Source organism: Nonomuraea sp. B10E15 (assembly GCF_039871615.1).
Taxonomy (GTDB): Bacteria; Actinomycetota; Actinomycetes; order Streptosporangiales; family Streptosporangiaceae; genus Nonomuraea.
In genome coordinates this window covers 55,119-282,860 of the sequence record NZ_JBDPMB010000010.1, presented here as the reverse complement: position 1 = coordinate 282,860, position 227,742 = coordinate 55,119, and the positions used below count along the sequence as shown (strand labels likewise).

Genomic DNA, 227,742 nt, shown 5'->3' with positions numbered 1-227,742 from the left:
CCCGGATGAGTGCCCCCGAAGGAATCCGCGACCTGCCCAACGGAAGCCGGCTGGCGAACATGGCCGACCAGGTGAGCGGCGACCCGGAGTCGATCCGCGGCATCGCCAGGCGCTGGCGCTCGGCCGCCGGCAAGGTGCTCGGCAACACGGGCTCGCTCGGGGCCGCCGTGGCCACGGTCGACCTGGCCTGGGAGGGCGGCTCGGCGGACGCGTTCGTGACCTACATGCGCGACTACGGCAAGGCGGGGCAGGACCTGAACGACGCGCTGGTCGACTGCGCGTCGTCGCTGGACAACGCCGCCAACGTGCTGGAGTCGTCCAAGCGCAGGGTGAACGGCATCTGCGACCGGCTGCTGACGCGCGCGAACACGTACCGGGACAACCACCCGGACGCCGAGCAGGCGGACCTCGACCGGGAGATCGGCGCGATGGTCACCGAGGCGATCGAGGACGCGCGCACGCCGGTGCGCGAGGCCAAGGAGGCGGTCACCGGGGCCAAGGACGACATCGCCAGGTATCTGGGCGACCGCACGAACACGTTCGCGAAGATCAAGGCGGCAGGGGAGCAGGAGTTCACGCCCGGGCCGGGACACGAACTCGACTGGCAGCGCACCGAGAGCTACACGGCGCAGAGCGCCAACGGCGGGCCCGGCGGCAGCCCCATGACACCCGGCGGGTACGGCCCCAGCGGCCTGCCTCCCGCGGGCGGCGGCCCGGCTCCGACGGGCCGGGTCAAGGAGTGGATCGAGCAGGCCATCGCGATCCTGCGCGAGCACGGCTATCCGGTCGACAAGATGAACCCCAACGACATCTATATGATCATCCAGCACGAGTCGGGCGGCAACCCGAACGCGATCAACCTGTGGGACTCCAACGCCGCCGCAGGCATCCCGTCGAAGGGCCTGATGCAGACCATCGACCCGACCTTCGACTCCCACTCGCTGCCCGGGCACAAGGACATCTACAACCCGGTGGACAACATCATCGCGGGCGTGCGCTACGCGATCGAGCAGTACGGCTCGGTGTCCGCGGTCCCGGGGGTCGTCGGGGTGAAGACCGGCGACGGCTACCGCGGCTACTGAGATCCGGCCGCCCGCGCGTGCGGCCGGCCGGATCACCAGCCGCTAGCCGCAGTTGGCCCAGTCCGCGCTGGTGCTTCCCTGGGAGGTGCTACCGGAGTAGCGCACGCACTTGCCCTTGGCGGAGAGCTTGACCGGGCCCGCGTAATACTCGAAGTTGCCCGAGTCGGTCTTGCTGCTGCCGCCCTTCACCTCCAGCGTGGCGCTGACCTTCGTGGCCTTGCCGACGTCGGCGCCGGACTTGAGGGTGACCACGCAGTTCTGCCCGGCGCTGTTGCTCCACAGCTGGTACGTCGTGCCGCCCTCGAACGAGCTGCTGCGCTGCACCACGAACCCGCTGCCGCACACCTGGGTGGCGCTGTAGGGGTTCTTCTTGGGCGCCGGCTTGGCGCTCGACTTCGTGGGCTTCGGCTGCTCCGGAGCCTTGGTGGTCGGGGCCTTCGTCGGGGTCGGCTCCGGTTCCCGCGTGGGTTCCTTGGTGGGTTCCTTGGTGGGTTCCTTGGTGGGTTCCTTGGTCGGCGTCGGCTTCTTCGTCGGGGTCTGGCTGGGGGTCGGCGTGGGCGTGCGGCTCGGCTCGACGGTCCTGGTCACGGTCGCCGTCGGCTTGGGCGTCTTCTTGGGCGTGGTGGCCGTCGGCGCGGCGGTCGTCGGGGCGGCGGTCGTCGTGACCGTGGGGATGGGCACCGGCTGCGTGGTGACCTGCGGCGGCGTCGGCACGCTGGTGAGCACGGGCACCTCCGGCGACGCCGTCGTGGCATCGGTCGGGAGGGTCATCGGGCCCACCCCGTTCTCGTCAGGGCTCGGCGTCGCGGTGGCCCAGGGCGCGGTCACCTCGGCCTGCGGCTGGGTGGGCACGACGCCCACGGACCCCGCGGACCTCGACACCTCGCCCGGCGCCGCCTCGTCGCTCGCCGCGGCGATCGGGGAGAACGACACGTTGTTGGAGTAGTGGCTCGCGCCCCACAGGCCGAGACCCGAGAGCAGCACGACGGCGGTCACGCTGGCCACCAGGCCGATGGGGAACGGCCTGCGCTGCTGGTTGCCTGCCTGCCGGGGCACGGTGGGCGGCTGCCAGGTCTGCTGCGCGTCCTGCGCCGGGGGCTGCTGGCCGGGGGGCGGGCCCCACGCGGGCGGCGCGGGCGGCGGCACCTGGCCCTGCGGGGAGCCGTGCTCCATGTGGCCGGGCTGCGCGGGACCCTGCAGCGGGGCGGGGCCCATCGGTCCCTGCTGCATCGCGCCCGGCGGTACGGGGCCGTGCTGGACCGGGCCCATGCCGGGAGGCGGCACCGGGCCGAGGTTCATCGGTGGCGGCGGAGGCGTGGGGCCGCCCATGGGGCCTCGCACGCCCTCGATCGACAGCTGGATGGGCTGGATCGCGGGCGGCTCCTGGGCCGGCGGGCTGCCAACGGGCGCGGGCGGCGGCACCGGGACACCGTCGATCGGCGGCGCGGGCATGGGCGCGTTGGCGTCCCCGAGCAGGCGCAGCATGGCGGTGGACGTGGTCGGCCTGGCCCCGGGGTCCTTGGTCAGCGCGGCGAGCACCACCTGCCGCAGCGGCTCGGGCAGGTCGCCGACCTCGGGGGCGCCGTTCAGCACGGCCTGGGCATCGTGGCCGAACGGCGCGGCGCCGGTCGCGGCGAACACCACGGTCGCGGCCCAGGCGAACACGTCGGCGTACGGGCCGTACTGCAGCCCGTTGATCTGCTCGGGCGCGCGGTAGCCGATCTCGCCGGCGGGGTCGCCGATCTCGATGTCGGTGACGCGCAGCGCCTCGCCGGTGAGGATCACGTTGGACGGGGTGAGGCCGCGGTGCGCGAACCCGGCGAGGTGGACGGCGGTCAGCGCGGTCAGCATGCCCACCGCGACCCGTTCCAGCGCGTCGCCGGTCAGCGGGCCGTCCTCGGCGACGGTGTCGGCCAGCGAGCGGCCCTCGACGTGCGCACGGACGACGTACAGCCGGCCCTCGTGGACACCCGCGTCGATGGTGCGGGCGATGTTCGAGTTGGAGACCCGCGTGACCCGTTTGAGCCTGGCGACGAAGTCGGGATCGGCGGCCGGGTCGACGGCCAGCGTCTTGACGGCCACCTGGTCGGAGTCGTCCGACTCCCGTCCCAGGTGGACGACGCCGCGGGGGCCCGTGCCGACCTGCCCCACGATCTCGTGGGAGCCGATGCGCTCAGGCTGAGGCGAGTCCTTCTCCGCCATGACCGTCCTTCCGGGAATGCGTCATGAACGAGGGACATTTAACCAAATAGGCACCAGCAGCATCAGTAGTTTCGGTCACACCCTGACAACAGTGGTCAATCCACACCGGCCCGCGACCCCGGCCGCCAGCCGCGCCGGCGTCCCATGGGCACCAGCACGTAGAAGGCGATCACGACGCCCGACAACATCAGGCCGCCGGCGGCCACGGCCGTCGCCACCTCCATGGCCCGCTGGTCGGGCGGCACGGCCTTGCTCACCACCGAGGCCGGCAGCGGCGACGGCACCGGCGGCGCGACCGCCACCTCCTCCGACGGCAGCACCATGGTCACCGCCAGCAGCGGGTTGACCATGCCGACGCCGGTGCCCTTGCCCGCGGCGCCGTCCGCGGTCAGCATGACCCGCCGCCGGACCCGGAGCTGGTCGAGGTGAGGATGGCGGGCGCGGACGAGCGCGGCGACCCCCGTCACGTACGGCGCCGCGTAGCTCGTGCCGTCCAGCTTGCTCTGGTAGCCACCGCCCGTCCACGTCGAGCTGACGTCCTGGCCGGGGCCGAGCACGTCGACCGCGTTGGGGTTGGAGAACTCCGACCGCCCGCCGTTCTGCGTGGCCGAGCCCACCGCCAGCACGCCGTCGTAGGCGGCCGGATAGGAGGGAGCGGGCGTGCCGTCGTCCTTCCTGGTGTTGCCCGCGGCGGCGACGATCACGACGTCCTTGCCGAGCGCGTAGTCGACGGCCGCCTTCAACTCGGGCGCGTCCTGCGTCTCGATGGAGATGTTGATGACGTCGGCGTTCTCGTCGGCGGCCGTCGTGATGGCCTTGACCAGCGTGGCGAGTTCACCGTTCGTCTCGTCGGACTGCTTGAACGACAGCAGCCGCACCCCGGGGGCCACGCCGTAGAAGGGGACGTCGGGCCGGGGCTGGCCGGCGATGATGCCCGCGACCGCCGTGCCGTGGCCGACGCAGTCGCGGTGGTCGGCCTTGGCGCTGGTCAGGTCGGCCTTGCCCGCCAGGCGGATCTGCGGGTGGCGCTCGTCGACGCCGCTGTCGATGACGGCCACGGTGACGCCCTGGCCCATGGTCAGCGGCCACACCCGTTTGACGTCGAGGCGCCGCTGGGCCCAGCTCTCCGCGATGGCGGGGCTGGCCTTCGGCGGGGCGCACTTCTCCGGCGCCTGGGCGAGCGCCGGCACCGCCGACAGGTGCAGGGCGAGCACGCTCGCCACCAGGGCGCGACCAATCATGGGCAAAAAGCGTAGCCTGCCCGTTTCAGGGGCCTATGCGAACCGGCATAGCGGTACGGAAGTTTTTTTCAGGGGCCGGCACCCATCACGCCAAGGGCCCCCTGAAATCCGGGCGCTCGACGGAAGAAGCCCCGGCACCCTCGCCAGGGCCCCTGCCGGTGATCATTTCGTGGCGGATTCGATGTTCTGGCGGTAGGTGCCGATGACCCGCGAAGCCTCCTGAAGCTCCTCGGTCATGCGCTGGAACGCCGTGCGGTAGTTCTGCCACGCCTGCTGGAAACGCTGGGCGCCCGGCCCCGTCCACGCGGTGCCGACCTTGGCGGCCTCGCGGTCGAGCGCGGTCATCGTGGTGCGGACCGCCTCGGACTGCTGGGTGAACTGGGTGGACATCTGCTGCATTTCCGCGGGGTCGCCGCCGAGCATGCTCTGACTCATGCACACCTCCTGGGGGAACCTGTGAAAGCGCCCTCAGGCTAAGGTGGCCCATCTCCCGTCGCCCCTGTTATGCCGAGCGGCTATGGTCTAGCGGAGGATCGTTCATCTTCATCGGAAGCGGAGACTTCCATGCGCGAGATCGTGGTCACCGGTGGCGGCACCGGCATCGGATACGCCGTCGCGGCGGCGTTCGTCTCGCTCGGTGACCGCGTCACGATCACCGGGCGCCGCGAGGGCGTGCTCAAGGAGGCCGCGGAGCGCCTGGGCGCCTCCTGCGTGCCCTTCGACGCCACCGACCCCGCCGCCGTGAACGAAGCCCTCGCCGACCTGCCCGCGCACGTCGACGTGCTGGTCAACAACGCCGGCGGCAACACCAACCTCGACCGGGGCCAGCCGGGCGAGCCGGCGGAGGTCGCGCAGGCCTGGTGGGCCAACCTCAACGCCAACCTCATGTCCGCCGTGCTCGTCACCACCGCGCTCGCGCCGCGCATCGCCGGAGACGGCCGGGTCGTCTCGATCGGCTCCATCGCCGCACGCGGCACCGGCTCGGGCTCGTACGGCGCCGCGAAGGCCGCCCTGGAGTCCTGGACCGCCGACCTGGCCGCCGAGCTCGGCCCCAGAGGCATCACCGCGAACGTCGTCTCGCCCGGTCTCGTCGTGGACACCGAGTTCTTCCGCGGCCGGCTGACCGAAGACGGCATCAGGGCCCGCGTGGAGAACACGCGTAACGGCCGCCCTGGAAATCCGGCCGATGTGGCCGATACCGTTCTCTTCCTGGCGTCAGCGGGTGCCAGGCACGTGACGGGGCAAGTGATTCACGTGAACGGCGGCGCATACCTGGGCCGCTGAGCCGCAACTCGGGCAGCAGGAAGGACTTACGTCGGTGCGGAAGGTTCTGATCACCAACCGCGGCGAGATCGCCGTACGCGTGGCCCGTGCGTGCAAGGACGCCGGGATCGGCAGCGTGGCGGTATACGCCGACCAGGACCTCGACGCCCTGCACGTCAGGGTGGCGGACGAGGCGTACGCGCTGGGCGGGCAGTCGCCGGCGGAAACCTACCTCGACTTCGCCAAGCTGCTCGACGTCGCGCGGCGCTCGGGAGCGGACGCCGTGCATCCCGGCTACGGTTTCCTGGCCGAGAACGCCGCCTTCGCGCAGGCCGTCATCGACGCGGGGCTGATCTGGATCGGCCCGCCGCCGGCCGCGATCGCCGCGCTCGGCGACAAGGTGCAGGCCAGGCACATCGCCCAGAAGGTCGGCGCGCCGCTGGTCGCGGGCACGAAGGACCCGGTCTCCGGGGCCGCCGAGGTGGTGGCGTTCGCCGAGGAGCACGGGCTGCCGATCGCGATCAAGGCCGCGTACGGCGGCGGCGGGCGCGGCATCAAGGTGGCGCGCCGGCTGGAGGAGGTCGCCGAGCTGTACGAGTCGGCGGTGCGCGAGGCGGTCGCGGCGTTCGGCCGCGGCGAGTGCTTCGTCGAGCGCTATCTCGACCGGCCCCGCCACGTCGAGACGCAGTGCCTGGCCGACCGGCAGGGCAACGTGGTCGTGGTCAGCACCCGCGACTGCTCGCTCCAGCGCCGCCACCAGAAGCTGGTGGAGGAGGCGCCGGCGCCCTTCCTGTCGGAGGAGCAGCTCGACGTCCTCTATTCAAGCTCCAAGGCCATCCTGAAAGAGGCCGGCTACGTCGGGGCGGGCACGTGCGAGTTCCTCGTCGGCCAGGACGGCACGATCTCCTTCCTCGAGGTCAACACGCGCCTGCAGGTCGAGCACCCGGTCACCGAGGAGGTCTCCGGCATCGACCTGGTGCGCGAGATGTTCAGGATCGCCGACGGCGAGCCGCTCGGCTACGACGACCCGGTGCTGCGCGGGCACTCGATCGAGTTCCGGATCAACGCCGAGGACGCGGGGCGCAACTTCCTGCCCGCGCCCGGCACGCTGACCGTCATGCGCCCGCCGTCGGGGCCGGGTGTCCGGCTCGACGCCGGCTACGAAGCGGGGATGACGGTCCCGCAGACGTTCGACTCGCTGGTGGCCAAGCTGATCGTGACCGGGCGCACGCGCCAGGAGGCGCTGGAGCGGTCGCGGCGTGCGCTGGCCGACTTCGCGATCGAGGGCATGCCGACCGTGCTGCCGTTCCACGAGGCCGTCGTCAGCGACCCGGCCTTCGCCTCCTCCCCGTTCACCGTGCACACCCGCTGGATCGAGACCGAGTGGGACAACACGATCGCCCCGTACTCGGGTGAGATCGCCTCCGGCGAGGCTCCCGAGCGCGAGTCGGTGACCGTCGAGGTCGGTGGCAAGCGCCTCGAGGTGGTGCTGCCCGCGGGCCTGGGCGTGGCCTCCGCCGCGACCTCCACCGGCGCGAGCAAGGCGCCGAGGCGCGGCGGCGGGGGCGCCAAGAAGGCGGCGGCGGGCGGCGATGCGCTCGTCAGCCCCATGCAGGGCACCATCGTCAAGATCGTGGCCGGTGACGGCGCCGTCGTCGCCGAGGGCGACACGGTCGTGGTGCTGGAGGCCATGAAGATGGAGCAGCCGCTCAGCGCGCACAAGGCGGGGACGATCACCGGGCTCTCCGCGGACGTGGGGCAGACGGTCACCTCGGGCGCCACCATCTGCGTGATCAAGGATTCGTGACGGGCTGCTGCCCCGCGTCCTCACTCGTGGGGCAGCAGAACGGCATCTGCCGTCCAGGATCTTCGCCCGCGTTGTGCACCCGCGCACTCTTGGACGGGTAACGTTCGAGTGAGGAACTTTGCCGACCGCCCGTTCGTCCTCATGGGCGAAGGAGGCTTGCTGCCAATGACCCATTCGCTGCGCCGAGCAGGGGCCGCGATCGCGGCTCTGATCGCCGGTCTAATCGTCGTTCTTGCGCTGTCCCCTGCCGCTCACGCGGCGGCCGATCCCCCTGACGCACAGTCAGTCGTGTCCTTCTGGAAGGACAAGCAGGACCCGCTTTACGTCGAGTCGGGCTCGCCCCTGACCTCTGACCAGCAGAGTGAGATCCGTGACGCGCTGAAGGGGGCCGACACCAAGATCTACGCTGTGGCGCTCCCCGACGGCACGGTCGACGACTCCTCCATCAAGACCTACATGACCCAGCTCAACTCCGCGCTGACCGCGGCGGGCCGGCCGAGGGCCACCTTCGCGGTGCTCGACGGCATGACGCTGTTCGCCGCCTCCAGCGCCCTGCGCCAGCCTGGCCTGGCGGGCGAGCTGGCCAACCGCGCGGTCAGCTCCAACGAGGGCAACGTCGTCGACGGCATGAAGGACTTCGCCAACCGCGTCGACCTGGCCGCGCAGGGCAAGCGCTCCGCGCTCGACTCCGGCAGCCAGGCCAACCCCGGCGCCGGCGGCACCGCCGCGCTGATCGCCCTGGGCACGCTCGTGGTCGTCGGTGGCGGTGGCTACTTCCTCTACTCCAGCAACAAGAGGAAGAAGAAGGCCATCCAGGACGCGAAGGACCTCGCCGCGGTCAAGCAGACCGTCGACGAGGACGTCACCAAGCTGGGCGAGGAGATCACCGCTCTCGACACCGACGTGACGCTGTCCGGCGAGAGCGGCAAGCACATCGACGAGTGGCAGACGGCGCTCGACTCCTACGAGAAGGCCAAGACCCAGCTCGCCGCCGTGGAGCGCGCCGACCAGGTCCGCGAGGTCACCCAGACCCTCGAGGACGGCCGCTACGCGCTGGCCGTGGTGAAGGCCAAGGTCAACAACGACCCCGTGCCCGAGCGGCGCGCGCCCTGCTTCTTCAACCCGCAACACGGCCCGTCGGCCCGTGACGTGCGCTGGGCCCCGCCCGGCGGCGCGGTGCGCGACGTGCCCGCCTGCAAGATGGACGCCGAGGCCGTGGAGCGCGGCTTCGACCCGCAGATGCGCGAGGTCATGGTCGACGGCCAGCGCCGCCCCTACTACGACGCGGGCCCGGCCTACCAGCCGTACGCCTACGGCTACTACGGCGGCTTCGGCGACATCATGACCGGCATGTTCATCGGCACCATGATGGGCAGCATGCTCAGCGGCGGCTTCGGCTTCGGCGGCTTCGGCGGTGGCTACGACAGCGCCGGCGGTGACCTCGGCGGCGACTTCGGTGGCGGCGACGCCGGCGGCGGCTGGGGCGACTTCGGTGGCGGCGGCGACTTCGGCGGCGGAGATTTCGGCGGCGGCGACTGGTGACGCCACACCACCGACAGTTCTAGTTCGGCAGGAGGAGCGCTCCCCCGCGAGGCCCGGCACACGGGCTCCCGCGGGGGAGCGCTCCGCTTTTCCCGCAGAACCCGCGACCGCCCGACACCCGGCGCGGACGCTCCGCTCCGCGGCCGCCGGGCACCCGGACGCCGGCGGTGACCCCGGCGCATGGGCGCGGAGGCCGTGGGCAGGCGTGCGGGCGGCGGCGTGAAGAGTGGTCCCGTCGGGCAGCATGAGGGGCATGCTCATCGTCATGGGCGGCCTGCCCGCGACCGGGAAGACGACGCTCGCCCGCCTCCTGGCCCGTCGCATGGGCGCGGTTCACCTGCGTATCGACACGATCGAGCAGGCGATCGTGCGCTCGGGCCTGGCCCGCCCGCCGCTCGGGCCCGTCGGCTACTTCGTCGGCTACGCCCTGGCCGAGGAGCATCTCGGCCAGGGGCTGACCGTGATCGCGGAGTCGGTCAACCCGCTCCTCGTCACCCGTGACGCCTGGCGCGCGGTCGGGGTCGCGGCGGGCGTACCGGTCGCCGAGGTGGAGGTGGTCTGCTCCGACCACGCCGAGCACCGCGACCGCGTGATCTCCCGCGCGGTCGACATCTCCGACCTGCGGCTGCCCGAGTGGCAGGAGGTGGTGGAGCGCGAGTACGAGCCGTGGCACCGGGAGCGCATCGTTCTCGACACGGCCGGCCAGACGCCGGAGGAGTCCCTCACCACCCTCGTCCACCGCCTCGACCAGGACGGCCCGTGACGCACCCCGCGGGACCCGGCGCGACGTTCGGTTAGGCTCCCGGCCATGAGCGATCACGTGCGCCTGCTCTGCATGCGCCACGCGGAGTCGGAGAACGTGACCGCCCGAGCCGCCGGCGCACTCCCCCACGCCCGCCTGACGCCGAGGGGACACGAGCAGGCGGCGGAGGCGGCGCGACGGCTGGCCGGCGAGGGCATCACGCACGTGTACACCAGCACCGCGGTCCGCGCCCGGCAGACCGCCGGGATCATCGGGCACGCGCTCGGCCTCGACGGCGTCGTGCCCCTGGAGGGCCTGACCGAGATGCACGCCGGCCGGCTGGAGGGCTCCGCCGACCCGGCGGTCCGCGTGCGCATGCTCGAGACGCTGCGTTCGTGGATCGTGGACGGCGACCTGGACGCGGCGGCGGGCGACGGCGAGGACGGGCACGCGGTCACGGCGCGGACCGTCGCCGCCCTCACGTCGATCGCCGCGGGCCACCCCGGCGGGACGGTGGCCGTGGTGGGCCATGTCGCGAGCCTGACGGCCGGGCTCAACGCCCTGTGCGGGCTGGGCGCGCGGGTGTGGGGGGCGCCGCTGCCGCACGCGGCGCCGTTCCTCGTGGAGTGGGACGGGCGGTCATGGCGGTGCGAGGCATGGCCGGGTTGACCCCGCAAGCAGAAGGGCAGGGCGACATCTGGCCGGGCTGAGCCCGCGAGCAGAACTGAAGCCGCATGCAGAATGTCCGGTGTGATCTATCTTGTCCGGGGCCCGCGCGTGGCCCTCCGTTTCATCGGCCTGCAGGACTTCGATGAGCTGGCCGTGCTGCACCAGGAGAGCGCGGACATGCTCGCCCCGTGGATGCCCGGCCGCCCGGTCACCGCGTCGTACGCGTCCTTCGAGTCCTACGTCGCCCGCTTCGACCAGCCGGCGTACGAGGGGTTCCTGATCTGCCTGCGCGACACGGGCGCGATCGTCGGCCGCGTCAACATCAACAACATCGTCCGGGGCACCCACCAGTCCGGGATGATCGGCTACTCCGCCTACGCGTCCACGACCGGCCGCGGTTACATGACGGAGGGTCTGGGCCTGCTCGTCGGGTACGCGTTCGGCGAGATGGAGTTGCACCGGCTGGAGGCGAACATCCAGCCGTCGAACGCGCCCTCCCTGCGGCTGATCAGGCGTCTGGGGTTCGAGCGCGAGGGGTTCTCGCCGAAGTTCCAGTTCATCGACGGGGCGTGGAGGGACCACGAGCGCTGGGCCATCACCGCGGAGACGGCGGGTCAGGACCGCAGCAGCTCGTACGCCACGTAGGCGGCGATCCCGTACGCGAGATGCGGGACGACGTCCGAGATCCAGGACGACGCCGGCCATTCGCGCGGGTCGGTGACGCCCAGCACCGTCATCGGCACGTTGGAGCCGGCCATGGCGAGTGCCGTGAGCGCGCCCACTCCGGCCGTCCAGGAGGGCCGGCGCCGCGACGAGAGCAGCCCGTAGCAGAGGGCCGCCCCCGCGCCGGTCACGTAGCCGGTGAGCGCGCCGAGCGCCTCCTTGCGGTGCTCGGCGCGCTCGTCCTGCCCGAGGTCGACGTCCGCGAGACCGGCCAGCCGTTCGACGGTCTGCTGCGGCGTGGTGCTGGCGGCTCGCGCCCTGATCGCCATGTCGAGGTAGGTGGCGACGTTGAGCGCGCTGGTCCCGGCGGCGCCCGCGACCAGGCTCTTCACGATGGTGTGCATGAACGGGGTGCTACCCCTGGCTCAGCCCTTGATGGCCCCCACGATGACGCCCTTGGTGAAGTGGCGCTGCACCAGCGGGTAGATGATCAGGGCGGGCACCACGGCGATCACCACGATGGCCATCTTGATCGCCAGTGTCGGCGGGGCGTCGCCCGTCACTCCCGCCGTGGCGCTGGGCAGCGGGTTGGAGTCGACGACGTACTGCCGCAGGATGAGCGCGAGCGGCCACTTGCGGGTGTCGTCGATGTAGAGCATCGCGTTGAACCAGGCGTTCCAGTAGCCGACCGCGTAGAACATCGCGACGACCGCCGTGACCGCCCTGGACATGGGCAGGACGATCCGCCACAGGATGCGGAACTCGCCCGCCCCGTCGATGCGCGCGCTGTCGAGGATCTCGCCGGGGATGTTCATGAAGAACGAGCGGAGCACGACCACGTTGAACGCCGAGACGGCCGTCGGCAGGATCAGCGACCAGTAGCTGTCCTTCAGCCCGAGCCCGCTCACCATCAGGTAGACGGGGATGATGCCGGGGAAGAACACGAACATCAGCAGCACGCTGAACAGCAACGGCCGGTGCAGGAACGAGCCGGGCCGCGAGAGCGAGTACGCCCCCAGCACGCTCACCCCGGTGCTGATCAGCGTGCCGGCGACGGTCACGCCGGTGCTGACGAGCACGGCCCTGCTGACCACGGTGTCGGAGAAGATCTGCCGGTACGCCTCGAACGTGATGCCGTCGGGCACCAGCACGAGCCCGCCGACCCGGTTGACGGTGGCCGACGAGCTGAGGCTGGTCAGCACGATCGTGTAGAGCGGGCCGAGCACGGCCAGGACGATCAGGGTCACCAGCGTGCCCTTGCCGAGCCGGGCGGCCGGTGAGGGCCGCTCCTCCCAGGGCGCCAGCCTGGCGGGCGCGCCCCTGCGGCGTCTGGACGTCAGCACTGTCATGATCGTGAATACACTCCTCGCTCGCCGAGCGCGTGCGCCACCCGGTTGGCCGCCAGGATGAGCAGCAGGCCCACCAGGCCCTTGAACAGCCCGGCCGCGGCGCCGTACCCGAGGTCGCCGGTGCGCAGGCCCGACCAGTAGACGAACGTGTCGAACACTTCGGACGCCTCGCTGCCGACGGCGCTGCGCTGCAGCATGAACTGCTCGAATCCGACGTTGAGCGCGTCGCCCAGCCGCAGGATGAGCAGCAGCACGATGACCGGCCGCAGTCCTGGCAGGGTGATGTGCCACATGCGCCGCCACCGGCGGGCGCCGTCCACGGCGGCGGCCTCGTACAGGTTGGGATCGATGGTGCTGAGCGCGGCCAGGAAGATGATCGCGCCCCAGCCGGCGTCCTTCCAGATCGTCTGCGAGGTGATGAGCAGGATGAACGTGTCGGAGTCGGTCATCCAGTCGACGGCCTCGCGCCCGTTGTCCCGCAGGATCTGCGCCAGCAGCCCGGCGCCGCCGAACATCTGCTGGAAGATGGCGACGACCAGCACCCAGGAGAAGAAGTACGGCATGTAGACCACGCCCTGCACGAACGCCCTCAGCCGGGCCGAGACGATGCTGTTGAGCAGCAGCGCCAGCATGATCGGCACGGGGAAGTAGAAGACGAGCTGGAAGGCGGTGATCGACAGGGTGTTCAGGATGGCACGCAGGAACTGCGGGTCCTGGAAGAGCAGCGCGAAGTTGGTGAAGCCGATGATCGGGCTGCCGGTGATGCCGCCGGTGTAGGGGTTGTAGTCCTGGAACGCGATGACGTTGCCGAGCGCGGGGATCCACCAGAAGGCCAGGACGACCAGCAACATCGGCAGGTTCATCACCAGCAGCGGCCAGTCCCTGCGCGCCTTGGCCCGCCAGGACAGCGGGTGCGGCGGTGCGGCGTGCCCCGGTCGCCGGGCGCCGCGCCGGACGGGCCGCTTGGCCGTCATGGCCCCCATGGGAGGTCCTTAGCGCCCATGAATGTCACAGCCTGCCGTTCTCGCGGGCGACCTTCATGTAGAACTCGCGCGCCTCGTTGCCACCCTGGTCCTGCCACTCCTTGACGATCTTGGGCCATTCGGAGAGCGGCCGCTTGCCGCGGAAGACCTCGTTCATCTTGTCCTCGGTGGGCGTCGCCAGGCCCGCCATCTTGGACGGGGTCTCCACCCGGATCCCCACGAACGGGTCGTTGTCGAGGATCGCGGCGGCCTTCGTCTGCCAGTCGTGCTGGGCCTGGACCAGGCCGTCGTACTGGCTCATGGAGTTGGCCGGCGGGCGGCCCGACAGGAACATGTACGTGGGCGCGATCTCCTTGCGCCCGAGCGCGGTCTGCTTGACCTTGCCGTCCTCGACGTCGTAGTGCTCGCCCTCGACGCCGTTGTTGACCAGCTCGTACTCCTGCGTGCCGAACGGCCCCGAGCACCAGTTGGCCAGCGCGAGCAGCTCGCGGGTGCGGGCGTCGCCGAGGCCCTTCCTGATGAAGCAGAACATGCCGGCCGGCTCGTTGCGCCACATGATCGCCTTGCCGCCGGGCTTGGCCGGGTAGGGGTCGACGGCCTGCATGTCGAACGTGGGGTTGTCGGGCAGGAACCGGCCGAGGCTCTCGTGCCAGGCGCCTGGCCCGTCGCGATAGATGATCATCTGCCCGCTGCCGAAGATGCCTTTGTTGTCGGCGTCCTTGTTCGCGACGATGTCGGGGTGCACGTAGCCGGCCTCGAAGAGCTTGACCATGAACTCGACCGACGCGGCGAACTCGGCGGTCTCGTACTTGTACTCGAGCGTGCCGTCGCTCTTCTTGCGCCACTCGCGCGGCGCGCCGAAGGCCCGCTGCATCTCCTGCTCCATGCCGCCGCCGAACGCCCAGCGCTTCTTCTTGGCGTCGGTGATGGCCTTGCCGAGCGTGACCAGGTCGTCGCCGCTCCTGGGCTGCTCCAGGCCCAGCTCCTCCAGGATGTCCTGGCGCACGAAGGCGGCGAACGGGAAGGGCTCGTTCTGCCAGGGGATGCCCTGCAGCACGCCGCCGAAGACGCCGTACTGCCAGGCCGCGGTGTCGTAGTTGGCCAGCAGCGGGAACTCCCTGGCCTTGTCGCCGGCCAGGTAGGGGGACAGGTCGGCGAAGAGCTTGTTGGCCGCTTCCGTGAACCGCGCGATCGTGATGATCTCCCAGCCGGGGATCTGGATCATCTCCGGCACGTCGCCGCTGGCCAGCAGGGTGCTGACCTTCTGCCCGTAGGTGTTGCCGTCGGAGATGTTGAAGCGCACGGTCCCGCCGAGGCGTTCGTTGACGGCGTCGTAGTAGGAGTTGTCGCCCAGGCCGGGCGGCACCGTGCCCCAGAGCGGCGTCATCGCGGTCACCTCCTTGCCGCTGGTCAGCGGCTTGGCGGTGACGGCCTGGACCATGGTGGCGGGGCGGGTCAGGAAGCCGGGCGCGACGAACTCGCTGCCGGGCAGGTCGGGCTTGAGCCCGGGGATCTCGAACGGCACGCGGGTCGGCACCAGGCTCTTGAGCTTGTCGGCCGCCACGGCGGTGCCTTTGGAGGTCGCTTTCTTCTCGGCGCAGCCCGCTACCAGAACACTCGCTCCGACCAGGCCGAGAAACCCGCGGCGCGTTGTGGTGGTTGGCATGGCTCGCTCCCTTCTCCGAGTGAGGGATGGGCCTCAGAATTAGTTGGTATTTCAGCCAAACAAATTAGTAGACTGTCAGCATAGGCCACAAGGATCGGGACGGTCACAGGTTGGCACTGATGGGAAACGTGCTACGCGGCGGCGCCTCCCGCGAGCGGGTTCCTCGTTAGGGAAGGGAGCCCGCGATGCGGCATGCTGGGGTCATCTGGGAACGGGGCTGATATTGATCACTTCTACGACCGGCCCGCAGCCGGCCGACTTCGCCGACGTGCGCGCCACCAACCTCGCGGTCGTGCTGCGTTTCGTCCGCGAGCACGCGCCGTGCTCGCGGGCCGACATCGCGGCCTCCACCGGGTTGAACAAGGCGACGGTGTCGAGCCTCGTCGCCGACCTCATCGACCGGCGGCTCGTACGCGAGACGGGCCTGACGGAGAACCGGGTCGGCAGGCCGGCCACGATGCTCGTGCTCGACGGCTCCCCGTACGCCGCCATCGGCGTCGAGATCAACGTCGACCACGTGTCGGCCGTGGCCACCGGCCTGGCGGGCGAGCGGCTGCTGACATGGCGGCGCGGGTTCGCCGGAGGCGGCTCGGTCATCCAGGGCATGGCCGGCGTCGGAGCGATCATCAGGCGCGTGGTCGGCCGCATGGTCAAGGAGGAACGCCAGGTGCTGGGCCTGGCCGTGGCCGTGCCGGGCCTGGTCGACGTGCAGGGCACCGTCCGCATCGCGCCCAACCTGGGCTGGCGTGACGCCGACATCGGCGGCGACCTGGCCAAGGTGCTGCGCGACCCCGGCTTTCCCATCCAGGTCGACAACGACGCCAACCTCGCGGCGCTGGCCGAGCAGCGCTTCGGCGCGCATGCCGGAGCCTCCGACCTGGTCTGTCTCACCGGCGAGATCGGCGTGGGGGCGGGCATCATCCTCGACGGGCGGCTGCGCAGGGGGCGCCTCGGCTACAGCGGCGAGATCGGCCACGTGCAACTCGATCCCGACGGTCCCGCGTGCCCCTGCGGGCGGCGCGGTTGCCTGGAGGTCATGGCGGGCATCGGCGCCGTGCTGCGCAAGGACGTGTCTCCCGCCGAGGTGCAGATGGAGATCGAGGAGGCGGTGCGGCTCGCCCGCGCCGGCGACCCCGGCACCCTGGCCACGCTCGACGCGGTGGGCAGGAACCTCGGCAAGGGCGTGTCCATCCTGGCGAACCTCCTCAACCCCGAGGTGGTGGTTCTGGGAGGTTACTACGTGCCGCTGGCGCCCTGGCTGCTGCCGGCGGTGCACGGCGAGATGGGCGAGCGCGTCATCGCGGTCGAGGGCGGCGGATGCCAGGTCGTGGCCTCGACGCTGGGTCACGACGCGGCGGCGCTCGGGGGCGCGGCGCGGGTGCTCGACTCCATCGATTCGGGAAAATTGCCCGGAGGATTGTCGCGAATCCCTTGACCTTGGTCACAGGGACGTGCACCCTTCAGTCAACCCACCGAAATGTCCGCGTAACTTCGCCAGGCCGGTCGTCGAAGCGCTTCGACACTCTCCGAGGGATGACCATGCACCAACCCTTCCGCGACCCAGCGCTCCCCCTCTCCGCCCGGATCGACGACCTGATACGCAGGCTCACCCTCGAGGAGAAGACGGGCCTGCTCCACCAGTACCAGGCCCCGGTCGAACGGCTGGGCGTCGGGGCGTTCCGCACCGGCACCGAGGCGCTGCACGGCCTGGCCTGGCTCGGCCCGGCCACCGTGTTCCCCCAGGCCGTCGGGCTGGCCTCGACCTGGGACATCGACCTCGTCCGCAGGGTGGGCGAGGCGGTCGGCGACGAGGTGCTGGCCTTCCACCACAAGGATCCGGCCGGCGCGGGGCTCAACGTGTGGGCCCCCGTGGTCAACCCGCTGCGCGACCCCCGGTGGGGGCGGAACGAGGAGGGCTACTCCGAGGACCCGTGGCTGACCGGCGTCACGGCCACGGCGTTCGCGCTCGGGCTGCGTGGGAGCGCTCCCGAAACGCTGAAGACCGCCCCCACCCTCAAGCACTTCCTCGCCTACAACAACGAGACCGACCGCTGCACCACCTCCAGCAGCCTGCCGCCCCGGGTGCTGCGCGAGTACGAGCTGCCCGCCTTCAGGCCCGCCATCGAGCAGGGCGCCGCGGTGGCCGTCATGCCGTCGTACAACCTGGTCAACGGGCGTCCCGCGCATCTCAGCCCGCTGATCGGGCAGGTGCTGCGCGCCTGGGCGCCCGGCGACCTGCTGGTGGTCAGCGACGCGTACGCGCCGGGCAACCTCACCGCGCTGCAGGGCTACCACGACACGCCGCCCGAGGCGTACGCACACGCCATCAAGGCCGGGATCGACAGCTTCACCCAGGACGACGACCGCGCGGAAGCCACGCTCGGGCACCTGCGCGAGGCGCTGCGGCTCGGCCTGCTCACGGAGGAGGACGTCGACGGCGCCGCACGCCACGCGCTGTCCATCCGGTTCCGGCTCGGCGAGTTCGACCCCGCGACGCCGTACGACGGCATCACCGACAACGTGGTCAACTGCCCCGGGCACCAGGCGCTGGCCAGGGAGGCGGCGCGGCGCTCGTTCGTGCTGCTGCGCAACGACGGCCTGCTCCCGCTGGACGGGACCGGCACGGTCGCGGTGATCGGCCAGCTCGGCGACGCGCTCATGGAGGACTGGTACAGCGGCACCCTGCCCTACGCCGTCACTGCGCGCGCCGGGCTGGCCGAGCGCTGCCGGACGGTGTTCTGCGAGGCCGTGGACCGGGTGACGCTGACCGCCGAGGCCGGGCCCGTGGCCGCCGACCCCGCCGGCGGGCCGCTCAGCGTGGGCGGCGCGGCGACGGTGGCGCCGACGGGGGTGCCGAGGGAGGTGGACGCGGGCCGGTTCGACCTGTTCGACTGGGGTGGCGGAGCCTACGCGCTGCGGGCCGTGGCGACCGGGCGGTTCGTGTCGGTGGACGGCCAGACGCTGGTCAACGACCAGCCGGGGCCGAACGGGTGGGAGGTGCGCCAGACGTTCCGCATGGAGGAGCGCCCGCGCGGCACCCTCGCCCTGCGCCACATCTCGACCGGCTGCTACGTCGGCGCGGGAGCCGACGGCGTGCTGCGCCTGGTCGACGACGCCGACCAGGCCGTCTGGCTGGCCATGGACGTCGTCAGGAGCGGCGCGGAGGAGGCCGCGAGGCTCGCCGCGGGCGCGGACGTCGCCGTCGTCGTGGTCGGCGACCATCCCCTCGTCAACGGCAGGGAGACCGAGGACCGCATGACGCTGGCGCTCGCCCCCGCCCAGGACGCCGTGGTGCGGGCCGTGCGCGCGGCGAACCCCCGCACCGTCATGGTCATCACCAGCGGCTACCCGCTCACCTGGACCGACGGGGACGTGCCCGCCGTGGTGTGGTCGGCCCACGGCGGCCAGGAGTACGGACACGCCCTGGCCGACGTGCTCTTCGGCGACGCCGACCCGGAGGGCCGCCTCACCCAGACGTGGTACCGCTCGGAGCAGGAGCTGCCCGACCTGCTCGACTACGACATCATCGCCTCCGACGCCACCTACCAGTATTTCCGCGGGGTGCCGCTGCACCCGTTCGGCCACGGCCTCAGCTACACCACGTTCGGCTACGCCGACCTGCGCGTGCGCCTCGACGGTGACGTGCTGCGCGCCGAGGTCACGGTCACCAACACGGGCACGCGGCCCGGCGTCGAGGTCGTGCAGTTCTACACCCACCAGCAGCGCTCCCGCGTCAAGCAGCCGCTGCGCCGCCTGCGCGGCTTCGAGAAGGCGCACCTCGCGCCCGGCGAGAGCCGTACGGTCGGCCTGGCGCTGCCCGTCTCCGAGCTGGCCTTCTGGGACGTGACCAGGAGCAGGTTCGTCGTGGAGCACGCGCCGCACCGGCTCATGGTCGGCCGCAGCGCCACCGACCTGCGCCTGAGCGCCCCCTTCGAGGTCGAGGGCGAGACCATCCCGCCCCAGTCGGGGCCGCTGCGCGCGGCCTGCCACGACGAGTACGACGCGATCACGTTCGTGGACGAGACGAAGGAGGACGGCGACGCCGTGCGGTCCGACGCGGAGGGCGCCTGGATCCTGTTCCGGCAGGTCGATCTGACCGACAGCGTGTCCTGCGTGGCGACGGCGGGCAGCGCGGAAGGCGGCATGATCACCATCCGCCGCGACGACCCGCTCTACGGCTCCGCCCTGGCCACGCTTCCCGTGCCGCGGACCGGCCGCTACACCTACCACGCCGTCACGGCTCCCCTTGCGGACGCGGACGGCGTGCACGATCTTTATGTCGTGTTCGAGAACGACGGGGTGCGGCTGTCCCGGCTCGACTTCGGAGCCGGGGCTTGAGCGGGCGCGCGGTCACGATCTCCGAGGTCGCCAAGCACGCGGGCGTGGCCGTCAGCACGGTCTCCTACGTGCTCAGCGGCAAGCGGACGATCTCGGCCGACACCAGGCGGCGGGTGCTCGACAGCATCAACGCCCTCGGCTACCACCCGAACGCCGGCGCCCGCGCCCTGGCCAGCAGGCGCTCCAACGTGATCGCGCTGGTGCTGCCGCTGCGGGCCGGCATGCACGTGCCCGTCCTCATGCGCTTCGCCAGCGCGGTCGTCACCGCCGCCCGCCGCTTCGACCACGACGTGCTGCTGCTGACCGCCGACGAGGGCACGGCCGGCATCCGGCGGGTGGCGGCCAGCGCGCTGGTGGACGCGCTCGTCCTCATGGACGTCGAGCTGGACGACCGCCGGGTGCCGCTGCTGCGCGAGCTGGCCGAGCCGAGCGTGCTCATCGGTTTTCCCGCCGAACCCGCCGGGCTGACGTGCGTGGACCTCGACTTCGCCGCGGCCGGGGCGCGCTGCGTCGAGCACCTGGCCGAGCGCGGCCACGACGAGATCGCCCTGCTGGGGGCGCCGTCCGTGGTCTACGAGCGGGGCACCGGCTTCGCCCGGCGCACCCGGGAGGGGTTCGTGGAGGCGGTGGACGCCCACGGGCTCAAGGGGGTGGCGCTGGCCTGCGAGGAGACGTTCGACGAGGTGTACGAGACCGTCCGCGACCTGCTCCTCGACCAGCCCGGTCTGTCGGGGCTGGTCGTGCACAACGAGGCCGCGGTCGGGCACGTGCTCGCCGCGCTGCGCCAGCTGGACCGGCGGGTGCCGCACGACGTGGCCGTGGTGGCGATCTGCCCCGACGACGTGGCCGAGCGCGCCAGCCCGCCGCTGACCTCGGTGCTGATCCCGGCGGAGGAGGTGGGCAGAGAGGCCGTCCGCCTGGTCATGGACAAGCTGGAGGGCCGCGCGGTGCCCGACTCCACCCTGCTCACCCCGCTACTCGCCGTCCGCGCCAGCACCTGAGCCCGCGTCCTGTCAGCGGCGGTGGGCGATGACGCCTACGGGGAGCGCGTCGGGGTCCACGGCGCGGATGACCGGCTCGGCCGCGTACGGCCCCGGCGTTCCGAAGAGCTCGATCAGCTGCAGGTCGGCCGCCATCTTCCCGGCCAGTTCTGCGGCGGCCGCGGTGTCCGGCACCCCGACCACGGTGGTGCTGCCGCCGCCGTCCTTGGCGAACACGACCCGGTCGGCCTCGGGGTCCGCCCCTTCGTGCACGATGATGAACGCCTCGGACAACGCCTCTCCGGCCTCGTACCTGGCCTTGAAGGACGCCACGCCGGCCAGCGACTCGAACCCGTAGTAGATCGCCCCCACCGGCACCCTCCCGCCGGAGGCTCTGACGGCCTCCGCGTGCCAGAGGGCGCCGAAGCCGCCGCAGAGCTCGACCTGGTCCACTCCCTCCGCCACCAGACCGGTCACCAGCTCCGCCATCTGGGCGGGGTCCCCGACAGCGCGTACGCGGGTGCGTCCGCTCGCGTTCCGGATCACCAGCACGTCGGTTTCCGGGTCGGCGCCGGTCTCCTCGTAAATGACCACTGTGTCCTTCGGCATGGCACTGCTCCCTTTCTTTCGGTCCCTCCACTCTGCTACCTCAACCAAAGTTCAGGTCAACCCCCGCCGACAACTTGATCCGCCACACCGGGTAACCTGGCTCGCGAACGGTCGGCACCCGGACGGGGAGGTTGATGAATATGGCCCGCCACGGCCTTCGTCAGCATGCCCTTGACCGGGTCGCGCGAGCGTAGCGCCCGCGGCCCGGTCGTCCCACCGACGACCAGGAGTGTCGCGTGTCTTCCAACACCATTCTGACCACTGACCGGCTCGTGCTGCGCCCATGGGCCACCGGCGAGATCGCCGCCGTCCTCGGCGGCGAGCGGCTCGAGCACTGGGCGGACGACTTCCCCGCCGAGGGCGACCGCGTGATCGCCGGCATCCTCGACGGACAACCCGAACTGCTCGGCGACCACGGCCATCGCGTGATCGTCGAACGCGAGAGCGGCCGGGTGGTCGGCTCCATCGGCCTGTTCTGGCCGCCCGCCGAAGGCGCCATCGAGATCGGGTACGGCGTCGTGCCCTCCCGGCGCGGCCGCGGTTACGCGCCGGAGGCCACCCGGGCCCTCGTCACGCACGCGCTGACCGCGCCGGAGGTGCACGCCGTCCACGCCACCGCCGAGCTGTCCAACCCCGCCTCCATCCGCGTGCTGGAGAAGGCGGGGCTGCGGCGGTGGAGCGCCGACGCCGAGACCGTGCGCTACCGCACCGCCTGACGACCGGCCCCACCGGCTCTCCCGCTCGGGACGGCGACCGGGCGACGTCCTAGCATCGGGTGCGTGGAGGTTCCCGGCGCGGAGGAGCGGCGCCCGGCGCCCGTGGCCGTGTTCGAGGAGCAGCGGCCGCGGCTGTTCGCGCTGGCCTACCGCCTGCTCGGCTCGGCCGCCGAGGCCGAGGACATGGTCCAGGAGGCGTACATGCGCTGGAGCCAGGCCGGGCCGGTCGAGGTGCCGGCGGCCTGGCTGACCAGGGTGGTCACCAACCTGTGCCTGAGCCAGCTCACCTCGGCTCGGCGGCGGCGGGAGAGCTACGCGGGGCCCTGGCTGCCCGAGCCGGTGCTGACCGGCGACGGGGCCCTCGGTCCGCTGGAGACCGTCGAGCAGCGCGAGTCGGTGTCGCTGGGCGTGCTCATCCTGCTGGAGCGGCTGACGCCGGTGGAGCGGGCGGTGTTCGTGCTGAGGGAGGCGTTCGGGTACGCCCACGCCGAGGTCGCCGGCATCCTCGGCATCACCGAGGAGCACTCCCGCCAGCTGCACCGCCGGGCCAGGGCGCACGTCGGCGAGCCGCGCAAACGGTTCGAGAGCGACCGCGAGCACCATCGCCGGATCGTGCGGGGGTTCCTGCGGGCGACGCTCGGCGGCGACGTGGCGGCGCTGGAGCAGCTGCTCGCCGACGACGTGGTGGCCTGGGCCGACGGCGGCGGCACCGCGACCGCCGCCCGCCGCCCTGTGTACGGGCGGGCGAGGGTGCTGCGTTACCTGCGCGGGCTCGCCGACCGGCCGGAGGCGGCCGGGATCGCGTGGGACATCGTGGACGTCAACGCCGAGCCCGCCGTGGTCGTGCGTGACGCCGGCGGCGGCCTGCTCGCGGTCTTCGCCGTGGAGGTCGCGGACGGGCGGGTCTCCGCGGTCAGGACCATCGTGAGCCCGGCCAAGCTCGCCTTCGCCGCCACGCAGCTCATGTGAGCACCGTCACAGGCCAGCGGTGTCACGAACGGCCCGGCTCGCCGGTTCAGGTGGGGACTCGATCGGAGGAACCATGACGAACCACATCGTGGTGCTGGGAGCCGGATACGCCGGGCTGGGGGCGGCCAAGCGCGCCGCCCGCCGCCTGCGCTCGACGGGCGTACGGGTGACGCTGGTCAACGCGGCCGACCGGTTCGTCGAGCGGGTGCGGCTGCACCAGCTCGCGGCCGGGCAGCGGCTGCCCGACCTGCCGCTGGCCGGCCTGCTCGACGGCACCGGCGTCGAGCTGGTGGTGGCCCAGGTGACGGGCCTCGACCTTCGGGCGCGGACGGTCCAGCTGGACGGGTCGCCGTACACGCTGAGCTACGACGTGCTGGTCTACGCCCTCGGCAGCGCCGCCGACCTGGACACCGTGCCAGGGGTGCGCGAGCACGCGTGCCCGATCGCGACGGAGGGCGACGCCGTACGGCTGCGGGCACGGCTGGCAGGGCCGGGAGCGGTGACCGTGGTGGGTGGCGGGCTCACCGGGATCGAGACGGCGGCGGAGCTCGCCGAGACCCGCCCGGAGCTGCGGGTCGAGCTGCTCTGCGCCGGCCCCGTCGCGCCGGGCCTGTCCGTACGGGCCCGCCGCCACGTCCATCGGGCCTTCGCCCGCCTGGGCGTCGCGGTCCGCGAGCACGAACCCGTCGCCAAGGTCGGCCCCGACGGCGTCCTGCTGGAGAGCGGCGACGAGGTGCCCGCAAGGACGGTGGTGTGGGCGGGCGGGTTCCGCGTCTCCCCGCTGGCCGCCGCGTCGGGGCTGCGCACCGACGGGGAGGGCCGCATGGTCGTCGACCGGTCGCTGCGCTCGGTGTCGCATCCCGAGGTGTTCGGCGTCGGCGACGCTGCGGCGCCGCCCGGCGAGCGGTCGCGGATGTCGTGCCAGACCGGGCTGCCCATGGGCCTGTGCACGGGCGACGCCGTGGCCGGCCTGGTGGCCGGGCGGGAGCCGGGGCCGGCCAGGTTCCGCCACGTCTGGCGCAACGTCAGCCTGGGCCGCCGCGACGGCGTCACCCAGGTGACCCGCGCCGACGACAGCCCGCTGGACGTCGTGCTCACCGGCCGTGCCTCCGCCGCGTTCAAGGAGAGCATCATCCGCGGCACCGTCTCGGCCATGCGCCATCCCGGCCCCTGGCTCTGACGGCCCGGACGGCCGGCGAGGCGCCCGCCCCTCCGCGGGGAGCGGGCGCCTCGCGGGTCACGCCGGCGTGCAGGTGAGGGTGGCGGGTGGGGTGTGGGTGGCGCCGGAGCTGCCGTTGAAGCCGAACGACGCGGTCCCGTTCGGGGAGAGGTTGCCGTTGTAGCCGGCGTTCCCGACGCTCACGCCGGCGCCCGTCTGGGTGACGGTGCCGTTCCAGAGCTGGGTGATCTTCTCGTCACCCGCCCACGTCCAGGTGACCGTCCAGCCGTTGATCGCGGACGCGCCGGTGTTCTTGACCGCCACCTCCGCCTGGAAGCCGCCCGGCCACTGGTTGCCCGCCTTGTACGTGGCCGTGCAGCCCCCGCTCGCCGTGGGCGTGACGGTCGGCGTCACCGTGGGCGTGACCGTGGGCGTGACGGTCGGGGTGACGGTGACGGGCGGGCCCGTGCGGTCGCCGTAGATGATGCCGCGGCCGTTGGTCCCGAGGTAGACGCGGCCGTAGACGCGCGGGTCGCCGGTGAGGGCCTCGCCCATGTTGCCCCACTGGTGCTCGTCGTCGTTGATCCTGAGCCAGCTCGCTCCGGCGTCGTCCGAGCGGTACAGGCCGGTGACGCCGTCGAGGGTGGCCACGGCGAAGACCGCCATGTACGTCCCGCCGGGCGCGGCCTTGCCGAAGCCGACGTTCACCGACCTGGTGATGCCGGGCACCTTGGAGAAGGACGCCCCGCCGTCCGTGGAGTGCCACAGGCCGCCGTCGCCGGCCAGCCACAGGTCGCCCTGGCGGCCGGGCACCGCCTTGAACTTGCCGCCGGCCGGCAGGCCGGTCGCGGCGGTGGCGGCGAACGTGGCGCCGCCGTCGGTGCTGCGGTAGAGGCGGCCGCCGCTCAGGCCGTAGAACGTCATCGGGTCGACCCGGTCGGACTCGACGACGGCGTCCGTGGGCAGGCCTGAGGCGGACTGCCAGGAGTTGCCGTAGCCGACCGAGTAGACCGGCGCCACGCCCTTGGGCGCCCAGACGAAGCGGGAGCCGTCGGCCGCCGCAGCGACCGTGCCGCCCTCGTTGACGCCGCCCGGCTCGGTGCCCTGGAACCAGTTGGCGCCGCCGTCCGTGGAGAAGGCCACGTGGCTGTCGTTCGGCCGGTCGGCGTCGGTGAAGTTGCCGGCCCGCACCATGACCGACGGGTTCCGCTCGGCGTAGTCGAGGCTGGTGGTGGAGGTGAACGTCGGCGAGGTGAACATCATCGGCGGCACGGCGTCGAGGTCGGTGTGGCGGAAGCCGGCGATGTCGCCGAGACCGCTGATCAGGGGCGCGCCGCTCGGCGGGCTGATGAGGTCGAGGACGGCCGTCTCCTCCAGGCCCCTGGCCACGGGTTCGATGGTGAACTGCCCGCCGGTGTCCCAGCGGGTGAGGTTCTCGGTGCCGTAGATGGTGGCGCCGGTGCCGTACATCATCCTGTCGGAGTCGAACGGGTCGATCTCCAGCGACTCGGTCATCCAGCCGAGCTTCGGCGCGGTCTCGGGGGGCTGCGGGTTACCGCCGAACGTCAGCCACGGGTTCTCCGAGATGTCCATCGTGTAGCGGAAGGTGCGGTTCGGGTACGACGACCAGTCCCACACGCGCGTCCAGGTGGCGCCGGAGTCCGTGGACCGGAAGAAGATCACGTCCGGCCACCAGGAGATCTGGGTGGCCACCATGATCGTGGACGGGTTCTGCCGGTCGATGGTGAGCCCGCTGTAGCCGAAGTAGTCGTCCTCGCTGGAGGACGGGATGGGGCTGATCTGCGTCCAGGCGCCCGTCTCGGTGGCGTACCGCCACACGTCGCCCTTGGCCCCGTCGTACGGCCCGCCGGTGTCGCTCGTGGCGATGTACAGGTAGCCGTTCTCCGTGTCGAGCACGCCCTTGTGCGGCAGGTAGCCGGTGGGCTGGCCGGCCACGCGCTGCCAGGTGGCGCCCGCGTCCGTGGTGCGGTAGACGCTGTTGTCCTTGTCGGCGACGCCGACGTAGATGGTCCTGGTGGCGCTGCCCTCGGCTGACGAGCGCGGGTCGTAGGTCACCCAGAGCACGCCGGGCTCGTGGCTGAGGTAGCCGTTGGGGTCGTTCGGATCCTGGGCGTAGTTGCCGGGGTTGGGGAAGCTCGTCACCTCCGACCAGGTCGCGCCGTGGTCGGTGCTGCGCCACAACCCGTTGCCGTTGGGGGCGCCGAAGTAGAGCACGCTGTTGTCGTTGGGGTCGACGGACAGCGCCTCGCCCATGCCGCGGCCGGGCATGTTGCCGCCGAGCTTGAACGGCAGCGGCGTGACCTGCCAGCTGTCGCCCCTGTCGGCCGAGCGCAGGATGGCTCCGTTGTTGGGATCCCAGCTGTTGGTGTACATGCCGACGGCGGCGTACACGCGGTCGGTGTCGACGGGGTCGGTGGCCAGGCTGATCACGCCGTTGTAGCCCCACTTGTCCCAGCCCACCCAGTCGAGCAAGGGGGTCCACGACCTGGTGGACTGGTTCCAGCGGTAGGCCCCGCCGATGTCGGTGCGGGCGTAGATGAGGTTCCGCTCCGACGGGTTGAAGATGATGCCGGGGACGAAGCCGCCGCCGTCGATCCTGACGTTCTTGTACGCGTACGGATCGGAGGCGACGGCCGACACCGGTGACATCCGCACGACCGCCGCCACGAGCAGGACGGCGGCGGTCGCGAGCATGACGAACAGTCTTCTTCGCATGCGCGGCTCTTCCTTTCCGGGCACGCCGGCAGGCGCCCCGAGGGCTTCAGATGACCCGCCATGCACGAGCAGAGTGCAGGACCCTGACCGTCGCCGCGCCTTCGCGCATGAGCTCACCAGAAGGCTCACACACGCCCGAGCCGATGGTCAATAGTTTGGATAGACAACGAATTAAAGCCGCCCGGCACCCCTGGTCACCGGCTGTACGCCGCCCGCCCGCGGCCGAGCGGCGAGCCTGCGCAGAACCGCCGGGCGCTGCGCGGCCCAGAGCGCGATCCCGATGTAGAGCACCTGCTCCGGGATCCGCTGCCACAACGGCGAGGCCTGCCCGCCGGCGAACGGCACGTCGGCGAGGGCCGCGTGGATGTTGGCCGGCAGCATGGCCACGAAGAGCAGCGCCAGGCAGACCCCCGCGGCCTCGCGGGTGCCGGCCAGCACGAGGCCGGCGGCCCCGGCCAGCTCCAGCACGCCGGTCAGGTAGACCATCAGCGCGGGGAACGGCACGAACGGCGGCACCATGGCCAGCAGGTCGGCGTGGTTCGGCATGACGGTCACTCCGGCCGGCACGAAGTGCGCGCTGGCGGTCATGACCAGCATGACGGCCAGGCCGTGGGCCGCACTGACCCGCCACGTGGCGAAGCGCCGCACCCCCAGTGCTCCCAGCAGCCGGAACGCCGGCGTGGCGACCAGCAACACGATCACAGTCATATGCGTCCTCCTTTGGATAGCACCACTATCCCATAGAATGGATAATAGCGCTATCCAACAAGGCGGTCGCCTACCCGGTGAACGCGAAGTCGCTGATCCGCAGGTCGCCCCTGAACACGAGATAGAGGTCGCCCTTGCCCGCCCTGAGCGAGGCACTCGCCGTACCCCACTGGTAGATCCCGCCCGTGGCGGGCACCTGCGCGGTCGCGAGCAGCCGGCCCTTCGGCGAACCCGACCGCACCTCGACGGCCCCGCCGCTCACCGACGCGACCCCCGCGGTGAACCGGGACCCGTACGCCGCGCGGGTGAAGGAGATCCAGCCGCCCTCCGAACCCGCCACGGCCTCACCGGCCGCCCTCGTCTCGTCCGCGAACGTCACGCCCCGGTAGTCGTCGAAGTCCATCGCCCGCGTGGTCCTCGCCAGGTCGCGCACGGGAATGGTCTCGCCCCGCACGCGCAGGGTCGCGCGCCCGCGGATCCGGTCGGACGCGGAGCCGACGAGCACGTCATGGGTGGCCTCCTCCACGGCCCACCTGGAGCGGGTGTGGTCCCAGACGGCCAGGTCCGACCGCTTCAGCGTGAAGGTCACCGTACGCGACTCCCCCGGGTCCAGCGTGACCCGCTGGAAGCCGCGCAACTGCTTGACCGGCTGCGCGAAGCGGGAGCGGCGCTGGTGGGTGTAGAGCTGGACCACCTCGTCGCCCCTGACGTCCCCGGTGTTGGTGACCGTGACGCTCACCTGGTCGCCGCGCACCTTGAGGCCCCGGTAACCGAACGACGTGTAGCTCAGCCCGTGCCCGAAGGCGTAGAGCGGCCTGTCCTTGCCGTAGAGGTACGTCATGCCGGTCTTGATCAGGTCATAGTCCAGGATGTCCGGCAGGTCGTCCGACGCCGGCCAGGTCTGGGTGAGCCGGCCGGCCGGGTTGACGTCGCCGAACAGCACGTCGGCGACGGCATGGCCGGTCTCCGAACCCGCGTGCGTGGTCCACAGCAGGGTCGGCGCGTCCACGATGACGGGATAGCTGGTCTCCAGCACGACGACCGTCCTCGGGTTGGCCTCGCTCACGGCCTCGATCAGCCGCCGCTGCCCCTCGCCGAGCCGCAGGCCGTCGCGGTCGCGGAACTCGCGCCCCGCCACGAACGGGTGGCTGCCGACCACCACCACCGCCACCTCGGCCTCCGCCGCCCGCGCGGCGGCCTCGGCGACGCCGTCGGAGACGACCTCCTTGCCGAACTTCGCCGCCTGCTCCTTGGGAGCCAGGCCGAGCGTGCCGTCGGCGGCGACGCTCACGTACGGGTCGGGCAGCGCGTACCAGCTCTCGACTGCCTCGAAGCCGGCGTACCTGATCAGGTAGGCGCCGTCGGGCTGCCGCTCCAGCGCGAACTGCTGGGAGACGTACCAGCCGTCGGGGTCGGCGTCGTCGGTGTCGAGGGAGCGCCAGTCGCCGCCGAGCAGCCTGCCGTTGCCCGCGTTGCGCAGCGTGGACACGCCATCCGTCCAGTCGGTCAGGTCCCACTGCGAGGCGGCCGTGGGCGCGGTGTCGGCGAGCGCCGCGTTGTCGTCGGGGCCCGTGCCGGTGGCGGTGACGTATCGGCCGGATGCGAGGTGCTTGAGCGCGACGCGCTCCAGACCCTGGCTGGTCGTGACGTCCCCGACCCGCTCCTTGATCCCGTCGAGCGGCGTCACCTGGTAGGGCGCCTGCCCGGAGTACCAGTCCCTGTACACCCGCCCGGCCAGCGGCCCCACCACGGCCGCCGACTTCGGGGCCGCCAGCGGCAACACGCCGGAGTTCCGCAGCAGCACCGCGGCCCTGCCCGCGGTCTCGCGGTTGAGCTCGCGGTGGGCGGCGCTGTCGATCACCTCCTCGGTGATCTTCTTGTACGGCCCGCCGTCCGGGTCGAAGTGCCCCAGCCGGGTCCGGATCGACAGGACGTTCCGCACCGCCCTGTCCACGTCGGCCTCGGTGACGAGGCCCTGGTCGAGCGCCGCCGTGAGGTGCTGGGCCAGCGGCCCGCCGTCGCCGCCGTCGATCGTGTAGCTGTCGATCCCGGCCTTGAGCACCGCGGCGAACGCCTCGGGCTTGGTGTCGTAGTAGTGCTCCAGGTCCGTGAGCGCGTGCGGCCCCCAGGCGTCGCTCACGTTGTAGAGCGTCCTGTCCGTCCACGACCTGACCACCGCGGTCAGGTCGGGGTTGACGTGGTTGGGCCGCCCGTTGACCAGGTTGTACGACGCCATCACGCCGGTCGCGGCGTCGGCCGAGACGGCGGCCCTGAACGCCGGCTCGTAGTACTCGTGCTTGAGCTTCGGCGTCAGGTTGGAGGAGGTGAGGCTCCGGTCGGTCTCGTTGTTGTAGGCCAGGTAGTGCTTCAGCACGGGCGCGGTCTTCAGGTAGAAGGGGTCGTCGCCCTGCAGGCCCTTGCCGTAGGCGGTGGAGATGGCGCCGGTCAGCAGCGGGTCCTCGGAATAGCCCTCCTCGTTCCGGCCGGAGCGCGGGTCGCGCAGCAGGTCGACCACGGGCGCCCAGACCTGCAGACCCCACAGCACCGGATCGGCGGCGTTGTGGCCGCGTACCTCGTCACCGACCGCCGAGCCGACCCTTCTGACCAGCTCCGGATCCCAGGTGCTGGCCAGCCCGACCGCCTGCGGGAAGACCGTCCCGGCGGCGAACTTCTGGTTCCAGCCGTCGTCGCGGTGGTTGGACCAGGCGACGCCGTGCAGCGCCTCCGTGCCGTTCTTGTGATAGCCGATGCCGAGCCGCGGGATCGCCGGCTGCGACTGGTGCAGCAGGCCGAGCTTCTCCCGCAGCGTGAGCCGGCCGAGCAGGTCCTCGACCCGCTGCTCCAGCGGCAGGCCGGGATCCTGGAACGGATGGCCGGCCGCCTGGGCGGGCGGAACGGCGAGCATCGAGGCCGCCACGGCGAGGGCGGCCACTAACGGGATTCGCATGGGGGGTCTCCGTCACTTGATGGCGCCGACCGTCACACCTCGGGTCAGCGTGCGCTGGAAGATCAGGAAGAAGGCGATCGCCGGGACGACGCCGAGCAGGGCCGAGGCGCTGGACATCGTCGCGTCCATGTAGCGCTCGCCCTGCAGGACACCCAGCGCGACGGGCACCGTCTGGGTGTCGTTCGAGATCAGCAGGATCAGCGGCAGGAAGAACTCGTTCCAGGTCCAGATGAAGAAGAAGATCAGCAGCACGCTGAGCGTGGGCCGGCTGATCGGCACCACGATCCGCACCAGCGCCCGCAGCCGGCCGGCGCCGTCGATCGCCGCCGCCTCCAGGATCTCCTTCGGGAACCGGCCCAGCACCGCGCTCAGCAGGTAGGTGCCGAACGCCGCCTGGATCGCCGTCATGACGATGATGACCGACAGCCGGGTGTCGTACAGGCCCGCCGCCTTGGCCAGGTAATAGAGCGGGTAGGCCAGCGACTCCTGCGGCAGCGTGTTGGCCACCAGGAAGAGCACGAGGATCCACAGCCGGCCCCGCACCCTGCCGATGCCCAGCGCGTACGCGTTGAGCACCGACAGCACGACGGCCAGCACCGACACCGACGCGCTGATGACGAGGCTGTTCCAGAGCTTGGTGCCGAACTCCACCCGGTTCCAGAAGTCCACGATGCCCTGGAGGTAGAGCCCGTCGGGCAGGCTCAGCGGCCCCTGCGAGCTGTACTCCGCCGGCGACTTGACCGCGTTCACCGCCACGATGACGAACGGGAAGATCATCACCACGGCCAGCACGACGAGCGCGAACAACACCGCCCAGCGCCCCGGGCCCCTCACGGCTCACGCTCCTGCACGCGCAGGAAGAGGAACGTCACCACGACGATGATCAGGGCCAGCACCGTGGCGATCGCGGAGCCGTACCCGACGTTGCTCTTCTGGAAGAAGTTCAGGTACGAGAAGTACGACGGGACCATGGTGGCGTTGCCGGGCCCGCCGCGGGTCAGCACGAAGATCGGCCCGAACACCTTGAGCGCGGCGATCGTGCACGTCAGCAGCACCACGAAGATCTCCGGCCGGATCTGCGGGACCGTGACGTGCCAGAACCTGCGCCACCACGAGGCCCCGTCGATCTCGGCCGCCTCGTGGTAGGACGGGTCCACGCGCTGCAACCCGGCCATGAAGATCACCACCGGATAGCCGAGCTGGAACCAGACCATGACCGCCATGACGGTGGCCAGGGCCAGGTCGGGATCGCCGAGCCAGTCGAGCTCCAGCCCGAAGATCTGGTTGACCGCGCCGTACGACGGGTGCAACATCCAGCCCCACACCACGCCGGCGATGGCCACCGGCAGCACCTGCGGCAGGTAGTACGTCGCCCGCAGCGCCGAGGCCGTCCGCGTGCCGAAACGCCGGCCGATGTAGTCGAACAGCGCGGCCGCCAGCACGAGGCCGATCGCGGTCGGGACGACGGCCATCGCCACGATCAGCCCCACGTTGTGCTGGAACGACTCCCAGAACCGCTCGTCGCCGAGCAGCCTGGTGTAGTTGTCGAGGCCGATCCACCGCGGCGTGCCCACCCCCGACCAGCGGGTGAAGCTCGCGCCCACGTTCATCAGGAACGGCACGACGATGACGGCGAGGAACAGCAGCAGGCTGGGGACCAGGTAGAGCCAGTATCCCCTCGTGCGCTCCCTCATCTAGAAACCAAGGTCGGCGAGGTTGTCCTCGTACGGCCCGGCGATCTCGTCCAGCACCTCGGAGGTGGTCTTGCTGCCGGTGATGAGGTTCTGGACGCCGGCCACCAGCACGTCGTAGTAGCCGGGCGCGGGCCAGTCGGGGTAGAAGGCCAGGCCGTCGGCGGCGGTCAGCTTGTTGAAGGACTCGATGAGCTCCTTGCTCTTCTCGTCGGTGATGGCGGCCGGGTCCGCGGCCACGGGCACGCCGCCGGAGTTGCCGAGCAGGTTCTGGATCTCCTTGCTCATGGTGATGTCGATGAAGTCGTAGGCCAGGTCCTTGTTCTCCGACTTCTCCGGCACGACCCACAGGTTTCCGCTCGAACCGGGCGACATGGTGGCGCCGGGGAAGAGGAAGTGGCCCCACGCGAAGTCCTTGATCTCCGAGGCGAGGCGGCCGTACCACCAGCTGCCGCTGATCATGATGGGGAACTCGCCGTTCATGAACGCCACGCCCATGTCCTCGGCCTTGAGCCCGGAGGAGTTCTTGGCGATGTAGCCCTTCTTCACCCAGTCGGCGAACGTGTCGGCGCCGTAGGTGAACTCGGGCCCGTGGAAGTCGACCTTGCCCTGGTACGACTGGAACGCCGCCAGCCACGGCTTCTGCGCCTTGGTGAGCGCGAGCTGGTAGAGGATCTGCTGGGCCGGGTATTCGGCGCCGGCGTTCGCGACGGGCGTCACGCCTGCCTTGACGAACGTGTCGAGCGCGGCCGTGAACTCCTCGAACGTCGCCGGTACGTCGACCTTGTGCTTGGCGAAGAGGTCCTTGTTGTAATAGACCATCACGAACTCGCCGTAGTTGGGGATGCCGTACCACTGGCCGGAGCCCATCACGCCGCGGTCGTCGTACATCGCGGTGGTCCGCAGCCCACCGGTCAGCAGCTTGTCCCAGCCGCGTTCGGTGGTCTCCTCCGTCAGGTCGGCGAGCAGGCCCTGCTTGGACAGCAGGCCCGCGGTGGCGTTGCCCTTGTTGTACTCCATGAGGTCGGGCGCCTCGTCGGAGTTGAGCACCATGCTCGCCGTCTTCTGGATCTGCTCGAAGCTCTTCTCCTCGAACTCGACGGTCACGTTCGGGTGGGACGCCTCGAACTTCCTGATCGCCTCGGCCCACGCCTTGCCCATGGCGCTCTCGGCCGACTCGTAGTGCCACAGTCTCAGCACGCGTGGCTGGCCGCTGTCCGCGGGCGACGGGCTGCCGGAGCCCGAGCCGCAGGCCGACAGCGCGAGCACCACGGCGGCCAGCGCCGCGGCGCCTCTCAACTTGACCATGATCCCTCCAGGGGGGTGTCACACGATGACGGTTCGCGCGGGGGCTCCGGGCACCGGGACGATCTCGACGCCGGTGACCCGCTTCGGGCCGGTGACGGAGACGCGCAGCTCGTCGCCGTCCCTGGTGGCGACGGCGACCGTCACGCCGTCGGTGTCGTGGATCTCGGCGGTCCCGTCGACGCCCCCGAAGGCGAGAAGGGTGATCTCCGCCGGCACGCCGATCGTCTCCTGCGGCTCGGCAACCGGGATGAGCGCTCCGTGGCGGGCGAACAGGGGGATCTGGTCCAGCGGCTTGTGCACCCGGACGTGGCCGGGGCCCTCCAGCACGTCGCCCGTCCAGTAGTCGACCCACGTGCCGCGCGGCAGGTAGACCTGCCGGACGCCATCGGGCGCGGTCATGGGGGCGACCAGGAGGTCACGGCCGAACAGGTATTCCAGGTCGGCCTGCCAGGCCACCGGATCGTCCGGATGGTCCACGCACAACGCCCGCATCATCGGCGCCCCCGTGCGCGCGGCCTCGACGGCCGCCGAATAGAGGTAGGGCATCAGCCGGTAGCGCAGCCTCAGCGCCGCCACCGCCTCCTCCTCGACGTCGGGGAACTCCCAGGGCTCGCGGGTGGTGGTGCCGTGCAGGCGCAGCAGCGGGGAGAGCGCGCCGAACTGGGTCCAGCGCACGTACAGGTCGTCGGACGGGCGGCCGGTGAAGCCGCCGGCGTCGTGGCTCCAGAACGGCACGCCCGACAGGCCGTGCGCGAGCCCGCCCCTGATCGTGCTGCCCATGGCGGCGTAGCTGGTGTAGGTGTCGCCGCTCCACTGGGCGCTGTGGCGCTGCCCCCCGAGGTACGACGAGCGCGCCCACACCAGGTCGTGGCCGTGGACCTCGCGGGTGACGGCGGCGACCGCGTCGTTGAAGAGCAGGGTGTAGACGTTGTGCAGGTCGGTGCCGGTCATCCCGTTGGCGGCGACCGCGTCGCTGGGCACGCCCTCGGCGAAGTCGGTCTTGAATGCCGCGACACCCTGGCGCAGCAGCCCGCGCAGCAGGCCGGTGAACCACTCGACGGCCGCGGGGCTGGTGAAGTCGACGATGCCGCAGGGCGGGAAGGAGCCGTGCCAGCAGTCGGCGACGTAGGCCTCGCCCTCCCGATTCTTCAGGAAATATCCGGCCGCAGCGGCTTCCTCGAAGGCAGGGCTCAGATGGGAGACGTACGGGTTCATCCACAGACAGACCTTGAACCCCATCCCGTCCAGCTCGGCCAGCATCCCCTCCGGGTCGGGGAAGTTCACCGGATCCCACCGCAGGTCCGACCAGTGCCCGTCGGCCTGCCAGTACGTGTCCAGGTGCAGCACGTCGCACGGGATGCCGCGCTCCCTGATCGTGCGCCCCCTGGCCAGCACGCGCTCCTGGCTGTCCACGCGGAACCCGGAGGAGATCCAGGTGCCGAACGCCCATTTCGGCGGCAGCGCCGGCCGGCAGGTCAGCCGGTCGTAACGGTCCAGCACGTCGGCGGGCCCCGGCCCGGCGATCACGTAGTAGTCCATCACGTCGTCGGGCACCAGGATCTGCACGACGCTGTGCGTCGACTGGCACACGTCGAACTCCACGGGCGCCCCGCTGTCGACGAGCACGGCGTACCCCCTGCTCGACAGGTAGAGGGGGACGTTCTTGTACGCCCGCTGCGACTCGGCGCCGAAGGCGTCGAAGTTCCACATGACCGGCCGCTGGCCGCGCTTGTCCAGCCGGGTGAACGACTCGCCGAACCCGGCGAACACCTCGTCGGGCGCGGCGGCGAAGCTCTCGTGGTAGGCCACGGGGGTGCCGCCGGTCGAGGAGCGGCCGAACGGCAGCGTACGGAGCCTGCCGCTGATGTCGATGTGCCCGCGGTCCTGCTCGGCCAGCGTGGCGCCGGAGGCGTCGGTGAAGCGCAGGTGCCACGGCGCGAGGCTGATCTCCGCGCGCAGGGAGCCCGCGTCGATCACGATGGGCTCGTCCGGCTCCACCTCGGCCCTGGCCTCCGGATACCTGCCGGGCCTCACCAGGGAGATCGCCCTCTCCGAGCGGGGCCTGGCGGTCGCGTCCTCCGACAGCCGCACCCGGATGACGCCCTCCCCTGCCACGCCCACCTGGACGACCAGGGTCTCCTCCGCCGAGGTGACCGCCTTCAGCATCACCTCGGCGCCGTCGGCCGCGACCAGCTCGGCGGCGGTCAGCGCCGACAGCCCGCCCTCGCCTCGCGTGCGGACCGGCAGCTCGGGCGGGTCCGCCACGAAGTACTCGTGGGCGACCAGCGGGGGGCGGTAGGGCATGGAGGCTCCTTCGAACGGCTGCGCCAACTCGTGAGTTAGTTTGCTGTCCATACCAACAAACGTCAACGGTCAGCGGCCCTGGCACCCCGTGCGCGCGGGGGCGCCTCCATGCCGGAGAGCTTGATCGACCGGGCGCGGATCGCAGGGCCGAACGCAGGGCCGATCTCAGGGCCGGTCAGCCGCGCAGGAACTCCAGCAGGTCGCCGTTGAAGCGCTCCTTCTGGCCCGGGACGAGAGCGATGCCGTGGGAGCCGCCTTCGTAGACCTTGTACGAGCAGTTCTTGATGATCTGTGAGGACTTGTCGCCGGCCGCCGCGATCGGCACGATCTGGTCGTCGTCTCCGTGGACGATCAGGGTCGGGATGTCGAACTTCTTGAGGTCCTCGGTGAAGTCGGTGGCGGAGAACGCGTCCACGCAGCGCACCCCCGCCTGGATGTTCTCGGCCATGCCCATCAGCCAGAAGGCGTCCTTGTTGCCCTGCGTCACCTTGTTGCCCGGGCGGTTGGCGCTGAAGAAGGCCTCCGCGCTGTCACGCCAGAACTGCGAGCGCTCGGCGAGGATGCCGGCCTTGAGATCGTCGAACACCTCCTGCGGCGTCCCCTCGGGGTTGGCGTCCGTCTTGAGCATCAGCGGCGGGATCGCCGACAGCAGCACCGCCTTGCGCAGGCGGGACGTCCCGTGCCTGCCGACGTAACGGGCCAGCTCGCCGCCGCCCATCGAGTGGGCCACCAGCGTGATGTCGTTGAGGTCGAGCGCGGTGATGAGGTCGTTCAGGTCGTCGGCGAAGGTGTCGAAGTCGTAGCCGTCCCACGGCTGGCTGGAGCGGCCGTGGCCGCGCCGGTCGTGCGCGATCGCCCGGAAGCCGTTGTCGGCCACCAGCTTCATCTGGTCGTGCCAGGCGTCGGCGTTGAGCGGCCACCCGTGACAGAAGACGACCGGCGGGCCGCTGCCCCAGTCGTAGAAGAAGATCTGCGTGCCGTCGCGCGTGGCTACGTAAGGCATGGTGCTCCCCCGTCGATGGTCGGGTCGATGGAATGCGGGTGCGCGTGCACCCCGCACACGGGAGCACCTCACCCGCGAACGAGCCATACCGCAGTTCGCCGTCGGGTAAGGCCAAGCCCGAACCAACGGGTCTTTGCCGGAGAAAAGCCGCCTAGATGGCGACGCCCGGCTGCATGAGGCGGCGGGCGGCCTCGGTGATGGAGCCCGACATCGAGGGGTAGACCGCGAACGTGTGCGCGAGCTGGTCGACGGTGAGCCGCTGCTGCACGGCCACCGACACGGCCAGGATCAGCTCGGACGCACCCGGCGCCACCACCACGCCGCCCAGCACGATCGCGGTGTGCGGGCGGCAGAACACCTTGACGAACCCGTCGTTGAAGCCCTGCATCTTGGCCCGCGCGTTGGTCGCGAGCGGCAGCTTCACCACGTTGGCCTCGACCTCGCCGGCCTCGATCGCGCGCTGCGCGACCCCGACCGCCGCGATCTCCGGATCGGTGAAGATGTTGGAGGCCACGGTCGACAACCGCAACGGCTGCACGGCCTCGCCGAGCGCGTGCCAGACCGCGATGCGCCCCTGCATGGCGGCGACCGAGGCCAGCATGAGCACGCCCGTGCAGTCGCCGGCCGCGTAGACGCCCGGCGCGGACGTGCGGGAAACCTTGTCGACCTTGACGAAACCGCCCTCGTCGAGCTGGACCCCGGCCTCCTCCAGCCCGATGCCCGAGGTGTTGGGCACCATGCCGACGGTCATCAGCGCGTGCGAGCCCTCGGCCGTGCGGCCGTCCTCCAGCGTCACCACCACGCCGTCGTGGGTGCGCTTGACGGAGGCGGCGCGCGAGCGGCCCATGACGTTCATGCCGCGCCTCCGGTAGACCTCCTCCAGCACCTCGGCGCCGTCGGCGTCCTCGTTGGGCATCATCCGGTCGCGGCTGGAGACCAGCGTGACCTCCGCCCCGAGCGAGCGGTAGGCGCCGGCGAACTCGGCGCCCGTCACGCCGGAGCCGATCACGATCAGGTGCTCGGGCAGCTCCTCCAGGTCGTAGAGCTGGCGCCAGGTGAGAATGCGCTCGCCGTCGGGCTCGGCGCCCGGCAGCACGCGCGGGGTCGCCCCGGTGGCCACGAGCACGACGTCGGCCCTGATCGTACGGTCGCCCGCGCGCACCACCTGCGGGTCGACCAGCCGCCCGCGCGCCTTGATGATCTCGACGCCCTCGGCCTCCACCCGCGTGGCGATGTCGGCGGACTGCGCCTGGGCCAGCTCCTTGACGCGCTGGTTGACCAGCGGCAGGTCGACGCCGACCGCGCCCGCGTCACCGTCGGGGCCGCCGGAGAACGACACCCCCAGCGAAGGGGCGTCGAGCAGGGCCTGCTTGCGGACCGAGGTCGCGATCAGCGTCTTGGACGGCACGCAGTCGGTCAGCACGCACGCTCCGCCAGGACCGTCCTGCTCGACCAGGGTGACCTGCGCGTCTAGCTGTGCGGCCACGAGTGCTGCTTCGTAGCCGCCTGGTCCGCCACCGATGATCGCGATCCTCGTCACGCATCCCATTGTCCCGTACGCGGTGGGGCCGGCGGCAACCGGGCCACGCCACCTGATCCGGATGGATCGACTCCGGCGGGTGGCGTGGCAGGATGGCGCGGTAGCTGGATGACGAAGCAGCACCCGGCGAGAGGGGTGGATCGTGGCGTGGCTTTCGAATCCTTCGGGCAAGTCCAATGACCTCAGGCTCTATGCCGCCTACGGCACCAACATGGACCCGGAGCAGATGGCCATGCGTGCCCCCCACTCCCCCATCTGGGGGGTCGGCTGGCTGCCCGGCTGGCGCCTGACGTTCGGCGGGATGGACCTCGCCTGGGAGGGCGCCGTCGCCACGATCGTCGAAGACCCCGACGAGCACGTGTTCGTCGTGCTCTACGACGTGCCCGAGTGGGAGGAGACCTCCCTCGACCAGTGGGAGGGCGCGGTCCGCGGGCGCTACCACAAGGTGCGGCTGCGGGTGCAGACCCTCGATGGCGAGGTCGTGGCCTGGGTCTACGTGCTCGACGGCTACGAGGGCGGCCTGCCCTCGGCCCGCTACCTCGGCAGCCTGGCCGAGGCGGCCGAGCGGGCGGGCGCCCCCGACGACTACGTCAAGGAGCTGCGGGAGCGCCCCTGCACCTCGGTCGGCGGTTAGCGCAGCGGCTGGTCCTTGGTCTCCGGCAACACGAAGATGTAGACCAGCGTCGAGATCAGCGCCAGTCCCGACATGTACCACGGGAAGAGGCCGGGGTTGCCCATCTCCTGCATCGCGGTGCCGATCAGCGGGGCGGTGCCGCCGAAGAGCGCCACGGTCAGCGAATAGGGGAAGCCCGCGCCGGCCGCCCGCACCCTGGTCGGGAAGAGCTCCGAGTTCACCGCCGCCGAGATCGAGGTGAAGCCTCCCAGGAAGACCATGCCGATGAGCTGCACGGTCAGCAGGCTGCCGTACGCGTCGGTCAGCAGGCCCAGCAGCGGCACGGGCAGCAGGACGAACCCGAGCCCGAAGGCGATCAGCATCGGCCTGCGCCCGATCCGGTCCGACAGCATGCCGAGCAGCGGCTGCAGGACCATGAAGAAGACCAGCGAGATCGTGCCGATCTGGAGCGAGTCGGCCTTGTCGAAGTCCACGGTGATCTGCGCGTACGTCGGCAGGAACGTGGTCCACGTGTAGTAGGCGACGGTGCCGGCGATCGTGATGCCCACGATGGTGGCGGCCGACCTCGGGTGGAGCCTGAGGAACTCGAACATCTTCTGCCGTTCGGCCCTGCCCTGCCGGACCTCCTCCGCCACGGCCGAGGTCTCGTCGGCGCCCTTGCGGATCCACAGGCCCACGAGGCTGAGCACGGCGCCCACGAAGAACGGGATGCGCCAGCCCCACGCGTCCATGTCGGCCTGGATGAGCATGGTGGCCAGCACCGCCGCGAGCCCCGACGCCAGCAGCTGGCCGATGGTGGTGCTGACGTACTGGAAGCTGGAGAACAGGCCGCGGCGGCCGGGCGGGGCCGACTCCACGAGGAACGTGGTCGCGGCGGCGAACTCGCCGCCCACCGACAGGCCCTGGATGAGCCTGGCCACGACGAGGATGATCGGCGCCAGCACGCCCACGGCCTCATAGGTGGGGGTCAGGCCGACGAGCAGCGAGCCCACGCCCATCAGCACGATCGTGCCCGTCATCGCGAGCTTGCGGCCGTACCTGTCGGCGAACGCGCCGACCAGCAGGCCGCCCAGCGGGCGCATGAAGAACCCGACGGCGAACACCGCGAACGAGCTCAGCAGCGGGACCAGGCTGTTGCCCGCGCTCTCGGGGAAGATCTGGCTGGAGAAGTAGATCGCGAGGAAGCTGTAGGCGTACCAGTCGTACCACTCGACGACGTTGCCGATGCTGGCCGCCGTGAGCTGGCGGACACGGCTCTTGGGGATGCCGAGTGGTGACTGCGTGGTGGGGGAGGTCGCCACGGATGGCTCCTTTGCTGAACAGTGCGGTGATGGCCTACTGTGCATGGGACGACCGAAACAGTCAATTACCTGGGAATTTATTTACATACCCGACATTGAGATGGTTGTAGGTGGATGTTCTCGACCGGCGACTGGTCGCCGCGTTGCAAGTCAGCCCTCGCGCCTCGTGGGGCGAGCTCGGCCGGGCCGTGGGCGAGCACGAACGCACCGTCGCCCGGCGGCTCCAGCGGCTCATCACCGAAGGGATCGTGCGGGTCACGGCCATCTACGACGACCTGCGCACCGGGCACGGCCGCCCCGTCCACCTGCACGTCCAGGTGCGTCCCGGCACCGCGGGCAAGGTCGCGCAGGCGCTGGCCGACCGGCCTGACACGCGCTCGGTCTACTCGCTGACCGGCGCCGCCGACCTCGGCAGCGAGCTCGTCTCCCCGTCCCGCGAGGACCTGCACCACATCGTCTCCGCGCAGATCAGCGAGATCGACGGCGTCGTGCAGACGCAGACCCAGGTCGTCCTCCACACGTTCAGGACCGTCGCGGAATGGCACGCGCCCTACCTCACCGAGCAGGAGGTGGCCGAGCTCCGGCCCCCGCCGCCGCCGGAGTGCCTGCCCGACGAGGACGGCCTGTCGCCGCTGGAGGAGGAGATCGCCCAGCTGCTCGCCCACGACGGCAGGATCGCCTTCACCGCGGTCGCCGAGCGGCTCGACATCTCCGTGCCGACCGCGCGCCGGCGCGTCACCTCGCTGCTCGAACGGCGGCTGCTGCTGCCCCGCGCGGAGGTCGAACCCGCGCTGCTCGGCCTGGAGGTCGAGGCCATGCTCTGGTTGAAGGTCCGCCCGCACGGGCTCGACCTGGTGGGCCGGCAGCTGGCCGCGCACCGGAACGTCCGTTACTGCGCCGCCACCACGGGCACCCACTCCCTCATCGTGCAGGTGGTGGCGGCCCACGAGGCCGACCTCTACCGTTTCCTGACCGGCGTCGTCGGCCGGCACGACGAGATCACCGACATCGACCTCACCCTCATCACCCGCGCGCACAAGCGCGGCCACCTGCTCAAGTCCGGACTGCTCACGCTGGATCACCGTTGGGAGAAAACGCCATGACACCTGCCGAGAAGGAAGTCGCCGACCTCTGCGCGGAGCTGATCCGCGTCGACAGCAGCAACTACGGGGACGGCAGCGGGCCCGGCGAGCGCGCCGCGGCCGAGGTCGTCATGGCCAGGCTGGCCGAGGTCGGGATCGAGTCCACGTACGTCGAGAGCGAGCCGGGCCGCGGCAACGTCGTCACCCGCGTCGAGGGCGAGGACCCGGCCCTGCCCGCCCTGCTCGTGCACGGGCACCTGGACGTCGTGCCCGCCAACGCCGCCGACTGGACGGTCGACCCGTTCGCCGGCGAGGTGCGCGACGGCTACATCTGGGGCCGCGGCGCGGTGGACATGAAGGACATGGACGCGATGATGCTGGCGGTGCTGCGCCAGATGAAGCGCGAAGGGCGCAGGCCGCGCCGCGACATCGTCTTCGCCTGGCTGGCCGACGAGGAGGCCGGCGGCGTGTACGGCGCCAAATACCTCACGGCCAACCACCCCGAGCTCTTCGAAGGGGTCACCGAGTCGATCAGCGAGGTCGGCGGCTACTCCCTGGAGGTCGACCCGTCGTTGCGGCTCTACCTCATCGAGACCGCCCAGAAGGGCCTGGCCTGGATGAAGCTGACCGCCGACGGCACCGCGGGCCACGGCTCCATGCTCAACGACGACAACGCCGTCACCGAGGTCGCCAGGGCGGTCGCCAGGATCGGCGAACACGACTGGCCGCTCACCTACACGCCCACGGTCCGCCGGTTCCTCACCGAGGTCGCCTCCGCCTACGGCATCCCGTTCGACGAGAACGACCCGCAGCCGATCCTGGACAGGATCGGGCCGCTGGTGCGCTTCGTCGGGGCGACGCTGAGGCACACCACCAACCCCACCCAGCTCGGCGCCGGCTACAAGTCGAACGTGATCCCCGGCCAGGCCACGGCCGTGGTCGACGGGCGCTTCCTGCCGGGGTTCGAGGAGGAGTTCTTCAAGACCGTCGACTCGCTGCTCGGGCCCAAGGTGCGGCGCGACTTCGTGCACCACGACATCGCGCTGGAGACCTCGTTCGACGGCGCGCTGGTCGAGTCGATGATCGCGGCGCTGAAGGCCGAGGACCCGGCGGCGCGGGCGATCCCGTACTGCATGTCGGGCGGCACCGACAACAAGACCTTCTTCGCCGACCTGGGCGTGCGCGGCTTCGGTTTCGTGCCGCTGCGGCTGCCGGCGGACATGGACTTCGCGGCGATGTTCCACGGCGTGGACGAGCGGGTGCCGGTGGACGCGCTGCACTTCGGCGTGCGGGTTCTGGACCGGTTCCTCCTAAACTACTGAAACGTGAGTGAAGACCCGTACACCCTGGCCTCCGAGGCCGCCACGGCGCTGCGTGCCGCCACCGGCCTCGACACCTTCGACGTGGCGCTCGTCATGGGGTCGGGGTGGGTGCCCGCCGCCGACGCGATCGGCGAGACGGTGAGCGAGATCCCGTTCACCGGCCTGCCGGGGTTCCGCGCCCCCGCCGTGGCGGGCCACGGCGGCAGGATCCGCGTGGTCCGCACCTCCGCGGGGCGGCACGCGCTGGTGTTCCTCGGGCGTACGCACCTCTACGAAGGGCTCGGGGTCGACGCCGTGGTGCACGGCGTGCGTACGGCGGCCGCGGCCGGGGTCCGCACGCTCGTCCTGACCAACGCGGCCGGCGGCCTGCGTCCGGAGACGCAGAACGTCGGCGATCCCGTACTGATCAGCGACCACATCAACCTGACCGGGTCCAACGCGATCACCGGCACCACGTTCCTCGACCTCACCGAGGTCTACTCCCGCCGCCTGCGCGAGCTGGCCCGCGAGATCGACCCGACGCTGGCCGAAGGCGTCTACATCGCCTTCCGCGGGCCCACGTACGAGACGCCCGCCGAGATCCGCATGTGCCGCACGCTGGGCGGCGACATGATCGGCATGTCCACCGTGCTGGAGGCCGTCGCCGCCCGCGAGGCCGGGCTTGAGGTGCTCGGCGTCTCCCTGGTCACCAACCCGGGGGCGGGCCTGTCCGACGAGCCGCTCGACCACGAGGAGGTCCTGGAGGTCGGCCGGGCCACGGCGGCCCGCATGGGCGTGCTGCTGGCCAAGGTGGTGGACCGGCTTTGAGCGTTCTGCGGCAGGCGCGCGAGTGGCTGTCCCAGGATCCCGACCCCGACACCCGCGCCGAGCTCTCCCGCTTGCTCGAGGGGGAAGACCTGGCCGCGCTCGAAGAGCGCTTCGGCGCCAGGCTCGAGTTCGGCACGGCGGGCCTGCGCGGCGAGCTCGGCGCCGGCCCCAACCGGATGAACCGCGTCACCGTCATGCGCGCCGCCGCCGGCCTGGCCGCGGTGCTCGGGCCCGGCAAGCACGTGGTGATCGGCTACGACGCGCGGCACAAGTCCGACGTGTTCGCCCGCGACACGGCCGCCGTGCTGACGGGCGCCGGGGTGCACGCCTCGCTCCTGCCCGGCCCGCTGCCCACGCCCGTGCTGGCCTTCGCCGTACGCCGCCTCGGCGCGGACGCGGGCGTGGCGGTCACCGCCAGCCACAACCCGCCGCGTGACAGCGGCTACAAGGTCTACTGGGACGACGGCTCCCAGATCGCCCCGCCGGTCGACCGTGAGATCTCGGCTGCCATCGACGCCGTCGGCCGCGTCGACCGGCTGCTGATCGACGGCCCCGGCACGCTGACGGAGCTCGGCGAGGGCATCGTCGACGACTACGTCGCCGCCGTGACGTCGCTCCCGCTGGGCGACGCCCGCGACCTGAAGGTGGCCTACACGCCGCTGCACGGGGTGGGCGCCGCCACGCTGACGGGCGCGTTCCTGGCCGCCGGGTTCCCGTCGCCGCTGGCGGTCGAGGAGCAGCGCGAACCCGATCCCCGCTTCCCGACGGTGCCCTTCCCCAACCCGGAGGAGCCGGGCGCGATGGATCTGGCCGTGGCGCTGGCCGCCAGGGCCGGCGCGGACCTGGTCATCGCCAACGACCCCGACGCCGACCGGTGCTCGGTGGGGGTGCCGCTGCCCGGCGGCGGCTGCCGCATGCTGACCGGCGACGAGGTCGGTGGCCTGCTGGCCGAGCACGTCATCGCGCACACCTCCGGCGACCGGATGGTGGCCACCACCATCGTCTCCTCGACGTTGCTCGGCAAGATCGCGCAGGCGCACGGCGTGCGCTACGGCGAGACGCTGACCGGATTCAAATGGATCATCAAGGCGGGGCCGGGGCTGGTCTTCGGCTACGAGGAGGCCATCGGCTACAGCGTCGGCACCGACGCCGGCCTCCCGGTCCGTGACAAGGACGGCATCGGTGCGGCGCTGGTGGTGGCGGGCATCGCGGCGGACGCGAAACGTGCCGGGCGTACGCTGCTGGACCTGCTCGACGACCAGGCCCGGCGGTACGGGCTGCACGCCACGGAGCAACTCTCCATCCGGGTGTCCGACCTGTCGCTGATCGCCGGCGCCATGTCACGGCTGCGCGCGGCCCCGCCCGCGACGCTCGGCGGGCGGGCGGTGTTGCGGGCCGACGACCTGGCCGGCGGCGACGGAGGCCTGCCGCCGACCGACGGGCTGCGCTACGCGCTGGAGGGGGACGCCCGCGTGGTGGTGCGCCCCTCGGGCACGGAGCCCAAGCTCAAGTGCTATCTGGAGGCGGTCGTGCCGGTGGCGGGCGAGGTCACCGAGGCACGGGCCGTGGCGGCCCGTGAGCTCGACCTCCTGCGGAGAGAACTCGCCGCCCTGCTCGACCTCTCGTAGCGGTCGTTACTCTGCGTTATTCCAGAGAGACGTACGGTGATATTCGGGAGGCCCGCGCGCGGCCCGACACGCCCACGTCATAAATTTTACTCAAGCCGCCCGTAACCCCTGCCGATCAGCCGGTTCGCCAGAGAGAACTTGTCTTTCCGCCGTACTTATGAATGCGTTTCCGCCGCGCTGGCCAAATGCATCGAGTTGCGACCGGAAGGCGATTCTGTAAAGGCCGGGGATTTCTAGCCGCCACCGATGGTTCGCCACACCGAAGCTAAAGATCGTCCTCCGAACCGCGGGCCAGAAAGTCACCTCATACCGCCCCATAACATGCCATCCAACCCGAAGCCATCAAGTATTCTCAGTTCACGCGCAAACCCTCCCCACACGCCACACATTCCGGGCAAAGCACCCCTCGGCCGGACTGTGGAAGCAAGGACATCAGCCCTTCCCACCTGTACAATTACAACGATGACCTTGAGTCCGATCGCGTGGACGCAAGGCCGAGAAGGGGCAGGGGAAGGCACGTCGAGGCGAGCGTTCCCTGTCCCCTCCTCTGATTCCGGATGATTGTCCGCTGACTCCAGGTGGGCGCCGGAAAACCGTTGGTAGAAGAGGTCTCCCGGGCAAACGGGAGACCTCTTCACTTTTCTCAGCCACACGCCGCCACGAAAGCACGAATCGCATTCCCGGCACGGTCACCTAGCGTGAGCGCGAGTCGTCATGCCATGCTTGCCGCACTACGAGGAGCTCCCGCTCTCCTGTTTGCCCAGGAGACGAGAAACACGAGCCCCCCCATAGACCGGCGCCGAAAAGCGGCCTCATTCCGTGCCGCGATTCGACGCACCCACCTGGAGTCGAACCGAACACCGATGTTCCCGGACAAGAGGAGATCACCGATGGCGACATCGCCCGCACGTACCGGCAGGAGCCGCCGCCCGCAGGCCCCCGCACCCGTTCAGCCGTCCGGCAGGCCCGTGTCCTGGGTGATCGCGTTCATGAGCGCGCTGGTCACCTACCCGATCTTCGTCGACATGCTGCTTCCCCAGGGCTACAGCCTGTGGGCGGCCGTGGCCGTCGCGTCCGCGGCCTGCCTGGGCGCGGGCCGGGCCACGCGGATGATGGCGTTCGGCCCGGCCCGCCAGGGCGCGGCCGGCGCCGTGCTCACCCCTTCGTTCCTCGCGCGGGTGGCGACGTTGGTCATCCGGGCCGCCGTCACACCGCGCCCCCAGGACAACGACCCTCCAGACGGAGCGCCGTAGCCCGTTTCCTGACGTTGGTGGTCTCATCGTGGGACCACCAGGGCGACCTCAGAGAAGGAAGCAACCAAACATGGTTGTCCCAGCTATGGTTGAACCATCGCTGGATGCTTCGTCCCTGGAGGCTTCGCTATGGACCACTTCATCGGGCGCAAGCGGGAACTCGACGCTCTCGGCCGCTACTTCAACCGGGTGGGCACCGGAGATCGGCCAGGCCGAGCCATCCTCATGCGAGGGAGGCGTCGGGTGGGGAAGTCGCGCCTCGCGGAGGAGTTCATCCGCCGGAGCGGCGTGCCCAGCCTCTTCTTCACGGCGGCCCAGCAACCGCTGGCTGACCAGTTCGAGAACTTCATCGCAAGCGCGGGCGCCTCAGACCTGCCTGAGGCGTCGCTCTTCGAGCAGGTCACGCCCACTTCCTGGGACCGCCTGCTCGTGCTGCTGGCACAGGCCGTCCCCCAGGACGCGCCGAGCATCGTCGTCATCGACGAGCTCCCCTACATGATCCATCAAGACCCTCATCTCGAAGGGAAGCTGCAGTACGTCTTCGACCGCCATCTCTCGCGCCGCCCGATGCTCCTCATCCTCATCGGTTCCGACATGTCCATCATGGAAGCGATCAACCAGTACGACCGCCCGTTCTACATGCGGGCATCGGAAATGGTGGTCAATCCGCTCACCGTCGCCGACGTGGCGGACAAGCTCGACCTGCCCGCCACGGAGGCCGTCGACGCACACCTGATCACCGGTGGCATGCCCATGATCCTCGACGAATGGCCGGCCGGGGCCACGGCTCGTGACTTTCTGCGCACCGTCGTCCCGGACCCGACCTCGGCTCTGACCGTGAGCGGCGTGCGAGCCATGGCGGCGGAGTTCCCACCCGAAGCACAGCCGAGAACCCTGCTGAGGGCCATCGGATCCGGACAACGCACCTACTCGTCGCTCTCCAAGGCCTCCGGAGGAGTGCCCGGCTCGTCGGTCCAGCGCGGTCTGCGGATCCTGCAGGAGAAGCGCATGGTCACGGCGGAGGTTCCGCTTTCCGTGCGCCCGTCGAAAGAACGCCGCTACCACATCGCGGACACGCACCTGCGTTTCTGGCTGTCCTTCATCGAACCCGGCCTGCCGCAGATCGATCGTGCCCGCGGCGACCTCGTGCTGAAACAGATAGAACGTTCATGGACGGCCTGGCGCGGAGTCGCCGTCGAGCCCTTGATCCGCGAGTCGCTTCGCCGTATGGACGGTCTGCCCGACGCGACGGGAGCGATCGGAGGCTTCTGGACCAGGACCAACGATCCGGAGATCGACATCGTCGGCGCCGACCGGGAGCCGGTCGCGAAGCAGATCACGATGGTCGGGTCCGTCAAATGGCTGGAGAACCGCCCGTTCGATCATCATGACCTGAGCGAGCTCATCGTGCACCGGTCCAAGATGCCAGGAGCCGACTCCTCCACGCCGCTCTACACCGTCTCCCGCAGCGGCTGCGAGGTCGAGGGCGTCACGCACATCACCCCTGAGCACCTGGTCGACGCCTGGCGATGAGCACGGATGGTCTCAGCGATGAGACCAACACGAAATCAGGTCCGCTGGAGACCGGGGTTGAGACCAACAGCGCGTGTTGGTCTCAACCATGAGACCTACTCAGGCGATGCGGAACTGCAGGTCGGTGTCCCAGTTGTGCATGTCGGGCTCGACCCTGGGATCGGTCTGGAAGAGCTCCAGCCGGCAGCCCCAGTGCTCCGTCCCGTCCTTCTCCGCCAGGTCCCAGGCCAGCCCCTGCTCCTCGCCCCACTTCAGCAGCGCCTCGATGACGCCGAAGAGCTGGTCGGGGTGGCCGTGGTGGGACGTGACGGCGTAGCGGCCGGCGGGCAGGGTGGCGGCGAAGATGTCGCCCTCGCCCTCCACCGGCCCGGCCACCGGGACGCCCGCCTGCACCACCAACCGGTCCTGCGGCATGTTGATGGCGTCGTACCTGAGGAAGGGCGCTCCGGCGGGGGCGTGGCCGCGTTGGGCGAGCCAGCCGATGATCTCACCGATCCGGTCGGCGACGAGGCCGAAGGTGGTCATGGTGATGGTCCCGCGCACCCCGACGTACGGCCGCTCGGAGAATTCGACGATCTGTGGCATGTTCTTGTTCCTCCTTCATCAACCTGTACGGAGCGGCGCCGCGAAACTCATCGGCAGGCCGAAGAAGGGGAACAGACCGGGATCGAGGTAGGTGGTCTCGCCCGCGATGCGGCCACCGGCGACGTCGAGGACGACCAGGGCGAACGGCTCGCCGTTCAGGTACTGGCCGAAGGCCGGTGAGCCGTTCGCCCTGACCGGCAGCAGGCGGGAGCCCTCGCACGGGGCCCGGCCGCTCGCGGCGGCCGCGGTCAGGACCGTGTGGATGTGCTCGCGCCCGCGCAACCACCACGCGAACGGCGGCATCGACGACGTCGCGTCCTCGTGCAGCAGCGACACCAGCGCGGCCACGTCGTACCGTTCGAACGCCGACACGTAGCGGGCGAGCAGGCCCTCGTCCACCGTCGCGTCGGCCTCCTCGGCCGGGGGGAGCTTGGCGCGGGCGCGCTGGAGCGCGCTGTTGACCGACGGGACGGTGGTGGACAGCAGGGCGGCCGTCTCGGCGGCCGACCACCTGAGGACGTCGCGGAGGATGAGCACGGCGCGCTGCCGTGGCGGCAGGTGCTGGAGTGCCGCCACGAACGCCAGCCGGATCGTCTCCCGCGTGACGGCGAGCTCGGCCGGGTCGAGCACCCGGACGTCCGGGACGGGCTGGATCCAGCGGCTCTCCGGGAGCGGCGCGCCCAGGGCGTCGCCTGGGGTGGCGGCGGGCCCCAGGTCCATGGCGCGGGCGCGGCGCTGCGGGCCCCTGAGCATGTCGAAGCAGACGTTCGTGGCCAGGTGGAACAGCCACGCGCGCAGCCCGCCCCGAGCGGCGTCGTACGTCCGCCAGGCTCTGACGAACGTCTCCTGCACCGCGTCCTCGGCTTCGAAGCCCGAGCCGAGCATGCGGTAGCAGTAGCCGGTCAGCGCCACCCGGTGGTGTTCGAGCTCCTCCTCGACGGCTGTCATCCGGCCGGAACCACCGCGATCTGGAGCTCGGTCACCCATTCGTCCAGGTTATCCGGGCAGTGCAGGGAGACCTCCCTGGCCAGGGCGAGCGAACGGTAGCCGTGCTCCTCGATCCAGTGGGCCAGGGTCTGGAACGTCTTCCCCACCTCCTCCATCGACCCGTGGTGGATGATCGTGGCCGCCGTCTCGATGGCGGGCAGGTCGGTCACCTGGAGGTCGTGGTCGCCGGGCGCCACGGACACCGGCAGGCAGGCGTGGACCATGATCGAGCCGTCGTCCTCCTCCTCGTAGTAGGCGACCCCCGGGCCCACGACCTTGACCGCGGCCTCCTCCACGCGGCGGCAGAGCTCGGCGAAGAGAAGCTGGATGACCGGGCCGATGTCCTCTCCTTCGTAGCTGGCCGCTCTGGCGCTGAGCTCGGCGACCCTGACCGGGGCGACGCGCTTCAGCACGACCTCCGCACTCTCCATGTGGCCCTCCGTTTCGATCGTCCGCAGGCGTGCCTCGACGCTGCGCAACCTCGCCAGGTCGGCGCTGATCCGGGCTTCGAGCTGGGCGCGGCGCATACGTACCATGCCGTGCAGCTCCTCCGTGCTGACCTTCTCGTCGAGGATGGCCCTGACCTGCTCCAGCGTGAAGCCGAGGTCCTTGATCGCGACGATGCGGTTGAGCCGGGACAGTTGCGCGGCCTGGTAGGAGCGGTAGCCGTTGACCTGGTCCACGTGCGCGGGGCGCAGCAGCCCGATCGCGTCGTAGTGCCGCAACATGCGTACGGACACCAGCCCCAGCCTGGCGAACTCTCCGATGGTGAACATGACGTCTCCGGTCTAGGGCCTCACACGGTGTCAGAGTCAACTATGGAGATTTTTCGGGAGTTGGGGTAGTTTGCGAGGCGACCGAACGTTCGGTAGGAGCCATGATCGTCAACCTCACGGACCCTGACACCGATGCGCACGAGCGGATCAGGACGGCCGCGGTGCTGCTGTTCGCCCGGCAGGGCTACGCCGCGACGAGCATCAGGGACCTCGGCCGGGCCGTCAACATGACCAACGCCGGGATCTATCACCACGTGGCGAGCAAGGAGGCCCTGCTCGCCGACCTCATGCGCGTCGCCCAGCAGGGCCTGAACGACGCCACGGAAGGCATGCTGGCCACGGCCGGCGGCCCGGCCGATCGGCTGGCCCTGCTGATCGGCTCGCTCACCGCCGTCCACGCCCTCAACCCCCTGACCACCCGCGTCATGGACGGCGAGCTGCGCTCCCTGACGCCGGGCTCGGCCGCCCACGACGAGATCATCGCCCTGCGCGACGCGTACGAGGCCCACTGGAAGCGCACGCTGGCCGACGGCGTCGCCGGGGGCGCCTTCCGCGTCGCCGACCAGAAGCTGACCCGCCTCGCCCTGATGTCGATGTGCACCGGCACCAGCGAGTGGTACCGCCCCGACGGGGACTCCACGCTGGAGCAGGTGTGCGCCGAGTTCGTCACGATCGGCCTGGCCGCCGTACGCGCCCCCGTCCAGGTCACGACAAGTCCTGACTTCTCCCTGCTGCCCGACTTTCCGTGGGAGCCGCCGGATGCACACAACGATCCCCGACCTGATGAGGCACGCCGCTAGAACGTACGGCACGCGCGAGTTCCTCCGCTTCCCCGACACCTCGCTGACCTTCGACGCCGCGGACGCCCGGTCGGACCGCCTGGCCGCCGCCCTGACCGACCAGGGCGTGCGCCGGGGCGACCGGGTGGCGATCATGCTGGACAATGTGCCCGAATGGCCGCTGAGCTGGCTCGCGGTCCTGAAGGCCGGGGCGATCGCCGTCCCGGTGAACGTGCGCTACCAGGCGGCCGACCTGGCTCACGTCCTCGACGACTCGGGCGCGGTGCTGACACTGACCACGGACGGCCTGGCCGCGATCAACCCGGGTCCGTGCCACGACCCGCGGACCCTGATCCGGCAGGCGGGCGACCGGAGCCCGCAGGTCCCCGTCGAAGCCGACGATGTTGCCAATTTCCAGTACACGTCGGGCACCACGGGCTTCCCCAAAGCCTGCATGCTCACCCACGACTACTGGCTCAGGACCGCCCAGATCGTCGCCGACCAGGCACGCCTCCGCGACGACGACGTCATGATCATCGCCCAGGCGTACTCGTACATGGACCCCCAATGGGTCACCGTGCTCTGCCTCGCCGGCGGCATCCCCCTCGTGGTGCTCCCCCGCTTCTCCGCCTCCGGCTTCTGGAACTCGGCCAGGGAGCACGGCGCGACGCTCACGTACGTGCTCGGCACCATGCCCCTGCTGCTGCACAAGCAGCCGCCCCACCCGCGTGACCGCGACAACCGCGTGCGGCTCGTGCTCTGCTCGGGCATCCCGCCCGAGCTGCACCGCACGTTCGAGCAGCGCTGGGGCGCGCCATGGCGCGAGCTCTACGGCTCCACGGAGAGCGGCCCCGACCTGGTGGCAGCCGTCGACGCGGACGACACGGTCGGCACCGGCGCCATGGGCGTCGCGCCCCCGGGCAAGGAGGTCGAGCTCGACGGCAACGGCGAGATCCTGGTCAGGGGCGTGCCCATGATGAAGGGCTACTGGAACCACCCCGACGCGACCGCGCACGCCTTCAGAGGCGGCTGGTACCACACGGGCGACCTGGGCGTCCGCGACGGCCACGGCTACCTCCACCACGCCGGGCGGCTGAAGGACATGGTGCGCAGGGGCGGCGAGAACATCTCCTGCGCCGAGGTCGAACGCGTGCTCGCCCAGCACCCGGCGGTCCTGCAGGCGGCCCTGGTGCCCGTCCCCGACGACCTGTGGGGCGAGCTGCCCAAGGCGTTCCTCCAGCTGCGCCCCGGTCACGCCGCCGACGCGCGTACCGCCATGGACGTCATCGAGCACGCCAGAGGCCGGCTGGCCCGCTTCAAGATCCCGGCTTACGTGGAGTTCGTCGAGTCGTTCACGCTCACCCCGTCGGCCCGTATCGAGAAACGCCACCTGCTCCATCCCGAACGCGACCAGCGCGCCGCTCCCGCCATCCCCGTCGGCAAGGAGAGACCATGATCGAAGTGACCGAACGCGACGAGGTGGCGCTGATCACCCTCGCCCGACCCGCCAAGCTCAACGCCCTCACCACCGGCATGCGCGGGGACCTCGCGGCGGCCGTACGCGACCACGGCGACGGCAAGGGCGCCAGGGGCATCGTGGTCACCGGCACGGGCCGGGCGTTCTCCGCCGGGGAGGACATCCACCAGGCCGCCGGCCGTTCGCTGGTCGACGAGGTGGCGTCGTTCCACGACATGACCAGGGCCGTGCTGGAGACGCGCGTGCCGGTCGTGGCGGCGGTCAACGGCCTGGCCGTCGGCGGGGCCGCCGAGTGGACGCTCTGCTTCGACACGCGCATCGGCACCCCGTCGGCCGAGTATTTCCTCCCCGAGAACCACATCGGCCTGTCGATCTCGAACGCCGCGAGCTACCTGCTTCCCCGCCTGGCGGGCGCGCGGGCGCTGCGGCTGGTGCTCGACTCGACCCGCATGAGCGCGCAGGACGCCCTGGCCGCGGGCCTGCTGGACGAGATCGTCGCCCCGGAGGCGCTGCTCGACGCGGCGATCGCCCGGGTGCACCACTGGACCGCGCCCGGCACGGCCACCGCCGTGCACCTCGGGCTGCTGCGGCCGCCGGCACACGAGGTCGAGCGGGCCTTCGAGGCGGAGACGGAGGCGGCCAGGCTCGTGGAGGAGGCGGGCATCGCCCAGGCGGGCATGACGAGGTTCATCGACCGCAGGCGCCGGCCTGGCCAGGACTCTCCCGGCTGAGGAACGGCCACGGAGCTCCTGACGGGCCGGCGGCCATCGCGGTGGTGGTCAGGCGACGACGATCGCGGCGACCACCAGGGCGATCGCGGCCGCCAGCACGGCGATGGAGTCGTAGGACCAGGTGACCCGGGGCGGCGCCGCCTGCTCGTCGCGGCGCCTGGCCGCCTCGGCGCGCTCGCGGATCTGGTCGCCCACCCAGTCGGCGTGGGTCTTGCCCGCGAACGCCTCGACCGCCGCCTGCTCCGACCTGGAGAGCGTCGGCTCGGTCGTGAAACGCCCGCGTTGCCGCCTGGGGGCGCCGCGCCGCTGCGCCTTGGCCCGCTCTCTGGCGCTGCTCATCGGCGTCCACAACCGCAGCACCCGCTCGTCGCCGTGGTGGACATTGATGGAGTGGGAGACCGTGACGTCGTCGATGGAGGCCCACGACAGGAACGTCGTGCGGAACGGGTTGCGCCCCACCAGGCCCTCCTGCGTGAACACGGTGGCGGGCCTGAGCGCGATCGAGTAGACCAGCGCCGTCAGCGCCCCCAGCACGGCCAGCGCCACCAGCGACGACTTGCCGGTGTAGTGGGCGATGAGGTCCCACACGTTGAACGCGACGAAGGCCAGCCACACCCACGCCAGCGCGAACGCGGTCTTGGAACGGTAGGACTCTTTCACGACTGCCACTTGATCTGCGCGAACCCGGGCTTGATCACGCCGTTGATCAACGCCAGCCGCTCGTCGAACGGGATGAACGCCGACTTCATCGCGTTGACCGTGAACCACTGCAGGTCGTCCCAGCCGTAGCCGAACGCCTCGACCAGCTTGTGGAACTCCCGTGACACGCTCGTCGAGCTCATCAGCCGGTTGTCGGTGTTGACCGTGACCCGGAAGTGCAGCCGCCGCAGCAGCCCGATGGGGTGCTCGGCGATCGACGCGGCGGCGCCGGTCTGCAGGTTGGAGGTCGGGCACATCTCCAGCGGGATGCGCTTGTCGCGCACGTAGGCGGCAAGGCGCCCCAGCTTGGCGGGCTCGTCGCCGGCCACGGTGATGTCGTCGATGATGCGCACGCCGTGGCCGAGCCGGTCGGCGCCGCACCACTGGATGGCCTGCCAGATCGACGGCAGCCCGAACGCCTCGCCCGCGTGGATGGTGAAGTGGGCGTTCTCCCGCTGCAGGTATTCGAACGCGTCGAGGTGCCGCGTGGGCGGGTAGCCCGCCTCGGCGCCCGCGATGTCGAAGCCGACGACGCCCACGTCGCGGTAGCGCACGGAGAGCTCGGCGATCTCCCTGGAGCGTGCCTGGTGCCGCATGGCCGTCAGCAGCGTGCCGACGTGGATGTCACGCCCTTCCGACCCCTGCCTGAACCCCTCGAGCACGGCCTCGACCACCTGGTCGAGGCTCAGCCCTCTGGAGGTGTGCTGCTCCGGCGCGAAGCGCACTTCGGCGTAGACCACCCCGTCGGCGGCCAGGTCTTGAGCGCACTCGGAGGCGACGCGCACCAGGGACTCGCGCGTCTGCATGACCCCGACCGTGTGGTCGAACGTCTCGAGGTAGCGCTCGAGCGAGCCCGAGTCGGATGCCTCCTCGAACCACTGGCGCAGGTAGTCGGGGTCGTGGGTGGGCAGCCGGCCGTAGTCGGTCTCCCGGGCCAGCTCGACGATCGTCTCGGCGCGGAGCCCGCCGTCGAGGTGATCGTGCAGCAACACCTTGGGAGCCCGCCGGATCTGGTCAAGCGTGGGGCTCATCTCGCCATGATATGAGCACCGCCCGGTTTTCCGGGTTACGGCTCAGTCGCGACCGGCCGACTCCGGGCTGAACGCGGGCAGGCACACGGCGATGTACTCGGCCCCTTCGGGACCGGCGCTGTATCTGACCTTCTCCCCCGGCGAGGTCACCACCGACTGCCCCGCCTCGACCTCGGTCGTGCCCTCCGCGTGCTCCACGATCACCGTGCCGCGCAGGACCACGGTGTACTCGGTGAACGACGGCGTCTGGGCGGGCTCCTCCCAGCCGGCCGGCGCGACCATGCGGGCGATGGAGATCGTCTCGTCGCCGCTGCCGACCCGGCCCACGTGCTCGTCAATGATCTTGCCACCGGGCACCGGAATGCGCGCGGCCCCCTCGATCTTCCTCACCACCCCAGGCTACTGAACGCGAACCCGTGACGTCAGGTGGCGCAAGCCTGGGGTGGCAGGAGACTGTCGGTGGTTGGTGACAGGATCACCGGCATGGTTTCCGTACGTACGACTCCGCCGCGGCCCGTCGAGGTGACCGCGATCTTTCCTGAGCTGGCTCCGCTGGCGCGTCCTGCGATCCGGCTGCACCCTCGTCCCGGGTCGCCTTCGGCGGGGGAAAGCTCGGTCGGGGGACCGTTGCTGTGGCCAGTTGAGGAGCCGTGGCCACACTGCGAAAGCGCGCACCCGGACAGTGGGTTCCGCCGGTCTCCGGCAGACGTACGGCTGGAGAGGCGCAGGCTGGCCCGGCTACACCTTGATCCCCACGGTCCCGAGTTCACGACCGAGGAGGAGGCGATCAAAGAACAGAATGCCGCGAGGCTCGCGAAGCGGCTCGACGCCGGCCCTCCCTGGCCCGCGGAGTGCCCGGTCCCCATGGTGCCCGTGGCTCAGCTTCATCTGCGCGACATACCCCTGTTACGGCCGCCCGGAGAGGCCGATCTGCTCCAGGTCCTCTGGTGTCCCTACGACCATGATCCGGACTGGAAACCCGCGACCGCAGTGTTCTGGCGGTCCGCCGCCTCGGTCGTCGATGTCCTCGCCACGCCGCCGGAACCGTATGAGGCGAACAGCTCAGGCTATGTGCCGGAGCCCTGTCTGCTGGCACCGGACGCGATCATCGAATACCCCAACAGCCTTGAGCTGAGCCCGGAGATGAGGCTGGCGGTGGGCGACTGGAGCAGGTGGCAGACGGCCGACGTGGGCGTGGGCGTGGACAGTGCGTACGCGGACTTTCCGGAGGAGTTCTATGACGGCAATCTGGCTGGCGCTCCCGGATGGAAGGTCGGGGGCTGGCCGCCATGGGGCCGCACCGACCCCTACTATCGACACTGCACTGTCTGCGACGCTCAGATGACCCCGCTGCTGACCATCGCCTCCTACGAATGGGACGATGGGCAGCGCGGCTGGGCACCGTACGAAGACCAAACCGCCTACGCTGCCGGTCACATCCCCGGCCAGGACCAGGCGCAGCCGACGAAGGTCGAAGTGGGCAGCACGGACAATATGCAGCTCTACGTCTGCCCGGCCTCTCCCGAGCATCCACACACCGACCTGATCCAGTGAACGGCCTGGCCTGTCACACACCCGCCCGTGCGACCTCCCCGAAGAAGGCACACTCCCGCTCCGGCTGGGCGAACTGCTCGTCATCACGCGTCCAAGCTCAGTAACCGGTGCTCAGGGGCAAGGGCTCAGTGGGCCACGTCGATGACCAGCCGGCTGGGCGCGTCCTGTTCCTGGATCTGGAAGGCGGCCCGCCGCTTGAGCACCAGACCGATGCCGACGCGGCCCTCGAAGTCGCCGGTCCTGACGACGTCGGCGAGGTTGCGCAGTTTGGCGTGGTAGATCGGGCCGCCCTCCCACGTGGGCGTGCCGTCCTCGTCGTGGGCCTGGGAGGGGAAGAGCGTGACGAGGAGGTACGCGCCGCCGCGGATGTCGATCGGCCGGCCGGAGCCGTCCTCCACGAACTCGTCCACCCATCGCACGTTGTAGCCGGGTATCTCGCCGTCGAGGTCGATGACCACGCGGTCGTACGTCCTGTGCCCGGCGTACCGCACGCCCGTCACGATGGCGGGCTCGATGCCGTCGCGCCGGACGTCCACCTCGGCGGTGCTCGTCGGGACGTTGCGGCCGGGAGTGTCGCGGGCCGTGGCGGATGACCTGGTCGGTCCGGGCGATCCGGGCAGGGCGGCCTGCTGGGCCGGGCCGCAGGCGGTGAGCGCGGCGAGACAGGTCAGCGTGGCCAGGGCGCGCGAGCGCGACGACCGGCGGCCGGGCGGGGATGGCGAGCGCATGCCCGGTAGATGCCCCGCCCCGCCTCGCCGCAAGCCGCGTTTCCGCAGATCGCGCCGCTCCTTCGGGCCGGCAGCCGGGCGAAACACGCAAACGGTCCCGCATCGCGCGGGGCCCATGGCCGGACGAAACGTGCGAACGGCATCGTGAAAGGGCCCAGGCCGGGCCGTCCAGTGCATGGCGCCCGCCGTACCGGCCCGGACACGTCCGGGACGGAGCCGGGCGAGCCAAGCGTCCTGGAAGAACGTATGCAATTGCATTCACCGAGGTGGTACCCTCCGCGACATGGACGAGGAGTTCGTGGTCGGCACCTGGCACTACGTCCTGGCCAAGCACGCCAAGGCCATGTGCGCCCTGGAGCGCGAGCTGGGCGACCGGCACGGCCTGGGGCCCAGCGAGTTCGAGGTGCTCGACCGGATCGTCCACCACGACAGGAAGCTGCGCATCCAGGAGCTCTGCGACGAGGTCCACCTGAGCCAGAGCGCCCTGTCACGGGTGGTGGCGCGGCTGGAGAAGGGCGAGCTGGTCTCGCGCGGCGTGTGCGACGCCGACCGGCGGGGCGTCTACGTGTCCATCACCGACGCGGGACGGGCCCGGCACGCCGAGGCCCTCCCCACGCAGCGCGCCGTCCTGCTCCAGGTCTTCGCCGGCGCCCCCGCCCCGAGCGGGGTCGTGGTCACGGGGCGGTGACGCGTTCGATGATCAGTGGCGGCCGTGCCACGTCCGCGGGGCCCACCGCGTAGCCGCCGTCCAGCGCCTCCAGCGCCCGCTCGAAGCGGGCCGTCTCGTCGGCGTGGAGGGTCAGCAGCGGCTGCCCCTCGCGCACCGGGTCACCGGGCTTGGCGTGCAGCGTGATGCCCGCCCCCGCGGAGACCGGGTCCTCCTTGCGCGCCCGGCCCGCGCCGAGCCGCCAGGCGGCCAGCCCGACGGCGTACGCGTCGAGCCGCGTCAGCACGCCCGACGCCGGCGCCCGCACCGTGGTGGTCTCGGCCGCCCTGGGCAGCGGGGCTCCGGGGTCACCGCCCTGGGCGGCGATCATGCGGCGCCAGGAGTCCATCGCCGAGCCGTCGGCCAGCGCCTTCGCCGGGTCCTTGCCGGACACCCCGGCGGCGGCCAGCATCTCCCGCGCCAGGCGTACGGTCAGCTCCACCACGTCGGCGGGCCCTCCGCCGGCCAGGACCTCGACGGCCTCCTCGACCTCCAGGGCGTTGCCCACGGCCCGCCCGAGCGGCCGGTCCATGGCCGTCAGCAGCGCGACCGTGCGCACGCCCGCGTCCGTGCCGAGCGCGACCATGGTCTCGGCCAGTTCTCTCGCCGTCTCCGGGGTCTTCATGAACGCCCCCGAGCCGACCTTCACGTCGAGGACGAGCGAGCCGGTGCCCTCGGCGATCTTCTTCGACATGATCGAGGAGGCGATCAGCGGGATGGACTCCACGGTGCCGGTGACGTCGCGCAGGGCGTACAGCTTCTTGTCGGCGGGCGCGAGGCCCGAACCGGCGGCGCAGACGACCGCCCCGACCTCGCGCAGGACGTGCAGCATCTCGTCGTTGGAGAGCGAGGCGCGCCAGCCGGGGATCGCCTCGAGCTTGTCGAGCGTGCCGCCGGTGTGGCCGAGGCCGCGGCCAGACAGCTGCGGCACGTACGCCCCGCACGCCGCCACGAGCGGCGCCAGCGGCAGCGTGATCTTGTCGCCGACCCCGCCGGTCGAGTGTTTGTCGGCGGTGGGGCGGTCGAGCGCGGACCAGTCCATACGCTCGCCCGAACGGATCATCGCCTGGGTCCAGGCGGCGATCTCGCGCCGGTCCATTCCGTTCAGCAGGATCGCCATGGCCAGCGCGGACATCTGCTCGTCGGCCACGCCGCCGCGCGTGTAGGCGTCGATCACCCAGTCGATCTGGGCGGTGGTCAGCTCGCCGCCGTCGCGCTTGGCGCGGATGACCTCGATCGCGTCCATCACGAGCTCCGGCTGAGGTCCTGCGGGCCGAACGCGTACGGCAGGATCTCGCGCATCGGCTTCGGCCCGTCGACGGTCTCGACCAGCAGGTCGTCGCCGCCGAACTCGTAGAGGAGCTGGCGGCAGCGCCCGCACGGCATCAGCAGCTCGCCGTGGCCGTCGACGCAGGTGAAAGCCACCAGCCGGCCACCGCCCGACTGGTGCAGCGCCGACACCAGGCCGCACTCGGCGCACAGGCCGACGCCGTAGGAGGCGTTCTCGACGTTGCAGCCGGTGACCACCCGGCCGTCGTCGACCAGCGCCGCGGCCCCCACGGGGAACTTGGAGTAGGGCGCGTACGCGTTGCGCATGGCCTCGGCGGCCCTCGCGCGCAGGCTCTCCCAGTCGATGCTCAATGTTGATCCCCCCTGCGGTAGCTCACGCCGTCGGCCTTGGGCATGCGCAGCCGCTGCGAGGCGACCAGCAGCACGATCAGCGTGAGCACGTGCGGCGTGATGTAGACGAACTCGTTCGGCAGCTTGTCGACGGTCAGCCAGAGCCAGAACAGCACGACCATACCCGCGGCGGCGGCGGCCATCATGGTGTACTCCTTCGCGCCGCTGGTCACCATCTCGGCCGGTTCGCCCGACGCCAGCCGGCGGCGGACCTGCTGCCCGAGATAGATGAGCAGCAACACGGCGCCGAACAGGAAGAACGAGGTGACCGCCCCCGAGCTGCGCAGCTGCAGGCCGTCGGCGTAGCCGAACAGCGCGGCGCCGCCGGCGAGCCCGCCGGGACGCCAGTTGCCGAAGATCATGGCGGCCAGGCCGATGAAGCCGCGGCCCTGCGTCTGCCCCTCCACGTATTTCGTGGAGACGAAGACGAGGAACACGCCGCCGAGCCCGGCGAACGCGCCGGAGATGACGACGGCGACGTACTTGATCAGGTAGACGTTCACGCCGAGCGACTCGGCCGCCCACGGGTTCTCGCCCGCCGAGCGCAGCCGCAGGCCGAAGGCCGTGCGCCAGAGCACGAAGAACGTCAGCGGCAGCAGGAGGACGGCCAGGACCGCCAGCACGTTGACGTCGTGGGTGAGCCCGCGCAGGATGCCGGCGAGGTCGGACAGCAGGAACCAGTGGGTGCTCTCCAGCTTCCCGAGCAGGTCGGGCCCGTCCGACAGCACCGGCAGGCTGACCCGCGGCGGCAGGGTGATCGCGGGCGAGGTGGTGATGCCCGCGCCCGCGTCCGCCGCCTGGGTGCCCTCCTTGTAGAGCACCTCCGACAGGAAGCGGGTGACGCCGGGGCCGAGCAGGTTGATCGCGACGCCGCTGATGATGTGGTCGACGCCGAACGTCACGGTGGCGATCGCGTGCAGCAGCCCGCCGAGCGCGCCGCCGAGCAGGCCCGCGACCAGCGCGGCCACGGCGCCCCACTGGTATCCGGCCCAGCCGGCGAACCAGGTGCCGAGCACCATCATGCCCTCGAGGCCGATGTTGACCACGCCCGCTCGCTCGGCCCACAACCCGCCCAGGCCGGCCAGTCCGATCGGCACCGCGAACAGCAGCGCGGATGCGAACGTGCCGGACGAGGTGATGTCGGTGTGGCCCGACACGACCCGGACCAGCGACAGCAGCAGGAGGAGCACGGCGACGCCGAGGAGCGCCACGTGGTATTTCCCGACCCTGGTCATGCTCCCACCTCAACCGGAGAGTTCCCGCCGAGCTGCCGGGCGGCCCGGCGTTCTTCGAGTCTGAGCGCGAGGCGGTTGGTCACCTCGTTGGCCACGACGACCAGCAGCACGATCACGCCTTGCATGATCGTGATGACGGACGGCGGCACGTCCGCGATCTGCAGCGCGCCCTGTGCCCGGTCGAGGAACGCGAACAGCAGCGCGGCGATCGCGATGCCCACGGGCTTGTTCCTGCCGAGCAGCGCCACCGCGATGCCGAGGAAGCCGAGCCCGGGGGTGAAGTTGGAGTTGAAGGCGCCCCGGTCGCCGAGGATCTCGGGCAGGCCGATGAGCCCGGCGATCGCGCCGGACATCACCATCGCGGCGATCACCATCGTCTTGGGGTTGACGCCGGAGGCGAGCGCCGCCGGGCCGTTGAGCCCGCTGGCCTTGACGTCGAAGCCGAACCGGGTGCGCTCCAGCACCACCCAGACCACCAGGCCGAGCACGACCGCCACGAGGAGGAATCCCCACACGCCGCCGCCCCGGGTGGGCGGGAGCATGCCGAACCAGTCGAAGAAGAAGTTCAGGTTGGGGAACATGGCCGACTCGGGGAGGTCCGGCGTCGTCGTGGTGAGCTCGCCCTCGGCCCGCTGCCCCGTGAACGGGCCGCGTACGAGGTAGGAGGTCAGGCTGAGCGCGATGTAGTTCAGCATGATCGTGGAGATGACCTCGTTCACGCCCCTGGTCACCTTCATCACCGCGGGGATCAGCGCGTAGAGGCCGCCGACGACCGCGGCGACCAGGATGATCACCGCGATCTGGATCGGCTTGGGCGCCGTGAACGTCGAGCCCACGTAGGCCGCGCAGATGGCCGCCAGGCGATACTGGCCCTCCACGCCGATGTTGAAGAGGTTCATGCGGAAGCCCACGGCCACCGCAAGACCGGCGATGAACAGCGGCACCGCGCGGTTGAGGAAGGCCGCGATGCCGTTCGACTGCGACCGGGCGCTCGCGCCGAAGTCGAAGAAGGCGGCGAACGCGGCGAGCGGGTCGGCTCCCGCGGCGACGATGGCGACACTGCAGATCGCGATCGCCAGGACGATGGCGACGGCGGCGCCGACGACGGTGAACAGCGCCCGGTTGAGCCCCGCGGGCATCACGACTCCTCAGTGCCGGCGATGGCGCCGGTCATGTAGCCGCCCAGCCGCTCGGGCGTGATGTCGGACGGGTCGAGCGCGGCCACGAGGCGGCCGCGGTAGATCACCTGGATGCAGTCGGACAGGCCGATCAGCTCGTCGAGGTCGGCGGAGATGAGCAGCACGGCCAGACCGGCCGCCCTGGCCTCGCGCAGGTGGTCCCAGATCGCGGCCTGGGCGCCGACGTCCACGCCCCGGGTGGGGTGGGCGGCGATGAGGAACCGGGGCTCGCCGCTCATCTCGCGGCCCACGATCAGCTTCTGCTGGTTGCCGCCGGACAGCGCCAGGGCCAGCGTGTCGACGCCGGGCGTGCGTACGTCGTAGTCCTCGACGATGCGCCAGGTGTCGGCCTTGGCGGCTCCCCGGTTGATCCAGATGCCGCTGCGCGCGGGTTTCCTGGTCTGGTGGCCGAGCACGCGGTTCTCCCACAGCGACGCCTCCAGCAGCAGGCCCTGGCGGTGGCGGTCTTCCGGGATGTAGCCGATGCCGGCCTCCCGGCGTCTCAGCGTGGACCAGCCGCTGAGGTCCTGCTCGCCCAGCGCGATGCCGCCGTGCGCCGGGCGGATGCCCATGATCGCCTCGATCAGCTCGCTCTGGCCGTTGCCTTCGACGCCGGCCAGGCCGAGGATCTCGCCCTTGTGGATCTCGAAGGACACGTCGTCGAGCAGCAGCCGGCTGCCCTCCTCGCGCAGCAGGTCGGCGTAGCGCTCGACCGGCATGCCCTTGGGCACGGCGCGGTGGCCGTCGGCCTCCATGGTGAGGTGCGACACCTTCAGCATCACCGTGTCCGTCACCGTGGACTCGCGCGTCTCGGGCGTGGGCAGCTCGCTTCCCACCATCAGCTCGGCGAGCTGCCGGGCGGTCACCTCGTGGGGATCGACGCTCGCGACGGTGGTGCCGCGCCGGATCACGGTGATCTCGTCGGCGATGTCGAGCACCTCGTCGAGCTTGTGGGAGATGAAGATGACTGTCAGGCCTTCGGCCGTGAGCTCGCGCAGGTTCTGGAAGAGCTCGTCGACCTCCTGCGGGACGAGCACGGCGGTCGGCTCGTCGAGGATGAGGATGCGGGCGCCGCGGTAGAGGACCTTGAGGATCTCCACGCGCTGGCGGTCGCCGACGCCGAGGTCCTCCACCAGCCTGCCGGGATCGACGCGCAGGCCGTGGGTGGCGGCCAGCTCGGTGATGCGCTTCGTGGCCGCGCCGACGTCGAGCCTGCCGGCCTTCGTCGGCTCGGCGCCGAGGATGATGTTCTCCAGCACGGTGAAGTTGTCGGCCAGCATGAAGTGCTGGTGGACCATGCCGATGCCGGCGTCGATGGCGTCGCTCGGCGAGCGGAAGCTGACGTCCTGGCCGCCGACCTTGATCGTCCCCTCGTCCGGCTTCTGCATTCCGTAGAGGATCTTCATCAACGTCGACTTGCCGGCGCCGTTCTCCCCGACGATCGCGTGCACCGTGCCCTGCCGGACGGAGATGTGGATGTCATGGTTGGCCACGACGCCGGGGAAGCGCTTGGTGATGCCCTCGAGCTCGACGGCGGGTCTCGCCGTGTCGAGGGTGTCCGAGCTCATGTGCTCACCGCTCCCAGGTCGTCGGTCGGTGCTGGCTCACTTCGCCTCTCCTAGCGGCAGGGCGGCATGGGCGAAGGCCCGAAGTTGCGGACTCCGGGCCCTCGCGTGGTCATGTGCCTGATTACGGCTTGGACGGGACCGTGATCTTGCCCTCGACGATGTCCTTCTTGGCCGCGTCGAGCTTGTCCTTGATGTCGTCGATCTCGCCGCCCGTGGTGGCCAGACCGACGCCGTCGACCTTGAGGTCGTAGGTGATGTTGGAGCCGCCCTTGGCGCCGCCCTGGAAGGCCTTGACGAACTCGAACACGCCGACGTCGACGCGCTTGAGCATCGAGGTCATGATGACCGACTGCAGGTCGCTCTCCTTGACCGTCTGGCGCTGGTCGGAGTCGACGCCGATGGCCTTCTTCTTGGCCGCGGCGGCCGCCTGGAACACGCCGAGGCCGGAGTCGCCGGCGGCGTGGTAGACGATGTCGGCGCCGTCCTGGAACATCTTCTCGGCCGCGACCTTGCCCTTGTCGGGGGCCTTGAACCCGGAGAAGTCGCCGTCAGGGGTCAGGTACTTCACGTCGATCTTGGCGTCCGACTTGACCGACTTCACGCCGGCCTCGAAGCCCGCCTCGAATTTCTTGATCAGGTCGTTCTCGACGCCGCCGACGAAGCCGACGTGGCCGCTTTCCGCCTTGGTCGCGGCGGCGACACCCGCCAGGTAGGAGCCCTGCTCCTCGGCGAACAGCAGGCCGGTCACGTTGGGCGCGTTGGAGGCGGAGTCGACGACCGCGAACTGGATGTCGGGGTATTCCTCCGCGGTCTTCTTGATGTCCTCGCCGTAGGCGAAGCCGACTCCGATGATGGGGTTGTAGCCGGCGTCGGCCAGCTGGCGCAGCAGGTCGCCGCGGTTGGAGCCGTCGGAGGCCGGGCTCAGCTCCTTGATCTCGGCGCCGAGCTCCGTCTTGGCCTTCTCCAGGCCCGCGTACGCCGCGTCGTTGAACGACTTGTCGCCGCGCCCGCCGATGTCGAAGGCGAGACCGACCTTGAGCGCGCCCTCGGACTCGCCGGCCGGCGCCTCGCTCGCGGTGGTGCCCCCACCAGTGTCGCCGCCGCAGGCGGCCGCTGCCATGAGCATGACGCCGGCCACCGTGCCGACCGCCATCCTGCTGAATCGCTTGCCGAGCAAGGCGACTCCTTCCATTTCCCCGCCGTCTTCCTCCGCTGCGAGTTCGTCGCGCGCGCCAAGGAGCGTACGGCACCTGCACGGAAGATAGTTGGTTGACCAGGGCAGACCAAACCAGCACACAGTGTCGCAACCGCTCCGTTATCGACATCAAGCGCGTCCGTGACCTGAAGCGGGCGTCAGGCTCGGGAAAAGTTCTGCTCAAAGTTTGGGTCTCGATCGCCCTTGCCCCCGAGCAGATCATGGCGGACATTCCCAGCGACGGCGGAAATTTCCTATCGGAGCACCGTATGCATCCTTGCAAGGCCCTGTCCGTGCCCCTGGTCGCGTTACTCGTCGCGACCTTGACCGGCATCCCGCCCGCCACAGCCGACACCCCCGCCATCAAGATCGAGGGCAGCGCCACGCAGCCGATCTTCTCCAGGGCGGACGCCATCGCGCAGACCGTGTACGTCGAGGTCGAGGGGACCGACAGCGACAACGACGGCAAGCCGGACCGCGTCGCCGTGGACATCCTGCGGCCCAAGGAGACCGACGAGGGCCTCAAAGTCCCCGTGATCATGGAGGCCAGCCCCTACTACGCCGGCGGCAACGACGTCTCCAACCACCCCGTGGACGTCGACGAGAACGGCAACCCGCTGCCCGGCCTGCGCGCCGACGCGGCCAAGACGGTGCCCCAGCCCTTCGACGGCTACTACGACAACTACTTCGTCCCCCGCGGCTACGCCATCGCCCTGGTGGAGAACCTCGGCAGCGGACGCGCCACCGGCTGCCCGACCTCCGGAGACCGCAACGAGACGGCCGGACCCAAGGCCGCGATCGACTGGCTGAACGGCCGCGCCAAGGGCTTCGACGCCGGCGGCGAGCCCGTCGAGGCCACCTGGTCCACGGGCAAGGTCGGCATGATCGGCGTCTCGTACAACGGCACGCTGCCGAACGCGGTCGCCGCGACCGGGGTCAAGGGGCTGGAGACGATCGTCCCGATCGCCGCGATCTCCAGCTGGTACGACTACTACCGCGCCAACGGCGGCGTCCTGGCGCCGGGCGGATTCCAGGGCGAGGACCTGGACGTGCTCGCGAAATACGTGCTGACCAGGGAGAACGGCCAGGAGCTCTGCGGTGGGCTGATGGACCGGCTCACCGCCGAGCAGGACCGGATCACCGGCGACTACAGCCCGCTCTGGGACGCCCGCAACTACATGAACGACGTCGGCAAGGTCAGGGCGAGCGTCTTCCTGGTGCACGGGCTCAACGACTGGAACGTCAAGACCAAGCAGTTCGCGCAGTGGTGGTACGCCCTGGCCAGGCGGGACGTGCCGCGCAAGATCTGGCTGCACCAGGGCACCCACATGAGCCCCTTCAACCTGCGTACCGCCGAGTGGCTGCGGCAGCTGCACGGCTGGTTCGACCACTGGCTGCACGGCATCGACTCCGGCATCATGCGCGAGCCGCAGGCGGACGTGGAGAGCGCGGCCGGTCAGTGGGCCCAGCACGCCTCGTGGCCGCTGCCGGGGACGGCCACGGTGCCGCTCTGGCTGGGCTCGGGCGCGAAGCTGAGCCTGCTGCCGCGCCCGCTGTCGCGCAAGGAGTCATTCACCGACCAGAAGTCCAGGACGGCCGAGCAGCTCGTGGAGGCCTCGGGGTCCGATCCGAACCGGCTGGCGTACACGACCGGCACGCTCCCCACCGACGTGCGCATCTCCGGCACGCCCACGATCTCGGTGCGGGCCTCGCTGAAGGACGGCGCGTCGCCGTACCTGACGGCGTTGCTGGTGGACTACGGCACGGACGAGCGCCCGAACGGCACCCTCGTCTCGACCGGCCAGAGCTACTGCTATGGCGAGAGTGCCCCCGACGACTCCGGCTGCACGACGCTGAGGAGGCTCGGCACCGCCGTGACCCCCTACAAGATCGTCACCCGGGGCTGGCTGGACGTGCGCAACCGGCACCGCCCGGACCGGACCGAGCCGCTGCGGCCCGGCAAGGAATATGGCTTCACCTGGGACTTCCAGCCGACCGACCACGTGTTCAAGAAGGGACACCGGCTGGGTCTGGTGATCATGTCGACCGACGTCGACTACACCCTGCGCTATCCGCCGGGCACCAGGATCACGGTCGCGCCGGGGCACTCGTCCCTGCGGCTGCCCGTGGTGTGGGGCCGGCTGACGTGATGGGGAGGCCCGCCGCGCGCGCGGCGGGCCGTCACGCCAGGGCGGAGGTGATCGAGTCGAGCGGGCCGACCTCCCACAGCGCGGTCAGCGCGGTGGTGGCCATCACCCGCACGCCCATCGAGATCGCCTTCTCGTCGACGTCGAACGTGCCCTGGTGGATGTCGTAGGTGAAGCCGTCGGGCGAGCGCGTGCCGAGGCGGGCGAACGCGCCGGGGATCGACTCGAGATACCAGGCGAAGTCCTCGCCGCCGAGCGACTGCTGCGTCGGGACGACCGCGCCCGCGCCGAGCGCGCGCTCGGCGGCCTCGGTCAGCATCTCGACGCTGACCTCGTCGTTGACCACCGGCGGCACGCCGCGCGTGTAGTCCATCGTGGCCTCGACGCCGTAGGCGCCGGCCACCGACTCCAGCAGCGACTTGATCAGGTCGGGGGCGGCGTGCCAGGCGTTCTCGTCGAGGCAGCGGACCGTGCCCTCGGCGACGCCGTCGTCGGGGATCGCGTTGGCGGCCGAGCCGGCCTCGACCTTGCCCCAGACCAGGCTGAGGGACGAGCGCGGGTCGACGCGGCGCGACAGCGCGGCGGGCAGCTCGGTGAGGATCTTGGCCAGCGCGAAGACGAGGTCGGCGGTCAGGTGGGGGCGGGCGGTGTGGCCGCCGGGGCCCGAGACCCTGATGGCCAGCTTGTCGCAGGCGGAGGTGATCGGGCCGTTCCTGAGCCCGAGCTGGCCGACGTCGACGCGCGGGTCGCAGTGGAGGCCGAAGATGCGGTCGACGCCGCTGATGCCGCCGTGGGCCATGACCTCGAGCGCGCCGCCCGGCAGCTCCTCGGCGGGCTGGAAGATCAGGCGTACGCGGCCGGGCAGCAGGCCGGCGGCGGCCTGCTGGGCGAGGAAGAGCGAGGTGCCGAGCAGGATCGTCGTGTGCACGTCGTGGCCGCAGGCGTGGCAGACGCCAGCCACGGTCGAGTGGTAGGAGACGTCCTTCTCGTCCTGCAGCGGCAGCGCGTCGATGTCGGCGCGCAGCGCGATGGTCGGGCCGTCGCCGCTGCCCACGTCGCAGATCAGGCCGGTGCCGCGGGGCAGCACCGAAGGGGCCAGGCCGGCGGCCGTGAGCCGTTCGGCGATGCGCTGTGTCGTGCGGTATTCGGCGAAGGCCAGCTCAGGGTGCATGTGGAGGTCGCGGCGGAACGCCACGAGATCCTGCTCGCTCTCCGCCAGGAACGCGTCGAGTTCTCCCCGAAGCTCACGTCCCCGCATATGTCACCGTCCCGTCCCAATGCCGCACTGCCCCGAACGTCTCGGGCAACGCGGCTGATGCGCTGTGAAAACTCGTCCATCCCCGCGGGGCGCCCGGATCGGGCGACCGCTCGGCGACGCAAGAACACACCCACTGGTGTCAGGTGCGCGAGATCGTCAGCACGGGCTTGCGTTCGTCGGTCGCGAGTGCCGCCGCGGCCCGGGAGCACAGCGGTCGGCCGTGAGCCCGATGGCGATGCTTCGACTTTATCGTCCCCGCGCGGCTTCCCGGCGACAGATACACCAAAAGTTAGCCGATGGCATGCCCGTAACCTGGGGTGGGTCACGCAGCGTCAGGGGTTGCGTGATCCCGAAATAGTCACAAGGGATCAGTAGATGGTGACCCGTTGTCGCCAGTTCCAAACGTGGTCAGCGATTCCGAATCCTGTCACCTTCCGTCATGGTCATCACACTTCGACGATGGCTGCCTCTGGGAAGAATGCGTGCTTCACTCGCTATATGATCACTAATATCCCGTTCGGGGAGAAGTATGCTGGGTTGAGCATCTTCGAGCCGGTCGAGGGGACCCTGGTGGTCGTGCCCTCGCTCTCGCTTCCGCAGGACGAGCTCCGCCGCATCACGGGAGTCAGGTCGTACGAGGAGCGCCTGCTCTTCCTGCTGCTCACGCTGCGGGAGCCCGGGGTCAAGGTGATCTATCTCTCCTCCGCCCCCATCGATCCCGACATCATCGACTATTACTTCAGTTTCCTCCCCGACCCTGACGACGCCGCCAAGCGCCTCACGCTGATCACCCTCGACGACCCCTGGTCTCAGCCGTTGACCAGGAGCCTGCTCTCCCGTCCCGACGTGATGGAGCAACTGCGATCGGCGATCGACGGCGACGCCTGGCTGGTGCCGTTCGTCCTGAGCGAGCTGGAGGAGGAGCTCGCCTCGTCACTCAACGTGCCCCTCTACGGTCCGGCCACGTCCCTTTCCTATTACGGCTCCAAGAGCGGCGCCCGCGAGGTGGGACACGAGGCGGGCGTGCCGATGCCGCGCGGCTTCGGCGACCTGCGGACCGAGGTCGAGATCGAGGAGGCGATGGAGGCGGTGCCGGGCGAGCGGGTGATCGTCAAGCTGAACGACGGTTACTCCGGGCTCGGCAACGTGATCGTCGACAAGGCCGACCGGTCGCTGACCCGCTTCTCCGCGGCGGGAGAGACCTGGGCCAGCTACACCGCCAAGATCCAGGAGCGCGGCGCGGTGGTCGAGGAGTACATCGAGCACCGGCCGCTCTACTACCCGAGCGCGCTGGCCTGCATCACGCCGGGCGGGGACGCGCGCGTGCTGGCCACGCACGACCAGATCCTCGGCGGCGACAGCGGCCAGGTCTACCAGGGCTGCACGTTCCCGGCGGCGGAGGAGTACCGCTCCGAAGTGGGCGCGTCGGCCGGCGGGATCGCCCGTGCGCTGGCCGAGCGGGGCGTGGTGGGCGTGTTCGGGATGGACTTCTTCGCGCTCAAGGCCGACGCCGGGTACGCGGCGCTGCTGTGCGAGATCAACCTGCGGATCGGCGGCACCACGCATCCGTTCGGCGCCGCCATGCTGACGACCGGGGCCACGTACGATGCGGCCACCGGTCTCCTCATGGCCGGAAGTCAGCCGAAGTTCTACACCGCGACCGACAATTGCGCTTCGGTCTGCCTGCGCGGGCGCACTCCCGGCGAGATCGTCAGGACCGCCGAGCGGCTCGGGGTCGGGTTCGACCCCGAGCGGCGCACCGGGAACGTCTTCCACCTGCTCGGTGCCGTGCCCGAGCACGGCAAGCTGGGTTTCACCTCGATCGGGAACTCGCGGGAGGAGGCCGACGAGCTGCACGCGCTCACCCGGCGTCTCTACTGCGGCCCGTGACGGAACCACGGCCCGTGCCGCGCAGCCCGCGCCAGCCGATGACCGCCAGGATGACGGCGAGCACGACGTTCACCACGACGAGGATGCCGTGCACCACGTAGAAGCTGGTCGGATGGCCGTCGGCCAAGTTAAACCCCAGGTTGATCCACTCGAAGATCATGAATCCGCCGAGGATGATGAGGAATCCGGCGATCTTTCGCGACATGCCCATCTCTCTAGTATCGAAGCTGGATCTCCGGGGGATGTGTCGCCACATGGGCATTCACACGGAGCTACGCTGAGACCGCCATGTGGACGAAAATCATGCCAATTGCGGCATTTATCGCCTCAGTCTCGCTCACCGGCGGGACCGCCTACGCCGCACCGACGACACCGGTCGGCGGCGAGGCGCTGGGCCGCCGTGGCCTGGTGTCGCCCGACGGCGTCAAGAAGCCTCCCAAGAGCAAGGCTACGTCGTACGTCATCGCGGACCTCACCACGGGGAACGTGCTCGCGGCGAAGGACGCCCATGGACGTTACCTGCCGGCCAGCACACTCAAGGCGCTGACGGCGCTCACGCTCATCCCCAAGCTCGACAAGAACCGCGAGATCCGGCCGAGCCGCAACGCCTGCAACCAGGAGGGCAGCGCGGTCGGCCTGTCCGTCAAGGCGAAGTACAAGGTCGAGGACCTGTTCAGGGGCCTGATGATGTCGTCGGGCAACGACGCCGCCATGGCCCTGGCCGAGACGAACGGCGGCCTGGACAAGACCATGCGTGACATGAACGCCGAGGCCAAGCGGCTGCAGGCGAACGACACGGTGGCCAAGACGCCCAGCGGCCTGGACAAGCCGGGGCAGAGCAGCTCGGCCTACGACCTGGCGCTGATCGCCCGCGCCGGACTGGCCAACCCCGACTTCAAGCGCTACATCAGCACGAAGACCGCGAACTTCCCCGCACCCAAGGGCAAGCACTACCAGATCAGCAACCACAACAAGCTGCTCTGGCGGTACAAGGGCATGATCGGCGTCAAGAACGGCTGGACCTCGAAGGCGAGGGCCAGCTTCGTCGGCGCGGCCACCCGTGGCGGCCACACGATCGTGGTGAGCATCATGCGGCACGAGGGCTTCTTCTGGGACGAGGTCGCCAAGCTGCTCGACTGGGGCTTCTCGGTGCGCGGCAAGGCGACACCGGTCGGGAAGCTCGTCGACCCGCTCCCCGACCCGCGGGCCGCCGCGCCCAAGCCGGAGGCCTCCACGTCCGTCACGCCCGCCGCCCAGCCGGCGCTGCTGGACAGGGCCGCCTCGAAGCAGACCGACTCCACCAAGACCGTGGGTGCGCTCGTGATCGGCGGCGGGCTGCTGTTCGGCCTGATCTGGCTCGCGTACGGGATCCGCCGCAAGCGCGGCAGGTCACGGCTCTGACGACGTCCCCGGCGCGGGCACCGGCGACGGGGACGGCGGCGGGCTGAACCCCGCCGTCGACGTCCACGCGGCGACGAAGAGCACGAGCCTGGCCGAGATGTTGATCCAGACCAGCAGGCCGACGATGACCGCGAACGCGCCGTAGACGGGGTTGCTCAGCGTGTGCCCGAGCAGCAGGGTCGCCGCCTGCTTGAGCACCCCGAACACGAGGGCGCCGAGCAGCGCGCCCTTGGCGATCGCCCGGAACGGCAGCCCGGCCCTGGCCACCCACCCGAGCAGGATCACGAACAGCAGCCAGTCGGCGCCCACGCTCGCCACCACTCCGGCGATCCTGAGCCCGAGCGTCACCAGCATGGACGAGCCGCCGAAGAGCGCGTGCAGCACCTTGTCCGTGGCCGTGGTGGCGAACCCGGCCACCAGCACGGACAGGATCATCGTCGCCCCGACGATGACGAGCGAGGCGAGGTCGCGCAGCTTGCCGGCGACGAAGCCGAGCGGCGGCGCGGTCGTCATCGACATCTCGCGCAACGCCTCGCGCAGCGCGTCGAGAGCGCCGAGCCCGGCGTAGAGGAGACCGAGCAGGCCGATGATCCCGGCGGTTTCCCTGGCCTGGGCGATGCCCTCGAGGTCGAGCTGGGGGGCGAGACCGGGCAGCCGCTCGGCGATCGCCCGCTGCAGCGCGTCGCGGGTGGCTTCGCTGGCCGCCACCGCGAACCCGAGCACCGCGTACGACAGCGAGAGGAGCGGGAAGAAGGACAGGAAGGCGAAGTAGGTGACCGCGCCGGCCAGCCGGTCGCCCGACTGCAGCCGGTAACGCTGCACCGTCATGATGAGGTGGTCGATCGACGGCCGGCGGACCCGCCAGTCGTCCACCGTGCGCCGGCCCCAGGCCTTCACCGGCTCGAACCGCTCCGCCAGACTCGCCATCCCACTCCCATTCCCCGGCCGATCACCCTTTCACGAGCGTGCCGCCATCACCTCCCCTGAGCAGGGCGGAATCCAGTACAGGCGATCTTCGTGGGCCCTAGCCTGTGCAGTTAGGACCGACCCAGGAGGCGCCACGCCCATGGCCGAAATCAGCACCGGGCAGATGGTCAGGCTCCAGCGCGAACGAAGGGGCATGAGCACCACCGCGCTGGCGACCCAGGCCGGCTGCACCGCCAGGCACATCGAGCTGATCGAACACGGCAAACGCACCCCGTCACTCCCCCTCCTGCGGGAGATCGCCAAGGTGCTCGGCGTACGCACCACGGTCCTCTTAGGAGAGACGCCGCGCGACTCCCACGAGCCGAGCCGCCCGCAGATCCGCGACATCGAACGCGCGCTGTTCACCTGCCGCACGCTGACCCCCGACATCGAGCCGCCCGACGCCGAGCAGCTCACCGAACGCGTGGCGGCGGCCCGCAACGCCTGGTTCACCTCGGCCCGCCGCTACTCGATCCTGATGGCCGCCCTGCCCTCGCTCATCTCCGACGCCGAGAACCTCGCGCTCGAACGCACCCCCGCCTCCCACGGCGTCGCGACCGACGCGTACCTGCTGGCCAGGGGCGTGCTCAAACATCTGGGCCGGGTGGACCTCGCCCACCTCGCCGCCGACCGGGCCATGCGCTTCGCCGAGGAGTCGGCCGATCCGCTGATGAGAGCGTGGGCGTACTGGAGCCTGGGGCAGTCGATGTTGTCCGACGACATGCACCAGATCGCGTACGACGTCGCCCGGCGGGGCCTCGAAGTGCTCGAACCCCACGTCGCCGGCGGAGACGAGCGCCACAGGAAGGCGCTCGGCGCGCTGCACCTGCTCGCCGCCGTCGGCGCCGCCCGCTCGGGCGACGACGACGAGGCCAGGGAACGGCTGCGCGGTCCCGCCACGCAGCTCGCGGAGCGGGTGCACGAGCACTCGGACGGCTACGACCTGGCCTTCTTCGGACCCACCAACGTCGCCATCCACATGGCCAGCGTCGAGAACGACGCCGGCCGCCCCGACGCCGTGCTGCGCATCGCCGACGACATCGACCTGCGCCGCACGCCGTCCATCGAGCGGCGGACCACCCACCTCGGCCACGTGGCCCGCGCCTGCGAGGACCTCGGCGACGACGCCGCCAGCCTGCTCCACCTGCTGCGCCTCGAGCGGGAGAGCCCCGAGGAGCTCGACCACAAGCCGCTGCTGAGAGAGATGGTCCGGGCTCTGGCACGGCGGGCGCGGCCCTCGTGGGCGCCGGAGGTCCGCTTCCTGGCCGAGCGGCACGGCATCCTGATCTGAGGAGCGAACTCTGAGTTCGGTCCATGCGAACTGGGAGATCCTTCGCGTCAGTTCGTCACCGTGCGGCGTCCTGGTGCCACTCTGCGTTCATGACCACAGCGCCAAGTGCCCATCTCGTCATGGAAAGACTGCTTCAGGAGGCGACGCGCGAGTTTCCCGGCTGGGATTTCGACCGCGGACCCTCCGGCTGGACGGCCGTCCGCGGCGAGACCCGGTTCACCCGGCCAAGCCTGGCCGCCCTGCGGGCGCTGCTGCGGGTGCACCGGGTCGTGCGGCGCGGCTGACCTCGCGCGGCCTCCCATGGGGGAGGCAGGAAATCTCCAAGGCCCCGCGCGACGCGGTTGGCCGGTGACGCGGACGGGGATGTTCGGGAGCCCGGCCCGGCGTTCGCGCGGGTCGGGCGGGTTCGCTGATCACCGTCCGAGGAGATCACCATGAACGATCAGCGGTTCGGCGTCCACTCCGAGGTGGGCACGCTGCGCAAGGTCATCGTGCACCGGCCGGAGCTCAGCCTCAGGCGGCTCACCCCGGCCAACAGCGACCAGCTGCTGTTCGACGACATCCTCTGGGTCGAGCAGGCGCAGCGGGAGCACGACGCGTTCGTGGCCCTGATGCGCGAGCGCGGCATCGAGGTCCATTACCACCAGCAGCTGCTGGCCGAGGCCCTCGACACGGGCTTCGAGGCCAAGTGGCACGCCATCGAGGAGACCGTCACCCACCTGACGGTGGGCCCGGTCCTCGTCGACACCGTCAGGGAGACCCTGGCCGGGTGGAGCGGCGACCGGCTCGCCGCGGCCCTGATCGGCGGCCTGACCAAGGAGGAGTTCGGGACGGCCGCCCTGGAGCACTCCTCGCTGGTCGCCGCGGCGGGCGAGAGCGGGGAGTTCATCCTGCCGCCGCTGCCCAACTCGCTCTACCAGCGCGACCCCTCGGCCTGGTTGTACGGCGGCGTCGCGCTGAACCCGATGTTCTTCCCCGTCCGGCTGCTGGAGACGATGAACCAGTCCACGATCTACCACCACCACCCGATGTTCGCGGGGCGCGACTTCGGCTTCTGGTATCCGTTCGCGGGTGACGACCGGCGTTTCAACGAGAAGGACTACGGCACGGCGGCGATGGAGGGCGGCGACATGATGCCCATCGGCAACAGGACGGTCGCCGTCGGCATCAGCCAGCGCACCACCACGCGCACCGTCGAGCATCTGGCGCTGTCGTTGTTCGCGGCGGAGGTCGCCGAGCGGGTCATCGCCGTCCACGTGCCGAAGAGCCGGTCGTACATGCACCTGGACACCGTCTTCACGCTGCTCGACGTCGACAAGGCCACGGCGTACCCGCCGTTCCTCGAAGCGGCGACCACCTACTCGCTGCGGCCCGGCGACAAGCCGGGCACCCTCGACGTGCGCCGCGACACCGGCTTCGTGAACGCGCTGGAGGAGTCGCTGGGCGTGCGCCGCCTGGATGTCATCCCCACCGGCGGCGACGACCACCAGCGGGCCCGCGAGCAGTGGGACTCGGGCAACAACTTCTTCGCCCTGTCGCCCGGGGTCGTGGTGGGCTATCGCAAGAACCAGTTCACCAACCGCAAACTGCGCGAGCACGGCGTCGAGGTCATCGAGATCGACGGTTTCGAGCTGGGCAAGGGCCGCGGGGGCGCGCGCTGCATGACCTGCCCCATCCTGCGCGACGACGTCTGAGCGCCCGTCGCACCCGCGGCGGCCGCTACGACGTGGGCAGGAAGCCGACCCGGTCGCGGACCTGGGCCATCGTCTCCCTGGCCACCGCCGACGCGCGCTCGGCGCCGATCGCGAGCATCCGGTCGAGCTCCTTCTCGTCGGACAGCAGCTTCTCCGTGCGCTCCCTGATCGGCGAGAACGCCTCGACGACCGCCTCGGCCACGTCCTTCTTGAACGTGCCGTAGCCCTGCCCTTCGTAGCGGGCCACCAGGTCAGGGATGGACGTGCCGGTCAGCGCTGACTGGATGCGCAGCAGGTTGCTGATGCCCGGTTTGTTCTCCTCGTCGAACAGCACCTCGGAGCCGGTGTCGGTCACCGCGCGCATGACCTTCTTGCGCAGCGGGCCCGGCTGCTCCAGGACATCGAGGATGCCGGCGGGGCTGGAGGACGACTTGGACATCTTCGCCGTCGGGTCCTGCAGGTCGGTGATCTTCTCGACCTCCTTCAGGATGTACGGCTCCGGAAGCCGGAACGTCGCGCCGAACCGGTGGTTGAAGCGCCCGCCCAGGTCACGGGTGAGCTCGAGATGCTGCTTCTGGTCGGCGCCCACCGGCACGCGGTCGGCCTGGTAGAGCAGGATGTCGGCCGCCTGCAGGATCGGGTAGGTGAACAGGCCGACGCTGGCGGCGCTCTCCCCGAACTTGGCGGACTTGTCCTTGAACTGGGTCATCCTGGCCGCCTCGCCCATCCCGGTGAGGCAGTTGAGGATCCAGGCGAGCTCGCTGTGCTCGCGCACGTGCGACTGCACGAAGACGGTCGACCGCTCGGGATCGAGGCCGGCGGCGAAGAGCTGCGCGGCCGCCACGCGGCTGCGGCGGCGCAGCGCGTCGGGCTCGGTCGGCACGGTGATCGCGTGGAGATCGACCACGCAGTAGAACGCGTCGTGGGTCTCCTGCAAGGTGACCCACTGGCGGACCGCACCCAGGTAGTTGCCCAGGTGGAAGGAGTCCGCTGTGGGCTGGATGCCGGAGAGTACACGAGGTCTGGCCATAGCAGGCAATTGTGTCAGGAATCCTGGTCGGGCGGCGACTCGACGACCGGACGGCGTTTCACGCGTACCCTGGCGATACGGCGGCCGTCGAGCTCGGTGACGCTCATCTCGAAGCCCAGCACCTCCACCTTCTCCCCGACGACGGGCACGTGCCCCAGCATGGCCATGACAAACCCGGCCAGCGTCTCGTAGGGCCCGTCCGGCAGCCGGATGCCGGTCTCGGTGGCGAAGTCGTTCAGGTTCGTCAGGCCGTCGATCTCGATCTCGCCCGCCGGCAGGACCACGACGTCCTCCTCCACGTCGTACTCGTCCCTGATGTCGCCGATCAGCTCCTCGACGAGGTCCTCCAGGGTGACGATGCCCGCCGTGCCGCCGTACTCGTCCACCACGATGGCCAGGTGCTGGCCCTCCGCGCGCATCTCGTTGAGCGTGGTGAGCAGCCGCTTGGACGCGGGCACGAACTTCGCCGCCCTGATCGGCACGACCGCGCTGATCGGCTCGCTCCGCCCGGCCAGCTCGGGGTCGAGCAGGTCACGCACGTGCACGAACCCGACCACCTCGTCGTACGACTCGCGGTAGACGGGGAAGCGCGAGTGCGGGAGCGTGGCGGCCAGGCGAGCGGCGTCGTCCAGCGGCGTGTCCGCCTCCATGAACTCCACCTCCGTACGCGGCAGCATCACCTCCCTGAGCTGCCGCTTGCCCGCGGCGAACACCTCCGCGATCAGCTTGCGCTCGTCGGCGGTCAGGTCGGTGTGGCCGACCACCATCTCGCGCAGTTCCTCGGTCGTGACCTCCTCCCTGTCGGCCTTCGGGTTGCCTCCGAGCAGCCGGACCACGACGTCGGTGGACTTGGACAGCGCCCAGATGATCGGGCGCGACAGGGCGGCGAGCCGGTCGAGGAACGGCGCCACGTACAACGACAGGCCCTCGGCCCGCTGCAGCGCCAGCCGCTTGGGGGCCAGCTCCCCCAGCACGAGCGACACGTACGAGATGGCCAGCGTCACCAGCACGAGCGCCATGACGGGGGCGACGGCCTCGGGCACCCGCCACCCTTCGAGCACGGGCACGAGCTGGGCGGCCAGCCGGTCGGCGCCGAACGCGGCCGACAACATGGTGGCCACCGTCACGCCGATCTGCACGGCGGACAGGAAACGGTTGGGGTCGCGGGCCAGCTTGGCCACACGCTCGCCTCTGCGGCCCCGCTGCGACATCTGGCGTACCTGGCTGTCCCTCAGGGACACCATCGCTATCTCGGCGGCGGCGAAGAAGCCGCCGATCAGAATGAACAGCAGAACCAGGGCGATGTTGGCCACGACGGTGTCAAACATGGTGGTTGGCAGCGTACTCGGCCGCTTTCCCGCGTATGCTGAACGGCAAGCCGTACAAAATCAAACATATTTGAACAGGAGTGAACATGAGGCTGCTGGTCACGGGTGGTGCCGGATACGTCGGCAGCGTCGTCGCGGCGCAGCTCGTCGAGGCGGGCCACGAGGTGACCGTACTCGACGACCTGTCGACAGGGCACGAGGACGCCGTGCCCGAGGGCGCCCGATTCGTGCGGGCGGACATCGCCCACGCGCACGACGCGCTCGACGGCGCCGACGCGGTGCTGCACTTCGCGGCCAAGTCGCTGGTCGGCGAGTCGGTGGCCAAGCCCGGACTCTACTGGGCCAACAACCTCGGCGGCACGCTGGCCCTGCTCGACGCCATGCGGGACAAGGGCGTGGCCAGGATCGTGTTCTCCTCGACCGCGGCCACGTACGGCGAGCCCGAGCGCTCCCCCATCCAGGAGAGCGACCCGACGCGCCCCACCAACCCCTACGGCGCCTCCAAGCTGGCCGTCGACACCGCGCTGACCGCGTTCGCGCAGGTGCGCGGGCTCAGCGCGGTGAGCCTGCGCTACTTCAACGTGGCCGGCGCCCACGGCCGCTACCGCGAGCGGCACACGGTCGAGACCCACCTCATCCCCAACGTCCTGAAGGTCGCGACCGGCGAGCGCGACTCCGTGAGCGTGTTCGGCTCCGACTACCCGACGCCCGACGGCACCTGCGTGCGCGACTACATCCACGTGTCCGACCTGGCCAGGGCGCACCTGCTGGCGCTCGGCGCGATCACGCCGGGCGAGCACAAGATCTACAACCTGGGCAGCGGCACCGGCTTCAGCGTCCAGGAGGTGATCTCGGTCTGCCGCGAGGTCACCGGCCACGAGATCCCCGTCGTCGTGGGCGACCGGCGGCCCGGCGACCCGGCCGTGCTGGTCGCCTCGTCCGCGAAGATCCAGCGCGAGCTGGGCTGGAAGGCCGAGCGGGCGGCGTTGGGCGACATCGTCTCCGATGCCTGGAGAGCGCTTTCGCCAAACACCTGATAAGAAGGCGAGATATGTGCTGGGATATCGAAACGTGAGGAGCTTTTCACCAAGGGTCACGAAGCTGCTCTACGGTGCCCTCGTCGTGGCGGGCAGCCTGATGGCCGCCGCCGGCGTGTTGTTCGCGACGTCGCAGCCGGCGCCGGCCCTGCAGCCCACGCCGGCGATCCTGCCCGTGCCGTCGATCCAGTCCGTGCCCGCCGCACCCGTTGTGCCCACCGCGGCCTGCCCCTAGCAGGGCGGGCCCACGAACGCGAACGCGCCCCCGTGACGACGAGGGCGCGCGTTTCGCGTTCGGGCGGTGCCTGCCGCTCAGATGAGGCCCAGCGACGTCACCGCGTCGCGCTCCTCCTCCAGCTCGCGCACGCTGGCGTCGATGCGCTCCCGGGAGAACGCGTCGATCTCGAGACCCTGGATGATCTCGAACGCGCCGCCGGCCGCGCGCACGGGGAACGACGAGATGAGCCCCTCGGGCACGCCGTAGGAGCCGTCGGAGACCACGGCCGCCGACGTCCACTCGCTGCCGTTGACCCAGTCGTGGACGTGGTCGATCGCGGCGTTGGCCGCCGAGGCGGCCGAGGACGCGCCGCGCGCCTCGATGATCGCGGCGCCGCGCTTGGCCACCGTCGGGATGAACGTGTCACGCAGCCAGTCGCCGTCGACCTGCTCGGCCGCGACCTTGCCGCCCACCTCGGCGTGGAACAGGTCAGGGTATTGGGTGGCGGAGTGGTTGCCCCAGATCGTCATCTTCTTGATCTCGGTGACCGGCACCTGAAGCTTGGCGGCCAGCTGCGACAGCGCGCGGTTGTGGTCGAGCCTGGTCATCGCCGTGAAGCGGTCGGCGGGCACGTCGGGCGCGTTGCGCTGGGCGATGAGCGCGTTGGTGTTGGCCGGGTTGCCCACGACCAGGACCCTGATGTCGTCGGCGGCGTGGTCGTTGATCGCCTTGCCCTGAGGGCCGAAGATGCCGCCGTTGGCGCCGAGCAGGTCGCCGCGCTCCATGCCGGCCTTACGCGGCATGGCGCCCACCAGCAGGGCGACGTTGGCGCCCGCGAAGGCGACGTTGGGGTCGTCGGTGATCTCGATGCCGGACAGCAGCGGGAACGCGCAGTCGTCGAGCTCCATCGCGGTGCCCTCGGCCGCCTTCACCGCCGCCGGGATCTCCAGCAGGCTCAGCCTGACCGGGACGTCGGCGCCGAGCAGTTGCCCCGACGCGATGCGGAACAGCAGCGCGTAGCCGATCTGGCCGGCTGCTCCGGTGACGGTCACCTTGACGGGCGCAGTGGCTGACGACGCCATGGCCTTCCCCTAACTCGCAGGACGATTCGTTGACCTTCGGGATGTTACCCGCACGTCATCAACAGGTTTCCATCGCGGGTACCTTCAGCTCCATTTCGAAATCGACCCTACCGAACCTGCTGGTCAGGAGCCGCTTGACGACACCCCTGGCGTAGAGGTCGGCGATGACGGCCTTGACCGCCTTGCAGGTCTTCACGTCGCCGTTCCTTATGCCGACCGCGTAACGCTCGTTGTTGAGCTTGGCGCCGAGGATCTTGTAGCGCATGCTCTCGCGCTGCGCGAAACCGGCCAGGACCACGTCCTCCCCCGGCACCGCGGCGACCTTGCCGCTTCTGAGCAGGTCCATGCAGGCGGCGTAGTCGCTGGCCGCCACCGGCTCGACCGTCACCTTCTCCTGCACCTCGCCGAGGGAAGAACTGCTCGGGGCGCAGACCTTCTCGCCCTTGAGATCGGCGATCGTGTCGTGGTCGCTGTCCGCGCGCACCAGCAGGTCGCGGTGCGCCAGGTAGTAGGGGCCGGCGAACTGTGTTCTGCCCTTGTCGATGGAGTACGCGGCGACGACGAGGTCGACCTGGCCCTTCTCCAGCGCGTCGGCCCTGTTGCCCCTGCTGACCTGGACGAACTTCGTCTCCTTCGCGCCGAGCTCCGCGGCGAGCTCTCTGGCGATGTCGACGTCGAAACCGTCGAAACCGTCGCCGTTGCGCAGGCCGACGCCGGGCAGGTCGCCCCGCACGCCGATCACGATCCGCCCGGTGCCGGCCACCTTGTCCACCACGCTCGGGCGGGAGGGATCGACCGTCTGCTCCGCCGTGCCGCCGAAGGGCAACGACAGCCAGCCGTTCATCGTCGCCGCCACCGCGGCGGCCGCGACGAGGGCGAGCGCGGCGGCCGCCGCGACCCCTGCCTTCGCCCACCTGCGCCGGCCGCGAGTGGCGAGCTTCTTCGCCGCGTACGGCGTCCCGCCGCCCTCAGACGGCCCCGTCTCGCCCGTGGGCGGCCCGGACTCGCCCGGAGGCGCCGTCTCCTGCCCTGCCGCGCTCTGAGGCCCCGTCGCGGCGTTCCCTGTGCCCGTGCCCGTCCCTGTGCCTGTGCCCGTGCCCGTCCCGGCGCCCGTTTCCGTCCCCGTCGCGGCTTGCCCCACCGCGGGCCAGGCCGTGCGGGCGTGGTGGCCGGAACCGGTCTGATGGCCCGTGCCGTGGAACGGCCCCTGGCCCGTGCCGTGGGCCGGCCCGTGGGTCGGTACGGCGGAGGCCCGCCGGCTGGGGCGGTCGGTGATCGACCCCGCCGACACCCGGATGAACGGCGTCGTGTCGTCGCCCGCCAGCTGCACGCCCTTGGTGAGCACGGCCGTCGACGCCCCCGCCGTGGACGACTGCCCGAGCAGCCGCAGCAGGATCTGGTCGGCCGAGGGCCGCTCGGCCGGCGACTTGGCCAGCGCCGAGCTCACCACGCTCCGCAGCGGCTCCGGCATCATGTCGACGTCGACCTCGTGGTTGAGGATCCGGTTGAGCACCACCGCGATCGACTTGCCCTCGAAGACCGTCTCTCCCGTCGCCGCGAAGGCGATGGTCGCCCCCCACGAGAACACGTCGGTGTAGGGGCCGATGTCGTCGCCGGCGATCTGCTCGGGCGCCATGTAGGCGGGCGTGCCGATGGCCCGGCTGGTGATCGTGCCGGTGGAGTCGATGATGCGGGCGATGCCGAAGTCGACCACGCGCGGCCCGTCGGCGGCGATCAGCACGTTGTCGGGCTTGAAGTCGCGGTGGATGATCGAGGCGTGGTGGATGGCGGTGAGCGCGGTGGCGGTGCCGATGGCGAGGCGGTCGAGCGCCGTGCCGGTGAGCGGCCCGTCGGTCTCGACGAGGTCACGCAGCGCCTTGCCCTCGATGTACTCGCTGGCGATGTACGGGGTGTCACCGTCGAGGTCGGCCTCGATCACCCTGGCCGTGCAGAACGACGCCACCCGCTGCGCGGCCTTCAGCTCCCTGGCGAACCGTGACCGGGCGATGGTGTCGCCGCTGAACTTCACGTGCAGCAACTTGATGGCCGCACGCTCCCCCTCGTCGTTGACGCCGAGGTAGACGATGCCCTGACCGCCTTCTCCGACCCGTCCGGACAGCCGGAACGACCCCAGGTGGTCGGGATCGCCGGCCACCAACGGTGCGATTCGCGGCATTCGTCATCCCCACGTGTGCTTGACCCCAACGACGCAAACTTTACGACGCCCAGCCACTTCCCAGGGATTTGTTAAGCCTTCGAGACCTTGGGGGTTCGCCGGCGTGGCCATGGGCACGGTCGAATGTGCAGCAGACGATCACCAGGAGCCGCTGATCATGGACCGTCCCTACGACATCGTACTTTTCGGTGCGAGCGGGTTCACCGGCGCCCTCACCGCCGCCTATCTCGCCCGCGCCGCCGGCCCCGGCACGCGGTGGGCGCTGGCGGGGCGCGACCGGGCCAAGCTGGAGCGTCTCGGGCTCGACGTACCCATCCTGCTCGCCGACGCCACGGACGCCGGCTCGCTGGCCGAGCTGGCCCGCCGGACGCGCGTCCTGGCCACCACGGTCGGCCCCTACATCACGTACGGCGACCCGCTCGTCGCCGCGTGCGCCGACGCCGGCACCCACTACCTCGACCTCACGGGCGAGCCGGAGTTCGTGGACCGGGTCTACGTCCGCCACCACGACCGGGCCGTCAGCAGCGGCGCCAAGATCGTGCACGCCTGCGGCTTCGACTCGATCGTTTTCGATCTCGGCACCCTCTACACCGTCTCCCAGCTGCCCAAGGACGTCCCGCTGACGGTCAGCGCCTTCCTGCGGGCCAACGCGCGCTTCTCCAGCGGCACGCTGACCAGCGCGATGTCCATCGTCGGACGGGCCAGGCAGGCCGCCGAGGCCGGCGCCCGGCGCCGCTCCGCCGAGACAGGGCCCCTCGGCCGCAGGGTGAGCGCCAGGGCGGGCGGCCTGCGTTACGTGGGCGGCTGGGCGCTCCCGATGCCCACCGTCGACCCGCGCATCGTCGGCCGCTCGGCCCGCCTCCTCGACCGCTACGGCCCCGACTTCGCCTACCGCCAGCACATCGCCGTCAAGACCCTCCCGGCCGCGCTGGCGGTCGCGGCGGGCGCCGGGGCGTTCGCGACGCTCTCCCAGGTCCCCGCCGTACGCGGCTGGCTCCAGAGCCGGGTGAAACCCGGCGAGGGTCCGTCGCCCGAGCAGCGCGCGAAGAGCTGGTTCAAGGTCACGTTCCTGGGCGAGGGCGGCGGCGAGCGGGTCGTCACGGAGGTCGCGGGCGGCGACCCCGGCTACGACGAGACCGCCAAGATGCTCGCCGAGTCGGCGCTCTGCCTGGCCTTCGACGACGTGCCCGACCTCGCCGGCCAGCTCACGACCGCCTCGGCCATGGGCCGGCCGCTCATCGACCGGCTGCGGGCGGCCGGCATCGCCTTCACCACGCGATCGGGGTGACGTCGCGCCGGCCGGCCCCGGCCGTCAGTACGGCAGGCTCCACGTGAGGAACGACTTCCGCAGGTACGGCGCCTTGTACTTCGGGTACGCGACCGTCCGCGGGTCCCCGTCTGAGGTGTAGCGCATGTCCGGGTTGTTCTTGAGCCAGTCGAGCCACGCGTGCGAGCAGAACTGCTTGCAGTCGCCCTTCTTCTCCATGACCTTGATCCGCGGGATGCCCGCCGGGTCGAACGACTTGCTGAACGGCGCTTGGGCGGGCGTGTAGCCGGCCAGGAACGCCCCCTGGTGCTTGAAGTGCTTGCCCCGCATGGCCCACTGCTTCTTGCGCGGCTGGTTGCCGTACGGCAGGGAGATCGTGGTCGGCTTGACCGAGGACAACGTGCCGACCTGCTTGGCGATCGAGCCGATCTGCTCCTCGACCTTCTCGTGCGAGAGCCCGCGCAGGTTGAGGTGGTCGCGGGTGTGGTTGCCGATCTCGAAATTGTGGTTCTTCAGCCAGAGCAGCATCTGCGCCTGCTCCTCGGGGGTGCTCTTGCCGAACATGTCGCGGGTCACGTAGAAGGTGGCGGCCGGGCGGAAGCCCGGGTTCTTGGCGGCCACGTCGAGCAGGATCTCGACGGCGGTGTCCTTCTGCGGCACGCCCATCTGGTTCAGGGTGAGCTGCGACGGTGAGGAGTCGTCGAAGGTCAGGACCACGGGGTGCTTGCCGGCCGGGATGTCGATCTTGCCGGACACCATCTCGGCGGCCGTGATCGGCACGTACCCCTCCTTGACCAGCCGCTCCAGGTCCGCGCGGAACTGCTTCGGCGTCCGGTCGTCCGTCGTGGTCGGCTTGGGGATGACCCGGTGGAACATCAGCACCGGGATCTGCCCCAGCTCGTTCGCCTTCACGGCGGCCGCGGCCTTGGCCTTGGCCGCCTTGCTGACCTTGACCTTGGTGGCGGCGTCGGCCTTGCTGTCCGCCAGCCTGGCGGTGTCGGGCGGCGAGTCACAACCGGACACCATCGCGACCGCGGCGATCAGTCCCAGCCCGCCCATAATTCCCAGTCGCATCCGAACCCCCCGAGACACGAACGACCGTAACGGTAGGTAGCGGTGTGTGTACCTACAGGGAGGCTCCTACCCAAGTGATCAACTATGCCACGCGCGCCCCACCGTCAAGAGATGGTCCGCAGATCGCGGGGAAACGTGCAAGCCGCGCCACCACCCGCGCGGCGCCTCCCCGTCCGCCCGGGGAGGCGGGAGGTCACGCGGAGGCAGCCACGTCGTGGAGCGCAGTGACCAAGGGAGCGAGTTCGGGGAGTTGCCCGGCCTGGGCGAGGGTGGCGGCGAGGGTTTCGTCGTGAATGGGGCGGGCCTGGAGGAGGAGGGTCCAGCCCTGGTCGGTGAGCTCGGTGTAGATGCCGCGCCGGTCGTCCTGGCACAGGACGCGCGTCAGCAGCCCACGATCCTCCAGGCGGGTGACGAGGCGGGTGGTGGCGCTGCTCGACATCGCCTTCACCCTCACCGAGGTGAGCGGCTTCGCCGCCACAACCGTGCCGTGGCTCCTCATCCTGTTCGGCTGCGGCCTGTTCGTGGGGAACCTGGCCGGCGGCAAGGCCGCCGACCGATGGACCGCCGACGGCACTCTCGCGGTGGTGTTCACCGCACTCGCGGTCGTGCTCGCCGCGTTCGCGCTCACCGCGCGAAGCCAGGCGATGACCCTCGTCTCACTGCTGCTGATGGGGGCGTTCGGCTTCGCGACCGTGCCGGGCCTGCAGATGCGGATCATGCACTACGCGGGGCGCGCCGAAACGCTGGCCTCGGGCAGCAACATCGCCGCCTTCAACGTGGGCAACGCGCTCGGCGCCTGGCTGGGCGGGCTGACGATCGGCGCGGGCCTCGGCTTCACCTCGCCGGTCTGGGCGGGCACGGGCCTGACGATCGGCGCGGTCGCCGTGCTGGCGGTCGCGGCTCGGCTCGCCGTACGGCCCGCTCAGCGGATCCCACGCGCGATGTCGCCGGCACCCTGCCCGACCGCAGCGGCCTCGCCGACCGAGCGCCCGGCACGTTGAGTTGATCACCTGCTCCCCGCCGGTCACCGCGGGCGGTCGGCCACCCCGGCGCGCGCGATTGCCGCGGCCGCGGCTTTCGTCCAGCGGCTCTCGGGTGTTGAGGAGGCGTCGAAGCTCTTCTCGGCCGGCACGTCATCGGCTGCTCGGGACGCCGCCGTGTCCGCACCCGATCCGGAGCCGTGACGGCTCACAAACATGCGAAACGGCCTCTATCACGCAGCGAAACCGCGGATAGAGGCCGTATTCGACTAGGCGGACATCTTCTTCTTGAGGTTCTCGTCCAGCGCCGCCAGGAAGTCCTGGGTGGTCAGCCACTGGGCGTCGCCGCCGACCAGGAGCGCGAGGTCCTTGGTCATCTGGCCGCCCTCGACGGTCTCGACGCAGACCTGCTCCAGCTTGCCGGCGAAGTCGATCACGGCGGGGGTGCCGTCGAGCTTGCCCCGGTGGGCCAGGCCGCGCGTCCACGCGAAGATCGAGGCGATCGGGTTGGTGGAGGTCGGCTTGCCCTGCTGGTGCTGGCGGTAGTGGCGGGTCACCGTTCCGTGCGCGGCCTCCGCCTCGACGGTGCGGCCGTCAGGGGTCATCAGCACCGAGGTCATCAGGCCGAGCGAGCCGAAGCCCTGCGCCACGGTGTCGGACTGCACGTCGCCGTCGTAGTTCTTCGCCGCCCAGACGTAGCCGCCCTCCCACTTCAGCGCCGCCGCGACCATGTCGTCGATGAGGCGGTGCTCGTAGGTGAGGCCGGCCTTCTCGAAGTCGGCCTTGAACTCCGACTCGTAGACCTCGGCGAAGATGTCCTTGAAGCGGCCGTCGTACGCCTTGAGGATCGTGTTCTTCGTCGAGAGGTAGACCGGGTAGTTGCGGGACAGGCCGTAACGCATCGACGCGCGGGCGAAGTCGCGGATCGACTCGTCCAGGTTGTACATCGCCATCGCGATGCCGCTGCCGGGGAAGTCGTACACGTCGAGCTCGATCGGCTCGGAGCCGTCCTTCGGCGTGAACGTCAGGGTGAGCGTGCCCTCGCCGGGGACCTTCAGATCGGTGGCGCGATACTGGTCACCGAAGGCGTGACGGCCGACGACGATCGGCTTGGTCCAGCCCGGGACGAGCCGCGGCACGTTGGACATGATGATCGGCTCGCGGAAGATGACGCCGCCGAGGATGTTGCGGATGGTCCCGTTGGGGGACTTCCACATCTTCTTGAGGCCGAACTCCTCGACCCGCGCCTCGTCCGGGGTGATGGTGGCGCACTTCACGCCGACGCCGTGCTGCTTGATGGCGTTGGCGGCGTCGATGGTGACCTGGTCGTCCGTCGCGTCCCGATGCTCGATGCCGAGGTCGTAGTACTTCAGATCGACATCGAGGTAGGGAAGGATCAACTGGTCCTTGATGAACTGCCAGATGATCCGGGTCATCTCGTCGCCGTCAAGCTCGACGACGGGACCCTCCACCTTGATCTTGGGCATGCGAATGGTTCCCCTTCAATGATGTGATGCGTTGAGGCTATCGGACCGTCAAGTCACCGGGCTAAAAGGGACAGGATCAGCGCCTTCAGCTCGTTGTTGTAAAGCAGCAGTGAGGTCAGCACCAGCACGAAGCCGAAGACCGACAGCGTGACGACATCGGTCCGTCTGCTCCGCACGGACAGTTGCCCGCCGTATCCGGCGAAGCGGAGGGCGGCGGCGACCATGATGACGGCGCCCATGGTGAACCCGCCCCAGCGCAGGTTCACGAAGTAGGTCACGAGCACGCCGACGACCGCACCCACCAGGATCAGCGGGTACGGTCCCCAGCTCTCGCGTTCAGTCCCCTGGCTCAACGCATCCGCTCACAGTCACATCAGTCATCGCACCTGTTGATGGTCCCATTCTCCCCGGCCCGGCTCATCGCTCGTGCTGACGGTCGCATTCGCCGGCTCATCGCTCGTGCTGACGGGTCGCATTCGCCGGCTCATCGCTCGTCGACCGGCTTCCACTTCTGGTCCGTCTCCCCGATGTACTCGCTGTCCGGGCGGATGAGCCGGTTGTCGGCGTGCTGCTCGATGACGTGGGCGGTCCAGCCGGACATGCGGCTGATGGAGAAGACCGGCGTGAACAGGTCGGTCGGGATGCCCAGGTAGTGGTAGACGGACGCGGCGTAGAAGTCGACGTTCGGATAGAGGCCCTTCGTCTCGAAGACGACCTCCTCCATCTCCTTGGACATCCGGTAGTAGGTGTCGTCCCCGGACGCCCCGGCCAGTTCGGCGGACATCCTGCGCAGGTGGGTGGCGCGCGGGTCCTCGGTCTTGTAGACGCGGTGGCCGAAGCCCATGATCTTCTCGCCGGCCGCGAGCTTGTCGCGTACGGCCTGGGCCACGCTGCCGGGCGTCAGCGACTCCAGGGTCTTCATGACCTGCTCGTTCGCCCCGCCGTGCAGCGGGCCCTTGAGGGTGCCGATGGCGGCGACGATGGCGGAGTGCATGTCCGACAGCGTCGCGGCGCACACGCGGGCGGCGAACGTGGAGGCGTTCATGGTGTGGTCGGCGTGCAGCACCAGGCACTCGTCGAAGATCTCGACCTCACGGGGGTCGGGAGTGCGACCGGTCACCTGGAGCAGGAAGTTCGCGGCGATGCTCAGCGAGGAGTCGGGGTCGGGAACGCTCCCGCCGCCGCGGGCGGCGTGGAAGCGGGCGACCAGGAGGGGTTGCTGCGCGGTCAGCCGGGCGGCCTTGCGCAGGTTGGCGTCCGGGGTGATGGAGTCCTTGTCCGGGTCGTCGGCGCCCGACAGCGAGACCAGCGAGCGCAGCGCCTCCATGGGTTTCTGTTTCTCGGCGATTTCGGCGATGTTCGCCGAGACCAGGGCACCGAGCTCCCTGCCGCGCGCCAGCTCGGCGCCGTACGCGTCGAGCTCGGCCCTGTCGGGCAGCTTGCCGCGCTGCAGCAAGTGTGCGGTCTCCTCGAACGTCGCACGGCCGGCCAGGTCGTGGATGTCGTATCCACGGTAGAAGAGCCGGCCGGCCTTTCCGTCGATGTCGCTCAGCGCTGTGGACGCGGCGACGACATCGGCCAGACCTTTCGTGGGCTTGTCCGCCATGGGTGTTTCCTCCGCTTATCTTCCCTCGGAGTCTACCCGTGAGCAGGCAAAACCGGCTTCAAAGGTCCAGACCAATTTCACGTCGGATTCTCCTTTCAGCAAAGGAGATTCCGCATCCCCTCGTTTGGGTAAGCCGGAGCTGTAGTAATAGTTACGGCGGGCTACCTGGGGAGGAACTGCCGTGCCCAGGAGTAGGCGTGCCGTTCATACGCTGCGTCAACCCAGGGGAGGAACCGCCAGTGGAGGGGCCGTTCATACGCATCGAGGACACCGGCGAGGTGGTCCCCTTGCGCCCCGAGATCACGACGGTGGGGAGGGGCCGGGGTGTGGACATCCGGCTCACCGACCCCAGCGTGTCTCGACTCCATGCCGAGTTCGTCAGACGAGGACCCTACCTGTATGTCGTCGACCTGGGGCTGTCCAGGAACGGCACGCGGGTGAACGGCAGGCCGATCGCCCGGAGGGTCCTTGACGACGGCGACGTCGTCTCCTTCGGCGCGGCCAGGGGTCGCATCGGTGGAGTCCCCCGTGAGGACTTCACCCCTGAGGTCGAGCTGCGCAGGGCGGCCGCGCCCGAGCTGACCAGGCGCGAGGTCGACGTGCTGACCTCGCTCTGCAGGCCGGCGCTGTCGGACGAGGCGTTCGTCGCCCCGGCGACCGCACGCGAGATCGCCGACGACCTGGTCGTGACCGAGGCCGCGGTCAAGCAGCATTTGCTGCGGCTCTACCAGAAGTTCAGGATTCCCGAGGGCACCAACCGGCGCACACGGCTGGCCAACGAGGTCGTCGCGCTCGGACTGGTACGCCCGACCCCCGTGGTGCCGCCACAGAGGTCGTCGGGAGCCACCGAGCAGCCGTCGCCCGCTGGGCGGAGGGCTTCTTAGGTGCCTGAAAGGCCACCTGCGTAGACCGGATCGCGACCGGGGCCACGGCGAGGGGTTCCGGCGGCATCGGAACCTTCACGAGCGGTGGCGGGGGCATGCACTCGGGCGGGGCGTGCCGGGTGATCGCCGGCCGGATGACCGGCCGGCGACACGTACGGGCGCAGCACGCCCGCGAACCGGCTCAGATCACCCGGAAGCCGTTGCTGGGCTTACTCGTCCTGTTGGCGCGGTCGACCGCCACCACGTAGTAGTGGTCGCCGCGTCCGCCGTCGGGGTCGGTCCAGCGCACCTGCCGGTCGCCGGGCACGACGGCCACCAGGTGGCGCGCGTCAGCGAAGTCGCCGGACCGCGCGTTCCTGTCGAAGCGGAAGACGGCGAACAGGAACGGCTCGTCCCGGCCGGTCGCCACCGCCCGCACCTCGACCCCGCCGTGGCGGCGCAGCGCGTACGCCAGCACCGGCCGGCGCGGCGGCTCCCCCTTGGCGAGCCTGGGCAGCACGGGCGCCAACGCGGGCCGCCGGTAGTGGTCGTCGACCGCGGTCGAGATGGAGGCGATCCTGTCGACCTTGACGTCGTTGGCGTTGTACCAGATGTCGCCGCCGATCTCGGGGTGGTCCCTGTTGAGGGTCAGGTGCCTGGACAACTCGTCCGGCGCCTGCCACTCCGCCGCCTGGGCGGGGTCGCCGGCCTTGTAGGCGGCCTGGCCGATCCACAGCTGCGTCTTCGTGCCCGCGGCGACGTCGGACCACCAGGGGACGAGCTTGGAGTAGTCGGCCGGCGGCTGCCCGATGTACCAGTAGAGCTGCGGGGCGATGTAGTCGAGCCAGCCCTTCTTGACCCAGCCGCGGGTGTCGGCGTGCAGGTTGTCGTACGACTGGCCGCCGTTGGTGTCGGAGCCGAGCGGGTCGCTGGCCTTGTTGCGCCAGATGCCGGACGGGCTGATGCCCCACGCGATCTCCGGCTTGGACTCCAGCACCCGCTGCTGCATCTCCTGGACCATGAGGTCGACGTTGTTGCGCCGCCAGGAGGCCAGGTCGGGGAAGCCGGCGCCGTGCTCGGCGAACGCGGCGCTGTCGTCGAAGCCCGTGGTGTTGGTCGGGTAGAAGTAGTCGTCGAAGTGGAGGCCGTCGATGTCGTAGCGGGTGACCGCGTCCATCATGGCGTCCTGACAGAACTTCCGCACTTCCGGCATGCCGGGGTTGTAGTAGAGCTTGCCGCCGAACGGCAGGATCCAGTCGGGGTGCTTGCGCCCGGGGTGGTCGGGGTGCAGCTTGGCCGGGTCGTCCTGCATCGAGACGCGGTAGGGGTTGAACCACGCGTGGAAGGCGAGGCCGCGCTTGTGGGTCTCCTCCACGGCGAACCCGAGCGGGTCGTAGCCGGGGTCCTGCCCCTGCGTCCCGGTCAGATACTGTGACCAGGGTTCGAACGGCGACGGCCAGAACGCGTCGGCGGTCGGCCTGATCTGCACGAACACCGAGTTGAGCTTGCGCTGCACGGCCACGTCCAGCCAGGCGAGATATTCGGCCTTCTGCTCGTCCGCGGTCAGTCCCGGCTTCGAGGGCCAGTTGATGTTGACCACGGAGGCGATCCACATGCCGCGCATCTGGCGCAGCGGCGGGATGTGGCCGTTCGTCGACGCGTAGGCGGGCAGCGGAACGGCGGAGGCGGCGGCGGCGAGGGCTAAGCCCTTCAGGAGAGTCCTTCTGCTGGGCATTGGGGGGTGGCCTCTCGGAAGTGGTTGTGTCGAGGGCGACAATGACAGAAAATTACCTTCAGATCAACAATCGTGAAGGAAAATGCCGATGAGCGGTGACCTGTACAGACTGGCGATGACGGTGCTGCATCCGGGGTACGAGGGGACCTCCACCCCCGACTGGCTGCGCCGGGCGCTGGGCGAAGGTCTTGGCGGCGTGGTGCTGTTCGCCCGCAACGCCATCGACGCGCAGCTCGTACGGCACTTCCGCGCCGAGAACCCGGACACGATCGTGGCGATCGACGAGGAGGGCGGCGCGGTCACCCGGCTCGAGGTCACGAACGGCAGCTCCTTCCCCGGCAACCGGGCGCTGGGCGTGGTCGACGACGTGACGCTCACCGAGCGGGTGGGCCGGCAGATCGGCAGGATGCTCGCCGACCTCGACATCACGCTCGACTACGCGCCCTCCGCCGACGTGAACTCCAACCCGGCCAACCCCGTGATCGGCGTGCGCTCGTTCGGTGCGACGCCCGACCTGGTCACCCGCCACACCGTCGCCTACGTCAACGGCGTGCAGGGCGCCGGCGTGGCCGCCTGCGCCAAGCACTTCCCCGGGCACGGCGACACGGTCACCGACTCCCACCTGGCGCTGCCCACCGTGCACGCCTCGCGCGAGGTCTTCCACGAACGCGACCTCCCGCCCTTCCGCGCCGCGATCGACGCCGGGGTGCGCTCCATCATGTCGGGCCACCTGCTCATCCCCGCCCTCGATCCGTCGATGCCGGCGACACTCAGCCGTACCATCCTGACCGAGCTCCTGAGGGGCGAGCTCGGTTTCGACGGGATGCTCGTCACCGACGCGATCGAGATGCAGGCGGTGGCCGACATGTTCGGCCCCGGCGAGATCGCGGTGCGCGCGCTCGACGCGGGCGTGGACGCGATCTGCGTGGGGCTGTCCACGGAGGACAGCCTGCACGAGATCCGCGACGCGATCGTGGCCGCCGTGCGCGAGGGGACGCTGCAGGAGGAGCGCCTGGCGGAGGCCGCCGCCCGGGTCCGCGCACTCGCCGGCTGGTACGCCGCCCGCACGGAGCTGCGCGACAAGGTCCGCGGCGACGTCGACGAAGGCGTCGGCCTGGAGGCCGCCAGGGCGGCGCTCACCACCTCCGGCACCCCCGCGCTCGACCGCGGACCCCTGGTCGTCGAGGTCAACACCCGCTTCAGCAAGGCGGTCGACCCGGCCACGCCGACCGGCGTCACGGCCGCGCTGGCCTCCCTGCTGCCGAACACGGCCAGGGTGCAGATGGAGCCGCAGGGCGAGCTGCCGCCCTTCGACGAACGGCCGGTCGTGCTGGTGGTGCACGACGCCGCCCGGCACGCCTGGGTGCGGGAGACCGTGGCGAAGGCCCTCGCGCTCAGGCCCGACGCGATCGTGGTCGACACCGGCATCCCCGCCCCGCCCGACGGCGCCACCCACGGGTTCACCCATGTGGCCACCCACGGCATCTCCCGCGTGTCCGCCCTCGCGGCGGCGGAATGGCTGCTTCGGTGACCGCCGAGCCCGCGAACCCGGTCGCGGCCGTACGCGCCGTGCTGCCGTCGCTCACCCCCGCCGCGCAGTCCATCGCCCGCATCATCCTCGACGATCCCGGGCTGGTCGTACGGAGCACGATCACCGAGTTCAGCTCGGTCTCCGGCACCAGCGAGGCGACGATCGTCCGCACGGCGCGGGCGCTCGGGTTCGCCGGGTACTCGCAGATGCGCTTCGCGCTCGCCGCGGCCGTCGCCAAGGAGCCCGAGCGGCTGGTGCCGGGCGACCTCGCGCCCGACGACCCGCTGACCGACGTGATCGCCAAGGTCGCGCGCGCCGAGTCGGAGGCGCTGGCCGACACGGCGGCGCAGCTCGACCCCGACCAGCTGGCCGAGATCGTGCAGGCCATCTCGACGGCCCGGCGCGTCGACGTGTACGGCGTCGCGGCCTCCGGCCTGGTAGCCGCCGACATGTCGCAGAAGCTGCTGCGGATCGGGCTGTCCAGCCATCCGTTCAGCGACGCGCACCTGGCCCTGACCAGCGCGGCGCTGCTCAGGAAAGGCGACGTGGCGGTGGCGATCAGCTGCAGCGGCGAGACGCCCGACGTGCTCGTCCCCGCCAGGACGGCCGCGGACACGGGCGCGATGATCGTCGCGATCACCAACAACCCCCGCTCGTCGCTGGCCGAGATGGCGCACCACACGCTGGTGTCGGCGGGCCGCGAGACGGCCTTCCGGCCCGGCGCGCTGGCCAGCCGGATCAGCCAGCTGCTGATCGTCGACTGCATCTTCGTGGGACTGGCGCAGCGCACCTACGACAGGGCCGACGCGGCCATCCGCGCCACCAGGGAGGCCACCGACCGCTACCGCGCCCGCTGACCGGACACGTCTACCGGCAGACCCGGCGGGGAATGCTAGAACGGTGAGCACCGTCAGGGACGCCGCGTTCGACGTGCTGAGCAGCCGCGGGCTGACCACGATCTTCTGCAACCCCGGCTCCACCGAGGTGTCGCTGCTCGTGGACCTGCCGGACGATCTGCGCTTCGTGCTCGGCCTGCACGAGGCCTCCGTGGTCGGGATGGCGACCGGCTGGGCCATCGGGAACGAAGCCCCCGCGCTGGTCGTGCTGCACACCACCGCCGGGCTGGGCACCGCCGTCGGCGCCATCGCCACCGCCCGGGTCAACCGGGCGCCCCTGGTGATCATCGTGGGGCAGCAGGACCGGCGGCACCTGGCGCTGGAGCCGTTCCTGACCGGACGGCTGGAAGGGCTGGCCGGCGACTACCCGGTGTGGGCGAACCAGCCGGCACGCGCGCAGGACGTACCAGGGGCGCTGGCCCGCGCCTGGCACGAGGCGGTCACGGCCCGCGGGCCCGCGCTGGTGATCGTGCCGATGGACGACTGGCAGGAGCCCTTCGACGGGGAGGTCCTCGCGGCGCCGGCCCGGCTGCTGCGCCCGGCCGCCGTCCCCGACGCCGACCTGGCGCCGCTGGTCCGGCTGCTGGCGGGCGCGCGCTCCCCGGCGATCGTGGCCGGCGCGGGGGCCGCATGGGACCCCCTGGTCGCGCTGGCCGAGCGGCTGCGGTGCCCGGTGTTCCAGGAGTCGTTCGGGGCGCGCGCCGGCTTCCCGCAGGACCACCCGCAGTACGCGGGCGTCCTGCCCGCCGACAGGGAACGCCTGCGAAAGCGGCTGGCCCCGCATGACGTGGTGCTCGCGGTGGGCGCCCCTGTGTTCCGGCAGTACGTGTACGTGCCGGGCCCGCTGGTCGCCCCGGGCACCTCGGTCGCCCTGGTCACCGACGACCCGGCGGAGGCGCACCGCAGCGCGGCCGACCTGGCCTGCCTCGCCTCCCCCGCCTCCGTCTGCGCCCGCCTCGCCACCCTCCTCCCCGCCGTCCCGGCCACCCCGCCGCACCACCGACCGAACGTCCCCGCCACCCCCAGCCCCGAACCCCCGGCAGGCGGCCCTGCCACCCTGGAGCCCGGTCTTGACGGCCCGGCACCCCCAGCAGGCACCCCGGGCGGCGCTCCCGCGTCCGGCCCCGGCGAGCCTCCCCGTGACGGTGGGCCGCTGCGGGCCGCGCACGTGCTGCGCGCGCTGGCAAGCCGGCTGCCCACGGACACCGTGCTCATCGAGGAGACCCCGTCCTCCCGCCCCGACCTGCACCGCCTCGTGCCCGCGAGGACCCCGCTCGGCTTCGTCTCCGCGGCCATGGGCGGGCTCGGCTTCGCCCTGCCCGCCGCCGTAGGACTGCGCATGGCGCTCCCCGACCGCCCGGTGGTCGCGGTCGTGGGCGACGGGTCGGCGCTCTACGGACTGCACGCCCTCTGGAGCGCCACCCACTACCGCGTCGGCGCGCTGTTCGTCGTGCTCGCCAACGGCCGGTACGCGGTCATGGACCGGCTGGCCGACAAGCAGGGCGGCAAGGCGCCGTGGCCACCGTTCACCGAGGTGGACGTACGTGGCCTGGCCAGGTCACTCGGCTGCCCGGCCCGGCGGGTGGACTCGTACGACGAGCTGACGGCGACCCTCGACGAGGTCCTGCCCGGGCTGTCCGCCCGCGAGGAACCCCTGCTGCTCGACGTGACCGTGGCCGTTGATCCCGACTTCCAGCCTTGAGACGCTGCTCCCTTGACGTTCCTGGACCCCAAGACCTGGACGGGCTCCGACTTCGGCGGCTGGACCGCCTCCCGCTCCGGAGACGCGCCCGTCATCGAACTCGGCCGGGCGGGCGCCGCCGGAGCCGACGACGTCGCGGCGGCCACCGTACGAGCCCGCGAGGAGCAGCGGGCCGCCGTGGCCTCGTTCGGCGGGCGGGGCGCGTCGGGGACGGGCACGCGGCTGGGCGGGCCGGGTGCGGACATCGACGCCTTCACGGAGACGCAGTGGGTCACCATGCAGGGCGACGTCGCGGCGTACCCGTTCTGACGCCCGGCCCCCTGGAACGCCCTCACGCTTCCTGGGCGCGCCGCCCGTACGGCGGCAGCCGGGTGCGGCCCGCGTCAGCCGCCGGAAGCGCCGGACCGGAGCCGCTCAGCCGCCTCCACCACGTTGGAGAGCAGCAGGGCTCGGGTCATGGGGCCGACTCCGCCCGGATTGGGGGTGAGGAAGCCCGCGACCCCCTCGACGTCGAGCGCCACGTCTCCGGCGATCTTCCCGTTGACCCGGGAGACGCCCACGTCGAGCACGGCCGCGCCGGGCTTGACCATGTCACGGGTGATGAGCTCGGGAACGCCGGCCGCCGCGACCACGATGTCGGCCCTGCGCACGTGGCCGGCCAGGTCTTGGGTGCCGGTGTGGCAGAGGGTGACGGTGGCGTTCTCGCTGCGGCGGGTCAGCAGCAGCCCCAGCGAGCGGCCCACCGTGATGCCGCGGCCGACCACGGCCACCTCGGCGCCCTTGATCGGCACGCCGTATTCCTGCAGGAGCAGCACGATGCCGTGCGGGGTGCACGGGAGGGGCGCGTCGACCATGTGCACGAGGCGGCCGAGGTTGATCGGGTGGAGGCCGTCGGCGTCCTTCGCCGGGTCCATCCGCTCCAGCAGGGCCATCGTGTCGAGGTGCTTGGGCAGGGGCAGCTGGACGATGTAGCCGGTGCACTCGGGGGAGGCGTTGAGCTCGTCGATGGCCGCCTCGACCTCGGCCTGGGTGGCGGTCTCAGGCAGATCGACGCGGATGGAGGCGATGCCCACCTCCGCGCAGTCCCGGTGCTTGCCTGCGACGTAGATCTGGCTGCCGGGGTCGTCGCCCACGAGCACGGTGCCGAGGCCGGGCGTGATGCCGCGTTCTCTCAGCGCGGCCACCCTGGTCGCGAGGTCGGCCTTGATCTTGGCGGCGGTGGCCTTGCCATCGAGTTTCACTGCACTCATGCGGCAATCCTTCCATGCCTCGTCTCGGCCCTCGTACAGGGTGCTCGGGGCGTTCGCGACGAGGGAGACCAGTGATCACGTACGCGGCGGAGAACGGAGCGGGGCCGCCAGTTATCCACAGACCCCAGGCAGCTGGATCCGGTTATCCACAGGCCGCTCTTGACATCGTTGTCATCGATCTTTCGAAGGCTTAGTGTTGCGGGCGCCAGCAACAAGCTCAGGAGGTCCCCCTTGCCCACCCGCCTGTTGTCCGCGGAGTCGACCGATCTGTTCGTGGGCTCGCGTGACGAGCCGCACCAAGTGCTGCGCGTCACCGTCGCCGCAGGAGACCAGGAGACGTCGCTCGACCTGCGCGGCGAGGGCGTCCGCCTGGCCGGGCCCGTGCGCGTTCCCGCCACGGCCGGCGTGCTGGAGGTCCCCATGGCCGTGTCCGCGCCCCCGGGCGCCGCCGTGCCCTGCCTGCTCACCCTGGGCGAGGAGTCCCTCGAGGTCACCGTCACGGCCGAGGAGCCTGGCTGGACCATGCACATGGTCTCCCACTTCCACTACGACCCGGTGTGGTGGAACACTCAGGCCGCCTACACCAGCCCGTGGGAGCTGCTCTCCGCCGACAACACGACCAGGCCACTCTATGAGCGAAACGCGTTCGCGCTGGTCGAGGCGCACATCGAGCTGGCGCTGCGCGACCCCGACTACCGCTTCGTGCTGGCCGAGGTCGACTATCTCAAGCCGTTCTTCGACACCCACCCCGAGCGGCGCGCTGACCTGCGGGCCCTCATGGCCGAGGGCCGCGTCGAGCTGATCGGCGGCACCTACAACGAGCCCAACACCAACCTGACCGGCGCCGAGACCACCATCCGCAACCTCGTCTACGGCATCGGCTACCAGCGCGACATCCTCGGCGGCGATCCGCGCACCGCGTGGCAGCTCGACGTGTTCGGGCACGACCCCCAGTTCCCCGGCTACCTCGCGGCGGCCGGGCTGACCGGCAGCGCGTGGGCACGCGGGCCGTTCCACCAGTGGGGCCCGATCAGCAAGAACTTCAAGCAGGCCAAGAACGACGCGGCGCTGATGCAGTTTCCCAGCGAGTTCGAGTGGATCTCGCCGTCAGGGCAGGGCGTGCTGACCCACTACATGCCCGCCCACTATTCCGCCGGCTGGTCGATGGACTCCTCGCCCTCCCTCGACGAGGCCTGTCAGGCGGTCTACGACCTCTACCGCTCGCTCAAGCCCGTCGCCGCGACGAAGAACATCCTGCTCCCCGTCGGCACCGACTACACACCGCCCAACAAGTGGGTCACCGACATCCACCGCACCTGGGCCTCCCGCTACGTGTGGCCCCGGTTCGTCTGCGCCACACCCCGCGACTTCCTCGACGCCGTTCGCGCCGGCAGGTCGTCGTTCAGCCCTCAGACGCGCGACATGAACCCCATCTACACCGGCAAAGACGTCTCCTACATCGACACCAAGCAGGCCCAGCGGGCCGCCGAGGTGGCGGCACTCGACGCCGAGCGCCTGTCGACGTTCGCCGCCCTGCTCGGGCTCGGCCGCTACCCGCACACCGCGCTCGACAAGGTGTGGCGGCAGCTGGCCTACGGCGCACACCACGACGCGATCACCGGCTCCGAGTCCGACCAGGTCTACATCGACCTGCTGACCGGCTGGCGCGAGGCCCACGACCTGGCCGCGACCGCCCGCGACCGCGCGCTCGACGCGCTGACCGGCCAGATCACGCTCGACGGCCACAGCGTGGTGGTGACCAACACCCTGCCCTTCGCCCGCGACGGCCTGGTCCGCGTGAGCGTTCCCGCCGGGCACACCGTGGCCGGCCACTCGGGAGCCGAGGTCCCCGCCGTCGCGGAGGGCGGCACGCTGACCTTCCTGGCCCGCGACGTGCCCTCGCTGGGCTGGCGCACCTATCGCGTGGTGCGGGGCGTCCCCGGCTCCTGGCAGGCTCAGGCTCCCGTGACCCACGCCACCGAGCCGGAGACCCCTCCCACGCCGGTCGCCTCGGACACCTCGCGTTCCGGCCCCGTCCCCGCCGGCGCGTCGACGCCGGTCACCATCGAAAACGACCGGTGGCGCGTCACGGCCGATCCGGCGCGCGGCGGGGCGCTGACCTCCATCCTCGATCTCGCCTCAGGCCGGGAGTTGCTGACCGGTCCCGGCAACGAGCTGCGCCTTTATCACGAATACCCGCAACATCCCGACATGGGCGAGGGCCCGTGGCATCTCATCCCCACCGGCCAGGCCGAAGGCTCCGCCGAGACGCGGGCGCTGTCGGCCTCCGCGCAGACGAGCCCGATCGGCCACCGCCTGACGGTCACGGGCCAGGTCGGCGAGATCACCTACGAGCAGACCGTGACCCTGACGGACGGCTCCGACCGCATCGACTTCACCACCCGCGTCCTCGACCACACCGGCGCGGACCGCCTGCTCCGGGTGCGTTTCCCCGCCCGTGTCGACGGGGCGCTGCCGGCGTCCGACGTGGCCGGCGCCGTGGTGGGGCGCGGGTTCGCGCTGCCCGACGTCGACACCGCCGAGCACCCGTGGACCCTCGACAACCCGGCCAACACCTGGTTCGGCCTGTCCACCACGGCGAAGGTCGACCTCGGCGAAGCGGGTTCGCGGGCGTTGGGCGTGGCCGAGGTCGTGGTGCCCGCACTCGACGACGCCCCCAAGGCCCGCGACCTGGTGGTCGCCCTGGCCCGCGTCGGTGTCACCGCCACCACGTCCTGCGCGCCCGGCACCCGTTACGGCTGGCTCGACGTCGACTCCAACCTGCCCGACGTGCGCATCGTCATCGGCGGCCCCGACGACAACCCGCTGGCCGCCGAGCTGCTCTCCCGCGCCGACCCGGCCTACCTCGACGCGCTCAAGTCGGGCGCGTCCCGGGTGTGGGTACCCGCCGAACGCCCGCTGACGGAGGTCTGGCAGCCCAGCGCCGACCTGCGCGACGTACGCGCCCTGCCCGCCCTGATCGTCACCGGCCCCGTCACCGACCTGGTGGCCGACCTCGCCGACGCCACGATCGAGGCGGTCTGCCCGCTGGGCGCCGAGCGGCTCGACGACCGTACGGTCGCCCTGCTGACCGATGGCCTGCCCGGCTTCGCCGTCGACCCGTCCGGCGCGCTGCACCTGTCCCTGATGCGCTCGTGCACGGGCTGGCCGTCGGGCATCTGGCTCGACCCGCCCCACCGCACGACGCCCGACGGCTCGGGTTTCCAGCTCCAGCACTGGACCCACGAGTTCTCCTACTCCCTGGTGGCCGGTGAGGGTGACTGGCGGGCCCTGCGGCTGCCGGCGGCGGCCCAGGAGCACATCACCCCGCTGCTCCCCCGCACCGTCGACGCCGCACAGCAGGGCGCTCTTCCCGAGGTCCACTCCCTGCTGACCCTCACGCCGGCGCGCGACGTGCTGCTGGGCACCCTCAAGGCCACCGGCAACCCGCACGCCCACGGCCGCGCCGGCCGGCCCGACGACGGTGTCACCATCCGCCTGGTCGAGTCGACCGGGCTGGGCTCCCAGGCCGGGCTCGGCTCTCCCGTGCTCCCCCTCGACCGGCTCGTCCACGCCGATCTGCTCGAACGTCCCGGCACGCCGGCCACCGACCTCACCCTGACCGGCGCCGAGATCGCCACCTACATCGCCCCCGCAGCCCTGCCCGCCACCGACGCACCCGAGTTCGGCCCGGAAACGGAGCCGGCGCAGCCGGTCTACAGCCGCTACTGGCTGCACAACAAGGGCCCCGCACCGCTGGGCTACCTGCCGGTCTCCATCGCCATCGACCCCGGCCTCGTCACCTCACCGCGGGAGCCCTTCGAGGTGGAGGTCGTCGTCTCCTCCCACCTGACCGACGAGCCCCACGAGGGCGTGGCAGAGGTCCGCGTGCCCGAAGGGTGGACCGCCACCCCGGCCCAGCGCCCCTTCCGCCTCCCACCCGGCGGCCACCTGCGGTTCCCGGTGACCGTGACGCCCCCGTCCCTCCCGGGATCCGGCCTCTGCTTCGTCTCGGCCCGCACCACAGCGGGCGGCCAGCTCATCGAAGACGTCACCACGGTCGCCTTCGGCGACGCCCCCGAGTTGCCCGTGGCCGGCACCCCCGCCGAACCTCGCAGAGCCAACCGGGGCACCAAGTCCGCCGATGCCCGCCCGACGGGCCTGTCGGTCACCCCCGCCACCGGGTCGCTGAAGCTCCAGCCCGGCGACCGCGCCTCGCTCACGCTCAGGCTCGCCAACACGACCTCGGACGAGATCCGCGGCGAGGCCCAGCTCGCCTCCCCTTGGGGCACGTGGTCCATGCTCCCGGAGGTCATCCAGGGCTTCACGGTGGCCCCGGGCGAGACGGCGGAGGTGTCGTTCCCGGCGGAGGTCCCCACGGACGCGAGCGACGGCCACGCCTGGGCCCTGGCCAAGGTCATGTGGTTCGGCCGCTGCCAGTACGCCCCAGCCATCCGCCTGGAGGTGACCCGGTGACCCACCTCCAGAGTCCCACGGCGGCGGAGACACGGCACGAGACGCACTCCGGTCAGCGGGAGGTGATCGGCTGGGTGGACGGCCGCCCGATCTCCCGCAAGCTCCTCGACGAGCGCCTCACCGCCCTGCGAGAGGGCCCGCTCAGCGCGGCGCTTCCGGTGCCGGGCACCTCCGTGGACCGCCAGCTCGCCAGGTGGCTCACCCAGGTCATCCTCACCGAGGCACTGTGCGAGAGCACGGCCACCGGTCTCGGCCTGCGCCCGAAGGAGAGACCGCCACTGGATCGCTTGGCCGCCGTCGAGCTGGGCTCGATCAACGCCGCCGCCTACAACGGCAGCCCGTGGGTGCGCGCCATGTTCGACCACGTCACAGCCGATGTCATCACCCCATCGGAATGGCGGCGCAGGCCGCCTCCCGCCCTTGCTTCCCCGTCACGGCACCTCGTACGACATCGTCTGTTCACCGATCGCGAGCAGGCGAGCGAAGCCTCCCCCGCCGATCTCGAACCTCTCGGGGCGATCACGCTCGACTCGCTACCGATCGCCGTCGCCGAAGCCCTCCAGGCCCACCCGTGCGCCACGCTCGTCGGCCCGGTCGAAGACAACCTCGGCTGGCACGTCGCCATCGCTACCCCGAGCCCGCCCGCCCACTCGGCCCCACGTTCAGCCCCTGAACCCACCACCGTCCCGGCTTCGGGCTCGGCCTTCGGCACCGCCCCAGGCCCGACCTCACAGACGAGCTCGCCGTCGCCCTCCGGACCTTCCGCAACCGCTACCGGGCGACCGGCCGCAGGCACGACCCGGACCGGCCCGGGCGTGGTCCCTGCCCCGATCCCCGACCCGGCCACCGATGTGAGCTCGCCGTCACCTCAGGAAACTGCCGCAACCACGACCCCGAGAACGGCTGTGGCGGGCTTTATGGGAGGATCCGCCCTGGAGGAGCAACAATCGCATCGGATGTCCCGTGCGTCGCGCCAAGATCCATACCTCTTGGAGGCGGCGCAGCGGCAGGCGTTCGCGCGATGGCTCGACGACCTACGTGCCAAGAAGGTGAAGCTCGTTCCCGGCTTTGAGCATCCTGGCGATCCACGCCAGCCCGACAACCACCACAAACACTGATGACCTGCGTACTCGCCATCGACATCGGAGGGACCAAGCTCGCCGCCGCACTGGTGGACGAGTCGGGGTCGATCCTGCGTTCCGCGACCCGGCCCACACCGCGTGCGGACGTCATGAACGTGCTGGCGGCTCTCATCTCGGAGGTGAAGACGGGCGGTCCGCCGCCCGTGGCCGTCGGCATCGGCTGCGCGGGGCCCATCGACCTCGCCGCCGGAACCGTGAGCCCGGTCAACATGCCGAGTTGGCGGGCATTCCCGCTGCGCGACGAAGTACGGAAGCTGACCGGCCTGCCCACCATGCTGGCGGGCGACGCGCAGTGCTTCGCGCTCGGGGAGCACTGGCTGGGCGCGGGCCAGGGCAGCGACGCGCTGCTCGGCATCGTGGTCTCCACGGGCATCGGCGGGGGCCTGGTGATCAACGGCTCGCCGCTGCTCGGCCCGACAGGCAACTCCGGCCATGTGGGGCACATGTCCGTCGACCCGAACGGTGAGCGGTGCGAGTGCGGCGGCCGCGGGTGCGTGGAGCGCTACTCCAGTGGCCCCAACCTGGTTCGCTGGGCCGTCGGTCACGGCTGGAAAGGCGAGCCGGCCGACGCCCGCACTCTGGCCGAGAACGCGGCCGCGGGCGACTCGGTCGCGCTGGCCGCGTTCGAGCGTGGGGCCAGGGCGCTCGCGGGGATGATCGCCTCGGTGACGGCCGCAACCGAGACCACGAAGGTGGTGGTCGGTGGCGGCGTGTCGATGGCCGGCAAGGTGCTGTTCGAACCCTTGGCGCGGGCGCTCGACGACGTCGCGGGCCTCGCCTTCGTCCGGGCCGTCCGCGTCGTGCCTTCCGTACTGGGCGTCCGGGCCTCTCTGGCCGGCGCGGCGAAGCTCGCGCTGGATCATTCACCACCGGCATAGCCCTTACCGACCGCTGGGACGGCGAGTTGTGCCACGCCCGTGCCTCGTGGGGACGACGGCCCGTGCCTCGTGGGGACGACGGCCCGTGCCGCGTGGAGACGACAGCCCGTGTGCCGCATGGGGAAGACGCCCCGTGTGCCGCGCGGGGACGACAGCCCGTGTGCCGCATGGGGAAGACGGCCCGTGCCGTGTGGAGACGGCGGCCCGTGTGGCGGGAAACCCTGCCGTGGGTCGCCCGGTTTACTCCGGTTCGGTGAGCCGGGCCTCGCGGCGTTCGATGATGCGGCGGGTGAAGGGGATGATCTCCATGACGCGGCTGCCCAGATAGGCACCGATGAAGGCGAGCACCAGGAGGACGAAGGGGCTGGTAGCGAGGCCGTTCACAGTGACGAGGGCCTGCAGCATCGCGTCAAGCAACGAAGACTCCGGAGAACGAGCAAACGGGAGAAGGCATCAGGTTAACCGGAGACAAGGGATGCTCGCCGCAAAACGGCCAAAGGGCGACATGATCGGCCATGTCGCCCTTTGACGGATGATCACTGGACGTAGGGTGATCAGTGGAAGAAGTGGCGCGTACCGGTGAAGTAGAGGGTGATGCCCGCCTTCTCGGCCGCGTCGATGACCTCCTGGTCACGGATGGAGCCGCCGGGTTCGACGATCGCCCGCACACCCGCCTCGATCAGCACCTGCGGGCCGTCGGGGAACGGGAAGAACGCGTCGGAGGCCGCGACCGCGCCGGCGGCGCGCTCGCCCGCCCTGGTGGCCGCCAGGCGGCAGGAGTCGACCCGGTTGACCTGACCCATGCCGACGCCCACGGTCGCGCCGTCGGCGGCGAGCAGGATGGCGTTCGACTTGACCGAGCGGCAGGCCCGCCAGGCGAACTCCAGGTCGGCCAGCTGCTCGGGCGTCGCGGGTGTGCCGGTCTTGAGCTCCCACTGGGCGGCCGAGTCGCCGGGCGCGTCCACCTTGTCGACCGACTGCACCAGCAGGCCGCCGTCGATCTCGCGCAGCTCCGTCCTTCGTGACGGGCCCTGCGGGCACACCAGAAGGCGCAGGCTCTTCTTGGCACGCAACGTCTCCAGGGCCTCGGCGGCGTAGGAGGGAGCGATGACGACCTCGGTGAAGACGTCGGCGATCTGCCTGGCCAGCTCGGCCGTGACCTCGCGGTTGACGGCGATCACGCCGCCGTAGGCGGACACGGGGTCGCACGCGTGGGCCTTGCGGTGCGCCTCGGCCACGTCGGAGCCGACCGCGATGCCGCAGGGATTCTGGTGCTTGATGATGGCGACGCAGGGCTCGGTGAAGTCCCACGCGGCGCGCCAGGCGGCGTCGGAGTCGAGGTAGTTGTTGTAGGACATCTCCTTGCCGTGCAGCTGCTCGGCGTTGGCGAGACCGCCCGTGCCGCCCGTGTAGAGGGCGGCGCCCTGGTGCGGGTTCTCGCCGTAGCGCAGGGTGGCCTTGCGCTGGTAGGCGCCGCCGGTGAACGACGGGAAGTCACCCTCCTCTCCGTACGTGCCGGCGAACCAGTTGGCCACGGCCACGTCGTACGAGGCCGTGTGGGCGTAGGCGATGCCGGCCAGGCGCCGGCGCTCGGCCAGCGTGAACCCGCCCTCGGCCACGGCGGCGAGCACGTCGCCGTAGAAGCCGGGATCGACCACGACCGCGCAGGTGTTGTGGTTCTTCGCGGCGCCACGGATCATGGCGGGCCCGCCGATGTCGATCTGCTCGACGCACTCCTCACCGGACGCCCCCGAGGCCACCGTCTCCTGGAACGGATAGAGGTTGACGACCACGAGCTGGAACGGGTCGATCTCCAGCTCCTCCAGCTGGGTCACGTGGTGGGGCTTGGTGATGTCGGCCAGCAGCCCGGCGTGCACGCGCGGGTGCAGGGTCTTGACCCGTCCGTCGAGGCACTCGGGGAACCCGGTCAGCTGCTCCACCTTCGTCACCGGGATCCCGAAGGACGAGATCGCGGCCGCGGTGCCACCGGTCGAGACGATCTCCACGCCTGCGCCGTCGAGGCCTCTGGCCAGCTCTTCGAGACCGGACTTGTCGTATACAGCGATCAACGCGCGCCGGATGGCGATGCGAGTCACGTGGATTCCCCTCCTGTGTGGTTGCCGATGCGGACGCTGCGTCCGCTGACCGTCCAGCCCTCGCGAGCCATCCGGCCGACGATCTCGACGAGCAGACGGCGCTCGACGGTCTTGATGCGCTCGTGCAGGACGGCTTCGTCGTCGTCGGGGAGCACGGGCACCGCTTCCTGGGCGACGATCGGCCCGCTGTCGACGCCCTCGTCGGCCAGCATCACCGTGCAGCCGGTCACTTTGACGCCGTGGGCCAGCGCGTCGCGCACGCCGTGGGCGCCGGGGAACGACGGCAGGAGCGCGGGGTGTGTGTTGAGCAGGGGAAAGGCCTGGAGCGTGGGCTTGCCGAGAATTTTCATGAAGCCCGCCGACACGACCAGGTCAGGCTCGTACGCGGCGATCCTGGCCGCGATGGCCACATCCCATTCCGCCCGTGTCGCGTAATCGCCCACTTTTTCCACAAAAGTCGGGATGCCTGCCTTCGAGGCCCTGACCAGCCCCTCTATCCCCTCCCTGTCGGCGCCGACCGCGACCACGCGAGCACCGTAAGACGGGTCGGCAGAAGCGTCCAGCAGGGCCTGTAGGTTGGTTCCAGAGCCGGAGACGAGGACGACGAGCCGCCCAACCTTAGACACGCACACTCTCCCAAGAGGTAACAGGGTGGGGCTGTCAGCGTATCTGTTCCTCGCCCGGCGACGCAGAGGAGGTCAGGTGTCGACACCGGTGAAGGCACCGGCAGGCCAGCAGCCCGCTGAATCGGCGGGCCGCCGAGCGATCTGGTTGTCCATCGCAGCGCTGGCCATGACGTTCATGTTGCCGCTCGCGGGCCTGGTCATGGCGTTGTTCGCGCTCATGGCCGGCATCAAGGCTCTGCCGCTGCTCAAAGGCGAGGGCAAGCCCACGGGCGTCGCTGTGGGCGGCATCACCGTCTCTGCGATCGCCCTGGCGCTGTCCGCGATGGCCACGGGAATGCAGCTCTACCTGATGGACGAATACTCCGCCTACCAGGAGTGCATGAAGGGCGCGGGCACGGTGTCGTCCCAGGGCGAGTGTTTCACGCAGTTCAGGGACGCGGCTGAGCGCAAGCTCCCGGCCGACGTGCTCGAACTGCTCGGCGCCATGCAACCGTAGGCGCGTCTCTTCACGCGGACCTGGCCTCAGGCCGGTCGGCCGCCCGCCGCCAGGGTCACCGTGCGACGCGGAAGAACTCCCGCAGGTCGCCGACCAGCAGGTCGGGCGTTTCCAGCGCCGGGAAGTGGCCACCCCGGTCGAACTCCGACCAGTGGCGGACGGTGTTCGCCGGGTCGGCGAGGGTGCGGATCGTCATATCCGCCGCGAACACCGCGATCCCCTGCGGCGGCGCCGGCACGGACGGCCACTCCGCCTGGTCGGCGCCGAACTGGCCGGAGGCCATCTCGCGGTAGGCGCGCATGCCCTCGTACAGCATGTCGGCCGAGGACGCGCCGGAGCCGGTGAACCAGTACAGGCTCACGCCGGTGAGCAGCCGGTCGCGGTCCACCGCGTCATCGGGTAGATCGGCGGCAGGATCAGTCCATTCTTTGAACTTCTCCGCGATCCACGCCAGCTGTCCGATCGGCGAGTCGTTCAGCGAGTAGCCAAGGGTCCGCGGGCGGGTGGACTGCAGGTGCAGATAGCCGAGGCCGTCCTGGCGGGCGGCGTTGAAGCGCTCGGCGCGGGCTCGGTCCGCGCCGGACAGGCCGTCCAGCTCGATGGGCGGGCCGAAGGGGTACGGCGACGGACCGTTGATATGGGTGGCGACCACACGACCCGGGGCGGCCATGGGCAGCAGCATGGTCACACCGCCCCCGACGTCACCGCCTTGCGCGGCGAACCGCTCGTACCCGAGCCGGGCCATCAGCTCCCCGAACGCGGCGGCCACCCGGAACAGGTTGCCCCAGCCCGGGTCCCGCACCGGGTTGGAGAACGCGAAGCCGGGCAGCGACGGGACCACGACGTGGAACGCGTCCGCCGGATCACCGCCGTGCGCGCGAGGGTCGGTCAGCGGCCCGATCGCGTCCAGGAAGTCCACGAACGAGCCGGGCCAGCCGTGGAAGAGAATCAGCGGCAGCGCGTCCGGCTCGGGCGAGCGGACATGCAGGAAGTGGATGTCCTGGCCGTCGATCGTGGTCACGAACTGCGGGTACCCGTTCAGTGTCTTCTCCTGCGCACGCCAGTCGAAGCCGTTCGCCCAGTAGCCCGCCAAGTCCTTGAGGTAGTCCACGGGAACGCCGCGCTCCCACCCGGTTCCGCGGATCTGCCGGGGCCAGCGGGTGCGGGTGAGGCGATCGCGCAGGTCGTCCAGTTCGGCCTGCGGAATGTCGACGCGGAACGGACGGATGTCCGTGTTGGAGTTCATACCGGGAACGTAGGAGCGATACCGGAACCAGCCGTTCCTGTATGCGGGCAGACTTTGCCCTATGTCGGACACAGCACAACGACTGCTGCGGCTGCTCTCCTTGTTGCAGACGCCGCGGGACTGGAGCGGACCAGAGCTGGCCGAGCGTCTCGGCGTCACCGCGCGCACCGTGCGCAACGATGTCGAACGCCTGCGCGGTCTCGGCTATCCGGTGCACGGGATCAGGGGCGTCACCGGCGGTTACCGGCTCGGACCTGGTGCGCGGTTGCCGCCGCTGCTGCTCGATGACGACGAGGCGGTCGCCGTCGCGGTCGGCCTCCGGGTGGGCGCCACGCAGGGAGCGGTCACCGGCATCGAGGAGGCGGCGCTGCGTGCCCTGACCAAGCTGGAACAGCTGCTGCCGTCACGGCTTCGCCACCGTGTCAACGGCTTGCGCGCCTACCTCGTCCCGCTCCCGCACGCGGGTTCCCGGGTGGACGCCGACACGCTCACCGCGATCGCGGCGGCCTCGCGCGACCACGAGCGGCTCCGGTTCGACTACGCCGCACATGACGGGTCGGCCGGCCGCCGCGAGGTCGAGCCGCACCGGCTCGCGCACAGCCGTGGCCGCTGGTACCTGGTCGGGTGGGACGTCGCGAGGTCCGACTGGCGCACGTTCCGGGTGGACCGGATGCGGTTGCGGACCCCGAACGGCCCCCGGTTCACGCCACGCGAGGAACCCGGCGGTGACCTCGTCGGCCATGTCACCACCGGCCTGGCCACCGCGACCTGGCAGTGCAGGGCACGGGTGACGGTCCGCGCACCGGCCGAGCACGTACGCGACCTGCTGCCGTCCGGCGTCCGGGTGGAGCCCTTGGGCGATGACGCCTGCGTGGCCGAGGTCGGCTCGGACACACCGCAGATGCTGGCCTGCTATCTCGGCATGCTCGGCGCCGGCTTCGAGGTCACCGAGCCGCCCGAACTCGTCGCGGAGATCCGCGCGCTGGCCGAGCGCTACCGGCGGGCGGTTCCGGAGGGAACACCTTGACGTACGTCGCCGCGCGGCGTGCCGGCCGTCGAGCCGCCCGACCGGACGGCCGTCACAGCGCTAGTCGCGGTCCCAGGCGTAGGGGTCGACGTAGATGACGTGGCCGCCGCGGTCGTCCGACTCGTCGACGATGTCCTTGCGCGGCGGGCGGGCGTCCGGCCCCGGACTCGGCTCCGGCACGCGCGAGCGGGACTGGGCCAGCGTCTCGGCCGCCGCAGACGCGTGCTCGTCCTGCCAGTCGTCCCTGATGACGGGGATCTCCTGGGTGTCGGCCTCCGTCGCGTCCATCCAGTGGCCGGGCAGCGGGCGCGGATCGGACTCGGCCAGCCCCACCTTGCTCGCCGCCTTGGCCAGCGCGGCCCCGGCCTTGCGCACGGGGGCGGCCGCCTTGTCGAGGGGTGTGCGGGCGCGTTTGTTGAGCAGCAGCAGGTTGGTCACGCCAGCGGAGATGCCCGCGGCCACGCCGACCTCAAGAGCCACCGACAGCGCCACCTCCCAGGGAGACGGCCCGACCGTGGCGAGCTTGCCGCCGCCGATGGGGCCGCCGGACAGCGCGGCCAGGACCCCCGCCACGACGCCTGTGGAGACCCCGCTGAGGAACCCCCACAGCGGCGCCGCCTCGTAGGACGGCGACGGCGAGATCCTGGCCACCATCACGCCCGCCACCGCTCCGGCCGCGAACGGCAGCGCGATCACCGCCATCATCCACGCCGGCACGGTGCCGCTCTCCGGCAGCGCCCCCAGCAGCGGCAGGCTCGGAACCGTGCCGAGTTGCACCCCGGTGGGCGCGACCAGGGTGTCGGCGCCGATCGCGAACCCCGGCCCCGCGATGTAGGACAGGGCCCAGACGACGGCGTTGAGGGCGTAGAGGAGTTGCAGCAGCAACAGCAGCACCCCGCCCACGAACCCGGGCGAGAGCACGCTGGACAGCTCCTGGATCTGCCCGAAGTTGAGCACGATGGCGACCAGCACGAGCGCGAGCCCGGCCACGAGCAGCACCGCCGTGGCGACGGCCGTGCCGACGGTCAGGGCGCGCACCCGCTCGGGCAGCAGCCGCAACATGACCCGCCAGGGCCCGATCATCCGCGCCGTGGCCAGCGAGCCGGCGAGGAACGCCAGCACGAAGTGGCTGAACAGCGTCTCGCCGAGGAACGGCTGGGTGATCTCGTTGCGCGCGACGAGCGCGATCAGTCCGGCGAGCAGCGCATACGGGGCCGCCAGCGACACCCCCGCCTGCACCACGAGCACCAGCTGGGCCCGCCGCCGGGCCCCCGCCTGCGCCTTCGGGCTGTTCTTCGGCAGCCGGGCGGGCAGGCGCAGCCGCAGGTCGGCGTCGCGAGCCATCCATCGTGCCGCGCGGTAGAGCAGCACGGCGGGCAGCAGCATCAGCCCCAGCGGCAGCAGGCCGACCCGCCCGCCTGGGATCGCGAACCCGGCGTGGTGCGCGGCCAGCCAGAGCTGCGCCGCCGTACGGAACACGCCCGGCAGCCCGGCTTCGAGCGTGCCGCGTGGCGCTGCGATCCAGCCGACCAGCGTGAGCGTGGTGAGCGCCGCCAGCCCGACGCCGAGCGTGGCGGCGGCCGCCAGCATCCCCGACACGGGCAGCGGCCGCCTGGTCTCGTCGTCGTCGCTCGAGACCCCGGGCAGTCGGCCGAGCACCGACCGGGGGGCGGCACGTAGCTGGTCGAGAATCGCCGTCACAGTAGGCGATTTTCTCAAGCTTTCCCGACCAGCGCTTGGTTGACGCGCCGCCCGCCCTTACTTTGTGGCCGCCGATCCCGTCCCGGTCGCGCGACGCTCTCCGTCTCCATCCTTCACGACGCTCCTTTACGGCGCTGCCGTGGTTGCCCCAGCCGCCGACCGGGGCCGGCGCCAGTCCAGGGAGACGCTGCTGAGCCGGTCAGTGGCGCGCCGCCGCCACGACGACTCGCTGACCGTGTTCCGTGGCAGACGAGAAGCCCCGCACGGGATCGGTCCCGTGCGGGGCTGCCAGGGCAGGCGCTCAGCGAGCCTGCATGATCTCGCGCATGAGGCGGGCCGTCTCGGAGGGGGTCTTGCCGACGCGGACGCCGACCTTCTCCAGGGCCTCCTTCTTCGCCTGGGCGGTGCCGGCGGAGCCGGACACGATGGCGCCCGCGTGGCCCATCGTCTTGCCCTCTGGGGCGGTGAAGCCCGCGACGTAGGCCACGACCGGCTTGGTGACGTGCTGCTCGATGTAGGCGGCGGCCCGCTCCTCGGCGTCGCCGCCGATCTCGCCGATCATCACGATCGCGTCGGTGGCGGGGTCTTCCTGGAACGCCTGGAGCGCGTCGATGTGCGTGGTGCCGATGACCGGGTCGCCGCCGATGCCCACGGCGGTGGAGAAGCCGAAGTCGCGAAGCTCGTACATCAGCTGGTAGGTGAGCGTGCCGGACTTCGAGACCAGGCCGATGCGGCCGGCGGTGGTGATGTCGGCGGGGATGATGCCGGCGTTGGAGGCGCCGGGGGAGGCGATGCCCGGGCAGTTGGGGCCGATGATGCGGGTCTTGTTGCCCTTGGCCACCGCGTAGGCCCAGAACTCGGTCGAGTCGTGCACCGGCACGCCCTCGGTGATGACCACGCAGAGCGGCATCTCGGCGTCGATGGCCTCCTTGACCGCGTCCTTGGTGAACGCCGGGGGCACGAACACGACCGACACGTCGGCGCCGGTCTGCTCCATCGCCTCCTTGACCGTCCCGAACACGGGCAGGCCCTCGTGCGTGGTGCCGGCCTTGCGGGCGTTGACGCCGCCGACCACGCGGGCGCCGGAGGCGAGCATGCGGCGGGTGTGCTTGGTGCCCTCGCCGCCCGTCATGCCCTGAACGATGATCTTGCTGTTCTCGGTCAACCAGATGGCCATGGGTCACACACCTGCCGCAGCGAGCTCGGCGGCCCGCTTGGCCGCGTCGTCCATCGTGTCTACCAGCTCGACCCGCGGGAGTGCGGCGTCGGCCAGGATCTGCCGCCCGAGCTGGGCGTTGTTGCCGTCGAGGCGGACCACCAGGGGATGGGTCACGGCCTCGCCACGGCTCTCCAGCAGCTTGAACGCCGAGACGATGCCGTTGGCGACGGCGTCGCAGGCGGTGATGCCGCCGAAGACGTTCACGAAGATCGACTTGACGCTCGGGTCGGAGAGGATGATCTCCAGGCCCGCGGCCATGACCTCGGCCGAGGCGCCGCCGCCGATGTCGAGGAAGTTCGCGGGGGACGGCTTGCCGGGGAACTGCTCGCCCGCGTAGGCCACCACGTCGAGCGTGGACATGACCAGGCCCGCGCCGTTGCCGATGATGCCGACGTCGCCGTCGAGCTTGACGTAGTTGAGGTCCTTCTCCTTGGCCTTGGCCTCGAGCGGGTCCTCGGCCGCCTTGTCGGCGAGCGCCTCGTGGTCGGGCTGGCGGAACGTGGCGTTGTCGTCGAGGGTGACCTTGCCGTCGAGGGCCTTCACCTGGCCGTCGGCCGACAGGATCATGGGGTTGACCTCGACGAGCGTGGCGTCTTCGTCGACGAAGCAGCACCACAGCTTCTCGATGAGCTCGGCGGCGCCGTCGAGCGCCTTGTCCGGCAGGCCGCCGGCCACCGCGATCTCGCGGGCCTTGGCGCGGTCGATGCCGGTCAGCGCCGAGACCGGCACCTTGGCGACCTTCTCCGGCGCGGTGTGGGCGACCTCTTCGATGTCCATGCCGCCGGCGGCGGAGCAGATCGCGAGGAATGTACGGTTGGCGCGGTCGAGCAGGAAGGAGAAGTAATACTCCTCCGCGATCGCGCTGGCCTCCTCCACGAGCACCTTGTGGACCGTGTGGCCCTTGATGTCCATGCCGAGGATGGCGGTGGCCTTCTCGACGGCGTCGGCGGCGTCGGCCGCCACCTTCACACCGCCGGCCTTGCCACGGCCACCGGTCTTGACCTGTGCCTTGACAACAACGCGGCCTGTCAGCTCCTCGGCCGCCGACCGCACCTCCTCCACGGTGTGGGCGACGATGCCGCGTGGCACCGGGATGCCGTAGTCAGCGAAGAGTTCCTTCGCCTGATGTTCGAACAGGTCCACGAGGGGTCCGTCCTCTTCCCATTTGTCGCTCACCCTCCTCACTCGCTCCGTGGAGTGCCTTCTGCGTCGGCCCTCCACTCCGCTCGCTGCGTCGGGTTCGCTCCTTGCTTATCCGACTGAATGTTCGACGCTTGTCCGACTGATGTTCGGCGGCCCGGGCACCTGCACTTACGGTCGCGTCCGCTTCGCCGTTCGGTGGCATCGTGCCTCGCTCTCTCACGGCGAGCTCCTACGCTCAGGGTGCGTGCCGGGCGTTTCCGCCAGTGAAGCCTAGCCCGAAGCTTGACCTGACCAGGTCATCGGGTGGGGGTTCTCGCGCTATGTGACGGTGATCTCACTTCTCCACGACGGCATCTGCACGAATTTTGCACCGATTCGACGGCATACGCCCCGGTTCTCGATATACGGTCGTGATCTTCGATTGGCAGAATCGATGCCTCTTCCTTTTGGAACCAGAGGAAACTTGTATGAACCGATTTGTCGCGGCCGGGCGGTGACCACGGCCGCACGCACGGGGGCACACGGCGTTCCTTGAGGAAGACCCGATCCGCTCGCTCGGCGGCATTCCGTAATGGCCGGCCCGCCGAGCCGCTCCACAAGGCCCTACTTCTGCCTTGACCTCAACAACAGAACTTCGACGAAGGAAATCCGCATGAAGCGAATCCTGACCGGCGTGGCGTTAGCCACGACCGCCGCGCTGGTGACCGCCACCCCGGCGATGGCCGCCCCCAAGGACCCCGTGGTCGCCGTCAAGAAGCGGATGACCCCCGGCAAGGGGGTGAGCTTCACCGAGCGCACGACCGTCTCCCAGGGCAACAAGCGCGAGGTGTTCCTCCGGCGCAGCGGCACCCTGCAGTTCAGCAGGTCGGGCATCGCCGCCTCCGACATCACCGGCAAGCTCAACATCACCTCCAAGGACCTGGGCGACGTACCGGACAGCGAGTTCGGCGAGATCCTCAGGGCCGTGGCCAAGCCTGAGCGCACGATCAGGGTCGGCACCACGGCCTACCTCTCCGGCAACATGTGGACGACCCTGCTGCCCGAGGGCAAGACCTGGTTCAAGGCGCCCAAGGGCCCGCCCGGCGGCATCACCGGCACGTACGGCCAGCCCGTCAACGTCGGCGAATACTCCACGCTCAAGACCCTGCTCAAGGGCGCCAAGGCCACCAGCCACGGCTACAAGGGCACCATCAAGCTGGGCGCCCTGTGGAAGGCCTCGCCCTGGCTGCGCGCCGGCTCGCCGAGCAAGCCGTCCGCCAAGGCGCTGAAGGCCCCGATCGCGTGGCGGCTCACCGTGAACGCGGCCGGCCTGCCGACGCGCCTCGTCACGACGTTCTCCTCAACGGTGAACGGCACCGACGACAAGGGCAGCGTGAGCGTGGACACGAGATACACCGGCTGGGGCAAGGCCGTGTCGATCAAGGCGCCGGCGGCCAAGGACGTCGCGACCTCGTTCGAGGACGGCCGGGAGGACATCTCCAGCCTGACCGAGATCCCCCTCGGCGTGTTCGCCGTCACCGGCTGACCTGCTGACCGTCCGCGCCTCTCCCTCCTCAGGACGGGAGAGGCGCGTACCGGGCGGGATGGGCGCCGCGCAGAGCGGGACGGATGCCGTACCGGACGGGAAGGGCGCGGCCGCGCGGGAGAGGGGCGGCCGGGCTCAGCCCAGTCTGGACTCCCGGAGGGCCGCCCATTCGAGAGAGTGCCTGATGCCCTCGTCGAGGGAGTGGCGGGCCTGCCAGTCCAGCAGGCGGCGGGCCCGGTCGCTGCGGGTGTAGGCGCCGGGCACGTCGCCGGGGCGGGCGGGGGCCTCGACGACCTCGATGGGACGGTCCACGACCCGGTTGAACGCCTCGGCCAGCTCGCGGACCGTGGTGCCCGCGCCGGTGCCCAGGTTGATCACGTCGGTGTCCAGTCCGTCGAACCTGCGCAGGGCCGCCACGTGCGCGGTCGCCAGATCCCAGACGTGCACGTAGTCGCGGATGCCGGTGCCGTCTCTCGTCGGGTAGCCGGTGCCGGTGATCTGGAAGGGCACGCCGTCCTCGTACGCCTCGATCATCTTGCCCAGGGCGTGGCTGGGACGGCGCAGTTGCAGGCCGGTGCGCATCCGCGGGTCGGCGCCGACCGGGTTGAAGTAGCGCAGGGACAGGATCCTGATCGGGAGGCCGGCCGCGATGTCGGCGAACATCGCCTCGCACACCGCCTTGGTCTGCGCGTACGGGCTCTGAGGGGCGAGCGGCGAGTCCTCGTCCACCGTGTGGTCCGCGCCCGCCTGGTAGATCGACGCGGAGGAGCTGAAGATCATCCGCTCGCACCCGTTGCGGAGCAGGTGGTCGACGAGTTCGAGGCTCTTGGCGACGTTCGCGCGGTAGTAGCCGATGGGGTCGGCCACGGAATCCGGCACCACGATGAGCGCCGCGCAGTGGACGACAGCCTCGATATCCGGATTTTCGGCGAATATCTTGTCAATCAGTGGGCCATCGCCGATATCTCCCTCATAGAACACCCGCCCTTCGGCGAACTCCCTCCGCCCCGTCACAAGGCTGTCCAGAATCACGGGAGTGATCCCGGCGTCCAGGCACGCCGACGCGACCGTGCTGCCGATATAACCCGCCCCGCCAGTTATCAGAACACGCATCCCAGCACCCTAGCCTCGCCTCAGCTCTCCTGCCCGTCCCATCCTTTACGGCTCCGCCAAGGCCGGCCACCCACCGCACGCCGGCCGGGGACCTTCCAGGGCAACGCTTTCTGACCCTTCAGTGGCGCGCCGCCGCCACGGCGCGCCCCGCAGGCCGTGTTCCGTGGTGACCCGTTGCCCCGTGGCGACCGGCGCCGCGTGAACCGCTCACGCCGGGCCCCTCCGTCTCCGTACCGACGGGTATCGAGGTGCGGCAGGCCGCTCTCAGAAACGGTGGCCGGGGACGTCCGGTGACCGGCGGTTTCGGCGGTGGTCCATGGGACGTCATCCGGCGGCCCAGGCTGCGGTAAAGACTGGCCTGCGCTCTGGTCTTGGCGGCGTTGGCGTGCGACATTTCCTGATATGGGCAGGGACGTGCCAGTCGTCGCCTTCAGCCGGGACGACCGCCGGAAATATCGGGAAAAGGTGCGTCGGTGCCTCGACGTCTTCGCCCAGATGTTGCGCGAATCCCGCTTCGACTTCGAACGCCCGCTCGCCGGACTGGAGATCGAGCTCAACATCGTGGACGCGCGCGGCGAGGCCGTCATGCGCAACGCCCAGGTGCTCGCCGCCATCGAGCGGCCGGACTGGGCGACGGAGCTGGGCCAGTTCAACATCGAGATCAACATCGAGCCCCGGGAGCTCGGCGGCGACGGCGCGCTCCTCCTGGAGAACGACATCAGGGCGCGGCTCAACCACGCCGAGGATCGCGCCCGCTCCCAGGACGCCCACCTGGCCCTGGTCGGCATCCTGCCCACCCTGCGCGAGCAGGACATCGGCGAGGGCACGCTCTCCGCGAACCCCCGCTACCGCCTGCTCAACGAGCAGATCTTCGCGGCCCGCGGCGAGGACCTGCACCTGTCCATCGAGGGCGTCGAACGCCTCGACACGCACGCGGACAGCATCACGCCCGAAGCCGCCTGCACCAGCGTGCAGCTCCACCTTCAGGTCAGCCCCGAGGCGTTCGGCGCCCACTGGAACGCGGCCCAGATCATCGCCGCCCCCCAGGTCGCGGCCGCGGCCAACTCGCCCTACCTGTTCGGCAAGGAGCTGCACCGCGAGACCAGGATGGCGCTGTTCGAGCAGGCCACGGACACGCGGCCGGCGGAGCTGAAGACGCAGGGCGTACGGCCGAGAGTCTGGTTCGGCGAGCGGTGGATCACGAGCGTCTTCGACCTCTTCGAGGAGAACGTCAGCTACTTCCCCGCGCTGCTGCCCCTCTGCGAGAGCGAGGACCCGCGCGCGGAGCTCGAACAGGGCCGCATGCCGGAGCTCCACGAGCTCACCCTGCACAACGGCACGATCTACCGCTGGAACCGGCCGGTGTACGCGGTGGTGAACGGGGTGCCGCACCTGCGCGTCGAGAACCGGGTGCTGCCCGCCGGACCCTCCGTGGCCGACATCACCGCCAACGCGGCCTTCTACTACGGGTTGATGCGCGTCCTGCCGTACGCCGAGCGGCCGCTGTGGAGCCGGATGTCGTTCCAGGCGGCGGCCGACAACCTCGCCGCCGCGGCCCGGCACGGGCTGGACGCGCGGCTGTACTGGCCAGGGGTGGGCGAGGTGCCCGCGGCCGAGCTGATCCTGCGCCGCCTGCTGCCCATGGCCCAGGAGGGGCTGGCCGCGTGGGGCGTGGACGGGCCCGTCGCCGACCGGCTGCTCGGCATCATCGAGGGACGCTGCATCGCTGGCCGTACGGGCGCGAGCTGGCAGGTGGAGCACGTGCACGCGCACGGAGGCGACCGGCACGAGGCGCTGCGGGCCATGACGCTGGAGTACATCGAGCGCATGCACAGCAACGAGCCCGTGCACACTTGGGATGTGTGAAGCCTGTGATCCGAGCCCTGGTTCTCGTCCTGGTCCTGCTGGTCGGCGCGTGCGGCATCACCCGGCCGGCGTCCATGGACACGGAGGGCGCCGACTCCTTCGAGGAGGACGTCCGCACGGCACGTACGTTGTCGGAGGCGTTCTGGAAGCAGCAGTTCGAGCAGTTAGGCCGGATATATCGGCCACTGACCGCCTTCGTCCCCTACGCGGGCCGCTCCGGCCCTGCCTGCGGCAACGAGCCCGCAGTCCCGAACAACGCCTTCTACTGTCCGCTCGGTCACTTCGTCGCGTTTGACCGGGACTGGATGGAGGCGCTGTGGACGGAGATGGGCGACGGATCCGTCTATGTGATCATCCCGCATGAGATAGGGCACGCCGTACAGGCGCAGCTCCAGACGGGCTTCCAGCTGAACGTGCAGGCGGAGCTCCAGGCCGACTGCTACGCGGGCGGCACCCTGTCCGCCCTGGTGAACTCGGGCGCGCTGCGGGCGGAGGAGGGCGACGAGGAAGAGCTGCTCTACAGCCTGGAGGCGGCGGGCGACCCGACGGACGACTGGCTCGACCCCTCGGCACACGGAACGGCGGCGCAACGTCAGGCCTCGTTCGCGAGGGGATACCGGGACGGGGTGAGCGCCTGCTGACGCCGTACGGACCGGACGGCCCTCCACCCCAGGGATGTACGCGCGCGTCAACCGAGAGGATGATGTGTCCGATCATGACCACGCTCTACCTTTGACCCATGTCACTGGAGGAGATCGGCTGGCTGCGCAGGGGCGCGTGCAGGTCCAGCGACCCTGACCTCTTCTTCCCCCTCGCCCCCACACCGCTGCAGGAGGCGCGGGCCAAAGCGGTCTGCGCCGGCTGCCAGGTCATCGAGGAGTGCCGTTCCTACGCGTTAAGGGAGGGCGAGGCGGAGGGCATCTGGGGCGGCCTCACCCCGCAGGAGCGCCGCCGCACCCGCTTCCCCGAGGGCTGGCGCCGTCCCGCCGCCTCCTGACGGCCTGTGTTACGTCGCCCGCCCCCTGAGGGCCTATGCTCCGTCGCCCGCCCCCTGACGACCTGGGCTACGTCGCCCGCCCCCTGACGACGCGGGCGACGTAGCCTGCAGGGGTGCTGCTTCGCTCGATCGCGATCCTCGCCGCCGCCAACATCATGAACAACAAGATCGCCCCCCGGCTCGGCCCGGTGACGTCCGCCGCCGCGACGGCCGCCCTGGTGGCGATGGCCCGCAGGTCCGGCCTTTCGTGGCAGGAGCTCGGCTTCGAGCACGGCCGCCGGGGCGCGATCGCGGGCGGCGCCCTTGCCGCCGGAGTGGCCGCCGTCTACACGGTCGGCATCTCGATGCCGCGCACCAGGCCCCTCTTCCACGACGACCGCGCCCTGTCGCTCTCGCGCGCCCGTGTCTGGGAGGAGGCGCTGATCCAGGTCCCCTTCGGCACGGTCCTGCTGGAAGAGGTGGGCTTCAGGGGCGCCCTCCACGCGTTGCTCCGCCAGAGGCACGGCACGGTCGCCGCCACCGGGGTCTCCTCCGCCCTGTTCGGCCTCTGGCACATCCTCCCGGCCATCGACATGGCCCGCGCCAACCCCGCGCTCGGCGCCCTGGTCGCCGACGAAGCCCCCGGGCGCCTCGACACCGCCCGCGTGGTGGCGGGCAGCGTGGTGTCCACGGCGGCGGCGGGCGTGATGTTCTGCGAGCTACGCCGCCGGGGCGGCCTGCTCACCCCCGTGATGCTGCACCTGGCCACCAACTCCTTCGGCTACCTCTTCGCCCGCCTCGCCGGCAAGCAGAAACCAAGCCCTCGCGCCTCAGCCTGAGATCTTCCGCTCATCCCGTTCTGACCACGTACGGTGACCGTCCCTCCCGTCCCGCGGTAGATCATCTACCCATCCGGGAATGAAGGTTCTCCGCCCGGGAGTGAAGATCCCTCCGGCGCCTTCTGGATCGTTCCACACGACCCCTGCCTCGATGCTCTAACGTCTGCGTGGCGCCCTTCCCGGGAAATCGCTCCTCCTCGGGAAGGGCGTATATCAAGATCGTAATTTCTGATATACGCTGGAGGTACGGAGGTGGTGTTGCATGCGTACAGTGATCGACATCGACAAGGAGCTCCTGGAGGAGGCCCAGCAGAAGCTAGGGACGCCGACCATGAAGGAGACGGTCCACATCGCACTGCAGGTGGTCATCGACAGGGACGCGGAGAGGGCAAGCGCGATCGAGGCCTTCGAGTTCTGGCGCACGGAGGGGAGCCCGGATCTGCTCGACCCGGAGATCATGAAGAATGCGTGGCGACGGCAGGACTGATGTATCTGCTGGACAAGAGCGCGCTCGCGCGCATCCGCACCAGCGACGCGGTCGCGAAGGCGCTCCATCCGCTCTACGCGGCCCGGGCCGTGGCGACCTGCAGCATCATCGATCTCGAAGTGCTCTATAGCGCCCGCGACATCGCCCACTACCAACGCATCCTTCAGGCCCAGCGCGAGTGCGTGCTGCTCCCGATGGACCAGGAGGTGCAGGCACGGGCCCTGGACGTGCAGAAACAGCTCGTAGCGATCTCTCGGCACCGCGGCATCGGGCCCAACGATCTGCTGATCGCCGCCTGCGCCGAGCTGCACGGGGCGACGATCCTGCACTACGACCGCGACTTCGACGTCATCTCCGAGATCACGGGGCAGCCCGCGCTCTGGGTGGTTGCCCCCGGATCGGTGCCGTAGCACCGCGAGGCGGAGGTCAGTCCGTGGAGACGACCTGGAAGCCCTCCGCGTAGCGGCCCTCGCCGAAGCCGGCCTGCTCGCCCCAGGCGGCGAAACGGCTCCTGACGAAGTCGGCGAAGCCCTCCACATGAGCGACCTGGCTCACATGTGACTGCAAGGCCGCGAGCTTGCGGTCCATGGCGCCGGTGACGTCCACCCAGTGATCCGGTGCGGGGCCGCCGGTCAGCCACACCTCACGCACGGTCCAGGCCTCCAGGCCCTCGTCCCGCGCCAGCTCGGGGAAGGCGTAGGGGTTGCGGGCGTCGGGATAGACGGCGTCGAGGGCGGCGCCGCCCACCGCGCGATGGTCGGGATGGCTGGGCGCGACGAACCGGTAGTTACGATCCGGATGGTGGGTGATGACCAGGTCGGGCCTGACCTGCCGGATCACGCGGGCGATGTCACACCTGAGCTCGAGCGACGGCACCACCTGGCCGTCCGGATAGCCGAGAAAACGCAGATCCGTGACGCCGACCGCCTTGGCGGCGGCCCGCTGCTCGGTCCTGCGCAGCTCGGCCATGCCCGAGTTGTCCAGAGTGCGTTCGTTGCCGCCCGCGTCACCGTCCGTGACCAGCAGGTACGTGACCTCCACGCCCCGGTCGACGAACAGCGCCACGCTCCCCGCCGCGCCGAAATCGGCGTCATCCGGGTGGGCGGTCACGACAAGAACCCGGTTGATCTCGCTCTCCGGCAGCATGGTTTTCCTTTCTGGACATTCCGTCGAGCACAACCGGAGCACCGGCGACGGCATTCCGTGCGACGTTTGTCGGTGGGGCGTCTTAACCTAGGTGGGTGCCGACCCAAGTCTCTGTTGACCACCCCTTGCTCGATGGCCTCAACCCGCAGCAGCGCGAGGCCGTGATCCATCATGGCAGCCCGCTGCTCATCGTCGCGGGGGCAGGGTCAGGCAAGACGCGGGTGCTGACGCATCGCATCGCCTATCTGCTGGCCGAGCGCGACGCGCATCCGGGCGAGATCCTCGCGATCACCTTCACCAACAAGGCCGCCAAGGAGATGAAGGAGCGCATCGACCAGTTGGTCGGGCCGCGCTCCAAGGCCATGTGGGTGATGACGTTCCACAGCGCCTGCATGCGCATCCTGCGGCGGGAGGCCAAGCGGCTGGGGTTCCCCTCCAGCTTCTCGATCTACGACCAGGCCGACTCCCAGCGGCTCATGGCGATGGTCTGCAGGGAGATGGAGCTCGACCCGAAGCGCTATCCGCCGCGCTCGTTCTCCGCCCAGGTCAGCAACTTCAAGAACGAGCTGGTCGACTACGAGAGCGCGCTCGACAGGGCGGGCTCGCATCTGGAGAAGACGCTCGCGCAGGCGTACAAGGCCTACCAGCTCAAGCTGACCGAGGCCGGCGCGATGGACTTCGACGACATCATCATGAACACGGTGACGTTGTTCCAGCTCTTCCCCGAGGTGGCCGAGCACTACCGGATGCGCTTCAGGCACGTGCTGGTCGACGAATACCAGGACACCAACCACGCCCAGTACATATTGATCAGGGAGCTGGTGGGGCATCCCGAGCTGCGCACCGCCGACGGCGACCTGGTGCGGTCGGGGGCCGACCAGTCGGAGCTGTGCGTGGTGGGCGACGCCGACCAGTCGATCTACGCCTTCCGCGGCGCGACGATCCGCAACATCCTGGAGTTCGAGCGCGACTATCCCGACGCGCGCACGATCATGCTGGAGCAGAACTACCGCTCCACCCAGAACATCCTGGCCGCCGCCAACGCCGTCATCGCGCGCAACGAGTCGCGCAAGCCCAAGAACCTCTGGTCCGACCAGGGTGACGGCCCCAAGATCGTGGGCTACGTCGCCGACAACGAGCACGACGAGGCCATGTTCGTGGCCCAGGAGGTCGACCGGCTCAGCGACGAGGAGGGCGTCAAGGCCGGCGACGTCGCGGTCTTCTACCGCACCAACGCCGCCTCCCGCGTGTTCGAGGAGATCTTCATCCGCACCGGCCTGCCCTACAAGGTGGTCGGGGGCGTGCGCTTCTACGAGCGCAAGGAGGTCAAGGACCTGCTGGCCTACCTGCGGGTGCTGGCCAACCCGGCCGACGTGGTGTCGCTGCGGCGCATCCTCAACGTGCCCAAGCGCGGCATCGGCGACCGGGCGGAGGCCATGATCGAGGCGCTGTCGTCGCGCGAGCGCATCTCGTTCTGGGACGCGCTGCGCAGGGCCGACGAGGCGTACGGCATGGCCACCCGCTCGCTCAACGCGGTGCGCGAGTTCGTCGCGATGATCGAGGAGCTGATCACCAAGGCCGAGGGCGTGCCGCCGTCCGCGCTGGCCGAGGAGGTGCTGGTGGCCACCGGCTACCGCGCCGAGCTGGAGGCCTCAGAGGATCCGCAGGACGAGTCGCGCCTGGAAAACCTCAACGAGCTCATCTCCGTGGCCTCCGAGTTCGAGGAGGCCAACCCGGAGGGCACGCTGGTCGAGTTCCTGGAGCAGGTGTCGCTGGTGGCCGACGCCGACCAGATCCCCGACGCCGACGGCGGGCAGGGCGTCGTCACGCTGATGACCCTGCACACCGCCAAGGGGCTGGAGTTCCCCGTCGTCTTCCTGACGGCGATGGAGGACGGCGTGTTCCCGCACATCAGGTCGCTGAGCGAGCCCAAGGAGCTGGAGGAGGAGCGGCGGCTGGCCTACGTCGGCATCACCCGGGCCCAGCAGCGGCTCTACCTCACGCGCGCGGCCGTGCGCAGCTCCTGGGGGGCGCCGTCGTTCAATCCCGCCTCCCGCTTCGTCAACGAGGTGCCGGCGCAGCTCGTCGACTGGCGCACCGACCCTGAGAAGTCCGCGTGGAACGCGGCCACGCGGCGCGAGCCGGCCGCCCGGCCCGCCCCGGCGAAGAGCGGCGGGCGCACCGTGCCGTCGCTGGCGCCGGGCGACCGGGTCAGCCATGACGCGTTCGGGCTGGGCACGGTGGTGTCCGTCGACGGGGTGGCGGAGAAGACCAAGGTCAAGATCGACTTCGGCAGCGGCGGTGAGAAGACGCTGCTGCTGGCGTACGCGCCGCTCGAGAAGCTGTAGCTCCGGCCGGCGCAGAAACCCGCGCCCGTCCCTGCCGCCCGCCGCCGGCGGTGAGATCGCTGGTGGCGGGCGTCCGCGCGGACGGTCCGGCAGTCGGGGGTCAGACCAGGCGGCGGGCGGTGGCCCAGCGGGAAAGCTCGTGGCGGTTGGAGAGCTGGAGCTTGCGCAGCACCGACGACACGTGCGTCTCCACGGTCTTGACCGAGATGAACAGCTCCTTCGCGATCTCCTTGTACGCGTAGCCGCGCGCGATCAGCCGCAGCACCTCGCGCTCGCGCTGCGTCAGCGAGTCGAGCTCAGGGTCGATGGACGGGGCCTCCGACGAGGCGAACGCGTCCAGCACGAAGCCCGCCAGCCGCGGCGAGAAGACCGCGTCGCCCTCCGACACCCTGCGGATGGCGTCGGTCAGCTCCTTGCCGCTGATGTTCTTGGTGACGTAGCCTCTGGCGCCGCCCCGGATCACGCCGATGACGTCCTCGGCGGCGTCGGAGACCGACAGGGCGAGGAAACGCACCTGGGAGCCGGAGCCCAGGACGCGGCGCAGCACCTCCTGGCCGCCGCCCCCGGGCATGTGCACGTCGAGCAGCACCACGTCGGGCTGCAGCTCGGCGATCGCCTTGACCGCGGAGTCCACGTCCTCGGCCTCGCCCACCACCTCGATCGAGTCGCCGAGTTCGGCGCGTACGCCGGAACGGAACAGCCGGTGATCATCGACGATCAACACCCGTGTCATGCCTTCTCCACCTTCATGGTCAACATCACTTCCGTGCCCTCGCCGGGCTCGGTGCGCACCCTGGCCGCGCCTCCGTGACGTTCCATTCTCCCGATGATGGACTCCCTGATTCCCATCCTGTCCAGAGGCACGGCGTCAAGGTCGAACCCCTTGCCACGATCCTTCACGAAAATCGTGACCTCTTCACCCTCTACTTCCGCATAGACGGAAATGGACGGACTGCCAGAGTATTTGGCGGCGTTGACCATCGCCTGCCGGGACGCCTTGAGCATGGCGGCCAGCTTGCCCGCCGAATCGAGGTCGATGTCTCCGACGCAGACCACCTCGATGGGCACGCCGTGCGCGTCCTCCTCCTCGGCCGCGATCCTGCGTACGGCGGCCGCCACCGTGGCGTCGGCGTCCTGGGCCGGCTGGTAGAGCCAGTTGCGCAGGTCGCGCTCCTGCGCACGGGCCAGGCGGGTGACCTCGCGCTGGTCGTGGGCGACCCGCTGGATCAGCGTGAGCGTGTGGAGCACCGAGTCGTGCACCATGGCGGCCACTTCGGCGCGTTCCTCCTGCCTGATGCGCTCACGGCGTTCGAGCTGCAGCTCTTTCCACAGGCCGGCCAGCCAGGGGGCGGCGATGACGGCCAGGCCGCCGACCACGACGGCGGTGAACAGCAGCCCCTGGCTGGCCTGGGCCAGCTCGCCCTGTGCCGCCAGGAACCCGGCCCCGCCGATCACGACGAGCACGACGCCGAGCAGCGAGCGCACCCGGTTCTTCCGCATGCTGAGGGCCGCGCCGCTCATCCAGGTCTTGCGGCGTTCCGGGTCCGCCTGCTGCCAGAGGATGAGGGCGCCGATCCCGCCCACGGCGAACGGCAACATGCCGATGCCGCCCTGGGAGGCGCCCGTCAACCAGCCGAACGCCAGCAGCGCCACCCCGATCGCGCTGAACGCGGCGAGCTGGCTCCAGTCACGCTGCGGCGGGGCGGTCCCCTGGTACGGCTGTTTCGGCGCGACCATCCACAACACCGCGTACGCGACCATGCCGATGCCGTCGACGACGCTGAGCAGCACGAACATCAGCCTGATCACCACCGGATCAAGCGAGAGCTGCGTCGCCAGCCCCTGGGCCACGCCGCCGATCAGGCGGCCCTCCATGGGGCGCATCATCCGCCGATAAGGCGTTTCGCCGCTGGGCTCGGCAAGTGTCTTCTGGTCAGCCATAACATGGCCATAGTCACACGTCCCGGGCACAAGGGCATCAGGGAACGACCCCCGGGTCGGGTCAGGGGTGTCCCGGATGCGGGCACACCGCACGCAGGTACACGATGGTGACATGACAGAAGCTCCGCCCAGGGAACCGGCCGCTCCTCACCGTGTGCTGCGACGCAGCAGCGAGGGGCGCTTCCTCATGGGAGTCTGCGCGGGCCTCGGGCGGCACACCGGCATCGACCCCGTGGTGTTCCGCGTGGGCTTCGCGGTGCTGATGCTCGGCTCTGGCATCGGCCTGTTCCTCTACATCGCGGCGTTCCTGCTGATGAAGGAGCCGAACGGCAAGCCCGGCCTCATCGAGCAGTGGACCCGCCGCGACTTCGACGCCGACGCCGTGATGGCGCTGCTGGCCGCGGTGCTGGCGTGCGGCCTGGGGATCAACATGGCGACGGTGTGGCTGGACGTGGGCACGCTCGTGGTGGGCGTGTTCCTGGCCGTGTCGCTGCTGGCCGCGCACGCGAGCGGGGTCGACCTGCTGGGGCTGGCCCGGTCGATGCCCGAGCGGCTCAGCAGGCGCAGGACCGGCGACGGGCGACCGGCGCCGTCCTACACGCCTCCCAGGCCGACGTCTCCGGTACGCCCGCAGTCCGCGGCCACCGGCCTGGGCGAGCCCGCGGCGCAGGAGACAGGCCACCGGCCGGTCCAGGAACCGGTACACGAGACGACCCGCCATCCGGTCCAGGAACCGGCGCAGGAGACGACCCGCCGACCGCCCCACGAGCCGACCCGGGAGTTCACCGGGCTGGTGAGCGAGAACGCTCAGGAGTCGCCGCCGGCCGGACCTGCCCGGGGGCACGACGCCGTCGAGCCGGACGCGGCCCTCGGCGACGCGGTGACGGCGGAGCACGCCGTGCCCCCGTACCAGCCGCCCGCCCACGGACGGCGGCAGCCGCGAACGGCCGCCTACGGCGACCCGTTCGCCCCCAACGGCCCCTACCAGCCGCTCGATCCGGCCAGGAGAGCCGGCGGCTACTCGCCGTACGATCCGGCTCTGTACGCCCGCCCGGCCCCCGCGGAACGGCCCAGGCCGGCACGCCGCCCGAAGTCGTTCATCGGCGTCTTCACCCTGTTGCTGGCTTTCATCATTGGAGGAATCGTCATGGCGGCCCAGGCCAGGACGGTCACTGGCGTGAGCCCGACCATCGTCGGCGGCGCCATGCTCATCACCATCGGCGCCGGGCTGCTGATCGCCGCCTGGTGGGGGCGGGGCGCCGGGCTGGTCGCCGCTGGTACGTTCGTCGCGCTGCTCGTGGGCACGGGGCTGATGCTGGGCGGTGTGCCGAGCAATGTCGGATCGTCGGAATGGACCCCGGCCAGCGTCGCGGAGGCGAGCCGGCACTATGACGCCGGGCTCGGCGACGGCCGGCTCGACCTGTCGGAGCTGGAGCTGGCGCCGGGGTCGACGACGACGTTCACCGCCTCGGTCAAGGCGGGCGAGCTGGTGGTGATCGTGCCACCGACGGCGAGAGTGGAGGTGCGTGCCTCCAACAAGGTCGGCGACATCACGCTGGACCAGTCGGTCCAGGGCGGAGTGGATGTGCGGGTGAACGAAGTGCTGCAACCCGAGGTGAAACCGGACGGCGAGCCCGCCACCCTCGTGCTCGATCTGCGCAGCGGCGTCGGCGACATCGAGGTGCGACGTGGCGCGTGACGTCGAGCGGCCGCGCCGCGTGCACAGGACGGACTGGATGGCCCTGCTCAGCGGCGTGCTTTTTGTCGTTTTGGGTATTTTGGTGGTGACAAGGGCGATCACGGATTGGCTGGTTCTCTGGGGTGTGATGGTGCTGGGATTGGCGTTCGCGGGGCTGGTGGCGATCATCGCCAAGGGGCTGCGCGGCAAGTAGACCTTGACCGGGAATAACACCGGCGTACGTTCGGAGTGTCCGCCTTTCCCCCTGCTCCTGAGGGAGGACGTATGCCCCGAATCACCGTCACCGTCGACGGGATCACCTACGAGGAGGACGTCGAACCGCGGCTCCTGCTCGTCCACCTGCTGAGAGACCGGCTCGGCAAAACCGGCACACCGGTCGGCTGCGACACGAGCAACTGCGGCGCCTGCACGGTCATGCTCGACGGCAAGAGCGTGAAGAGCTGCTCGGTGCTGGCCGTCCAGGCCGACGGCGGCGACGTCGTCACCATCGAGGGCCTGGGCGCCGACGGGTCGATGCACCCGATGCAGCGGGCCTTCCACGAAGAGCACGCGCTGCAGTGCGGATACTGCACGCCCGGCATGGTCATGGCCTCGATCGACCTGCTCAGAGACGATCCCGACCCGTCGGAGGAGACGATCAGGGAGGGCCTCGAGGGCAACCTGTGCCGCTGCACCGGCTACTGCAACATCGTCCGCGCCGTACGGAGGGGCGCGCAGGAGATGGGGCAGGCGGTGAGTTCGCAATGACGGAGATGGACGCCGGCCTGGTCGCCGAGCAGATCGCCCGGAGCGACCAGCTCAACGAGCCGACCGACCGCTCCGAGGTGGGCAGGCCGCGGCGGCGCAAAGAGGACACGAGGCTGCTCACGGGGCGGACGCAGTGGACGGACAACCTCTCGCGCCCCGGCATGCTGCACGTGATGTACCTGCGCAGCCCGATGGCGCACGCCAGGATCACCAGGGTCGACGTGTCGGGGGCGCGTGACCTGCCGGGGGTCGTGGCGGCGTACAGCGGGGAGGATTTCGCCGCCGAGCAGGGCAGCCTGCCGTGCGCCTGGCCGGTGAGCGACGACATCGTCATCCCCGACCACCCGCCGATGGCCGTGTCCGAGGTGCGCTACGTCGGCGAGGCCGTGGCCTGCGTGGTCGCGACCGACCGCTACCGCGCCGCCGACGCGCTCGACGCCATCGAGGTCGACTACGAGCCGCTGCCTGCCGTGCTCGACATGAACGAAGCCCTCGCCGACGGCAGCCCGAAGGTGCACGAGGCGGGCAACAAGGCGTTCAGCGCGAAGATCACGTCGGGCGACCTCGACGCCGCGTTCGAGGGCGCTCCCGTCGTCATCGACCGCACGTACGTGCAGCAGCGGCTCATCCCGAGCGCGATGGAGCCGCGGGCGGTGCTGGCCGACACCGACGGCGAGTCGTTCACGCTCTGGACGTCCACGCAGATCCCGCACGTCCTGCGGGTCATGCTGGCCATGGTGACCGGCGTCCCCGAGCACCGGATCCGCGTGATCGCGCCCGACGTGGGCGGCGGGTTCGGCTCGAAGTTGCAGGTCACCGCGGAGGAGGTGCTGGGCCTGCTGCTCACGCGCAAGCTCGGCAAGCCGGTCAAGTGGACCGAGTCCCGCTCCGAGGGCAACCTGACCGTGCACCACGGCCGCGACCAGATCCAGCACATCAGGCTGGCCGCCGACGCAGACGGGCGCATCAGAGGGCTGCAGGTCGACCTGCTGGCCGACATGGGCGCCTACCTGATGCTGGTGACGCCGGGCATCCCGATGCTGGGCGCGTCGATGTTCAACGCGATCTACAAGATGGACGCGTACGAGTTCGCCTGCACGGGCGTGTTCACCACCAAGATGCCCACCGACGCGTACCGGGGCGCGGGCCGCCCGGAGGCGACGTTCGCCATCGAGCGGATGATGGACGAGCTCGCCGCCGAGCTGCGCATGGACCCGGTGGAGGTGCGCAGGCGCAACTGGATCAGGCACGAGGAGTTCCCATACACGACGATCTCGGGCCTGACGTACGACTCGGGCAACTACGAGGCGGCCACGGACAGGGCGCTGGCGTTGTTCGGCTACGACAAGCTGCGGGCCGAGCAGTCCGACCGGCGTGACAGGGGCGACCCGGTGCAGCTCGGCATCGGCGTCAGCACGTACACCGAGATGTGCGGACTGGCGCCGTCGAGGATGCTCGGCGAGGCCAACTACGGCGCGGGCGGCTGGGAGCACGGCGCGGTGCGCATGCTGCCCACGGGCAAGGTCGAGGTCATCACCGGCACCTCGCCGCACGGGCAGGGCCACGTGACGTCGTGGAGCCAGATCGCGGCCGACGCGCTCGGCGTGCCGTTCGAGGACGTCACGGTGTTGCACGGCGACACGGCGATCGCCCACAAGGGCATGGACACCTACGGCTCCCGCTCGCTGGTCATCGGCGGCGTCGCGGTGCTGAAGGCGTGCGACAAGGTCAAGGACAAGGCCCGCAAGCTGGCCGCGCACGTGCTGGAGTGCTCGCCGGACGACCTGGAGTTCGAGGCCGGGGCGTTCAAGGTGCGGGGCACCGAGTCTCAGCGAACGATCCAGGAGCTGGCCCTGGCCGCGTTCACGGCGCACGACCTGCCCGACGGTGTGGAGGCGCGGCTCGACTCCGAGGCCACGTTCGATCCGGAGAACTACTCCTTCCCGCACGGCACCCACCTGTGCGCGGTGGAGGTGGACACGGAGACGGGCATGGTGAAGATCCGCTCGTACGTGGCGGTCGACGACGTCGGCAAGGTCGTCAACCCGCTGATCGTGGAGGGCCAGGTGCACGGCGGCATCGCGCAGGGCATCGCGCAGGCGCTGTTCGAGGAGGCCGTCTACGACGCCGACGGCAACCTGCTGACCACCACGATGGCCGACTATCTGCTCCCGTCGGCGGCGGACCTGCCGGGCTTCACCCTCGACCGCACAGAGACGCCGGCGACCAGCAACCCGCTGGGCGTCAAGGGCGTCGGCGAGGCGGGCACGATCGCCTCGACCCCGGCCGTGGTGAACGCCGTCGTGGACGCCCTGCGCCCGCGCGGCGTGCACGACGTACGGATGCCGTGCACGCCGGAACGCATCTGGCGGGTCCTCAACGACGGCGCGCAGGAAGGAGCACGGCCATGATCCCCGCGCAGTTCGACTACGCCCGGCCCGCCTCGCTGGAGGAGGCCTGCCAGGCGCTCGCCTCCGACGAGGAAGCCAAGGTGCTGGCGGGCGGCCAGTCGCTGCTGCCGCTGCTGCGGATGCGGCTGGCGTACCCGTCGACGCTGGTGGACGTCGGCCGGCTGCCGGATCTGAAGGGCGTGCACGATCGCGGCGACCACGTCTTCATCGGCGCGATGACCACGCACGACGAGGTCGTGCGCTCCGACGTGGTCACCGCGGGATGCCCGCTGGTGGCGCTGGCCACGGCCATGGTGGCCGACCGGGCGATCCGGCACCGGGGCACGTTCGGCGGCTCGCTGGCGCACGCCGACCCGGCGGGCGACCTGCCGGCCGTGGTGCTGGCACTGGACGGCGTGCTCGTGGCCAGGTCGGCGGAGGGTGAGCGGGAGATCCCCGCCGCCGGCTTCTTCGTCGACTACCTGGAGTCGGCGCTGGAGCCGGGCGAGATCCTGACCGGGGTGAAGATCCCGAAGCTGGGCGCGGGCTGGGGTTTCCACTACGAGAAGTTCCACAGGACCGCGCAGTCGTGGGCGATCGTCGGGGTGGCGGCGGCGGTCAAGCGTTCCAACGGCGCGATCACCGAGGCCAGGATCGGGCTGACGAACATGGGAGAGAAGCCGCTGCGCGCCCGAGCCACCGAGTCGGCCCTGCGGGGCGTGGAGCTCGGTGACCAGGTGCGCCTGGCGTGCGAGGAGGCGGCCGCCGACACCTCTCCGCCGGCCGACCTGCACGCGCAGCCCGACTACCGGCGGCACCTGGCCAGGGTGCTGACCCATCGGGCGGTACGCGCGGCGGCCGGATCGCCCTGATCTCAAGGGGGCATCCCTTCCGGGGTGCCCCCGCCCCGGCGTAGTGTCGCAACGGAGAAGGAGCGGTCGATGGCGATGCGTTTCGAACACGAGTTCACGGTTCCTGTTCCGGTCGAGCAGGCCTGGGCGGTGCTGCTCGACGTCGAGCGGGTCGCTCCGTGCCTGCCGGGGGCAAGCCTGGACGTCTTCGAGGGCGACGAGTTCACCGGCAGGATGAAGGTCAAGGTCGGCCCGATCACGGTGACGTACAAGGGCTCGGCCGCGTTCGAGGAAGTGGACAAAGACTCCCACACGCTGACGCTCAAGGCGTCGGGCAAGGAGTCGAGAGGGCCGGGCACGGCCTCCGCCACGGTCAAGGCGCGGATGACGCCGCGCGAAGGGGCCACGGCGGTGGCCGTGGAGACGACGTTCAACGTGACCGGCCGGCCGGCCCAGTTCGGGCGGGGCGTGATGGCCGAGGTCGGCGCCAAGCTCATCGACAGGTTCGCCGAGAACCTGGCCGCGCTGCTGTCCGAGTCGACCGTCGAGCCCGCCCCTCCGCGGGAGGAGGATCGGCCTGTCGCGGCGGTGCCGGAGCCCGGCGAACCCGAGGAGATCCGGCAGGAGGTGCGGCCCGTTGGCACGTTGCGCACGTCGCGCACGGCCGACGAGGAGGCGCTCGACCTGCTGGAGATCGCCGGGCAACCGCTGCTCAAGCGGCTGGCGCCGATCGCGGGCGCGGTCGCGGCGCTGCTGGTCATCCTCTGGGTGATTCGTCGGCTTATGCGCTGATTTTTGGGCAAATATTTGATCAAGTCCTGACGCTTCCCCTCCGGCAGGGGCAGCCATCCCCGCAGAGGACTACTGGGGGGACTCGGCATGCCGGACTGCACCGTCGTCGTCATCACGTACAACGACGCGGCCCGCCTGCCCAGGGCCGTACGCTCCGTGCTCGGGCAGTCGCTGCGCGACCTGGAGGTGATCATCTCCGACGACGCCAGCACGGACGGCACGCCGGAGGTGGCGGCCCGGCTCGTGGCCGGCGACCCCCGGGTCCGCTACCTGCGCAGGCGGCACAACAGCGGCGGGTGCGGGGCCCCGCGCAACGACGGCATCGACGCGGCGACCGCGCCGTACGTCATGTTCCTCGACAGCGACGACGAGCTGCCCCGGCACGCGTGCAAGAGCCTGCTCACCGAGATCGAGCGCACCGGCGCCGACTTCGTGTCGGGGCAGATCTCGCGTCTGTACGAGCGGACCGGCCGCCTGCAGCCGTACTACCCGTGGTTGTTCGCCCGGCGGCGGGTGGTCGAGGGCATCCGCGAGGAGCCCGCGTTGTTCCTCGACAGCTTCACCACCAACAAGCTCTACGACCTGGGCCGGCTGCGCGCCGCCCGGCTGCGTTTCCCCGAGGACATCCACTACGAGGACCACGTCTTCGCCGCCGAGTTGTACGCGCTGTCACGCAGGTTCGCCGTCGTGCCGTGGACGGTCTACCACTGGCACAGGGCGCCCACGAACGAGTCGATCTCGCTGAGCATCGACGACCTGGACAACGTGCGCCAGCGGGTCACGGCCGCCCGGATGAGCGACGACGCCCTGCGCCGGCACGGGGCCGGCGACCTGGTGCCGCACCGCCAGCGCCGCTTCCTCCGCCAGGACCTGCGCGTCTACCTCAACCCGCTGCCGTCCCGCGACCTGGTGTGGATCAAGGAGTTCGCCTCCATCGTGCGGCCGTACCTGGAGGAGATCCCCGGGGACGCGCTGGACGAGATGGCGCCCCTCGACCGGGTCTGCTGCCGGCTCATCCTGGACGACCGGATCGAGGACCTGCGGATCGCGGCGGGCTCGCTCACCGGGCCGAGAGCCGCCCCCAGGGCCGCCGTGCAGCACGACGGGCGGACGTACTGGGGCACCACGGTCTCGCCCGGCATGGACATCACCCGGCTGCGGCTGGCGGAGCTGCCCTACTCGGCGTCCAGGCTGCGGCACGAGGCGACCGCCCTGTCCTCGGACGGCGAGCGCGTACGGATGACCGTGCGCAGCTACGACCCGTTCGGCAAGCTGCCGCTGGAGTGGAAGGCGTTCCTGCAGCTCGGCGGGAAACGCGTCCCCATCACGCCGCGGCCGTCCGGCGACGGCGGGTACGTCAGCGAGGTCGTCTTCACGCCCACCGGCAAGTGCGATCCGCGCATCGGCTTCACCAGGACCTCCGACGGGCACACCACGACCGACCGGATCATCGTCGACCCGCGCACCGAGCCCATCGAGTTGCCCGGCCGCACGGTGAAGGCGGAGGGCCACGCCGCGTACCTGTGCGTGCGTCCCGTGGCCGGGCCGCGGCCCGTGTGGCAGCGGGTCAAGCGGCGCCTGCTCAGGCGGTACAGCACGCCGCGGAACAAGTTGCGGGCGTACAAGGTGCTGATCCGCCTGTTGCCGCGGCGCGGGGACCTCGCGCTGTTCGAGTCGGACGTCGGGAAGGGCTACAGCGGCAGCCCGCGGGCCCTGCACGAGGAGGTGCGGCGGCGCGGGCTGCCGATCGAGGTGGTCTGGTCGGCGGCGAAGGGGCGCGGCGGGTTTCCCCAAGGCGTGCGGCGGGTGCGCAGGGGCAGCTGGCGTCACGTCTGGACGATGGCGCGCGCGGGAATCTGGGTGGACAGCCACGGGTTCCCGCTCGACTACCCGAAGCCGCGGGGCACCCGCTACCTGCAGACCTGGCACGGGCAGGGGATCAAGTCGATCGGCTTCGACGCGCCCGACCTGCGCGGCGACTTCGACCGGCCGCGGGCACGATGGCGGGCCGCGGTCGCCCGGTGGGACGCGCTGGTGTCGCCGAGCGCGGAGTTCTCGCGGGTGTTCCTGCCGTCCAACGGCTACACGGGCAAGGTCTACCGCTGCGGGACTCCGCGCTGCGACGCCCTCGTACGCGGGGAGGGCGCGCGCGACGTTCGGGAACGGCTGGAGATCCCGCCCGGCAGGAAGATCCTCCTGTACGCGCCCACCTACCGGGACCGGGCCAAGGGCAGCGGCCGGTCGGTGCGCGTGGACCTGGAACTCATGGCCGACGAGCTGGCCGGCGAGTGGGTCGTCGTCCTGCGCACCCATCCGGTCGAGCGGTATCGCGTGCCCGAGCACCTGCTGCACTTCGTCCGCGCCGCCGGATCCTACCCGGAGATCAACGACCTGATGCCCGCCTCGGACGCGCTGCTGACGGACTACTCCTCGGTGATGTGCGACTACGCGCTCACGGGCAAGCCGATGGTGTTCTTCATCGACGACTGGGACGACTACCGGCTGTCGGAGCGCGGCGTCTACCACGACCTCCCGGCCATCGCGCCGGGACCGTGCGTGACGACCACCGAGGACCTCGTGGCCGCGATCAGGGACCTGCCCGCCCGGCACGCGGCCTGCGCCGAGCGGTACGCCGCCTTCCGCGAGCTCTGGTGCGCCGACGAGCACGGCGACGCCGCCGCCAGGATCGTGGCCGACTTCTTCGAGGGCGCCCATTGAGCGTCGTCTTCGCCTGCCTCGACGCCGACTCCCTCGGCGGCGTCCAGCAGGTGACGCACACCCTCGCGCAGGGGCTGGCCGGCCGGGGCCACGAGGTGCACGTGATCGGCCTGCACCGCCCCGCCGCCCCCTTCCGGTACGTGCACCGGCCGCTCTACCACCACCACGTGATCAGCCGCCGGCCCGTGGACACGGCCGGACGCCTGGCCCGCAGGCGGGTCGACAGGAAGCTGAAGGAACTGCTCGAAACGATCCGGCCGGGGTACGCGGTGATGACCTCGCCCTCGGCGGTGGCCAGGATCGCGGGGCTGCTGCCGCCGGCGTTCCGGCCCATCGGGCAGTACCACGGCTCCTACGACCACGCCCGCGACTGCTGGCACCTGGCCTCGATCAGGAGGCACTACCCCCGGCTCGACCAGGCGGTGTTCCTCAGCGAGGACGACGCGTGGCGGTTCTCGGAGCACGCGCTGCTGCCCAACACGTGGAGCCTGCCGAACCCCCTGGCGGCCTGGCCGGAGGAGACGTCCGCGCTCGACTCGCCGCGGGTGCTCGGCGTGGGCAGGCTGGAGGGGGTCAAACGGTTCGACCGGCTGATCACCGCGTTCGCCCGGTCGGGCGCGCCGCCGCCGTGGGAGCTGCACCTGATCGGCGACGGCGGCGAGCTGGCGCGGCTGCGCGAGCGCGCGGCCGGGGAGGGCGTCGGTGACCGGGTGGTCTTCCGCGGGCGGGTGCCCGCCGCGCGCATGCCCGGCGAATATCTGGCGGCCTCGGTTCTCGGCCTGACCAGCGAGCACGAGGGACTGCCCGTCGTGCTGCTGGAGTCGGCGGCGCACGGGGTGCCCGCGGTGGCGTTCGGCGTCTCGGGGGGCGTGCGCTCGGCCGGGCCGGTGGTGGTGCCGCCCGGCGACGTCACCGCCTTCGCCTCGGCGCTGGGCCGGCTCGTCCGTTCGACGGAGGAGCGGCGCCGCGCGGGCGCCGCCGCCCGCGCACGGGCCGAGGCCTTCCGCCTCGACCCCGTGCTGGACCGCTGGGAGTCGATGTTCGCCCACATCGACCGCTGAGGCGGCTACACCGCCGGTTCGGCCAGCTCCGGGCGCTGTTGCGGCACGCCCGCGAGCGAGCACTGGCCCGAGGTGAGCATCGCGGCCACCGGGCTCGGCTCCCGCAGCCGGTTCAGCCGGTCGCGCATGGCCTTGCGCATGCGGCTGGCCTTACGCTTCTGCATCGTCTTCTGGCAGGCGACCACGTGCTCCTTGGTGGGCTTGGGCGCGCCGGTGAGCTCGTACCCCATGGACTCCAGGCGGTCGCCGAGCATGTGCTCGCACAACGAGATCTCCCAGTCCTCCAGCCGGTTCGCCCAGCTGCCCACGCGGCTGCGCAGGACGTCGCTGTGCGTGTTGCTGTGCCAGACCTTGTGCTGCGGCACCGCCACCTGGGCCGCCTCGCGCGGGGAGACCATCGACGGGGCGAAGTCCTCCTCCAGGAAGTGGCAGAGCTTCTTCAGCTCGGTCGCCGGGTCGTCCGTGAGGTCCTCGTAGCGCAGCTCGTAGTACGTGTCATCGGGCAGGGTCCGGCGCAGCCGGCCGCCCGCGTCGATGGCCTCGGCCCAGGTGGACACGGCGTGGAAGGAGTCCAGGTTGTACCAGGGCATCTCCTTCAGCGAGGACACGCAGTCGCGGCCGTCCCTGATCAGGTGGATGAACTGGGCGTCGGGGAAGAGCCGCAGCAGCATGTCGACCTGCTTGACGTAGCTCGGTCGCTTGTCGCCCCAGCGGGGCTTGTCGAAGCGGTCGGCGTACATGCGGAAGGCCGTGCCGATCACCGATCCGAGCGAGCCCGGGCCCTCCACGCACTGCCGGACGAACTCGTCCTTGTCGATCTTGAGCTCGCGGAACTTGGTGCTGCGTTCGGTCGCGATCCACTGGGCGAACGCGCGCCGGCGCTGGGTGACCCGCAGGTCGCCCCAGGTGCGCCGGCGGTGGTAGGCGGGAACGAGGAAGCGCGTCTCCGGAGGCACCGCCATGCGCGGGTGCGAGTGGAGCATGAGCTGGAGCATCGTGGTGCCAGACCGCGGGCATCCGATGACGAAGACTGGCCGGTCGGACATTGCGTTGTAACCCCCGAAAACTTAGACGAGAACGTGCTCTCGGCTCTCCTGAGAGGAGGCCGCGCCGTGCCTGCGCGTGAAGAGCCACAGCCGGTAGACGAGGAAGACCTCGTTGGCCAGCAGCAGAACCCCCGACATCGCGGCGAGCGGGATCAGCGCCCATGCCCCCGCAAGAGGCGCGACCACGAACACCGCCGCATGGAACTCGATGCCGCTGATCAGGTGCGAGCGCACCCTGTGGCGGGCCAGGAACCTGTTGAGCCGTCGCGGAAAGCTGCGCCGCCGGGGCCCCCGCCCCAGCGCCACCCGATCCTGCTGCTCCTGCGGCTCCTGGTCGAAAGGATCCTGGTCGAAGGGCTCATGCTCGTCGCCGGGCTCCTGCCGCCCCTCCTTGACCGCCTCGCGCACCCGCTTCATCTGCGGCGCGTTGACGTACCTGAACAGGTCGAGCACGGCCACCGCCGCGCCCAGGACGATGAAGTGCACCTCGCCCGTCAGCGCGTACTGCCCGTACGCCAGCCCTCCGGCGCACAGGACCACCCGGACGCGGTCACCCACGTAGTCGAGCCAGAGCCCGAAGGGCGTGCCGGTGCCCTTGAGCCGGGCGACCTTGCCGTCCACGCAGTCGATCATGAAGCTCAGATAGAACGCGAGAGCGCCCGCCGCGAGCTGGTTCATCGCGAAACAGGCGGCCGACACCGCGCCGAGGACCAGGGAGAACACGGTGAGCGCGTTGGGCGTCAGCTGGGTGCGGTTGGCGACGGCCAGCGCGACCCGGCAGGCGGCCGGGTCCACGAAGTACACGGTCCACCAGGAATCTCTCCGCTTGCGTGTCTCGTGGACGTCATCGAGCGAATAGGTCCTCATGGACTCCAGCATGGCCACGCAACGCGCCGGATCGATTACTCTCTGGAACTACTGGGTGGTTTCCATGCCTGTTCTTGACCGTCCCGGCACGGAAAACCGCCACGTGGGCCCGGTGTCGCCGTCCCTGCACAAGCCGGTCATGACCAGACCGCGCAGTTCGGCGCGCACCTCGAGCTTCCAGTTCTTCCCGCCGCCGCCGAGCCGGCGGGGGTCGATGGCGGCGACCACGCCGTGGCGGCCCGAGCGCCGCACCTCCAGGGGCACGCGGCGGCGCCCGTCGCCGAGCCACATGCTGACCCTGGACAGCTTCCTGTCGACGCGGTGGAACGACACGTGCCCCCGCAGCCGGTACTCCGTGCCGGTCCACTCGCACGCGTCGACCCTGGCGACCAGTTTGAGCTCGTCCCGGGCGTCGAAGACCTCGTCGGGGATCCGGAGCCGGCGGTTGCGGAAGAAGGGGTAGTCGCCGTACCAGTTGGTGACGCGCAGGCCGCGCGGCACGATGCGGGTGCTGCCCTCGCGGGCCCGCCGGAACGCGCGCACCTTGCGCAGTTCCGCCACCAGGCCGCGCTTGACCAGGTGCAGCTCCAGGCGGCGCAGCGAGGGCGCGGTGGCCAGTGCCCGCACGCTCAGCTCGGCCAGCCACGCGTGGGCCAGCTCCACCACCGGCCCGCACTCGGCGCAGTTCTCCAGCGCCTGGAAGAGGAACAGGATGTCCTTCTCCAGCACCAGCGCGTCGAAGCCGTCGAGCAGTTCGGGCGCACGCTCCTCGAGGAAGGCGCGGACCGCGCGGATGGCCGCGAGGCGCTCGTACAGGTTGTCCGGCTCGGTCCTGCGCTGCGTGATCGACGTCGCCCCCGTCTCGCGCCTGCGCCAGTGATAGACCACGTCGCCCACCATGTCCACGCTGGTGGCCAGGACGTGCGCCTGCATGGCGACCGGCACGTCCTCGTAGATGCCGGCGGGGAACGCCAGGCCGCAGCGCTCCCAGAAGGCGCGCCGGTAGACCTTGTTCCACACCGTGCGGTCCCTGACGAGCACCGGCTTGTCGGTGATGTGGGTGCACAGCTGCGGTCGCCTGAACACCTTCTCGTGCAGCGTCGACTCCTCCAGCCGGCCGTCCACGAGCCGTCCCACCGCGCCGCACGCGAGGTCGGACCCGGTCTCGGCCAGGCTGCCGACGAGCAGCTCGTACGCGTGCGGCGGCACGACGTCGTCACTGTCGGCGAAGGCGAGATAGGTGCCGCGGGCGTGCCGGATGCCCTCGTTCCGCGCGGGCCCCGGCCCCTGGTTCCGCTGGGTGACGATGACGAAACGTTCGTCGCGGGCGGCGAAGTCCTCGGCCACGCGCCGGCTGCCGTCCTCGGAACCGTCGTCGACGAGGATCACTTCGAAGTCTTCCAGTGTCTGGGCGGCCAGCGACTTCAGGCACTCGGTGATGTACGCCTCCACGTCGTGAAACGGGACGACGACGCTGAGCAGGGGGATCATGACGATTGCTCCTTGCTTCCTGGACCCGGCTCGAAAGGACAGGTCGAGGGCAGCATGCCGTGGCCGCCGGGCCGGATCCGCATCCCTGATCAGCTCTTTACCTGACGCACAATCGGCTACGTTGTGCAGTTGAGTCCGCGCTGAGAGTTAGGGGCAGCGATGCTGAGGAGCGTCCGTGACGATGATCTGCCCGTGATGCGCCGATGGCGCAACCACCCGCGGGTGCGCTCGGCCAGTTTCGCCACGCACGAGATCGCGCCGGCCGAGCACCTTCGGTGGTGGCAGGCGACCCGCGCCGACCCGGGCAGGTGCGTGCTGATCTACGACCACCGCGGGGTCTCCGCTGGGGTGGTGACCTACGCCGACCTGGCGTCCGGCGCCGCCTCCTGGGGCTTCTACCTCGACCTCGAAGGGCTCGAAGGGTCGGGCGACCTGCTGCGGGCGTGGATCGGGCTGGAGAAGGCGGCCATCGCGCACGCCTTCGGGCCGCTCGGGCAGACGGCGCTGCGCGGCGAGGTGCTGGCCGACAACGCGCCGGTCAGGCTGCTGCACCAGCGGTTCGGCTTCGCCGAGGTGGGCTCCTACCAGCGCGACGTCGACGGTGTTCCGCGTGACGTCGTGGCCATCGAGCTCAGGAAGGGGCAGGCGTGATCTCCATAGCGGGCCGGCCGATCGGGGCGGGGCACCCGCCCTACGTCGTCGCCGAGATGTCCGGAAACCACAACGGGAGCCTGGCACAGGCGCTGGCGATCGTGGACGCGGTGGCGGCGAGCGGCGCGCACGCGCTGAAGCTGCAGACCTACCGGGCCGACACGCTGACCGTCGACTGCGACGGGCCCGCGTTCCGGATCGGCGACGGGCACGAGCTGTGGGGCGGCGAGCACCTCTACCAGCTCTACGAGCGTGCCCACACGCCGTGGGAGTGGCACGAGCCGATCTTCGAGCGGGCCCGCGAGCACGGGCTCACCGCCTTCTCCTCCCCCTTCGACCCCACGGCCGTCGAGCTGCTGGAGAAGCTGGGCACGCCGGCGTACAAGATCGCCTCGTCGGAGATCGTGGACCTGCCGCTGATCAGGCTCGCGGCGAGCACGGGCAAACCACTGATCATCTCGACGGGCATGGCGTCCGCCGGGGAGATCGAGGCCGCCGTGACGGCCGCCCGCGAGGCGGGCTGCGAACAGCTGGCGGTCCTGTCGTGCACGGCGTCCTATCCGGCCTCGCCCGCCGAGAGCAACCTGCGCGCGCTGCCGCTGCTGGCCGCACTCACCGGAGCGGTCGTCGGCGTCTCCGACCACACGCCGGGGCTGGGCGCCGCGCTGGCAGCGGTGGCGCTGGGCGCTTGCCTGATCGAGAAGCACGTCACGACGTCCAGGGCCGAGGGCGGGGTCGACGCGGCCTTCTCGCTGGAGCCGGGCGAGCTGCTGGCGCTGGTGGTGGAGAGCGAGCGGGCCTGGCAGTCGCTGGGCAGCCCGGTGATCGGGCCGCGCCCGTCGGAGCGCGAGGGGCTGCGCTTCCGCCGATCCCTCCACGTCGTGCGCGACGTGCGCGCGGGCGAGCCGGTGACCCCTGACAACGTACGCTCGATCCGGCCGGCGGGCGGGCTGCCTCCCGAGGCCGCCGCGCAGGTGATGGGCCGGCGCTTCACGCAGGACGCGGCGTTCGGCACGCCGCTGACCTGGGACCTCGTCTAGAGCAGGGCGAGCAGGGCCTCGGCGACGCGCTCCCTGCCCTTGCCGTCGACGAGGCCGCTCCCCCGCCTGCCGTGTTCCTCGCGGGCGGCGGGGTCGGCGAGCAGCCGGGCGAGCGCGGCCACGGCCCGCGCGTCCGGCTCGCCGCCCAGCCCGGCGGCGACGCCCCGGCCGACCAGCTCGCCATAGCCGATGAGCTGGTTGTCCGCCACCCAGGTCAGCGCCGTGGGCACGCCGAGGTGGAGCAGCTCCCAGATGGCCGAGCCGGCGGCGGTGACCACGAGGTCGGCGCCGGCCATCAGCTCGGGCAGGCGGTCCGTCGGCGGGATCACGGTGATCGGGTCACCCGCGTCGAAGGGCGCCGGGCTGATCACCGTGCCGCGGAACGGCTCGCCCGTCGCCTGGAGCGCCCGCGCCCACGCGGGGGCGACGCCGGCGCTGTCGGTGCCGCCGAAGAAGCAGAGCACGTGCGGCACCCGGTCATGCCTTGGCGTGCGCGCGCAGCGGCGTACGCGGTCGCGCAGCAGCGCGTATCGTGCTCCGGCCAGCCACCGCCCGCCCCTGCCGGACCCGTGGCGGCGCTCGGCGCCGAGGTTCTGGTCGAGATAGAGGTCGGCCTGCTGGCCCAGGGGGTCGCCGTCGGCGATGGCCAGCACCGCGAGGCCGGCCCGCCCGAGCGCCGCCCCGGTCTCCGCGGGCAGCTCGTACGAGTCCAGCACGACGGCGGCCAGCCGCAACTCGCGGGCCAGCGCCGCCAGCCGGTCGGGTGCCGGCGGCGCGTCGACCAGCGGCAGCCCGCGCTGCTCCAGCTGCGCCAGCGCCCACGGCGAGCCGCGCACGTGCCCGAGGAAGACCACCTCGACGCCCCGGGCGCACAACTCCTCGGCCAGGGCCACGCAGCGCACCAGATGGCCGGCCCCGAGGCTCTCCCCGGCGTCGCAGCGGAAGCCCACCCTGTGGCGGCCGTTCACGCGTCCTGCAGCGCCTTCTGCCGCACGTGGGCGTTGAGCCCGCACACCTCGGGCCGGGCTCGCAACCAGCTCACCAGCGCCTTGACCGGCACGTAGCGGTCGCCGAACTCGCCCACCACGCGGGAGATCAGCTCCCAGTCGTGCTCGGTGTCGAGCGTGACCCGCAGGTCGTCGGCGGCGGGCCGGTAGGTCAGCCCGAGCAGCCGCGCGTCACCGGGATGCTCGTAGACGTAGGAGGTGACGTGGGTTCGGTGGAAGGCGGCGGCCTCCCGGTCGGCCCGCTCCAAGGCGGTCCTGCCGACGATCTCCACGTCGAGGCCGCGCGGCAGCGTGCGCACCAGGCTCGTGCTCAGGTAGTCGAGGCCGGGCACGGCCCGGTAGACCAGCGCCGCCTCCCTGATCACGGCCGGGTCGAGCAGCGGGCAGTCGGCCGTGAACCGCATCACCGCGTCGGCCCGCCGCCCGGCCACCGCCTGCACGAACCGCGTCAGCACGTCGTCGACGGGCCCGCGGTGGCAGGCCACGCCGAGCGCACGGCACTCGGCGGCCACGGCGTCGTCGGCCGGCTCGATCGTGGTGGCGACGACCAGATCGTCGAGGGCGCCCGCCTCGCGCGCCGCGCGTACGACCCAGGACAACACCGAGCGGCCGCCCAGGTCGCGCAGCACCTTTCCGGGCAGGCGCGTGGAGCCCATCCGAGCCTGAACAATTCCGACAATGCGCACCGAAGCCCCATTCCCCCGTGTGACGCTGAGTCCCCGAACGATCGCGCTATGCTACCGCCTGCTCATACGACGACAGTGCGCAAGCACGATTCAGGGGGCCACGTGAGCATTCTCAGCGGATCGTCGATCTTGATCACCGGAGGCACCGGATCCTTCGGCAAGGCGTTCATCAGGCACGCGCTCGACTCGCTCGGAGTGCGGCGCCTGGTGGTCTTCTCCCGCGACGAGCTGAAGCAGTACGAACTCAAGCAGCTCTTCGACGACGACGAGCGGCTGCGCTGGTTCATCGGCGACGTCCGCGACCGCGACCGGCTGACCCGCGCCATGCACGGCGTCGACCACGTCATCCACGCGGCGGCGCTCAAGCAGGTCGACACCGCCGAGTACAACCCGTTCGAATACGTCCGCACCAACGTATCCGGCTCCCAGAACGTCGTCGAGGCCGCCATCGACTGCGGCGTGCGCAGGGTCGTCGCACTCTCCACCGACAAGGCGTCCAGCCCGATCAACCTCTACGGCGCCACGAAGCTCGTCGCCGACAAGCTGTTCGTCTCGGCCAACCACTACGCCGCCGCCCACGAGACCCGCTTCTCCGTCGTCCGCTACGGCAACGTCGTCGGCAGCCGCGGCTCCGTCGTGCCGCTCTTCCTGCGGCTGGCCGGGCAGGGCGGCTCCCTGCCGATCACCGACAAGCGCATGACGAGGTTCTGGATCACGCTCGACCAGGCCGTCAGGTTCGTGGTCGACTCGTTCGACCTGATGCAGGGCGGCGAGCTGTACGTGCCGCGCATCCCCAGCATGCGCATCACCGACCTGGCCGAGGCGCTCGCCCCGCACAGCCCGGTCTACGAGATCGGCGTGCGCCCCGGCGAGAAGCTGCACGAGGAGATGATCGGGCCCGACGACGGGCGCAGGACGCTGCGGCTGTCCGACCGCTACGTGCTCCAGCCGACGATCGCGACCTGGGGCTACCGGCCGCCGCACGCCGGCGAGCTGCTCCCCGAGGGTTTCGCCTACCGGTCCGACACCAACGACCAGTGGCTCTCGGTCGACGACCTGCGCGGCATGGTGACCGGCTGATGTTGCCCTACGGACGCCAGTCGATCACCGAGTCCGACGTCGAGGCCGTCGCCGAGGTGCTGCGCGGCGACTGGCTGACCACGGGCCCCGCGGTCGGGGCGTTCGAGGCCGAGCTGGCCCGCTGGACCGGCGGCGTGCCGTGCGTGGCGGTCACGTCCGGCACCGCGGCGCTGCACGTCGCCTACGTCGCGGCCGGGGTGCGGCCGGGCGACGAGGTCGTCACCTCGCCTCTGACGTTCGTGGCCACCGCCGCCACGGCCGCGCTGCTGGGCGCGCGGGTGGTCTTCGCCGACGTGCAGCCCGACACGGGCAACCTCGACCCCGGCAGCGCCGCGGCGCTGGTCACGCCGCGCACGCGGGTGGTGACGGCGGTCGACTACGCGGGCCATCCCGCCGATTACGACGAGCTGCGCGCGGTCGCCGACGGCGCCGGGGCGCTGCTGATGGCCGACGCGGCCCACTCGATCGGGTCGGCGTACAAAGGGCGGCCGGTGGGGGCGCTGGCGGATCTGACGACGTTCTCGTTCTTCCCGACCAAGACCGTCACCACGGCGGAGGGCGGCGCGGTGGCGGCGGCCGACCCCGAGCGGCTGCTGCGAGCAGCCCGGTTCATGAACCACGGCCTGGTCAGAGACCCGGCCGAGCAGCGCCATTCCGGCGAGGGCGGCTGGCACCAGGAGGTGCACGCGTTCGGGCTGAACTACCGGCTGCCCGACGTGCTCTGCGCGCTCGGCCTGAACCAGCTGCGGCGGCTGCGCCGTTTCCGCGCGCGCCGCGCGGAACTGGTCGCCCGCTACCACCTGATGCTGAGCGACGTGCCCGGCCTGGTCCTGCCCGCCCAGCGTGCCTACGTCGAGCCGGCCTGGCACCTCTATCCCGTCAGGGTCGGCGACGGCCGCAGGCGGGAGGTCTACGAGCGCATGCGCGCCGCGGGCATCGGCGTGCAGGTCAACTACCTGCCGGCCTACCGGCATCCGGTGTTCGAGGACCTCGGCTACCGGCGCGGGCTCTGCCCCGTGGCCGAGGCCTACTACGCCGAGGAGCTGTCGCTGCCGTTGTTCCCCGGCCTGTCCGACGCCCAGCAGGAGCGGGTCGCGGAGACGCTGGCCGGCATCCTGTCCTGATCAGCGTTCGGCGAGCAGCAGGCCGCCGTCGTCGTCCCTGTCGATGAGGAAGCGCCGGTCGGCGACGGTCGCGACCGGCCGCTCCCCCGTACGCACCAGCGGGCGGATGGGCCTGCCCTGGTCGATGAGCACCTCCCACCACGCCTCGTCACCGACGCGCTCGTCGATGTCGGCCAGCGGCACCCGCGCGCGGAACTCCCGGCCGTCCAGCGCGACGGGGAAGTACATCTCCTCGCCGTCGCTCCTGCGTCTCAGCCGCAGCACGGGCTCGCCGTCGCCGGCGTCGGAGATCCTCCCCGCGCACACCAGCTCGCCGCCGTCCACCCGGCACGAGCCGATGACCGCCTTGGGCGTACGCAGGCGCAGGCCCCAGGCGCCCTTGGGCATGCGCACCGGCACCACCCACACCCCGGGCAACCGCAGCGGCTCCGGGACGAGCGGCCGCGACCAGCGCGGCCCGCCCACCCGGCCGTCGAGCCGCAGCCCGTGACCCTTCAGCCGCGCGCGCAGGTCCCAGTGCCCGTGCCTGGCCAGCTGCGCGGGCGTCAGCGTCTCCGGGTCGAAGGCGAACCTGAACGGGAAGGTGTGCTCGGCCACCGGGCCGCCGCCGTCCTGCTCGACGTCCTCCCAGACGGGCGCGCTGCCCGCTTCCGACAGGAGCACGGTCTCGCCCGTCCCGCGCTCCTGCAACCACACGCGCAACCGCACCCGTCTCAGGCGGGCGGCGTCGAACCTGCCGAGCGAAACCCGGCCCACCCCGTGCAACACTCCGTCGCGCCATTCCAGGCTCACCAGCCGGCCCTTCAGGCGCAGCTCGCCCGAGACGTCCGACAGGTGGCGCGGCATCGACGGGTGGCGGCCGTGCCAGCGCCGGCGCAACAGCCCCGCCGGTCTGACCTTCGGCAGCAACCGCCCGTCGCGGGCCTCGGCGAACACGTCGGCCAGCTCCTCCAGGCGGCGCCGGTGCAGCAGGTGGACCTGGAGGCGGCGCTCGAACGGGATGCTCCGCCAGGCTTCGCGCGAGACGCCGTCGAGGTAGTGGCAGGCCAGGTCGAGCAGGCCGGCGTCGGCCGGCCGGCCCGTGGCGGCCATGGAGGCCACGGCCTCGACGGCGACCGCCATGTCGATGTCCATCGTGTCGCGGTCGAAGGCGGGCTTCAGTCCTGGCGCGGCACGCCCGATCAGATCGGCGGTCTGCACCACCGACAGCAGGCGGTCGCGCAGGTTGCCGGGCTCCAGGCTGCGCTGGGTGATCGAGGCGCCGGGCTCGTCGCGCTGCCGCCAGTGGTAGACGACCCTGGACAGCACGTCCACCGACCGGGCGCCGACGTGGGCGGCCATGGCGACGGGCTGGTCCTCGTACATGCGCTCGGGGAAGCTCAGGCCCAGGTCGTCCCAGAAGGAGCGGCGGTAGACCTTGTTCCACAACATGCGGTCGCGGATCAGCAGCCGGTGCCGGGTGATGTGGGTGCCCCTGACCGGCCTGGCGAACGCCTGCCGGTGCGCCCACGAGGGCACGAGCAGGTTGCGGTGCAGGCGCATGACGTTTCCGCAGGCCAGGTCGGAGCCGGTGTGCTCGAGCGAGGCCACCATCCGGCCGAACGCGTCGGGCGGCACGGTGTCGTCGCCGTCGACGAAGGCCAGGTAGCGGCCGCTCGCCTGCCGTACGCCGACGTTGCGGGCCCGGCCGACGCCGTGGTTGTCCTGCCTGATGAGGCGGATCCGGCGGTCGCCGGCCTGCCGGGACGCCACGACGGCCGGGCCGCCGTCGTCACTGCCGTCGTCGACGCAGATCACCTCGAGATCGGCCAGGGTCTGCGCGGCGATGGAGTCCAGGCAGGGTCCGATGTACTTCTCGACGTTATAGAACGGCACGATCACCGACAGAACCGGCACATGCACTCCTCATCGTTACGTCAACCGGACAACAGGCGGATGACTCGGCGGGCGACCTTGCGAGGGCGGGCCAGGCGGCGGGAGAGGCGGTATCCGAGGGTTCTTCTGTAGGCGGTGGCCCTGCGCTGCGTCCTGCGCAGGCGGGACTTCGACCTGACCAGCTCGCGTTCGCGGTAGGTCAGCTTGGTCTCCAGGCGGGCGATCCTGGCCAGGGCGGCGGTGAGCTGGTCGGCCAGGCGGTCGCGGGCGCCGAGCAGGTCACGGTAGGTGGGGGCCTGCTCGGCCGGCTCGGCGGGCTGGCCGAGCTCGGCGTCGAACTTCCTGGCCCGGTCGAGGTCGTTCCGGTCGCATGGCCGCCCGGCCATGCCGCACAGCGTCAGCGCGAGCTGGTCGGCCTCCAACGGCCACGGCCACGGATGGTGGTGCCCGGCCGCCAGCAGCCTGTCCGCGAACCGCCACAGGATCCGGCAGAGCACGACGCGCGGCTCGGGAGGCATGGACGGCGCCGCCGCGGGGCTGATCGCGGCGAAGCGCGTGCCGTCGTGGACGAGGCTGTCGGCCGCGGCCACGACGGCGCCGCCGCCCTCCAGCCACTCGGCGAGACGGGCGAGCAGGTCGCGTACGGCTCTGACGTCCTCGCGGGCGCAGGCCTCGACGAGGATCTCCTCGACGACCCGGCCGGTGGGGATCCGGCGCTCGTCGCCGTCGGGCAGCCGCCGGGTTGCCGTGCCGGTGAACTCGTACAGGGCCGCGCCCTCCTCGATCAGGCCCAGCGGCAGATCGCCCTCGACGCCTGGGGTGACCGGCGGGCGGGTGGCGACGGCGACCCAGAGCGGCGCCAGCTCCTCGCCCAGGCGGTGGCGGAACACCACGCGGGTCAGCCGCAACGGGTCGGCCGCCAGCATCCGGTCGCCGCCGCGCGCGCTGAGCGGGAACGTGAGCGCGTCGGGCAGGTCGCCGGCCAGCGCCTCGCTGGCCAGCAGCGCGCGCGGCGCCTGGCGTCCGGGGTAGGCCGCGTAGCGGCGCTGCACGACCAGACCCGCGGACTCCAGGCCGCGGTCGACGGCCAGCGGCCCGCTGGGGTAGCCAGGGTCGAAACCGTGCGGCGCCCACTGGTCGTCGCCGCCCTCCCGGTCAGCGGGCCTGGCCTCGATGAACCGGTCGATGCCCAGGTCGTTGCGTACGCCGAGCACCAGCCGCCCGCCGGGCGCGACCAGCGCCGCGAGCGCGGCCACCGACTCCTTCCACCCGGCGGCCGGCGCCTCGGCGGAGTGGGTGCGCGCCAGCCCGTCGATCGCGAGAACCAGGTCGTACGGCTCGTCGGCGTCCAGCATCTCCAGCCGGCCGCAGAACACCTCCAGCCCCGGGTGCCGCGAGCCGAGCGCGCACGCGTCGGGGTAGGAGCGCACCAGCGTCGCCGCCTCGGAAGCCAGCGCGACGACCTCGTCCACCAGCGCCTGTGGATGCGGCCCGACCAGCAGGACCCTGCCGCTCGCCGGGGTCATCCGCCTGACCAGCTCGAGTGCCGCGCCGCGCCAGTCCGTGATGCCGCCCATGTTGGACAGGTCGGACCACAGCAACATCTCGCCGCCGATCAGCCGGACGTTCTCGGGCGCCTCGCTCATGCGCGTGCTCATGACCTCGCTCCGTGCCCGGTCGCCGGGGATCCACAGCGCACCCGCTTCCATCCGAACATTCGCCGCAGCTCCTCCGGTGTCGCCTGATAGTCGAAACCCAGCTCCTGCCTCGCCGTCTCCGCTGCCAGCCCGGGGTCGACGGTCGTGCCGTGCAGTTCGGGCCAGAGCCTCATGCGGCGCGCCGCGCCGCCGTATTCCGGCCGTTCGTCCTCGAACTGCATCGGATCGCCGTACACGGCCACTTCGCAGCCCACCGACGCGCCGTAGAACAGCGCGCTGCCGAGCCTGTTGGAGGCCACCCTGCGGTGGCGCCGCAACTGGCGCAGTTGCTTGCGCAGGAAGTCACGCCCCTTCGCATCCCAGCGGGATCCGCGCTCGCCATGGCAGATGACCCGGAAACCTTTCGACTCGTACGCCCGCCGAATGTCCGGATTTGCGAACTCCAGCCAGTAAAGGCAGACCGTGACCGGGTCGGTCTCGACATCTCGTATTTCATCGGCAAGTCGACCATGGTCACCACTGACGGAATGCTTCTCCCATCCATGAAAGGGATACCAGATCGTACCTTCACGATCGGGAACCACGCCCAAGTCCGGCTCGAGGTGAAGGAGGTAAATCCACGGCGCGCCGATCAGATAGTGCCCCCGGCGGCCCATGGACCAGCCACGGCGGCGCAGCGCGTCCGACCAGATGAAACGTGGATAGCCAGGGCTGCACCAGTGGTCGTTCGGGGGAAATCCGTGGAGATAGTTCCATCCGTGCTGGAGAAACCCCTGGATGCGCTTCGGCAGCTCGTCCGGCAGGCCGCAATATTTGCCGAGAATGCGGGAGTGTCCGTACCAGTGATTGGATTCGTCCATCATTTCCCCCGTACGGTTGGCGTGTCCCAGCCGACATTCCCAGCCCTCCGCACAGCCCACGCGTCGTTATACGCTTCCATTACCCACCACGGGGCCTTGGTTTCTCCTCACCTGTCGATCGCGGATACACTGGGTCGCGCCTTGAGGACAGAGAGTGAGTGATCATGAGTCATCTCGACCGCCTGCGGGCCACCTTCCGCATGGCGCTCAACCTGCCTGACGGCGCCGACGTCGACGGGCTCGAATACCGTGCCATCCCGCAGTGGGACTCCCTGGCCCACATGGCGTTGATCGCCGCGATGGAGGACGAGTTCTCCGTCATGATCGACACCGACGAGATGATCGACATGGGCTCGTTCGCGAAGGCGGCCGAGCTGCTGGAGAAGCATGGCGTCGGCGCTGCCGCCCGCTGAGGCCAGGGTCACCCTGGTCACGGGTTCGACGGCGGGCATCGGCCGGGCCATCGCGACCGCGCTGGCCGCCGCCGGTCACGACGTCGTGCTCCACGGCCGCGACGAGGAGCGGGCCGCGAAGGTCGCCGCCGACGTGGCCGCCGAGACCGGCGGCCTGACCGGCTCCGTCCACGGCGACGTGGCCGATCCCGGGCTCGTCTCGGCCATGATGCGGCGCATCTACCAGCGGCACGGCCGGCTCGACTCCCTGGTGATCAACGCGGGCGTGCACGCCGCGGGGCTGCTCGGCATGGTCCGCCCCGACACCATCGGCCGCCTCTTCGAGGTCAACGCGATCGGCGCCACGCACACCCTGCAGGCCTCGCTCCGGCTGCTGCGCCGGGGCACCAGCCCCGCCGTGGTGCTCGTCTCCTCGATCATGGGCCGCGCGGGCGGCGCCGGCCAGGCCGTCTACTCCGCGACCAAGGCCTCGATCATCGGCCTCACCCTGGCCGCCGCCAAGGAGCTGGGGCCCGCCGGCATCCGCGTCAACGCCGTGGCGCCCGGCTACATCCAGACCGACATGCTCAGCACGCTCGACGAGCACACCCGCACGGCCACGGTCGCGGCGACCCCGCTCGGGCGCCTCGGCAGGCCGGCCGACGTCGCCCGTGCCACGGCGTTCCTGCTCTCCTCCGACGCCGGTTTCATCACCGGCCAGGTCCTCGGCGTGGACGGCGGGCTGGTGCCGTGACCACGCCCACGCCCCGCTCCCAGCCTCCCCACGGGCACAACCCGCGCTCGCTCCACGGGTGGGCCGCGGGCCACGGTGCCCAGGAGCCCCCGTTCCCCCACCCGGAGGCCCGGCTCGTCGTCGCGGGCGACGATGCAGCGCTCTCGGGCGGTGAGCTGGGTGACCACATCGACCGCGCCGCCGAGGCCCTGGCCCGGCTGCGGCCGGGGCCGCTGTTCTGCGGGATGCGCAACAACCTCGGGTCGGTGCTGCGCTATCTCGCCGCCTGGCGCTCCGGCCGGCCGATCGCGCTGCTCGACCCCGACCTGCCCGTCGGGGCGCTGGCCGACCTGGCGGGCCGGTTCCGGCCGGCCGCGCTGCTCGGGTTCACCCACGCGGCCGACGGCTCGTCACCGCGCCCCCCGCGGGCGCCACGGCCTCCGTCCCACCGCGACGCGGGTCACGCGCCCGAGCCGCATCCCGACCTGGCGGTCCTGCTCGCCACGTCCGGCTCCACCGGCAATCCCCGGCTCGTCCGCCTCTCGCGCCGGGCCGTGCTCGCCAACGCCGCCGCCATCGTCACGGCGCTGTCCATCGAGCCCGCCGAGATCGTGCCCACCAGCCTGCCGCTGCACTACAGCTACGGCCTGTCGGTGCTCAACAGCCACCTGATGGCGGGGGCCACCGTCGTGCTGACCGAGGCGGGGCTGCTGGAGCGCTCGTTCTGGACCCACCTCGACGCCCACCACTGCACGTCGCTGGCGGCCGTCCCCTACCAGTACGAAATGTTGCGCCGGCTACGTTACGACCGGGCCGAGCACCCCGCGCTCGCCACGTTCACGCAGGCGGGCGGGCGGCTCAGCGAGGAGCTGGTCAAGGAGTTCGCCGCTCAGGCCGACCGGTTCTTCGTCATGTACGGGCAGACCGAGGCCACGGCCCGCATCGCCGTCCTGCCTCCTGACCGGCTCGCCGACAAGCCGGGCTCGGCCGGGCTCGCCATCTCCGGGGGCCGGCTGACCATCGACGCCGGAGAGGTCGTCTTCCACGGTCCCAACGTCATGATGGGCTACGCGGAGACCGCGGCCGACCTCGCGAGGGGCGACGACCTCGGCGGGGTGCTGCGCACGGGCGACCTCGGCCGGCTCGACCCCGAGGGGTTCCTCCACATCACCGGGCGGCTCAAGCGCATCGCCAAGATCTTCGGCGTGCGGGTCAACCTCGACGACGTCGAGCGCCTGCTGGCCGCCTCCGGACCGGCGGCGGCCACCAGCGGCGACGACCGGGTCACGGTGTGGACGGAAGGGCTCGACGCGGCGGGCTGCGCGGGGCTGGCCCGGCGGCTCGGCGCGGAGTTGCGCGTGCACTGGAGCGGGTTCGACGTCCGCAGCGTCGACCGGCTCCCCCTCCTGGCCAACGGCAAGATCGACTACCGCGCGCTGGAGTCCCACGCATGACCTCGGGCGTGTTCACGCTGGGCGGGGCCGAGCGGGAGGCGGTGCTGGCGCCGGCGCTGGCGGCGCTGACCGAGCGGCACCGGCAGGCGTGCCCGCCCTACGACCGGATTCTCGACGCGATCGGCGCGCGGCCTCCCTACGAGCGGGTGGCCGACCTGCCGTGGTTGCCGGTGCGGCTGTTCAAGACGCACGAGTTGCGCAGCGTACGCGAAGACCAGGTGTTCAGGGTGCTGACGTCCAGCGGCACGACCGGGCAGCGGCCGAGCCGGGTGTTCCTCGACCGCGAGGCGGCGGCCGCGCAGACCCGGATGCTGGCAGCCACGTTCAGAGGGCTGCTGGGCGAGCGGCGGCTGCCGATGCTGGTCGTCGACAGCCGCTCCGTGGTGCGTGACCCGGCGCTGAGCGCGCGCGGCGCCGGCGTGCTCGGGATGATGAACTTCGGCAGGGACCACACGTTCGTGCTCGACGAGCGGGGCCGGGTGGACGCGGAGGCGGTCAAGGGCTTCCTGGCGCGGCACGGCCGCGAACGGTTCCTGGTCTTCGGGTTCACGTTCATGGTCTGGCTCCACCTGCGCGGCCTCGGCGCGGACCTGTCGCAGGGGGTGCTGATCCACTCGGGCGGCTGGAAGCGGCTGGCCGAGCAGGCGGTGGACAACGCCGGGTTCCGGCGGCGGCTGGCGGACGAGTGCGGGCTGAGCCGCGTGCACAACTTCTACGGGATGGTCGAGCAGATCGGCACCGTGTTCCTGGAGGGGCCGGACGGCGACGGGCTCTACTGCCCCGACTTCGCCGACGTCGTGATCCGCGACCCGCAGACGTGGCAGGAGGCGCCACCCGGCGTGCCGGGGCTGATCGAGGTGGTCAGCACGCTGCCGACGTCCTATCCGGGGCACGTCCTGCTGACGGAGGACGTGGGCGTGGTGCGCGGCGTCGACGACGGGTGCCTGCCGGGGCGCCGGTTCGAGGTGCTCGGCAGGTTGCCGCGGGCCGAGGCGCGGGGTTGCAGCGACACGTTCGGGCAGGGCGGCTGATGCCGGGCCCGGAGGTGACGGTCAGGTTCCCCGCCACCGCGCCACCCGTCGAGGGGGTGCCCGTCGAGGTGCTGCTCGGGCAGGTGCGCGGCCGGCTGGAGACGGGTGACGAGCGGGTCCGCGCGTTCCTCACCGCGTTCGGCAGGCGGCTGCTGCGGCCCGCACTGGCACGCCGGCATCCCGAGCTCGGCTCGCTCGGCTTCTTCCTGCGGCCCAGCGAGCTGGCCCGCACGGTGGAGGGGCTGGCCGGCGAGCACGTACGCGTCCCGCGCGGCCTGGTCTTCCACGTCCCTCCCGCGAACGTCGACACCGTCTTCGTCTACTCGTGGGCGCTGTCGGCCCTGATGGGCAACCGCAACATCGTGCGCCTGTCGCCGCGCTCGGGCCCGGTGGCCGGGGTCATCCTCGACACGCTGCACGAGGCGCTGGCCGAGGCCGACCCGGTGATCGGCGCCACCCAGCGGATCGTCTCCTACGACCGCGACGACGCCGTGACCGCCGCGCTCTGCGCCGCCTGCGACCTGCGGGTGGTGTGGGGCGGCGACGCCACCGTGCAGGCGCTGCGGCGGCACCCGCTCGCCCCGCACGCCCGTGACCTGGCCTTCCCCGACCGGTCGTCGTTCGCGGTGATCCGGGCGGCGGCGTGGTCGGGCGCGCCCGACGCGGCGCGGGTCAGGGTGGCCGAGGGGTTCGTCAACGACGCCTACTGGTTCGACCAGGCGGCCTGCTCGTCCCCCAGGACCGTGTTCTGGGTGGGGACGCCGAGCGACTGCGACGCGGCGCGGGCCGGCTTCGCCGAGCACGTCGCGCGGGTGCTGGGCGAGCGCGGGTGGGAGGTCGATGCGGCGATGGCGGTGGAGAAGCGGGTCGCCGCCTACGGGCTGGCCGCCGACGGGGTGGCGGAGCGGGTGGAGTTCCGGGGCAACGCGCTGGCGGACGTGACGCTGGCCGAGGGCGCCGCGCCGCCCAGGCGGTGGCTGGGAGCGGGGACGTTCACGCACGCCAGGATCGGCGCGCTGGCGGAGCTCGGCGCGCTGGTCGAGCGGCGCGACCAGACGATGACGCATTTCGGGTTCGCCGGGGCGGAGCTGGACGAGCTGGCCAGAGGGCTGGCCGGGCGAGGGGTCGACCGGATGGTGCCCGTCGGCGGCGCGCTGAGCTTCCACCGGGTGTGGGACGGCGTCGACCTGCCCGCCGAGTTCACCCGACTGGTGACCGTGACCCGATGACGCTGGCGGCGCCCGAGAGCACGCAGGTCCGCCCTCCCGGCTCGCCGGGGCGCGGGTTCGGCCCGGGCTGGGCACCCGCCCTGCTGGTGGGCGCGGGCACGGTGGCCGCGCTGCTGTGGTGCGGCGTTCCCGCCCGTGACCTGGCGGCCTTCGCGGCGTACGTCGGCGCCGGCGTGGCGCTGCCTGGGACGCTGCTGTGGCGGGCGCTGACCGGGGGCGGCCGGACGCCGGCGGAGGATCTCGCGGCCGGGCTGGCGCTGGGATACGCGGTCGAGGTGCTGGCCTACATCCCGGCCCGGGCCGCGGGGCTGCCGCTGCTGGTGCTGGCGCCGCCCGTGGCCGTGGTGTGCACCTTCCTCTGCGTGCCGCGCCTGTGGCGGCACTGGCGTGGGGCGCCCGGCCGGGAGCGCGTGCCGGGCTGGTGCGCCTGGGCGCTCGCCGCGGTGGCCGGCTACCTGGTGGCGTGGTGCGTGATCTCGCTCCACCGCCACCCGGTCTCCAGCGCGTACGTCGACATGCCCTACCACCTGGCGCTGGTCGGCGAGGTCAAGCACCACGTGCCGCCCACGCTGCCGTCGGTGCTGGGCGAGCGGCTCTCCTACCACTGGTTCGTCTACGCCGACATGGCGGCGACGAGCTGGGTCACCGGGATCGAGCCGGTGACGCTGGTCTACCGGCTGTCCACGCTGCCGATGATGCTGGCGATGGTCATGCTGGTCGCGGTGCTCGGACGCCGGCTCGGCGGGCGCTGGGGGGCGGGGATCGCGGCGGTGGGGGTCACGTACTTCCTGTTCAGCCCGGCGTTGCAGGAGGGCGTGAGCTTCACGTCGCGGTCGATGTTCACCGCCTGGGCGAGCCCCACGCAGACGTTGGGGGCGCTGCTGTTCGCGCCCGTGGTGCTGATGCTGGCCGGCGGGCGGCGGAGCTGGGTGGCGCTCGCCGTGCTGCTGCTCGCGCTGACCGGGGCGAAGGCCACGTTCCTGCCGTTGCTGCTGGCGGGGCTGCTGCTGGTGATGGCCGTGCGCGGGGTGGTGGAGCGGCGGGTGCGCGCGGAGCAGGCGGCTGCCGCGGGCCTCACGCTGGTGTGCCTGCTGGTCGCCCAGTTCGTGGTGTTCGGGCGCGGCGCCCAGGGCACGGCGGTCGCGCCGTTCGCCACCATGCGCTCGCTCTGGGGGTCGGTGGCGGACATCGGGATGCCGGAGCTGGCGTCCGTGCCTGCCTGGCCGCTGGTGGTGCTGACGGCGGTGCACCTGTTCTGCCTGGCGTGCGTGTGGGGCGGGGCGGCCGCGCTGGGGCGGCGGGCGCTGGAGCCGCCGATGTTGCTGGTGCTGGGCATCGGGGCGGCGGGCGTCGGCGCGGCCGTGGTGTTCGGGCATCCGTCGTTGTCGCAGCTGTACTTCCTCGAAGGCGCGCGTCCCTACCTGTCGATCGCCGCCGTGTGCGGGGTGCTGGCGGCGCGGCCGGTGCCGTGGCCGATCGTGACCTGCCTGGTGGGGATGGGTGCGGGCGCCGCCCTGCTGGTCTCGGCTCCCGGCGTCGGCGGCGATGTGCTGGCGGCGGTGGCGGTGCCGTACGCGGTGCTCGCGGCGGCGGCGTTGCCGCTGTGGCGGCGGGGGTTCGGGCTGGCGGTGGTGGCGCTGCTCGCGGGGTACGCGCTGCCGGAGTCGGCGCGCGACGTGGCCGCGCACGTCATCCCCGAGGAGGGCGAGCGTAAGCGGGAGATCCCCGACGGGGCGATGGAGGCGGGCCGGTGGCTGCGCGATCATTCGTCGCCGGGCGACGTGGTGGCCACCGACCTGCACTGCCGCCCGGTCACGGAGTCGCCGTGCGACAGCAGGCACTACTGGGTGGCCGGGTTCACGGAGCGGCGGGTGCTGGTGGAGGGGTGGGCGTACGCCGAGAGCACGTTGTCGCGGACCCCGCTGTTCAGGGCGTCCTACCTCGACGTGCCGTTCGCCGATCCGGCGCGGCTGGCGGCGAACGACGCGGTGTTCCAGCGGCCGACGGCGGAGAACGTGCGGCATCTCGCCCAGAAATATGGCGTCAGATGGCTTTTCACCGACAAAAATCGGAAGCTGGAGAGATTCGCCCAGCTGCGTTTCCGGAACGAGAGCTCCTCGGTCTACGAGCTTTTCTGAAGGTAAAGATAATGCCCTTTCATGGAACGATGACGAGAAACCGCGCCCGTCTCGCTCGACATCCCCCGCACCATTTTCGTGGAGCCACGGCCACGAGATAACAGATGGGGATTCTATGAACACGCGTGCCGCCCTGGAGCCGCGCCCCAGCCTCGCCGATGACGCCGCCAACCGGCTGGCATGGGTGGACATCGTCATCCCCGTGCTCAACGAAGAGCGCGCTCTGCCGGGCTGCGTACGCACGCTGGCCAGGTTTCTCGACGAACGTTTCCCGCTGCCCTGGCGCATCACGATCGTCGACAACGGCAGCACCGACGGCACCTGGGGGGTCGCCACCGCGCTGGCCGGGGAGTTCGACCTGGTGCACGCCCGCCGGCTCGACATCAGGGGCAGGGGCGCGGCGCTGCGGGCGGCCTGGCGCGACAGCCCTGCCGACATCGTGGCGTACATGGACGTCGACCTGTCCACCGACCTCGACGCCCTGTTCCCGCTGGTGGCGTCGGTGGCCAGCGGGCATTCGGAGATCGCCATCGGCACGCGGCTGGCGCACAGCGCGCGCACCCGCCGCTCGCTGCGCCGCGAGGTCGTGTCGCGCGCCTACAACGCCCTGCTCAGGTACGGTTTCGGCGTCCGGTTCAGCGACGCCCAGTGCGGCTTCAAGGCGGCCAGGACCGACGTGGTCAGGCCGCTGATGGACAAGGTCGAGGACGACGCGTGGTTCTTCGACACCGAGCTGCTGCTGCTGGCCGAGCACAACGGGCTGCGCGTGCATGAGGTGCCGGTCGACTGGATCGAGGACACCGATTCGCGCGTGCGCGTGGTGCGGACGGCGCTCGACGATCTGAAGGGGCTGGCCAGGGTCGCCTGGTCGATGTCGACGGGCCGGGCCTCGGTCGCGGTGCGGCGGTCGGAGCCGAGGCCCACGCATCCGGACGCGGTGGTCACCCGGCCGCGGGCGGTGACGCTGGCGAAATTCCTGTCGTTCGCGGCGATAGGTGTCTTCTCCGTCGTCCTGTACACCCTCATTTATCTCCCGCTGCGCGATATATGGTCACCGGCCATGACGAATCTCGGTGCGCTCGTCCTCACGGGGATCATCAACATCGAGGCCAACCGCCGATGGACCTTCAGGAAACGCACCACCGTGCATTTCCGAGCATTTCTGCTCTTCCTCGCGAACTATGCCCTCACCACCGTGGCCGTGCTCAAGGTGCCCCCAGGCTCCGGGCGGCTGGCCGAAGTGGGCGTGGTCGTCGCCACGTACTGCCTGCTCACCCTGATCCGCTTCACGGCCCTGGACCGCTGGGTCTTCCCGAGGAAATGATCGATGGAGACGACTGAGATCCGCCGCCTGATCGAGCTCGAGGACAGCCACTGGTGGTATCGCGAGCGCCGGGCCATCCTCCGCCGGCAGCTGCGCGAGCTCGGCCCGCAGCCCGCCCCCTTGAGGCGGGCGCTGGACATCGGCGCCGCTGGCGGTGGCAACACCCGGGTGCTGGTCGAGGCCGGCTGGGACGCCACCGCCACCGACTACAGCGAGACGGCGGTCGAACTGGCCAGGGAGCGCGGGCTCAGGGCCGTGCACGCCGACGCCAGGGCGCTGCCGTTCGCGTCGGGCAGCATGGGGCTGGTGACCGCCTTCGACGTGCTCGAGCACATCCGCGAGGACCACCTGGTCACCGAGGAGATCGCCAGGGTGCTGGCGCCCGGCGGGCACGCCCTGATCGCGGTGCCGAGCGACATGGCGCTGTGGTCGGCGCACGACCACGCCGTCGGCCACGTACGGCGTTACGGCCGCGAGTCGCTGGTCAGCGTGGTACGCCGCGCAGGGCTGACCGTCGACCGGGTCTGGAGCTGGAACGTCCTGCTGCGCCCGCTCGTGCTGCGGCACCGGCGCCGGTCGGCGGGCAGCGACCTGAAGAGGACGCCGTTCCTCGTCAACGCCGGCCTGTCGGCGGTCGTCCGCGCCGAGAGGTATCTGCCGGTGGGCTCGCGCAAGGGCGTCTCGCTGTTCCTGCGTGCCCGGCTGGTATGAGGACAGTGCCCGGAAAGTGATGTGCGGGCGGCACTTCCGGGGGTGGCGATGGCTCTAGGCTGTCTTCTGTGGTGATCCAAGCCGTGCTCGCAGCCTCGCTGGCCCTGACCTCCACGACCTCGCTCCCGGCCCAGGCGGCCGTCGACTGCAAGCGGGTCAAGTGCCTGGCGCTGACGTTCGACGACGGACCGGGCGCGACCACGCCCGCCGTGCTCAAGACGCTCAGGAAGGCGGGCGCGAAGGCCACCTTCTTCCTGGTGGGCAAGCAGGTGGAGAAACGCCCGAAGCTCGCCAGGCAGATCCTGACGCAGGGGCACGCGATCGGCAACCACACCTACGCCCACGCCTCCCTGCCGTCCTACAACGACGACAGGATCCTCGACGAGCTCAAGGTCACCCAGCGGGTGATCGAGAAGGCCACGGGGCACCGGCCCGCGATGTTCCGCCCGCCCTACGGGCACACCGACGAGCGGGTGCTGAATCTGGCCGCGCAGACGGACCTCGCGCAGGTGTTGTGGACGGGCACGACGCTCGACTGGAAGCTGCGTGACCCGAAGAAGATCAAGGCGGCCGTGCTGAGGCTGGCCAAGCGCGACGGCGTGCTGCTGATGCACGACGTGGTCCCGGCGACGGCGAAGGCCCTGCCGGGCGTCGTCAAGGAGCTCAAGAAGCGGGGTTACCACCTGGTCACCGTGCCGACGCTGCTGCGGGGCAAGCGGCCGGTCGCCGGCGAGAGCTACCCCTAGCCGGCCTGGCGGGCGTCATGGCGCTCCCGGGAGGCGGCGACGCAGGCGCGGTGCCGGCGTGACCAGTTGGTGGGCATGCGCCGGCCATGGGCGAACTGCTCGCGCGTCGTCTCATGACACCATGACCTCGCGGGAAATGACCGTAGAGAGCGCACACTAATCAATGGCAAAAATATCTGCCCGCTCGGCGGCAAGATTTATAGCACACCTGACAGGTGACGGTCAAAGCAACAAATCCGGATCGAATCCTTAGTGGTCAAGCAGGTGGTGAGTTCATGCCTGGCCAGGTGATCGACGCCGGGTTGGACGAGGACTGACCGTTCAGAGCGAGCAAAGGACACATCACCCACCAATTCGGCCAAGCCACCGTGGATTCCTCCTTCGGCGTCCCTCTCCATGGTTAAGAATGTGGCTGAAGTGCCATGCGCACGTCAGCGATCGGGGGAACGCCGCGTCGCCGGATCGGCCACACCCGCGCCCGTGATCGCGAAGCCACGCGACAGGAGCCATCATGGGGTACCCGCCAGGTGGGCGGCAGCCGCCACCATTCGGATACCAACAACCGCCACAGCACCACCAGCGGCCATGGCCCGGTGCGGGGCAGGCCCCACCCGGCGCTCCATTCCAGCGGCCGCCCGCACCGCAGGGCAAGCCCGGCCCGATCAGGATCGTCCTCGGCGTGCTGATCGCCGGCTTCGGGCTGGTGTGCACGCTCGTGGGCGGCGGGGTCATCGCCAAGGCGATCTCCAACAGCAACCAGAACATTCTCAACAAGCAGTACGTGACGAACTTGTGGCGCAACCTGCCGGCGGAGACCCTGTTCCCCGCGACGATCGGTATGTGGGATCCGCAACGGCGCGACCAGTCCGGCAGTAAGGGCTGGACTCGAGCCGCCCTGTCGTCCGAAACCTCGTGCGGCAAGGCCCTCGCCGGCACGCTGGCAGAGGAGGCGGCCGAGCGTGGCTGCATGGCAGCGATGCGCGCCAGCTACGTCAACGACTCGGGAGGGACCGCAGCTACCGTGGTCATCATCGCGTTCGGCAAACCCGACGCCGACAACGACCTGGATGCCATCCTTGACCAAGCGCAGCACGACAAGCGCGACTACGGCATCCGGGTTCTGGCCGCGCCCGGCACCAAATGGACGAACAGCGCGCGGGCGGGCAGCGGCGCCTACTCGGTGCAGGTCCCGAATGCACAGCTGTTCGTCGCTGCCACCGCAGGCCCTGTCGACGGGCGTCGACCGGGCAAGATCCCCCAGCCTTGGGGTGATCGAGACGGCGACGACAACGCCGATCGGGCACCGTGGGCCAAAGCGTCCGACGGCCTGTCCGAGAGCATCTCCGCCCATCTGGCGGCCCAGATCGACAAGGCGAGACCGTGATAGGCAAAGGTGTCGTCTCGGCCATACTGACCGTTCCCCTGCTCCTTACCGCGGCCGCGCCGGCCCGCGCCAACGCGCCGACCGGCTGGGAGCTCAACGTCATGGACGTCCCCGAGGCTCACCAGTCGAGCCAGGGGGACAACATCACGGTCGCGGTGCTCGACACCGGGGTGGTGGCCACGCACCCGGAGTTCAAGGGGCGGGTGACCAGCGGGCCCGACTTCATCGGCGGGGGCGCAAAGCCGGGACAGTCGTACTGGGGCAAGCACGGCACCGCGATGGCCTCCAACGTCCTGTCCGTCGCGCCCAAAGCCCGCGTGCTGTCCGTAAGGGTCATTCATGACGACGAGGACCCCGCCCGGGTGGACTTCACAGAAGCCATGAAAAGGTTGGCCGAGACCGGCAAGCCCAGCAAAGCAATGCTGGAAGGGCAGCGAGCGTTGTCCGAGGGCATCCGCTACGCGGTCGACAAGGGCGCCAAGGTCATCTCGATGTCGTTGGGCACCGACGAGCGGAACCACTTCTTCTCCTATCAGGAGGATGTCGCAGCGGCGGTCGACTACGCCATCGGCAAGGGCGTCATCCTGCTCGCCGGCGCGGGCAACGGTGGGCGGCCACACGACAGTGACTCCAACAACATCGTGTCCTACCCGGCCGCGCACGCCGGGGTACTCGGCGTGGCCGCCGTCAGCCCGGAGGGGCGGCGCGCGGAGTTCTCACAGGTGCGCTCGTACATCGCCATCGCCGCGCCGGGCGTAGGCATCCGCAGCGCCCACAACACCGGCGGTTATCGGGTGATCCAGGGCACCTCGCCGGCGTGCGCCCTGGCGGCGGGCGCGGTGGCGCTGATGTTGTCGCGCAATCCCGATCTGAGCCCGCGGCAGGTGCGCGACATCCTCGTCCGCACCGCCACGAAGCCCCCGAACGGCTACACCCTGTTCCTCGGCCACGGAATGGTCAACGCGGACCGCGCGGTGCGGGCGGCGGCCACGACCAAGGGCGCCGAGCCGAAGGCGGCGGCGTACGAAGGGGAGAAACACTTCGGCGGCGGGCCGGTCGACTCACCCATCGCCCATCCCCCGCTCGACCAGGAATACCTGCTCATCGGAGGCGTGGGGCTAGGAATCGGGCTCCTGTGCTTCACCGGCACGTTCTTCCTGGTACGGCGGCGGCGCGCCTGAGCGGTCATCCCGCGTTCCACACCCGGCCGCTCAACAGCGGGATGAGACCCGTGGCAGCCAGCACGCCGCCCAGAACGGCGATCGCGACCGGCACGGAATCGATGGCGGCGACCGCGCCCGCCACCACGGGGCCGAGCGGCATCGCCGCCGCGACGACGGCGCCCAGGAGAGCGAAGACCCGGCCGCGCACCTCTTCTCGCACCTTCGTCTGGATGTACACCGACACGCAGACCGACGCGCACCCGGACGGGACACCGAGCAGCAAGAACAGCACCAGCATCGCCCCGGGAGAGTCGACCACGGCGATTCCCGTCATGGCCAAACCCTGGACGACGGCGTTCAGAGCCAGGACCGGGCCCTTGCGCGAGTGCACGAGCAACCGACGGGTCAGGAAGAGCCCCGCGAAACGGCCTGCCGCCCACGTCCCGGTCAGCAGGCCGTACCAGTGTCCGCCGGTGTACCCATGCCCCATCAGGACAGCTGGCAGGAGAAGCGTCAATCCGGCGGCGGCGAGGTCGATGACCGGCAGGGTGGGCGCCACCCGTAACACCACAGCATCCGTACGGACGACCGCGAGCCCCTCCGCTGCCGAGCTCCACCAGCCATGGAACGCCTGGCGCAACGACGCCCGGTCCAGCGTGGCCTCCTGCGGCGCGAAAAGCGGCCGGGCCCGGATCATGGCGGCGAGGGACAGCAGAAACGTTCCGGCATTCATCAACATCGCGGTGGCCGCACCGACCGTCACTGCCACCGCCGCCAGACCGGGCCCCAAGAGGCCGGCGACCATACCGGCCGCGAGCACCCACACATCGAGGCGGATCAGCTGGCCCTCGTTGCGCGCCACGGTCCCGAGCGCCGACTTCAACGCCGGCTGGAACAACATCCCCGCGACCCGGAGCACCATTACGCTGACCAGGATCGCGCCGAGGGAGAGCCCGAACCACCAGAGCACTCCGGCGAGGACCAGCGAGGCGGTCAGCCGGGCCGCGTCCGACCAGACCAGCAGGCGGTGCCGCGGCAGACGGTCGACCAGCACGCCCGCGAACGGCGCCAGCAACGCGCTCGGCAGAAATTGGGCAAGGCCGACGGAGAGCGTCCCCACCGCGGCGCCGTACTGGGCGGTGGCGAACCAGGCCACCGCGGCGAAGAACAGCCGATCGCCGGCGGCGGACAGGGCCAGCGCCGACCACGTGAGGACGAAGTGCTGCGGAAGGCGTGGCCGGGCGGCGGCTTCGGGGGACGGCATGGTTGTCCTTAGAGGGTACGGCTGAGCGATTCGAGGGCCGGGGGCGTCGGGTCCAGCGCCGCGGAGCGGCGCAACCAGTGTCCGGCCGTGCCGGTCAGGCCCGCTTCCGCGTATGCAACGGCCGCGAAGTAGCAGGCCCGCGCCTGCTGGGCGAACTCGCACGAGGCCGCCGCGGTGAAGGCCGCCGCCGCGCCGAGCGGGTCGTTCCGGCCGATCATCACCTTGCCCAGGGCGAACCATGATCGAGCGTCGTACGGATCCAGAGCCACCAGCCGATGCGCCGCTTGGGCTGCCAGCTCATGCCTGCCCACCATGCCGGCGGTCTGGCTGAGCGTCTCGAGCGCGGGAAAGTGGTGGTCCTGCAGCAGTAACCGCAGCGCGGTGTCGTCCGGTCGCTGCGCGGCCAGCAGTGCGTCCGCGTCAAGCAGGTGATCGAGCGCCGCCTGCGCCTGGCCGTCGAGGAAGGGACGGAACGCCATGGCCCGGTGCAAGGTGCTGCGGAGCATGGCGGATGAGAACTCGTCGATCTCCGTGTCGTCCGCGAGATCCTGCAGGATCGCCGTGCCGAGCGCGTAGGCACGGCTGAGCCGGTCGCCCGTCGGCCGGCGCGCCTTCCCCCGCCGGACCAGCACGAAGCGGGTGAGGCGTACGCGTTCAGCGTGCATCAGCGTGGGGTCCGCGGCCCGATCCAGCAGCGCCTCTTCAAGCGCGTCGCTCGTGCCATGTTGGAGGAAGAAGGTCGAGGCCACCTCGGACGGGCGGTCGCTCTTTCCCATGGCCGTGATCAGGTCGGCCTCGGGCTCGACCCCGTACAGATCGAGCACGCTCTGCTTGGCGCCCAGCCGCCACAGGATCTGCGCCGCCTGCCGGAACGCGTTGTCCGGTAGCCGGCGCGGTTCGGCGATGCCGGCGCAGACCCGGCCGAGCAGGGAGCCCGGCGCAGCGGCGGCGGAGGGCGCCAGCGTGAGCCCGATGTCCCCCAACCTGCCGAAGCCGGCCGCGACCAGCAGGCGCCACCGGCTCGGCACCATGGTGTCCATCGGCAGCGGAAGTCTGGTCCCGCCGTTGACCAGCAGGTCAGCGAGCAGGTACGTGGTGCGCGCGTGCAACGGCGCCCGCGGCGACGGGGAGCGCAGGTCGAAATACGTGGCACACGCCTCGTCCTGTCCGGCCGCCGCCATGTGCCGCAGGCGGATGGCGAGCGCGGTGCGTTCACTGGGCGGTGCGTAGCCGCGTAGCGCCGCCATCGCCGCCTTGGCGTTCATGACGAACCAACTCCTCTGAGCCACGTGTCCAGAAAGCGCATCGTCTCGGCGATGGACTCTCGACGTCGTGGTATATGCGGCTCACCGTCGAGCCGGAGCACGGCCGACGGCCTGTCCCGGTTGACGGCTCGCTCCGTGACCGCCGCGGAGGCCGTGGTGTCGGCAGTGCCATAAATGACCCGCCAATGCTTCGGAAGATCGCGAGCCTCCTGCTCCGGAGCGGGCGGCTGCGTGTCCGCGGGGAACGCCTGGCGGAGGAACCTGCTCAAAAGGCTGTTCCCCGTCGCCGGGTCGGCGCCCATGGCCAGCAGGTCGCCCGTGGTCCACGGACCGTTCATGGTGACCAGCCCGGCGACCGGCGCCCCCAGGTGGGCCGTCGCGCGGGCGGCCAGGAAGGCACCGTAGCTGTGCCCGACGAAGGCTGTCTGAGAGGTGTTCAGGCCGAACCGGTACGTCAAGGCGCTAGCCGCCTCTGCCACCAGCGCCGCGTCGCGCGTACCGAACTGGCCCCGGCGAAAGACCGGGAGGCGGCCGAGAACGGCCGCGGTGTAGGGCGACTCCAGCTGGACGGCGACCCAGCCGCTCTCCTCGATCGTTTCCACGATGGGATCCCAGCCGGGCAGCCACTCGCCGTACGGACCGCCACGCAGCATGATCACCAGGCCGGTGGGCGGACGGTCGGGCGGGAAGGTGATCGTGCGCAGCGAGCCGCCGGACACCTCGACCGAGCCGAACTCCGGGTGGGAGAGATCCGCACGCGACAGGCGTGCCGTCTCGATCGCCGTCGGCGGCCTGCGGTGCCGGGTGGCGATCGCTGCGGCAGCATCACCCGAGCGGTACAGCCGGCCCAAGGTCCACCCGGCGAAGACCTCACTCGTCCGGCTGCCGTCATCGAACGAGTGTGTGACGAGCGCCGAGTCGGGCCACTGACGGCTGATCCAGCACAGCCTCTCCTCATCCAGCCAGCAGATCCCTGGTTCCGCCCTGGCGTCCGGGACGTCGACGACCCGGCCGTCCTCGACCAGGATCACCCGGCCGCGGAGCACCAACGCGATCCGCCGCCCGGCCGGCGAGACCGCCAGGTCCTGTGGCCGGGCGTCCAGGGTGATCGTGGTGATCTCCGGTTCACTCTCGTGCCAGGAGACGATCCGCAGATGGAACCCTGCGGAATCCTCGCTCACCCAGGCCACTGCGGCGGTCCCCACCGCGCGTACCAGCTGGGGGACGATCTCACCCAGACCGCTCGCTTCCCAGGGCTTCTTCTCGGGCTCCGCCGAAGGGAACCGTATTCCCACCGGGCCGATGACACAGAGCTGGGACCCGACGACGCAGGGCATCTCGCCGTCCGCGAGGTCGGTGACCCGGGCGAGGGAGGGCAGGGCGACCACCGCCGCCGGGGCCGAGCCGCCGCCGATCTCGGCGAGCAGGCGGCCGCCCGCGTCGCCGAGGATCCGGCGGACGCCGCCACCGAGGACGTTATGGAGGTCATCGCGGTCCGGTGCGCGGACGACCACGCGCTCCGCAACCCCATGGCCCTCGACCACGGCCACGCGGCCGTCGCCCAGCACCGTCACCGACAGGGGCAGGGAAACACGCATCGTCCGCCTGACGAGATCGTTGACGTCGTTTTCGTGCAGCATCCTTTTCCCCGCGTCGGCCGCCCACCGTTGCCGGCCGTAGAGTTCGAAGGTCGCCTGAGCGCCGATAGGCGCGGCGCTCAGGCGACCATATTCAGAAGTGGTTAGTCGATGCCGTACTCCCACTCAGTGAGCACGTCGTACATCTCCACGACCTCGTCCGAGACAGCGATCTCCTGCATTCTGTTCACCCCCCATCTGAAAGAAAGGCTCATTTTCATGCCCCGTGCGTTCGGCAACCGATCAGGCAGTCGTCGCGCGGAGCAAGCTTGAGGAAATGTCCGTCCAGAAGGTTCGGGCCCTTCTGCATGACCTGGTTCAGGGTGGCCGGCTCCTGGTGGCCGGCGAGGTGCCGCACGGCCTCCTGGACCAGCAGCGCTGAATCGGCGCACGGCTGCGGGGAGAGCGTGCTGGCCGCGACCAGGGCGAACCGGTCGAGATCGGCGAGGACGGCGGCACCGGCCTGGCCGGCACGGGCCAGTAACATCGCCTGGAGGCAGCCCGCGCAGGCAGATCGTCCCGGCACGAAGAACGGACCGACCCGCCCGCCCCCGGTCTGGATGGAGGGGACGCCCAGGCGCAGCGACGCCTGCGACACCCACAGCCGGATGGTCCGGTGCGGGGTGTCCGCCGCTCCGATGATCAAGTCGCTGTCGTGCGCGGCCACCGCGATGTCCTCGGGGCCAGCCATCATTTTCTGCTCGAATCGCAGGTCGGCGTCCGGGAAGAGCGAGGAGAGGCGCTCCTGCAGGACCTCTGCCTTGGGCCGGCCGACATCGTCCGCGTCCACGAGCGCCGTCCGGTTCAGATTGCTGACCGCGACCACGTCGCCGTCCGCGGCGGTCATGGTGCCGATGCCGGCCAGCAGCAGCTGGTAGACGATCCAGCTTCCGGCTCCGCCCAGTCCGAGGACGAAAACGCGCGCCGAACGGAGCCGTTCGAGATATCCGAAGCGATCGACGTCCGAAGTCTCGTACCCGCCGAAGTAGCGCAAGGAGCGCGCATGGCGTTCCAGCACGGCGGCAGGGACGCTCGTTGGCCGGGTCGGCGACTGGAGCGCCCCTATGCCGTCCAGCGCCTCGAGGAATCGTTCGGCGGTGTCCTGGACGTCCGCGTTCAACCCGCCGCCCGCGCCGGACAGAAACTCTGCTCGTGACGTGCCGGTGATCAGGGCCTCGGCCGCTTCCGCCCACGCCGGCGAGAAGGGAACGGAAAGGGACCGCCCACGACTGTTGATGACGATCCGCGACTCGACGACCAACGTCGCGACATTCTGCCGCAACTGAAGCAGGTCATCGTACGCACCCTGCGGCACCCTCGCACCTCCGGCCGGGATCGAACAATTCAGTCGATGGGCCGGTTCGGTGTCGGCTCCAACAGGAAGCGACGATAGAGATGAGCGCTATGAAAGGGCTATGAGACCGATATAACGGCATGTTCTCTGAGGGCTGGTGCCCGGGACGCAGGCGTGTCCGATCCATGGATGCGGCATGGAGAGGCGCCGACAGGTCTCGCCGGGCGTGGCGCACGACCGCCGATGGACGCAGGCGCGCGTTCCCGGGCCGGCGAGGCCTAGCTCTCGGGGCAGAGCACGGCCTCGGCCGCCTTCTTGACCAGCGGGTCGATGGCGGGATCGGTGTGGTTGGCGCCCATCGTGACGGACACGACGAACTGCACCCTGCCGTCCCGTGACGTGTAGGCGAGTGCGCTGAATCCGGACGAGCCGCCCTTCACGGGCGCGTACTCGCCCCCGCACACCCGCGGATCGGCGGATTTGCTCGACTTGGCCTCGGACGACTTCGGCTCGGGAGCGGGGCGTCCGGCGTTGAGCGCCTCCTTCTCCTCCTTCGTCAGGACCTTGTCCAGGGCGAACGCCCGGTGGAAGGTGCTCAGGTCGTCGGTGGTGGAGATCACGCCGCCGGCGGCGTAGCCGTAGCTCATGTTGAGGCGGTCGACGTCGCGGAGCTTGCCGTTCTTGTCGGGGTGGTAGCCGTGCCCGTGCGGACCCTTGATGCCACCGGGCCACTTGGTGGGCAGGTAGGTGTCGTCCATGTTAAGGGGATCGTAGATGCGCCGCTCGAACTCCCGGGACACGGAGTGGTCGGTGAGGTCCTCGATGATCAGCCCGAGGAGCATGTAGTTGGTGTTGGAGTAGGAGAACTTCTCCCCCGGCTCCTGCGACCGCTCCACTGTGCGCGACTTCTTCACCAGCTCCAGCGGCGGGTAGTAGGTGTCGAAGTCGAAGGCGTCGACGAGTTCGGGGGTGTACCAGTTGGGGATGCCCGAGGTGTGGTGGATCATCTGCTCCACGGTGATCTCGCCGGCCCGCTCCACCAGGTCCTTCTCGACGACAACCGGCAGCAGGTCGCTGAGCTTGTCGTCCAGCGACAGCTTGCCCTCGGTGACCAGCTTCATGATGACGACCTGGGTCATCAGCTTGGTCTGTGACCCGATCCTGAAGCGGGCGCCCGCAGGGATTTTGCCGCCCTTGTCGTTCAGCAGGCGGGTGCCGGCCGAGCCCTTGCCTGCCTTTCTGCCGTCGATGTACGCTGCGCCGATCGCGCCCACGATCTCCTTGTTCTTCGCCAGCTCCGACAGGGCCTTCTGCACGTTGCCCAGCCGGGGCCGGTCCGCGGCGGCCGTGGCGGCGGGCGCGGCGACGCCCAACGTCAGCATCGCGCAGGCCAACCCGGCCAGGCCGGTCGCTGTCGCACGTTTCATGATGTTTCCTTTCGATGGGCCCCGTCACTGCGCGGGGCAGAGCAGTGATTCGGCGGTTTCCAGCACCTTGTCCGGCAGGTCGCCGGTGCTGGTGTTGGGGACCTTCAGGGTGATGTTCACGCCGAGTTGCGAGCGCCCGTCCTCCGTAGTGAAGAGATAGGCGAGGGATCCCGGGCCCGACCCGAGGGCGGCGATGCCGATGCACGTGCCGGGCTGCTCCTTGGGGGGCCGCTTGCCGGCCTGATAGCGCCAGAAGGCGGCGAGGTCCTTCGCGGTGGAGACGACGCCGCCCGCCGCCCACCCGTTGGTGGCGTTCTGCCGGTCGGCGTCGCGCAGCCTGCCCTTGTCATCGGGGTAGTAGCCGTGCCCGTGCGGGCCCTTGATGCGCTGCGTGGGCCTGGTGGGCAGGTAGGTGCTGGTCATGCCCAGCGGCTCCCACAGCCTCCTGGCGAAGGCCGCGCCCAGGCTGTCGCCGGTCTCCTTCTCGATGATCAGGCCGAGCAGAACGTAGCCGGTGCTGGAGTAGGAGAACTTCTCGCCCGGTTCCTGCTCGCGCTCCAGCCCTCGCGAGACCTTCAGCAGATCCATCGGTGAGTGGTAGGTGAGGTCGAAGAGGTCGAGCTTCCCGCCGTAGTCGGGGACGCCGGAGGTGTGCTTGAGCAGGTGGTCCACGGTGATCTCGCCGGCCCGCTCCACCAGGTCCTTCTCGACGACGACCGGCAGCAGGTCACCGAGCTTGTCGTCCGGCGAGAGCTTGCCCTCCTCCACCAGCTGCGCGATCACGGCGGAGGTCATGCCCTTCGTGTGCGACCAGCCCCGGTAGCGGGAGTCAGAGGGGATCCTGCCGCCCTTGCCGCCGATCAGGCGGGAGCCGGCCGAGCCGCGGCCGACGCGCCTGCCGTCGTGGAACGCCTCGCTGATGACGCCCACCACGCCGGCGTCCTTGGCGAGCTCTTCCATGGCCCGCTGCACGTCCCCGATCCCGGACGGGGTGGCGGCCGCCGCGGGGGCGGGATGGGTCAGCAGCACGGCACACGCCAGGGCGGCCGTCGTACGTTTCACGATGTCTCCTCAGATCACGTGGCCGGGGGTGAGATTTCGCGCGGGGTGGCACACGACTGCCGGGGCCGGGTCGAGCCCGGCCCCGGCAGGCGCGCCAGCTCCCCTCGCCGTCCTTTATGGCCGAGTGGATGTTTCCTCCTCGTTTCCCGGGAGAGGCGCCCCGGCCCTTCTGTAGTCCGCATCTAGAGTTCGGCTAGCCTTGCTCCCCGTGAGCGAGGACAGGAAGCCCAACAAGAAGGCGCAGAAGTCCGCCGAGACCCGGCGCCGGATCCTGGAGGCCGCCGGGGAGCTGTTCGTGGCGCAGGGCTATGGCGCGACCATGCTGCAGCAGATCGCCGACAGGGCGGGCGTGGCGGTGCAGACCGTCTACTTCGTGTTCGGCAACAAACGCCGCCTGCTCAAGGAGCTCGTCGACGTCACGATCGCGGGCGACGACCGTCCCGTGGCGACCCTCGACCGGCCGTGGTTCCGCGACGCGCTGGACGCCGCCACCGCTCAGGAACACCTGCGTCTTTACGTGGCGGGCACCCGGGCGGTGCTGGAGCGGGTGGCTCCGATGACCAAGGTGCTGCAGATCGCCGTGGCCACCGACCCGGAGATCGCCGACATGTGGCCCGACGAGCGGGATCCGCGCTACACGGTGACACGGACCGCCGCGGACAGCCTGATGGCCAAGCCGGGGGCACGCCCCGAGGTGTCCCACGCCGCCGACCTGCTGTACGGCGTGCTCAGCCCGGAGCTCTACCTGGTGTTCACGCGTGACCGGGGCTGGACGCCCGAGCGGTTCGAGCGCTGGGCCCACGACACCCTGCACTCCCAGCTCTGCACGAACTGACGGTCCGCACGGACCCTGGTCGGAGGCCGGAGAAGAGCCACTACGCTGGTGCGGACTTGATCTTGGCTCGGCGCCTGGCGCCACGGGCCTTCCGCAACGACGAGGTGCAGCATCGTGGTCACGCACGAAGAGTTCTCCCGGCCGGCCTTCGAGCCGCGCCGTTCGCAGCGTGAGCGCTTCGACCAGGCACTCGATCGGTTGAGGGACGAAGGCTGGCAGATCGTGGACGCGGGACGGTTCGCGGCCGACACCGAGACGAGCGGCCTGCTGAGCCTGCCCGCCGACCTGGCCGATCACTTCGCGCCCGGCGGCGGGCTGGTCAAGGACGTCACGATCTCCTGGCGCGGCGGGTTGCCGTCACGGATCCAGTCGATGTTCGCGCGGGAGGCTCTCGTGGCCTCCGTTCCCGGCCAGGCGGAGCGGGACGACGACCACGACGCGCTGCTGGACCTGGACGCCGAGGAGTTGAGCAGGCGGGCCGACGAGGCGATGGAGGCGCTGTTCGCCGCGGTGCACGGCCTGAACAGGCCGGAGGAGGGGTTCGTCACCTGCCTGGCGGGCGACGAGGTCTCCTCCGACCTGTGCCGCGTCGTACGCGCCTTCGACCGGCTCGCCGAGCAGGGCTACTTCGCCGAGCCCGACCTCTGGCCGACGGTCTCCGGAGCGTGGCAGCACGTCCACGAGGCCGGGGCGTCGGCGAAGGCCGTCTTCTGGACCACGCAGGCGCACACGTCGTGTTTCGACGCCCGAGGTGACCTGGTCGACGAGCTCGCGCTGCAGTGGGCCGGCGACCGGGATCTGATCGCGCAGGTCCTGTCCGCCACCGGACTCGTGGTGGAGAGCCCACAGGACACGGGCACCACCTTCCTGCTCTGCCCGAAGCGGGCCGATCGCTGAGGACCCAGCAGATCACCGGGCGTCATCCGCCGCCCGGCGTCGCGCGGCCGACGGGCGAAACAGCCGGGAAACCGCCGCCCGTCTAGACAGTCGCTACGAGTCCGGGCGGTAGGCGTCTCGCACCCGATGCGACCACGCCCGGCATTTCCTGCAGAGAGGATCTTCCTCGTGAGACATGTGAAAGCAGTCGGTCTGGCCGGCCTGGCGTGCGCGATGCTGACTCTGGGTGTCGCGGCACCCGCCACCGCCGCGGAAGCGGGCCGGCCCCGGATGGGGGACGTGCAGAAGGCTCTGTCAGAGCTGGCGAAGAGCCCGGAGGTGCTCGGCGCGATCGGCGCGCTCTACGTGGACGGCAAGAGAGTCGGCAAGGGCTCGGGCGGCACGCGTCTCCTCGACGGCGAGGGCGGCAGGATCCCGGCGGGCGCCCGCTTCCGGATCGGGTCGCAGACCAAGTCCATGACCTCCGCGGCCATCATGAAGCTGGTCACGGAGGGCAAGTTCGGCCTGGACTCCAAGCTCAGCGAGGTGCTGCCGGTCGTGGTGGAGAAGGACCTGGTGGAGCGGGCCGACGAGATCACCGTGGAGCAGATGATCCACCACACCTCGGGCATCCCCAACTGGTACACCCCCGAGCTCATCGACTACTTCGACTTCGAGACGAAGTACACACCGATGGAGCTGATCACCAAATCGCGCACCCTTCCGCGCGAGCAGGAGCCGGGCGAGAAGTTCTCCTACTCCAACACCAACTACTACCTCCTCGGCCTGATCATCGAGGAGGTGACCGGGCACTCCCTGGCCGCCGAGTTCGAGGAGCGCTTCTTCGAGCCCCTGGACATGGACGACACCTACCTGCCCACCAGGTGGCCCGGCAGCATCAAGGGCCCGCACGGCCACGGCTACTTCCCCGACGAGAACGGCAAGCTGGTCGACTTCGACGACCAGAACATGAGCTTCGGCTACGCGGCCGGCGGCGTGATCTCCACCACCGACGACCTGAGCACCTTCCACCGGGCGTTCGCCACGGACAAGATCCTCACGAAGGAGGAGAAGAAGGCGCTGAACGCCGGCCGGTCTCCCTCCGAGCCGGACCGCTCCCCCAACCTCAACGTGTGCGACGACGAAGGCACGTACGGACGCGCGAAGGGCAGCTCACCCGGCTTCAACGCCCTCACCTTCAGCACCAAAGACGGCAGCGTGCAGTTGCTCATGTCGCTCACGCTGGCCACCGAGCACAGTGACCCGGCCATCGACCCCCTGGCCAAGAAGGCGGCAGAGGCGGTCCTCTGCCCCGGGAAGTAGAACACCACCGCGCCGCGCGCCTTCACGTCCTCGTGCTGGAGGCGCCGACGTCCATAGCAGAGAGAACACGGATTCCAGGTCCAGGCTGCACACTTCGCCCGGATACCCGGACACGTCAGTGAACACGTGCGGAGCCCCAGGCGAGCATGTGTACGTTCGCCTCATGAACAGGAGAATCTCTGCCGTGCTCGCGTCAGCTGCCGCCATCGCCGTCGTCTCGCTCACACCCGGCGTCGCGAAAGCCGACCCTCCACCGACCGACTGCCATCACAACTTCGGCTGGCAGGACGACTACACATGGGCCCGCTGTGACAAAGGCTCGGGTTATGTGCGAGCCATCGCCACATGCTCCAACGGCAGCAAGAAGACGACCGCCACCGGCCCCTGGAAGGGAATCGGCGTGCAGTCGAACGCGCATTGCCCGACGTCACACCCCAAGGCCGTGGATCACTACTTCGACATCAAGACGTACTGACGCTCACGGCTCGCGGCACGGCATCGCCGAACATCCGGCGATGCCGTGTCCTTGGAGGACACAGAGGTCCTGGCGGCCGCGAGGGCCTTCGGCAGGACGGGTGGTCGACCGTCGATCCTCCGTGACGACACGGACGCCGCCGGTCCGCGACTATCCGGCGGCGTACAGCTTGGCGATCCGCGCGCCGAGATCGGCGCCGTAGTCGTGGTGGTAGACCTGGGCGGAGCAGTAGACCGGCCCGCCTTGCCGGGCCAGGCCGGCGGTCCAGGTGACGGCGTTCTCCACGCCCGGGTCGCTCAGCTGCAGGCCGGTGGCCACGATGTCGTCCACGCTGACGTCGACGAAATAGTCGCTGACGCCCTTGCGCTCGTACAGCCGCCACTCCAGCTTCGCGCTCCTCGCCCCGGCCAGCCTGGCCGTCAGGTCGACCGTGACCCGCTGCCACGCCTGGTCGTTGGCGGCGACGTCCTGCTCCCACACCACCTTGCCGTCGAGAAGCAGCTGCTTCACGTGGTAGCCGGCCGGGTTGCCACGGCCGCGGCCGTCGCCGTGCCAGAAGCTCACGCTGTACTTGCCGGCGCCCGGCGTGAGCTGGACCTGGCGGCTCGCGCCGCACCACATCCCCGCCTTGGTGGCGGTGTCTCCCTCGACGACGAAGCTCAGCCGCCCGTTGCCGGCGCGGGCGAGGTTGTCGCCCGCGGGCCGGGTCCACCCGCCGTCGCGGGACACGTAGGGGAGCTTGTACTGCACGACCCCGGCCAGCTCGCCCGTGCGTACGTGCTCGAGGGCCTTCTTCGTGACGGCCTCGACGTAGCCGACCGTCGGCTTCTGGGCGGCGTGGCTCAGCGGGTGGGCGTACGGCATCAGGTAGACGTCGGTGCCGGGAAGCCGCTTGGCGAGCTGCTTGACCTGGTACGACAGGCTCCACGTCCACGACGTGTCCCGGTGCGGCGCGTCCCGGAAGGGGAAGATCACTCCATCGAGCAACGGGACCTGCTCAGCGATGAACGCGTCGGTGAACTGGCTGTAGTAGACCGTGGGGACGAACTTCAACGAGGGGTTGATCGGCTTGGCGGCCGCGCGCATCTTCTTGACGTACTCGGGCGTGAACGTCCTGAGGTCGTAGCCGTAGTCGTCCACGGTCCAGCCGACCAGGTTCGGGTGGGCCTTGGAGAGGGTGGCGATCTCACGTGCCCATGCCACGTAGTCGTGCTTGTACGGCCGGGAGACGCAACAGCCCGCCTGGCTCGGCGAGTACACCAGCACCCAGACGTCGATCCCGGCAGCGGCGGCGGCCGGGAGGAACTCCTGACGCAGGTCCTCCCAGTGCACGTTGTCGCCGGCCATCGGATAGACGTAGGTGTCGGCGTTGAGGGCCGTCAACCCCGCGATCATCACCTTGCTGTCGACGTGCCTGATCCCGTCGGCCCGCGGCTCCTCCTCCCGTATGAGGTTTCCCGCGGTCCCCACCACGCCGGGGTCCTGGGCGTGGGCCACGCCGGGGAGCGTCGACAGCAGCAACGCGACGACCATGACGAGCACAGAACGGGACACCGGGTTCCCTTCAGCAAGATCCGTTGATGAACGCGGTCAGCATAGGAGGCACCGGTATGGCGCCGGTATGCCACCGCTTTGACACGGCAGCGCGCACGAGACAGGCGGTGGCGAGTTCGGTCGGCCAGGCAATCCTTACGGCCTTGACGGGCATTACCGCTCAGCAGATGCTTGGGCTTGCCTGGCGACTCGTCTTCGGGGGAACTTCTCGTGCAAAGCGATGCCACTAGAGCGCACTACGAACGCCTTGCGGATAGATACGACGAGAACTGGGCGTACAGTTCCACCTTCATCGCGTGGATGACCGAAAACATCCTCAAGCGCATAAACTTGACATCCGAAATATCCCGCCTCCTGGACATCGGGTGTGGAACCGGCCTCTACACGCGCAATCTTGAGAATCACACAAGCATCACCGTCTGCGCCGACCTCTCCCCCGCGATGCTGCGACAGTTGCCCGCCAGCGAGCGCCTGATCCCGCTCGTGGCAACGGCCGAGGAGCTCGCCGCAGGCCGGATCCGGCTTCCGCATGATGGCTACGACGCCATCCTGATGAAGGAAGTCATTCACCACTTGGACGATCCGGCGCAGGTCCTGTATGGGTTGTCCCGTTACCTCAAGCCCGGCGGACGGATCCTCGTGGTGATGCTGCCGAGCGCGATCGACTACCCGTTGTTCGGGGCGGCGCTGAATCTCTTCCGGGAGAGACAACCCGCTCCAGAGGACATAGCCTCCGCGATGAGAGGCGCCGGCCTCCGTACGGAGTTGGCCTACGACGAGTTCCCTCTGACCTTCACCGTCGAGCGTTACCTACAAATGGTCCGTAGCCGATATATGTCCCTGCTGGCCAGCTTCGACGACGCCGAACTCGAAGCGGGAATCTCCGAGATCCGCCGCGCTCATCCAGGACCTGAAGTACGGTTTTCGGACCGGTTCGCCTTCGTACTCGGGGTGAAAGCGTGAGCATCGAGCTTGACCATCGTCTCTTCCGGCTCAGGAACGAACTGGATGATCATTCCCGGGTCGCTCGCTATCTCGGGCTGGACTTCGAGCGCCCGATCAGGTCACTCGGCGACGGCTACCCTGAGAACGCCATCGCCCTGGTCGGAAAGATCACCGAGCGGATCCTCAAGCAGTTGTGGCGGCATCACAACGTTCCCGGAGATCCTGGCGGCAAGGCGCTGAGCGAGCTGATCAAGGGCGCGCAGCCGTACATCCGGAGCGCGAGTGTCCTTGATTCGCTCCGCGACATCCAGCGCCTCCGGAACCGTTCCACTCACGACGGGTACGAGATCGCCGAGGAGGACGGGCTCACGGCAGTACGCCGCCTGCTGAACGTGCTGGCCTGGTTCAGCAGCACCGGCAGCGGCGTCCTGAGCGGGGACGTGCCCAAGCTGGCACCTGAAGTGGCGCTCAAGGCCGAGTTCCTGGCCGGCCTGTACGTGACGCTCGGCTTCCAGCCGGTCAAGCGGTTCGAGTTGTCCCGTAACACCGTCTACCAGCTCTTCTTCCGCGAGCAGGGGTTGCGCAGCGAGTACGTCGAACTGCTGTTGAGCAAGAACATCGACGATGTGGTCCAGGTAGTGGACGCTACCAACGGCGAGCTGCTTCAGACCAAGCTCCCCAAGCTCACCCGGTTCCTCGTCTTGGAAGAGAACGGCGACAGCACGGCAACAAGCCCGCTGGGCGGCGACTACCGGGTTCTCACCTATGACCGTTTCATGGACGCGTTCGTCAACCTCGACCGGCACATGACGGATGTCGTCGGCAGCTATCCGGAGCTTTTGGACGCCGGACGAGTCACAATCTCCGGCGATCTGCTCACCACCGACGAGCGCACGGGCGAACAGGTCGTGACCCGGATCGGCGCGGCCGACCAGTTGCTGGACGACGTGGCGGCGACAGGCGGCAACCTGCTGATCGTCGGCAGGTCGGGGAGCGGTAAGACGACGCTGCTCAAACAGCTGGTCGCACGATCGGCCTCGGCCGCCAAGCGTCGTTACCGCTTCTATTTCGACATGAGCCTCAAACGGCCGGACGAGCGGTTTCAAGACTTCGTCACGCGCTCGCTGGGCCCGTACATGGACGTGGAGAGTACACACGTCTTCGACGTGTTCAACTACTTCGCTCGCGCTGGATCGGTGCTCTGCGCGCTGGACGGGATCGACGAGGCAGTGCCGTCGGCCACCCAGGCCGGGTTCCTGGAGCTGTTCGCCGAGATAGCGCAGGTCCTGTCGGCCGAATCGGCGGTGGTCACCACGTCGCGCGTGTCATTCCTGGAGGACTCACCGCAGGTGCGACGTCTTCTGGACGGCACTTCTCTAGTGTCGGAGAAGCTGGTCCAGCAGCTTCACGCCCAAGGGGTCAATCCCCTGCTCGTGCCGCGCTTCTCCGCACTGCGGCTGCACGATGTGGCCGAGCGGGCGACGCCCCTGGAAGTCCGCCTGGCGGAAGATCTAGATCTGCGTGGTGAACGGGATCTCCCTCACCTGTGCGAACTGGCATGGCGGCACATCACCAAAGTCGCCGATCCCGCCCTGCTGCCCTCACTCGTCTCCTACTTCGGAGCCGCATTCCTGCATGGCCGTACGGTGTTCTCCTTTGTCGATCTCGTCAACGAGTTGGGGGTCAAGCTGTTCGAGGGCGGCCGGTTGACCTATGACTCCTTCCGTCTCCGGCCGTTGTTCCGGCTCGCAGGACCGTCCGCTGTCGCCTTCAGCCACTGCGCGTACCAGGAGTTGCTGGCGGCCGAGCACCTGCGCCAGCCCGATGCCCGCACAACACTCCTCGACACGGCGCCGCGCCTGACCGAGCAGGTCCGCGACTTCCTCAGCCGGAGGTCCATCAAGGTGTCCGCCGATGACTGTGTCCTGCCCGCCGGGGCCTATCTGGTGGGTCCGAGCCACCATTTGATGCTGCGTCACGTGGAGCGGCCGATCCGCTTCGACCGTTTCCCGGTCACGGTGGCCCGCTACAACCGCTTCCTTGAGGAAGTCCGGCGACATGGTTCGCAGGAGTGGGATCACCCCGCCAAACCCTCAGAGACCTCCCACGAGCCATGGCAGGACCGGTTGAAGGTCCAGGACTACTTCACCGATCCGGCATACGAGAACCACCCGGCGGTGTGCGTCAGCTTCTGGAGCGCTTACGCGTTCGCCCGCTTCGAGGGCAAGCGCCTGCCCACGTCACTGGAGTGGGAGGCCGCAGCAAGGGGCGGCGACGGCCGGCTGTTTCCCTGGGGCGACGACATCGACCTGGGCATCGTCAACAGCGCCGACGCTTGGAGCGGCCGTCCACTGATCACGTACGACGCCTGGAGGGCGGAGCTGGATCGGGGAGGCTTGAGCCAGGCCATGCCCGGCCCGGTGGACGCGCATCCGCGCAACGTCTCACCGTTCGGCATCCGGGAGATGGCCGGAAACGTGTGGGAGATCACCGGCACCGTTCTGACCGACCTGAACGAGGTCGTCATCTGCGGCGGCTCCTACGACAACCCCTACCGGGCTCTCCAAACGTCGTCCAAAGGGCTGTTCCGTCGCCGGGGATGCAGCAACGCGGTGGGATTCCGATGCGTTGAGGAGGTGTGATGAGCGGCGAGCAGACCGCCGGAACGGGCGGCCACCGCTTCGGATACATCGTGGACCGCATGCCGCTGGGCAGCGGTCATGGCGGCCGTCAGGGGACCTATGTCGTTCGGGACCACGAGACCGGCACACACCATTCCTTCATGTACGCCGACATCGTGACGGAGGGCTTTCGTACGATCCGGACCAGCGAACGCGTGCGGTTCCTCGTCGATCAGGAGAATGAGGACCACGCCCGCTACGTCATCCGACTGGACCTGCCCGACGCCGAGGACTACTACCAGTGACAAGACTCGCCCGGGAGACCCTCATCGTCGTCTACGAAGCTCTCTTCCCCTCCACTCCCACATGGGAGCAGGGGCCGCTGATCCTCCAGCACCGCGATGTCCGCTCCACCGCTGAGGCCCGCATCGAGTATTTCAGCGCCAAGGCGGCCCGAGTGCTCTACGGCGACGCCCATCGTCCGAAACGCTGGCACGACCCTTCCCACCACACCGTGGGCGATGTCGAGATCACCGGCGTGGAAGTCCTCCGGATAAGCGATGAACCCGAGGCTCACGGACTCGCGGCCGTCCACCTGCGCCCAAGAAACGGCATGCCGATTCCGTTGCTACGGTCGCTGGCCGGCCGCCGAGACACCCCTCCGCCACCGTTCGATCCGCAGAAGTTCGTCGACGGTCAGGCCATCATCAAGCAGGGCAGCCGGCCCTTCACGGTCGCCTTCGTCACCTCTGCCAAGCAAGGTCTGCCACGCCTGTACCGGCAGCTCCGCTACTGGCGCTGGGGATCTGTCGAGCAATGGCTGTGGGCCCTGGCCTCCCGTACGGATCTGACCGACTATCCCCCGGACCCCAAGAATCTGGAACCGGCGGACAACGAGATCATCCGGCTGTCCAGCGACTGGCACGCCGTCGTCCTGCGAGACGGGATGGGGGTGGCGGGTCTCCGGGCCGACCAGGGCCGGAACGATACGTTTTTCGGGTACGCCGAGCTCTACCTGCGCTCGATCTATCTCGACGCCATCCTGCTCGGTATAGCGCAGGCCCAGGGCCTGACCAAGTTGGAAGAGCGCCTGGCCTCGGCGCTCGACTCCTCCGTGTCGGCAACGATGGCCGAGCTCGAACAGCAGGTCAGCTCCTTTCGGCATCGGCTGTGGGCCCAGCACCTGACCCCGCACGGCACACCGAACCGCCTTCTGACGGCGTACCAACGCCAGCATGCCCTGTGCGAACGCTTCGACCAGATCCTCACCGAGATCAGCGACTTCAACCGGCTCGCCCGCGACGACGAGACTCGGCACGTCAACAGCGCCGTTGTCGTGTTCACCCTGGTCACCGTCCCGGCCGGCATCGCCCTCGCGCTGTTGCAGGTCTTGGAGACCAAGAATCCGTGGCTGTTCACGGCCGTCGCGGTCGCCTGCGCGGGGCTTACCGTGTTCCTCCTGAGCACCCGATCCGCCAGGGTCGCGTTCAAGGCCCTGCGCAACCGCTTCACCCTCAGGTAACTCCTAAGCTTCCGCTACCCGGCCTGACCGTTCATGAGCTTCTCCCACAGCACCTCGGCCTTGCCCACTGTTGTCGGATGGCTCTCCCTGACGGTCTCGCCGGACTCGCGGCGCTGGGTACGCCGCACCCACGCCAGCCCTCCCGCGGCGCAGAACTCGTACACACACGGCTTGCACTCGCACGTGTGCCGCAGCACCCGCACCCGGACGAAGCGCGCCATCGGCACCTCCCATTCGACGGGTTCGGCATCAGGCAGCGGAGGGCAGACGTGAGGACCATGGAAGTCGGGCAGCTTGGTCATCGTGCGTTGTCTCCTCGCGTTCCGCAGGCATGGGCTCACAGCCCCATAGCGTGTTCGAGTGATTGACCGGGAAGGGCCGATGCCGCCGTACCAGCAGACGCGACCGCGATTCGTCAGCGCATCACGTCGGGAGAGACCCCTCCAGGCTGGCGCGCCGGAGCGTCGCCGGGCTCCGCTGTAGCCACCTCGGCCCACACCAGATTCCAGCGCAAGGCTGCGGGACGGACTCCCCACCTGATGGAAGTCCGCTGGACCAGCCACAGCCCGCGCCCATGAGAGTCGCAGTCCACGGGCTCGCGCGGCCTCGGCACGGTCGACGAACCTTGATCTATCACCTCGACCCTGGCCAGGGTGCCACTCACCTCGGAGACCTTCACCACCACCAGGCCGCCGGCTCGCCCGGAGCCGGTGTGCAGCACGGCGTTGCCCACCAACTCGCTCGTGACAAGCCGCACCCCATCCGTTTCGCGATGCCCCGCAGCCGCCAGCGCGTCCACGACCCAGCGGCGAGCAAGCGACACGGAACGCGCAACACCGGGAAAGGTCATTTCGACCAGGACCTGATCGTTCACCAGGCGACCTCCCACACTCGTTCGGGCGCGCACTCGTCGTGTGCGTCCACCCATCGATCACGCCCGCGCCCCCACGTGAAGATCCAGCGCTCGCCCTGTAGCGCGGCCCGGACGAGTAGCGGCACCGACTCCCGCCGGACCGAGACACACGGCTCCCCACGTCGCGGTAACTCAACCGAAACGGCCAGGCCGCGCACCCTCAGCGCCCAAGCCAGCCGCGCCAGGTGGAAGAACTGCTCCTGCTCGCGACTCGGCCGCACCGAATCCAACCCCCGCCGATCGTCCCGCTTCCGTGTTGTCCGGGTACGTCGCATCGCTTCGAACCGCCTTACAGCCCCAGAAACATCCGATTTTGGTCACCGTGTACTTCGTACAACTGGATCTGAGTGCGCCATGAGCCGAATCGTTGCGACGCCCCACTGGCAATGACGCAGCTCATAACACTTATGAACACCGCTGACAAACACAGAGTGTGCGGCAACCACTACGCTCCGCGCAAGCGATGCATCAGAATGAACTTCGTACAAGTTGTGACCACAAGATCGATCCAGCAGACTCTGCTGTAACTCACGGAGGTGAAATGACTACCCAGCGCAGCCCATCGGCTCGTCAACGCCGCCTGGCCGCCATACTGCGCAGCTTGCGCAAGGAAAAGGGCATGTCACGGGAGACGGTCGCGGAGCGGATGGGATGTTCGCCGCCGACGATCACCCGCATAGAAGCGGCACAGACCGGCGCACGCATCGCCGACGTGACCATGATGCTGGAGATCTACGAGGTGCCGGACCACACGAAGGAGGTGCTCCTCCAATTGGCCCGCGACGCCCGAAAACGTGGCTGGTGGGACAAAATATCCGATTCGATTCCCGAGTACTTCCAGAGCTACGTGGGCCTCGAAGAGGACGCATCGTCCATCTCTGGATACGAGAGCGAATACATACCCGGCCTGTTCCAGACCGAGGAGTACGCGAGGGCCATCTTGAACGCGGAGCCAACGCTGCCTCCCGAGGAGGAGTTGAACGACACCCTCTCGATCCGCATGAAGCGCCAAGAGCGACTGTCGTCAGACAATCCTCCCGAAATGTGGATGGTGCTCAACGAGGCTGTGATCCGGCGCCACGTCGCCGGGGGCGTCATGCATCGTCAGCTACAGCACCTCCTCGATCTCTCGTCCCACAACTTCATCACTGTCCAGATCCTCGCCTTCGACAGCGGGGCCCACCCAGCGATGAACGGCGGATTCCGCATCCTGAAGTTCCCGAAACTATCGGATCCGGACATTGTGTACCTTGAGTATTGGAAGGGCAGCATTCATCTAGAAGACCCAGATGACGTTGCAGACTACAACCGGCTATTCGATCATCTTCGCGCAAGAGCACTCGGCCCTGATCAGAGCCGACGCCTCATCGAGCAGGCAGCAGGAGGATCCAATGAACGGTAGGCAAGAAGAGGACCGGGAGCAAAACATCCGTACCGCATGGCGGAAGTCGAGCTTTTCCAATGGAACCGGCGGAGACTGTGTTGAAGCAGCGCTGATCGACGGAACCGCTGATGCTGCCCCTAGCGAGCTCAGCCTGCAGCACAAAGCCAGCCAGGGACCTCTCATCGCGCTACGAGACTCCAAGGATCCCGACGGGCCCAAGCTCTACTTCACTCGAAGCGAGTTCGCCGCCTTCCGCCGTGGCATCATGGCAGGCGAGTTTGACGACCTGGGGTAGAAGTAGCTTCGACAGACGCCTCGCCAACCTGGTTGGTGAGGCGTATCGCTGTCGAGGCGGACTACGACTCTGAAGTCTTCGTTCGAGACTGCTGCAGGGCTTCGGCGATCGCGGCGAACTCGCTCAGCGCCGCTTCCAAGTCCTCCACGATCTCCTGGGCGATGACCTCAGGCGGAAGCAGAGAGTCGGCGTCTTCGAGAGCCGGGTCTTTCAGCCAGTTGATGTCGAGGTTCACCTTGTCCCGCGCGATCAGCTCGTCGTAGCTGAACGGCCGGAATCGTTCGGTCTCGATCCTGCTCGAACGCGGCTCCCCCGGCCGGTAGCACTTGACGAAGTCGTCCAGGTGCTCCCGCCGGAGCGGGTTCTGTTTGAGCGTGAAGTGCTGACCGATGCGGAAGTCGTAGACCCAGAGCGTCTCCGTCCATGGCCGACCTGGCCGAGCTTCCTTCTTGTCGAAGAACAGCACGTTGGCCTTGACCCCACCGGCATAGAAGATGCCGGTCGGCAGCCGCAGGAGTGTGTGCACGTCGAACTGCTTGAGCAGGCGATCCCGTACCGTCTCACCCGCCCCGCCCTCGAACAACACGTTGTCGGGGAGGACTACGGCGGCCCTGCCTGGGATGGCCAACATTGAGGCGATGTGCTGGACGAAGTTGATCTGCTTGTTGGTGGTCGTGGTCCAAAAATCTTGACGCGTGTAGGAGATTGCTTCGCGGTCCGCCCGGCCGTCCTCGCCAATCACCGTGATGGAGGACTTCTTGCCGAACGGCGGATTGGCGAGCACCACGCTCTGGTGCCGCGCCGGCGCTTCGGCAAGCCCGTCTCGGACATCGATGAGCGAGGCCCCATTGGGCTTGCCGATCCCGTGGACCAGCATGTTCATGGCCGCGAGCCGTGCCGTGCCGTCCACCAACTCCGTTCCCGTGATGGCGCCGGAATTTAGCCGCTCACGCTGCTCAGGGGTGAGCACGGAGCCATAACGCTCGACGATGTACTCATGGGCGGCCAAGAGGAATCCACCGGTGCCACAGGCAGGATCGGCGATCGTGTCATCCGGCCCCGGCTGGACGCAGTCCACCATCGCGGAGATCAACGCACGCGGAGTGAAGTACTGGCCAGCCCCTGTTTTGACGTCTTCGGCTCCCTTGGCGAGCAACTCCTCATAGGCGTCGCCTTTGACGTCGGACCCCTGGCTTGACCAGTTCTCTTTGTCGATCAGATCGACGACGAGTCTCTTCAGCTTGGCCGGATCCTGGATTCGGTTCTGTGCCTTGCGGAAGATGACGCCCAGCGTGCCGGGCTGTCGCCCAAGGTCCTGCAAGGTCTCCCGATATGTTTCCTCAAGGGCACCACCCTCGGCATCTACGAGCGCCTGCCATCGCGCTGCAACTCCCGCGAGCGAGGCCTCTGGATTAAATCCCCGGTTTGCTCGCTCATGCGCCATCTTCAGGAACAGCAGGTAGGTCAGTTGCTCGACGTAGTCGATGGTGGAGACGCCGTCATCCCGGAGAACGTCGCAATAATTCCACAGCTTTGCGACCAACCGCCTAGTCTCTGCAGTAGTCATAGGAGTGTCTCCTGTATTGATGTCTTTGGCGCTGACGTAGATATAGGAGCAAGAATAGTTCCAGAAGACGCCTCGGTGCGAGAAGCTTTCGACATTAGCTCCTGGCCCTGACGACCGCCTAGCCGCCTAACCGCCTCATGAGCCGTGCGCTGTTTCCTGATCTGCTCCAGGAGACCGGACACGGGTTCAGCATGAGCAAGCCGAGGCGTTAGACGCCCCCCTACACCCTCAGAAAGCAGCATGCCACGCAGACTTTTTGCCCGGAGAACAGCCTCGCACATAGAACTCTCAAGGCGAATCATCAGTTGCCTCATTGATTCGAACTCCTCAACGAGGCGATCCTGGACATCTACAGAAGGTAGCGGAATCAGCAGAGAGCGTAGCTTTTCTTGCGGAAGGTGCTTGATTGTCGTGCCAGTGAGAAGGCCAGTCATACGCCCGTTCCGAGCGGCTTCCTGAATCATCACTTCCAGCCACTGCGGCTTGACCTTTCCGGAAGGTCGAATTCGATGCAGCGCCTTCTGATAAGCAATTAGACTAGCGCTTCCAGGCCATATCGCACATCGTCCCGGCTCGCCGCCTTCACAGACTAGAAGGTCGCCACTTTCTAGAGCAAAGTGTCTACGTTGATCCTCCGACATCGGGACGGTTTCGATATTAGACAAATCAAACTTACCCCACCGTACATTCACGTTCCTCAGGTAAGGAGTGGGGATGCCTTCGTTGCGCTTCGAGTCGAGCATCTTGCCCAAAGTGGTTGACGCGATATCGCCTAGGCGTACGAGTTCACCACCCTGCGATAGCGCCTTATCGCGTAGACCCAACATAATAGATCTATTGAGCTCTATCAGATTAATGGCCACTTCATGACAGTACTTGAGTCCTACTTCAACACGGACGAGTTGACCTTCCAGAAGTTCGACGATTTGCTGCTGCTCAATCAGCGGCGGGACCGCCAACTCTATTTCAGAGAGGGCCCGCTGCGAAATATTACGCATGGAATCCTTGGTTCCTGTAGCCCGCGCTGAGATTGCGTTACGGACTCCAGGAGACGAGAGCGCATACAGGAGCCACCTGCGATCAACATCCTCCGATACGATCAACCTCAAGCTTTTATCACTGAGAAGCAAACGAGGACGACACGCTCCTACTAGTACAGGAGCTCCCACATAATCCACAGTATTAGCCCTACTGACGAGCAGATCACCTGGCCGTATCTCGTGATTCGGATCAATGTCGCGACCTAGTGGCACTGCCTTGTTCTCGTCCTCGCGGAACTCCCCCCACGTCATGGCACTGACCTTAATAACGCCCCACTCATTGTCAGCTGCCGGACGCGGCTCACAGGTAAAAGACCTACCCGCTTCAATACGGATAAGAAGATCAGCCAGAGTCGCACGTTCCCAGCCGGAAGGGAGATCGGTCATGCGGTCAGGTCTCGATTCAGTTCGGTGAGGATGGTTTCGGCTTGGTCGTCGCCGAACGCCCGGAGGAATCCGTCGGTTCCCCCGCGTTCGGTGAACGGTACTTCGTCCAGGTCATTGTGGTCGAACACCGCGCTCGTCGCGACCACATCGCGAACTCGTTCCAGCCACCAAACCTGATCAGGGGTGAAGCTGACCCCGGCCTGCTTCTGCCGGGCGATCCAGTTGGCGAAGCGCTCCTCGATGATGCTGCGATGCGGGCGCGGTTCGCCGTCGACCATGCCGAGCTCGTACCGGATGAGCTGGATCAGGTCGGCGGCCCCGTACTTCACTCCCGGCCTGGCGGCCGTCTTGCCGAGCAGTTCGTACGCCTCCCAGAGCCGGTCGGGCGTCCACTGGTACGGCGGGCGGGCCAATCGCGAGGAGAGGTCCTTGAGCTGCCGGTAGACCTCACGTCCGCTCTGCCCCGTGCGGTAGGCGACTTCGAGTGCGGTCAACTGGTCGCGGTGTTCCTGGACGTAGGCGGCCCACGAGGTGACGACCCGCTCGGCGATCTGGCTGCGGTCCACGCCTCGGGCTTCGATCAGCGCGTCAGAGTTGACCTCGTCGTACACGATGTCGTGGGCCCGCCGGATGTCCAGCAGCCGCTGCCGGAACTCGGGGCTGGCCAGCGGCTCGGCGGCCTGCTCGATCAGGCGGTGCTCCCAGCCCTTGCCGGTCTGCCTTGCCGCGTCGAGCGTGTCCGGGTCGTTGCAGCGGGACAGGCTGCGCACGACCTCGGTGAGCGGCTGCCCGGCGAGTTCCTCCAGCTCGGTGCGCTCCTCGGGGGTGATCTGCTTGTTGAGGCGGGCGATGCGGGACGCGAGCGTGGACGCCTCCTCCAAAGACAGGGCGAGAGTGCCGGCCTTTCTCAGCAGGCGCGAAAGGCTGACCTGCTTCTCGGTCTGCTTCTCCAGCGGGGAGGCGTCCACGCGCTCGGAGTCCGTGACGCCCACGGCGTCGACCAGCACGAATCGGTCCTTGGAGGTGACGTCGGGCGTGACGGAACGCAGCTCGTCGGAGTCGATGCTGCGCGCGCCCCGTCCTTTCATCTGCTCGAACATGGCCCAGCTCTTCACCTCGTTGAGGAAGAAGACGCACTCCAGGGGCTTGATGTCGGTCCCTGTGGCGATCATGTTGACCGTCACCGCGATGCGCAGCTCCGGGCTGTTACGGAAGGCCGAGATGAGCCGGTCGGGGTTCTTCACGGTGTAGGTGATCTTCTGGCAGAACTCGTTGGTCTCGTTGAACACCTGGCGGACCGTGGAGACGATCTCCTCGGCATGGTTCTCGTCCACCGCGAAGATCAGAGTCTTGGGGACGTACCGGCGCTCGGGCTGGCCGGGCTGGCGCGGGAAGATCTCGGTGAAGAGGCGATCCCTATAGGTTTCCAGGACGAGTTTGAGCTGGCCCTTGCTCACGACCTTCCGGCCGAGCTGACGACTGGTGTAGGCGTACTCGTTGTCCAGTTCCTCGTAGCGTTGCTCCCGCGTCTTGCGGTCAAGCTTGGGAACCACGATGCCGGACGGGATGGTGGCACCGTTATCGCCGATCTCGGTACGGATCCGGTAGACGTTGAAGTCGACGTTGACGCCGTCGGCGACAGCCTCGGTGTAGGTGTACTCGCTGACCAGGTTCTGGTGGAAGAAGCCGAAGGTCTGCGCGACCGGTGTCGCCGTGAGCCCGACGATGGACGCGTCGAAGTATTCCAGGACGGCTCGCCAAAGACCGTAGATCGAGCGGTGGCACTCGTCCACGATGATCAGGTCGAAGGTCTCCGGCGGAACTTCGGGGTTGTACTCAACGCTGACGACCTCGTCGACCTCGTAGGAGTCCAGGTCTTCGCTGTCGTCATCGGGCGACGGCACGTTTCTGCCCTTGAGCATGGCGTACAGCCGTTGGACGGTCGAGATCACCACCTTGGAGGAGCCGAGCATGTCGGCGCCCGTCAACCGCTGGACGTTGAACAGTTCGCTGAACTTGCGGCCGTCGTCAGGCGTGACGTAGTTCGTGAACTCGGTCAGGGCCTGCTTGCCGAGGTTGTTGCGGTCCACGAGAAAGAGGATCCGGAACGCTCCAGCATGCTTGAGCAGGCGGTAGGAGGAAGTGACCGCGGTGAACGTCTTTCCCGCGCCGGTCGCCATCTGGATGAGCGCACGAGGATCATTGCGTTGCAGCGAGCATTCCAGCCCGTTCACCGCGCGCACTTGTGCCGGGCGCAACCCCTTCTCCAGCAGGGCGGGCAGGCCGTGGTGAAGCTTGGCGCGCAGCGTCGGCGCCGTCTCGTCGTCGTCGGCCGCGCGCATCCAGCGTGCGAGCGTCTCGGGCCGGTGGAAGGAGAAGACCTGCCGGGAACGGGGACGGGGATCCAGGGTGTTGGTGAAGTGGGTCTCCGTCGCGGTCGTCTCGTAGCGGAACGGAAGCGGCATCCGCCAGGCCTCCAGTTGTTGGGACGCGGTCAGCCCGGCGGCATAACGGGCCGACTGTCCCTCCACCGCGCGCAACGCCGTACCCTCGCGCTTGGCCTCCACCACGCCGACCAGCTTGAGTCCGACATAGAGCAGGTAGTCGGCGGGTCCGCGCGCGGTGTGCGCCTCACGGACCGCCACGCCCTCTCCCGCGTACAGGTTGACCGTCCCAACGTCCTGGACGAGCCAGCCGGCCGCGACGAGCATGTGGTCAACCTCTTCACGAACCTCCCGTTCCGTGCGAGGCTGCCGCGCGACCTGGACGGCTCGTGCGATGAGGTTGTCACGCTCGACCGCCGACGGCTTCTTGATCTTCTTGAGGTTCTGATCGAACGTGGCCTCCGCGTCGGCCATGGTTGCGTTCATCTGCTCGACGAGCAGGCGCAGCCGATCACGGTCCGCGGTCGCCTGTTCCAGGGCTCGCTGGGCCTCGGCGCGCGCTCGGGTCTCGGCTTCCAGCAGCGTGGCCTTCTCGTCCCGTGTGAGCAGGACCTCCGACAGCCGCTCCCGGTGGGCGGCAAGCTCCGCACGAAGTTTGTCGAGCTCCGCCTGCTCGGCCGCCGTCCCCGCCTTGGCCGCCTCGGGCTCGGCCGGGGGCACGAAGGCGAACGTGCGCTCGTCGTCCGCACGTAGCGAACGGTGGAACCAGACGCCGAGCTCGAAGCAGAGCTTGACGCAGTGGAGTGCGACGCGGACGTCTCCGTAATGGGTGTGGACGGCGCGGTTTCCGGAGTCGCGCACCTGGTCGAAAGCGTGCCGGATCGCCGGAACCAGAACTCCGGCCTGGGTCAGGGCGGCTATGCGCGCATTCTGCGTGTCCTTCTGCACGGAGGTGTTGGTGAGCCGCAGCAGCAGCTTGGCGAGAATCTCCGTGAACCGGCGAGCTTTGTACAGTGCCGAGTCGGGGTCGGTGTAGACGTATGACTCGGCGCAGGCGCCATCCAGGACGAGCATGGGTTCGTGGGACAGCAAGAATCCGAAATTGCGCGAACGCTGTGCCAACTCGTGGATGTACGAGCTCATCATCGAGCGCCCCACCTGTCCATCAGTGTGATCAACAGAGCCTTGCAGGCTATCTCAGAAGCTGCTCGATCCGCTATCCAAATCGCCTGAAATCTGAGACTTCAACTAGGCTCGCACCTTTAAGTGATGGCGGTGAGAACCTCAGGCAGGCGCTGATATCGAGTTCGCCTCCTCCCGCCCTTGTCCGGTAACACGCAGGAAACAGCCGCTCCTCGATGATGCTCGGCATCGCTGTGCCAGGCGCCTGACCATCGCAGGTGCGCGGCGCCGCCTCCTCAGGATCATCGTGGTGAGTCATACGGCAACCGCTCACGTAGCCGTCCGCGCTTGCCAGCGCCGCGAAGGGAGCGGGTTGTCGGCACGAAGGTGCGGACTTGCTCCGCCCAGGCGATCAAGGAGAAACCAAGCGTGTCAGGAAGAGAGGGCATGATGAGGAACATGAGGTCCCGTGCCGTCCGGACATTCGCCGGAACGGCCTCTGCACTGTTGGCCACGGTGCTGATACAGGGACCGGCAGCGGCATCGTCCGGTGCGCTCTATCCCAAGAGAGTCGAACACGGTTCGGACTATGCGATCGTCTGGACCGGCACCAGAACGGTCGCGGTGTTCGATGGCGAGAAGGACGGGAATGATGTCGTCGCCCAGGTCAGGTGGTGGGATTCACGCTGGGCGGAGGAGCGCGTACACAACGAATGGGATCGCAAACCCGACGGAATAGAGGAACGGGGGAAAGTCCCGGGCGTCGTCCGCGAGATCCGGGTCTGCGAGGAAACGGGTAGCTGCTCCGATTGGAAGTGATCGAGTGTCCTGCGGCTGGATCCCGCGTACGGACTGTCGGCAGGAGGATCAGCTGAGGAACGCCGGGCGGAGCATGGTGAAGGCTCGGTCGACCAGGGTGAGGCGGTCGACGGCGCCACCGCTGCGCAGCCACTCGCGGGCCACCGCGTCGAGGGCCGCGCCCGCCGCTGCCGCCGCCAGGTCGGCCTCCAGCGGCGGCATCCCGCGCTCGGCCAGTGCCTGGATGATCCGGGTGCGGGCCTCGTCGCGTTTCTGCAGGAGCCTGGTGCGCAGCGCGGGCGTGGACTCGATGAGCCGCATCGCGTCGGCCTGCGCGTTGATGCGCGACTCCCAGCCGCGCAGCACCGCGTGCAGGCACTGCCAGGGCTCCTCCTGCGGCGGCCGGGCGGCGATCTCCCGCGCGACCTGCTCCCCCATCGTCTCGATCTCGCCGAAGACGACGTCCTCCTTGGTCGGGAAATAGCGGAAGAAGCTGCGTTTCGACATCCCGGCCGCCCTCGCGATGTCGTCGACGGTCGTCTCGTCGAAGCCGCGCTCGGCGAACAGCTCCAGCGCCCGCCCGGCCAGTTCGGCGCGTACGGCGCGCCTGGTGCGATCCCGCAGACCTTCCATGAATGCAGTCTACACCGATTGCCATCTGTGGCACTCGGTGTCATATTTGGTCCATCGATCTCGAAGGTGGTGGATCCTCATGCACGGCAAGACCGTCCTGGTCACCGGCGGCACCGGCGGCATAGGCAAGGAGACCGCGCGCGGGCTGGTCGCGCGCGGCGCCCGGGTGATCCTGGTCGGCCGCGACCCCGCACGCGCGCGGCGGGCGGCGGACGAGCTCGGCGCGGGCGGCGGCCGGGTCGAGGCCCTGGCCGCGGACGTGACCAGGCAGCGCGACCTCGCCAGGCTCGCCGCTCAGGTGGCCGAACGTTGCGACCGGCTGGACGTACTGATCAACAACGTCGGTACGAACCCGCCACGCCGCACCCTCACGGAAGACGGCGTGGAGGCCACCTTCGCCGCCCACGTGCTCACCCCGTTCACGCTCACCCGCCTCCTCCTGCCCCTGCTCGGCGGCCGGGTCGTCAACCTCACCGGAGGCATCCCCGGCGGGCCGATCGAGCTGGACAACCTGCAGGCGGAGCGGCGCTACCTGGGGTGGACGTTCAGCCAGTACAACCACACCAAGACGATGCTCATGGCGATGAGCCTGCGCTTCGCCGAGCGGGAGCAGGTGGCCGGCAGCGGCGTCACGGTCAACGTCGCCTACCCCGGCCACGGTCACACGCCGATGAACGAGTCGATGACGGCGGCCGGGTTCCCCTACGTGTACCGCCCGATCGTCCCGCTGCTGCGGGCCGTGACACCGCGGGTCTTCGGCGACCTGAGCAAGCCGTCCCGCTCCAGCGTGCACCTCGCCTCCAGCGGCGACGTGGAGGGGGTGACCGGGACGTACTTCAGCAGCAAGTGCCGCCGCGCTCCCTGGCCGGCCAGCGCGCTCGACCGGCGCAACCAGGACACGATCTGGGCTCTCTGCGAGGACCTGACCAGGGAGACGGCCTGACGTCACGCCCCTGCGGAAACGCTAGCCACCCGGCCTTGCCGGAAGGTGCGGGGTTATCAGCTGGGGGCCGACGTTCCAGCCGTCGAGCAGCACGCGGCGCTCCTCCGACGGCACGCCGTCCCACTCGCAGCGGAGCACCCGTTCCTCGCCGGGCAGGAGGTCGACGGCGTTGTCGTCCCAGCGCATCCAGCCCTGGGCGGCGGCCGGCCGCGCGTCGAGCAGGCGCAGGAACGGCGCCGCCGGCCCGTCCTCGTGCCGCACGCGCAACGTCCACCTCGTGCCGGCGGTCTCCAGGTGCGTGGAGACCCTGGCCTCGCGGAGGGTGAGCAACCCGGCGAAGTCGGGGCCGGAGGTCAGCAGGTAGCGGTTGCCGGTGGACAGGTCCAGGAGGAGCAGTTCCCCGTCACCTGCGCACCGGATCTCACCGAGCGGCCGCGGCGGGCCGCCTTCGGTCGTCCAGCGCTCCTTGGCGAGCTCGCTCCCGTCCAGGCGGAGGAAGCGGGCCGTGACCTCCGCCGGGCCGTCCGACCAGGCCCAGACCGTGGCGGCGACCTCGCCGTCCACGCGCTGAGCCGGGAGCGCCGCGCAGACGTGGTCGTTCCGGTACGCCCGGCGCACGTAGTGGTAGACGGCCTTGGGCTCGCCGAAGTAGTCGACGGCGGCCGTGCACCACCCGTTGGGGAAGGACTCGTTGAGCTGCCACGGCAGCACGCCACAACTCTCGGGCCGGCGCAGGTTGGCCTCCACCGCGTACCGCAGCCCGTCGGCCTGGAGGAACTGGCTGGCCCTCGACATGGTCGCGAGGTCGCCGATCGCGCCGCCGAACGCCTCCTGGACCAGCGGCTCGTTGTTCCACCACCGGCCGAGGTGGTCCCAGACGGGGTGGCGGGTCGTCGGAAGTCGGCGCGCCTGCTCGGGCACGACCGACTCGATCGCCCGTACGTTGCTCATCCCCTCGACCCCGAACTCGCTGAGCAGCAACGACCGGCCGCGGTCGTGGAAGCCGTAGTGATCGGACAAACCCTGGTGCTCCCACGGGCCGTGCGCGTCGTGCGGGCTCGGGCCTTCGAAGGTGTTGCCGAACACCGGCCCGGACGGGGAGGTCGGCAGCCAGTGCCGGTCGGGGTCGAGCCGCGCCACGACGTCATGCAGGGCCTGCAGCACCGGGGATTCGGCGTCGGTCAGCGGGACGCCGTCGGCTCGCTGCAACTCGTTCCCGCCGCACCAGACGGCCAGGCTGGGGTGGTTGCGGCGGGCGGGCACGATGCGCTCGGCCTCCCACGCCATCCGCGCGACGAACGCCTCGTCCTCGCTGGGCACGCTGCGCATGCCGGAGCTGGACTGGGCGAACTCCTGCCAGACCAGAATTCCGTACTCGTCGCACAGGTCGTAGAACATGGTGCTCTCGATGAGCCCGCCGCCCCACACCCGCAACATCGTCACGCCGGCGTCGCGGGCCAGCGTGAGGAGGTGCCGCACCCTGGCCTCCTCGACCGCGCCGTAGAGAGCGTCGGCGGGCACCCAGTTCCAGCCCTTGATCGTGACCGGCTCCCCGTCGACGGTCAGCCGGTACGGGAGCGCGCCCGCCTGCTCGGCGATGAACCGTACGTCGCGGAAGCCGACGCGGACCCGGCGCTCGTCGCCCTTCACCGCGGTGGTCAGCTCGTAGAGGTGGGCCTCGCCGTGGCCGTTGAGACGCCATCGGCGGGGCTGCCCGACCTCGAGGACCGCGTGCTCGCCGGTGGCCGTCGCGACCACCCGGCCGTCGGCGTCCCTGAGCGTGTGCTCGACGTCCGCCTGCGGGCCGTCCACCTCGGTTCGCACGACGATCTCCGTGCCCGCGGGCCGGGCCCAGACGTCGGCCAGCCTCGTGGGCCCGGTGACGCGCAGCCGTACGGGCCGCCACAGTCCTTGGTGCACGATTCGCGGGCAGAAGTCCCACCCGTACCCCATCCGCCCCTTGTGCACGCTGACCTTGGCCGTGTAGCCGACCTGCGGCTCGCTGACGGGCGCCGGGTCCACGACCACCGCCAGACTGTGTTCGCCCGTGATGAGCCCGGTCACCTCGACCACCAGCGGGACGTACGTGCCCTCGTGCGTGGCGATGCGCTCGCCGTCGAGATAGACGGAGGCGGAGTGGTCGATGCCGTCGAACTCCAGGAACGCCCGCTCGCCGGGTGCCATGTCCGGCGCGTTCAGCCGGGTGCGGTAGACCCAGGTCCGCTGCGACACCCACTCGGAGAGCAGGCTCTGCCTGCCGACGTACGGGCTCGGCACCTGGCCGGCGGCCAGCAGATCCGCCAGCACGCTGCCCGGCACCCTCGCGGGGATCCATCCGCCCGAGCCGCCGCCGTCCCTGGCGTGGAGCTGGGCCCGGTGCAACTGCCAGTCGTCCCCGAGGAAACCCCGAAGCTCCCATCCCTGATCCATGAGCGCCTTCCGTCCGCAGTGTGGGATCGTTCCCACACAACCCTAGTACGCGGACGCTGGAGGGGCGGCGGCTGGTCCCCGTCACCCGGGTGGCGCGCCGGCGGCCATGGCCTTCACGTCCGCGGTCGTCACCGGCCTCCCGCCGATTCCCCAGTCGCCGCTCCTGACCTCCTCGAGGATGACCAAGGTCAGAGAGCGCATGTTCTCGCCCTCGATCTCGACCATCGCGTCGGTCAGCTTCTGTACGATCTGGGCCTTCTGCGCCTCGGTGAACACCCCTTCGATGACCTTCACACTGATGAGCGGCATGAGTTCCTCCATTCGACGTGGTACGCGGCCCGCGTCCGGACGCCGTCGCCCGGGCGTCCGGAGGTGCGCGCGACCAGGCTCGGCCCGGTCAGCGACGAGCGGCCATCGCGGTTCCCCCGAGCAGGCCCACACCCGCTCGCCGAGCGTTCCCCGTCGTACCTTGTCTCTCAAGGCCAACCTGCTCACGAACGCCTCCGGCAAACGCGGCCCCGTAGCACTGCCACGCGGACGGCGGCGAACCAAATCCCCGGACAACCTGTCTGATGAAGAGAGCGAGGAGGTTCGCATGCCCACCAGACCCGTTGCCACCACGTTCATGGCCCTGGCACTGACCATGGCCGCCGTCCAGCCGGCGAGCGCGCAGGGGACGAGCACGCCCACCGTTCACGTCCGGTCCATCGCGTCGAAACCGTGGATCAAGCTCGCGGGCACCTCGGGCAGGCTCAACGACGAGCGGGGAGCGGTCCGCCTGGCCTCGTACTCCCTGATCTTCGACGCCGGCCAGGGCTACTACGGCTACCTGCGCGAGGGCGACAGGTTCGTCAGGACGCCGTACCGCGAGGCGCTGGTAGCGCCCGGGCAGCGGTGGGTGGCCGGGATTCCGGACCACCGGCTGTGGCTGCCCATGAAGAAGATCGACCTGATCGATCGTCAGAGCCGCCGGACACACACCATTTCCCTGCCCGCGCCGGTGACGTCGCCCGAGTGGTCGCCGGACGGCCGCACGCTCCTGCTCACGGCGTACGACAAGCACCGCGACGGAAGCCTGACCATCATCGGCTTCATCACTCTGAACGTGGCCGACCGCGTTCCCCGTCTGGTCAGGGCAGGGCCCCGCCACACCGTCTCCGACTGGTCCATCGGACGTGCCTTCCGCTTCTACTTCGCCGGCAGGTCCGGCCGGGTGCTGGCCACGCACAACGACGCGGACCCCTCGTCGGCCAGGAGCCGCATCGCCGTCTACGACCTGCGCGGGAAGCTGCGCAGGTCCTACTCAGGCGTCGGCGCCTTCGACGAGTGGTCCGCCGTGACGGTCTCCTCGCCCTCGGGGCGGTTGTTCGCCACAGTGGTCCGCAAGGACGGCGACAGGGTTCAGATCGGCATCGTGGAGGCTTCGACCGGGAAGATCCTCCACCGGATCGGCAAGGACGTCCGCGCCTTCGCCGGCTGGTACGACGACGAGCACATCATCGTGAAGCGGGTGCACGGCCTCACGCAACTCTTCCAACGCGTCCACCTCTCCGGACGCGCCGGCCTCGACCTGATCAAGGAGAGGCTCGTCGTCGGCCCCGCCGACTACGAGCCGCACCTGGAGCGGGTCAACTTCGTGCGCCCGAGCTAGCCGCTCCAGCGCGCACCCGGGTCCGGCGTCACGCCATACGGGCGCTATATCGCGCCCCTCTATGCTCACGGGCAATGAAGCGCAACGGGACCCTCTTCATCGTCATCGGCGCGGCACTGACCCTGGTCAGCACGCTGATCCACGTCTTCCCCCCGCACCAGACGGTGGTCACCGTGATTCTCGGGCTGGGCGAGAAGCACGTTTGCACGGTGACCGACGTCGACAAGGAGACCCGCCGCACGCGTAGCGGGCGGAGCACCACGTACGTGCACACGGTCCGCTGCCCGGACGCCCGCGTGCACGAAGTCAGTACAGGCGTGGGAGAGCGGCACAGCCGCCCCGCCGCTAGCCGGTCCGTCACCGGCGACGCGGCTGCCTGAACCTACTTCTTGGCGCACAGGGCGGTGTCGGCGGCCTTGATGACGCTCATCGCGGCGGGTTCGGTGGCGGGGAGAGTCGTGACGGCGACGGTGGCGGCCCGGCCCTTGTCGGTGACGCCGCCGCGGGTCTCGTAGCCGTCGATGTCGCCGCCGTGCCCCCATGCCGTGCCGCAGCTCACCGGCATCTTCATCAGGCCGAGCCCGTACTCCCAGCCGGCCGGCATGCCGGGTGCCTTGACGGTCTTCTTCATGGCTTTGAGCTGAGCGGGCTTGAGCAGCTTGCCGTTCATCAGCGCGAGCCAGAAGCGGTTGAGGTCGCTGGGGGTCGCGATGAGCTGGCCGGCCGCGCCGCCCCATGACGGGTCCAGATGGGTGATGTCGATCAGCTTGCCGCCGGGCTTCCTGGAGGCGTAGCCCTTGGGGTGACGCTCGCGGATCGTCTTGACGCGCTTGGCCGGCCAGTAGGTGTCGCGCAGGCCGATGCGCTTGATGACCCGGTCGGTGATCGCGTCGCCGACGGGCTTGCCGTCGATCTTCTCGATGAGCAGGCCGAGCACGATGTAGCCGGTGTTGCTGTACTCCCACTTCTTGCCCGGCCTGAACGACGCCTTGTGGGCGAAGGCGGTCTTCAGCAGGTCCTTCGGGCTGCTGTACTTGTTGCGGACGTCCAGGATGTTGGGCATCCAGCGGGTGTAGTTGGGCAGGCCGCTGGTGTGCTGGAGCAGCTGCCGCACGGTGATCGTGCGGCCGTCGCCGGACTTGCCGCGCAGCAGCTTCGGCAGGTAGGTCTCGATCGGCTCGTCCAGCTCGACCTTGCCCTCGCCGACCAGCTGGAGCACGGTGACGGCGGTGAAGGTCTTGGTGTTGCTGGCGATGCGCACCTGTCCGTCGACGGGCACCTCGGCCTTGGTCCTGAGGTCGCCGACGCCGGCGGTGTAGTAGCGGGTCCGGCCCTCGCGGTCCTGGACGGTGGCCAGCGCACCCGGGAACTTGTGCTTCTTGACCAGGGTGTCCAGCTGCTTCTGCAGGGCGTCGTTGCGGCGGTTGCGCTTGGCGTCCTTCACCTCGTCGCGCATCTCGTCCAGCTCGGCCTGCAACTCGTCGGCCGGGTTGTGCCGCGTGACCGTCGCCGCGGCGGGGGCGGCGGCCACGCTCATCGCGGTCAACGCCGTCAGCGCCGCCGCGGCCAGAACGCGCATGCGCCGGGGGGTCGAGGAGGAGGAAGTGAGACGCGACATGGGGAAAACGCTCCTGCATTCGGGGGTGGTGTCCGCTCCGGACACGAACAAGCATGTCGTCCGGACCCACCCTCGAACGATCCCGCGCGCTGGAGCTTGCCGGGTACAGCCAGCTGTACCCGGCAGGTCTTGGATCCCGCAGGTACGGGGGTCGCGTCGATCGAAAGCTTCCTATGGTCTGTCCTCCGACGGTCGTCGCGGTGGGTCACGTACAGCCTGCTGCACGTCTTCGACGCCTGGTGACCGCTCCTAATGCGTGATCTTGATGACGGCCTTCCTCCCCTTGACCGCCAGCACCTCGAAGCTGACGTCGTTGACGGTGCTGGGGCCTCCTTGGTCCGGTGTCTGCTCGGACATGGTGACCTGCATGCCGGACGCGGTGGAGGCGTGGAAGGTGACCGAGTCGTCCTCGACGGTGACGTTGATGGGCATAAAGCCCCATTTGTCGTCCAGCCTAATGGTGCGCCCGTCGGAGATGAGCACCTCGCACTTCGCGTCCCGGCACGCCCGGAGTTTCGTGCCGTTCCTGGCCTTCGGGAGCGCCGACGCCGTCGGGGTCGCTGACGGGGAGGGGGTGGAGGACGGGGGACTCGCCTCGGGAGCGGAAGGCGGCGGCGACGTCGCCGGCGTGGCCGTCCTCTCAGCCGGGGAACCGCAGCCGGTGAGCAGTCCGGCTACGGTCACCGCGCTCACCAGCGCCATCCGCCTGGTCGGTACGCCTGGCATCTCTGCTCCCTCGCTCGCGCGACGACATCAGCACCAGTGTCGTACCGCGATGTCGGGACCCCTCCCGCCGGATGCCCGATATAAAGATCCCACCCCTGCGGCGATATGCCGTGAAACCGATGAAAGGTAAGACCATGCACAGGAAGGCCATCAGCGCCCTGACCCTTGCGTGCGCCATGGTCGTGACGCCCGCCGTGGCCGCCACCCCCGCCGCCGCCACGGCCAAGCCCAGCTATCGCGGCTGCTACGACGGGAAGTGCAAGTTCACGTTCTCGAAGAAGGTGAGCTTCCGCATCTCCGCGAAGCGTTACGGCTTCTCCAGGGTGTACGTCTCCAAGGAGTTCGTCGGCGGCATCTTCAACCAGGACATGGTCGTGGTGCGGGCCCCCGGCTTGACGACTTCCCTGGGTGAAGGGGCTCGGGGCAACATGCAGAGCAACGGCAAGAACACCCTCTCCTTCCGCGTGCTGGCCATCACCAGCAAGGGCGCCACGATCCGCTTCACCGGGTGATTGACGGGTCCCCGACACAGACAGGTTCGGCCGGCACCAGCCCTGAGAGCACACAAGCGCCGGGGCTCAACGCCGTTCCACGCTTCTCTCCGACCGGCCACCCCGGTGCGCAGGCACATCGAAGCCGGCGCTGGACCCGGACGACACGCTGACCGGCGGTCTTCCCCTACCCGCGTCCCCTCCTGCCCCGTCTCTTCCGGGCGGCTCGGGGCAACGCTTCACCGCTCGGACGGTCAAGGGAGCGCCGTCGCGGCGGCCCGCCACGCGCGGGTCAGACGGCGTCTCCCTGGAGGCGCTCAGCCACGTGCGGCGGGCGGGTGACCTTGGCCGTGCCGTAAAGGATGGTCCCGCGGAACCGCCGCGGACGGAAAGCGTCACTCCCACTCGATCGTGCCGGGGGGCTTGCTGGTCACGTCGAGCACCACGCGGTTGACCTCGCGGACCTCGTTGGTGATCCGGGTCGAGATGCGGGACAGCACGTCGTAGGGCACCTTCGCCCAGTCGGCCGTCATGGCGTCCTCCGACGTCACCGGGCGCAGCACCACCGGATGGCCGTAGGTGCGCCCGTCGCCCTGCACCCCCACCGAGCGCACGTCGGCCAGCAGCACCACGGGGCACTGCCAGATCTGCCGGTCGAGGCCCGCCCTGGACAGCTCTTCGCGGGCGATCGCGTCGGCCTCGCGCAGCAGTTCGAGGCGCTCGCGCGTCACCTCTCCGACGATGCGGATGCCCAGGCCGGGGCCGGGGAACGGCTGGCGCCAGACCATGGCGGCGGGCAGCCCGAGCTCCTCGCCGGCCCGGCGGACCTCGTCCTTGAACAGCGCCCTCAGCGGCTCCACCAGAGTGAACCGCAGGTCGTCCGGCAGGCCGCCGACGTTGTGGTGGGACTTGATGTTGGCGGTGCCGGTGCCGCCGCCCGACTCGACCACGTCGGGGTAGAGCGTGCCCTGGACGAGGAACTCCACGGGCTTGTCGGCCATGATGGCGCGCTGTTCGTCCTCGAAGACGCGGATGAACTCGCGGCCGATGATCTTCCGCTTCTCCTCGGGGTCGGTGACGCCTTCCAGCGCCTTGATGAAGCGGTCGGCGGCGTCAACGACCCGCAGCTTGACGCCGGTGACGGCCACGAAGTCGCGCTCGACCTGCTCGGCCTCGCCCTTGCGCAGCAGGCCGTGGTCGACGAAGACGCAGGTCAGCCGGTCGCCGATGGCGCGCTGCACGATGGCGGCGGCCACCGCCGAGTCGACGCCGCCCGACAGCGCGCAGATCGCGTGGCCGTCGCCGACCTGGCGGCGCACGGCCTCGACGGAGTCTTCGACGATGTTGAGCATGGTCCAGGACGGGCGGCAGCCGGCCGCCTCGAGGAAGTGCCTGAGCACCGCCTGCCCGTGCTCGGAGTGGAGCACCTCCGGGTGGAACTGCACTCCGTAGAGGCCCTTCTCGGGGTGCTCGAAGGCGGCGACCGGCGTCTGGCTCGTCGAGGCGGTCACCGTGAACCCCTCGGGGGCGCTGGCCACGCTGTCGCCGTGGGACATCCAGACCTTCTGGGCGCTCGGCAGGCCGGCGAAGATGACGCCCTCCTGGAGCACCTCGAGCGCGGTGCCGCCGTATTCGGCGACGCCCGTGCGGGCCACCTCGCCGCCCAGCGCCCGCGCCATGGCCTGGAAGCCGTAGCAGATGCCGAACGTGGGCACGCCCGTCGCGAACAGCCCGTGCGGCACGGGCGGCGCGCCGTCGGCGTAGACCGAGGAGGGGCCGCCGGACAGGATGATCGCCTTCGGATTCTTCGCCATCATCTCCTCGACGGGCATCGACGAGGGGACGATCTCGGAGTAGACGTGGCACTCGCGCACCCGCCTGGCGATGAGCTGCGCATATTGCGCGCCGAAGTCGACCACCAGAACCGTGTCGAATTCAGACACTGAAGACCCTCCAGAAGGCGGAACGCGGTGAGTACAGTCTATCGGCCTTGTGCATTACGCCTGGCCTGGCTCCCGCTCTCGTGCTAACACAGAACAATGGATCTTGTCTGGCCGGCGACGACCTGGGCTCTCTGGGTCGCCACCCTGGCCGCCGCCTTCAAGGTGTCCGGTCGCGACAGGACCCCGGAGCGGGAGCCGCGCCATCCGGCGCCCGCCCCCGTGGCGGAGCTCTTACGCGGCATGCGGGTGCAGGACGTGTTCCATTCGGCGCTGTTCGAGCTGGCCGGGCGCGGGTGGGCCGTCGTGGAGGGCGACCGGCTGTCGCTGACGCCACGGCGGGCGGAGCACCTCCGGCCGTACGAGCAGTGGGTGCTCGATCAGGTGAGCACCCGGATGGGCGGGGCTCCGCGGGCCCCGGTGATCGCGCTCATGCCCGACGGGCAGGTGCTCGACCGCGAGTTCCTCCCCCTGGTCCGGCAGTGCGCCATCGACCTCGGGCTGGCGCGGCGGCGCTGGTCGAGCATGATCGTTCCGGTGCTGCTGGCCTGCGGGCTGGTGGTCCCGTGGTTCGCCACCGTGTCCGCGGCCGGCCTGTCGTGGCCCGGGATGATCGCGACGATGGTGTCGTTCGTGGCCGGGCCCGGGCTGCTCCTGGCGGGCCGCGGGTTCCTGCTGACTCCCGCCGGACGCGAGGTCGCCGGGCCGGGGCACGTGGAGGCGAACCCGCAGCAGGAATGGATCTTCACGGGCAGCGGCTGGCGCGGCGTCGAGATCGTGCCGGCGGCCGCCGTCGCGCAGGGGCCCAAGCGGCAGGAGCTCAGCGGCCACGTCGTCAAGCGCTGGGTCGAGGTTCACACGGACGGCGAGAACACCTACCACATCGCGGTGCACGACGGCGGCTCGGAGACGGCCGTCGCGTTCCGGGTCAAGCAGGGCGTCTACCAGGACGTGCTGCCGGGCGACTCCGTACGCCTGCTGGTCAGGCCGCGCAGCGGCACGGTGGTACGGGTGCTGGCCCACGAACGTCAGTGGTGAACCGGCAGCCGCCCGCTGAGCAGCGTCTCGGTCTGCAGGCGTAACCGCGCGGCGTGTTCCTGGTCGGTCAGCAGCAGGAACCTCTCGTCACGGATGGCGTCCACCACCAGGCCGGCGACCTCGGACGGCTCCATGCCGCGCTCGACCGCCCTGCTCACCGCCTCCTGCGCGGCCGCCTCGTCCCGGCAGGGCATGGTGGCCAGGCTCGCAGGGCGCAGCCGCGCCGAGTCGGCGATGCGCGTCCTGACCGCGCCGGGACAGAGCGCGGTCACGCGCAGCTTGGAACCCGCATCGGCCAGGTCGTGGGCGAGCGCCTGGGAGGCGGCCAGCGCGGCGTGTTTGCCGACCGAGTAGCCGCCCGTCCCCGGCGTGGTGAACAGCCCGGCCGCGGACACCGTGTTGACGATGTGTCCCTCGGTGTCCTGCTCGATCATGCGCGGCACGAACTCGCGGATGCCGTGCAGCACGCCCCACAGGTTCACCCCGAGCAGCCAGGCGAGGTCCTCCTCGCCGCGGGTCCACAGGTGGCCGCCCTGGAAGACGCCCGCGTTGTTGCACAACACGTGTACGGCCCGCAGCTCCCCGAAACACCGGTCGGCCAGGTGGCGTACGGAGGACGCGTCGGACACGTCGGTGATCTGCGTGAGCACCTCGGCGTCGCCCGCCTGCGCGGCCGTCTCGGCGAGCGCCCCGTGATCGACGTCGGCGAGCATCAGCGTCATGCCCTCGGCCGCGAACCTGAGGGCAAGCGCCCGCCCGATGCCGCTGCCCGCGCCCGTTATCACGGCGACCTTGCCGGAGAGCTCGCGCACGGACAGACCTCCTCAGCGACCGGCACTGCAGGGTGCTCCGGATCACCAGACGCTACAGGATGCCTCCGATCAAGCCCAGAGGCGGCGAACCGAGATCGAGCAGCGACTTGTGGAAGCGCTGCAGGGTGAAGCCGGCGCCCCACTCCTTGCGGGCCTGCGCGCGCAGGTCGCGGATGAGCAGCTTGCCCCACGTGTAGCGGCCGTACGTCGGGTCGAACGACGCGCGTTCCGCCTCCGCCGTCGCGGCGGGGCCGGCCAGGTGCGTGTCCGACGCGAACCGCCTGGCGCCCTCCTCGACCGTCATCTGGCCGGTGTGCACGCCGATCGCGCAGGCCAGCCGGGTGACGCGGATCAGCGCCTCCAGCCAGACGCCGATCTCGAAGCGGGGGTCGCCCGCCTCGAAGCCCTCCTCGACGCAGAGCTCCTCGGCGTAGTGGGCCCAGCCCTCGATGAACGCGGTCGACTGCAGCAGCCTGCGCACCTCCGACGGCGCCCGCCGCAGCGCCCTGGCGTGCGAGAAGTGCCCGGGGGCGACCTCGTGCACGTTGATCGCGGGCAGCGTGGTGCGGCTGAAGACCTCCAGCCACTCCTCCTGGTCCTGCCGTGGCCAGCTCGGGTCGGGCGGCGTGACGTGGTACCAGGACGGGCCCTCGGGCTCGCCGGGCGCGTTCCACGACATCATGGCCATCGCCCAGCGGCGCGACTCGGGTGCCGGCCCGACCAGGCACTCGCCGTCGTGGTAGGGCACGAGGTCCTTCTCGCGGGTGAACGCGATGGCCTTCTCCGTGCCGATCCTGGCCGCCTCGATCACGCCGTCGGCGTCGGGATGGTCCTTGACCAGCTCGCGTACGACGTCGAGCGGCGGGCGGCCCCGCTCCCCCAGCTTGGCGCAGGACTCGGCGAGCAGCGCCATGAGCCGGTCACGCTCGGCGTCGGCCCGCTCCGCCAGCCTGCCCAGGTCGACGGGGAGCCCTTCGGAAGTGCCCATGAGGCCGGCCAGGGCCTGGCCGCCGAGCGCCGCGTCGGGGTCGCCCTCGTCCGCCGCCCTCTCGATGTGGGCGACGAGCCTGCCGTGCGCCCGCAGCGCGACCTCGTCCGTGACCCCGGCGGCCAGGCCCCTGGCGGTGCTCGCCAGGGATTTCGCGACGGGGGCCGGGACCTGGTCGAGCGCGTCGAGCGCGTTGCTCACGGCCTCGGGCCAGAGCGCGAGGTGGGCCGCCTTGGCCGCGACGCGGTCGCCGGCCGGGGCGTAGTCGCGGTCGTAGCACGCCAGGTCGAGGTTGGAGAGGTGGAGCAGCGGGTTCCTGCGGTGCAGGGCCAGCTCGCCGAGCTGGGTGCGCAGGCCCTCCTCGAACACCTCCAGGTGCCTGGCGTCGTGCGGGTCGGCGGGCGCGGCTCCCTCGCCGAGCCGGGCCAGTCCGGCGCGTACTCCGTCGGGTGACAGGTCCTGGATCCGGCCGTCGTACTCGTGCCTGCCGCCGCCCTCGCGCGCCTCGGGCACGATCAGGTCGGCGACGGCTCTCAACCTGGCGTCAAGTTCGGTCATGCCGCCGACGCTAGCGCACAACTTTTGCCCGGATTAATGGCGCGCGTCCCTGTGGACCAGGGTGCGAAACTGGACCGCATGGCCCTCCAGATCACGACGCTCGCGGAGCGTCCGGAGCTCGCGTCGGCGTTGTGGGACATGGACCATACGTGGCAGGAGTTCATGCTCAACGACCCGATCGCCGACCTGTTCTACGCGGTCGCCACCACCACCTACGCCGACTACGTGCTCGTGGCCGACGACGACGCCGAACCCGGCCGGCTGGTGGCGCGGGCGTGCATGATCCCGTTCGTGGCGAAAGGGCCCGAGCTGCCCGACGACGGCTGGGACGCCGTGATCCGCTCGGGCCGGCTGGCCCGCGACCGCGGCACCAGGCCCGACGCCGTCTCCGCCCTGGAGATCACCGTGCGGCGCGACCTGCAGGGCACGGGGCTCTCCTCGACGATGGTGGCGGCGATGCGCCGCCACGCCGCCGACCGCGGCTTCCACGAGCTCGTCGCGCCGGTCAGGCCCAACCTCAAGCACCTCGAACCCCACACCCCCATGAGCGAGTACGCCTTCCGCACCCGCCCCGACGGCCTGCCCCATGACGCCTGGCTACGGGTGCACGTGCGGGCCGGCGGGAAGATCGTCAAGGTGGCGCCGCGCTCGATGGTGATCGCGGGCACGCTCGCGGAGTGGCGAGGGTGGACCGGCCTGCCGTTCGACCGTACGGGGCCCGTCGAGGTGCCGGGGGCGCTCAATCCCGTGCGCTGCGACGTGGAGCACGACCACGCCGTCTACGTGGAGCCGAACGTCTGGGTGAGGCACCCGCTGTAGCGCGAGGTCAGGCAAGGCGCGTACGCTCGCCGGGGGCGAGCAGGCGCAGCCGGTCGCCGAATCCCGCGAACGCCCGCTCCACCGTGTCCCTGCCCTGGGTGAAGTGCGCCCAGTGCTCGAAGTGCAGCGGCACCACATGCCCCGCCCCGAGGATCTCGGCGGCCGTGACCGCGTCGGCGCTGGACAGCGTCAGGTAGCCGTCCACCAGCGGTGTCCTGGCCCCGCCGGCGAACAGCACCGCGACGTCCACGGGGCCGGTCCGCCCGGCGATCTCGCGCACGACGTCGAGTGAGGCGTTGTCGCCGCTCACGTAGACGGTTTTTCCCTCGCCCTCGATCAGGAACCCGGTCACCTCGCCCACCAGGTGCTCGGTCCCGTCGGGCCCGTGCTGCGCCGGCACCCCGGTCACGCGCACGGCCCCGACCTCGACGGACGTCCAGTTGGGCAGCGCCCGCACTGGCGCGCCCAGTCGCTCGGCCGCCGACTCGGTGGAGAGCACCAGTGACGCGGACGCCAGATGAGACCGGCCGGAGCGGTCCAGGTTGTCGGGGTGCTGGTCGTGCGAGAGCAGCACGGCGTCGACGGGGCCGACCTCCTCGGCGGCGAAGGCGGGCCCCACGGTCTTGGCGAGCTTCCGATCGCCGATCGGGTAGTCGCCGGGCGGGTCGAACGTGGGATCGGTCAGCAGCCGCACCCCGCCGATCTCCAGGACCGCCGTCGGCCCTCCTGCGTATCGAATCTCCATGGCCGTCACCTGTCCACGTTCTGAGCCAGCCCTTCGATTATCCGCCACATGGACCGGTGGCAGAGCGCGCGGAAGTCGTCCTCGTCCATCCCCATGCGGCCGCTCAGGAACTGCTGCACCAGGCCCTGCGTGCACGACGAGACGGTCAGCGCGGTCTCGAGCACGTCGTCCTCGCGCAACACCCCCGTGCGCATGCCCTCTTCGGCGAGCTCCACGAGAACGGCGAACGGCGGCCCCTGCCCGTCGCGGAAGTCGTCGGGGAAGCGGCGCGCCCCCGTCCACGCGTCGAGGACCAGGAACTGGTACAGGTGCCGGTTGCCGAGCGCGAAGTCGAGGAAGTCGTCGAGCGCCGCCGAGATCCGCTCCAGGAGATCCCCCGAGGGGGATCGCCGCCGCCACTCCGCGGCCAGCTCGCTCGCGCTCCGGTTGGCGACGGCCCGCAGCAGCGCGTCCCGGTTGGGGTAGTGCCGGTAGATGGCCATGGCGGTGATGCCAGCGGCGTCGCCGACGCGCCGCATGCTGACCGCGGCGGCGCCCTCTTCGTGGAGGATGCGCTGCGCGACGGTCACGATGCGTTCGGCCGTGCCAGCACCCGTCACGTTTACAGCGTATGCGCAGGAGCGGGAAGGCGGCGCCCCGCCGGACGCCGGTGCCGGGAGGAAGAAGATTCGGTATCGCTACCGACTGGTAGTTTTTGCCGATGCATGGCATGGGGACACAATTCCCCCATGGCATCCATCGCTCCGCTACGACCCGGAGATCCGCCACGGCTGGGCGGCCTGGATCTCACCGGCAGGCTAGGCGAGGGCGGCCAGGGCGTCGTCTACCTCGCCAGCGACCCGTCGGGCACCCGCGTGGCCGTCAAGTGGATGCGTCCCGACCTGGCCGGCGACCAGGTGAGCATCGAGCGGTTCCTGCGCGAGGTCGAGGTGGCCCAGCAGGTAGCGCCGTTCTGCACCGCCGCCGTCCTCGGCACCGGCGTCGAGCAGGAGCGCCCCTACATCATCAGCGAGTTCATCGAAGGACCGTCGTTACACCAGGTCGTGATGGAGGAGGGGCCGCGCTCGGGCTCCGTCCTGCACCGGCTGGCCATCGGCACCGCCACCGCCCTGGCCGCCATCCACCAGGCCGGCATCGTGCACCGCGACTTCAAGCCCGCCAACGTGATCATCGGCGCCGACGGGCCCAGGGTGATCGACTTCGGCATCGCGAGGGCGCTGAACGCCACCGCGACGATCACCGGCACGATCGTGGGCACGCCCGCGTACATGGCGCCCGAGCAGATCATGGGCCACACCGCCGGGCCGGCCGCCGACATGTTCTCGTGGGCCAGCACGATGGTCTTCGCCGCCTCCGCCCGGGCTCCGTTCGGCAGCGACACGATGCCCGCGGTGATCAACCGCGTGCTCAACCAGCACCCCGACCTCGGCATGCTGGACGGCCAGCTGCGCGACGTGGTGGTCGCGTGCCTGGTCAAGGACCCCGCGCAACGGCCGACCGCGGAGCAGGTCATCATGCGGCTGCTGCAGCGCCCCGCGCCCAACGCCGGCATCCTCGCCGAGGCCGCCGCCGAGGCCGCGCCCCAGCCGCCCTTCGCCCATCACCGAGGACAACCCTCCAGGCCGCACTCAGCGCCGCACTCCGGGCCGCACTCCGGGCCGCCTTTCGGGCACGGCCCCGTCGCGCCGCCCGGACCACACGCCGCCACGGTGCCGCCCCCGCACCCTCCCGGGCCCTGGTCACCGGCGTGGCAGGAGCAGATCGCCACGCGACCTCAGCGCAGGAAGAGGACCGCGCTGATCGTCGGCGTCACGGTGGCGGTCGCCCTGCTGCTGCTCGCCGGCGTGGTCGTGACCATCCAGGTCAACCAGGCCTCGCTCGCCGAGCCGTCCCGCACCAGGACCCCCGGGCCGTCGCGGACCACCGCGACGCGCGACCCGTCGCCGGGCACCACGCGGGTCGCCGTGCCGCCCACCGGCACGAAGACGCGACTTCCCGGCGGCGAGATCCACCTGTACGAGAACCGCGCCGACGCGATCTTCCTGACCTCCTACGAGGTCAAGGACGAGAAGAAGGACGACTGGATCGACTACGCCAGGAACTCCCTGCACGGCTCGTTCACGAAGTACGCCGGCAACTGGGAGTCGATGGTCTCGCCCGACGGCCGCCACCTCGCGCACCGGGGCAGGAGCTACAGCTCCGACGACTTCGACTTCATCGTCATCACCGACCGCGACTCCGGCGAGCGTTCCACGATCAAGACCGTGAAGGACCCCCTGATCAGTACCATCAGGGCCTGGTCGAAGGACGGCGAGCGCATCCTGCTGAACACCGAGAAGAAGAACGGCGACGACTGGCTCCACCTGGGCTTCACCATCATCGACGTGGCCACGAAGAAGACCACCACCATCGACGTGGCCGACACCTCGATCCGCGAAACCGCCTTCGGCTTCGACGGCGCCGACGAGGGCACGGTCAACGTCTACGGAGACGAGAAGAACCAGGGCCTGCGCTTCTTCGACTCCGAGGGCAAGGCCACCCGCTCGTTCCCCGGCATCGGCACGATGTCGGCCGGCACGCAGGACATCTTCTCGCCCTCGGGCCGCGCGTTCGTCACCGACTGCCCCAACGGCGGTGGCGGGGACCACTGCATCTGGGACTCGGAGTCGGGCGAGCGCCTGCGCAAGTTCTCCTCCGACTGCGACAAGGTGCTCGGCTTCTACGACGAGAAGCACCTCTACTGCTGGGAGCAGGACAACGCCGCCAACGACGAGGTCCAGGTGATCGACTTCAGCGGGAAACTGCTGCGCAAGCTGCTGGAAGTGCCCGACGACATCAACTTCAGCCCGGCGTTCACCATCAATCCGGACAGAGTCTCCTGAACCATCCTGCCCGCACAACCGTGATGGAGGGCATGAAGACGCTGATCCGTACGGTCGTGACCGCCACGGCGCTGGCGACGGCGGCAGCCGCCTGCGCCTCCGCGCCGGAAGGGGCGCCGCCGAGCAGGACGGGCCTGGGCGCCGTCCGCCTGGTGGCCTACACCGGATGCGACGACCTGCTCGCGGGCCTGCGCGAGCAGGCCGCCAGGAACGTCGGCCCGTACGGCTTCGGCAACGTCATGCCCATGACCGCCAGGGCGGAGGCGAGAGCCGACACCGGAGCCGACACCGGGGCCGACACTTCCGAGCACTCCACGACCAACGTGCACGAGGCGGGGGTGGACGAGCCCGACCTGGTCAAGACGGACGGCGACCGGCTCGTCACGGTCACGGACGGCACCCTGCGGATCATCGACACCGCCACGAGGAAGGTCACCGAGTCCCTCGACCTGACCGGCGGCGACGGGCCCGGCGTCCCCGCCGACCTGCTGATCTCCGGGGACCGCGCGCTGGTCATGATGCGCGGCGGCGGCGCCGTGCACCGATCCTTCGGGCCGCCGCGCGACACGCGGTACGTGCTGGTCGACCTGGCCGGCGAGCCCGAGGTGCTGAGCACGGTCGAGCCGCAGGGCACGTACGTCGACGCCAGGATGGTCGGTTCGACGGTCAGGCTCGTCACCCGCAGCCAGCCGGACATCACGTTCCCGCAGGTCAGACGGGGGGACATCCCGGAGGCCGAGCGCGTCAAGCAGAACCAGGAGGCCGTGCGCAAGGCGCCGGCCGAGGCCTGGCTGCCCAAGATCAAGATCACGGATGCTTCGGGGACGGCCAAGGAGAGCACCGTCGCGTGCGACCGGGTCAGCCACCCCGCCGACTACACCGGCACCTCGATGTTGACCGTGCACACCATCGACCTGGCCCGGGGCGTCGCCGGCACCGACCCGATCGCCCTGGCGGCCGACGGCGACATCGTGTACGGCACGGGCGGCAGCCTCTACGTGGCCAGCAACCCGCTCTGGTGGGGCATGCCGTTCCGCCCGCTGCCGGTCGCCCCCACCACCTCGCGGAGCGCCCCCGCCTCGCCCGCTCCCACCAGCTCGCCGGGCTCCTCCACCCCCTCTTCTGACCCCGCCGCCCCTGACCCCGCCACCCCGCCTGGCCGCACGACCTCGCCGGACGCCTCCGCCACCTCGCGCGGCGTGGCCCCGGCCGAGGAGCCCACCCCCAGCGAACCCGCCGTGACGGGATCCGTGGTCGAAGTCCCGCCGACCACGATGACGGTCACGGCGACGTCGCCTCCCGTGCCCCGGCCGACGCCCACGCTCCCGCCCGAGGAGACGCAGATCCACCGGTTCGACGTCTCGAAGCCGGGCCCGCCCGCCTACGTGGCGTCGGGGAAGGTTGCGGGACGCCTGCTGAACCAGTACTCGCTGTCGGAGCACGAAGGCCATCTCCGCGTCGCCACCACGCTCAACTCCGGGGACGGCCAGAGCAGTTCGAGCACCGTCCACGTCCTCGACGCCTCCACCATGGAGAAGAGGGGCGAGGTCGGCGGCCTCGGCAAGGGCGAGCGCATCTACTCGGTCCGGTTCATCGGCCCCGTCGGCTACGCCGTCACGTTCAGGCAGGTCGATCCCCTCTACACGCTCGACCTGCGCGACCCGGCGGCGCCCAAGGTGACCGGCGAGCTGAAGATCACCGGCTACTCCGCCTACCTGCACCCGGCCGGCGACGGCCGGCTGATCGGCATCGGCCAGGAGGCGAACGAGGAGGGCAGGACGCAGGGCACGCAGGTGTCGTTGTTCGACGTCAGCGACCCCGCCTCACCGCGCAGGTTGTCGCAGTTGTTCCAGAAGGACTCGGGCTCCGAGGCCGAGTGGGATCCGCACGCCTTCCTCTACTGGCCCAGGACCGGCCTGGCGGTGATCCCGCTGAGGAGCGAAGGGGAGTCGGGCGCGCTCGCGCTGAAGATCGACGACTCGGGCGTGTCGAAACTCGGCATGATCAGGCATCCGGCGCAGCGCGAGGAGAACGAGCGCGGCTTCCAGCCCGGCATCCAGCGCTCGGTGGTCATCGGCGACTCCCTGTGGACGGTCTCCCCGCAGGGCGTGCAGGTCAACGACGCCACCACGCTCGCCGAGCAGGCGTGGATCCCGACGGGCTGACCGGCTAGGACTCGGGCGCGACCACGGGGACGATCTCCGGCGCGCCCAGCCTGATCGCGTCGGCCTCCTGGTCGGAGTCCTGTTCCTGGGAGCGGCGCTCGGCCTCCACGCGTTTGGTGAAATATCCCACCTCCCGCTTGACCTGCTCGCCGTCCCAGCCGAGCGGCTCGGCGAGCAGTTCGGCCGACTCCTGCGCCACGGCCACGCCGCGGTGGAAGGTCTCGATGGAGATGCGCGTACGCCGGGTCAGCACGTCGTTGAGATGCCGGGCGCCCTCGTGCGTGGCGGCGTAGACGATCTCGGCGCGCAGGTAGTCGTCGGCCCCGCTCAGCGGCCTGCCCAGCGACGGGTCACGCTCGATCAGCTCCAGCACCTCGTCGATCAGCGAGCCGTAGCGCTGCAGCAGGTGCTCGATCCTGGCCACGTGCAGCCCGGAGGTGTGGGCGATGCGGTGCCGCGAGTTCCACAGCGCCTGGTACCCCTCCGCGCCGGCCAGCGGGATGCGGTCGGTGCACGACTGGGGCACCCGCTGGTCGAGGCCGTGCGCCACGGCGTCGACCGCGTCCCGCGCCATGACCCGGTAGGTGGTGTATTTTCCGCCGGCGGTCATCACCAGGCCCGGCACCGGATGGGCGACCACGTGCTCCCTGGACAGCTTGGACGTCTCGTCCGACTCGCCCGACAGCAGCGGGCGCAGCCCCGCGTAGACGCCTTCGACGTCGTCGCGGCTCAGGGGCACGGAGAGCACGGCGTTGACGTGGTCGAGCAGGTAGTCGATGTCGGCCCTGGAGGCGGCCGGGTGGCCCTTGTCGAGCGTCCACTCCGTGTCGGTGGTGCCGATGATCCAGTGCCGTCCCCAGGGGATCACGAAGAGCACGGACTTCTCCGTACGCAGGATGATCCCGGTCAGCGACTGGATCCGGTCGCGCGGCACCACGAGGTGGATGCCCTTGGAGGCGCGTACGTGGATCTGGCCCCGGCCGCCGACCAGTTCCTGGATGTCGTCGGTCCAGACCCCGGTGGCGTTGACGACCTGCTGGGCGCGGATCTCGAACTCCTCGCCGCTCTCCAGGTCGCGCACGCGTACGCCGGTGACCCGCTCCCCCTCCCGCAGGAACCCCACCACCTGCGCCCTGGGCGCGATGTGGGCGCCGTAGGTGGCCGCGGTGCGCAGCATGGTCATCACGTATCGGGCGTCGTCGACCTGCGCGTCCCAGTACTGGATGGCGCCCGTGAACGCGCTCTTCTTCAGCGCGGGCGCCAGTCGCCGCGCCCGCGACCTGGACAGGTGCCGGTGGCCGGGCACGCCGCGGGCGAGCCCCGAGGCGAAGCCGAGCGTGTCGTAGAGGGCCACGCCGGCGCCGACGTAGGCCCGTTCCCAGGCGTAGTGGGTCAGCGGGAAGAGGAACGGCACCGGCCTGACGAGGTGCGGCGCGATGTGCTGCAGCAGCAGCGCCCGCTCCTGGAGGGCCTCGCGCACCAGCTCGAAGTTGAGCTGCTCCAGGTAGCGCAGGCCTCCGTGGATGAGCTTGGAGGAGCGCGACGAGGTGCCCGAGGCGAAGTCACGGGCCTCGACCAGCCCCACGTCGAGCCCGCGGGTGGCGGCGTCGAGAGCCACCCCCGCTCCCACGATGCCCCCGCCGACCACGACCACGTCGAGCTCTCGCGCGGCCATGCTCTCCAGCGCCTCGGCGCGCTCGGCAGGCCCGAGACGGGCCACAGTCCTTCCCGACGCCATATTTCCCCCTGGGATGGCTTTGTCGCCTGTGTCCCGTTCCTACCCTCACCGACATCATCCTGTAACGCCTGAGCGGGTCAGGCGCGTACGACCTTTACCCCCGCCTCTGTCAGCTCACCGGCCAGATCGTCGGAGAGCTGGGCGTCGGTGACGAGTGTGTCGATCTGTGCGATCGGGCAGATGCGGGAGAACGCCCGCTTGCCCACCTTGGAGGAGTCGGCCACCACGACGACCTGCCCGGCGCGGCTGATCAGCAGGTTGTTGACGCTCGCCTCGCCCTCGTGGTGCGCCGACGCGCCCAGCCCGATGTCCAGCGCGTCGACCCCGAGGAACGCCACGTCCAGCGTCACCTGCTCCAGCACCCCGGTCGCCAGCGGCCCGATGAGCTCGTACGACTGCTGCCTGGCCACACCCCCGGTCACCACGATCTTGACGTGCTGGCGGACGGTGAGCTCGGCGGCGATGTTGAGCGCGTTGGTGACGATGGTGAAGCCGCTCTCCAGCGCGGGCGCCGTGGCGAGCGTGCGGGCCAGCTCGGAGGTGGTGGTGCCGCCGTTGAGCCCCACCACGCCGCCCGGCGTCACGAACTCCGCCGCGGCGGCCGCGATGCGCTGCTTCTCGTCGGCGTGCCGGGCGGTCTTGTAGCGCAGCGGCAGATCGTAGCTCACGCTCTGGGCCACCGCGCCGCCCCGGGTGCGCATGAGCATCTGCTGCTGGGCGAGCTGGTCGAAGTCCCGCCGGATGGTCGCGGTGGAGACGTCGAGGGCCTGCGACGCCTCCTCCACCGACAGCCTGCCCTCCTGGGAGAGCAGTTCGAGGATGGCGTTCCAGCGGTCGTAGCGGGACACGGGGCCTCCCTGATGGACGAGGTCAGGAGCAAGCGTCGCACACCCTGGAGAGCCGGAGCCACCAGTGTCCGTTTATGCTCTTACCTGGTATAAAAAACGCAGAAATAATCAATCATGGGGAGGCACGTGGTGACCAGCCATACCGAGGCCGAGATCGCGTCCCAGCCGTCCTGCTGGCGCCGCGCCGTCGCGAACGTTCCCGCCGACGCGCTGCCGCGCCACGGGGAGCGGGTGGCCGTCGTCGGCTGCGGCACGTCATGGTTCATCGCGATGGCGTACGCGGCGCTGCGGGAGCGGGCCGGGCACGGCGAGACCGACGCCTTCGCCGCCTCCGAGGCGCCCTCCGGCCGCTCGTACGACCGCGTGCTCGCGCTGACCCGCTCTGGCACCACCACCGAGGTGCTGGAGCTGCTCGCCCGCACCAGCCCCGCCACGAAGACCACGGCCATCACCGCCGACCCGGAAACGCCGATCATGCGGGCCGCCGGCGAGGTCGTCGTGCTCGACTACGCCGACGAGCGCTCGGTCGTGCAGACCAGGTTCGCCACCACGCAGCTGGCCCTGCTGCGGGCCAGCCTCGGCGAGGACCTCACCCAGGCGATCGAGGACGCCGGGCAGGCCGTGGCCGCGCCGCTCCCCGACGAGCTGGTCAAGGCCGAGCAGTTCAGCTTCCTCGGCGCCGGCTGGACGGTCGGGCTGGCCCAGGAGGCCGCGCTGAAGATGCGCGAAGCGTCCCGCTCGTGGACGGAGGCGTACCCGGCGATGGAATATCGGCACGGCCCGATCAGCATCGCCGGCCCCGGGCGCGTCACCTGGATGCTCGGCACCGCGCCCGCCGGCCTGCGCGAGCAGGTCGAGCAGGCGGGCGGCACGTTCTTCGAGAGCGGGCTCGACCCCATGGCCGAGCTGATCCGCGCCCAGCGGGTGGCCGTCGCGCGCGCGTTCGCCCAGCAGCTGAACCCCGACGAACCCATGCACCTCACGCGATCTGTGATTCTGTCTCCATGAGCCTTACTCTTGCCGACGCCAGGATCGTGACACCCGCGGGAGTTCACGAGGGGTGGCTGACCATCGAAGACGGCCGCATCACGCATGTCGGCCACGGATCCGCCCCCGGTCCCGGCCTGAGCGTGGGCGGGAAGCACGTCGTGCCCGGATTCGTCGACATCCACAACCACGGCGGCGCGGGCGGCTCCTTCCCGGCCGGCGAGCTCGACCGGGCCCGTGACGCCGTGGCGCTGCACCGGCGCCACGGCACCACCACCACGATGGCCAGCCTGGTCACCGAGACCCCGGACAACCTGCTCAGGGCGGCGTCGGCGCTGGCCGAGCTCTGCGACGAGGGGCTGCTGGCCGGCATCCACTTCGAGGGCCCCTACATCTCCAGGGCCCGCTGCGGCGCGCACGACCCCGCGCTGCTGCGCGAGCCCTCGCCGCAGGAGTTCGCCGAGCTGGTCAAGGCCGGGCGCGGCCATGTGCGCATGGTCACCATCGCGCCCGAGCTGCCCGGCGCGCTCGACACGATCCGGCTGGCCGTCTCCGAGGGCGTGATCGCCGCCGTGGGCCACAGCGACGCCGGCTACGACCAGGCCATCGCCGGCATCGAGGCCGGCGCGAGCGTGGCCACCCACCTCTACAACGCGATGCCGCCGCTCGGGCACCGCGCCCCCGGGCCGATCGCCGCGCTGCTCGACGACGAGCGGGTGACGATCGAGCTGATCAACGACGGCGTGCACGTGCATCCAGCCATGCTGCGGCTGGCCTACGAGGTGGCGGGCCCCGGCCGGACCGCGCTGATCACCGACGCGATGTCGGCCACCGGCCTCGGCGACGGCGACTACGTGCTCGGCTCGATGGCGGTGCGCGTGGACGGCGGCGTGGCCAGGCTCGTCGAGGGCGGCTCGATCGCGGGCTCCACGCTGACCATGGACGTCGCGTTCCGGCGCAGCGTGCGGGAGGTGGGCATGTCGCTGCCCGACGCCGTGCAGGTGGCCTCGCTGACGCCCGCGCGGGTGCTCGGCCTGGCCGACCGGATCGGCTCGATCGCCGTCGGCAAGGCCGCCGACCTGGTGGTGATGTCCGACGCGCTGGAGGTGAGCGGAGTGATGAAGGACGGCGTCTGGGTGACGGAGCCCGGATGATCCTCACCGTGACGCTCAACCTCGCGCTCGACGTGACCTACCGGCTCCCCGAGGTCGACTGGGACGGCGTCAACCGGGTCGGCGCGGTGCACCGGCGGGCCGGCGGCAAGGGTGTCAACGTGGCCCGCGTGCTGGCGACGCTGGGCCACGAGGTGCTGGTCACCGGCCTGGCGGGCGGGCCGACGGGGCAGGCGATCGAAGGCGATCTGCGCGCGGCCGGGCTGCCGAGCGCCCTGACCCCCATCGCCGCCGACTCCCGCACCACCCTGGCCGTCACGGAGGCACCCGCCGGTGCGGGCGAGGCCGGGACACAACGTACGGCGCTGTTCAACGAGCCCGGGCCCGAGGTGACCCCCGGCGAGCTGGAGAGCTTCGTGCGGCGCTACGAGCCGCTCGTGGCCGCCGCCGACGCGGTCGTCCTGTCGGGGAGCCTGCCGCGCGGCGTGCCCCTCGACACGTACGCCGCCCTCGCCGCGATCGCGGCCGGCAAGGGCGTGCCCGCGATCGTCGACGCCGACGGCGAGCCGCTGCGCCACGCGCCCGAGGGCCGCCCTTCCGTCGTCAAGCCCAACGCGGAGGAGCTGGCCAGGGCGGTGCCCGGCGGCGACCCCGCCGAGAGCGCCCAGGCGCTGCGCGAGCGGGGGGCCGAGGCCGTGGTGGTGTCCATGGGCGCGGGCGGGCTGCTGGCGGTCACCGGGGAGGGAACGTTCAGGGCTCGCATGCCGTACACCGTGGGGGGAAATCCGACCGGGGCGGGCGACTCGCTGGTCGCCGGGCTGGCGCTGGGGCTGGTGGAGCGGGCGCCGTGGCCGGACAGGCTGAGGCGGGCCGCGGCACTGGGCGCGGCGGCCGTGGCCGCGCCCGTGGCCGGCGACTTCGACCCCGACGTGTACGCCGACATCCAATCGAAGATCATCATCACGTAAAGGAGCACGTGCCATGCCCCTCGCCGCCATCGGCGACATCGTCAGCCAGTCGCCCGCAGGGGTGGGCGCGTTCAACGTGATCCAGCTCGAACACGCCACCGCCATCGTGGCCGGCGCGCAGGCGCTGGGATTGCCGGTCGTGTTGCAGATCAGCGAGAACTGCGTGCGCTACCACGGCGCGCTGGAGCCCGTCGCGCTGGCCGCGCTCGCGGTCGCCCGCCGGGCCGAGGTGCCGGTCGCGGTCCACCTGGACCACGCCACCGACAGGGCGCTCGTGGAGGAGGCGGTGGAGCTCGGGCTGGGCTCGGTGATGTACGACGCCTCGGCCCTGCCCGACGAGGAGAACGTCGCCGCCACGGCCGAGGTGGCCGCCTGGTGCCATGAGCGCGGCGTGTGGGTGGAGGCCGAGCTGGGCGAGGTCGGGGGCAAGGACGGCGTGCACGCGCCGGGCGCCCGCACCAAACCCCATGAGGCCGTCGACTACGTGGCGAGGACGGGCGTCGACGCGCTGGCCGTCGCGGTGGGCACCTCGCACGCCATGACGTCCAAGGACGCGGTGCTCGACCTGGAGCTCATCGCCGAGCTGCGGGCCGCGGTACCGGTGCCGCTGGTGCTGCACGGCTCGTCGGGGGTGCCTGACGACGTGCTGCGCGAGGCCGTCGGGAAGGGCATGAAGAAGATCAACATAGCGACCCACCTGAACAAGGCGTTCACCGGCGCCGTCCGCGACTATCTGGCCCACGACGAGCGGGTCGTCGACTCCAGGAAATATCTCAAGGCCGGGCGCGACGCGGTGTCCAGGGAGGTCACGCACCTGCTGGGCGTGCTCACGGGCTGAGGCGCGCTCACGCTCCCAGCCGCGCCAGCACCCGCTCGGCCTGCCGCTCGAAGGTGCCGGGCGGGTTGCGCGGCGAGTCGGGGGAGTCGCGGGACAGCAGGAACAACCACATGAGGGCGTGCAGCCTGCGATGCTCGCGGGTCCGCCGCTCCTCCTGCGGGCTCAGGCCGAACGCGGACGCGATCTCCACCTCGCCGTCCACCCACATCGACACGTGCTCGGCCACCTCCGCCACCTCGTACGCCACGTCGCTGCGCCCGGAGTCCTCGAAGTCGACCAGGCGGACGCGGGAACCGTCCCACAGGAAGTTGGCCAGGTTGCCGTCTCCCGCGCCGAACGCGGGCGTGACCCCCGACTCGCCCGGCGACCAGCTCTCCAGCCACCGCGATCCCTCGTCGACGGCCTTGCCGTCCAGCGGTCCCCTGGGCTGCCAGGCCGCGGCGCGTCGCCTGATCCAGTCGGCGACCGCCGTGTTCGACCACGGGCGCACGGGAACGTCCCGCAGGACTCCGTACGGGATGGCGGCGTGCAGCCGGGCGCGCGCCTCGGCCATGGCGGCGACGTGCTCGGCCCGCACCTCGATCCCGCGCATCGGCAGCCCGTCGATCCTGGTCATCGTGACCGAGCGGCCGTCGAAGGCCACGGGCTCGGGGGCCAGCCCCGGAGCGTGCTCGGCCAGGAGGGTCAGCGCCCGCCATTCGCGCTCGCCCGCGCCCGGCTTGCCGTCCACGTACCGCTTGGTGATGAGATCGCCTTCTTGGACGAGCTCGTGCGTGTGCCGATGATCAGCCATCCCCGCATGCTAGGGGAGCAGCCGTTCGACGGCGGCGCTCACGAGCGCGTGCACCTCCCCCTCGCCGAACACGTCCGGCAGCGTCAGCCGCTCGACGATCAGCCAGTTGAGGGCCAGGTAGAGCAGCACCACGGTGGTGTCGTCGCCGGGCAGGCCCGCCTCGCGGTGATGGCGCACGTTGGCCTCGACGTCGGCGCGGATCCGCTCGGTCAGCACCTCGCGCAGGCGGGGCCGCCTGGTCGCCTCCAGCCGTAGCTCCAGCAGCGCCAGATAGCCGGACCTGAACGCCGAGATGCGGTCGACGAGCTCGTGCATGAGCGCGGTCACCCGGCCGCGGTCGCGCGGCCCGTCGAGGCTCGCCGCGATGGTCGCGGCGTCGGGCTGCAGCCGCTCGTAGATCCGGCCGCCCGCCTGGGTCAGCAGGTCGTCGCGGCTGGCGAAGTAGTTGGACGCGGTGCCGGTCGGCACGGCGGCCTGGGCGTCCACCGCCCTGAACGTCAGCCCGCGGGCCCCTTCCTCGGCCAGCACCTCGATCGCGGCATCGACCAGTGCCGCCCGCCGGGCGACGTTCTGCCTGACCATTTTGACATCACTCCATTTGTAGTACTATGTTTGAAGCACTTCAGACATAGTACTTTAAAAGGAGTAGTTTTGCGCAAGCTCACGTATTACGTCGCGACCTCCATCGACGGCTACATCGCAGGGCCCAACGGCGAATACGACTTCTACCCGGTGGCCGACGACCTGGCGACCTGGATCAACACGCGCATGCCGGAGACGGTGCCCACCCAGCTCCGGGCCCAGGCCGGCATCGACGCCCCCAACCAGCGGTTCGACACCGTGATCATGGGCAGAGGCACGTACGAGCTCGGCCTGCCGGCGGGCGTGACCAGCCCCTACGCCCACATGAAGCAGTACGTCATCTCCAGCACCATCAAGAGCGTCGACGAGCCGGCCGTCGAGCTGGTGGCGGACGACCCGCTCGGCCTGGTGCGGCGGCTGAAGCAGGAGGACGGGCTCGACATCTGGCTGTGCGGCGGCGGCAACGTGGCCGCACAACTCCTGCCCGAGATCGACGAGCTGATCGTCAAGTGTTACCCGGTGGTGGCGGGAGCGGGCATCCCCGCCTTCCACGGCGGGTTCCGGCCGACGACGTTCACCCTGACCGGCGCCGAGACGTTCAGCAGCGGCATTCTCCTGACGACCTACACCCGCTGACGCACGCCGGGCGGTCTCGCGGATCACCCGCGGAAGGGCCCTCCCGCCCTGCTCCGCAGGAAGTCCCGCTCCACCTCGTTGCCCGCCCGTTCGATCGCCGCCGCGTACGCCTCGGCCGCCTCCCTCTCGCGTCCCAGCCGCCGCAGCAGATCGGCGCGTACGGCATGGAACAGGTGATAGTCGTCCGCCGCCGGCCCGTCCAGCAGTTTCAGCGCCGCCTCCGCACCCTCCACCTCGGCCACGGCGACCGCCCGGTGCACCGCCACGACCGGCCCGGGATCGAAGTCCGTCAGCAGGTCGTAGAGCTGCACGATCTGCCGCCAGTCGGTGTCCTCGGCGGTTCGCGCGTCGCCGTGCACGGCGTTGACGGCAGCCTGGATCTGGTAGGGGCCCGGCCGGTCCCGCTCCAGGCACCACCGCACGATGGCCTGACCCTCGTCGATGAGCGCCCGGTCCCACAACGTCCGGTCCTGCTCGGGCAGGGGCACCAGCTCGCCGGCCTGCCCCGTACGCGCGGCGCGCCGCGACTCGATCAGCAACATCAGCGCCAGCAACCCCATGACCTCGGGCTCCTCCGGCATGAGCCCGGCGAGCAACCGCCCCAGCCTGATGGCCTCCGCGCAGAGATCGTCGCGGACGAGCCGGTCACCCGAGCTGGCCGTGTACCCCTCGTTGAAGATCAGGTAAATCACGGCGAGCACGGCCCGCAACCGCTCGGGCAGGTCGGCCTCGTACGGGACCCGGTAAGGGATGCCCGCGTCCCTGATCTTGCGCTTGGCCCGCACGATCCGCTGCGCCATGGTCGGCTCGGGCACCAGGAACGCGCGGGCTATCTCCGCCGTCGCGAGCCCGCCCAGCAGCCGCAGCGTCAGCGCCACCCGGGCGGCGGGCGCGAGCGCGGGGTGGCAGCAGGTGAAGATCAGCCGCAGCCGGTCGTCCCGCACGGGACCCTGCTCGACCGGCTCGCCGGCGGTGTTCAGCAGCGCGGCCTGCGCGTGCTTGCCGGACCGCGCCGACTCCCTGCGCAGCCGGTCGATGGCCCAGTTGCGCGCGGTGGTGATGATCCACCCGGCCGCGCTCGGCGGCGGCCCCGCGGACGGCCACTGGCGCACCGCCACGGTGAAGGCCTCCTGGACCGCCTCCTCGGCGAGGTCGATGTCGCCGAAGGAGCGGACGAGCACGGCGACGGCCCGGCCGTACTCCTCCCGGAAGACCCGCTCAGCCTCGGAACAGCTCACCTCCGGCCGGAGACCTGCCGCTCCATCTGCTCGACCGCGTTCTTCGCGTTCAGCAGCGACGCCCCGGTGGCCTCACGGTAGATCTTGATCGCCTGGATCGTCTTCCCCTTCCGCAACGCCACGTAGAAGTCGGGCGGCAACTGCGAACCCTGGTCAACGGAGTCGATCAGCGCGGGGTCGATGCCGAGGTGCCGCTGAAGGTAGGCGATCTGCGTCTCCAGCCGGGCAATTCTCTCTTCGAGGGATTCCATGCCCGAAACACTAGCTTCACCGCGGCCGGGCGGGCAGGGCCGCGGTGACGGGACGGTGACTGGTCAGGGATGAGTCGGGGCGACCACGACCTCGACTCGCTGGAACTCCTTGATGTCGGAATAGCCGGTGGAGGCCATGGTGCGCTTGAGCGCGCCCATGAGGTTCATCGAGCCGTCGGCCACGCTCGACGGCCCGTGCAGGATCTGCTCCAGCGTCCCCACCGTCCCGAACTCCACCCGCCGCCCCCTGGGCAGATCGGGGTGGTGCGCCTCGGACCCCCAGTGGAACCCGTGGCCGGGCGCCTCCGCGGCACGGGCCAGCGGCGAACCCACCATCACGGCGTCGGCTCCGCAGGCGATGGCCTTGGCGATGTCGCCCGACGTGCCCATTCCGCCGTCGGCGATCACGTGCACGTAGCGCCCGCCCGACTCGTCCATGTAGTCGCGCCGGGCCGCGGCGACGTCGGAGATCGCGGTGGCCATCGGCACGGCCACCCCGAGCACGTTGCGCGTCGTGTGGGAGGCGCCGCCGCCGAAGCCGACCAGCACCCCCGCCGCGCCGGTGCGCATCAGGTGCAGGGCGGCCGTGTGGGTCGCGCAGCCGCCCACGATGACCGGCACGTCGAGCTCGTAGATGAACTGCTTGAGGTTGAGCGGCTCGGCCCGCCCTGACACGTGCTCGGCGGAGACGGTCGTGCCGCGGATGACGAAGATGTCGACGCCCGCGTCGATCACGGCCTTGTGGTACTGGACCGTGCGCTGCGGCGACAGCCGCACGGCGGTCGTGACCCCGGAGGCACGGATCTCCTCGATCCGCCGGCCGATCAGCTCCTCCTGGATCGGCGCCGCGTAGATCTCCTGCAGCCGCTTGGTCGCCGCCGCCGCGTCGAGCGCCGCGCACTCCTCCACCAGCGGCGAGGGGTCTTCGTAGCGGGTCCAGAGCCCTTCGAGGTCGAGCGGGGCCAGCCCGCCCAGCCGCCCGATCGCGATGGCGGTGGCCGGCGAGACCACGCTGTCCATGGGGGCGACCACCACGGGCAACTCGAACCGGTAGGCGTCGATCTGCCAGGCGATCGAGACCTCCTCCGGGTCACGGGTGCGCCGCGAGGGCACCAGCCCGATCTCGTCAAGCGAGTATGCCCGCCGCCCGGTCTTGCCCCGGCCGATCTCCACCTGCTGAGTCATCAACTTACCTTCTGTGATAGTTCGGAGCTTCCACCGTCATCTGGATGTCGTGGGGGTGGCTCTCCTTGAGACCTGCCGCCGTGATCGGCATGAGCTCGCAGTCGGTGTGCATCTGCGAGATCGTGCGGCAGCCGGCGTACCACATGCCCTGGCGCAGCCCGCCGATGAGCTGGTGGGCGACGGCCGCCACCGGTCCGCGATAGGGCACCTGACCCTCGATGCCCTCGGGGATGTATTTGTCCTCGCCGCCGACGTCGGCCTGGGCGTAGCGGTCTTTGCTGAAGGAGGCGCCGCCGCGCTCGCGGTTGCGTACGGCGCCGAGCGAGCCCATGCCCCGGTAGGACTTGAACTGCTTGCCGTTGATGAAGATCAGCTCGCCGGGCGACTCCTCGCACCCCGCGAGCAGCGAGCCCAGCATGACCGTGTCGGCGCCGGCGGCGATCGCCTTGACGATGTCACCGGAGTATTGCAGGCCACCGTCGCCGATCACCGGCACGCCCGCGGGCGCACACGCCTTGGAGGCTTCGTGGATGGCGGTCACCTGCGGGGCGCCGACCCCGGCGACCACCCGCGTGGTGCAGATGGAGCCAGGGCCCACGCCCACCTTGACCGCGTCGACACCCGCGTCGACCAGCATCTGCGCGCCCGCCCTGGTCGCGATGTTGCCGCCGATGACCTCGACCTTGCTGTTGGCCTTGATCTTGGCGATCATCTCGGCCAGGCCCTTGGAATGGCCGTGGGCCACGTCGACCACCACCACGTCGACCCCGGCCTCGATCAGCGCCTTGGCCCGCACCTCCGCGTCACCGCCGACGCCGACGGCCGCCCCCACGATGAGCCGGCCGTCGGCGTCTTTGGTGGAGAGAGGGTACTGCTCGCTCTTGGTGAAGTCTTTGACCGTGATCAGGCCGCGCAGCCTGCCCTCCGCGTCGACGAGGGGCAGCTTTTCGATCTTGTTCTTCCTGAGGAGGGCGAAGGCGTCGTCACGCGACACCCCCACCGGCGCGGTGACCAGCGGCATCTTGGTCATGACCTGGTGCACGGGCCGCGACTGGTCGGTCTCGAAGCGCATGTCGCGGTTGGTCACGATGCCGACCAGCGTGCCCGACACGTCGGTGACGGGCACCCCCGAGATCCGGTAGGTCGCGCACAAGCGCTCGACGTCGGCCAGCGTGTCGTCGGGGCTGCACGTCACCGGATTGGTGACCATGCCGGCCTCCGAGCGCTTGACCAGATCGACCTGCTGGGCCTGCTCGTCGACCGACAGGTTGCGGTGCAGGATGCCGATGCCGCCCTGCCGCGCCATGGCGACCGCCATCCGGGCCTCGGTCACGGTGTCCATGGCGGCGGAGACCAGCGGGATGGACAGCGTGACCCCGCGGGACAGGCGGGACCTGGTGTCGGCGTCACCTGGTTGGAGATCGGAATAGCCGGGCACCAGCAGCACGTCGTCGAAGGTCAGACCGGTCTCGGTGAACTTGGACATGCTGCGGCCCCTCCTGCCGATGCGCTGATGCAGCCAAGTCTAGGGCCTGCCTCCAAAAGCGCGTTCATGGCCTCGGGCCCGGCGCGGGAGAAAGTCTTCCCGGCCTCACGGCTCGGCGCTGGCGCCGGGAGCACGATGACCCCCACGGTCCGTCGTACTCCCGGCATCTCACAGCGCTGGGCGATGAACGGTCGGTGACCCGTCCCATCCCCCAGCCACCGGCATCCAGGCGTGGCGGCGCGTACGCACCACCGAACCCCCCTCCGCGTCCTGATGGGCGGCGCAGCCATGCCTGTTTCGGGATGCCGACGCTAGGTAAAGCCTGGGTCACTCACCGGCACATCGCAAGGTCAAAACGTGCAACTGCACGAAGTTGCACACTCTCCCCGGCCAGTCGGCGGAACGAGCGGACACGGGCGCAATGCGGCGTTATTCTCGCGGCACGCCCGTGTCCCCCCTACGGAGCCGCCCACGATGCGCAACGAGCCCAGAGCCGCGTCTGACCCCTACGAGACGCTGGGCCTCGACCCTGCCCAGAGGGCTCTCTACTCGACGGTGCTGCGCCTGCACAGAGCCACCCGCACCGACCTCGCGCAGGCCATCGACGGCCCCGTCGAGAAGGTCACCAGCCAGCTCGACGACCTGGTCAAGCTGGGCGTGGTGGACGAACGGTCGGGCGAATACCTGGCCCGCCACCCCGCGGCGGCGCTCGGGCAGGTGATCGCCGAGCGGCTCGATCGGCTGGCCGAGGAGAGCCGGATGATCGATTCGGCGCTCGCCTCCATCCGGGGTTTGATCCACGACTACGACGCCGGACGCGACTACCAGAGCGGTCCATTCACGGTGGAGATGTTGAACGGGGCCGACGTCCTGTTCGAAAGCGTGGTCGGCATGGCCGTGCAGTCACCGACGCTGGAATTGCACACAGCAATCCCGGATGAACGAACGATGAGCGATTTTGCTCGTAAATTTGCGGATCCATGGATTGATGCGCAGCAACGAAATCTTCTTGCCGTTCATGTGATCTTGCCGGTTTCCGCACTGACACTCCCAGGCGTACGCGATCTGCTGACCCGCCTGGTCGAAGCCGGCGGCAAGGTGCGCACGCTGGATCGCGTGCCGACCTGGTTCATGGCCGCCGGCGCCGACGTGGCCGGCCTGCCCGCGTTCTGGGGCGGCAACCTGCCCGACCACGCCTACCACTTCTACCTCGTACGCACGCCGATCGTGGTGGGCATGCTCCGCGCGCTCTTCTACGAGTTGTGGGGCCGCGCCACGCCCCTGCCGTGGGGGCGCGGCATCGACGGGATGGCGCAGGTGCTGCGCCTGGCCGCCCAGGGCCTGTGCGACGAGTCGATAGCCCGCCAGCTCGGCATCTCGGTCAGGACGGTACGCGCCAGGTTCGCCGGCGCCATGGCCGAATTGGGCGCCCAATCGCGCTTCCAGGCAGGCGTGGAGGCCGCCAGGCGCGGATGGCTGAGGTAATATCCACCGCTCGGGCCGCATCGGTCATATGGTGGGAAGGTGCTGGAAGACGTCCCCCGCGACCCGTTCGCGGACGACCCTAACGACCCTTCCTCGGCGATGGGCGCCCTAGACGACGCCGAACCACTCACCGCGGCCGAACGCGACGAGGCCATCACCGACCTCGCCGACGTCGAGGTCTTCCGCTCCCTGCTCGAACCGCAGGGAGTGCTGGGCCTCGTGCTCGACTGCCCCGAATGCGGCGAGCAGCACTTCTTCGACTGGGAGCTGCTGCGCGGCAACCTGCGACAGATGATCGAGAAGGGCCAGCCGCAGGTCCACGAGCCGGCCTTCCACCCTGACCCGGCCGACTACGTCAGCTGGGAATACGCCAGAGGCTATGTCGATGGTGTCATCGACACGGAGGAGCGCCGCTGATCCACGTCGTCGAGCAGCACGGCCAGCAACCGTGCGGCCGGATCGCCTGGGTCAGGCATCTCTCCACGACCGAGCGCGTCGAGCAGCGCGTCGGTCTCGTGCTCTGGAGTCAAGCCGACTCCAGCTCGGCCATCTGCCGCAACCTGGCCAGCGCCCGATGCTGGGCGACGCGGACCGCACCCGGTGACATGCCGAGTACATTACCGGTCTCCTCCGCCGAAAGCCCCGACACCACCCGCAGCAGCAACAACTCCCGCTGGTTCTCCGGCAGCCTGGCCAGCAGCCTGCGCGCGTGCTCCACCTCGATGTAGCGGACCACCGTCTCCTCGGGCCCAGGCCCGTCGTCAGGCCCGTCGGGCAGGTCCTGGGTCGGAACGGCCGAGCGCACGGAGCTCCGCAGCGCGTCGGCCACTTTGTGCGAGGCGATCCCGAACACGAAGGAGGCGAACGGCCGCCCCATGTCGCGGTAACGCGGCAGCGCGGACAGGACCGCGATGCACACCTCCTGGGCGACGTCATCGGCAATGTGATATTGCCCAGAAACCCTGCCCAGCCTGGCACGGCAATACCGCACCACCATCGGACGCAACTCGCCGAGCAGAGATTCGATCGCACTGCGATCTCCCTGCACGGCGAGGCTCGTCAGTTCCCTAAGGTCGGAGTCATCCGTCCGTGCCGGAAGTCTCGACGCGAGCCTTACCCCAATTTTGGCGTCGGCGACGCTTCCCTCGCTCACGATAGGCATGATGCCCGCACTGATCCGGCCTGTCGTCATGGCGAACGGCTACGGATTGGTCACATTGAAGCGACGATAACTATCGGTAATCGAATGGGCACACTACGGCGAAACGGCTGGCATAATGTTTCATCCCATAACCGGGAATGCACGACATTTGTCAGACCGCCGACGCATATCACCCTCTCCCGGTTTACTGCATTATTCCACCTTTTCCCCCACTTCTCCCCAGAACCCTGCGCCCACCCGCGCCGCGAGCCCTCACCACCGCCCCCATCCGAACGAGCAAGGGCGAGACCCACCACGGCACGTCCCAGGCGGGCACGACAAGGACACCGCAGGCCCACCGCCTTCCAGGGCCGCCTCTGCCGCCTCCGCGGACAGACCCACGCTCCACCCCGGGACAACCCGCCATGAACGCCACTGACCGCGTCGACGCGGGGATCGCCCGTGCCCGGAGGGCGTCGTCGCCGGGGCCGGCCAGGAGCTCAGCGAACGCGAACGGCCCGCACCCCCCTGGGGATGCGGGCCGTGTCGCGAAACGGGAGAAGCGGTCAGTGGCCGTGGCCGTGACCGTGACCCTGGCCGTCGGCCGGGGCCTCCTCCTCGGGCTTGTCCACCACGAGCGCCTCGGTCGTGAGCAGCATGCCCGCGATCGAAGCGGCGTTCTGCACCGCCGACCGGGTGACCTTGACCGGGTCGATGACGCCCTGCGCGAGCAGGTCGCCGTATTCGCCGGTCGCGGCGTTGAGGCCGTGACCGGCCTCCAGCTCGGCGATCTTGTGGGTGACCACGTAACCCTCGAGACCGGCGTTCTCGGCGATCCAGCGGGCCGGCTCGACCAGCGCGCGGCGCACGATGCCGACGCCGGTGGCCTCGTCGCCGGACAGCTCGAGGTCGTCGAGGCCCTTGGCGACGTGGATCAGCGCGGTGCCGCCGCCGGAGACGATGCCCTCCTCGATCGCGGCGCGCGTCGCGGAGATCGCGTCCTCGAGGCGGTGCTTCTTCTCCTTGAGCTCGACCTCGGTGGCGGCGCCGACACGCAGCACGCACACACCGCCGGCGAGCTTGGCCAGGCGCTCCTGCAGCTTCTCGCGGTCCCAGTCGGAGTCGGACTGCTCGATGGCAATCTTGATCTCCTTGACGCGGTCCTCGATGGCCTGGGCGTCGCCGGCGCCGTCGACGATGGTGGTGTTGTCCTTCGTCACCACGACGCGGCGGGCCTGGCCGAGCACCTCGAGACCGACGTGCTCCAGCTTGAGGCCGATCTCCTCGCTGACGACCTGGCCGCCGGTGAGGATGGCCATGTCCTGCAGCATCGCCTTGCGGCGGTCGCCGAAGCCCGGGGCCTTGACGGCCACGGAGGTGAAGGTGCCGCGGATCTTGTTGGTCACCAGAACGGCCAGGGCCTCGCCCTCGACGTCCTCGGCGACCACGAGCAGCGGCTTCTTCGTCTGGGCGATCTTCTCCAGCAGCGGCAGGAAGTCCGCGATGGAGGCGATCTTGCCCTGGGTGAGCAGGATGTAGGCGTCCTCGAGGACGGACTCCATCCGCTCGGGGTCGGTCACCATGTAGGCCGACAGGTAGCCCTTGTCGAACTGCATGCCCTCGGTGAACTCGAGCTCCATGCCCATGGCGTTGGACTCTTCGACGGTGAGCACGCCGTCCTTGCCCACCTTGTCGAACGCCTCGGCGATCAGGTCGCCGATCTGCGCGTCCTGGGCGGAGATCGTCGCAACGTTGGCGATCTCCTTCTTGTCCTCGACCGGCCGGGCGGTGGCGAGCAGCTTGTCGCTGATCGCCTTGGCGGCCTTGTCGATGCCGCGCTTGAGCGACAGCGGCGAGGCGCCGGCCGCCACGTTGCGCAGGCCCTCGCGGACCATCGCCTGGGCCAGCACCGTCGCGGTGGTGGTGCCGTCACCGGCGATGTCGTTGGTCTTGGTGGCAACTTCCTTGGCGAGCTGGGCGCCGAGGTTTTCGTAGCGCTCGTCCAGCTCGATCTCACGAGCGATGGTCACACCGTCGTTCGTGATCGTCGGCGCACCGAACTTCTTGTCGATGACGACGTTGCGGCCACGCGGGCCAAGGGTCACCTTCACGGCGTCCGCGAGGGCGTTCACGCCACGCTCTAGCGCGCGGCGGGCGTCCTCGTCGAACTCCAGGATCTTCGCCATAGCTGAAAGTCCTCTCCTAGCGTCGAAAGCCCCGGTCGCCCCTTGGAGCGCCCGGGGCTCGACGCACCGGCTTACTTCTCGATGATCGCGAGAACGTCGCGGGCGGAGAGCACGAGGTACTCCTCGCCGCCGTACTTGACCTCGGTGCCGCCGTACTTGCTGTAGAGGACGATGTCGCCCTCGGAGACGTCGAGCGGAATCCGCTTGTCGCCGTCCTCGTCCCAGTTGCCGGGGCCCACCGCGAGGACCTTGCCCTCCTGCGGCTTCTCCTTGGCGGTGTCCGGGATGACCAGGCCGGAAGCGGTGGTCTGCTCGGCCTCAAGCGGCTGAACCACAATGCGGTCGCCGAGCGGCTTAACGGGAACCTTGGTGGCGGTCGTCACGATCGGACCTCCCCTTCAGATTTGAATGATCTAGAAGAGGCGACCAGCTGGGCCTGCCGTCGCGGGTGTCAGACCTGCCTCGTCGCACGTTGGCACTCTCAAGGGGAGAGTGCCAACAGGAAACATATGCAAGAGGGGCTTGACAGTCAACACGAACGCGTCTGCTGAGAGCGATCAGGGTGCCGGCAACAAGGCGCTATCAGCGTAATGGCCGGTCATACAGGGGTTAGTAAAGATCCTCCTGCCGCGAGATTCGCGAGCGCGCGTGTCGCGCCGTCCTGACGACCCGGCATCTTCTGGTAAGCGACCGGGCCACCGTTCCACGCTATCCCCCGCGCCCCACCGCTCCGGCCGGATCCCCGCGCCGCGGGTACGTCCCCGGTGCCGCTAACGTCGTGTGACGTGGACCTCGACGCCTTCAACGAGCTGCTGACCCCGCGCGGGCGGCGGGCGCTCGCGGAGGCCGGCGAGCTCGCCGGCGCCGACCCGGTGGCCGCCGCCACGAGGCTGCGCAGGACGTATGACGCGGCGCTCACCTCGGCGGCGCTCACCCAGGCGGGGCTCAGGGAGCGCGCCACGGCCAAGTTCGGCGAGGACGCCCGGCTGATGTACTTCACGCCGCA

Annotated in this window: 200 protein-coding genes and 2 pseudogenes (2 of these 202 running past the window's edge); 104 read left to right on the top strand and 98 right to left on the bottom strand. The window is 70.3% G+C overall.

Annotated elements, in window-relative coordinates; all coding sequences use genetic code 11:
- On the top strand, positions 1–9 hold the end of the coding sequence (locus ABGB14_RS27475) for a hypothetical protein (protein WP_347646697.1). The gene continues 276 nt to the left of window position 1, outside the view; 9 of the gene's 285 nt are visible here — the last part of the coding sequence; the start codon falls outside the window, past its left edge; its stop codon occupies positions 7–9.
- Complete coding sequence (locus ABGB14_RS27470) at positions 6–1,082, top strand: transglycosylase SLT domain-containing protein (RefSeq protein ID WP_347646696.1); 1,077 nt, start codon at positions 6–8, stop codon at positions 1,080–1,082. The genes ABGB14_RS27475 and ABGB14_RS27470 overlap by 4 nt, the downstream gene beginning before the upstream one ends.
- Positions 1,083–1,124: 42 nt before the next feature.
- On the opposite strand, the gene ABGB14_RS27465 is transcribed toward ABGB14_RS27470, so the two are convergent.
- The 3 genes from ABGB14_RS27465 to ABGB14_RS27455 all read right to left on the bottom strand — a co-directional run bounded on the left by ABGB14_RS27465 (position 1,125) and on the right by ABGB14_RS27455 (position 4,960).
- Positions 1,125–3,284, bottom strand: coding sequence for a serine/threonine-protein kinase (locus tag ABGB14_RS27465; RefSeq protein WP_347646695.1), 2,160 nt, complete (start codon positions 3,282–3,284; stop codon positions 1,125–1,127).
- 95 nt (positions 3,285–3,379) lie between these two features.
- A complete protein-coding gene (gene mycP, locus ABGB14_RS27460) occupies positions 3,380–4,525 on the bottom strand; it encodes a type VII secretion-associated serine protease mycosin (protein ID WP_347646694.1) in 1,146 nt (381 codons plus the stop codon).
- 162 nt (positions 4,526–4,687) lie between these two features.
- Positions 4,688–4,960, bottom strand: a complete 273-nt coding sequence (locus tag ABGB14_RS27455; protein WP_165960088.1) for a WXG100 family type VII secretion target — start codon at positions 4,958–4,960, stop codon at positions 4,688–4,690.
- 129 nt (positions 4,961–5,089) lie between these two features.
- On the opposite strand from ABGB14_RS27455, the gene ABGB14_RS27450 reads away from it, so the two are divergent.
- The 6 genes from ABGB14_RS27450 to ABGB14_RS27425 all read left to right on the top strand — a co-directional run bounded on the left by ABGB14_RS27450 (position 5,090) and on the right by ABGB14_RS27425 (position 11,193).
- Positions 5,090–5,809, top strand: coding sequence for an SDR family oxidoreductase (locus tag ABGB14_RS27450; protein ID WP_347646693.1), 720 nt, complete (start codon positions 5,090–5,092; stop codon positions 5,807–5,809).
- 34 nt (positions 5,810–5,843) lie between these two features.
- Positions 5,844–7,595 carry a biotin carboxylase N-terminal domain-containing protein gene (locus tag ABGB14_RS27445; protein WP_347646692.1) on the top strand — a complete coding sequence of 584 codons (1,752 nt, stop codon included), beginning with the start codon at positions 5,844–5,846 and terminating at the stop codon, positions 7,593–7,595.
- Positions 7,596–7,883: 288 nt separating this feature from the next.
- Positions 7,884–9,137: a hypothetical protein gene (locus tag ABGB14_RS27440; RefSeq protein ID WP_347646691.1), complete on the top strand. Its 1,254-nt coding sequence runs from the start codon at positions 7,884–7,886 to the stop codon at positions 9,135–9,137.
- Positions 9,138–9,390: 253 nt separating this feature from the next.
- Positions 9,391–9,900, top strand: a complete 510-nt coding sequence (locus ABGB14_RS27435; protein ID WP_347646690.1) for an AAA family ATPase — start codon at positions 9,391–9,393, stop codon at positions 9,898–9,900.
- 45 nt (positions 9,901–9,945) lie between these two features.
- Complete coding sequence (locus ABGB14_RS27430; protein ID WP_347646689.1) at positions 9,946–10,548, top strand: histidine phosphatase family protein; 603 nt, start codon at positions 9,946–9,948, stop codon at positions 10,546–10,548.
- 81 nt (positions 10,549–10,629) lie between these two features.
- Complete coding sequence (locus tag ABGB14_RS27425) at positions 10,630–11,193, top strand: GNAT family protein (protein ID WP_347646688.1); 564 nt, start codon at positions 10,630–10,632, stop codon at positions 11,191–11,193.
- Here the strand turns inward: ABGB14_RS27425 and ABGB14_RS27420 are convergent.
- From ABGB14_RS27420 to ABGB14_RS27405, 4 genes are read right to left on the bottom strand one after another with little or no spacing between them, the layout of a single operon-like run.
- Entirely contained in the window at positions 11,163–11,615 is a 453-nt protein-coding gene (locus ABGB14_RS27420) for a hypothetical protein (RefSeq protein WP_347646687.1), read from the bottom strand. The genes ABGB14_RS27425 and ABGB14_RS27420 overlap by 31 nt on opposite strands.
- Positions 11,616–11,636: 21 nt before the next feature.
- Positions 11,637–12,560, bottom strand: coding sequence for a carbohydrate ABC transporter permease (locus ABGB14_RS27415; protein WP_347646686.1), 924 nt, complete (start codon positions 12,558–12,560; stop codon positions 11,637–11,639).
- The gene (locus ABGB14_RS27410; protein WP_347646685.1) at positions 12,557–13,543 is read right to left on the bottom strand and encodes an ABC transporter permease subunit; all 987 of its coding nucleotides are present in this window, start codon (positions 13,541–13,543) and stop codon (positions 12,557–12,559) included. Before ABGB14_RS27410 ends, ABGB14_RS27415 begins: the two co-directional genes overlap by 4 nt.
- A gap of 25 nt (positions 13,544–13,568) precedes the next feature.
- A complete protein-coding gene (locus ABGB14_RS27405) occupies positions 13,569–15,209 on the bottom strand; it encodes an extracellular solute-binding protein (RefSeq protein WP_347646684.1) in 1,641 nt (546 codons plus the stop codon).
- 223 nt (positions 15,210–15,432) lie between these two features.
- Here ABGB14_RS27405 and ABGB14_RS27400 point away from each other — a divergent pair, with 223 nt between their 5' ends.
- From ABGB14_RS27400 to ABGB14_RS27390, 3 genes are all read left to right on the top strand, one after another.
- Positions 15,433–16,644, top strand: coding sequence for an ROK family transcriptional regulator (locus ABGB14_RS27400; protein WP_347646683.1), 1,212 nt, complete (start codon positions 15,433–15,435; stop codon positions 16,642–16,644).
- 104 nt (positions 16,645–16,748) lie between these two features.
- The gene (locus ABGB14_RS27395; protein WP_347646733.1) at positions 16,749–19,547 is read left to right on the top strand and encodes a glycoside hydrolase family 3 C-terminal domain-containing protein; all 2,799 of its coding nucleotides are present in this window, start codon (positions 16,749–16,751) and stop codon (positions 19,545–19,547) included.
- Entirely contained in the window at positions 19,544–20,548 is a 1,005-nt protein-coding gene (locus ABGB14_RS27390; protein WP_347646682.1) for a LacI family DNA-binding transcriptional regulator, read from the top strand. Before ABGB14_RS27395 ends, ABGB14_RS27390 begins: the two co-directional genes overlap by 4 nt.
- A 12-nt stretch (positions 20,549–20,560) precedes the next feature.
- On the opposite strand, the gene ABGB14_RS27385 is transcribed toward ABGB14_RS27390, so the two are convergent.
- Entirely contained in the window at positions 20,561–21,136 is a 576-nt protein-coding gene (locus tag ABGB14_RS27385; protein WP_347646681.1) for a DUF6506 family protein, read from the bottom strand.
- A gap of 236 nt (positions 21,137–21,372) precedes the next feature.
- Between ABGB14_RS27385 and ABGB14_RS27380 the strand changes: the two genes are divergently transcribed.
- From ABGB14_RS27380 to ABGB14_RS27370, 3 genes are all read left to right on the top strand, one after another.
- Entirely contained in the window at positions 21,373–21,852 is a 480-nt protein-coding gene (locus tag ABGB14_RS27380; RefSeq protein WP_347646680.1) for a GNAT family N-acetyltransferase, read from the top strand.
- A 63-nt stretch (positions 21,853–21,915) separates the two neighbouring features.
- On the top strand, positions 21,916–22,821 hold the full coding sequence (gene sigJ / locus ABGB14_RS27375) for an RNA polymerase sigma factor SigJ (protein ID WP_347646679.1): 906 nt from the start codon (positions 21,916–21,918) through the stop codon (positions 22,819–22,821).
- 73 nt (positions 22,822–22,894) lie between these two features.
- A complete protein-coding gene (locus ABGB14_RS27370) occupies positions 22,895–24,001 on the top strand; it encodes an FAD-dependent oxidoreductase (RefSeq protein ID WP_347646678.1) in 1,107 nt (368 codons plus the stop codon).
- 57 nt (positions 24,002–24,058) lie between these two features.
- Here the strand turns inward: ABGB14_RS27370 and ABGB14_RS27365 are convergent, their stop codons facing one another.
- The 9 genes from ABGB14_RS27365 to ABGB14_RS27325 form a co-directional block, all read right to left on the bottom strand.
- Entirely contained in the window at positions 24,059–26,716 is a 2,658-nt protein-coding gene (locus tag ABGB14_RS27365; RefSeq protein WP_347646677.1) for a cellulose binding domain-containing protein, read from the bottom strand.
- A gap of 171 nt (positions 26,717–26,887) precedes the next feature.
- The gene (locus ABGB14_RS27360; protein WP_347646676.1) at positions 26,888–27,424 is read right to left on the bottom strand and encodes a hypothetical protein; all 537 of its coding nucleotides are present in this window, start codon (positions 27,422–27,424) and stop codon (positions 26,888–26,890) included.
- A gap of 70 nt (positions 27,425–27,494) precedes the next feature.
- The gene (locus tag ABGB14_RS27355) at positions 27,495–30,371 is read right to left on the bottom strand and encodes a glycoside hydrolase family 3 C-terminal domain-containing protein (RefSeq protein WP_347646675.1); all 2,877 of its coding nucleotides are present in this window, start codon (positions 30,369–30,371) and stop codon (positions 27,495–27,497) included.
- A gap of 12 nt (positions 30,372–30,383) precedes the next feature.
- The gene (locus ABGB14_RS27350; protein WP_347646674.1) at positions 30,384–31,205 is read right to left on the bottom strand and encodes a carbohydrate ABC transporter permease; all 822 of its coding nucleotides are present in this window, start codon (positions 31,203–31,205) and stop codon (positions 30,384–30,386) included.
- A complete protein-coding gene (locus ABGB14_RS27345) occupies positions 31,202–32,065 on the bottom strand; it encodes a sugar ABC transporter permease (protein ID WP_347646673.1) in 864 nt (287 codons plus the stop codon). The genes ABGB14_RS27350 and ABGB14_RS27345 overlap by 4 nt, the downstream gene beginning before the upstream one ends.
- Entirely contained in the window at positions 32,066–33,370 is a 1,305-nt protein-coding gene (locus ABGB14_RS27340; RefSeq protein ID WP_347646672.1) for an extracellular solute-binding protein, read from the bottom strand.
- Positions 33,371–33,388: 18 nt separating this feature from the next.
- On the bottom strand, positions 33,389–35,674 hold the full coding sequence (locus ABGB14_RS27335; protein WP_347646671.1) for a TIM-barrel domain-containing protein: 2,286 nt from the start codon (positions 35,672–35,674) through the stop codon (positions 33,389–33,391).
- 175 nt (positions 35,675–35,849) lie between these two features.
- The gene (locus tag ABGB14_RS27330) at positions 35,850–36,677 is read right to left on the bottom strand and encodes an alpha/beta hydrolase (protein WP_347646670.1); all 828 of its coding nucleotides are present in this window, start codon (positions 36,675–36,677) and stop codon (positions 35,850–35,852) included.
- 151 nt (positions 36,678–36,828) lie between these two features.
- Positions 36,829–38,217, bottom strand: a complete 1,389-nt coding sequence (locus tag ABGB14_RS27325) for an NAD(P)H-quinone dehydrogenase (RefSeq protein WP_347646669.1) — start codon at positions 38,215–38,217, stop codon at positions 36,829–36,831.
- Between the two features lie 142 nt (positions 38,218–38,359).
- On the opposite strand from ABGB14_RS27325, the gene ABGB14_RS27320 reads away from it, so the two are divergent.
- Positions 38,360–38,851, top strand: a complete 492-nt coding sequence (locus tag ABGB14_RS27320) for a gamma-glutamylcyclotransferase (RefSeq protein ID WP_347646668.1) — start codon at positions 38,360–38,362, stop codon at positions 38,849–38,851.
- Here ABGB14_RS27320 and ABGB14_RS27315 read toward each other — a convergent pair.
- On the bottom strand, positions 38,848–40,152 hold the full coding sequence (locus ABGB14_RS27315) for an MFS transporter (RefSeq protein WP_347646667.1): 1,305 nt from the start codon (positions 40,150–40,152) through the stop codon (positions 38,848–38,850). The genes ABGB14_RS27320 and ABGB14_RS27315 overlap by 4 nt on opposite strands.
- A gap of 110 nt (positions 40,153–40,262) precedes the next feature.
- Between ABGB14_RS27315 and ABGB14_RS27310 the strand changes: the two genes are divergently transcribed.
- The 6 genes from ABGB14_RS27310 (at position 40,263) to ABGB14_RS27285 (ending at position 47,777) form a co-directional block, all read left to right on the top strand.
- Positions 40,263–41,255 (top strand): Lrp/AsnC family transcriptional regulator, encoded by a 993-nt coding sequence (locus ABGB14_RS27310; RefSeq protein WP_347646666.1) that lies wholly within the window; start codon positions 40,263–40,265, stop codon positions 41,253–41,255.
- Complete coding sequence (locus tag ABGB14_RS27305) at positions 41,252–42,556, top strand: M20/M25/M40 family metallo-hydrolase (RefSeq protein WP_347646665.1); 1,305 nt, start codon at positions 41,252–41,254, stop codon at positions 42,554–42,556. Before ABGB14_RS27310 ends, ABGB14_RS27305 begins: the two co-directional genes overlap by 4 nt.
- 3 nt (positions 42,557–42,559) lie before the next feature.
- Positions 42,560–43,363, top strand: coding sequence for a purine-nucleoside phosphorylase (locus ABGB14_RS27300; protein WP_347646664.1), 804 nt, complete (start codon positions 42,560–42,562; stop codon positions 43,361–43,363).
- Positions 43,360–44,991, top strand: a complete 1,632-nt coding sequence (locus tag ABGB14_RS27295; protein ID WP_347646663.1) for a phospho-sugar mutase — start codon at positions 43,360–43,362, stop codon at positions 44,989–44,991. The genes ABGB14_RS27300 and ABGB14_RS27295 overlap by 4 nt, the downstream gene beginning before the upstream one ends.
- A gap of 890 nt (positions 44,992–45,881) precedes the next feature.
- Complete coding sequence (locus ABGB14_RS27290; protein ID WP_347646662.1) at positions 45,882–46,244, top strand: hypothetical protein; 363 nt, start codon at positions 45,882–45,884, stop codon at positions 46,242–46,244.
- 129 nt (positions 46,245–46,373) lie between these two features.
- A complete protein-coding gene (locus ABGB14_RS27285) occupies positions 46,374–47,777 on the top strand; it encodes an ATP-binding protein (RefSeq protein WP_347646661.1) in 1,404 nt (467 codons plus the stop codon).
- A 99-nt stretch (positions 47,778–47,876) separates the two neighbouring features.
- Here ABGB14_RS27285 and ABGB14_RS27280 read toward each other — a convergent pair whose 3' ends face one another.
- From ABGB14_RS27280 to ABGB14_RS27270, 3 genes are read right to left on the bottom strand one after another with little or no spacing between them, the layout of a single operon-like run.
- Positions 47,877–48,362: a GyrI-like domain-containing protein gene (locus ABGB14_RS27280; RefSeq protein WP_347646660.1), complete on the bottom strand. Its 486-nt coding sequence runs from the start codon at positions 48,360–48,362 to the stop codon at positions 47,877–47,879.
- Positions 48,363–48,380: 18 nt separating this feature from the next.
- A complete protein-coding gene (locus ABGB14_RS27275) occupies positions 48,381–49,310 on the bottom strand; it encodes a sigma-70 family RNA polymerase sigma factor (RefSeq protein WP_347646659.1) in 930 nt (309 codons plus the stop codon).
- The gene (locus ABGB14_RS27270) at positions 49,307–50,125 is read right to left on the bottom strand and encodes a MerR family transcriptional regulator (RefSeq protein ID WP_347646658.1); all 819 of its coding nucleotides are present in this window, start codon (positions 50,123–50,125) and stop codon (positions 49,307–49,309) included. Before ABGB14_RS27270 ends, ABGB14_RS27275 begins: the two co-directional genes overlap by 4 nt.
- A 101-nt stretch (positions 50,126–50,226) precedes the next feature.
- On the opposite strand from ABGB14_RS27270, the gene ABGB14_RS27265 reads away from it, so the two are divergent.
- From ABGB14_RS27265 to ABGB14_RS27255, 3 genes are read left to right on the top strand one after another with little or no spacing between them, the layout of a single operon-like run.
- Positions 50,227–50,925, top strand: coding sequence for a TetR/AcrR family transcriptional regulator (locus tag ABGB14_RS27265; protein ID WP_347646657.1), 699 nt, complete (start codon positions 50,227–50,229; stop codon positions 50,923–50,925).
- Positions 50,885–52,360, top strand: coding sequence for an AMP-binding protein (locus tag ABGB14_RS27260; RefSeq protein ID WP_347646656.1), 1,476 nt, complete (start codon positions 50,885–50,887; stop codon positions 52,358–52,360). Before ABGB14_RS27265 ends, ABGB14_RS27260 begins: the two co-directional genes overlap by 41 nt.
- Positions 52,357–53,112, top strand: a complete 756-nt coding sequence (locus tag ABGB14_RS27255) for an enoyl-CoA hydratase/isomerase family protein (protein WP_347646655.1) — start codon at positions 52,357–52,359, stop codon at positions 53,110–53,112. The genes ABGB14_RS27260 and ABGB14_RS27255 overlap by 4 nt, the downstream gene beginning before the upstream one ends.
- 48 nt (positions 53,113–53,160) lie before the next feature.
- Here ABGB14_RS27255 and ABGB14_RS27250 read toward each other — a convergent pair whose 3' ends face one another.
- Genes ABGB14_RS27250 through ABGB14_RS27240 form a run of 3 tightly spaced genes read right to left on the bottom strand, consistent with a single transcriptional unit; the run spans position 53,161 to position 55,232 of the window.
- Positions 53,161–53,772, bottom strand: a complete 612-nt coding sequence (locus ABGB14_RS27250; protein WP_347646654.1) for a PH domain-containing protein — start codon at positions 53,770–53,772, stop codon at positions 53,161–53,163.
- Positions 53,769–54,842 carry an adenosine deaminase gene (locus tag ABGB14_RS27245; RefSeq protein WP_347646653.1) on the bottom strand — a complete coding sequence of 358 codons (1,074 nt, stop codon included), beginning with the start codon at positions 54,840–54,842 and terminating at the stop codon, positions 53,769–53,771. The genes ABGB14_RS27250 and ABGB14_RS27245 overlap by 4 nt, the downstream gene beginning before the upstream one ends.
- A 42-nt stretch (positions 54,843–54,884) precedes the next feature.
- Entirely contained in the window at positions 54,885–55,232 is a 348-nt protein-coding gene (locus tag ABGB14_RS27240) for a cupin (protein ID WP_347646652.1), read from the bottom strand.
- A gap of 483 nt (positions 55,233–55,715) precedes the next feature.
- Here ABGB14_RS27240 and ABGB14_RS27235 point away from each other — a divergent pair, with 483 nt between their 5' ends.
- The gene (locus ABGB14_RS27235) at positions 55,716–56,396 is read left to right on the top strand and encodes a hypothetical protein (protein ID WP_347646651.1); all 681 of its coding nucleotides are present in this window, start codon (positions 55,716–55,718) and stop codon (positions 56,394–56,396) included.
- Positions 56,397–56,521: 125 nt separating this feature from the next.
- On the opposite strand, the gene ABGB14_RS27230 is transcribed toward ABGB14_RS27235, so the two are convergent.
- Positions 56,522–57,124 (bottom strand): hypothetical protein, encoded by a 603-nt coding sequence (locus ABGB14_RS27230; RefSeq protein WP_347646650.1) that lies wholly within the window; start codon positions 57,122–57,124, stop codon positions 56,522–56,524.
- A 283-nt stretch (positions 57,125–57,407) separates the two neighbouring features.
- On the opposite strand from ABGB14_RS27230, the gene ABGB14_RS27225 reads away from it, so the two are divergent.
- On the top strand, positions 57,408–57,812 hold the full coding sequence (locus ABGB14_RS27225) for a MarR family transcriptional regulator (RefSeq protein ID WP_347646649.1): 405 nt from the start codon (positions 57,408–57,410) through the stop codon (positions 57,810–57,812).
- On the opposite strand, the gene ABGB14_RS27220 is transcribed toward ABGB14_RS27225, so the two are convergent.
- The 6 genes from ABGB14_RS27220 to ABGB14_RS27195 form a co-directional block, all read right to left on the bottom strand.
- On the bottom strand, positions 57,799–59,076 hold the full coding sequence (locus ABGB14_RS27220; protein ID WP_347646648.1) for a thymidine phosphorylase: 1,278 nt from the start codon (positions 59,074–59,076) through the stop codon (positions 57,799–57,801). The two genes, ABGB14_RS27225 and ABGB14_RS27220, sit on opposite strands and share 14 nt — an antisense overlap.
- Positions 59,076–59,471 (bottom strand): cytidine deaminase, encoded by a 396-nt coding sequence (locus tag ABGB14_RS27215; RefSeq protein WP_347616626.1) that lies wholly within the window; start codon positions 59,469–59,471, stop codon positions 59,076–59,078. The genes ABGB14_RS27220 and ABGB14_RS27215 overlap by 1 nt, the downstream gene beginning before the upstream one ends.
- Positions 59,468–60,745 carry an ABC transporter permease gene (locus tag ABGB14_RS27210; protein ID WP_347646647.1) on the bottom strand — a complete coding sequence of 426 codons (1,278 nt, stop codon included), beginning with the start codon at positions 60,743–60,745 and terminating at the stop codon, positions 59,468–59,470. Before ABGB14_RS27210 ends, ABGB14_RS27215 begins: the two co-directional genes overlap by 4 nt.
- Positions 60,742–61,884, bottom strand: a complete 1,143-nt coding sequence (locus tag ABGB14_RS27205) for an ABC transporter permease (RefSeq protein ID WP_347646646.1) — start codon at positions 61,882–61,884, stop codon at positions 60,742–60,744. Before ABGB14_RS27205 ends, ABGB14_RS27210 begins: the two co-directional genes overlap by 4 nt.
- On the bottom strand, positions 61,884–63,491 hold the full coding sequence (locus tag ABGB14_RS27200) for an ABC transporter ATP-binding protein (RefSeq protein ID WP_347646645.1): 1,608 nt from the start codon (positions 63,489–63,491) through the stop codon (positions 61,884–61,886). The genes ABGB14_RS27205 and ABGB14_RS27200 overlap by 1 nt, the downstream gene beginning before the upstream one ends.
- A gap of 121 nt (positions 63,492–63,612) precedes the next feature.
- The gene (locus ABGB14_RS27195) at positions 63,613–64,668 is read right to left on the bottom strand and encodes a BMP family ABC transporter substrate-binding protein (RefSeq protein ID WP_347646644.1); all 1,056 of its coding nucleotides are present in this window, start codon (positions 64,666–64,668) and stop codon (positions 63,613–63,615) included.
- A 287-nt stretch (positions 64,669–64,955) separates the two neighbouring features.
- Here ABGB14_RS27195 and ABGB14_RS27190 point away from each other — a divergent pair, with 287 nt between their 5' ends.
- On the top strand, positions 64,956–66,836 hold the full coding sequence (locus ABGB14_RS27190) for a Xaa-Pro dipeptidyl-peptidase (RefSeq protein WP_347646643.1): 1,881 nt from the start codon (positions 64,956–64,958) through the stop codon (positions 66,834–66,836).
- Between the two features lie 31 nt (positions 66,837–66,867).
- On the opposite strand, the gene ABGB14_RS27185 is transcribed toward ABGB14_RS27190, so the two are convergent.
- On the bottom strand, positions 66,868–68,091 hold the full coding sequence (locus ABGB14_RS27185; protein WP_347646642.1) for a M20 family metallopeptidase: 1,224 nt from the start codon (positions 68,089–68,091) through the stop codon (positions 66,868–66,870).
- Positions 68,092–68,628: 537 nt separating this feature from the next.
- On the opposite strand from ABGB14_RS27185, the gene ABGB14_RS27180 reads away from it, so the two are divergent.
- Entirely contained in the window at positions 68,629–69,981 is a 1,353-nt protein-coding gene (locus tag ABGB14_RS27180) for a peptide ligase PGM1-related protein (protein ID WP_347646641.1), read from the top strand.
- Here the strand turns inward: ABGB14_RS27180 and ABGB14_RS27175 are convergent.
- Positions 69,953–70,192, bottom strand: coding sequence for a hypothetical protein (locus ABGB14_RS27175; RefSeq protein ID WP_347646640.1), 240 nt, complete (start codon positions 70,190–70,192; stop codon positions 69,953–69,955). The two genes, ABGB14_RS27180 and ABGB14_RS27175, sit on opposite strands and share 29 nt — an antisense overlap.
- A 92-nt stretch (positions 70,193–70,284) precedes the next feature.
- Between ABGB14_RS27175 and ABGB14_RS27170 the strand changes: the two genes are divergently transcribed.
- Complete coding sequence (locus tag ABGB14_RS27170; RefSeq protein ID WP_347646639.1) at positions 70,285–71,382, top strand: D-alanyl-D-alanine carboxypeptidase; 1,098 nt, start codon at positions 70,285–70,287, stop codon at positions 71,380–71,382.
- On the opposite strand, the gene ABGB14_RS27165 is transcribed toward ABGB14_RS27170, so the two are convergent.
- Complete coding sequence (locus ABGB14_RS27165) at positions 71,371–72,309, bottom strand: YihY/virulence factor BrkB family protein (protein ID WP_347646638.1); 939 nt, start codon at positions 72,307–72,309, stop codon at positions 71,371–71,373. The two genes, ABGB14_RS27170 and ABGB14_RS27165, sit on opposite strands and share 12 nt — an antisense overlap.
- Positions 72,310–72,448: 139 nt before the next feature.
- Here ABGB14_RS27165 and ABGB14_RS27160 point away from each other — a divergent pair, with 139 nt between their 5' ends.
- The 3 genes from ABGB14_RS27160 to ABGB14_RS27150 all read left to right on the top strand — a co-directional run bounded on the left by ABGB14_RS27160 (position 72,449) and on the right by ABGB14_RS27150 (position 75,333).
- The gene (locus ABGB14_RS27160) at positions 72,449–73,639 is read left to right on the top strand and encodes a helix-turn-helix transcriptional regulator (RefSeq protein WP_347646637.1); all 1,191 of its coding nucleotides are present in this window, start codon (positions 72,449–72,451) and stop codon (positions 73,637–73,639) included.
- Between the two features lie 119 nt (positions 73,640–73,758).
- Positions 73,759–73,923 carry a hypothetical protein gene (locus ABGB14_RS27155; protein WP_347616638.1) on the top strand — a complete coding sequence of 55 codons (165 nt, stop codon included), beginning with the start codon at positions 73,759–73,761 and terminating at the stop codon, positions 73,921–73,923.
- Between the two features lie 150 nt (positions 73,924–74,073).
- Entirely contained in the window at positions 74,074–75,333 is a 1,260-nt protein-coding gene (locus ABGB14_RS27150; protein ID WP_347646636.1) for an arginine deiminase, read from the top strand.
- Positions 75,334–75,358: 25 nt separating this feature from the next.
- Here the strand turns inward: ABGB14_RS27150 and trpS are convergent, their stop codons facing one another.
- A complete protein-coding gene (gene trpS, locus ABGB14_RS27145; RefSeq protein WP_347646635.1) occupies positions 75,359–76,363 on the bottom strand; it encodes a tryptophan--tRNA ligase in 1,005 nt (334 codons plus the stop codon).
- Between the two features lie 14 nt (positions 76,364–76,377).
- Entirely contained in the window at positions 76,378–77,691 is a 1,314-nt protein-coding gene (locus ABGB14_RS27140) for a hemolysin family protein (RefSeq protein ID WP_347646634.1), read from the bottom strand.
- Positions 77,692–77,777: 86 nt separating this feature from the next.
- Here ABGB14_RS27140 and galE (ABGB14_RS27135) point away from each other — a divergent pair, with 86 nt between their 5' ends.
- A complete protein-coding gene (gene galE / locus ABGB14_RS27135; protein ID WP_347646633.1) occupies positions 77,778–78,728 on the top strand; it encodes a UDP-glucose 4-epimerase GalE in 951 nt (316 codons plus the stop codon).
- A gap of 34 nt (positions 78,729–78,762) precedes the next feature.
- Positions 78,763–78,963, top strand: a complete 201-nt coding sequence (locus ABGB14_RS27130) for a hypothetical protein (RefSeq protein ID WP_347646632.1) — start codon at positions 78,763–78,765, stop codon at positions 78,961–78,963.
- A gap of 77 nt (positions 78,964–79,040) precedes the next feature.
- Here ABGB14_RS27130 and ABGB14_RS27125 read toward each other — a convergent pair whose 3' ends face one another.
- Together ABGB14_RS27125 and ABGB14_RS27120 are read right to left on the bottom strand one after the other, a co-directional pair.
- A complete protein-coding gene (locus ABGB14_RS27125) occupies positions 79,041–80,027 on the bottom strand; it encodes a malate dehydrogenase (protein WP_347646631.1) in 987 nt (328 codons plus the stop codon).
- Positions 80,028–80,085: 58 nt separating this feature from the next.
- On the bottom strand, positions 80,086–82,203 hold the full coding sequence (locus tag ABGB14_RS27120; protein ID WP_347646630.1) for a serine/threonine-protein kinase: 2,118 nt from the start codon (positions 82,201–82,203) through the stop codon (positions 80,086–80,088).
- 157 nt (positions 82,204–82,360) lie between these two features.
- Here ABGB14_RS27120 and ABGB14_RS27115 point away from each other — a divergent pair, with 157 nt between their 5' ends.
- Positions 82,361–83,491, top strand: coding sequence for a saccharopine dehydrogenase NADP-binding domain-containing protein (locus tag ABGB14_RS27115; protein WP_347646629.1), 1,131 nt, complete (start codon positions 82,361–82,363; stop codon positions 83,489–83,491).
- 24 nt (positions 83,492–83,515) lie between these two features.
- Here ABGB14_RS27115 and ABGB14_RS27110 read toward each other — a convergent pair whose 3' ends face one another.
- Together ABGB14_RS27110 and ABGB14_RS27105 are read right to left on the bottom strand one after the other, a co-directional pair.
- On the bottom strand, positions 83,516–84,544 hold the full coding sequence (locus ABGB14_RS27110; RefSeq protein ID WP_347646628.1) for a polysaccharide deacetylase family protein: 1,029 nt from the start codon (positions 84,542–84,544) through the stop codon (positions 83,516–83,518).
- 193 nt (positions 84,545–84,737) lie between these two features.
- Positions 84,738–84,986 (bottom strand): annotated as a pseudogene (locus ABGB14_RS27105) (MarR family transcriptional regulator); the annotation flags it as partial.
- Here ABGB14_RS27105 and ABGB14_RS27100 point away from each other — a divergent pair.
- Positions 84,892–85,545 (top strand): MFS transporter, encoded by a 654-nt coding sequence (locus ABGB14_RS27100; RefSeq protein ID WP_347646627.1) that lies wholly within the window; start codon positions 84,892–84,894, stop codon positions 85,543–85,545. The pseudogene ABGB14_RS27105 and the gene ABGB14_RS27100 sit on opposite strands and share 95 nt — an antisense overlap.
- 248 nt (positions 85,546–85,793) lie before the next feature.
- On the opposite strand, the gene ABGB14_RS27095 is transcribed toward ABGB14_RS27100, so the two are convergent.
- From ABGB14_RS27095 to ABGB14_RS27085, 3 genes are all read right to left on the bottom strand, one after another.
- Positions 85,794–87,011, bottom strand: a complete 1,218-nt coding sequence (locus ABGB14_RS27095; RefSeq protein WP_347646626.1) for an NADP-dependent isocitrate dehydrogenase — start codon at positions 87,009–87,011, stop codon at positions 85,794–85,796.
- 53 nt (positions 87,012–87,064) lie between these two features.
- Complete coding sequence (locus tag ABGB14_RS27090; protein ID WP_347646625.1) at positions 87,065–87,364, bottom strand: DUF3017 domain-containing protein; 300 nt, start codon at positions 87,362–87,364, stop codon at positions 87,065–87,067.
- Positions 87,365–87,495: 131 nt separating this feature from the next.
- The gene (locus ABGB14_RS27085; protein WP_347646624.1) at positions 87,496–88,617 is read right to left on the bottom strand and encodes a citrate/2-methylcitrate synthase; all 1,122 of its coding nucleotides are present in this window, start codon (positions 88,615–88,617) and stop codon (positions 87,496–87,498) included.
- 239 nt (positions 88,618–88,856) lie between these two features.
- Here ABGB14_RS27085 and ABGB14_RS27080 point away from each other — a divergent pair, with 239 nt between their 5' ends.
- Positions 88,857–89,501, top strand: coding sequence for an FHA domain-containing protein (locus tag ABGB14_RS27080; protein WP_347646623.1), 645 nt, complete (start codon positions 88,857–88,859; stop codon positions 89,499–89,501).
- 181 nt (positions 89,502–89,682) lie between these two features.
- Here ABGB14_RS27080 and ABGB14_RS27075 read toward each other — a convergent pair whose 3' ends face one another.
- Complete coding sequence (locus tag ABGB14_RS27075) at positions 89,683–91,215, bottom strand: family 10 glycosylhydrolase (RefSeq protein WP_347646622.1); 1,533 nt, start codon at positions 91,213–91,215, stop codon at positions 89,683–89,685.
- An 88-nt stretch (positions 91,216–91,303) separates the two neighbouring features.
- On the opposite strand from ABGB14_RS27075, the gene ABGB14_RS27070 reads away from it, so the two are divergent.
- From ABGB14_RS27070 to ABGB14_RS27055, 4 genes and pseudogenes are all read left to right on the top strand, one after another.
- Positions 91,304–92,746: a glycoside hydrolase family 3 protein gene (locus tag ABGB14_RS27070; RefSeq protein ID WP_347646621.1), complete on the top strand. Its 1,443-nt coding sequence runs from the start codon at positions 91,304–91,306 to the stop codon at positions 92,744–92,746.
- Positions 92,731–93,603, top strand: coding sequence for a MurR/RpiR family transcriptional regulator (locus tag ABGB14_RS27065; RefSeq protein ID WP_347646620.1), 873 nt, complete (start codon positions 92,731–92,733; stop codon positions 93,601–93,603). Before ABGB14_RS27070 ends, ABGB14_RS27065 begins: the two co-directional genes overlap by 16 nt.
- A gap of 43 nt (positions 93,604–93,646) precedes the next feature.
- Complete coding sequence (locus tag ABGB14_RS27060) at positions 93,647–95,344, top strand: thiamine pyrophosphate-dependent enzyme (RefSeq protein ID WP_347646619.1); 1,698 nt, start codon at positions 93,647–93,649, stop codon at positions 95,342–95,344.
- A gap of 174 nt (positions 95,345–95,518) precedes the next feature.
- A pseudogene (locus ABGB14_RS27055) lies at positions 95,519–95,653 on the top strand (benzaldehyde dehydrogenase); the annotation flags it as partial.
- 74 nt (positions 95,654–95,727) lie between these two features.
- Here ABGB14_RS27055 and ABGB14_RS27050 read toward each other — a convergent pair.
- A complete protein-coding gene (locus ABGB14_RS27050; RefSeq protein WP_347646618.1) occupies positions 95,728–96,594 on the bottom strand; it encodes a bifunctional methylenetetrahydrofolate dehydrogenase/methenyltetrahydrofolate cyclohydrolase in 867 nt (288 codons plus the stop codon).
- A 231-nt stretch (positions 96,595–96,825) separates the two neighbouring features.
- Here ABGB14_RS27050 and ABGB14_RS27045 point away from each other — a divergent pair, with 231 nt between their 5' ends.
- Genes ABGB14_RS27045 through ABGB14_RS27035 form a run of 3 tightly spaced genes read left to right on the top strand, consistent with a single transcriptional unit; the run spans position 96,826 to position 103,090 of the window.
- Complete coding sequence (locus ABGB14_RS27045; RefSeq protein ID WP_347646617.1) at positions 96,826–101,070, top strand: glycoside hydrolase family 38 C-terminal domain-containing protein; 4,245 nt, start codon at positions 96,826–96,828, stop codon at positions 101,068–101,070.
- Positions 101,067–102,188 (top strand): hypothetical protein, encoded by a 1,122-nt coding sequence (locus ABGB14_RS27040; protein WP_347646616.1) that lies wholly within the window; start codon positions 101,067–101,069, stop codon positions 102,186–102,188. The genes ABGB14_RS27045 and ABGB14_RS27040 overlap by 4 nt, the downstream gene beginning before the upstream one ends.
- Positions 102,188–103,090 carry an ROK family protein gene (locus tag ABGB14_RS27035; protein ID WP_347646615.1) on the top strand — a complete coding sequence of 301 codons (903 nt, stop codon included), beginning with the start codon at positions 102,188–102,190 and terminating at the stop codon, positions 103,088–103,090. Before ABGB14_RS27040 ends, ABGB14_RS27035 begins: the two co-directional genes overlap by 1 nt.
- A 240-nt stretch (positions 103,091–103,330) precedes the next feature.
- Here ABGB14_RS27035 and ABGB14_RS27030 read toward each other — a convergent pair whose 3' ends face one another.
- The 3 genes from ABGB14_RS27030 to purN form a co-directional block, all read right to left on the bottom strand.
- Positions 103,331–103,495, bottom strand: coding sequence for a hypothetical protein (locus ABGB14_RS27030; protein ID WP_347646614.1), 165 nt, complete (start codon positions 103,493–103,495; stop codon positions 103,331–103,333).
- A gap of 149 nt (positions 103,496–103,644) precedes the next feature.
- On the bottom strand, positions 103,645–105,186 hold the full coding sequence (purH, locus tag ABGB14_RS27025; RefSeq protein WP_347646613.1) for a bifunctional phosphoribosylaminoimidazolecarboxamide formyltransferase/IMP cyclohydrolase: 1,542 nt from the start codon (positions 105,184–105,186) through the stop codon (positions 103,645–103,647).
- Positions 105,183–105,812: a phosphoribosylglycinamide formyltransferase gene (gene purN, locus ABGB14_RS27020; RefSeq protein ID WP_347646612.1), complete on the bottom strand. Its 630-nt coding sequence runs from the start codon at positions 105,810–105,812 to the stop codon at positions 105,183–105,185. Before purN ends, purH begins: the two co-directional genes overlap by 4 nt.
- A 76-nt stretch (positions 105,813–105,888) precedes the next feature.
- Here purN and ABGB14_RS27015 point away from each other — a divergent pair, with 76 nt between their 5' ends.
- Complete coding sequence (locus ABGB14_RS27015; protein WP_347646611.1) at positions 105,889–106,308, top strand: hypothetical protein; 420 nt, start codon at positions 105,889–105,891, stop codon at positions 106,306–106,308.
- Positions 106,309–106,363: 55 nt separating this feature from the next.
- Here ABGB14_RS27015 and ABGB14_RS27010 read toward each other — a convergent pair whose 3' ends face one another.
- Positions 106,364–107,554 carry an epoxide hydrolase family protein gene (locus ABGB14_RS27010; RefSeq protein WP_347646610.1) on the bottom strand — a complete coding sequence of 397 codons (1,191 nt, stop codon included), beginning with the start codon at positions 107,552–107,554 and terminating at the stop codon, positions 106,364–106,366.
- 61 nt (positions 107,555–107,615) lie between these two features.
- Between ABGB14_RS27010 and ABGB14_RS27005 the strand changes: the two genes are divergently transcribed.
- A complete protein-coding gene (locus ABGB14_RS27005; RefSeq protein ID WP_347646609.1) occupies positions 107,616–108,581 on the top strand; it encodes a YafY family protein in 966 nt (321 codons plus the stop codon).
- Between the two features lie 60 nt (positions 108,582–108,641).
- Here ABGB14_RS27005 and ABGB14_RS27000 read toward each other — a convergent pair whose 3' ends face one another.
- The 3 genes from ABGB14_RS27000 to sucC form a co-directional block, all read right to left on the bottom strand.
- Positions 108,642–110,282, bottom strand: coding sequence for a DUF6350 family protein (locus ABGB14_RS27000; RefSeq protein WP_347646608.1), 1,641 nt, complete (start codon positions 110,280–110,282; stop codon positions 108,642–108,644).
- Between the two features lie 301 nt (positions 110,283–110,583).
- Positions 110,584–111,459 (bottom strand): succinate--CoA ligase subunit alpha, encoded by an 876-nt coding sequence (sucD, locus tag ABGB14_RS26995; RefSeq protein ID WP_347616666.1) that lies wholly within the window; start codon positions 111,457–111,459, stop codon positions 110,584–110,586.
- Between the two features lie 3 nt (positions 111,460–111,462).
- A complete protein-coding gene (gene sucC, locus ABGB14_RS26990; RefSeq protein WP_347646732.1) occupies positions 111,463–112,644 on the bottom strand; it encodes an ADP-forming succinate--CoA ligase subunit beta in 1,182 nt (393 codons plus the stop codon).
- A gap of 652 nt (positions 112,645–113,296) precedes the next feature.
- Here sucC and ABGB14_RS26985 point away from each other — a divergent pair.
- The gene (locus ABGB14_RS26985; RefSeq protein WP_347646607.1) at positions 113,297–114,169 is read left to right on the top strand and encodes a hypothetical protein; all 873 of its coding nucleotides are present in this window, start codon (positions 113,297–113,299) and stop codon (positions 114,167–114,169) included.
- Positions 114,170–114,304: 135 nt separating this feature from the next.
- Here ABGB14_RS26985 and galE (ABGB14_RS26980) read toward each other — a convergent pair whose 3' ends face one another.
- Entirely contained in the window at positions 114,305–115,282 is a 978-nt protein-coding gene (gene galE / locus ABGB14_RS26980; RefSeq protein WP_347646606.1) for a UDP-glucose 4-epimerase GalE, read from the bottom strand.
- Between the two features lie 414 nt (positions 115,283–115,696).
- Here galE (ABGB14_RS26980) and ABGB14_RS26975 point away from each other — a divergent pair, with 414 nt between their 5' ends.
- The 6 genes from ABGB14_RS26975 (at position 115,697) to ABGB14_RS26950 (ending at position 119,860) form a co-directional block, all read left to right on the top strand.
- Complete coding sequence (locus tag ABGB14_RS26975; protein WP_347646605.1) at positions 115,697–117,148, top strand: glutamate--cysteine ligase; 1,452 nt, start codon at positions 115,697–115,699, stop codon at positions 117,146–117,148.
- On the top strand, positions 117,145–117,789 hold the full coding sequence (locus tag ABGB14_RS26970; RefSeq protein WP_347646604.1) for a neutral zinc metallopeptidase: 645 nt from the start codon (positions 117,145–117,147) through the stop codon (positions 117,787–117,789). The genes ABGB14_RS26975 and ABGB14_RS26970 overlap by 4 nt, the downstream gene beginning before the upstream one ends.
- 98 nt (positions 117,790–117,887) lie before the next feature.
- Entirely contained in the window at positions 117,888–118,145 is a 258-nt protein-coding gene (locus ABGB14_RS26965) for a WhiB family transcriptional regulator (RefSeq protein ID WP_347646603.1), read from the top strand.
- Between the two features lie 113 nt (positions 118,146–118,258).
- Entirely contained in the window at positions 118,259–118,963 is a 705-nt protein-coding gene (locus ABGB14_RS26960) for a CPBP family intramembrane glutamic endopeptidase (RefSeq protein ID WP_347646602.1), read from the top strand.
- A gap of 262 nt (positions 118,964–119,225) precedes the next feature.
- On the top strand, positions 119,226–119,450 hold the full coding sequence (locus tag ABGB14_RS26955) for a type II toxin-antitoxin system VapB family antitoxin (RefSeq protein ID WP_132631692.1): 225 nt from the start codon (positions 119,226–119,228) through the stop codon (positions 119,448–119,450).
- Complete coding sequence (locus ABGB14_RS26950; protein WP_347646601.1) at positions 119,450–119,860, top strand: PIN domain nuclease; 411 nt, start codon at positions 119,450–119,452, stop codon at positions 119,858–119,860. Before ABGB14_RS26955 ends, ABGB14_RS26950 begins: the two co-directional genes overlap by 1 nt.
- Positions 119,861–119,876: 16 nt before the next feature.
- On the opposite strand, the gene ABGB14_RS26945 is transcribed toward ABGB14_RS26950, so the two are convergent.
- Complete coding sequence (locus ABGB14_RS26945) at positions 119,877–120,596, bottom strand: PIG-L deacetylase family protein (RefSeq protein ID WP_347646600.1); 720 nt, start codon at positions 120,594–120,596, stop codon at positions 119,877–119,879.
- Positions 120,597–120,721: 125 nt separating this feature from the next.
- Here ABGB14_RS26945 and pcrA point away from each other — a divergent pair, with 125 nt between their 5' ends.
- The gene (gene pcrA, locus ABGB14_RS26940) at positions 120,722–122,944 is read left to right on the top strand and encodes a DNA helicase PcrA (protein WP_347646731.1); all 2,223 of its coding nucleotides are present in this window, start codon (positions 120,722–120,724) and stop codon (positions 122,942–122,944) included.
- 100 nt (positions 122,945–123,044) lie between these two features.
- Here the strand turns inward: pcrA and ABGB14_RS26935 are convergent, their stop codons facing one another.
- Both ABGB14_RS26935 and ABGB14_RS26930 read right to left on the bottom strand, forming a co-directional pair.
- Positions 123,045–123,677, bottom strand: a complete 633-nt coding sequence (locus tag ABGB14_RS26935; RefSeq protein WP_347646599.1) for a response regulator transcription factor — start codon at positions 123,675–123,677, stop codon at positions 123,045–123,047.
- Positions 123,674–124,885 (bottom strand): PspC domain-containing protein, encoded by a 1,212-nt coding sequence (locus tag ABGB14_RS26930; RefSeq protein WP_347646598.1) that lies wholly within the window; start codon positions 124,883–124,885, stop codon positions 123,674–123,676. Before ABGB14_RS26930 ends, ABGB14_RS26935 begins: the two co-directional genes overlap by 4 nt.
- Positions 124,886–124,997: 112 nt before the next feature.
- On the opposite strand from ABGB14_RS26930, the gene ABGB14_RS26925 reads away from it, so the two are divergent.
- From ABGB14_RS26925 to ABGB14_RS26890, 8 genes are all read left to right on the top strand, one after another.
- The gene (locus tag ABGB14_RS26925) at positions 124,998–126,584 is read left to right on the top strand and encodes a PspC domain-containing protein (protein ID WP_347646597.1); all 1,587 of its coding nucleotides are present in this window, start codon (positions 124,998–125,000) and stop codon (positions 126,582–126,584) included.
- Positions 126,574–126,777, top strand: coding sequence for a hypothetical protein (locus ABGB14_RS26920; protein ID WP_347616678.1), 204 nt, complete (start codon positions 126,574–126,576; stop codon positions 126,775–126,777). Before ABGB14_RS26925 ends, ABGB14_RS26920 begins: the two co-directional genes overlap by 11 nt.
- A 71-nt stretch (positions 126,778–126,848) precedes the next feature.
- A complete protein-coding gene (locus ABGB14_RS26915) occupies positions 126,849–127,331 on the top strand; it encodes a (2Fe-2S)-binding protein (RefSeq protein ID WP_347646596.1) in 483 nt (160 codons plus the stop codon).
- A complete protein-coding gene (locus ABGB14_RS26910; protein WP_347646595.1) occupies positions 127,328–129,742 on the top strand; it encodes a xanthine dehydrogenase family protein molybdopterin-binding subunit in 2,415 nt (804 codons plus the stop codon). The genes ABGB14_RS26915 and ABGB14_RS26910 overlap by 4 nt, the downstream gene beginning before the upstream one ends.
- The gene (locus ABGB14_RS26905; protein WP_347646594.1) at positions 129,739–130,593 is read left to right on the top strand and encodes a xanthine dehydrogenase family protein subunit M; all 855 of its coding nucleotides are present in this window, start codon (positions 129,739–129,741) and stop codon (positions 130,591–130,593) included. Before ABGB14_RS26910 ends, ABGB14_RS26905 begins: the two co-directional genes overlap by 4 nt.
- Before the next feature lie 69 nt (positions 130,594–130,662).
- Positions 130,663–131,364, top strand: coding sequence for an SRPBCC family protein (locus tag ABGB14_RS26900; RefSeq protein WP_347646593.1), 702 nt, complete (start codon positions 130,663–130,665; stop codon positions 131,362–131,364).
- Positions 131,365–131,451: 87 nt separating this feature from the next.
- Complete coding sequence (locus tag ABGB14_RS26895) at positions 131,452–134,082, top strand: CDP-glycerol glycerophosphotransferase family protein (RefSeq protein ID WP_347646592.1); 2,631 nt, start codon at positions 131,452–131,454, stop codon at positions 134,080–134,082.
- A complete protein-coding gene (locus ABGB14_RS26890; protein WP_347646591.1) occupies positions 134,079–135,143 on the top strand; it encodes a glycosyltransferase in 1,065 nt (354 codons plus the stop codon). The genes ABGB14_RS26895 and ABGB14_RS26890 overlap by 4 nt, the downstream gene beginning before the upstream one ends.
- Positions 135,144–135,148: 5 nt before the next feature.
- On the opposite strand, the gene ABGB14_RS26885 is transcribed toward ABGB14_RS26890, so the two are convergent.
- The 3 genes from ABGB14_RS26885 to ABGB14_RS26875 all read right to left on the bottom strand — a co-directional run bounded on the left by ABGB14_RS26885 (position 135,149) and on the right by ABGB14_RS26875 (position 138,547).
- A complete protein-coding gene (locus ABGB14_RS26885; protein WP_347646590.1) occupies positions 135,149–136,126 on the bottom strand; it encodes a sulfotransferase in 978 nt (325 codons plus the stop codon).
- Between the two features lie 84 nt (positions 136,127–136,210).
- Positions 136,211–137,056, bottom strand: coding sequence for a CDP-alcohol phosphatidyltransferase family protein (locus tag ABGB14_RS26880; RefSeq protein ID WP_347646589.1), 846 nt, complete (start codon positions 137,054–137,056; stop codon positions 136,211–136,213).
- A gap of 48 nt (positions 137,057–137,104) precedes the next feature.
- Positions 137,105–138,547 (bottom strand): glycosyltransferase family 2 protein, encoded by a 1,443-nt coding sequence (locus tag ABGB14_RS26875; RefSeq protein ID WP_347646588.1) that lies wholly within the window; start codon positions 138,545–138,547, stop codon positions 137,105–137,107.
- A 159-nt stretch (positions 138,548–138,706) separates the two neighbouring features.
- On the opposite strand from ABGB14_RS26875, the gene ABGB14_RS26870 reads away from it, so the two are divergent.
- Both ABGB14_RS26870 and pseI read left to right on the top strand, forming a co-directional pair.
- Positions 138,707–139,198 carry a GNAT family N-acetyltransferase gene (locus ABGB14_RS26870; RefSeq protein ID WP_347646587.1) on the top strand — a complete coding sequence of 164 codons (492 nt, stop codon included), beginning with the start codon at positions 138,707–138,709 and terminating at the stop codon, positions 139,196–139,198.
- On the top strand, positions 139,195–140,238 hold the full coding sequence (pseI, locus tag ABGB14_RS26865; RefSeq protein WP_347646586.1) for a pseudaminic acid synthase: 1,044 nt from the start codon (positions 139,195–139,197) through the stop codon (positions 140,236–140,238). Before ABGB14_RS26870 ends, pseI begins: the two co-directional genes overlap by 4 nt.
- Here pseI and ABGB14_RS26860 read toward each other — a convergent pair.
- Positions 140,235–141,206, bottom strand: coding sequence for a hypothetical protein (locus ABGB14_RS26860; RefSeq protein WP_347646585.1), 972 nt, complete (start codon positions 141,204–141,206; stop codon positions 140,235–140,237). The genes pseI and ABGB14_RS26860 overlap by 4 nt on opposite strands.
- Positions 141,203–141,931, bottom strand: a complete 729-nt coding sequence (locus ABGB14_RS26855; RefSeq protein ID WP_347646584.1) for a glycosyltransferase family protein — start codon at positions 141,929–141,931, stop codon at positions 141,203–141,205. The genes ABGB14_RS26860 and ABGB14_RS26855 overlap by 4 nt, the downstream gene beginning before the upstream one ends.
- A gap of 102 nt (positions 141,932–142,033) precedes the next feature.
- Here ABGB14_RS26855 and pseB point away from each other — a divergent pair, with 102 nt between their 5' ends.
- Both pseB and ABGB14_RS26845 read left to right on the top strand, forming a co-directional pair.
- Positions 142,034–143,011, top strand: coding sequence for a UDP-N-acetylglucosamine 4,6-dehydratase (inverting) (gene pseB, locus ABGB14_RS26850; protein WP_347646583.1), 978 nt, complete (start codon positions 142,034–142,036; stop codon positions 143,009–143,011).
- Positions 143,011–144,135 carry an aminotransferase class V-fold PLP-dependent enzyme gene (locus ABGB14_RS26845; RefSeq protein ID WP_347646582.1) on the top strand — a complete coding sequence of 375 codons (1,125 nt, stop codon included), beginning with the start codon at positions 143,011–143,013 and terminating at the stop codon, positions 144,133–144,135. Before pseB ends, ABGB14_RS26845 begins: the two co-directional genes overlap by 1 nt.
- Here ABGB14_RS26845 and ABGB14_RS26840 read toward each other — a convergent pair whose 3' ends face one another.
- Genes ABGB14_RS26840 through ABGB14_RS26830 form a run of 3 tightly spaced genes read right to left on the bottom strand, consistent with a single transcriptional unit; the run spans position 144,136 to position 148,528 of the window.
- Positions 144,136–146,031, bottom strand: a complete 1,896-nt coding sequence (locus tag ABGB14_RS26840) for a glycosyltransferase family 2 protein (RefSeq protein ID WP_347646581.1) — start codon at positions 146,029–146,031, stop codon at positions 144,136–144,138. It lies immediately after the preceding gene.
- 20 nt (positions 146,032–146,051) lie between these two features.
- Positions 146,052–147,668, bottom strand: a complete 1,617-nt coding sequence (locus tag ABGB14_RS26835) for a hypothetical protein (RefSeq protein WP_347646580.1) — start codon at positions 147,666–147,668, stop codon at positions 146,052–146,054.
- The gene (locus tag ABGB14_RS26830; protein WP_347646579.1) at positions 147,665–148,528 is read right to left on the bottom strand and encodes a hypothetical protein; all 864 of its coding nucleotides are present in this window, start codon (positions 148,526–148,528) and stop codon (positions 147,665–147,667) included. Before ABGB14_RS26830 ends, ABGB14_RS26835 begins: the two co-directional genes overlap by 4 nt.
- Positions 148,529–148,692: 164 nt before the next feature.
- Here ABGB14_RS26830 and ABGB14_RS26825 point away from each other — a divergent pair, with 164 nt between their 5' ends.
- From ABGB14_RS26825 to ABGB14_RS26775, 11 genes are all read left to right on the top strand, one after another.
- Positions 148,693–148,941, top strand: a complete 249-nt coding sequence (locus ABGB14_RS26825; RefSeq protein WP_347646578.1) for an acyl carrier protein — start codon at positions 148,693–148,695, stop codon at positions 148,939–148,941.
- Positions 148,916–149,674, top strand: a complete 759-nt coding sequence (locus ABGB14_RS26820) for an SDR family oxidoreductase (RefSeq protein WP_347646577.1) — start codon at positions 148,916–148,918, stop codon at positions 149,672–149,674. Before ABGB14_RS26825 ends, ABGB14_RS26820 begins: the two co-directional genes overlap by 26 nt.
- Positions 149,671–151,107: an AMP-binding protein gene (locus ABGB14_RS26815; RefSeq protein ID WP_347646576.1), complete on the top strand. Its 1,437-nt coding sequence runs from the start codon at positions 149,671–149,673 to the stop codon at positions 151,105–151,107. The genes ABGB14_RS26820 and ABGB14_RS26815 overlap by 4 nt, the downstream gene beginning before the upstream one ends.
- Positions 151,104–152,138: an acyl-protein synthetase gene (locus tag ABGB14_RS26810; protein ID WP_347646575.1), complete on the top strand. Its 1,035-nt coding sequence runs from the start codon at positions 151,104–151,106 to the stop codon at positions 152,136–152,138. Before ABGB14_RS26815 ends, ABGB14_RS26810 begins: the two co-directional genes overlap by 4 nt.
- Positions 152,138–153,367, top strand: a complete 1,230-nt coding sequence (locus ABGB14_RS26805) for an acyl-CoA reductase (protein ID WP_347646574.1) — start codon at positions 152,138–152,140, stop codon at positions 153,365–153,367. The genes ABGB14_RS26810 and ABGB14_RS26805 overlap by 1 nt, the downstream gene beginning before the upstream one ends.
- The gene (locus ABGB14_RS26800; protein WP_347646573.1) at positions 153,364–155,505 is read left to right on the top strand and encodes a hypothetical protein; all 2,142 of its coding nucleotides are present in this window, start codon (positions 153,364–153,366) and stop codon (positions 155,503–155,505) included. Before ABGB14_RS26805 ends, ABGB14_RS26800 begins: the two co-directional genes overlap by 4 nt.
- Positions 155,506–155,620: 115 nt before the next feature.
- Complete coding sequence (locus tag ABGB14_RS26795; RefSeq protein ID WP_347646572.1) at positions 155,621–156,829, top strand: glycosyltransferase; 1,209 nt, start codon at positions 155,621–155,623, stop codon at positions 156,827–156,829.
- A gap of 3 nt (positions 156,830–156,832) precedes the next feature.
- Positions 156,833–157,540 (top strand): class I SAM-dependent methyltransferase, encoded by a 708-nt coding sequence (locus ABGB14_RS26790; RefSeq protein WP_347646571.1) that lies wholly within the window; start codon positions 156,833–156,835, stop codon positions 157,538–157,540.
- A 68-nt stretch (positions 157,541–157,608) separates the two neighbouring features.
- On the top strand, positions 157,609–158,286 hold the full coding sequence (locus ABGB14_RS26785; protein ID WP_347646570.1) for a polysaccharide deacetylase family protein: 678 nt from the start codon (positions 157,609–157,611) through the stop codon (positions 158,284–158,286).
- Between the two features lie 679 nt (positions 158,287–158,965).
- On the top strand, positions 158,966–159,670 hold the full coding sequence (locus ABGB14_RS26780; protein WP_347646569.1) for a hypothetical protein: 705 nt from the start codon (positions 158,966–158,968) through the stop codon (positions 159,668–159,670).
- Positions 159,667–160,851, top strand: coding sequence for a S8 family serine peptidase (locus ABGB14_RS26775; protein WP_347646568.1), 1,185 nt, complete (start codon positions 159,667–159,669; stop codon positions 160,849–160,851). The genes ABGB14_RS26780 and ABGB14_RS26775 overlap by 4 nt, the downstream gene beginning before the upstream one ends.
- Before the next feature lie 4 nt (positions 160,852–160,855).
- Here the strand turns inward: ABGB14_RS26775 and ABGB14_RS26770 are convergent, their stop codons facing one another.
- The 6 genes from ABGB14_RS26770 to ABGB14_RS26745 all read right to left on the bottom strand — a co-directional run bounded on the left by ABGB14_RS26770 (position 160,856) and on the right by ABGB14_RS26745 (position 168,782).
- A complete protein-coding gene (locus ABGB14_RS26770; RefSeq protein ID WP_347646567.1) occupies positions 160,856–162,097 on the bottom strand; it encodes an MFS transporter in 1,242 nt (413 codons plus the stop codon).
- An 8-nt stretch (positions 162,098–162,105) separates the two neighbouring features.
- Positions 162,106–163,362 carry a hypothetical protein gene (locus tag ABGB14_RS26765; protein WP_347646566.1) on the bottom strand — a complete coding sequence of 419 codons (1,257 nt, stop codon included), beginning with the start codon at positions 163,360–163,362 and terminating at the stop codon, positions 162,106–162,108.
- The gene (locus ABGB14_RS26760; RefSeq protein ID WP_347646565.1) at positions 163,359–165,125 is read right to left on the bottom strand and encodes a hypothetical protein; all 1,767 of its coding nucleotides are present in this window, start codon (positions 165,123–165,125) and stop codon (positions 163,359–163,361) included. Before ABGB14_RS26760 ends, ABGB14_RS26765 begins: the two co-directional genes overlap by 4 nt.
- 91 nt (positions 165,126–165,216) lie before the next feature.
- Positions 165,217–166,314 (bottom strand): ThiF family adenylyltransferase, encoded by a 1,098-nt coding sequence (locus ABGB14_RS26755; RefSeq protein WP_347646564.1) that lies wholly within the window; start codon positions 166,312–166,314, stop codon positions 165,217–165,219.
- A 257-nt stretch (positions 166,315–166,571) separates the two neighbouring features.
- The gene (locus ABGB14_RS26750; protein WP_347646563.1) at positions 166,572–167,720 is read right to left on the bottom strand and encodes a serine hydrolase domain-containing protein; all 1,149 of its coding nucleotides are present in this window, start codon (positions 167,718–167,720) and stop codon (positions 166,572–166,574) included.
- 24 nt (positions 167,721–167,744) lie between these two features.
- Positions 167,745–168,782: a serine hydrolase domain-containing protein gene (locus tag ABGB14_RS26745; RefSeq protein WP_347646562.1), complete on the bottom strand. Its 1,038-nt coding sequence runs from the start codon at positions 168,780–168,782 to the stop codon at positions 167,745–167,747.
- Positions 168,783–168,990: 208 nt separating this feature from the next.
- Here ABGB14_RS26745 and ABGB14_RS26740 point away from each other — a divergent pair, with 208 nt between their 5' ends.
- The 4 genes from ABGB14_RS26740 to ABGB14_RS26725 all read left to right on the top strand — a co-directional run bounded on the left by ABGB14_RS26740 (position 168,991) and on the right by ABGB14_RS26725 (position 172,291).
- Positions 168,991–169,617, top strand: coding sequence for a helix-turn-helix domain-containing protein (locus tag ABGB14_RS26740; RefSeq protein WP_347646561.1), 627 nt, complete (start codon positions 168,991–168,993; stop codon positions 169,615–169,617).
- 114 nt (positions 169,618–169,731) lie between these two features.
- Positions 169,732–170,514: a hypothetical protein gene (locus tag ABGB14_RS26735; RefSeq protein WP_347646560.1), complete on the top strand. Its 783-nt coding sequence runs from the start codon at positions 169,732–169,734 to the stop codon at positions 170,512–170,514.
- A 177-nt stretch (positions 170,515–170,691) separates the two neighbouring features.
- Positions 170,692–171,816 carry a serine hydrolase domain-containing protein gene (locus ABGB14_RS26730; protein WP_347646559.1) on the top strand — a complete coding sequence of 375 codons (1,125 nt, stop codon included), beginning with the start codon at positions 170,692–170,694 and terminating at the stop codon, positions 171,814–171,816.
- Positions 171,817–171,979: 163 nt separating this feature from the next.
- Positions 171,980–172,291: a hypothetical protein gene (locus tag ABGB14_RS26725; RefSeq protein WP_347646558.1), complete on the top strand. Its 312-nt coding sequence runs from the start codon at positions 171,980–171,982 to the stop codon at positions 172,289–172,291.
- A 150-nt stretch (positions 172,292–172,441) separates the two neighbouring features.
- On the opposite strand, the gene ABGB14_RS26720 is transcribed toward ABGB14_RS26725, so the two are convergent.
- Positions 172,442–173,845 carry a hypothetical protein gene (locus ABGB14_RS26720; RefSeq protein ID WP_347646557.1) on the bottom strand — a complete coding sequence of 468 codons (1,404 nt, stop codon included), beginning with the start codon at positions 173,843–173,845 and terminating at the stop codon, positions 172,442–172,444.
- 210 nt (positions 173,846–174,055) lie between these two features.
- Here ABGB14_RS26720 and ABGB14_RS26715 point away from each other — a divergent pair, with 210 nt between their 5' ends.
- Positions 174,056–174,808: a class I SAM-dependent methyltransferase gene (locus tag ABGB14_RS26715; protein WP_347646556.1), complete on the top strand. Its 753-nt coding sequence runs from the start codon at positions 174,056–174,058 to the stop codon at positions 174,806–174,808.
- A 101-nt stretch (positions 174,809–174,909) separates the two neighbouring features.
- On the opposite strand, the gene ABGB14_RS26710 is transcribed toward ABGB14_RS26715, so the two are convergent.
- On the bottom strand, positions 174,910–175,125 hold the full coding sequence (locus ABGB14_RS26710) for a hypothetical protein (protein ID WP_347646555.1): 216 nt from the start codon (positions 175,123–175,125) through the stop codon (positions 174,910–174,912).
- Between the two features lie 57 nt (positions 175,126–175,182).
- Between ABGB14_RS26710 and ABGB14_RS26705 the strand changes: the two genes are divergently transcribed.
- From ABGB14_RS26705 to ABGB14_RS26695, 3 genes are all read left to right on the top strand, one after another.
- Positions 175,183–177,432, top strand: a complete 2,250-nt coding sequence (locus ABGB14_RS26705) for an SUMF1/EgtB/PvdO family nonheme iron enzyme (RefSeq protein WP_347646554.1) — start codon at positions 175,183–175,185, stop codon at positions 177,430–177,432.
- Complete coding sequence (locus ABGB14_RS26700) at positions 177,432–177,716, top strand: hypothetical protein (RefSeq protein ID WP_347646553.1); 285 nt, start codon at positions 177,432–177,434, stop codon at positions 177,714–177,716. Before ABGB14_RS26705 ends, ABGB14_RS26700 begins: the two co-directional genes overlap by 1 nt.
- A 152-nt stretch (positions 177,717–177,868) precedes the next feature.
- The gene (locus ABGB14_RS26695; protein ID WP_347646552.1) at positions 177,869–178,933 is read left to right on the top strand and encodes a hypothetical protein; all 1,065 of its coding nucleotides are present in this window, start codon (positions 177,869–177,871) and stop codon (positions 178,931–178,933) included.
- 14 nt (positions 178,934–178,947) lie between these two features.
- Here ABGB14_RS26695 and ABGB14_RS26690 read toward each other — a convergent pair whose 3' ends face one another.
- Both ABGB14_RS26690 and ABGB14_RS26685 read right to left on the bottom strand, forming a co-directional pair.
- Positions 178,948–179,235 carry a hypothetical protein gene (locus ABGB14_RS26690; RefSeq protein ID WP_347646551.1) on the bottom strand — a complete coding sequence of 96 codons (288 nt, stop codon included), beginning with the start codon at positions 179,233–179,235 and terminating at the stop codon, positions 178,948–178,950.
- A 113-nt stretch (positions 179,236–179,348) separates the two neighbouring features.
- A complete protein-coding gene (locus ABGB14_RS26685; protein ID WP_347646550.1) occupies positions 179,349–179,807 on the bottom strand; it encodes an ATP-binding protein in 459 nt (152 codons plus the stop codon).
- 580 nt (positions 179,808–180,387) lie between these two features.
- On the opposite strand from ABGB14_RS26685, the gene ABGB14_RS26680 reads away from it, so the two are divergent.
- Positions 180,388–181,248 (top strand): helix-turn-helix transcriptional regulator, encoded by an 861-nt coding sequence (locus tag ABGB14_RS26680; RefSeq protein ID WP_347646549.1) that lies wholly within the window; start codon positions 180,388–180,390, stop codon positions 181,246–181,248.
- Entirely contained in the window at positions 181,238–181,525 is a 288-nt protein-coding gene (locus tag ABGB14_RS26675) for a DUF397 domain-containing protein (RefSeq protein ID WP_347646548.1), read from the top strand. The genes ABGB14_RS26680 and ABGB14_RS26675 overlap by 11 nt, the downstream gene beginning before the upstream one ends.
- A 61-nt stretch (positions 181,526–181,586) precedes the next feature.
- Here ABGB14_RS26675 and ABGB14_RS26670 read toward each other — a convergent pair whose 3' ends face one another.
- The 3 genes from ABGB14_RS26670 to ABGB14_RS26660 form a co-directional block, all read right to left on the bottom strand.
- Positions 181,587–183,068, bottom strand: a complete 1,482-nt coding sequence (locus ABGB14_RS26670) for a class I SAM-dependent DNA methyltransferase (RefSeq protein ID WP_347646547.1) — start codon at positions 183,066–183,068, stop codon at positions 181,587–181,589.
- 20 nt (positions 183,069–183,088) lie between these two features.
- On the bottom strand, positions 183,089–184,090 hold the full coding sequence (locus ABGB14_RS26665; RefSeq protein WP_347646546.1) for a restriction endonuclease subunit S: 1,002 nt from the start codon (positions 184,088–184,090) through the stop codon (positions 183,089–183,091).
- Between the two features lie 425 nt (positions 184,091–184,515).
- The gene (locus ABGB14_RS26660; protein WP_347646545.1) at positions 184,516–187,977 is read right to left on the bottom strand and encodes a DEAD/DEAH box helicase family protein; all 3,462 of its coding nucleotides are present in this window, start codon (positions 187,975–187,977) and stop codon (positions 184,516–184,518) included.
- Positions 187,978–188,454: 477 nt separating this feature from the next.
- Here ABGB14_RS26660 and ABGB14_RS26655 point away from each other — a divergent pair, with 477 nt between their 5' ends.
- Complete coding sequence (locus ABGB14_RS26655) at positions 188,455–188,844, top strand: hypothetical protein (protein WP_347646544.1); 390 nt, start codon at positions 188,455–188,457, stop codon at positions 188,842–188,844.
- A 48-nt stretch (positions 188,845–188,892) separates the two neighbouring features.
- On the opposite strand, the gene ABGB14_RS26650 is transcribed toward ABGB14_RS26655, so the two are convergent.
- On the bottom strand, positions 188,893–189,456 hold the full coding sequence (locus tag ABGB14_RS26650) for a TetR family transcriptional regulator (RefSeq protein ID WP_347646543.1): 564 nt from the start codon (positions 189,454–189,456) through the stop codon (positions 188,893–188,895).
- 79 nt (positions 189,457–189,535) lie between these two features.
- Here ABGB14_RS26650 and ABGB14_RS26645 point away from each other — a divergent pair, with 79 nt between their 5' ends.
- Complete coding sequence (locus ABGB14_RS26645; protein WP_347646542.1) at positions 189,536–190,399, top strand: SDR family NAD(P)-dependent oxidoreductase; 864 nt, start codon at positions 189,536–189,538, stop codon at positions 190,397–190,399.
- 21 nt (positions 190,400–190,420) lie between these two features.
- On the opposite strand, the gene ABGB14_RS26640 is transcribed toward ABGB14_RS26645, so the two are convergent.
- Both ABGB14_RS26640 and ABGB14_RS26635 read right to left on the bottom strand, forming a co-directional pair.
- Positions 190,421–192,829 carry a glycoside hydrolase family 2 TIM barrel-domain containing protein gene (locus ABGB14_RS26640; RefSeq protein WP_347646541.1) on the bottom strand — a complete coding sequence of 803 codons (2,409 nt, stop codon included), beginning with the start codon at positions 192,827–192,829 and terminating at the stop codon, positions 190,421–190,423.
- An 81-nt stretch (positions 192,830–192,910) separates the two neighbouring features.
- Positions 192,911–193,138 (bottom strand): 4-oxalocrotonate tautomerase family protein, encoded by a 228-nt coding sequence (locus ABGB14_RS26635; protein ID WP_347646540.1) that lies wholly within the window; start codon positions 193,136–193,138, stop codon positions 192,911–192,913.
- A 286-nt stretch (positions 193,139–193,424) separates the two neighbouring features.
- Here ABGB14_RS26635 and ABGB14_RS26630 point away from each other — a divergent pair, with 286 nt between their 5' ends.
- Both ABGB14_RS26630 and ABGB14_RS26625 read left to right on the top strand, forming a co-directional pair.
- The gene (locus ABGB14_RS26630) at positions 193,425–194,480 is read left to right on the top strand and encodes a hypothetical protein (protein WP_347646539.1); all 1,056 of its coding nucleotides are present in this window, start codon (positions 193,425–193,427) and stop codon (positions 194,478–194,480) included.
- A gap of 74 nt (positions 194,481–194,554) precedes the next feature.
- Positions 194,555–194,860: a hypothetical protein gene (locus ABGB14_RS26625; RefSeq protein ID WP_347646538.1), complete on the top strand. Its 306-nt coding sequence runs from the start codon at positions 194,555–194,557 to the stop codon at positions 194,858–194,860.
- A 2-nt stretch (positions 194,861–194,862) separates the two neighbouring features.
- Here ABGB14_RS26625 and ABGB14_RS26620 read toward each other — a convergent pair whose 3' ends face one another.
- Both ABGB14_RS26620 and ABGB14_RS26615 read right to left on the bottom strand, forming a co-directional pair.
- On the bottom strand, positions 194,863–196,098 hold the full coding sequence (locus ABGB14_RS26620) for a serine hydrolase domain-containing protein (protein WP_347646537.1): 1,236 nt from the start codon (positions 196,096–196,098) through the stop codon (positions 194,863–194,865).
- 249 nt (positions 196,099–196,347) lie between these two features.
- Positions 196,348–196,824: a hypothetical protein gene (locus ABGB14_RS26615; RefSeq protein WP_347646536.1), complete on the bottom strand. Its 477-nt coding sequence runs from the start codon at positions 196,822–196,824 to the stop codon at positions 196,348–196,350.
- 119 nt (positions 196,825–196,943) lie between these two features.
- On the opposite strand from ABGB14_RS26615, the gene ABGB14_RS26610 reads away from it, so the two are divergent.
- Positions 196,944–197,336, top strand: coding sequence for a hypothetical protein (locus tag ABGB14_RS26610; RefSeq protein ID WP_347646535.1), 393 nt, complete (start codon positions 196,944–196,946; stop codon positions 197,334–197,336).
- A gap of 374 nt (positions 197,337–197,710) precedes the next feature.
- Here the strand turns inward: ABGB14_RS26610 and guaA are convergent, their stop codons facing one another.
- Positions 197,711–199,258, bottom strand: a complete 1,548-nt coding sequence (guaA, locus tag ABGB14_RS26605) for a glutamine-hydrolyzing GMP synthase (RefSeq protein ID WP_347646534.1) — start codon at positions 199,256–199,258, stop codon at positions 197,711–197,713.
- A 96-nt stretch (positions 199,259–199,354) separates the two neighbouring features.
- On the opposite strand from guaA, the gene ABGB14_RS26600 reads away from it, so the two are divergent.
- Positions 199,355–200,293 carry a hypothetical protein gene (locus tag ABGB14_RS26600; protein ID WP_347646533.1) on the top strand — a complete coding sequence of 313 codons (939 nt, stop codon included), beginning with the start codon at positions 199,355–199,357 and terminating at the stop codon, positions 200,291–200,293.
- Here the strand turns inward: ABGB14_RS26600 and ABGB14_RS26595 are convergent.
- Both ABGB14_RS26595 and ABGB14_RS26590 read right to left on the bottom strand, forming a co-directional pair.
- Positions 200,284–201,105, bottom strand: coding sequence for an SDR family NAD(P)-dependent oxidoreductase (locus tag ABGB14_RS26595; RefSeq protein WP_347646532.1), 822 nt, complete (start codon positions 201,103–201,105; stop codon positions 200,284–200,286). The two genes, ABGB14_RS26600 and ABGB14_RS26595, sit on opposite strands and share 10 nt — an antisense overlap.
- 52 nt (positions 201,106–201,157) lie before the next feature.
- Positions 201,158–202,651, bottom strand: coding sequence for a DUF885 family protein (locus tag ABGB14_RS26590; RefSeq protein WP_347646531.1), 1,494 nt, complete (start codon positions 202,649–202,651; stop codon positions 201,158–201,160).
- A gap of 78 nt (positions 202,652–202,729) precedes the next feature.
- Between ABGB14_RS26590 and ABGB14_RS26585 the strand changes: the two genes are divergently transcribed.
- Positions 202,730–203,470 (top strand): N-acetyltransferase, encoded by a 741-nt coding sequence (locus tag ABGB14_RS26585; RefSeq protein ID WP_347646530.1) that lies wholly within the window; start codon positions 202,730–202,732, stop codon positions 203,468–203,470.
- Between the two features lie 7 nt (positions 203,471–203,477).
- Here the strand turns inward: ABGB14_RS26585 and ABGB14_RS26580 are convergent, their stop codons facing one another.
- Together ABGB14_RS26580 and ABGB14_RS26575 are read right to left on the bottom strand one after the other, a co-directional pair.
- Complete coding sequence (locus tag ABGB14_RS26580; RefSeq protein ID WP_347646529.1) at positions 203,478–204,215, bottom strand: MBL fold metallo-hydrolase; 738 nt, start codon at positions 204,213–204,215, stop codon at positions 203,478–203,480.
- Positions 204,216–204,220: 5 nt separating this feature from the next.
- Positions 204,221–204,814, bottom strand: coding sequence for a TetR/AcrR family transcriptional regulator (locus ABGB14_RS26575; protein WP_347646528.1), 594 nt, complete (start codon positions 204,812–204,814; stop codon positions 204,221–204,223).
- Between the two features lie 129 nt (positions 204,815–204,943).
- Between ABGB14_RS26575 and ABGB14_RS26570 the strand changes: the two genes are divergently transcribed.
- Positions 204,944–207,097, top strand: coding sequence for a serine/threonine-protein kinase (locus ABGB14_RS26570; RefSeq protein ID WP_347646527.1), 2,154 nt, complete (start codon positions 204,944–204,946; stop codon positions 207,095–207,097).
- A 32-nt stretch (positions 207,098–207,129) separates the two neighbouring features.
- Positions 207,130–209,262, top strand: a complete 2,133-nt coding sequence (locus tag ABGB14_RS26565) for a beta-propeller domain-containing protein (protein WP_347646526.1) — start codon at positions 207,130–207,132, stop codon at positions 209,260–209,262.
- Between the two features lie 4 nt (positions 209,263–209,266).
- Here the strand turns inward: ABGB14_RS26565 and ABGB14_RS26560 are convergent, their stop codons facing one another.
- Both ABGB14_RS26560 and ABGB14_RS26555 read right to left on the bottom strand, forming a co-directional pair.
- Positions 209,267–211,000, bottom strand: a complete 1,734-nt coding sequence (locus ABGB14_RS26560; protein ID WP_347646525.1) for a glycerol-3-phosphate dehydrogenase/oxidase — start codon at positions 210,998–211,000, stop codon at positions 209,267–209,269.
- A 77-nt stretch (positions 211,001–211,077) separates the two neighbouring features.
- Positions 211,078–211,848, bottom strand: coding sequence for a DeoR/GlpR family DNA-binding transcription regulator (locus ABGB14_RS26555; RefSeq protein WP_347646524.1), 771 nt, complete (start codon positions 211,846–211,848; stop codon positions 211,078–211,080).
- 129 nt (positions 211,849–211,977) lie between these two features.
- Between ABGB14_RS26555 and ABGB14_RS26550 the strand changes: the two genes are divergently transcribed.
- From ABGB14_RS26550 to ABGB14_RS26535, 4 genes are read left to right on the top strand one after another with little or no spacing between them, the layout of a single operon-like run.
- Entirely contained in the window at positions 211,978–212,856 is an 879-nt protein-coding gene (locus ABGB14_RS26550; RefSeq protein ID WP_347646523.1) for a sugar isomerase, read from the top strand.
- Positions 212,853–213,989, top strand: coding sequence for an N-acetylglucosamine-6-phosphate deacetylase (nagA, locus tag ABGB14_RS26545; RefSeq protein ID WP_347646522.1), 1,137 nt, complete (start codon positions 212,853–212,855; stop codon positions 213,987–213,989). The genes ABGB14_RS26550 and nagA overlap by 4 nt, the downstream gene beginning before the upstream one ends.
- Positions 213,986–214,915, top strand: coding sequence for a 1-phosphofructokinase family hexose kinase (locus tag ABGB14_RS26540; protein WP_347646521.1), 930 nt, complete (start codon positions 213,986–213,988; stop codon positions 214,913–214,915). The genes nagA and ABGB14_RS26540 overlap by 4 nt, the downstream gene beginning before the upstream one ends.
- Before the next feature lie 13 nt (positions 214,916–214,928).
- Positions 214,929–215,753 (top strand): class II fructose-bisphosphate aldolase, encoded by an 825-nt coding sequence (locus ABGB14_RS26535; protein WP_347646520.1) that lies wholly within the window; start codon positions 214,929–214,931, stop codon positions 215,751–215,753.
- 7 nt (positions 215,754–215,760) lie between these two features.
- Here the strand turns inward: ABGB14_RS26535 and ABGB14_RS26530 are convergent, their stop codons facing one another.
- On the bottom strand, positions 215,761–216,546 hold the full coding sequence (locus ABGB14_RS26530; RefSeq protein ID WP_347646519.1) for a phosphotransferase: 786 nt from the start codon (positions 216,544–216,546) through the stop codon (positions 215,761–215,763).
- A 9-nt stretch (positions 216,547–216,555) separates the two neighbouring features.
- On the bottom strand, positions 216,556–217,128 hold the full coding sequence (locus ABGB14_RS26525) for a TetR family transcriptional regulator (protein WP_347646518.1): 573 nt from the start codon (positions 217,126–217,128) through the stop codon (positions 216,556–216,558).
- A 69-nt stretch (positions 217,129–217,197) separates the two neighbouring features.
- Between ABGB14_RS26525 and ABGB14_RS26520 the strand changes: the two genes are divergently transcribed.
- Positions 217,198–217,764 carry a dihydrofolate reductase family protein gene (locus ABGB14_RS26520; protein ID WP_347646517.1) on the top strand — a complete coding sequence of 189 codons (567 nt, stop codon included), beginning with the start codon at positions 217,198–217,200 and terminating at the stop codon, positions 217,762–217,764.
- Positions 217,765–217,787: 23 nt separating this feature from the next.
- On the opposite strand, the gene ABGB14_RS26515 is transcribed toward ABGB14_RS26520, so the two are convergent.
- The 4 genes from ABGB14_RS26515 to guaB form a co-directional block, all read right to left on the bottom strand.
- Positions 217,788–219,002 carry an RNA polymerase sigma factor gene (locus ABGB14_RS26515; protein ID WP_347646516.1) on the bottom strand — a complete coding sequence of 405 codons (1,215 nt, stop codon included), beginning with the start codon at positions 219,000–219,002 and terminating at the stop codon, positions 217,788–217,790.
- Complete coding sequence (locus ABGB14_RS26510; protein WP_347646515.1) at positions 218,999–219,253, bottom strand: hypothetical protein; 255 nt, start codon at positions 219,251–219,253, stop codon at positions 218,999–219,001. Before ABGB14_RS26510 ends, ABGB14_RS26515 begins: the two co-directional genes overlap by 4 nt.
- 63 nt (positions 219,254–219,316) lie before the next feature.
- Positions 219,317–220,438, bottom strand: a complete 1,122-nt coding sequence (locus ABGB14_RS26505; protein ID WP_347646514.1) for a GuaB3 family IMP dehydrogenase-related protein — start codon at positions 220,436–220,438, stop codon at positions 219,317–219,319.
- Between the two features lie 4 nt (positions 220,439–220,442).
- Positions 220,443–221,924, bottom strand: coding sequence for an IMP dehydrogenase (gene guaB / locus ABGB14_RS26500; protein ID WP_347646513.1), 1,482 nt, complete (start codon positions 221,922–221,924; stop codon positions 220,443–220,445).
- A gap of 474 nt (positions 221,925–222,398) precedes the next feature.
- On the opposite strand from guaB, the gene ABGB14_RS26495 reads away from it, so the two are divergent.
- Both ABGB14_RS26495 and ABGB14_RS26490 read left to right on the top strand, forming a co-directional pair.
- The gene (locus tag ABGB14_RS26495) at positions 222,399–223,409 is read left to right on the top strand and encodes a helix-turn-helix transcriptional regulator (protein WP_347646512.1); all 1,011 of its coding nucleotides are present in this window, start codon (positions 222,399–222,401) and stop codon (positions 223,407–223,409) included.
- Positions 223,410–223,448: 39 nt separating this feature from the next.
- Entirely contained in the window at positions 223,449–223,826 is a 378-nt protein-coding gene (locus ABGB14_RS26490) for a DUF5319 domain-containing protein (RefSeq protein ID WP_090930411.1), read from the top strand.
- Between the two features lie 109 nt (positions 223,827–223,935).
- On the opposite strand, the gene ABGB14_RS26485 is transcribed toward ABGB14_RS26490, so the two are convergent.
- The 3 genes from ABGB14_RS26485 to groES all read right to left on the bottom strand — a co-directional run bounded on the left by ABGB14_RS26485 (position 223,936) and on the right by groES (position 227,122).
- Positions 223,936–224,571 carry a sigma-70 family RNA polymerase sigma factor gene (locus tag ABGB14_RS26485; protein ID WP_132334441.1) on the bottom strand — a complete coding sequence of 212 codons (636 nt, stop codon included), beginning with the start codon at positions 224,569–224,571 and terminating at the stop codon, positions 223,936–223,938.
- A gap of 545 nt (positions 224,572–225,116) precedes the next feature.
- Complete coding sequence (gene groL, locus ABGB14_RS26480) at positions 225,117–226,736, bottom strand: chaperonin GroEL (RefSeq protein ID WP_347646511.1); 1,620 nt, start codon at positions 226,734–226,736, stop codon at positions 225,117–225,119.
- Between the two features lie 71 nt (positions 226,737–226,807).
- Positions 226,808–227,122 carry a co-chaperone GroES gene (groES, locus tag ABGB14_RS26475; protein WP_197093639.1) on the bottom strand — a complete coding sequence of 105 codons (315 nt, stop codon included), beginning with the start codon at positions 227,120–227,122 and terminating at the stop codon, positions 226,808–226,810.
- Between the two features lie 399 nt (positions 227,123–227,521).
- On the opposite strand from groES, the gene ABGB14_RS26470 reads away from it, so the two are divergent.
- On the top strand, positions 227,522–227,742 hold the 5' portion of the coding sequence (locus ABGB14_RS26470) for a class I SAM-dependent methyltransferase (protein ID WP_347646510.1). Its footprint extends 958 nt past the window's final position; the window shows 221 of its 1,179 coding nt (coding positions 1–221); it begins with the start codon at positions 227,522–227,524; its stop codon lies off the right edge, out of view.

What these genes read in the sequence shown, in the direction of transcription:
- ABGB14_RS26885 (WP_347646590.1), bottom strand. Translation starts at nt 136,126, where the DNA reads ATGCTCCACTCGCACCCGCGCATGGCGGTGCCTCCGGAGACGCGCTTC.
- ABGB14_RS27405 (WP_347646684.1), bottom strand. Translation starts at nt 15,209, where the DNA reads ATGCCAACCACCACAACGCGCCGCGGGTTTCTCGGCCTGGTCGGAGCG.
- ABGB14_RS26570 (WP_347646527.1), top strand. Translation starts at nt 204,944, where the DNA reads ATGGCATCCATCGCTCCGCTACGACCCGGAGATCCGCCACGGCTGGGC.
- ABGB14_RS27470 (WP_347646696.1), top strand. Translation starts at nt 6, where the DNA reads ATGAGTGCCCCCGAAGGAATCCGCGACCTGCCCAACGGAAGCCGGCTG.
- ABGB14_RS26660 (WP_347646545.1), bottom strand. Translation starts at nt 187,977, where the DNA reads ATGCTCGTCCTGGATGGCGCCTGCGCCGAGTCATACGTCTACACCGAC.
- ABGB14_RS26635 (WP_347646540.1), bottom strand. Translation starts at nt 193,138, where the DNA reads ATGCCGCTCATCAGTGTGAAGGTCATCGAAGGGGTGTTCACCGAGGCG.
- ABGB14_RS26525 (WP_347646518.1), bottom strand. Translation starts at nt 217,128, where the DNA reads ATGGTCAGGCAGAACGTCGCCCGGCGGGCGGCACTGGTCGATGCCGCG.
- ABGB14_RS26945 (WP_347646600.1), bottom strand. Translation starts at nt 120,596, where the DNA reads ATGCTGCCGGAGAGCGAGATCAACCGGGTTCTTGTCGTGACCGCCCAC.
- ABGB14_RS26590 (WP_347646531.1), bottom strand. Translation starts at nt 202,651, where the DNA reads ATGACCGAACTTGACGCCAGGTTGAGAGCCGTCGCCGACCTGATCGTG.
- ABGB14_RS26985 (WP_347646607.1), top strand. Translation starts at nt 113,297, where the DNA reads ATGAAGCGAATCCTGACCGGCGTGGCGTTAGCCACGACCGCCGCGCTG.
- ABGB14_RS26955 (WP_132631692.1), top strand. Translation starts at nt 119,226, where the DNA reads ATGCGTACAGTGATCGACATCGACAAGGAGCTCCTGGAGGAGGCCCAG.
- ABGB14_RS27115 (WP_347646629.1), top strand. Translation starts at nt 82,361, where the DNA reads ATGGACCGTCCCTACGACATCGTACTTTTCGGTGCGAGCGGGTTCACC.
- ABGB14_RS26565 (WP_347646526.1), top strand. Translation starts at nt 207,130, where the DNA reads ATGAAGACGCTGATCCGTACGGTCGTGACCGCCACGGCGCTGGCGACG.
- ABGB14_RS26935 (WP_347646599.1), bottom strand. Translation starts at nt 123,677, where the DNA reads ATGACACGGGTGTTGATCGTCGATGATCACCGGCTGTTCCGTTCCGGC.
- ABGB14_RS27070 (WP_347646621.1), top strand. Translation starts at nt 91,304, where the DNA reads ATGAGCGGTGACCTGTACAGACTGGCGATGACGGTGCTGCATCCGGGG.
- ABGB14_RS27160 (WP_347646637.1), top strand. Translation starts at nt 72,449, where the DNA reads ATGGCCGAAATCAGCACCGGGCAGATGGTCAGGCTCCAGCGCGAACGA.
- ABGB14_RS27170 (WP_347646639.1), top strand. Translation starts at nt 70,285, where the DNA reads ATGCCAATTGCGGCATTTATCGCCTCAGTCTCGCTCACCGGCGGGACC.
- ABGB14_RS26950 (WP_347646601.1), top strand. Translation starts at nt 119,450, where the DNA reads ATGTATCTGCTGGACAAGAGCGCGCTCGCGCGCATCCGCACCAGCGAC.
- trpS (WP_347646635.1), bottom strand. Translation starts at nt 76,363, where the DNA reads ATGGCCAGACCTCGTGTACTCTCCGGCATCCAGCCCACAGCGGACTCC.
- ABGB14_RS26830 (WP_347646579.1), bottom strand. Translation starts at nt 148,528, where the DNA reads ATGGACGAATCCAATCACTGGTACGGACACTCCCGCATTCTCGGCAAA.
- ABGB14_RS27140 (WP_347646634.1), bottom strand. Translation starts at nt 77,691, where the DNA reads ATGTTTGACACCGTCGTGGCCAACATCGCCCTGGTTCTGCTGTTCATT.
- ABGB14_RS27285 (WP_347646661.1), top strand. Translation starts at nt 46,374, where the DNA reads ATGGACCACTTCATCGGGCGCAAGCGGGAACTCGACGCTCTCGGCCGC.
- ABGB14_RS26895 (WP_347646592.1), top strand. Translation starts at nt 131,452, where the DNA reads ATGCCGGACTGCACCGTCGTCGTCATCACGTACAACGACGCGGCCCGC.
- ABGB14_RS27220 (WP_347646648.1), bottom strand. Translation starts at nt 59,076, where the DNA reads ATGGACGCGATCGAGGTCATCCGCGCCAAGCGCGACGGCGGCGAGCTG.
- ABGB14_RS27455 (WP_165960088.1), bottom strand. Translation starts at nt 4,960, where the DNA reads ATGAGTCAGAGCATGCTCGGCGGCGACCCCGCGGAAATGCAGCAGATG.
- ABGB14_RS27340 (WP_347646672.1), bottom strand. Translation starts at nt 33,370, where the DNA reads ATGGTCAAGTTGAGAGGCGCCGCGGCGCTGGCCGCCGTGGTGCTCGCG.
- ABGB14_RS26700 (WP_347646553.1), top strand. Translation starts at nt 177,432, where the DNA reads ATGAGCGGCGAGCAGACCGCCGGAACGGGCGGCCACCGCTTCGGATAC.
- ABGB14_RS27125 (WP_347646631.1), bottom strand. Translation starts at nt 80,027, where the DNA reads ATGGCGTCGTCAGCCACTGCGCCCGTCAAGGTGACCGTCACCGGAGCA.
- ABGB14_RS27280 (WP_347646660.1), bottom strand. Translation starts at nt 48,362, where the DNA reads ATGCCACAGATCGTCGAATTCTCCGAGCGGCCGTACGTCGGGGTGCGC.
- ABGB14_RS27095 (WP_347646626.1), bottom strand. Translation starts at nt 87,011, where the DNA reads ATGCCCAAGATCAAGGTGGAGGGTCCCGTCGTCGAGCTTGACGGCGAC.
- ABGB14_RS26900 (WP_347646593.1), top strand. Translation starts at nt 130,663, where the DNA reads ATGGCGATGCGTTTCGAACACGAGTTCACGGTTCCTGTTCCGGTCGAG.
- ABGB14_RS26535 (WP_347646520.1), top strand. Translation starts at nt 214,929, where the DNA reads ATGCCCCTCGCCGCCATCGGCGACATCGTCAGCCAGTCGCCCGCAGGG.
- ABGB14_RS27230 (WP_347646650.1), bottom strand. Translation starts at nt 57,124, where the DNA reads ATGCGCTCGCCATCCCCGCCCGGCCGCCGGTCGTCGCGCTCGCGCGCC.
- ABGB14_RS27175 (WP_347646640.1), bottom strand. Translation starts at nt 70,192, where the DNA reads ATGGGCATGTCGCGAAAGATCGCCGGATTCCTCATCATCCTCGGCGGA.
- ABGB14_RS26495 (WP_347646512.1), top strand. Translation starts at nt 222,399, where the DNA reads ATGCGCAACGAGCCCAGAGCCGCGTCTGACCCCTACGAGACGCTGGGC.
- ABGB14_RS27335 (WP_347646671.1), bottom strand. Translation starts at nt 35,674, where the DNA reads ATGCCCTACCGCCCCCCGCTGGTCGCCCACGAGTACTTCGTGGCGGAC.
- ABGB14_RS27265 (WP_347646657.1), top strand. Translation starts at nt 50,227, where the DNA reads ATGATCGTCAACCTCACGGACCCTGACACCGATGCGCACGAGCGGATC.
- ABGB14_RS26910 (WP_347646595.1), top strand. Translation starts at nt 127,328, where the DNA reads ATGACGGAGATGGACGCCGGCCTGGTCGCCGAGCAGATCGCCCGGAGC.
- ABGB14_RS26615 (WP_347646536.1), bottom strand. Translation starts at nt 196,824, where the DNA reads ATGCCAGGCGTACCGACCAGGCGGATGGCGCTGGTGAGCGCGGTGACC.
- guaB (WP_347646513.1), bottom strand. Translation starts at nt 221,924, where the DNA reads ATGTCCAAGTTCACCGAGACCGGTCTGACCTTCGACGACGTGCTGCTG.
- ABGB14_RS26585 (WP_347646530.1), top strand. Translation starts at nt 202,730, where the DNA reads ATGGCCCTCCAGATCACGACGCTCGCGGAGCGTCCGGAGCTCGCGTCG.
- ABGB14_RS27410 (WP_347646685.1), bottom strand. Translation starts at nt 13,543, where the DNA reads ATGGGGGCCATGACGGCCAAGCGGCCCGTCCGGCGCGGCGCCCGGCGA.
- ABGB14_RS27200 (WP_347646645.1), bottom strand. Translation starts at nt 63,491, where the DNA reads ATGAGCTCGGACACCCTCGACACGGCGAGACCCGCCGTCGAGCTCGAG.
- ABGB14_RS26580 (WP_347646529.1), bottom strand. Translation starts at nt 204,215, where the DNA reads ATGGAGATTCGATACGCAGGAGGGCCGACGGCGGTCCTGGAGATCGGC.
- ABGB14_RS27305 (WP_347646665.1), top strand. Translation starts at nt 41,252, where the DNA reads ATGACACCTGCCGAGAAGGAAGTCGCCGACCTCTGCGCGGAGCTGATC.
- ABGB14_RS27110 (WP_347646628.1), bottom strand. Translation starts at nt 84,544, where the DNA reads ATGCGACTGGGAATTATGGGCGGGCTGGGACTGATCGCCGCGGTCGCG.
- ABGB14_RS26835 (WP_347646580.1), bottom strand. Translation starts at nt 147,668, where the DNA reads ATGAGCACGCGCATGAGCGAGGCGCCCGAGAACGTCCGGCTGATCGGC.
- ABGB14_RS26510 (WP_347646515.1), bottom strand. Translation starts at nt 219,253, where the DNA reads ATGGAATCCCTCGAAGAGAGAATTGCCCGGCTGGAGACGCAGATCGCC.
- ABGB14_RS27100 (WP_347646627.1), top strand. Translation starts at nt 84,892, where the DNA reads ATGCCGCGCCGGTCGTCCTGGCACAGGACGCGCGTCAGCAGCCCACGA.
- ABGB14_RS27395 (WP_347646733.1), top strand. Translation starts at nt 16,749, where the DNA reads ATGCACCAACCCTTCCGCGACCCAGCGCTCCCCCTCTCCGCCCGGATC.
- ABGB14_RS26610 (WP_347646535.1), top strand. Translation starts at nt 196,944, where the DNA reads ATGAAAGGTAAGACCATGCACAGGAAGGCCATCAGCGCCCTGACCCTT.
- ABGB14_RS26770 (WP_347646567.1), bottom strand. Translation starts at nt 162,097, where the DNA reads ATGCCGTCCCCCGAAGCCGCCGCCCGGCCACGCCTTCCGCAGCACTTC.
- ABGB14_RS27365 (WP_347646677.1), bottom strand. Translation starts at nt 26,716, where the DNA reads ATGCGAAGAAGACTGTTCGTCATGCTCGCGACCGCCGCCGTCCTGCTC.
- ABGB14_RS26870 (WP_347646587.1), top strand. Translation starts at nt 138,707, where the DNA reads ATGCTGAGGAGCGTCCGTGACGATGATCTGCCCGTGATGCGCCGATGG.
- ABGB14_RS26905 (WP_347646594.1), top strand. Translation starts at nt 129,739, where the DNA reads ATGATCCCCGCGCAGTTCGACTACGCCCGGCCCGCCTCGCTGGAGGAG.
- ABGB14_RS26875 (WP_347646588.1), bottom strand. Translation starts at nt 138,547, where the DNA reads ATGATCCCCCTGCTCAGCGTCGTCGTCCCGTTTCACGACGTGGAGGCG.
- ABGB14_RS27275 (WP_347646659.1), bottom strand. Translation starts at nt 49,310, where the DNA reads ATGACAGCCGTCGAGGAGGAGCTCGAACACCACCGGGTGGCGCTGACC.
- ABGB14_RS27435 (WP_347646690.1), top strand. Translation starts at nt 9,391, where the DNA reads ATGCTCATCGTCATGGGCGGCCTGCCCGCGACCGGGAAGACGACGCTC.
- ABGB14_RS27210 (WP_347646647.1), bottom strand. Translation starts at nt 60,745, where the DNA reads ATGACCAGGGTCGGGAAATACCACGTGGCGCTCCTCGGCGTCGCCGTG.
- ABGB14_RS27150 (WP_347646636.1), top strand. Translation starts at nt 74,074, where the DNA reads ATGAACGATCAGCGGTTCGGCGTCCACTCCGAGGTGGGCACGCTGCGC.
- ABGB14_RS27005 (WP_347646609.1), top strand. Translation starts at nt 107,616, where the DNA reads ATGTCGGACACAGCACAACGACTGCTGCGGCTGCTCTCCTTGTTGCAG.
- ABGB14_RS26825 (WP_347646578.1), top strand. Translation starts at nt 148,693, where the DNA reads ATGAGTCATCTCGACCGCCTGCGGGCCACCTTCCGCATGGCGCTCAAC.
- ABGB14_RS26620 (WP_347646537.1), bottom strand. Translation starts at nt 196,098, where the DNA reads ATGTCGCGTCTCACTTCCTCCTCCTCGACCCCCCGGCGCATGCGCGTT.
- ABGB14_RS27260 (WP_347646656.1), top strand. Translation starts at nt 50,885, where the DNA reads ATGCACACAACGATCCCCGACCTGATGAGGCACGCCGCTAGAACGTAC.
- ABGB14_RS26560 (WP_347646525.1), bottom strand. Translation starts at nt 211,000, where the DNA reads ATGGCGTCGGGAAGGACTGTGGCCCGTCTCGGGCCTGCCGAGCGCGCC.
- ABGB14_RS27205 (WP_347646646.1), bottom strand. Translation starts at nt 61,884, where the DNA reads ATGCCCGCGGGGCTCAACCGGGCGCTGTTCACCGTCGTCGGCGCCGCC.
- ABGB14_RS27225 (WP_347646649.1), top strand. Translation starts at nt 57,408, where the DNA reads ATGGACGAGGAGTTCGTGGTCGGCACCTGGCACTACGTCCTGGCCAAG.
- ABGB14_RS27035 (WP_347646615.1), top strand. Translation starts at nt 102,188, where the DNA reads ATGACCTGCGTACTCGCCATCGACATCGGAGGGACCAAGCTCGCCGCC.
- ABGB14_RS27245 (WP_347646653.1), bottom strand. Translation starts at nt 54,842, where the DNA reads ATGAGCCCCACGCTTGACCAGATCCGGCGGGCTCCCAAGGTGTTGCTG.
- ABGB14_RS26810 (WP_347646575.1), top strand. Translation starts at nt 151,104, where the DNA reads ATGACCTCGGGCGTGTTCACGCTGGGCGGGGCCGAGCGGGAGGCGGTG.
- ABGB14_RS27030 (WP_347646614.1), bottom strand. Translation starts at nt 103,495, where the DNA reads ATGCTGCAGGCCCTCGTCACTGTGAACGGCCTCGCTACCAGCCCCTTC.
- ABGB14_RS27450 (WP_347646693.1), top strand. Translation starts at nt 5,090, where the DNA reads ATGCGCGAGATCGTGGTCACCGGTGGCGGCACCGGCATCGGATACGCC.
- ABGB14_RS27330 (WP_347646670.1), bottom strand. Translation starts at nt 36,677, where the DNA reads ATGCCTTACGTAGCCACGCGCGACGGCACGCAGATCTTCTTCTACGAC.
- ABGB14_RS27355 (WP_347646675.1), bottom strand. Translation starts at nt 30,371, where the DNA reads ATGCGAATCCCGTTAGTGGCCGCCCTCGCCGTGGCGGCCTCGATGCTC.
- ABGB14_RS27465 (WP_347646695.1), bottom strand. Translation starts at nt 3,284, where the DNA reads ATGGCGGAGAAGGACTCGCCTCAGCCTGAGCGCATCGGCTCCCACGAG.
- galE (WP_347646633.1), top strand. Translation starts at nt 77,778, where the DNA reads ATGAGGCTGCTGGTCACGGGTGGTGCCGGATACGTCGGCAGCGTCGTC.
- ABGB14_RS26645 (WP_347646542.1), top strand. Translation starts at nt 189,536, where the DNA reads ATGCACGGCAAGACCGTCCTGGTCACCGGCGGCACCGGCGGCATAGGC.
- ABGB14_RS26505 (WP_347646514.1), bottom strand. Translation starts at nt 220,438, where the DNA reads ATGACTCAGCAGGTGGAGATCGGCCGGGGCAAGACCGGGCGGCGGGCA.
- ABGB14_RS26805 (WP_347646574.1), top strand. Translation starts at nt 152,138, where the DNA reads ATGCCGGGCCCGGAGGTGACGGTCAGGTTCCCCGCCACCGCGCCACCC.
- ABGB14_RS26530 (WP_347646519.1), bottom strand. Translation starts at nt 216,546, where the DNA reads ATGGCTGATCATCGGCACACGCACGAGCTCGTCCAAGAAGGCGATCTC.
- ABGB14_RS26665 (WP_347646546.1), bottom strand. Translation starts at nt 184,090, where the DNA reads ATGCGTAATATTTCGCAGCGGGCCCTCTCTGAAATAGAGTTGGCGGTC.
- ABGB14_RS26790 (WP_347646571.1), top strand. Translation starts at nt 156,833, where the DNA reads ATGGAGACGACTGAGATCCGCCGCCTGATCGAGCTCGAGGACAGCCAC.
- ABGB14_RS27420 (WP_347646687.1), bottom strand. Translation starts at nt 11,615, where the DNA reads ATGCACACCATCGTGAAGAGCCTGGTCGCGGGCGCCGCCGGGACCAGC.
- ABGB14_RS26925 (WP_347646597.1), top strand. Translation starts at nt 124,998, where the DNA reads ATGACAGAAGCTCCGCCCAGGGAACCGGCCGCTCCTCACCGTGTGCTG.
- ABGB14_RS26725 (WP_347646558.1), top strand. Translation starts at nt 171,980, where the DNA reads ATGAACAGGAGAATCTCTGCCGTGCTCGCGTCAGCTGCCGCCATCGCC.
- mycP (WP_347646694.1), bottom strand. Translation starts at nt 4,525, where the DNA reads ATGATTGGTCGCGCCCTGGTGGCGAGCGTGCTCGCCCTGCACCTGTCG.
- ABGB14_RS26680 (WP_347646549.1), top strand. Translation starts at nt 180,388, where the DNA reads ATGACTACCCAGCGCAGCCCATCGGCTCGTCAACGCCGCCTGGCCGCC.
- ABGB14_RS26800 (WP_347646573.1), top strand. Translation starts at nt 153,364, where the DNA reads ATGACGCTGGCGGCGCCCGAGAGCACGCAGGTCCGCCCTCCCGGCTCG.
- ABGB14_RS26690 (WP_347646551.1), bottom strand. Translation starts at nt 179,235, where the DNA reads ATGACCAAGCTGCCCGACTTCCATGGTCCTCACGTCTGCCCTCCGCTG.
- ABGB14_RS27050 (WP_347646618.1), bottom strand. Translation starts at nt 96,594, where the DNA reads ATGAGTGCAGTGAAACTCGATGGCAAGGCCACCGCCGCCAAGATCAAG.
- ABGB14_RS26820 (WP_347646577.1), top strand. Translation starts at nt 148,916, where the DNA reads ATGGCGTCGGCGCTGCCGCCCGCTGAGGCCAGGGTCACCCTGGTCACG.
- ABGB14_RS27385 (WP_347646681.1), bottom strand. Translation starts at nt 21,136, where the DNA reads ATGCCGAAGGACACAGTGGTCATTTACGAGGAGACCGGCGCCGACCCG.
- sucD (WP_347616666.1), bottom strand. Translation starts at nt 111,459, where the DNA reads ATGGCCATCTGGTTGACCGAGAACAGCAAGATCATCGTTCAGGGCATG.
- ABGB14_RS26750 (WP_347646563.1), bottom strand. Translation starts at nt 167,720, where the DNA reads ATGAAACGTGCGACAGCGACCGGCCTGGCCGGGTTGGCCTGCGCGATG.
- groL (WP_347646511.1), bottom strand. Translation starts at nt 226,736, where the DNA reads ATGGCGAAGATCCTGGAGTTCGACGAGGACGCCCGCCGCGCGCTAGAG.
- ABGB14_RS26650 (WP_347646543.1), bottom strand. Translation starts at nt 189,456, where the DNA reads ATGGAAGGTCTGCGGGATCGCACCAGGCGCGCCGTACGCGCCGAACTG.
- ABGB14_RS27165 (WP_347646638.1), bottom strand. Translation starts at nt 72,309, where the DNA reads ATGGCGAGTCTGGCGGAGCGGTTCGAGCCGGTGAAGGCCTGGGGCCGG.
- ABGB14_RS27345 (WP_347646673.1), bottom strand. Translation starts at nt 32,065, where the DNA reads ATGAGGGAGCGCACGAGGGGATACTGGCTCTACCTGGTCCCCAGCCTG.
- ABGB14_RS26915 (WP_347646596.1), top strand. Translation starts at nt 126,849, where the DNA reads ATGCCCCGAATCACCGTCACCGTCGACGGGATCACCTACGAGGAGGAC.
- ABGB14_RS27430 (WP_347646689.1), top strand. Translation starts at nt 9,946, where the DNA reads ATGAGCGATCACGTGCGCCTGCTCTGCATGCGCCACGCGGAGTCGGAG.
- ABGB14_RS27155 (WP_347616638.1), top strand. Translation starts at nt 73,759, where the DNA reads ATGGAAAGACTGCTTCAGGAGGCGACGCGCGAGTTTCCCGGCTGGGAT.
- ABGB14_RS27255 (WP_347646655.1), top strand. Translation starts at nt 52,357, where the DNA reads ATGATCGAAGTGACCGAACGCGACGAGGTGGCGCTGATCACCCTCGCC.
- ABGB14_RS26765 (WP_347646566.1), bottom strand. Translation starts at nt 163,362, where the DNA reads ATGAACGCCAAGGCGGCGATGGCGGCGCTACGCGGCTACGCACCGCCC.
- ABGB14_RS26880 (WP_347646589.1), bottom strand. Translation starts at nt 137,056, where the DNA reads ATGAGGACCTATTCGCTCGATGACGTCCACGAGACACGCAAGCGGAGA.
- ABGB14_RS27085 (WP_347646624.1), bottom strand. Translation starts at nt 88,617, where the DNA reads ATGGCGGACAAGCCCACGAAAGGTCTGGCCGATGTCGTCGCCGCGTCC.
- ABGB14_RS26540 (WP_347646521.1), top strand. Translation starts at nt 213,986, where the DNA reads ATGATCCTCACCGTGACGCTCAACCTCGCGCTCGACGTGACCTACCGG.
- ABGB14_RS26795 (WP_347646572.1), top strand. Translation starts at nt 155,621, where the DNA reads ATGAACACGCGTGCCGCCCTGGAGCCGCGCCCCAGCCTCGCCGATGAC.
- ABGB14_RS27185 (WP_347646642.1), bottom strand. Translation starts at nt 68,091, where the DNA reads ATGCGGGGACGTGAGCTTCGGGGAGAACTCGACGCGTTCCTGGCGGAG.
- ABGB14_RS26485 (WP_132334441.1), bottom strand. Translation starts at nt 224,571, where the DNA reads ATGCCTATCGTGAGCGAGGGAAGCGTCGCCGACGCCAAAATTGGGGTA.
- ABGB14_RS26600 (WP_347646533.1), top strand. Translation starts at nt 199,355, where the DNA reads ATGGATCTTGTCTGGCCGGCGACGACCTGGGCTCTCTGGGTCGCCACC.
- ABGB14_RS27415 (WP_347646686.1), bottom strand. Translation starts at nt 12,560, where the DNA reads ATGACAGTGCTGACGTCCAGACGCCGCAGGGGCGCGCCCGCCAGGCTG.
- ABGB14_RS27120 (WP_347646630.1), bottom strand. Translation starts at nt 82,203, where the DNA reads ATGCCGCGAATCGCACCGTTGGTGGCCGGCGATCCCGACCACCTGGGG.
- ABGB14_RS26965 (WP_347646603.1), top strand. Translation starts at nt 117,888, where the DNA reads ATGTCACTGGAGGAGATCGGCTGGCTGCGCAGGGGCGCGTGCAGGTCC.
- galE (WP_347646606.1), bottom strand. Translation starts at nt 115,282, where the DNA reads ATGCGTGTTCTGATAACTGGCGGGGCGGGTTATATCGGCAGCACGGTC.
- ABGB14_RS27190 (WP_347646643.1), top strand. Translation starts at nt 64,956, where the DNA reads ATGCATCCTTGCAAGGCCCTGTCCGTGCCCCTGGTCGCGTTACTCGTC.
- ABGB14_RS26625 (WP_347646538.1), top strand. Translation starts at nt 194,555, where the DNA reads ATGAAGCGCAACGGGACCCTCTTCATCGTCATCGGCGCGGCACTGACC.
- ABGB14_RS27010 (WP_347646610.1), bottom strand. Translation starts at nt 107,554, where the DNA reads ATGAACTCCAACACGGACATCCGTCCGTTCCGCGTCGACATTCCGCAG.
- ABGB14_RS27065 (WP_347646620.1), top strand. Translation starts at nt 92,731, where the DNA reads ATGGCTGCTTCGGTGACCGCCGAGCCCGCGAACCCGGTCGCGGCCGTA.
- ABGB14_RS26930 (WP_347646598.1), bottom strand. Translation starts at nt 124,885, where the DNA reads ATGGCTGACCAGAAGACACTTGCCGAGCCCAGCGGCGAAACGCCTTAT.
- ABGB14_RS26675 (WP_347646548.1), top strand. Translation starts at nt 181,238, where the DNA reads ATGAACGGTAGGCAAGAAGAGGACCGGGAGCAAAACATCCGTACCGCA.
- ABGB14_RS27370 (WP_347646678.1), top strand. Translation starts at nt 22,895, where the DNA reads ATGACGAACCACATCGTGGTGCTGGGAGCCGGATACGCCGGGCTGGGG.
- ABGB14_RS26630 (WP_347646539.1), top strand. Translation starts at nt 193,425, where the DNA reads ATGCCCACCAGACCCGTTGCCACCACGTTCATGGCCCTGGCACTGACC.
- ABGB14_RS26845 (WP_347646582.1), top strand. Translation starts at nt 143,011, where the DNA reads ATGTTGCCCTACGGACGCCAGTCGATCACCGAGTCCGACGTCGAGGCC.
- ABGB14_RS27075 (WP_347646622.1), bottom strand. Translation starts at nt 91,215, where the DNA reads ATGCCCAGCAGAAGGACTCTCCTGAAGGGCTTAGCCCTCGCCGCCGCC.
- ABGB14_RS27290 (WP_347646662.1), top strand. Translation starts at nt 45,882, where the DNA reads ATGGCGACATCGCCCGCACGTACCGGCAGGAGCCGCCGCCCGCAGGCC.
- ABGB14_RS27360 (WP_347646676.1), bottom strand. Translation starts at nt 27,424, where the DNA reads ATGACTGTGATCGTGTTGCTGGTCGCCACGCCGGCGTTCCGGCTGCTG.
- nagA (WP_347646522.1), top strand. Translation starts at nt 212,853, where the DNA reads ATGAGCCTTACTCTTGCCGACGCCAGGATCGTGACACCCGCGGGAGTT.
- ABGB14_RS26640 (WP_347646541.1), bottom strand. Translation starts at nt 192,829, where the DNA reads ATGGATCAGGGATGGGAGCTTCGGGGTTTCCTCGGGGACGACTGGCAG.
- ABGB14_RS27270 (WP_347646658.1), bottom strand. Translation starts at nt 50,125, where the DNA reads ATGTTCACCATCGGAGAGTTCGCCAGGCTGGGGCTGGTGTCCGTACGC.